This is a genomic window from Pseudomonas sp. 2FE, assembly GCF_005503735.1.
Classification (GTDB): domain Bacteria; phylum Pseudomonadota; class Gammaproteobacteria; order Pseudomonadales; family Pseudomonadaceae; genus Aquipseudomonas.
Map to the genome: position 1 here is coordinate 1 of NZ_SCMO01000004.1, position 228,298 is coordinate 228,298.

The 228,298-nt window shown below is 60.9% G+C and carries 208 protein-coding genes, 3 tRNA genes and 16 pseudogenes (1 of these 227 cut by a window edge); 104 read left to right on the top strand and 123 right to left on the bottom strand.

From position 1 onward, the window contains the following. A partial coding sequence (locus tag FFS12_RS09080) for a retention module-containing protein (protein ID WP_171011847.1) occupies positions 1 to 1,259 on the bottom strand: 1,259 nt, incomplete at its 3' end. A gap of 460 nt (positions 1,260 to 1,719) precedes the next feature. Between FFS12_RS09080 and FFS12_RS09085 the strand changes: the two genes are divergently transcribed. From FFS12_RS09085 to FFS12_RS09095, 3 genes are read left to right on the top strand one after another with little or no spacing between them, the layout of a single operon-like run. Continuing rightward, positions 1,720 to 3,075, top strand: coding sequence for a TolC family outer membrane protein (locus tag FFS12_RS09085; RefSeq protein ID WP_137886550.1), 1,356 nt, complete (start codon positions 1,720 to 1,722; stop codon positions 3,073 to 3,075). Positions 3,076 to 3,098: 23 nt separating this feature from the next. Beyond that, positions 3,099 to 5,258, top strand: a complete 2,160-nt coding sequence (locus FFS12_RS09090) for a type I secretion system permease/ATPase (RefSeq protein WP_137886551.1) — start codon at positions 3,099 to 3,101, stop codon at positions 5,256 to 5,258. Positions 5,259 to 5,268: 10 nt separating this feature from the next. Beyond that, the gene (locus FFS12_RS09095; protein WP_137886552.1) at positions 5,269 to 6,627 is read left to right on the top strand and encodes an HlyD family type I secretion periplasmic adaptor subunit; all 1,359 of its coding nucleotides are present in this window, start codon (positions 5,269 to 5,271) and stop codon (positions 6,625 to 6,627) included. A 90-nt stretch (positions 6,628 to 6,717) separates the two neighbouring features. Here the strand turns inward: FFS12_RS09095 and FFS12_RS09100 are convergent, their stop codons facing one another. Next, on the bottom strand, positions 6,718 to 7,326 hold the full coding sequence (locus FFS12_RS09100) for a tRNA-uridine aminocarboxypropyltransferase (RefSeq protein WP_137886553.1): 609 nt from the start codon (positions 7,324 to 7,326) through the stop codon (positions 6,718 to 6,720). Between the two features lie 230 nt (positions 7,327 to 7,556). After that, complete coding sequence (locus FFS12_RS09105; protein ID WP_137820281.1) at positions 7,557 to 8,450, bottom strand: LysR family transcriptional regulator; 894 nt, start codon at positions 8,448 to 8,450, stop codon at positions 7,557 to 7,559. 224 nt (positions 8,451 to 8,674) lie between these two features. On the opposite strand from FFS12_RS09105, the gene speB reads away from it, so the two are divergent. From speB to FFS12_RS09145, 8 genes and pseudogenes are all read left to right on the top strand, one after another. Next, complete coding sequence (gene speB, locus FFS12_RS09110) at positions 8,675 to 9,634, top strand: agmatinase (RefSeq protein ID WP_137886554.1); 960 nt, start codon at positions 8,675 to 8,677, stop codon at positions 9,632 to 9,634. Next, entirely contained in the window at positions 9,631 to 10,035 is a 405-nt protein-coding gene (locus FFS12_RS09115; RefSeq protein ID WP_137886555.1) for a nuclear transport factor 2 family protein, read from the top strand. The genes speB and FFS12_RS09115 overlap by 4 nt, the downstream gene beginning before the upstream one ends. 29 nt (positions 10,036 to 10,064) lie before the next feature. Continuing rightward, on the top strand, positions 10,065 to 11,588 hold the full coding sequence (locus FFS12_RS09120; RefSeq protein WP_137886556.1) for a cytosine permease: 1,524 nt from the start codon (positions 10,065 to 10,067) through the stop codon (positions 11,586 to 11,588). A gap of 65 nt (positions 11,589 to 11,653) precedes the next feature. Then, entirely contained in the window at positions 11,654 to 12,478 is an 825-nt protein-coding gene (locus FFS12_RS09125) for an ABC transporter substrate-binding protein (protein ID WP_137886557.1), read from the top strand. Between the two features lie 140 nt (positions 12,479 to 12,618). Further along, the gene (locus FFS12_RS09130; protein ID WP_137886558.1) at positions 12,619 to 13,359 is read left to right on the top strand and encodes an amino acid ABC transporter permease; all 741 of its coding nucleotides are present in this window, start codon (positions 12,619 to 12,621) and stop codon (positions 13,357 to 13,359) included. 10 nt (positions 13,360 to 13,369) lie between these two features. Further along, entirely contained in the window at positions 13,370 to 14,101 is a 732-nt protein-coding gene (locus tag FFS12_RS09135) for an amino acid ABC transporter ATP-binding protein (RefSeq protein WP_137886559.1), read from the top strand. 9 nt (positions 14,102 to 14,110) lie between these two features. Continuing rightward, positions 14,111 to 14,833 (top strand): class II aldolase/adducin family protein, encoded by a 723-nt coding sequence (locus tag FFS12_RS09140; protein WP_218568969.1) that lies wholly within the window; start codon positions 14,111 to 14,113, stop codon positions 14,831 to 14,833. 89 nt (positions 14,834 to 14,922) lie between these two features. Then, positions 14,923 to 15,129, top strand: a pseudogene (locus tag FFS12_RS09145) (hypothetical protein); the annotation flags it as partial. Positions 15,130 to 15,282: 153 nt separating this feature from the next. On the opposite strand, the gene FFS12_RS20370 reads toward FFS12_RS09145, so the two are convergent. The 7 genes and pseudogenes from FFS12_RS20370 to FFS12_RS09180 all read right to left on the bottom strand — a co-directional run bounded on the left by FFS12_RS20370 (position 15,283) and on the right by FFS12_RS09180 (position 20,985). Further along, positions 15,283 to 15,414 (bottom strand): PA1414 family protein, encoded by a 132-nt coding sequence (locus FFS12_RS20370; RefSeq protein WP_305955920.1) that lies wholly within the window; start codon positions 15,412 to 15,414, stop codon positions 15,283 to 15,285. Positions 15,415 to 15,572: 158 nt separating this feature from the next. Then, positions 15,573 to 15,785: pseudogene (locus tag FFS12_RS09155) on the bottom strand (LysR family transcriptional regulator); the annotation flags it as partial. Between the two features lie 118 nt (positions 15,786 to 15,903). Beyond that, the gene (aceK, locus tag FFS12_RS09160; protein WP_137886561.1) at positions 15,904 to 17,625 is read right to left on the bottom strand and encodes a bifunctional isocitrate dehydrogenase kinase/phosphatase; all 1,722 of its coding nucleotides are present in this window, start codon (positions 17,623 to 17,625) and stop codon (positions 15,904 to 15,906) included. Positions 17,626 to 17,658: 33 nt separating this feature from the next. After that, positions 17,659 to 18,171 (bottom strand): LysR substrate-binding domain-containing protein, encoded by a 513-nt coding sequence (locus FFS12_RS09165; protein ID WP_171011848.1) that lies wholly within the window; start codon positions 18,169 to 18,171, stop codon positions 17,659 to 17,661. Positions 18,172 to 18,419: 248 nt separating this feature from the next. Beyond that, positions 18,420 to 19,004 carry an isochorismatase family protein gene (locus tag FFS12_RS09170; protein ID WP_137886562.1) on the bottom strand — a complete coding sequence of 195 codons (585 nt, stop codon included), beginning with the start codon at positions 19,002 to 19,004 and terminating at the stop codon, positions 18,420 to 18,422. 63 nt (positions 19,005 to 19,067) lie between these two features. Further along, positions 19,068 to 19,904 carry a pirin family protein gene (locus tag FFS12_RS09175; protein WP_137886563.1) on the bottom strand — a complete coding sequence of 279 codons (837 nt, stop codon included), beginning with the start codon at positions 19,902 to 19,904 and terminating at the stop codon, positions 19,068 to 19,070. A gap of 10 nt (positions 19,905 to 19,914) precedes the next feature. Further along, positions 19,915 to 20,985: an alkene reductase gene (locus FFS12_RS09180; protein WP_137886564.1), complete on the bottom strand. Its 1,071-nt coding sequence runs from the start codon at positions 20,983 to 20,985 to the stop codon at positions 19,915 to 19,917. A gap of 101 nt (positions 20,986 to 21,086) precedes the next feature. Between FFS12_RS09180 and FFS12_RS09185 the strand changes: the two genes are divergently transcribed. From FFS12_RS09185 to FFS12_RS09195, 3 genes and pseudogenes are all read left to right on the top strand, one after another. Beyond that, entirely contained in the window at positions 21,087 to 21,968 is an 882-nt protein-coding gene (locus FFS12_RS09185) for a LysR family transcriptional regulator (protein WP_137886565.1), read from the top strand. A gap of 217 nt (positions 21,969 to 22,185) precedes the next feature. Beyond that, positions 22,186 to 22,416 (top strand): annotated as a pseudogene (locus FFS12_RS09190) (hypothetical protein); the annotation flags it as partial. A gap of 293 nt (positions 22,417 to 22,709) precedes the next feature. After that, positions 22,710 to 22,901 carry a hypothetical protein gene (locus FFS12_RS09195; protein WP_137886567.1) on the top strand — a complete coding sequence of 64 codons (192 nt, stop codon included), beginning with the start codon at positions 22,710 to 22,712 and terminating at the stop codon, positions 22,899 to 22,901. Between the two features lie 15 nt (positions 22,902 to 22,916). Here the strand turns inward: FFS12_RS09195 and FFS12_RS09200 are convergent, their stop codons facing one another. Both FFS12_RS09200 and FFS12_RS09205 read right to left on the bottom strand, forming a co-directional pair. Further along, the gene (locus FFS12_RS09200) at positions 22,917 to 23,639 is read right to left on the bottom strand and encodes a GNAT family N-acetyltransferase (protein WP_137886568.1); all 723 of its coding nucleotides are present in this window, start codon (positions 23,637 to 23,639) and stop codon (positions 22,917 to 22,919) included. Positions 23,640 to 23,914: 275 nt separating this feature from the next. After that, the gene (locus FFS12_RS09205) at positions 23,915 to 24,538 is read right to left on the bottom strand and encodes a DUF4157 domain-containing protein (protein ID WP_256657334.1); all 624 of its coding nucleotides are present in this window, start codon (positions 24,536 to 24,538) and stop codon (positions 23,915 to 23,917) included. Positions 24,539 to 25,198: 660 nt separating this feature from the next. Between FFS12_RS09205 and FFS12_RS09215 the strand changes: the two are divergent. Together FFS12_RS09215 and FFS12_RS20455 are read left to right on the top strand one after the other, a co-directional pair. After that, positions 25,199 to 25,976 (top strand): annotated as a pseudogene (locus FFS12_RS09215) (sensor histidine kinase); the annotation flags it as partial. A gap of 188 nt (positions 25,977 to 26,164) precedes the next feature. Beyond that, positions 26,165 to 26,275, top strand: a pseudogene (locus tag FFS12_RS20455) (hypothetical protein); the annotation flags it as partial. A gap of 106 nt (positions 26,276 to 26,381) precedes the next feature. Here the strand turns inward: FFS12_RS20455 and FFS12_RS09225 are convergent. Continuing rightward, positions 26,382 to 27,311 (bottom strand): malate dehydrogenase, encoded by a 930-nt coding sequence (locus FFS12_RS09225; RefSeq protein WP_137886570.1) that lies wholly within the window; start codon positions 27,309 to 27,311, stop codon positions 26,382 to 26,384. Between the two features lie 70 nt (positions 27,312 to 27,381). Then, a pseudogene (locus FFS12_RS20460) lies at positions 27,382 to 28,007 on the bottom strand (thermonuclease family protein). Positions 28,008 to 28,514: 507 nt separating this feature from the next. Here FFS12_RS20460 and FFS12_RS09235 point away from each other — a divergent pair. Together FFS12_RS09235 and FFS12_RS20160 are read left to right on the top strand one after the other, a co-directional pair. After that, the gene (locus tag FFS12_RS09235) at positions 28,515 to 29,411 is read left to right on the top strand and encodes a hypothetical protein (RefSeq protein ID WP_137886571.1); all 897 of its coding nucleotides are present in this window, start codon (positions 28,515 to 28,517) and stop codon (positions 29,409 to 29,411) included. A gap of 354 nt (positions 29,412 to 29,765) precedes the next feature. Further along, a pseudogene (locus FFS12_RS20160) lies at positions 29,766 to 29,951 on the top strand (hypothetical protein); the annotation flags it as partial. A 118-nt stretch (positions 29,952 to 30,069) separates the two neighbouring features. On the opposite strand, the gene FFS12_RS09245 reads toward FFS12_RS20160, so the two are convergent. The 3 genes from FFS12_RS09245 to FFS12_RS19890 form a co-directional block, all read right to left on the bottom strand. Continuing rightward, entirely contained in the window at positions 30,070 to 30,348 is a 279-nt protein-coding gene (locus FFS12_RS09245) for a hypothetical protein (protein WP_137886572.1), read from the bottom strand. Positions 30,349 to 30,415: 67 nt separating this feature from the next. After that, positions 30,416 to 31,180 carry an alpha/beta hydrolase gene (locus FFS12_RS09250; protein WP_137886573.1) on the bottom strand — a complete coding sequence of 255 codons (765 nt, stop codon included), beginning with the start codon at positions 31,178 to 31,180 and terminating at the stop codon, positions 30,416 to 30,418. Between the two features lie 29 nt (positions 31,181 to 31,209). Continuing rightward, the gene (locus tag FFS12_RS19890) at positions 31,210 to 31,368 is read right to left on the bottom strand and encodes a hypothetical protein (RefSeq protein WP_171011849.1); all 159 of its coding nucleotides are present in this window, start codon (positions 31,366 to 31,368) and stop codon (positions 31,210 to 31,212) included. Between the two features lie 255 nt (positions 31,369 to 31,623). Between FFS12_RS19890 and FFS12_RS09255 the strand changes: the two genes are divergently transcribed. Continuing rightward, complete coding sequence (locus FFS12_RS09255) at positions 31,624 to 32,007, top strand: VOC family protein (RefSeq protein ID WP_137886574.1); 384 nt, start codon at positions 31,624 to 31,626, stop codon at positions 32,005 to 32,007. 262 nt (positions 32,008 to 32,269) lie between these two features. On the opposite strand, the gene FFS12_RS09260 is transcribed toward FFS12_RS09255, so the two are convergent. Further along, the gene (locus FFS12_RS09260) at positions 32,270 to 33,196 is read right to left on the bottom strand and encodes a LysR family transcriptional regulator (RefSeq protein ID WP_137886575.1); all 927 of its coding nucleotides are present in this window, start codon (positions 33,194 to 33,196) and stop codon (positions 32,270 to 32,272) included. Between the two features lie 108 nt (positions 33,197 to 33,304). Here FFS12_RS09260 and FFS12_RS09265 point away from each other — a divergent pair, with 108 nt between their 5' ends. The 4 genes from FFS12_RS09265 to FFS12_RS09280 all read left to right on the top strand — a co-directional run bounded on the left by FFS12_RS09265 (position 33,305) and on the right by FFS12_RS09280 (position 38,774). After that, a complete protein-coding gene (locus FFS12_RS09265) occupies positions 33,305 to 35,071 on the top strand; it encodes an amidohydrolase (RefSeq protein ID WP_137886576.1) in 1,767 nt (588 codons plus the stop codon). 116 nt (positions 35,072 to 35,187) lie between these two features. Beyond that, positions 35,188 to 35,943, top strand: coding sequence for a TorF family putative porin (locus FFS12_RS09270; protein ID WP_137886577.1), 756 nt, complete (start codon positions 35,188 to 35,190; stop codon positions 35,941 to 35,943). A gap of 248 nt (positions 35,944 to 36,191) precedes the next feature. Then, positions 36,192 to 37,601: a cytosine permease gene (locus FFS12_RS09275; RefSeq protein WP_137886578.1), complete on the top strand. Its 1,410-nt coding sequence runs from the start codon at positions 36,192 to 36,194 to the stop codon at positions 37,599 to 37,601. A 267-nt stretch (positions 37,602 to 37,868) separates the two neighbouring features. Next, entirely contained in the window at positions 37,869 to 38,774 is a 906-nt protein-coding gene (locus FFS12_RS09280; protein ID WP_137886579.1) for a DMT family transporter, read from the top strand. Between the two features lie 263 nt (positions 38,775 to 39,037). Here FFS12_RS09280 and cysK read toward each other — a convergent pair whose 3' ends face one another. Then, positions 39,038 to 40,012, bottom strand: coding sequence for a cysteine synthase A (gene cysK / locus FFS12_RS09285; protein ID WP_137886580.1), 975 nt, complete (start codon positions 40,010 to 40,012; stop codon positions 39,038 to 39,040). Positions 40,013 to 40,256: 244 nt separating this feature from the next. On the opposite strand from cysK, the gene FFS12_RS09290 reads away from it, so the two are divergent. Both FFS12_RS09290 and FFS12_RS09295 read left to right on the top strand, forming a co-directional pair. Continuing rightward, positions 40,257 to 41,102, top strand: coding sequence for a MoxR family ATPase (locus FFS12_RS09290; RefSeq protein WP_137886581.1), 846 nt, complete (start codon positions 40,257 to 40,259; stop codon positions 41,100 to 41,102). 170 nt (positions 41,103 to 41,272) lie between these two features. Then, positions 41,273 to 42,451 carry a VWA domain-containing protein gene (locus tag FFS12_RS09295; RefSeq protein WP_137886582.1) on the top strand — a complete coding sequence of 393 codons (1,179 nt, stop codon included), beginning with the start codon at positions 41,273 to 41,275 and terminating at the stop codon, positions 42,449 to 42,451. A 202-nt stretch (positions 42,452 to 42,653) separates the two neighbouring features. On the opposite strand, the gene FFS12_RS09300 is transcribed toward FFS12_RS09295, so the two are convergent. From FFS12_RS09300 to FFS12_RS09310, 3 genes are read right to left on the bottom strand one after another with little or no spacing between them, the layout of a single operon-like run. Continuing rightward, positions 42,654 to 43,427, bottom strand: coding sequence for a class II glutamine amidotransferase (locus tag FFS12_RS09300; protein ID WP_137886583.1), 774 nt, complete (start codon positions 43,425 to 43,427; stop codon positions 42,654 to 42,656). Between the two features lie 3 nt (positions 43,428 to 43,430). Then, entirely contained in the window at positions 43,431 to 43,877 is a 447-nt protein-coding gene (locus FFS12_RS09305; protein WP_137886584.1) for an HIT family protein, read from the bottom strand. Positions 43,878 to 43,934: 57 nt separating this feature from the next. Continuing rightward, positions 43,935 to 44,411: an MFS transporter gene (locus FFS12_RS09310; protein WP_137886585.1), complete on the bottom strand. Its 477-nt coding sequence runs from the start codon at positions 44,409 to 44,411 to the stop codon at positions 43,935 to 43,937. Between the two features lie 99 nt (positions 44,412 to 44,510). Here FFS12_RS09310 and FFS12_RS09315 point away from each other — a divergent pair, with 99 nt between their 5' ends. Further along, on the top strand, positions 44,511 to 46,574 hold the full coding sequence (locus FFS12_RS09315; RefSeq protein WP_137886586.1) for a S9 family peptidase: 2,064 nt from the start codon (positions 44,511 to 44,513) through the stop codon (positions 46,572 to 46,574). 109 nt (positions 46,575 to 46,683) lie between these two features. After that, positions 46,684 to 47,007: a low molecular weight protein tyrosine phosphatase family protein gene (locus FFS12_RS09320; RefSeq protein ID WP_137820254.1), complete on the top strand. Its 324-nt coding sequence runs from the start codon at positions 46,684 to 46,686 to the stop codon at positions 47,005 to 47,007. A gap of 376 nt (positions 47,008 to 47,383) precedes the next feature. Here the strand turns inward: FFS12_RS09320 and FFS12_RS09325 are convergent. The 4 genes from FFS12_RS09325 to dapA all read right to left on the bottom strand — a co-directional run bounded on the left by FFS12_RS09325 (position 47,384) and on the right by dapA (position 50,708). Further along, positions 47,384 to 47,473 (bottom strand) — tRNA-Ser (locus tag FFS12_RS09325). A gap of 171 nt (positions 47,474 to 47,644) precedes the next feature. After that, a complete protein-coding gene (locus FFS12_RS09330) occupies positions 47,645 to 48,514 on the bottom strand; it encodes a phosphoribosylaminoimidazolesuccinocarboxamide synthase (protein WP_137886587.1) in 870 nt (289 codons plus the stop codon). A 179-nt stretch (positions 48,515 to 48,693) separates the two neighbouring features. Next, positions 48,694 to 49,812 carry an outer membrane protein assembly factor BamC gene (bamC, locus tag FFS12_RS09335; RefSeq protein ID WP_137820252.1) on the bottom strand — a complete coding sequence of 373 codons (1,119 nt, stop codon included), beginning with the start codon at positions 49,810 to 49,812 and terminating at the stop codon, positions 48,694 to 48,696. A gap of 17 nt (positions 49,813 to 49,829) precedes the next feature. Continuing rightward, positions 49,830 to 50,708 carry a 4-hydroxy-tetrahydrodipicolinate synthase gene (gene dapA, locus FFS12_RS09340; protein ID WP_137886588.1) on the bottom strand — a complete coding sequence of 293 codons (879 nt, stop codon included), beginning with the start codon at positions 50,706 to 50,708 and terminating at the stop codon, positions 49,830 to 49,832. 167 nt (positions 50,709 to 50,875) lie between these two features. On the opposite strand from dapA, the gene FFS12_RS09345 reads away from it, so the two are divergent. Both FFS12_RS09345 and FFS12_RS09350 read left to right on the top strand, forming a co-directional pair. After that, complete coding sequence (locus tag FFS12_RS09345) at positions 50,876 to 51,436, top strand: glycine cleavage system protein R (protein ID WP_137886589.1); 561 nt, start codon at positions 50,876 to 50,878, stop codon at positions 51,434 to 51,436. Between the two features lie 12 nt (positions 51,437 to 51,448). Then, a complete protein-coding gene (locus tag FFS12_RS09350) occupies positions 51,449 to 51,922 on the top strand; it encodes a peroxiredoxin (RefSeq protein ID WP_137886590.1) in 474 nt (157 codons plus the stop codon). A gap of 53 nt (positions 51,923 to 51,975) precedes the next feature. Here FFS12_RS09350 and FFS12_RS09355 read toward each other — a convergent pair whose 3' ends face one another. After that, on the bottom strand, positions 51,976 to 53,046 hold the full coding sequence (locus tag FFS12_RS09355) for an AI-2E family transporter (RefSeq protein WP_137886591.1): 1,071 nt from the start codon (positions 53,044 to 53,046) through the stop codon (positions 51,976 to 51,978). 48 nt (positions 53,047 to 53,094) lie between these two features. Further along, positions 53,095 to 53,346, bottom strand: a complete 252-nt coding sequence (locus FFS12_RS09360; RefSeq protein ID WP_137820247.1) for a sulfurtransferase TusA family protein — start codon at positions 53,344 to 53,346, stop codon at positions 53,095 to 53,097. Between the two features lie 425 nt (positions 53,347 to 53,771). Here FFS12_RS09360 and FFS12_RS09365 point away from each other — a divergent pair, with 425 nt between their 5' ends. Continuing rightward, complete coding sequence (locus FFS12_RS09365) at positions 53,772 to 55,205, top strand: M48 family metalloprotease (protein ID WP_137886592.1); 1,434 nt, start codon at positions 53,772 to 53,774, stop codon at positions 55,203 to 55,205. A 51-nt stretch (positions 55,206 to 55,256) separates the two neighbouring features. Here FFS12_RS09365 and nadA read toward each other — a convergent pair whose 3' ends face one another. The 17 genes and pseudogenes from nadA to FFS12_RS09450 all read right to left on the bottom strand — a co-directional run bounded on the left by nadA (position 55,257) and on the right by FFS12_RS09450 (position 68,574). Further along, positions 55,257 to 56,315, bottom strand: coding sequence for a quinolinate synthase NadA (gene nadA, locus FFS12_RS09370; protein WP_137886593.1), 1,059 nt, complete (start codon positions 56,313 to 56,315; stop codon positions 55,257 to 55,259). A 111-nt stretch (positions 56,316 to 56,426) separates the two neighbouring features. Beyond that, positions 56,427 to 56,502, bottom strand: a tRNA-Lys gene (locus tag FFS12_RS09375). A gap of 56 nt (positions 56,503 to 56,558) precedes the next feature. After that, a complete protein-coding gene (gene queC / locus FFS12_RS09380; protein ID WP_137886594.1) occupies positions 56,559 to 57,233 on the bottom strand; it encodes a 7-cyano-7-deazaguanine synthase QueC in 675 nt (224 codons plus the stop codon). Positions 57,234 to 57,236: 3 nt separating this feature from the next. After that, positions 57,237 to 57,884: a 7-carboxy-7-deazaguanine synthase QueE gene (gene queE, locus FFS12_RS09385; RefSeq protein WP_137820243.1), complete on the bottom strand. Its 648-nt coding sequence runs from the start codon at positions 57,882 to 57,884 to the stop codon at positions 57,237 to 57,239. Positions 57,885 to 58,003: 119 nt separating this feature from the next. Beyond that, positions 58,004 to 58,816 (bottom strand): tol-pal system protein YbgF, encoded by an 813-nt coding sequence (ybgF, locus tag FFS12_RS09390; protein ID WP_137820242.1) that lies wholly within the window; start codon positions 58,814 to 58,816, stop codon positions 58,004 to 58,006. A 6-nt stretch (positions 58,817 to 58,822) separates the two neighbouring features. Further along, entirely contained in the window at positions 58,823 to 59,320 is a 498-nt protein-coding gene (gene pal, locus FFS12_RS09395) for a peptidoglycan-associated lipoprotein Pal (protein WP_137820241.1), read from the bottom strand. Positions 59,321 to 59,372: 52 nt separating this feature from the next. Next, positions 59,373 to 60,623 (bottom strand): Tol-Pal system beta propeller repeat protein TolB, encoded by a 1,251-nt coding sequence (gene tolB, locus FFS12_RS09400; RefSeq protein WP_218568972.1) that lies wholly within the window; start codon positions 60,621 to 60,623, stop codon positions 59,373 to 59,375. Between the two features lie 47 nt (positions 60,624 to 60,670). Continuing rightward, positions 60,671 to 61,648, bottom strand: a complete 978-nt coding sequence (gene tolA, locus FFS12_RS09405) for a cell envelope integrity protein TolA (protein WP_137886596.1) — start codon at positions 61,646 to 61,648, stop codon at positions 60,671 to 60,673. Continuing rightward, positions 61,648 to 62,106, bottom strand: a complete 459-nt coding sequence (gene tolR / locus FFS12_RS09410) for a protein TolR (protein WP_137886597.1) — start codon at positions 62,104 to 62,106, stop codon at positions 61,648 to 61,650. The genes tolA and tolR overlap by 1 nt, the downstream gene beginning before the upstream one ends. Positions 62,107 to 62,112: 6 nt before the next feature. Further along, positions 62,113 to 62,808, bottom strand: a complete 696-nt coding sequence (gene tolQ / locus FFS12_RS09415; protein ID WP_119955740.1) for a protein TolQ — start codon at positions 62,806 to 62,808, stop codon at positions 62,113 to 62,115. Between the two features lie 38 nt (positions 62,809 to 62,846). After that, positions 62,847 to 63,263, bottom strand: a pseudogene (ybgC, locus tag FFS12_RS09420) (tol-pal system-associated acyl-CoA thioesterase); the annotation flags it as partial. 105 nt (positions 63,264 to 63,368) lie between these two features. Then, positions 63,369 to 64,418: a Holliday junction branch migration DNA helicase RuvB gene (gene ruvB, locus FFS12_RS09425; protein ID WP_137886599.1), complete on the bottom strand. Its 1,050-nt coding sequence runs from the start codon at positions 64,416 to 64,418 to the stop codon at positions 63,369 to 63,371. After that, complete coding sequence (gene ruvA, locus FFS12_RS09430) at positions 64,419 to 65,024, bottom strand: Holliday junction branch migration protein RuvA (RefSeq protein ID WP_137886600.1); 606 nt, start codon at positions 65,022 to 65,024, stop codon at positions 64,419 to 64,421. Between the two features lie 27 nt (positions 65,025 to 65,051). Then, the gene (gene ruvC, locus FFS12_RS09435; protein ID WP_137820234.1) at positions 65,052 to 65,576 is read right to left on the bottom strand and encodes a crossover junction endodeoxyribonuclease RuvC; all 525 of its coding nucleotides are present in this window, start codon (positions 65,574 to 65,576) and stop codon (positions 65,052 to 65,054) included. A gap of 139 nt (positions 65,577 to 65,715) precedes the next feature. Further along, positions 65,716 to 66,465 carry a YebC/PmpR family DNA-binding transcriptional regulator gene (locus FFS12_RS09440; RefSeq protein WP_137886601.1) on the bottom strand — a complete coding sequence of 250 codons (750 nt, stop codon included), beginning with the start codon at positions 66,463 to 66,465 and terminating at the stop codon, positions 65,716 to 65,718. Between the two features lie 67 nt (positions 66,466 to 66,532). Next, positions 66,533 to 68,308 (bottom strand): aspartate--tRNA ligase, encoded by a 1,776-nt coding sequence (gene aspS / locus FFS12_RS09445; RefSeq protein ID WP_137886602.1) that lies wholly within the window; start codon positions 68,306 to 68,308, stop codon positions 66,533 to 66,535. Positions 68,309 to 68,352: 44 nt separating this feature from the next. Then, positions 68,353 to 68,574 carry an FmdB family zinc ribbon protein gene (locus FFS12_RS09450; protein WP_119955747.1) on the bottom strand — a complete coding sequence of 74 codons (222 nt, stop codon included), beginning with the start codon at positions 68,572 to 68,574 and terminating at the stop codon, positions 68,353 to 68,355. Positions 68,575 to 69,024: 450 nt separating this feature from the next. On the opposite strand from FFS12_RS09450, the gene FFS12_RS09455 reads away from it, so the two are divergent. The 3 genes and pseudogenes from FFS12_RS09455 (at position 69,025) to FFS12_RS19895 (ending at position 70,701) form a co-directional block, all read left to right on the top strand. Then, entirely contained in the window at positions 69,025 to 69,495 is a 471-nt protein-coding gene (locus FFS12_RS09455; RefSeq protein ID WP_137886603.1) for a Dps family protein, read from the top strand. Between the two features lie 603 nt (positions 69,496 to 70,098). Continuing rightward, positions 70,099 to 70,371: pseudogene (locus FFS12_RS20375) on the top strand (cold shock domain-containing protein membrane protein); the annotation flags it as partial. Positions 70,372 to 70,476: 105 nt separating this feature from the next. Then, positions 70,477 to 70,701, top strand: a complete 225-nt coding sequence (locus FFS12_RS19895) for a cold-shock protein (RefSeq protein ID WP_171006507.1) — start codon at positions 70,477 to 70,479, stop codon at positions 70,699 to 70,701. A 65-nt stretch (positions 70,702 to 70,766) separates the two neighbouring features. On the opposite strand, the gene FFS12_RS09465 is transcribed toward FFS12_RS19895, so the two are convergent. Both FFS12_RS09465 and FFS12_RS09470 read right to left on the bottom strand, forming a co-directional pair. Further along, entirely contained in the window at positions 70,767 to 70,973 is a 207-nt protein-coding gene (locus FFS12_RS09465; protein ID WP_137886605.1) for a SlyX family protein, read from the bottom strand. A gap of 3 nt (positions 70,974 to 70,976) precedes the next feature. After that, positions 70,977 to 71,402: an HIT domain-containing protein gene (locus FFS12_RS09470; protein WP_137886606.1), complete on the bottom strand. Its 426-nt coding sequence runs from the start codon at positions 71,400 to 71,402 to the stop codon at positions 70,977 to 70,979. A 1,063-nt stretch (positions 71,403 to 72,465) separates the two neighbouring features. Between FFS12_RS09470 and FFS12_RS09475 the strand changes: the two genes are divergently transcribed. Next, the gene (locus FFS12_RS09475; protein WP_137886607.1) at positions 72,466 to 73,824 is read left to right on the top strand and encodes an OprD family porin; all 1,359 of its coding nucleotides are present in this window, start codon (positions 72,466 to 72,468) and stop codon (positions 73,822 to 73,824) included. 114 nt (positions 73,825 to 73,938) lie between these two features. On the opposite strand, the gene FFS12_RS09480 is transcribed toward FFS12_RS09475, so the two are convergent. Next, positions 73,939 to 74,313 carry a PaaI family thioesterase gene (locus FFS12_RS09480; RefSeq protein WP_119956351.1) on the bottom strand — a complete coding sequence of 125 codons (375 nt, stop codon included), beginning with the start codon at positions 74,311 to 74,313 and terminating at the stop codon, positions 73,939 to 73,941. A gap of 145 nt (positions 74,314 to 74,458) precedes the next feature. Here FFS12_RS09480 and FFS12_RS09485 point away from each other — a divergent pair, with 145 nt between their 5' ends. The 3 genes from FFS12_RS09485 to FFS12_RS09495 are packed head-to-tail and all read left to right on the top strand — an operon-like array spanning position 74,459 to position 77,756. Further along, complete coding sequence (locus FFS12_RS09485; protein ID WP_137886608.1) at positions 74,459 to 76,174, top strand: proline--tRNA ligase; 1,716 nt, start codon at positions 74,459 to 74,461, stop codon at positions 76,172 to 76,174. A gap of 41 nt (positions 76,175 to 76,215) precedes the next feature. Continuing rightward, positions 76,216 to 77,172 (top strand): hypothetical protein, encoded by a 957-nt coding sequence (locus tag FFS12_RS09490; RefSeq protein ID WP_137886609.1) that lies wholly within the window; start codon positions 76,216 to 76,218, stop codon positions 77,170 to 77,172. Between the two features lie 8 nt (positions 77,173 to 77,180). Continuing rightward, entirely contained in the window at positions 77,181 to 77,756 is a 576-nt protein-coding gene (locus FFS12_RS09495) for a transglycosylase SLT domain-containing protein (protein WP_137886610.1), read from the top strand. A gap of 163 nt (positions 77,757 to 77,919) precedes the next feature. On the opposite strand, the gene FFS12_RS09505 is transcribed toward FFS12_RS09495, so the two are convergent. After that, entirely contained in the window at positions 77,920 to 78,195 is a 276-nt protein-coding gene (locus tag FFS12_RS09505) for an acylphosphatase (protein ID WP_137886611.1), read from the bottom strand. 4 nt (positions 78,196 to 78,199) lie between these two features. Continuing rightward, positions 78,200 to 78,649, bottom strand: a complete 450-nt coding sequence (locus FFS12_RS09510) for a TlpA disulfide reductase family protein (RefSeq protein WP_256657338.1) — start codon at positions 78,647 to 78,649, stop codon at positions 78,200 to 78,202. A gap of 63 nt (positions 78,650 to 78,712) precedes the next feature. Between FFS12_RS09510 and FFS12_RS09515 the strand changes: the two genes are divergently transcribed. Both FFS12_RS09515 and FFS12_RS09520 read left to right on the top strand, forming a co-directional pair. Further along, positions 78,713 to 80,122, top strand: coding sequence for a PilZ domain-containing protein (locus tag FFS12_RS09515; protein WP_137886613.1), 1,410 nt, complete (start codon positions 78,713 to 78,715; stop codon positions 80,120 to 80,122). Between the two features lie 128 nt (positions 80,123 to 80,250). Continuing rightward, complete coding sequence (locus FFS12_RS09520; protein ID WP_137886614.1) at positions 80,251 to 80,643, top strand: hypothetical protein; 393 nt, start codon at positions 80,251 to 80,253, stop codon at positions 80,641 to 80,643. Positions 80,644 to 80,680: 37 nt separating this feature from the next. On the opposite strand, the gene FFS12_RS09525 is transcribed toward FFS12_RS09520, so the two are convergent. Together FFS12_RS09525 and FFS12_RS09530 are read right to left on the bottom strand one after the other, a co-directional pair. After that, complete coding sequence (locus FFS12_RS09525; protein ID WP_137886615.1) at positions 80,681 to 80,887, bottom strand: hypothetical protein; 207 nt, start codon at positions 80,885 to 80,887, stop codon at positions 80,681 to 80,683. Between the two features lie 198 nt (positions 80,888 to 81,085). After that, positions 81,086 to 82,303, bottom strand: coding sequence for a virulence factor BrkB family protein (locus FFS12_RS09530; protein WP_137886616.1), 1,218 nt, complete (start codon positions 82,301 to 82,303; stop codon positions 81,086 to 81,088). Between the two features lie 119 nt (positions 82,304 to 82,422). On the opposite strand from FFS12_RS09530, the gene arsC reads away from it, so the two are divergent. From arsC to FFS12_RS09545, 3 genes are read left to right on the top strand one after another with little or no spacing between them, the layout of a single operon-like run. Next, complete coding sequence (arsC, locus tag FFS12_RS09535; protein ID WP_137886617.1) at positions 82,423 to 82,776, top strand: arsenate reductase (glutaredoxin); 354 nt, start codon at positions 82,423 to 82,425, stop codon at positions 82,774 to 82,776. Then, on the top strand, positions 82,773 to 83,378 hold the full coding sequence (gene wrbA, locus FFS12_RS09540) for an NAD(P)H:quinone oxidoreductase (RefSeq protein WP_137886618.1): 606 nt from the start codon (positions 82,773 to 82,775) through the stop codon (positions 83,376 to 83,378). The genes arsC and wrbA overlap by 4 nt, the downstream gene beginning before the upstream one ends. Beyond that, entirely contained in the window at positions 83,371 to 83,781 is a 411-nt protein-coding gene (locus tag FFS12_RS09545) for a DUF2069 domain-containing protein (RefSeq protein WP_137886619.1), read from the top strand. The genes wrbA and FFS12_RS09545 overlap by 8 nt, the downstream gene beginning before the upstream one ends. Before the next feature lie 84 nt (positions 83,782 to 83,865). On the opposite strand, the gene hda is transcribed toward FFS12_RS09545, so the two are convergent. The 3 genes from hda to FFS12_RS09560 are packed head-to-tail and all read right to left on the bottom strand — an operon-like array spanning position 83,866 to position 86,748. Beyond that, a complete protein-coding gene (gene hda, locus FFS12_RS09550) occupies positions 83,866 to 84,570 on the bottom strand; it encodes a DnaA regulatory inactivator Hda (RefSeq protein WP_137820600.1) in 705 nt (234 codons plus the stop codon). Further along, complete coding sequence (locus FFS12_RS09555) at positions 84,567 to 85,658, bottom strand: AI-2E family transporter (protein WP_137886620.1); 1,092 nt, start codon at positions 85,656 to 85,658, stop codon at positions 84,567 to 84,569. The genes hda and FFS12_RS09555 overlap by 4 nt, the downstream gene beginning before the upstream one ends. A 46-nt stretch (positions 85,659 to 85,704) precedes the next feature. Then, positions 85,705 to 86,748 carry a DUF2066 domain-containing protein gene (locus FFS12_RS09560; RefSeq protein WP_137886621.1) on the bottom strand — a complete coding sequence of 348 codons (1,044 nt, stop codon included), beginning with the start codon at positions 86,746 to 86,748 and terminating at the stop codon, positions 85,705 to 85,707. Between the two features lie 383 nt (positions 86,749 to 87,131). Here FFS12_RS09560 and purM point away from each other — a divergent pair, with 383 nt between their 5' ends. From purM to FFS12_RS09575, 3 genes are read left to right on the top strand one after another with little or no spacing between them, the layout of a single operon-like run. Continuing rightward, the gene (purM, locus tag FFS12_RS09565) at positions 87,132 to 88,190 is read left to right on the top strand and encodes a phosphoribosylformylglycinamidine cyclo-ligase (protein ID WP_137886622.1); all 1,059 of its coding nucleotides are present in this window, start codon (positions 87,132 to 87,134) and stop codon (positions 88,188 to 88,190) included. Beyond that, entirely contained in the window at positions 88,190 to 88,840 is a 651-nt protein-coding gene (purN, locus tag FFS12_RS09570) for a phosphoribosylglycinamide formyltransferase (RefSeq protein ID WP_137886623.1), read from the top strand. Before purM ends, purN begins: the two co-directional genes overlap by 1 nt. Positions 88,841 to 88,848: 8 nt before the next feature. Beyond that, a complete protein-coding gene (locus FFS12_RS09575; RefSeq protein ID WP_137886624.1) occupies positions 88,849 to 89,565 on the top strand; it encodes a DUF3108 domain-containing protein in 717 nt (238 codons plus the stop codon). 508 nt (positions 89,566 to 90,073) lie between these two features. On the opposite strand, the gene FFS12_RS09580 is transcribed toward FFS12_RS09575, so the two are convergent. Beyond that, positions 90,074 to 91,366 carry a dicarboxylate/amino acid:cation symporter gene (locus FFS12_RS09580; protein ID WP_137886625.1) on the bottom strand — a complete coding sequence of 431 codons (1,293 nt, stop codon included), beginning with the start codon at positions 91,364 to 91,366 and terminating at the stop codon, positions 90,074 to 90,076. A 359-nt stretch (positions 91,367 to 91,725) separates the two neighbouring features. Here FFS12_RS09580 and FFS12_RS09585 point away from each other — a divergent pair, with 359 nt between their 5' ends. Beyond that, entirely contained in the window at positions 91,726 to 92,724 is a 999-nt protein-coding gene (locus FFS12_RS09585; RefSeq protein WP_137886626.1) for an AraC family transcriptional regulator, read from the top strand. A gap of 19 nt (positions 92,725 to 92,743) precedes the next feature. Here FFS12_RS09585 and FFS12_RS09590 read toward each other — a convergent pair. Then, positions 92,744 to 92,875, bottom strand: a pseudogene (locus FFS12_RS09590) (DNA-binding response regulator); the annotation flags it as partial. A 140-nt stretch (positions 92,876 to 93,015) separates the two neighbouring features. Here FFS12_RS09590 and FFS12_RS09595 point away from each other — a divergent pair. Continuing rightward, entirely contained in the window at positions 93,016 to 93,906 is an 891-nt protein-coding gene (locus FFS12_RS09595; protein ID WP_137886627.1) for an RluA family pseudouridine synthase, read from the top strand. 35 nt (positions 93,907 to 93,941) lie between these two features. Here the strand turns inward: FFS12_RS09595 and FFS12_RS09600 are convergent, their stop codons facing one another. Together FFS12_RS09600 and FFS12_RS09605 are read right to left on the bottom strand one after the other, a co-directional pair. Beyond that, the gene (locus FFS12_RS09600) at positions 93,942 to 94,154 is read right to left on the bottom strand and encodes a DUF3820 family protein (protein WP_137886628.1); all 213 of its coding nucleotides are present in this window, start codon (positions 94,152 to 94,154) and stop codon (positions 93,942 to 93,944) included. Positions 94,155 to 94,282: 128 nt separating this feature from the next. Continuing rightward, positions 94,283 to 95,488, bottom strand: a complete 1,206-nt coding sequence (locus FFS12_RS09605; protein WP_256657348.1) for an MFS transporter — start codon at positions 95,486 to 95,488, stop codon at positions 94,283 to 94,285. Positions 95,489 to 95,874: 386 nt separating this feature from the next. On the opposite strand from FFS12_RS09605, the gene FFS12_RS09610 reads away from it, so the two are divergent. Continuing rightward, positions 95,875 to 96,999: a saccharopine dehydrogenase family protein gene (locus FFS12_RS09610; RefSeq protein ID WP_256657350.1), complete on the top strand. Its 1,125-nt coding sequence runs from the start codon at positions 95,875 to 95,877 to the stop codon at positions 96,997 to 96,999. Next, the gene (locus FFS12_RS09615; protein WP_137886629.1) at positions 96,999 to 97,466 is read left to right on the top strand and encodes an SRPBCC family protein; all 468 of its coding nucleotides are present in this window, start codon (positions 96,999 to 97,001) and stop codon (positions 97,464 to 97,466) included. The genes FFS12_RS09610 and FFS12_RS09615 overlap by 1 nt, the downstream gene beginning before the upstream one ends. 224 nt (positions 97,467 to 97,690) lie before the next feature. Here FFS12_RS09615 and pbpG read toward each other — a convergent pair whose 3' ends face one another. After that, positions 97,691 to 98,629 (bottom strand): D-alanyl-D-alanine endopeptidase, encoded by a 939-nt coding sequence (gene pbpG, locus FFS12_RS09620; protein ID WP_218568970.1) that lies wholly within the window; start codon positions 98,627 to 98,629, stop codon positions 97,691 to 97,693. Positions 98,630 to 98,786: 157 nt separating this feature from the next. Then, positions 98,787 to 99,296 (bottom strand): annotated as a pseudogene (locus FFS12_RS09625) (MFS transporter); the annotation flags it as partial. A gap of 279 nt (positions 99,297 to 99,575) precedes the next feature. Here FFS12_RS09625 and FFS12_RS09630 point away from each other — a divergent pair. The 4 genes from FFS12_RS09630 (at position 99,576) to FFS12_RS09645 (ending at position 102,291) form a co-directional block, all read left to right on the top strand. Beyond that, positions 99,576 to 100,022 (top strand): Hsp20/alpha crystallin family protein, encoded by a 447-nt coding sequence (locus FFS12_RS09630; protein ID WP_137886631.1) that lies wholly within the window; start codon positions 99,576 to 99,578, stop codon positions 100,020 to 100,022. A gap of 29 nt (positions 100,023 to 100,051) precedes the next feature. Beyond that, positions 100,052 to 100,429, top strand: a complete 378-nt coding sequence (locus FFS12_RS09635; RefSeq protein WP_137886632.1) for an Hsp20/alpha crystallin family protein — start codon at positions 100,052 to 100,054, stop codon at positions 100,427 to 100,429. 61 nt (positions 100,430 to 100,490) lie between these two features. Continuing rightward, positions 100,491 to 101,009: an Hsp20/alpha crystallin family protein gene (locus FFS12_RS09640; protein ID WP_137886633.1), complete on the top strand. Its 519-nt coding sequence runs from the start codon at positions 100,491 to 100,493 to the stop codon at positions 101,007 to 101,009. Between the two features lie 565 nt (positions 101,010 to 101,574). Beyond that, the gene (locus tag FFS12_RS09645) at positions 101,575 to 102,291 is read left to right on the top strand and encodes a 4'-phosphopantetheinyl transferase (protein ID WP_137886634.1); all 717 of its coding nucleotides are present in this window, start codon (positions 101,575 to 101,577) and stop codon (positions 102,289 to 102,291) included. A 128-nt stretch (positions 102,292 to 102,419) separates the two neighbouring features. On the opposite strand, the gene fhuF is transcribed toward FFS12_RS09645, so the two are convergent. The 3 genes from fhuF to FFS12_RS09660 all read right to left on the bottom strand — a co-directional run bounded on the left by fhuF (position 102,420) and on the right by FFS12_RS09660 (position 105,569). Then, positions 102,420 to 103,139, bottom strand: a complete 720-nt coding sequence (fhuF, locus tag FFS12_RS09650) for a siderophore-iron reductase FhuF (protein WP_137886635.1) — start codon at positions 103,137 to 103,139, stop codon at positions 102,420 to 102,422. 14 nt (positions 103,140 to 103,153) lie between these two features. Further along, positions 103,154 to 104,755: an ATP-binding protein gene (locus FFS12_RS09655; protein ID WP_137886636.1), complete on the bottom strand. Its 1,602-nt coding sequence runs from the start codon at positions 104,753 to 104,755 to the stop codon at positions 103,154 to 103,156. 88 nt (positions 104,756 to 104,843) lie between these two features. Beyond that, on the bottom strand, positions 104,844 to 105,569 hold the full coding sequence (locus tag FFS12_RS09660) for a response regulator (protein WP_137886637.1): 726 nt from the start codon (positions 105,567 to 105,569) through the stop codon (positions 104,844 to 104,846). Positions 105,570 to 106,321: 752 nt separating this feature from the next. Between FFS12_RS09660 and FFS12_RS09665 the strand changes: the two genes are divergently transcribed. From FFS12_RS09665 to FFS12_RS09690, 6 genes are all read left to right on the top strand, one after another. Continuing rightward, positions 106,322 to 109,222, top strand: coding sequence for a ribonucleoside-diphosphate reductase subunit alpha (locus FFS12_RS09665; RefSeq protein ID WP_137886638.1), 2,901 nt, complete (start codon positions 106,322 to 106,324; stop codon positions 109,220 to 109,222). A gap of 394 nt (positions 109,223 to 109,616) precedes the next feature. Beyond that, entirely contained in the window at positions 109,617 to 110,864 is a 1,248-nt protein-coding gene (locus FFS12_RS09670; protein WP_137886639.1) for a ribonucleotide-diphosphate reductase subunit beta, read from the top strand. 158 nt (positions 110,865 to 111,022) lie between these two features. Then, positions 111,023 to 113,116, top strand: a complete 2,094-nt coding sequence (locus tag FFS12_RS09675; protein ID WP_137886640.1) for an ATP-binding protein — start codon at positions 111,023 to 111,025, stop codon at positions 113,114 to 113,116. A 462-nt stretch (positions 113,117 to 113,578) separates the two neighbouring features. After that, positions 113,579 to 114,334 carry a hypothetical protein gene (locus tag FFS12_RS09680; protein ID WP_137886641.1) on the top strand — a complete coding sequence of 252 codons (756 nt, stop codon included), beginning with the start codon at positions 113,579 to 113,581 and terminating at the stop codon, positions 114,332 to 114,334. Between the two features lie 519 nt (positions 114,335 to 114,853). Continuing rightward, positions 114,854 to 115,384, top strand: a complete 531-nt coding sequence (locus FFS12_RS09685) for a transposase (protein ID WP_137886642.1) — start codon at positions 114,854 to 114,856, stop codon at positions 115,382 to 115,384. Positions 115,385 to 116,350: 966 nt separating this feature from the next. Continuing rightward, a complete protein-coding gene (locus FFS12_RS09690; protein WP_137886643.1) occupies positions 116,351 to 116,716 on the top strand; it encodes an STAS/SEC14 domain-containing protein in 366 nt (121 codons plus the stop codon). A gap of 170 nt (positions 116,717 to 116,886) precedes the next feature. Here FFS12_RS09690 and FFS12_RS09695 read toward each other — a convergent pair whose 3' ends face one another. Together FFS12_RS09695 and FFS12_RS09700 are read right to left on the bottom strand one after the other, a co-directional pair. Then, the gene (locus FFS12_RS09695) at positions 116,887 to 117,813 is read right to left on the bottom strand and encodes a CAP domain-containing protein (RefSeq protein ID WP_256657351.1); all 927 of its coding nucleotides are present in this window, start codon (positions 117,811 to 117,813) and stop codon (positions 116,887 to 116,889) included. A gap of 425 nt (positions 117,814 to 118,238) precedes the next feature. After that, on the bottom strand, positions 118,239 to 118,580 hold the full coding sequence (locus FFS12_RS09700; protein ID WP_137886644.1) for a hypothetical protein: 342 nt from the start codon (positions 118,578 to 118,580) through the stop codon (positions 118,239 to 118,241). Between the two features lie 226 nt (positions 118,581 to 118,806). On the opposite strand from FFS12_RS09700, the pseudogene FFS12_RS09705 reads away from it, so the two are divergent. Further along, positions 118,807 to 118,869: pseudogene (locus FFS12_RS09705) on the top strand (transposase); the annotation flags it as partial. 87 nt (positions 118,870 to 118,956) lie between these two features. On the opposite strand, the gene FFS12_RS09710 reads toward FFS12_RS09705, so the two are convergent. After that, the gene (locus tag FFS12_RS09710; protein ID WP_137818320.1) at positions 118,957 to 119,373 is read right to left on the bottom strand and encodes an HPF/RaiA family ribosome-associated protein; all 417 of its coding nucleotides are present in this window, start codon (positions 119,371 to 119,373) and stop codon (positions 118,957 to 118,959) included. 884 nt (positions 119,374 to 120,257) lie between these two features. Here FFS12_RS09710 and FFS12_RS09720 point away from each other — a divergent pair. From FFS12_RS09720 to FFS12_RS09730, 3 genes and pseudogenes are all read left to right on the top strand, one after another. Then, positions 120,258 to 120,539, top strand: coding sequence for a peptidylprolyl isomerase (locus FFS12_RS09720; protein WP_137886645.1), 282 nt, complete (start codon positions 120,258 to 120,260; stop codon positions 120,537 to 120,539). A 178-nt stretch (positions 120,540 to 120,717) separates the two neighbouring features. Beyond that, a pseudogene (locus FFS12_RS09725) lies at positions 120,718 to 121,257 on the top strand (transposase). A 99-nt stretch (positions 121,258 to 121,356) separates the two neighbouring features. Then, a complete protein-coding gene (locus FFS12_RS09730; protein WP_137886646.1) occupies positions 121,357 to 122,757 on the top strand; it encodes a diguanylate cyclase domain-containing protein in 1,401 nt (466 codons plus the stop codon). A 240-nt stretch (positions 122,758 to 122,997) separates the two neighbouring features. On the opposite strand, the gene FFS12_RS09735 is transcribed toward FFS12_RS09730, so the two are convergent. The 4 genes from FFS12_RS09735 to FFS12_RS09750 form a co-directional block, all read right to left on the bottom strand. Continuing rightward, entirely contained in the window at positions 122,998 to 123,330 is a 333-nt protein-coding gene (locus FFS12_RS09735; protein WP_137886647.1) for a carboxymuconolactone decarboxylase family protein, read from the bottom strand. Between the two features lie 165 nt (positions 123,331 to 123,495). Then, on the bottom strand, positions 123,496 to 124,350 hold the full coding sequence (locus FFS12_RS09740) for an FHA domain-containing protein (RefSeq protein ID WP_137886648.1): 855 nt from the start codon (positions 124,348 to 124,350) through the stop codon (positions 123,496 to 123,498). A gap of 121 nt (positions 124,351 to 124,471) precedes the next feature. Continuing rightward, a complete protein-coding gene (locus FFS12_RS09745) occupies positions 124,472 to 125,998 on the bottom strand; it encodes a serine/threonine-protein kinase (protein ID WP_137886649.1) in 1,527 nt (508 codons plus the stop codon). 6 nt (positions 125,999 to 126,004) lie between these two features. Then, positions 126,005 to 126,799, bottom strand: a complete 795-nt coding sequence (locus tag FFS12_RS09750) for a PP2C family serine/threonine-protein phosphatase (protein ID WP_137886650.1) — start codon at positions 126,797 to 126,799, stop codon at positions 126,005 to 126,007. A 360-nt stretch (positions 126,800 to 127,159) separates the two neighbouring features. Between FFS12_RS09750 and FFS12_RS09755 the strand changes: the two genes are divergently transcribed. From FFS12_RS09755 to FFS12_RS09785, 7 genes are all read left to right on the top strand, one after another. Further along, positions 127,160 to 127,861 (top strand): YebC/PmpR family DNA-binding transcriptional regulator, encoded by a 702-nt coding sequence (locus FFS12_RS09755; RefSeq protein WP_137886651.1) that lies wholly within the window; start codon positions 127,160 to 127,162, stop codon positions 127,859 to 127,861. Between the two features lie 151 nt (positions 127,862 to 128,012). Further along, positions 128,013 to 128,273 carry a hypothetical protein gene (locus FFS12_RS09760; protein ID WP_372239456.1) on the top strand — a complete coding sequence of 87 codons (261 nt, stop codon included), beginning with the start codon at positions 128,013 to 128,015 and terminating at the stop codon, positions 128,271 to 128,273. Between the two features lie 43 nt (positions 128,274 to 128,316). Then, positions 128,317 to 128,730: a DUF3010 family protein gene (locus FFS12_RS09765; RefSeq protein ID WP_137886652.1), complete on the top strand. Its 414-nt coding sequence runs from the start codon at positions 128,317 to 128,319 to the stop codon at positions 128,728 to 128,730. 42 nt (positions 128,731 to 128,772) lie between these two features. Then, entirely contained in the window at positions 128,773 to 129,177 is a 405-nt protein-coding gene (locus FFS12_RS09770) for a GNAT family N-acetyltransferase (RefSeq protein ID WP_137886653.1), read from the top strand. A gap of 153 nt (positions 129,178 to 129,330) precedes the next feature. After that, positions 129,331 to 129,858, top strand: a complete 528-nt coding sequence (gene msrB / locus FFS12_RS09775; protein WP_137886654.1) for a peptide-methionine (R)-S-oxide reductase MsrB — start codon at positions 129,331 to 129,333, stop codon at positions 129,856 to 129,858. A 2-nt stretch (positions 129,859 to 129,860) separates the two neighbouring features. Next, a complete protein-coding gene (msrA, locus tag FFS12_RS09780) occupies positions 129,861 to 130,526 on the top strand; it encodes a peptide-methionine (S)-S-oxide reductase MsrA (RefSeq protein ID WP_137886655.1) in 666 nt (221 codons plus the stop codon). Positions 130,527 to 130,646: 120 nt separating this feature from the next. Then, positions 130,647 to 131,027 (top strand): hypothetical protein, encoded by a 381-nt coding sequence (locus tag FFS12_RS09785; RefSeq protein WP_137886656.1) that lies wholly within the window; start codon positions 130,647 to 130,649, stop codon positions 131,025 to 131,027. A gap of 65 nt (positions 131,028 to 131,092) precedes the next feature. On the opposite strand, the gene FFS12_RS09790 is transcribed toward FFS12_RS09785, so the two are convergent. Both FFS12_RS09790 and FFS12_RS09795 read right to left on the bottom strand, forming a co-directional pair. Next, positions 131,093 to 131,168, bottom strand: a tRNA-Thr gene (locus tag FFS12_RS09790). Positions 131,169 to 131,254: 86 nt separating this feature from the next. After that, a complete protein-coding gene (locus FFS12_RS09795; RefSeq protein WP_137886657.1) occupies positions 131,255 to 132,091 on the bottom strand; it encodes a S1 RNA-binding domain-containing protein in 837 nt (278 codons plus the stop codon). 145 nt (positions 132,092 to 132,236) lie between these two features. Between FFS12_RS09795 and FFS12_RS09800 the strand changes: the two genes are divergently transcribed. From FFS12_RS09800 to FFS12_RS09810, 3 genes are all read left to right on the top strand, one after another. Continuing rightward, the gene (locus tag FFS12_RS09800) at positions 132,237 to 132,458 is read left to right on the top strand and encodes a VF530 family DNA-binding protein (protein WP_137820678.1); all 222 of its coding nucleotides are present in this window, start codon (positions 132,237 to 132,239) and stop codon (positions 132,456 to 132,458) included. Positions 132,459 to 132,780: 322 nt separating this feature from the next. Further along, positions 132,781 to 132,969 carry a hypothetical protein gene (locus tag FFS12_RS09805; protein ID WP_171011850.1) on the top strand — a complete coding sequence of 63 codons (189 nt, stop codon included), beginning with the start codon at positions 132,781 to 132,783 and terminating at the stop codon, positions 132,967 to 132,969. Positions 132,970 to 133,738: 769 nt separating this feature from the next. Beyond that, positions 133,739 to 135,955 (top strand): LTA synthase family protein, encoded by a 2,217-nt coding sequence (locus FFS12_RS09810; protein ID WP_137886658.1) that lies wholly within the window; start codon positions 133,739 to 133,741, stop codon positions 135,953 to 135,955. 202 nt (positions 135,956 to 136,157) lie between these two features. Here the strand turns inward: FFS12_RS09810 and FFS12_RS09815 are convergent, their stop codons facing one another. Beyond that, on the bottom strand, positions 136,158 to 137,246 hold the full coding sequence (locus FFS12_RS09815; protein WP_137886781.1) for a PQQ-dependent sugar dehydrogenase: 1,089 nt from the start codon (positions 137,244 to 137,246) through the stop codon (positions 136,158 to 136,160). A gap of 258 nt (positions 137,247 to 137,504) precedes the next feature. Continuing rightward, a complete protein-coding gene (locus tag FFS12_RS09820; protein WP_137886659.1) occupies positions 137,505 to 138,560 on the bottom strand; it encodes a haloacid dehalogenase-like hydrolase in 1,056 nt (351 codons plus the stop codon). 389 nt (positions 138,561 to 138,949) lie between these two features. Between FFS12_RS09820 and FFS12_RS09825 the strand changes: the two genes are divergently transcribed. Then, a complete protein-coding gene (locus FFS12_RS09825) occupies positions 138,950 to 139,930 on the top strand; it encodes a zinc-dependent alcohol dehydrogenase family protein (RefSeq protein WP_137886660.1) in 981 nt (326 codons plus the stop codon). Positions 139,931 to 140,040: 110 nt separating this feature from the next. Here the strand turns inward: FFS12_RS09825 and FFS12_RS09830 are convergent, their stop codons facing one another. The 4 genes from FFS12_RS09830 to FFS12_RS09845 form a co-directional block, all read right to left on the bottom strand. After that, on the bottom strand, positions 140,041 to 141,375 hold the full coding sequence (locus FFS12_RS09830) for a DEAD/DEAH box helicase (RefSeq protein ID WP_137820669.1): 1,335 nt from the start codon (positions 141,373 to 141,375) through the stop codon (positions 140,041 to 140,043). 417 nt (positions 141,376 to 141,792) lie between these two features. After that, the gene (gene rarD / locus FFS12_RS09835; RefSeq protein ID WP_137886661.1) at positions 141,793 to 142,689 is read right to left on the bottom strand and encodes an EamA family transporter RarD; all 897 of its coding nucleotides are present in this window, start codon (positions 142,687 to 142,689) and stop codon (positions 141,793 to 141,795) included. Between the two features lie 327 nt (positions 142,690 to 143,016). After that, the gene (locus FFS12_RS09840; protein ID WP_137886662.1) at positions 143,017 to 143,616 is read right to left on the bottom strand and encodes an FMN-dependent NADH-azoreductase; all 600 of its coding nucleotides are present in this window, start codon (positions 143,614 to 143,616) and stop codon (positions 143,017 to 143,019) included. Positions 143,617 to 143,788: 172 nt separating this feature from the next. Further along, positions 143,789 to 144,103 (bottom strand): 3-phosphoglycerate kinase, encoded by a 315-nt coding sequence (locus FFS12_RS09845; RefSeq protein WP_137886663.1) that lies wholly within the window; start codon positions 144,101 to 144,103, stop codon positions 143,789 to 143,791. Positions 144,104 to 144,151: 48 nt separating this feature from the next. On the opposite strand from FFS12_RS09845, the gene FFS12_RS09850 reads away from it, so the two are divergent. The 4 genes from FFS12_RS09850 (at position 144,152) to FFS12_RS09865 (ending at position 148,431) form a co-directional block, all read left to right on the top strand. After that, on the top strand, positions 144,152 to 145,093 hold the full coding sequence (locus FFS12_RS09850; RefSeq protein ID WP_137820665.1) for a LysR family transcriptional regulator: 942 nt from the start codon (positions 144,152 to 144,154) through the stop codon (positions 145,091 to 145,093). Between the two features lie 10 nt (positions 145,094 to 145,103). Further along, positions 145,104 to 145,907 carry an alpha/beta fold hydrolase gene (locus FFS12_RS09855; RefSeq protein WP_137886664.1) on the top strand — a complete coding sequence of 268 codons (804 nt, stop codon included), beginning with the start codon at positions 145,104 to 145,106 and terminating at the stop codon, positions 145,905 to 145,907. Between the two features lie 16 nt (positions 145,908 to 145,923). Continuing rightward, positions 145,924 to 146,490 carry a peptidylprolyl isomerase gene (locus FFS12_RS09860; RefSeq protein WP_137820663.1) on the top strand — a complete coding sequence of 189 codons (567 nt, stop codon included), beginning with the start codon at positions 145,924 to 145,926 and terminating at the stop codon, positions 146,488 to 146,490. A gap of 108 nt (positions 146,491 to 146,598) precedes the next feature. Then, entirely contained in the window at positions 146,599 to 148,431 is a 1,833-nt protein-coding gene (locus tag FFS12_RS09865) for an ABC transporter ATP-binding protein (RefSeq protein ID WP_137886665.1), read from the top strand. Positions 148,432 to 148,540: 109 nt separating this feature from the next. On the opposite strand, the gene FFS12_RS09870 is transcribed toward FFS12_RS09865, so the two are convergent. Further along, complete coding sequence (locus FFS12_RS09870) at positions 148,541 to 149,665, bottom strand: GNAT family N-acetyltransferase (protein ID WP_137886666.1); 1,125 nt, start codon at positions 149,663 to 149,665, stop codon at positions 148,541 to 148,543. A 232-nt stretch (positions 149,666 to 149,897) separates the two neighbouring features. Continuing rightward, complete coding sequence (locus FFS12_RS09875; protein ID WP_137886667.1) at positions 149,898 to 151,241, bottom strand: OprO/OprP family phosphate-selective porin; 1,344 nt, start codon at positions 151,239 to 151,241, stop codon at positions 149,898 to 149,900. Positions 151,242 to 151,797: 556 nt separating this feature from the next. Here FFS12_RS09875 and FFS12_RS09880 point away from each other — a divergent pair. Both FFS12_RS09880 and FFS12_RS09885 read left to right on the top strand, forming a co-directional pair. Beyond that, on the top strand, positions 151,798 to 152,496 hold the full coding sequence (locus FFS12_RS09880) for a pirin family protein (protein WP_137886668.1): 699 nt from the start codon (positions 151,798 to 151,800) through the stop codon (positions 152,494 to 152,496). Positions 152,497 to 152,581: 85 nt separating this feature from the next. Then, on the top strand, positions 152,582 to 153,232 hold the full coding sequence (locus FFS12_RS09885) for a YceH family protein (protein WP_137886669.1): 651 nt from the start codon (positions 152,582 to 152,584) through the stop codon (positions 153,230 to 153,232). Positions 153,233 to 153,329: 97 nt separating this feature from the next. Here the strand turns inward: FFS12_RS09885 and FFS12_RS09890 are convergent, their stop codons facing one another. The 3 genes from FFS12_RS09890 to FFS12_RS09900 are packed head-to-tail and all read right to left on the bottom strand — an operon-like array spanning position 153,330 to position 155,286. Continuing rightward, positions 153,330 to 153,560, bottom strand: coding sequence for an anti-sigma factor (locus FFS12_RS09890; RefSeq protein WP_137886670.1), 231 nt, complete (start codon positions 153,558 to 153,560; stop codon positions 153,330 to 153,332). Then, positions 153,554 to 154,165 (bottom strand): RNA polymerase sigma factor, encoded by a 612-nt coding sequence (locus FFS12_RS09895; RefSeq protein WP_137886671.1) that lies wholly within the window; start codon positions 154,163 to 154,165, stop codon positions 153,554 to 153,556. The genes FFS12_RS09890 and FFS12_RS09895 overlap by 7 nt, the downstream gene beginning before the upstream one ends. Next, on the bottom strand, positions 154,165 to 155,286 hold the full coding sequence (locus tag FFS12_RS09900) for a beta-ketoacyl-ACP synthase III (RefSeq protein WP_137886672.1): 1,122 nt from the start codon (positions 155,284 to 155,286) through the stop codon (positions 154,165 to 154,167). Before FFS12_RS09900 ends, FFS12_RS09895 begins: the two co-directional genes overlap by 1 nt. Positions 155,287 to 155,937: 651 nt before the next feature. Here FFS12_RS09900 and FFS12_RS09905 point away from each other — a divergent pair. Next, positions 155,938 to 156,729, top strand: a complete 792-nt coding sequence (locus FFS12_RS09905) for a gamma-glutamyl-gamma-aminobutyrate hydrolase family protein (RefSeq protein ID WP_137886673.1) — start codon at positions 155,938 to 155,940, stop codon at positions 156,727 to 156,729. Positions 156,730 to 157,027: 298 nt separating this feature from the next. Here the strand turns inward: FFS12_RS09905 and FFS12_RS09910 are convergent, their stop codons facing one another. The 6 genes from FFS12_RS09910 to fadD2 all read right to left on the bottom strand — a co-directional run bounded on the left by FFS12_RS09910 (position 157,028) and on the right by fadD2 (position 167,381). Beyond that, positions 157,028 to 157,330 (bottom strand): cell division protein ZapA, encoded by a 303-nt coding sequence (locus FFS12_RS09910; protein ID WP_137886674.1) that lies wholly within the window; start codon positions 157,328 to 157,330, stop codon positions 157,028 to 157,030. Further along, positions 157,327 to 157,578, bottom strand: a complete 252-nt coding sequence (locus tag FFS12_RS09915; protein ID WP_137886675.1) for a hypothetical protein — start codon at positions 157,576 to 157,578, stop codon at positions 157,327 to 157,329. Before FFS12_RS09915 ends, FFS12_RS09910 begins: the two co-directional genes overlap by 4 nt. A gap of 964 nt (positions 157,579 to 158,542) precedes the next feature. Beyond that, positions 158,543 to 162,454, bottom strand: a complete 3,912-nt coding sequence (gene hrpA / locus FFS12_RS09925; protein ID WP_137886677.1) for an ATP-dependent RNA helicase HrpA — start codon at positions 162,452 to 162,454, stop codon at positions 158,543 to 158,545. Positions 162,455 to 162,733: 279 nt separating this feature from the next. Continuing rightward, positions 162,734 to 163,267: a transposase gene (locus FFS12_RS09930; RefSeq protein ID WP_137886678.1), complete on the bottom strand. Its 534-nt coding sequence runs from the start codon at positions 163,265 to 163,267 to the stop codon at positions 162,734 to 162,736. Positions 163,268 to 163,512: 245 nt separating this feature from the next. Further along, positions 163,513 to 165,201, bottom strand: coding sequence for a long-chain-fatty-acid--CoA ligase FadD1 (gene fadD1, locus FFS12_RS09935; protein ID WP_137886679.1), 1,689 nt, complete (start codon positions 165,199 to 165,201; stop codon positions 163,513 to 163,515). Between the two features lie 491 nt (positions 165,202 to 165,692). Then, positions 165,693 to 167,381 carry a long-chain-fatty-acid--CoA ligase FadD2 gene (gene fadD2 / locus FFS12_RS09940; RefSeq protein WP_137886680.1) on the bottom strand — a complete coding sequence of 563 codons (1,689 nt, stop codon included), beginning with the start codon at positions 167,379 to 167,381 and terminating at the stop codon, positions 165,693 to 165,695. A 214-nt stretch (positions 167,382 to 167,595) separates the two neighbouring features. On the opposite strand from fadD2, the gene FFS12_RS09945 reads away from it, so the two are divergent. Together FFS12_RS09945 and FFS12_RS09950 are read left to right on the top strand one after the other, a co-directional pair. Continuing rightward, positions 167,596 to 168,555, top strand: a complete 960-nt coding sequence (locus FFS12_RS09945; protein ID WP_137886681.1) for an alpha/beta hydrolase — start codon at positions 167,596 to 167,598, stop codon at positions 168,553 to 168,555. Further along, positions 168,552 to 169,022, top strand: coding sequence for a MaoC family dehydratase (locus FFS12_RS09950; RefSeq protein WP_137886682.1), 471 nt, complete (start codon positions 168,552 to 168,554; stop codon positions 169,020 to 169,022). Before FFS12_RS09945 ends, FFS12_RS09950 begins: the two co-directional genes overlap by 4 nt. A 167-nt stretch (positions 169,023 to 169,189) precedes the next feature. Here FFS12_RS09950 and ccoM read toward each other — a convergent pair whose 3' ends face one another. From ccoM to FFS12_RS10000, 13 genes and pseudogenes are all read right to left on the bottom strand, one after another. Further along, complete coding sequence (gene ccoM, locus FFS12_RS20380; RefSeq protein ID WP_305955919.1) at positions 169,190 to 169,306, bottom strand: cytochrome c oxidase subunit CcoM; 117 nt, start codon at positions 169,304 to 169,306, stop codon at positions 169,190 to 169,192. Positions 169,307 to 169,481: 175 nt separating this feature from the next. Further along, positions 169,482 to 169,643 carry a hypothetical protein gene (locus tag FFS12_RS19900; protein WP_171011852.1) on the bottom strand — a complete coding sequence of 54 codons (162 nt, stop codon included), beginning with the start codon at positions 169,641 to 169,643 and terminating at the stop codon, positions 169,482 to 169,484. A gap of 2 nt (positions 169,644 to 169,645) precedes the next feature. Next, a pseudogene (locus FFS12_RS09955) lies at positions 169,646 to 169,837 on the bottom strand (alpha-ketoglutarate-dependent dioxygenase AlkB); the annotation flags it as partial. A 205-nt stretch (positions 169,838 to 170,042) separates the two neighbouring features. Continuing rightward, complete coding sequence (astD, locus tag FFS12_RS09960; protein ID WP_137886683.1) at positions 170,043 to 171,506, bottom strand: succinylglutamate-semialdehyde dehydrogenase; 1,464 nt, start codon at positions 171,504 to 171,506, stop codon at positions 170,043 to 170,045. Then, positions 171,506 to 172,543, bottom strand: coding sequence for an arginine N-succinyltransferase (gene astA / locus FFS12_RS09965; RefSeq protein WP_137886684.1), 1,038 nt, complete (start codon positions 172,541 to 172,543; stop codon positions 171,506 to 171,508). Before astA ends, astD begins: the two co-directional genes overlap by 1 nt. Then, positions 172,540 to 173,568: an arginine N-succinyltransferase gene (locus FFS12_RS09970; RefSeq protein WP_137886685.1), complete on the bottom strand. Its 1,029-nt coding sequence runs from the start codon at positions 173,566 to 173,568 to the stop codon at positions 172,540 to 172,542. Before FFS12_RS09970 ends, astA begins: the two co-directional genes overlap by 4 nt. 4 nt (positions 173,569 to 173,572) lie before the next feature. Continuing rightward, the gene (locus FFS12_RS20030) at positions 173,573 to 174,829 is read right to left on the bottom strand and encodes an aspartate aminotransferase family protein (RefSeq protein WP_137886782.1); all 1,257 of its coding nucleotides are present in this window, start codon (positions 174,827 to 174,829) and stop codon (positions 173,573 to 173,575) included. Further along, positions 174,824 to 175,819, bottom strand: a pseudogene (gene ctlX / locus FFS12_RS20165) (citrulline utilization hydrolase CtlX); the annotation flags it as partial. The pseudogene ctlX and the gene FFS12_RS20030, both read right to left, overlap by 6 nt. A gap of 511 nt (positions 175,820 to 176,330) precedes the next feature. Beyond that, positions 176,331 to 176,810 (bottom strand): Lrp/AsnC family transcriptional regulator, encoded by a 480-nt coding sequence (locus FFS12_RS09980; RefSeq protein WP_137886686.1) that lies wholly within the window; start codon positions 176,808 to 176,810, stop codon positions 176,331 to 176,333. An 11-nt stretch (positions 176,811 to 176,821) separates the two neighbouring features. Then, positions 176,822 to 177,583, bottom strand: coding sequence for an ABC transporter ATP-binding protein (locus FFS12_RS09985; RefSeq protein ID WP_137818764.1), 762 nt, complete (start codon positions 177,581 to 177,583; stop codon positions 176,822 to 176,824). Between the two features lie 93 nt (positions 177,584 to 177,676). Then, positions 177,677 to 178,387, bottom strand: coding sequence for an ABC transporter permease (locus FFS12_RS09990; RefSeq protein ID WP_137886687.1), 711 nt, complete (start codon positions 178,385 to 178,387; stop codon positions 177,677 to 177,679). Further along, entirely contained in the window at positions 178,380 to 179,108 is a 729-nt protein-coding gene (locus FFS12_RS09995) for an ABC transporter permease (protein WP_137886688.1), read from the bottom strand. Before FFS12_RS09995 ends, FFS12_RS09990 begins: the two co-directional genes overlap by 8 nt. A gap of 85 nt (positions 179,109 to 179,193) precedes the next feature. Beyond that, positions 179,194 to 179,976: an ABC transporter substrate-binding protein gene (locus FFS12_RS10000; RefSeq protein ID WP_137886689.1), complete on the bottom strand. Its 783-nt coding sequence runs from the start codon at positions 179,974 to 179,976 to the stop codon at positions 179,194 to 179,196. Positions 179,977 to 181,204: 1,228 nt separating this feature from the next. On the opposite strand from FFS12_RS10000, the gene rapA reads away from it, so the two are divergent. Then, a complete protein-coding gene (gene rapA / locus FFS12_RS10010; protein ID WP_137886690.1) occupies positions 181,205 to 184,051 on the top strand; it encodes an RNA polymerase-associated protein RapA in 2,847 nt (948 codons plus the stop codon). 131 nt (positions 184,052 to 184,182) lie between these two features. Here the strand turns inward: rapA and FFS12_RS10015 are convergent, their stop codons facing one another. After that, positions 184,183 to 185,511, bottom strand: coding sequence for an MFS transporter (locus FFS12_RS10015; RefSeq protein ID WP_137886691.1), 1,329 nt, complete (start codon positions 185,509 to 185,511; stop codon positions 184,183 to 184,185). A gap of 376 nt (positions 185,512 to 185,887) precedes the next feature. Here FFS12_RS10015 and FFS12_RS10020 point away from each other — a divergent pair, with 376 nt between their 5' ends. Next, complete coding sequence (locus FFS12_RS10020; protein ID WP_137886692.1) at positions 185,888 to 188,068, top strand: bifunctional diguanylate cyclase/phosphodiesterase; 2,181 nt, start codon at positions 185,888 to 185,890, stop codon at positions 188,066 to 188,068. Positions 188,069 to 188,146: 78 nt separating this feature from the next. On the opposite strand, the gene FFS12_RS10025 is transcribed toward FFS12_RS10020, so the two are convergent. The 4 genes from FFS12_RS10025 to FFS12_RS10040 form a co-directional block, all read right to left on the bottom strand. Beyond that, positions 188,147 to 188,941 (bottom strand): hydroxypyruvate isomerase family protein, encoded by a 795-nt coding sequence (locus FFS12_RS10025; RefSeq protein WP_137886693.1) that lies wholly within the window; start codon positions 188,939 to 188,941, stop codon positions 188,147 to 188,149. After that, positions 188,938 to 189,831, bottom strand: a complete 894-nt coding sequence (locus FFS12_RS10030) for an NAD(P)-dependent oxidoreductase (RefSeq protein ID WP_137886694.1) — start codon at positions 189,829 to 189,831, stop codon at positions 188,938 to 188,940. The genes FFS12_RS10025 and FFS12_RS10030 overlap by 4 nt, the downstream gene beginning before the upstream one ends. Before the next feature lie 128 nt (positions 189,832 to 189,959). Continuing rightward, complete coding sequence (locus tag FFS12_RS10035; RefSeq protein WP_137886695.1) at positions 189,960 to 190,328, bottom strand: DUF5064 family protein; 369 nt, start codon at positions 190,326 to 190,328, stop codon at positions 189,960 to 189,962. Between the two features lie 103 nt (positions 190,329 to 190,431). After that, positions 190,432 to 190,764: a DUF2288 domain-containing protein gene (locus tag FFS12_RS10040; RefSeq protein WP_137886783.1), complete on the bottom strand. Its 333-nt coding sequence runs from the start codon at positions 190,762 to 190,764 to the stop codon at positions 190,432 to 190,434. Between the two features lie 329 nt (positions 190,765 to 191,093). On the opposite strand from FFS12_RS10040, the gene FFS12_RS10045 reads away from it, so the two are divergent. From FFS12_RS10045 to FFS12_RS10065, 5 genes are all read left to right on the top strand, one after another. Beyond that, positions 191,094 to 192,221: a branched-chain amino acid ABC transporter substrate-binding protein gene (locus tag FFS12_RS10045; protein WP_137886696.1), complete on the top strand. Its 1,128-nt coding sequence runs from the start codon at positions 191,094 to 191,096 to the stop codon at positions 192,219 to 192,221. A gap of 384 nt (positions 192,222 to 192,605) precedes the next feature. Continuing rightward, complete coding sequence (livH, locus tag FFS12_RS10050) at positions 192,606 to 193,529, top strand: high-affinity branched-chain amino acid ABC transporter permease LivH (protein WP_137886697.1); 924 nt, start codon at positions 192,606 to 192,608, stop codon at positions 193,527 to 193,529. After that, a complete protein-coding gene (locus FFS12_RS10055; protein ID WP_372239457.1) occupies positions 193,526 to 194,797 on the top strand; it encodes a high-affinity branched-chain amino acid ABC transporter permease LivM in 1,272 nt (423 codons plus the stop codon). The genes livH and FFS12_RS10055 overlap by 4 nt, the downstream gene beginning before the upstream one ends. After that, a complete protein-coding gene (gene livG / locus FFS12_RS10060; RefSeq protein ID WP_137818777.1) occupies positions 194,794 to 195,561 on the top strand; it encodes a high-affinity branched-chain amino acid ABC transporter ATP-binding protein LivG in 768 nt (255 codons plus the stop codon). The genes FFS12_RS10055 and livG overlap by 4 nt, the downstream gene beginning before the upstream one ends. A gap of 3 nt (positions 195,562 to 195,564) precedes the next feature. Continuing rightward, entirely contained in the window at positions 195,565 to 196,266 is a 702-nt protein-coding gene (locus FFS12_RS10065; RefSeq protein WP_137886698.1) for an ABC transporter ATP-binding protein, read from the top strand. Positions 196,267 to 196,480: 214 nt separating this feature from the next. On the opposite strand, the gene FFS12_RS10070 is transcribed toward FFS12_RS10065, so the two are convergent. Then, positions 196,481 to 198,478, bottom strand: a complete 1,998-nt coding sequence (locus tag FFS12_RS10070) for an AAA family ATPase (RefSeq protein ID WP_137886699.1) — start codon at positions 198,476 to 198,478, stop codon at positions 196,481 to 196,483. Positions 198,479 to 199,016: 538 nt separating this feature from the next. Between FFS12_RS10070 and FFS12_RS10075 the strand changes: the two genes are divergently transcribed. Genes FFS12_RS10075 through FFS12_RS10085 form a run of 3 tightly spaced genes read left to right on the top strand, consistent with a single transcriptional unit; the run spans position 199,017 to position 202,821 of the window. Next, complete coding sequence (locus FFS12_RS10075; protein ID WP_137886700.1) at positions 199,017 to 200,723, top strand: ATP-dependent endonuclease; 1,707 nt, start codon at positions 199,017 to 199,019, stop codon at positions 200,721 to 200,723. Continuing rightward, positions 200,716 to 202,149, top strand: coding sequence for a UvrD-helicase domain-containing protein (locus tag FFS12_RS10080; protein ID WP_137886701.1), 1,434 nt, complete (start codon positions 200,716 to 200,718; stop codon positions 202,147 to 202,149). The genes FFS12_RS10075 and FFS12_RS10080 overlap by 8 nt, the downstream gene beginning before the upstream one ends. 9 nt (positions 202,150 to 202,158) lie before the next feature. Then, the gene (locus tag FFS12_RS10085; RefSeq protein WP_137886702.1) at positions 202,159 to 202,821 is read left to right on the top strand and encodes a PIN domain-containing protein; all 663 of its coding nucleotides are present in this window, start codon (positions 202,159 to 202,161) and stop codon (positions 202,819 to 202,821) included. 505 nt (positions 202,822 to 203,326) lie between these two features. Here the strand turns inward: FFS12_RS10085 and FFS12_RS10090 are convergent. After that, positions 203,327 to 203,989, bottom strand: coding sequence for a hypothetical protein (locus FFS12_RS10090; protein ID WP_218568971.1), 663 nt, complete (start codon positions 203,987 to 203,989; stop codon positions 203,327 to 203,329). A 359-nt stretch (positions 203,990 to 204,348) separates the two neighbouring features. Further along, positions 204,349 to 204,672: pseudogene (locus FFS12_RS10095) on the bottom strand (tyrosine-type recombinase/integrase); the annotation flags it as partial. 262 nt (positions 204,673 to 204,934) lie between these two features. On the opposite strand from FFS12_RS10095, the gene FFS12_RS10100 reads away from it, so the two are divergent. The 5 genes from FFS12_RS10100 to FFS12_RS10120 all read left to right on the top strand — a co-directional run bounded on the left by FFS12_RS10100 (position 204,935) and on the right by FFS12_RS10120 (position 208,983). Continuing rightward, positions 204,935 to 206,146, top strand: coding sequence for an SAM-dependent methyltransferase (locus FFS12_RS10100; RefSeq protein ID WP_137886704.1), 1,212 nt, complete (start codon positions 204,935 to 204,937; stop codon positions 206,144 to 206,146). A 293-nt stretch (positions 206,147 to 206,439) separates the two neighbouring features. Then, entirely contained in the window at positions 206,440 to 206,745 is a 306-nt protein-coding gene (locus tag FFS12_RS10105; RefSeq protein WP_137886705.1) for a DUF2282 domain-containing protein, read from the top strand. Between the two features lie 38 nt (positions 206,746 to 206,783). Then, on the top strand, positions 206,784 to 207,692 hold the full coding sequence (locus FFS12_RS10110; RefSeq protein WP_137886706.1) for a DUF692 family multinuclear iron-containing protein: 909 nt from the start codon (positions 206,784 to 206,786) through the stop codon (positions 207,690 to 207,692). Next, positions 207,689 to 208,477 carry a DUF2063 domain-containing protein gene (locus FFS12_RS10115; RefSeq protein WP_137886707.1) on the top strand — a complete coding sequence of 263 codons (789 nt, stop codon included), beginning with the start codon at positions 207,689 to 207,691 and terminating at the stop codon, positions 208,475 to 208,477. The genes FFS12_RS10110 and FFS12_RS10115 overlap by 4 nt, the downstream gene beginning before the upstream one ends. Next, a complete protein-coding gene (locus FFS12_RS10120) occupies positions 208,474 to 208,983 on the top strand; it encodes a DoxX family protein (protein WP_137886708.1) in 510 nt (169 codons plus the stop codon). The genes FFS12_RS10115 and FFS12_RS10120 overlap by 4 nt, the downstream gene beginning before the upstream one ends. 51 nt (positions 208,984 to 209,034) lie before the next feature. On the opposite strand, the gene FFS12_RS10125 is transcribed toward FFS12_RS10120, so the two are convergent. Next, positions 209,035 to 209,943 carry a LysR family transcriptional regulator gene (locus FFS12_RS10125; protein WP_137886709.1) on the bottom strand — a complete coding sequence of 303 codons (909 nt, stop codon included), beginning with the start codon at positions 209,941 to 209,943 and terminating at the stop codon, positions 209,035 to 209,037. Between the two features lie 107 nt (positions 209,944 to 210,050). Between FFS12_RS10125 and FFS12_RS10130 the strand changes: the two genes are divergently transcribed. From FFS12_RS10130 to FFS12_RS10145, 4 genes are all read left to right on the top strand, one after another. Beyond that, a complete protein-coding gene (locus FFS12_RS10130; RefSeq protein WP_137886710.1) occupies positions 210,051 to 210,650 on the top strand; it encodes a short chain dehydrogenase in 600 nt (199 codons plus the stop codon). A gap of 188 nt (positions 210,651 to 210,838) precedes the next feature. Next, on the top strand, positions 210,839 to 211,510 hold the full coding sequence (locus FFS12_RS10135) for a COG3650 family protein (protein ID WP_137886711.1): 672 nt from the start codon (positions 210,839 to 210,841) through the stop codon (positions 211,508 to 211,510). 132 nt (positions 211,511 to 211,642) lie between these two features. Further along, positions 211,643 to 212,641, top strand: a complete 999-nt coding sequence (gene gap, locus FFS12_RS10140) for a type I glyceraldehyde-3-phosphate dehydrogenase (protein ID WP_137886712.1) — start codon at positions 211,643 to 211,645, stop codon at positions 212,639 to 212,641. Positions 212,642 to 212,747: 106 nt separating this feature from the next. Next, positions 212,748 to 214,367 (top strand): NAD(P)/FAD-dependent oxidoreductase, encoded by a 1,620-nt coding sequence (locus FFS12_RS10145; RefSeq protein WP_137886713.1) that lies wholly within the window; start codon positions 212,748 to 212,750, stop codon positions 214,365 to 214,367. Positions 214,368 to 214,382: 15 nt separating this feature from the next. On the opposite strand, the gene FFS12_RS10150 is transcribed toward FFS12_RS10145, so the two are convergent. Beyond that, positions 214,383 to 215,477 carry a PLP-dependent cysteine synthase family protein gene (locus tag FFS12_RS10150; protein ID WP_137886714.1) on the bottom strand — a complete coding sequence of 365 codons (1,095 nt, stop codon included), beginning with the start codon at positions 215,475 to 215,477 and terminating at the stop codon, positions 214,383 to 214,385. 10 nt (positions 215,478 to 215,487) lie between these two features. Continuing rightward, a complete protein-coding gene (locus tag FFS12_RS10155) occupies positions 215,488 to 216,396 on the bottom strand; it encodes a DMT family transporter (protein WP_256657358.1) in 909 nt (302 codons plus the stop codon). Between the two features lie 225 nt (positions 216,397 to 216,621). On the opposite strand from FFS12_RS10155, the gene nhaA reads away from it, so the two are divergent. Further along, positions 216,622 to 217,797, top strand: coding sequence for a Na+/H+ antiporter NhaA (nhaA, locus tag FFS12_RS10160; protein WP_137886715.1), 1,176 nt, complete (start codon positions 216,622 to 216,624; stop codon positions 217,795 to 217,797). Positions 217,798 to 217,867: 70 nt separating this feature from the next. On the opposite strand, the gene FFS12_RS10165 is transcribed toward nhaA, so the two are convergent. The 6 genes from FFS12_RS10165 to dinG all read right to left on the bottom strand — a co-directional run bounded on the left by FFS12_RS10165 (position 217,868) and on the right by dinG (position 226,309). Beyond that, positions 217,868 to 218,332, bottom strand: coding sequence for a glycine zipper 2TM domain-containing protein (locus FFS12_RS10165; protein ID WP_137886716.1), 465 nt, complete (start codon positions 218,330 to 218,332; stop codon positions 217,868 to 217,870). A gap of 321 nt (positions 218,333 to 218,653) precedes the next feature. Beyond that, on the bottom strand, positions 218,654 to 219,301 hold the full coding sequence (gene pdxH / locus FFS12_RS10170) for a pyridoxamine 5'-phosphate oxidase (protein WP_137886717.1): 648 nt from the start codon (positions 219,299 to 219,301) through the stop codon (positions 218,654 to 218,656). A gap of 61 nt (positions 219,302 to 219,362) precedes the next feature. Beyond that, the gene (locus tag FFS12_RS10175; protein ID WP_137886718.1) at positions 219,363 to 220,256 is read right to left on the bottom strand and encodes an OmpA family protein; all 894 of its coding nucleotides are present in this window, start codon (positions 220,254 to 220,256) and stop codon (positions 219,363 to 219,365) included. A gap of 129 nt (positions 220,257 to 220,385) precedes the next feature. Beyond that, positions 220,386 to 221,531, bottom strand: a complete 1,146-nt coding sequence (locus FFS12_RS10180; RefSeq protein WP_137886785.1) for a serine hydrolase domain-containing protein — start codon at positions 221,529 to 221,531, stop codon at positions 220,386 to 220,388. A 135-nt stretch (positions 221,532 to 221,666) separates the two neighbouring features. Continuing rightward, positions 221,667 to 224,093 (bottom strand): beta-galactosidase, encoded by a 2,427-nt coding sequence (locus tag FFS12_RS10185; protein ID WP_137886719.1) that lies wholly within the window; start codon positions 224,091 to 224,093, stop codon positions 221,667 to 221,669. 71 nt (positions 224,094 to 224,164) lie between these two features. Beyond that, a complete protein-coding gene (gene dinG / locus FFS12_RS10190; protein ID WP_137886720.1) occupies positions 224,165 to 226,309 on the bottom strand; it encodes an ATP-dependent DNA helicase DinG in 2,145 nt (714 codons plus the stop codon). 99 nt (positions 226,310 to 226,408) lie between these two features. Between dinG and FFS12_RS10195 the strand changes: the two genes are divergently transcribed. Next, entirely contained in the window at positions 226,409 to 226,873 is a 465-nt protein-coding gene (locus FFS12_RS10195) for a CopD family protein (RefSeq protein ID WP_137886721.1), read from the top strand. A 68-nt stretch (positions 226,874 to 226,941) separates the two neighbouring features. Here the strand turns inward: FFS12_RS10195 and FFS12_RS10200 are convergent, their stop codons facing one another. From FFS12_RS10200 to FFS12_RS10210, 3 genes are all read right to left on the bottom strand, one after another. Continuing rightward, positions 226,942 to 227,703: a collagen-like protein gene (locus FFS12_RS10200; protein WP_137886722.1), complete on the bottom strand. Its 762-nt coding sequence runs from the start codon at positions 227,701 to 227,703 to the stop codon at positions 226,942 to 226,944. Further along, the gene (locus FFS12_RS10205) at positions 227,696 to 227,977 is read right to left on the bottom strand and encodes a DUF1145 domain-containing protein (protein ID WP_137886723.1); all 282 of its coding nucleotides are present in this window, start codon (positions 227,975 to 227,977) and stop codon (positions 227,696 to 227,698) included. Before FFS12_RS10205 ends, FFS12_RS10200 begins: the two co-directional genes overlap by 8 nt. 126 nt (positions 227,978 to 228,103) lie before the next feature. Continuing rightward, positions 228,104 to 228,298 carry the 3' portion of an OmpA family protein gene (locus tag FFS12_RS10210; protein ID WP_137886724.1) on the bottom strand. It continues 537 nt past the right edge of the window, so the window shows 195 of its 732 coding nt (coding positions 538-732); the start codon falls outside the window, past its right edge; it ends in the stop codon at positions 228,104 to 228,106.

Genomic DNA, 228,298 nt, shown 5'->3' on the forward strand with positions numbered 1-228,298 from the left:
TCGAGGATCTCGATGACGAGGCTCGCCGGGGCCGACGAGGCGGTGCCGTCCGAGACGCTCAGGCTGAAGACCTCGGTTTCAAGCCCAGGGCCATCGCTGGTCGGGCTGGTCAGCTCATAGCTGTAACTGGCCACCCCGGTCAGGCTGTCGTAGGCGGTGATGGTCAAGCTGCCGTTGCTGCCGGCGAACACGCTGCCCGCCAGGCTGCCCAGCGCCACGGTGGTGCCGTTGAGGGTGACGCTTTGCAAGTCGTCGAGGCCGTCGGCGTCGCTCAAACGGAAAGTGCCAGTGGCGAACTCGCCGTTGCCGGCGGCAGCCGAACCACTCGCCAGGCCGGCTTCGGAGACCTGGTCGTTGCCGCCCTCGTTACCCGGATCGACGCTGACCTGCGGCCCGTCGTTGCTGCCGGTGATGGTGAGGGTCAGGCTCGCGGTGGCGGTATCGCCATCGGCGTCCTGCATGGTGTAGCTGAAGGTCTCGCTCAGGCTTTCACCGCTGTCCAGGGCCTGCACCGCCGGGTTGGCATTATCCAGGCTGTAGCTGTAGGTACCGCTGCCGGTGTCGCTGAAGGTGCCGAAGCTGGCCGCGGTGCTGGTCCAGGACACGAAGCTGATCGGGAGGTCCACGCTCACGTCATTGTCCAGCACGTTGCCGGTGATCGCGGCGGCCGAGTCTTCGGCGATGCTGTTGCTGTCGTTGGCCGCTTCAGGCACGAAATCCGGCACAGCTGCGGGTGCGGGCTCCGATGTCCCAAGCGGTTCAGGGTCCGGAAATTCCGGCCCCCTGTTGAGCCCGGCAGTCGGGAAGCCAATCACCGGTTCAACCGAGCCGCCCACGGCATCCAGCACCACAAAGGAGTGACCGCCACCGGCATTAGCTGCACCACCTACTCTTGGGCCGGCGGCTGTGGCTTCACCCTCTAGAGTCGGGTCGACACCCGCCTCAATGGCGGCCTGCAGTTTTTCAACATCGGTGAGTTCTTGATCACTGGGAACTGCCGAAAGGGCTGCTCCGGCATGAGGCGGGGAGTCATGGCCTGCGGCAATCATTTGCTCGTCGAGCGCCAGGCTACTATCACGGCCCAGGGTCAGCTCCTGACCGTTGCGCAGGGTGACCGCGACGGCACCGGCCGCGCCCGTCACCAGCTGTTCACCCGCGAAGACACGATCACCTTCGGTAAGAGGTCGACGCGCTCCATCACCAGCTACCGCATAGACCTCGCCGACAACCTGGCTGACGACACCGATTAAAGTAGCCATGATTCCTCCCTCACTACAGCTGTCGACAACCGTCGACCGGTATTTCAAAAGGGTCAAAAGCCTTTCAAAACCGAGGGAGTGCGAAGAAATCAACTGAGAAAATGGAACGACGCGGTCACCTCAAAAAGCCATGACGTCAAAAAAATATCGCCCTAGCCAGCGTCGTACGACTCCATCAGATAAGTCCCCGCCCCTTACGCTCTAAACCGTTTTCGACCGTCTGTTTTAGCCACGCAGAAAGCCTAATCCAGCGGATAACGTGGCCCTTAGAGAAAAACAATGTGCTCGTTTTGGCAGAGTGCATAAGATTCTTTCCTCATAACCCTTGTGAGAATTTTTTCTTAGCTTCTCCATAAAGATGTTCTTAGCTTTGTTGTTAAAAGCCTGAAACGGTTTAACCGGAAATTTAGCCAAATTATTGGCGACAGGAACAAAGCATCTAAACATGGAGAAGTACCTCATGCGCGTTTTGACCCCCCTGTGGAGCAGCATGCTACTGGCCATGGCCTGCGCCCAAACTCAAGCGATGACGCTATCGCAAGCGATTCAGAGCACGGTGGATAACCATCCAGAGATTCAGGCCAGCATGAACGACCGGCTCTCCTCGGATGAAGAGGTAAAGGTCGCGAAGGGTGGTTATCTCCCGACTGTCGACGCACTCGCCGGTTATGGCCGCGAGCAAACTGACAGCCCGACTACCCGTGGGCTGGTGGGCCACAACAAGGAAACGCTGACGTATGGCACGTCCGAGCTGCGCTTGCGGCAAATGCTCTTTGACGGGTTCAACACCCCGAATGAAGTCGCGCGCACTAAAGCCGTAGTGAACTCGCGGGCTTATTTCGTTCAGGGCACCTCAGAAAGCCTGGCGTTACGCACCGTCGAGGTCTATCTGGACGTACTGAAACGCCGGGAAATGGTCGTACTGGCCAAGAACAACCTGCAGGCGCACCAACGCATCAACGACCAGATGGGTCTGCGTAGCCAGCGTGGCATAGGCAGCACGGCCGACCTTGACCAATCCCAAGCGCGCTTGGCGCTGGCGGAAAACAACCTCTACACCGAACAGGTCAACCTGGCCGATGCCGAGTCCAGCTTCTTCAGTGCCGTCGGGCGCCTGCCGGATGAACTGGAGTCGCCCACCACGATCAAGGGCGAAGTGCCCGCCGAGCTGGGTGCCGCGCGGCAGTCAGTGATGGCGAACAACCCCTTCCTGAAGTCCGCGCAAGCCGACGTGATGGCTGCCGAGAAGCAATATGAAGCGGCCAAGGCGCCGTTCTATCCACGCTTCGATGCGGAACTGGCGACTGAGGCCAATAACAACACTCAAGGCGACGAAGGCCACGACAACTCTTGGCGCGCCGGGATAGTGATGAACTACAACTTGTTTAACGGCATGCGCGACAAGGCGCGGTTGCAGTCCTCTGCCTACCAGATCAACCAGTCGATGGATATTCGCAACAATGCGCTGCGGATTATCAACGAGAACATCTCGCTGGCCTGGAACGCGATGGAAAATGCCCGTCTGCAAACCCCAAAAGCCCGCGACTATGCGAACTACACCGCTCGGGTTCGCGAGGCCTATCAACAACAGTTCAGCCTGGGGCAACGCACCCTGCTCGACTTGCTAGACAGCGAGAACGAGCTCTTCACCGCCAATCGACGCTATACCGAGGTGCGTTACACCGAGGAGTTCTCCATGTATCGGGTGATGTCGGCCATGGGCGAGTTGTTGCGTACCCAGGGGACTGTTCTTCCGGCTGAAGCGACTGCCCTGAACGAAGTGAAGAGTGAGGCCCAGCTACCGGAAATGAAGTAGTACTGGCTTAGGAGTAGTAAATCGTGACGACCATGGAACGGACAGGGCTAACCGGAGATCCTCGGCTTAGCCATGATGATCCGTTGCTAGATGGTTTGTTGATCCTCTGCAACCTGCACGGTTGCTCCGCCAGCCGTGGCAGCCTGAGTGCAGGCTTACCCATGCCCGAGCAACGGCTTAGCGCCGAGCTCCTGCCGCGGGCGGCGGCGCGGGCGGGATTGCAGGGCCGGCTGTTGCGCCGTGAACTGAGCGCCATCTCCGCACTCAATCTGCCCGTTCTGCTGTTGCTGAAAGGCGGCCGCAGCGCGGTGCTCCGCCAATGGGGGGCAAAGGATCAAGCACTGATTCTACCCAGCGAGGCGGAAGGTGGTGAGCAGTGGGTCAGCCGCGAGACACTGGCTGCCGAGTACAGTGGCCAGGCACTGTTCGCCCGCCCACGCCATGAACTGGAAGACCTGCGCAGCCCCTTGGTACCACGGGTCGAAGCCTGGTTCCGCGACACCCTCAAGCTCTCACGCTGGCTGTATACCGACGCGATTCTGGCCAGCTTGCTGATCAACGTGCTGGGCCTGATGGTGCCGCTGTTTGTCATGCAGACCTACGACCGCGTCGTCCCCAACCAGGCCACCGCGACCCTTTGGGTGCTGTCCATCGGCCTGCTGATCGGCACCCTGTTCGAACTGCTATTGCGCGTGCTGCGCGCCCATCTCCTCGATGTTGCCGGCAAGAAAACCGACGTGGTGCTCTCTGCCACACTGTTCGAGCGCATCACCGGCATGTCGATGAAAGCCCGGCCCGCCAGCGTCGGCGGCTTCGCCCAAAGCATTCATGACTTCCAGGGCCTGCGTGAATTTCTCACCGCGGTGACCCTGACCAGCATCATCGACCTGCCTTTTGCGCTGCTGATGATTGTGGTGATCGGCTTGCTCGCCGGCTGGATCGTGGTGATTCCGCTCTTGACGTTCCCGCTCACCGCCCTCTTCGCCCTGCTCATCCAGTCGCGTCTGCGCGACACCGTACAGAAGAGCCTGGCCCTCGGCGCCGAGCGTCAAGCCCTATTGATCGAAACACTCGGCGGCCTGGAAACCCTGAAAGCCTGCGGTGCCGAAAGCGAACGTCAGCACAAATGGGAAACCACCCATGGCGCGCTGACCCGCCTCGATGCGCACGCGCGCCACCTCTGCGCCCTGGCCACTAACGGCACCCTGTTCCTCCAGCAATTCTCCGGCATGGCCACCATAGTCGCCGGCGTCTACAGCATCATTGCCGGCGACCTGAGTGTCGGCGCCCTGGTGGCTTGCTACATGCTGGGCAGCCGGGTCATGGCCCCGCTTGGGCAGATAGCCGGGCTGATTACCCGCTACCAACAAGCGCAAATCACCATGAAAAGCACCGACGCGCTGATGGCCTTGCCACAGGAGCGCCAGGCCAAACAACGGCCACTGGAGCGTACCCACCTGCAAGGTGCGCTGGATGTGCAGCAGGTGAATTTCCGCTACCCAGGGCAAAGCACGCCGGCACTGACCAATGTCGGCCTGCACCTGGCGGCAGGCGAGCGCATCGGCATCATCGGCCGCAGCGGCTCAGGGAAAAGCACCCTGGCGCGACTGGTGATGGGGTTCTATACCCCGGATGAAGGCCAACTCCTACTGGATGGCCTCGACCTGCGCCAACTCGACGTCGCCGACCTGCGCCATCAGATTGGCTATGTGGCCCATGACCTGCCTCTACTCTCCGGCAGCCTGCGCGACAACCTGACCCTCGGCGCCCGCTATGTCAGCGACGCGCGCATGCTCGAAGTGGCCGAGATGACCGGGGTCAGTGAGTTGGCCCGGCAACATCCGCAAGGCTTCGACCGCCCAGTCGGTGAGCGCGGCCAACTGCTCTCCGGCGGCCAGCGTCAGGCGCTGCTACTCGCCCGCGCCCTGCTGCTCGACCCACCGATTCTGCTGCTCGACGAGCCGACCAGCGCCATGGATAACAGCAGCGAGGAGATCCTCCGTAACCGCCTGCAAGCCTGGACGCAGGGCAAGACGCTGCTGCTGATCACCCATCGCTCCTCCATGCTCAGCCTGGTGGAGCGACTGATAGTGTTGGACAACGGCCAGATTGTCGCCGACGGCCCGAAAGAGTCGGTGATCGAAGCCTTGCGCAAGGGCCGCGTTGGCCCGGCAACCGTTTAGCAGGCCGCGCATGGAACTCCCTACGTCGATTCGCGGTTACTTCGCCAGCCTGCGCCAACAGCAGCAGGACACCGAATTCATGCCGGAGGTGGACGGCGCCGCGCTGGAGGATTCGCCCTGGCTGTCACGGGTGACGCTCTGGGTGGTCGGCGCCCTCCTCCTCAGCGCACTGGTGTGGGCCAATTTCGCCGTGCTCGAGGAAGTCACGACCGGCGAAGGTAAAGCCATACCCTCCAGCAAGGTACAGGTCATCCAAAACCTAGAAGGTGGCATCGTCACGGAGATCTTCGTCCGTGAGGGGCAGGTGGTGAACAAGGGCGACAAATTACTGCGGCTGGACGACACCCGCTTCCTTTCCAACCAAGGTGAAACCGAGGCCGACCGCCTGGCCCTGGTCGCCCGCGTCGAGCGCTTGGCCGCCGAGGCCGAAGGCCGACCGATTGCCCTGTCGGAAGAAATCACCGGCAACGCGCCACAACTCGCCGAAGACGAAATGGCGCTGTATAGCTCGCGGCAAAAACGCCTGGATAGCGAACAACGCACCCTCGGCGAGCAGTTACGGCAGAAAACCCAGGAGCTGGCTGAGTTTCGCTCGAAACAGCAGCAGTACCGCTCGAGTCTGGGCCTGCTCCAGCAGGAACTGAACATGTCCGAACCGCTGGTCGCCAGCGGCGCCATCTCCCCGGTGGAAATTCTCCGGCTGCGCCGCAGTGCCGTCGAGATACGCGGCTCGATGGACGCCACCACCCTGGCGATTCCACGCGCCGAGGCGGCCATCAACGAAATCAAAAGCAAGATCGAGGAGTCCGAACTGGCGTTTCGTTCCGACGCCGCCAAAGAGCTCAATGAAAAACGCACCGAGCTGCAAAAGATCACCGCCACCAGCGTCGCCATTCAGGATCGGGTCAGCCGCACCACCGTCCTTTCCCCGGTGCGTGGCATCATCAAACAGCTGAAGATCAACACCATCGGCGGCGTGGTGCAGCCGGGCAGCGACATGCTGGAAATCGTCCCACTGGAAGACAACCTGCTGATCGAGGCCCGCGTGCGCCCGCAAGACGTGGCTTTTCTCCACCCGGGCCAGAGCGCCATGGTCAAGTTCACCGCCTATGACTACACCATCTACGGCGGGATGAAGGCCAAGCTCGAACTGATTGGCGCCGATACCGTGACCGACGACAAGGACAACAGCTTCTACCTGATCCAGGTGCGCACCGATAAGAACCATCTGGGTCAGGATGATCATCCCCTGCTGATCATCCCCGGCATGGTCGCCACGGTGGACATCATCACCGGCGAGAAAAGCGTGTTGGACTACCTGCTCAAGCCAGTACTCAAAGCCCGCGCCGAGGCCATGCGCGAGCGCTGATTCGCTTACCTATCGCGGCATCTGTAGGCTGGGTAGAGCCGTTTTTGGCGAAACCCAGCCTACGGTCTATAGCCTCCCCGGCCTAAACCGCTAAACGCTATCCGCACCATGATTGCGTCTAAACGTCTCCGCCCCCATCGCTTCAATCTGCCCCTCGATCAATGCTTCGAACGGCCGCAGCAACTCCGCAAAACTAGCCGGCGCCTCGATGATCTCCAACGCCTGCACAATCGCCTCGATAGTCGACAAAGCACCGGCCATCGGCGCCTTGCGCAGACGGTAGCGTGAGGCACAGCCCTCCGGCAGTGTCATTCGTGGCAGAGCTGCTAACGCTGGGTTGAGGTACAGCAGTTTGCTGGCTTTGCGCCAGGTGCCATCCGGCACCACCAGCAGTAACGGCAAGCCCTCACGCGCAGCGGCGTACTCGCTCAGCGGCTGTGCGGGCTCGCCGGGAAACAGTAGGCAGGCTTGATACCCCGGCTGCTCCAGCAAGACCGCTAAATCGCCGAACACTTCGCCCACCACCAGCTCGGCATTGTTCAACCCCAAGGCCGCCAGCCGCGCGGTATTCAAGGCATGCCTGACCTCGCTCGGATGCTGCAGGATCAGCACACGGGTACGGCTATTCAGGGATGGAATCAGCGGGCATAGACAATGGCTGGTAGGTCGTGAACAGCGGGGACATTGCGGACGGGACATGCAGGGCTCTCCTCGGCGCGCAGTGTGCCACTCAAATGGACTGAGCGCCCGGCCTTAGCAGGCCGTTGAAAAAGGTAGCGAGCGACGGCTAGGCAAGGCAAGGCAAGGCAAGGCAAGGCGAAATCAGCCGAAAAAGCGCAGTTTACGTGCTGTAAATGAGCATTTTTAGGCTGATTTCAACGCCGCATAGCCTAGTGCAGTAGTTTTTCAACGGCCTGTTAGATCGCCCCTCAACGCTGATTGAGTTGGGCCTTGAGCAGATCGCGGAAAGTCTGGAGCAGCGGCTCGCGGGAGCGCCCGCGGCGCAGCGTCAGCGAGAACGGTGCCTGATAGCCGAAAGTCGTCGGCAGCAAGGCGCGGAGGCGGCCCTGTTCGACCCAGGACTGTGCGTAATGCTCGGGCAGATAACCGATGTAAGCGCCGGACAGCACCAGGATCAACTGCGCCTCCATACTCTCCACCGTTGCCGCGCTGTGCTTGAAACCGTGCCGCGCCAGCTCCGCCTGGCTCCAATATCCGCGACCGACCATGCGTTGCTGGGTGATGACTTCCGCCGGAATCCGCCGCTCGGCAAATAAGGAGTGGCGGTCACTGCAATACAGCCAATGTTGCTCACGGTACAGCGGCTGATAAACCAGACCGTTCATCCGCGTCGAGAAGGCCCCGATGGCCAGGTCCAGGCGGTTGTCCAGCACCCCCAGTTGCAACTCGTAAGGGCTCATCACCGATAGATGGAGGTGCACCGCCGGGTGCTCTTCACTGTAGGCGCCGATGGCCTCGGCCAAGGGCAGCGACGGGTCGCTGACGGTGGAGTCGAGCACGCCCAGATTAAGCGTGCCGCGTAGCTCGCCCTTGAGCGCCGCCGCATAGCGCTCGAAACCTTCCATCTCACCGAGCAAACGCAAGGTTTCCTGGAAGAACAGCTCGCCCTTGCTGGTCAGGCTGAACCCCCCACGGCCGCGATGGCACAGGCTGAGGCCGAGCTGGCCTTCCAACTGGCTCATATAGGTACTGATCGCCGAGGTCGACAGGTTCAGCTCCTGTTGCGCCGCCGCGAAGCCCTGGTGGCGCACCACGCTGACGAAGATCCGCAGCAGTTTCAGGTCGGGGAGGACTTGGCTCATCGGGGCTCCACGGCAGGGGCGAATGGGTTCCGTAGGAGCGGGCCATGCCCGCGATGCTTGATCTTCGCGGGCATGGCCCGCTCCTACAAAAAAGCCAGTCTACCCAGCGGCCGTTAGTTTAGAAATCTCTGAACTAAGTATTTGCCACCAGCGATTTTTCCCGCCGGCTGCCCTGAGCAGAATCCGCCCAACTCCTACAACCACAACAACCTCGAGGCCACCCCGTGGACAAGATCCTCCATCAGCCCCTGGGCGGTAACGAAATGCCCCGTTTCGGCGGCATCGCCACCATGATGCGCCTGCCACATATCCAGGCTCCCGCCGAACTCGACGCGCTGGATGCCGCCTTTGTCGGTGTGCCCCTGGACATCGGCACCTCCCTGCGCCCCGGCACCCGCTTCGGCCCCCGTGAAATCCGCGTCGAATCGGTGATGATCCGCCCGTACAACATGGCCACCGGCGCCGCACCGTTCGACTCGCTGAACGTCGCCGATATCGGCGACGTGGCGATCAACACCTTCAACCTGCTGGACGCCGTACGCATCATCGAGGAGGAATACGACCGCATCCTCGGCCACGGCATCCTGCCGCTGACCCTCGGTGGTGACCACACCATCACCCTGCCGATCCTGCGGGCGATCAAGAAGAAGCACGGCAAGGTCGGCCTGGTGCATATCGACGCCCACGCCGATGTCAACGACCACATGTTCGGCGAGAAAATCGCCCACGGCACCACCTTCCGCCGCGCGGTGGAAGAAGACCTGCTGGACTGCGACCGCGTCGTGCAGATCGGCCTGCGTGCCCAGGGCTACACCAGCGAGGACTTCAACTGGAGCCGCAAACAGGGCTTTCGCGTAGTCCAGGCCGAAGAGTGCTGGCACAAGTCGCTGGCACCGCTGATGGCCGAAGTGCGCGAGAAAGTCGGCGGCGGCCCGGTCTATCTGAGCTTCGATATCGACGGCATCGACCCCGCCTGGGCACCCGGCACCGGCACCCCGGAAATCGGCGGCCTGACCACCATCCAAGCGATCGAGATCATCCGCGGCTGCCAGGGCCTGGATCTGATCGGTTGCGACGTGGTGGAAGTTTCCCCGCCCTACGACACCAGCGGCAACACCTCGCTGCTCGGCGCCAACCTGCTGTACGAAATGCTCTGCGTGCTGCCGGGTGTGCAGCACCGATGAGCAGCCAACAAGTACTCGAGGCTGCCCGCCAGTTGGTGGCAGCCTTCGCCAGCAATGACACCCAAGCCTACTTCGCGGCCTTCAGCGAAGACGCCAGCTTCGTCTTCCATACCTGCGAACAGCCGCTGCTCTCGCGTGCGGCCTATCGCGAGCTGTGGGAAAGCTGGCAGCGCGAGGGTTTCGAGGTGCTCGCCTGCACCTCGAGCAATCAATTTGTCAGCCTGCAGGGCGATGTCGCGATTTTTATCCACGACGTCAGCACCCGGCTACGCATTCAGGGCAGCGAAAGCCTGAGTCTGGAGCGCGAGACCATCGTCTTTCGCCAGCAACCACAAGCGGGCCGTTGGCTGGCCTGTCACGAGCACTTGTCGGCAATGCCGGAGCACCGGCCATCGACCTGATCTGCTGAATCGCTCCCGGGAGGGAAATCATGCATAACAAAAATAAAGAGCAAGCCATTACCCAGATCGAAACCTTCGGCGTCGAACAGATTCCCGACGCCGAACGCAACGCCAAACCGATCGACCTGTTTCGCCTGATCTTCGGCGGTGCCAACACCTTCGCCACCGCCGTGCTCGGCAGTTTCCCGGTACTCTTCGGCCTCTCGTTCCAGGCCGGGGTCTGGGCGATCCTGCTCGGCGTACTGGTCGGCTCGATCATCCTCGCGCCAATGGGCCTGTTCGGCCCGCTCAACGGCAGCAACAACGCGGTCTCTTCCGGTGCGCACTTCGGCGTGCACGGGCGGATCGTCGGCTCCTTCCTGTCGCTGCTCACCGCCATCGCCTTCTTCTCGCTGTCGGTGTGGAGTTCGGGCGATGCCCTGGTCGGCGGCGCCAAGCGCCTGATCGGCCTGCCGGAAACCGACCTGACCCTGGGCCTGGCCTACGGCCTGTTCGCCATTCTGGTGCTGACCGTGTGCATCTACGGTTTCCGCTTCATGCTCTGGGTCAATAAGATTGCGGTGTGGGCCGCCAGCCTGCTGTTCCTGCTCGGCATCTTCGCCTTCGCCGGGCCGTTCGACGCCAACTTCGCCGGTAGCGTGAACCTGGGCGCCGAAGGCTTCTGGGCCGCCTTCATCGGCGCCACCCTGCTGGCGATGAGCAACCCGGTGTCGTTCGGCGCCTTCCTCGGCGACTGGTCGCGCTACATCCCGCGGCAGACCTCCAAGGGCCGGATCATGCTGGCGGTGATCGCAGCGCAGATCGCCACCCTGATCCCGTTCTTCTTCGGCCTGGTCACCGCCACCATAGTGGCGGCCAACGCGCCGGACTACATCGCCGCGAACAACTATGTCGGCGGCCTGCTCGCCGTGTCGCCGAGCTGGTTCTTCCTGCCGGTGTGCCTGATCGCGGTGATCGGCGGCATGTCCACCGGCACCACCGCGCTCTATGGCACCGGCCTGGACATGTCCAGCGTATTTCCACGGGTGCTCAGCCGGGTCAAAGCCACGTTGCTGATCGGCGTGCTGTCGATCGGTTTCATCTTCATCGGCCGCTTCGCCTTCAACCTGGTGCAGAGCGTGTCGACCTTCGCCGTGCTGATCATCACCTGCACCAGCCCGTGGATGGTGATCATGATCCTCGGCCTGATCATTCGCCGCGGCTTCTACTGCCCGGATGATCTGCAAGTCTTCACCCGCGGCGAAACCGGCGGCCGCTACTGGTTCACCCACGGCTGGAACTGGCGCGGCATGGGTGCCTGGATTCCCAGCGCACTGATCGGCCTGTGCTTCGTCAACCTGCCAGGACAGTTCGTCGGCCCGCTGGGTGAACTGGCCGGCGGTATCGATATCAGCCTGCCCGTCACCCTCGGCCTGGCATCCCTGCTTTACCTGGTACTGCTGAGCCTGTTCCCGGAACCCGCCGAGGTGTACGGCCCCCAAGGGCCGCGCTGGATCGGCAGCCGCAAGACCAGCCAGCAACTAAGCTCCAAAAGCTCCCCCGAAGCTGCATAACAACAAACGGCTTTACTTTGCTATTGCCAATAACCGCTGCACCAAGCCCGCTAAAGGAGTTACCGATGCGCACTCGTCCCACTCACCTGATTGCCCTGCTGGGCCTGCTTGTCACAGCGCTGTGCCCGACCCTGCAGGCTGCTGAAAGCAAGCCGTCGTTCCTCAGTTCCGGCAGCTTCCAGGTCTGCTCCGATCCGACCTTCCCGCCGCTGGAGTTCTTCGAGAAGTCCGGCGACCGCGAGCCCAGCGGCTTCGACGCCGACCTGATCCGCGCCCTGGCCAAACACTGGGGGGTGCAAGCCCGCTTCATCGTCACCGAGTTCACCGGCCTGCTGCCGGGCCTGGAGTCCAAGCGTTGCGATGTGGTGATCAGCGGTACCTTGATCACCCCCGAGCGCACCCAGAAGCTTAACGCCGTGCCCTACCTGGCCAGCGCCACCATCGTCTTCGGCGGTGGTAAGAGCGACCTCAAACTGAACTCGCTGGATGATCTTTCCGGCAAGGTCGTCGCGGTGCAGTCCGGCACCCGTTATGTGGCGATCATGGAGAAGCTCAACGCGCAGCTGACGGCCGCCGGTAAGATTCCAGCCACCCTGCAAACCTACCCCAAGGGCAGCGACGTAGCCCAGCAAGTGCTGGTCGGCCGCGCCGCCGCCGGGCTGTCCCAGGACACCGAAATCGCCTACCGCGAACTGCAGACACCGGGTCAGTTCAAGACCCTCTACAGCTTCCCGGAAAAGGACATTTTCGGTGCCTATATGCGCCCGAACCCAGCGGACAAGCAGGCCGTCCAGGACGCCGTGAAGGCGCTCAAGGCCGACGGTACGCTGAAGGCTATCAGCGAGAAGTGGAAGCTCGATCCGGCCAACGTGGAAACCGCCGGGCAGTGATGCCGGCTTGACACTAAAGCCGTGCCAGCTGCGCCTACGCCAACCGGCGGCGTAGGCCAGCACGGCGCCGGACAGGCGCGTTGCCCTGCGAACCAGGGCGACGCCCTATACAACCGCTCCCTTCACCAAAGGACACGCTCATGCACTTCGATGTAGCCGTCTTCTGGGACGCCCTGACGTCCTACCCGTTCTTCAAGGGCGCCTGCATCACCCTGGTGCTGGCGCTGCTCGCCCACTCGGTCGGCATCGCCCTGTCGGTACCCGCCGCACTGGCGCTGGATGGCCCGAATAACCCGGCGCGCACGCTGCTGCGCGGCGTCCTCAGCGTATTTCGTGGTGCCCCCACCCTGCTGCAGTTGCTGTTCGTCTGGAATGCCCTGCCGCAATTCTTCCCGATTTTCCGCGAGGCTTGGTTCACCCCCTTCTTCGCCGCCTGGATCGCCCTCAGCATCAACGAGGCGGCCTATCAGGTGGAGATCAACCGCGGTGCACTGAAAGCCTTGGACAAGGGCCAGTACGCCGCCGGTCATGCGCTGGGCCTGTCGCGCTGGCAGATCTTCCGCTACATCACCCTGCCGCAGGCGGCGCGTATCGCTATTCCGCCGACCGCCAACGAGTTCATCACCCTGCTCAAGATCACCTCATTGGCCTCGGTGATCTCCCTGCAGGAACTGATGGCGGTGACCTCGCAAACGGTCTCCACCACCTTCCAGTTCTCCGAGTACTACGCGGTGGCGCTGGTCTACTACCTGGTCATGGTCTACACCCTGACCTGGCTGCAACTGCGCCTGGAACGTCGCCTGTCCTGGGACCACGTGAGCGCCGGCGCTAAGAGTGTCGGCCTGCTGCAACGCACCCTCGCCCGTATGCGGCGCATCTGAGGAGCTCGCCATGAACGAAATCATCCGTCTGGAAAACGTCGGCAAACGCTACGACGACTTTCAAGTGCTGCAAGGCATCAACCTCTCGGTCAGCCAGGGCGAGAAGATCGTCATCTGCGGTCCATCCGGCTCCGGCAAATCGACCCTGATCCGCTGCATAAACCGCCTGTCGCCGCACGACACCGGCACCATCACCGTGGAAAATCAGGACGTGTCGAGCAAGCACGGCAGCGCCAATGTGCGCCGTGAGGTCGGCATGGTGTTCCAGAACTTCAACCTGTTCCCGCACCTGACGGTGCTGGAGAACTGCACCCTGGCGCCGATGAAGGTCCGCGGCCTGTCGCACGCGGCGGCCGAGGAGCAGGCCCTGCGCTACCTGAACCGCGTGCATATCGGCTCCCAGGCGCACAAGAAACCCGGCCAGCTCTCCGGCGGCCAACAGCAACGCGTGGCCATCGCCCGGGCGCTGTGCATGAACCCCAAGGTGATGCTGTTCGATGAACCGACCTCGGCGCTCGACCCGGAAATGGTCGGCGAGGTACTCGATGTGATGACCGAACTGGCCCTGGAGGGCATGACCATGCTCTGCGTCACCCACGAGATGGGGTTCGCCCGCAAGGTCGCCGACCGCGTGGTGTTCATGGACGCCGGCCAAATCGTCGAGACCGCCACCCCGGCCGAGTTCTTCGACCACCCGAAACATGCCCGCACCCGCGCCTTTCTCTCACAGATCAGCCACTGATTGCGGCCCATGCACATACCGACCGAAGCCACCCTGCGCCGCGACCTGGCTGCAGCCTACCGCCTGGCCGCCCTATTCGGCTGGGACGACACCCTCTACACGCATTTCTCGGTGCGCCTGCCGGGCCGCGAGCCGCGCTTTTTGATCAACCCCTTCGGCCTGCTGTTCGAGGAGGTGCGCGCCAGCGACCTGATAGTCGTCGACCTGCACGGCCAGGTGCTCGACGGCAATGCCGACTACAACGTCGCCGGCTTCACCATCCACAGCGCCATGCACATGGCGCGTGAGGATGCGCACTGCGTGATCCATACCCACACGCTCGCCGGCATGGCGGTGGCCGCGACGGACGCTGGCCTGGCGCAGCTGAACCAGATCAGTGCCGAGTTCTACCAGCGGGTCGGTTACCACGACTACGAAGGCATTGCCCTCGACCTCGGCGAGCGCGAGCGCCTGGTCGCCTCGCTCGCCGACAACATCGCGCTGATCCTGCGCCATCACGGTCTGCTCAGTGTCGGCGCCAGCGTCGCCGATGCCTTCTACGTCATGTATTACCTGAACAAGGCCTGCGAGATCCAGCTGAGCGCCGCAGCGCTGCAAGGCGTGCGGGAGATGCCGGGCAAACTCAGCCAGCACGCCTGCGAACAATTCCAGGGCGCCGAGTGGCAACGCCAGCTGCTCTGGGAGGCCTGGCTGCGCAAGCTCGAGCGCCTCGACCCGGCTTATAAAAACTGAGGCCCCGAGCACTCGCAGAACATCCGCACAGCAGAACATCCGCAAAACACCCGCTGGAACCTTTACCAATGGCGCAGTGTGGGCAATAGCGCGCCGCAACTGTAGGTAGCAAGCTGGCGGAAGACTTTAGCGGCTGGGCGCATTAGCGCCAGTTGTTCGACAACATCTTGGTCGTGCTGCCCGAGGCGCGCTTCGTCGGCGACTCGACCCAGACCCTCTACGGCGGCAACCATCTGCTCGACCTGGACGGCCCACGCCGTTGGTTAAACTCCTCCACCGGCTATGGCACCCGCGGCTAAGGCCTGCCGGCCGCGGCTGATCGAGGTGCGCGAAGAAGCGCCCTTCCACCCCTAAGGGTTCGGATAGCGCGGGGGAGTTTCAGTTACACGCAGCCCCGCCGGCTATTGACTGCCTGCGGGCAACTGCGTGATCCGATCGGAGTTAGGCACTCAACGCCGACGCTGCTTGACCAGACGGCGTTGCTCATCACTGTGGATAGGAATTGGTTGCAGGCGTGGCGGCGCAATCAAACCAAACGCGACAGACAGTTTCCACGCCAAAGTACGTAGCCAAATTTTCATCGTAAGTCCCTCTCTAAACAGCGAGCGAGTCGGGCAGTCGATTGTTTCTGCACCCTCCCCTCGGAACCACTGATCCAGCACATCGACCTCAGGTCGCGGCAAGATCTTCCTTCGCTTGCAAAAACAGCCCTTGCGGTGACGCTCTAGGCTGATCTGGATCACTCCACGGCTCTTTCCCCGGATTGAGCCGCTAACAGCCCAATCCACCCTTTCAGATTGGCACCAAGCATGCCCTTGCGCCACATCAGCCAGGTACTGGCCCGGGCAAAATGCGTGGGCAACCGATGTACGGTCACGCCCTCGCGCTCCGGCAGGCTGTCGAGCAGCACCAGCGCCACCCCGCCGCCGACCATCACGCAGGCGAGCCTGCCTGGCGTGACCGCTCAGAACCAGCGCCGAGGTTACCAGGCGCAAACCGATACCGAAGACGCCAAAGACGTCGGTTTCGGCAAGCGCCCAATTAGTCAGCCAGGCAGGCGGGCTGACAACTCAGCTCAGCTGTTCCTTGCGCCGGTAAGGAAACACGTCGATCACCTTGCCGGCACGAATCGCCTCCTGCAGCCCCTGCCAGTATTCGGCTTGATACAGATCGCCGTGCAGTTGGCTGAAAAGCCGGCGTTGGCCCATGTCGGCGAACAGGAACGGCGGGAACTCCTCCGGGAACACATCCAGCGGGCCGATCGAATACCAGGGCTCGGAGGCCATTTCGTCTTCCGGGTAGCGCGGCGGCGGAATGCGGCGGAAGTTCGCCTCGGTCAGCTGGCAGATTTCATCGTAGTCGTAGAACACCACGCGGCCATGGCGGGTGACGCCGAAGTTCTTCAGCAGCATGTCACCGGGGAAGATATTCGCCGCCGCCAGTTGCTTGATCGCCAGCCCGTAATCCTCCAGCGCCTCGAGCACCTGCGCCGCGTTGGCGTGCTCCAGATAGATGTTCAGCGGGGTCATCCGCCGCTCCGTCCAGCAGTGGCGGATCAGCACGGTATCGCCCTCCAGTTCGACGGTGGCCGCCGCCACTTCCAGCAGCTCGGCCAGGCATTCCGGCTCGAACTTGGCTTTCGGGAAGCGGAAGTCGGCGAACTCCTGGGTATCGGCCATGCGCCCGACGCGATCGACACTTTTGACCATGCGGTACTTCTCGATCACCGTGGCGCGGTCGACGTTCTTCGACGGCGAGAAGCGGTCCTTGATGATCTTGAACACCGTATTGAAGCCCGGCAGGGTAAACACGCTCATGACCATGCCGCGCACGCCGGGGGCCATGATGAAGCGGTCGTCGGTATTCGCCAGGTGGTTGATCAGCGCCCGGTAGAACTCCGACTTGCCGTGCTTGTAGAAGCCGATCGAGGTGTACAGCTCGGCAATGTGCTTACCCGGCAGGATGCGCTTGAGGAAGCCGACGAACTCCGCCGGAATCGCCACATCGACCATGAAGTAGGAACGGGTGAAGGAGAAGATGATCGACACCTCCGCCTCGTCGGTGATCAACGCATCGATCTGCACGCCCTGCCCTTCGCGGTGCAACAGCGGGATCACCAGCGGCCACTGCTCGTCGCGGGTGTAGATGCGCCCGACCAGATAGGCCCCCTTGTTGCGATAGAGCACCGAGGAGAACAGCTCGATGCACAACTCCGGGTCTTTGCAGACCCAGTCCGGCAGGCTGGTACGCAATTGCGTTTCCAGGCGCCGCAGGTCACGCGGCAGGTCTTCATAGGGCACGCCGAAGCGGTAGTCGGCGAACACCTGCTCGAGCATGCCACCCAGGTTGACCTGCGGCAGGTAACTGCGGGTTTGCGCAGCACGCTCATGGCTGCGCAGCGACGGCCGCGTGGTGTGGATAAACATGCAGCCGTCGCTGATGCAGTCATGGCTGAACAGCCCGCAGAAGATCGAGTTGAACCAGGTTTCCGCCAGTTCGTCGTCGAAACGGCTGTCGATCAGGTTGATATAGGCACTCTTCACCAAGGGCCAGAGCTGCACATCCAGCAGCACCTCGGCGCTGATCGCCTGGTGCAGGCGCGCGCCGACCTCGCTGACTTTCTCCTCATACAGATTGATCCGCGCGGCCGAGGCCTGCTGCGTCTCCGGCCACTGCGCCTGCTCGAAACGCGCCCGCGCGCCATCGGTGATCTGGCGGAAGTGCTCGCGGTAGTCGTCGAAGCCGTCGAGGATCAAACGGGCGATATCGGCGGCCGGCCATTGCTGTGGCATAAGGAAGACTCTGCTGGGAAACGAAAGCCGAGCTTAGCCAGTGACCGAGCCGAGGGAAAGCGTTCTCAGCCGATCCCACGCGCATGCAAATGGTTCTCCAGGCATTCGATGAACGCCTTGACCTTGCGCGTGCTGCGTCGATGGGCGAGGTAGAGCACATGCACCCAGGGGCCGAAGGCATCGGGCTCCAGCCAGTACTCCGGGAGCAGCGGCACCAGTTGCCAGATAGGATGCCGCGCTCCACCGCGGACAGAACTGCAGGCCCTGGCCGGCCAGCAGGTGCGCCAACAGGAAGTCATAATTGTCGCTGGCCAGGCGCGGCGCGGGTTGCTCGATGCGCAGACGTTGCTCGCCCAACCTCAGCCACCAGTAATTGCGGTTCAACGCGGGGTGCCGGTAAATCAGCCAGTCGTGCCGGGCAAAGGTCTCCGGCAGCACCGGGAGCGGGTTGCGTTGCAGATAGCCCGGGCTGGCGCACAGCAGGATACGGTTCTCGGTAAGCGGCCCGGCAGATCGCTGGGGTCCTCGCGCAGGGTCAGGTTGCAAAATTGCGTCTCACTTGACCACCGGTTTGCATAGCCCCCTGACCAAGCATTTGCATACGGGATGACCGCTTCCGCTAGCCCCCCACCGGCTCATTTCGACCCAAGCGGACGATGAGAGGTTGACTAAAAGGTGGCTGGTACCAGCAACTTGGCGGAGACAGCTTTGAACAACCATAAGCAGGCAGTGTTGCCCAACCGAAGATCGGCAGAACAGCACATAGCGGTTCTGCCAATCGCTCACGGAAGTATTTAGCCTTGAAGCGCCGTCATAAGGACTTGCACCAACTGACCACCTTCCGGCGTAGCCCAGCTTCCGGCGAGTTCTGCAATCAGCTGGTTGGTGGTGGTCAGCGTCACGCCGCCTTTATCCATCCGGCGCAGGGCAATGTCATCGGCCATTACACTAGGTGAGCCACCACCATCGGCAACCACCTGAACTTCATACCCCTCGCGCACCAGACTCAGCGCCGGATACACCGTGCAGACGTCATTGGTGACACCGGCAATGATTAGCTTCTTCCGGCCTGTAGCCTTGACGGCGGCGGCGAAGTTTTCATCGTCCATGGCGTTGACGATACCCAAGCGTTTGACGCGGGAAGCGAATTCGGCAGGGAGGATCTGCTCCAGTTCACTCAGCAGTGGCCCCTGAGCGTACTCCTCCATGCTGGAGGTCAGTACCACCGGAAGCTTCAGAATGCTTGCCGCCTTTGCGAGCATTAGAGCGTTGCGTTTCAGCTCTTCGAAAGGAATGGATTTCACCCATCCCATAGTCCCCACCTGGTGATCAATCAACAGCAGGGCGGCATTGTCGGCACTGAATTTTTCGTACGTCATGATGATTCTCCTGGCACTAAGGTTGGGGCGCTAGCGCCCCAGGTTTGGGACTGTTTTGATTACTCAACGAGGTTGTAGCTTTCCGAACGCACCACGCTGGTAGCCCTCAACGGCCTCGGCCAGCGCTTCTGAAGAGGCAAGTGCCAGCGGCCCTTGCCAATACACCGGTTGATGAAGGGGGAGGCCAGAAAACAGCACAGCCTTGGCGTTTCCCTTGTTTGCACGCAAAGTGACTATTCGATCCTCGCTCTGAGGCAGATTCACTGGCAGCTTTGGCTCAATGAGGTTGAAGCGCTGGCCATCGATCAACACCTCACCGTCAATCGGCATCACGAACGCGGTATGGCTATCCGGTATTGGGATGCTCACTTCAGATCCTTCCTCAATGGAGATGTCCAACATGCGCACGTCGGTGGGCAGCGATAGCGGCGAAGAAACATCCGCGAAACTGCCCAGCGGCACTCTTACTTTGGCCCCCGGCAAATGCACTGCTGGCACGTCCTGCGCTTCGAGGCTAAGCACAAACGGCGAGGCAGCTTGCCGATCCCGTGGAAGGTTGATGAAAATTTGCAGCATATGCACAGTCTTGCCAGGCTCGGCGGGCACCTCCTCATGCATCACGCCGTTACCCGCCGCAGTCCAATGCAGCCCCCCAGGCCGAATCAGGTTGCGGTTGCCCAGAGAGTCCCGGTTATCAATCCCTGTCTCAGAATCAAGAAACAGATATGACACCGCTGAAAAACCAGCATGTGGGTGCGGTGGAAAAGTCGGCCCGCTGATCCAGGCATGGTCGACCGCAAGGAATGGATCAATCGGCTCTGCGAACTGACCTCCCCGCAGCGTGAAAGCCCGGAAGTGGCTGCCGTGATTCATACGCTGTAGTCGTGCGACGGTCGTCATGGCAGTTCCCTCAGGCGCTTCGTGCTGGGCTTATGGCCGGGTAATCGATATACCCCTCCACGCCCGGTGCGTAGAACGTGTCCTTGTTCGGAACATTAAGCTCAGCGCCTGTGCGAAAACGCTCGGGCAGATCGGGGTTGGCGAGGAATGCGCTTCCAAAAACTGCCGCGTCTGCTCGGCCATCAGCTATCAAGGATTCGGCGGAGCGTTGATCGAGTCCGCCACCGATCAGGTAGCTGCCGTCGAACAGTGGGCGCAACAAGGCGTGGTAGTCGATGCTGGCGCCGAATAGGGCAACGTGCAGATAGGCGAGATTGAGCCCACGAAGTTGCTCGACCAGATAGGTGTAGGTTTCGCGTGGGTTGGCATCGACGATGTCGTTGAAATTCATTTCAGGTGAGATCTTGAGGCCAACACGATCACTACCAATCTCCGTCGATACTGCGGCCAGCACCTCCAGTACAAAGCGAACACGGTTTTCAACCGATCCACCGTACTCATCAGTGCGCTGATTGCTGCCAGTCGAGAGAAACTGTTCAGGCAGATACCCCGAAGCGGCATGCAACTCGACACCGTCGAAACCGGCCTCTATGGCCAGGCGCGCCGCCTGCCGGTAGCCCTCGATGACAGCGGCAATCTCAACCACGCTCAGCGCATGTGGGGTGACGAAGTCCTGAAGGCCCGTGGCTGTCCAGGTGTGGCCTGCGGGTTTGATCGCGGAGGGTGCCTGGGGCTGGGCGCCATCAGGCAACAGCGAAGGGTGCGAAATGCGTCCGCAGTGCATCAACTGCATGAAGATCCGTCCGCCGCGAGCATGTACGGCCTCGGAGACTTGCTTCCAGGCGGCAACCTGCTCGGCTGTTTCGATACCGGGGGTGCGGACGTAACCCTTACCAAGTGCAACAGGGAACACACCTTCAGTGATGATCAACCCAGCACCGGCGCGCTGCGCGTAGTAGGTCGGTACCAGCTCGGTCGGCACCCCGGCATCATCGGAGCGCGAGCGAGTCATCGGTGCCATGATCATACGGTTGGACAGTTTATGGCGACCGATCTGGACTTGAGAAAAAAGCGAATTCATTGCGGTGCTCCTCAGAAGTGATGTGGCTATCATTGATCAATCCGAATCCGGGATAAACCGGGTAAAATTGAAATAACTGATCCACTGATGGAGCAATGGCATTGGAGTTTCTCAACGACATGGCACTGTTCGTCGAGGTCGTGAAGGCTCGCAGTTTCCGCCGAGCGGCGGAGGCTATGGGTATGCCGAACTCGACGCTGTCTCGCCGGATAAGTGGCCTGGAGAAGGAAATTGGGCTAAGGCTTCTGCATCGCACAACGCGCAAGATCGAGCTGACCGAGGCGGGGCAGTTGTACTTCGATCGCTGCAAACGCATCGTCGACGAAGCCAGGCTGGCCCATGAGCAGCTTGGGGAAATGCTTGCTCGACCCAGCGGTGTACTGCGGGCCTCGCTCCCGGTGGATTTCGCCACTATCTACCTGGCGCCGCTGATTGCGGAGTTTTCTCGGCTTTATCCCGGTATCAGCTTCGAGTTCGATCTGACCCCGCGTCAGGTCGATCTGGTGAGTGAGCCGGTTGATGTGGTCATTCGCATGGGCGAGCCTGCGAGTTCGAACCTGATCGCCCGTAAGCTCGCCAGTTTGCGACGCTGTCTTTACGCCTCACCCCACTATCTAGAACTGTCCGGTGATCCGATTCATCCTTCGGATCTGACAAATCACGAATGCCTACGGCTGCGCGGAACGCGTGCTGACCGCTGGACACTCTCCAGCAATGAAGGGGAGGTGGACGTCGAGATTGGTGGTCGATTCGAACTCAACAGTGTCGGAATGATTCGACGTCTGGCGACGCTGGATCTAGGTATCGCGTTACTACCGGAAGGTATCGCTGCGCAAGACCTTGCCAATGGCACTCTGCGCAGAGTCTTGCCGCAGTGGCACGCCTCGCCCATCTCGGTTTACGCCCTCACCGAGACGCGGCTGTTGCCAGCGAAGACCCAACGGTTTATCGAGTTTCTGCGTGAGCAACTCCAAGATGCCTAACGCGGCCCCTTGGAAAAAGGGGCAGGCTATACATCTAAGCGCCTGACCCGAGCGCAACAAACTTTCTGTCCAGCACTGACAAGAGTCGGAGCTGGTGGATGACCGCTTCTGGCCGATTGCTGCCTATCACGCGACTCACAGCGGCGTAGGCCGTACATACCGCTGACGGCTTGTCCGCCGTGGAAGGTGGACAAGACTTTTATGCCCACCCTACTCTCTGCGCTACGGGCGGATGGACTTCAAGGACCCGCTGTTCTGGACCAGCAATGGCGAGAGCAGTGAGTCCTACCGTGAGTGGGAAGCCAAGCTGAGCCGTGACCTGTTCGGTGTGACCTGGGGCCTGAGCTACGTCGACACCGACATCTCGAAAGACGAGTGCAGCAGCTTCTACGGCTTCACCGACGTCTGCAGCGCCACAGTGGTGGCCAGCGTCAGCAAGAGCTTCTAAGCCCCAGTGCCTCGCTTGCGCGGGGCACTCTGATTCTCAGCGGTCTCAGGCCAGGCCGCGCTCCTCGAGGAACGCCGCGAGATAGTCGATAAACGCCTGCACCTTGCGCGTCGCTCGTCGATGACTGCGAAAAGGGGACGGATTTATTTTCGAGTTCTAAGCGAACCGGAAATAAATCTGTCCGCTTACTTCGCACCATTCTCTTCTTGCAGATTGTCCGCACGGGGTCGAAAGCGGACGTTTTCAGCAAGGTCGACCAGACTCACTCAAAAGAAGCTGCATACGGAGATGCTATGGAAATGCTCATTGAGGTCGTGTTCGGTGTTATCTGCTATCGGGTGGGTTTTTGGGTACTCAAGGCAATTACCTTTGGACGTTTCACCGGGAAAAGCAGCTACTGGTTTGGGCTGATCTGCGCGCTGGGGGCTTTGGTTGATCGCTTTCACTGTCTGGAAGATCGTCGGGAGTGCTGGATAGGAGCCTGAAAGGGACTCAACACACTAGAGCAAGCGTGGCCCGCGGGAGGTGGTTTCCAATGCTGTCTCTCCCAGGCGATCAAGCACAAAAGCCTTCGCGTTACGAGTCATGTGGTCGAGATGCCTGTCACGCTGCTTTTCTGCATCGAGCATCGCCCGCTTTCCGTGTTTTTGAAGAAGATAAGTATGAATCTGCCGCACCTCGACAGAGCTGTAGATCGGTGCGACGTCCAGCAGCCCCATCAAGCCGTCAGTACTGTGGTCCCGGGTATTCATTAGCACCTGAGGACTGCGCACGCCCACCACCTGAAACCCCATCGATTCAAAATAGGGGACCTTCCCAACGGCGCAAGTCAGCTCGGCATGAGGGTATCGGCCGACCATCTCCTGCACCATCGCGCGCGCGACCCCACGGCGCCGATGGCTTGCATGCACAGCCATATAGGCCACGCCACAAGCCTCGGAATCGTCCTTGACCGGCAGATACAGCAAAAAGCCGATTACCTTCGAAGGGTCCTCATCGTCCGTCGCCATGATCAATTCGACAGGAATCCCTTTAGACCCGCCGATAGCCTCCAGGTAGAGATGAACCTCGTATCCGATAGCATATTGATACACGTTGTACAGAAGGTTGCTCGGTGCGATACCCACCATGCTGATGTCGGTTAAATAGTCGACGACCATCTGGAGTATCTGGTTATTAATATGCTCAGGGCACTGGGTTTCAAAGTGGGTGATCTTGGGCATCTAGTTTCTGACTCCGAGGGTTAAGGCTTGCCCTTGACTTGAAGAGTTCGCACCGGGCTCGGCCATCATAACGTGCTGTTGCACTGGCGCCGTACGGCGATGCAAACCCCGGAATCAAACGACGTATCGACATACCTGCGGTTTCAGGTTGGCGATTCACTTGAATCGCCGCCCACCGACTTCTATCGACCTTTTGCGGACGTTAAAAAACGTCTACAAAGGGTCGTTTCAAGTAACTCACCCATGATTAGCCGACTAGGTTTAACCCTTTGAACTCAAGGATATCGAGGAGGCTCTGACTGGACCACGCTGGCTCTTAGCGCTCTAGCCACCTGGGTTTGAATCTCGTAAGCAGGAGCCTCGACGGCTGTGTAATCACGGGTATAGCGAGTGGCAAACTCGCGAACGCCCCATTGCAGGTACTGCTGCACGTGCTTCAATTCATGCGCCCACAGCGCGACATTATTAAGTGCATCATCCGGACTCCGAAAGACGATGATGTCTATAAGGGTGACTGCATTTACATCGGGATTCTGAAGCATGGTGTGTGCGGCGTTCAGCTCCACATCATCGCCTACCTTGTAGCGAGCCGAATCGAGCACTTGAATGTCATAGTAGGGTTCGAGCTGGGCTCGGATATTCAGCGGGATTGTCCGAGTATCGCCAGTTGCCGCGGTGTTGCGGGATTGCACAATCCAATTCTGTAATCCAGAGGCAGCCATTTGGTTCATGTTTTCGAAGATCACCCCAATTTCCTCTTTGGAGCCTGGAGCACAAAAACAAGCGACCACGCAGACTTCGTCCTGCCCTGCTGGGCAGGCGAAAACAGAGGACGAAGTGCCAACGGAAAAGAGCAGTATCGCTAACCGGAAAAATTGACGCAAAAAGACAGCTAACAATTGGTTCTCCCAGAGGCAGTGGCGGTCGGCAGGCGATACTTTGGGTATCGTCGCACCCGTTGTCCAACCACGCGTTGGACCGCTGCGGCCACCGTTCGTTGCCCTAGGTCCCACAGCTTCTTCAGGTCATTTCCCACATTGCCTGAAAGGCCGCTCCTGGCCGAAAGTGGGCCTTCATGAAAGGCCGCTACCGGCCAAAAGCGGCCATCGAATGTCCACTTATTCAGGGGCGATTCACACACCGTGGCGATCATCGTCATACCACGCTGCAACATGAAGGATTATGTTGGTCGAGCCGCGCCGCACAGGGTCAGCACCACAGAGAACACTCGACGAGCATCGAACACCCGTAATGTGCGCTGAAGTTAAAGCAGAAACTCAGGCGCCCCCTTAGCTCGAGGGCGCCATATTTGCGCGCACTGGATGCGCTTGGAACAGAGGTTAGAGAAGACTACGAAGCGGTGTTGAACTATTGCAAAGCGCTGCCTCATCGAGTGACTTACCCGTCGCAGCCAGTCGCTTGAATGCTGCGATATCACGCCCCTAATTCACCGTCGCGACTGCCTGTATCGGGCCAACGCCTCCTGCCAGGAGCAACGGCACCTCTGCGTGTTGCCGCTGGCGACCCTGCTGGAAAATATCGGCGGGGTCTATGCACCGCTGCTGGCTCCGCTGCCGAGTGAGCTGGAACCGATCAGCGCGTCGCTCAATCGTCTGCTGCTGCAAGTCAACCAGTTGCTCGACCAGGAGAAGCGCTTTATCGCCGATGCCGCTCATGAGTTGCGCACCCCGCTGGCGGTGCTGCGCATCCATGCGCAGAACGCCCTGGACGCCGCCGAACCGAGTGACCGCGAGGAAGCGCTGCGCCAGCTGGGGATCGGCGTGGATCGCGCGACCCAGGTGATTACCCAGCTCCTCACATTGGCCCGCCTCGACCCCTGCGTGGTGCAACTGGCCATGGTCGAACTGAACCTGCTCGGGTTTATCCGCAACGAACTGGCCGAACTCACCCCCCCTGGCCCTTGAACGTGATCAGGAGCTGACCCTGGAGGCCATAGAGCCCGGCGACTACCAGTTACTCGGTGATGCTCCCAGCCTGGGCACCCTGCTGCAAAACCTGATCGGCAACGCCGTGCAATACACCCCAACAGGCGGACAGATTAGGGTGATAGTGGAAGCCCAGGCCGATGCGGTATTGCTGCGCGTGCAGGACAGCGGCCCCGGCGTCGCGGCCAGTCAGCGCGAGAAACTCTTCGAGCGCTTCTATCGTCAGGGCGAGGGTCAGGGCGCCGGTTTGGGCCTGTCGATCGTGCGCCGGGTGGTCGAGCTGCACCGCGGCAGCATCCAACTGGTTGAGTCGCCGCTGGGCGGGCTGGAGGTTTGCGTGCGTTTGCCGCGCCTCCTGGAGAACGACATGCGGGACATTCGGCACCCTTGATCAACCAGCCTGTCTGGGCAGCGGCCATAACCGGAGCTGCGAGGACGATCAAACAGGATTGGCCTGATAGGGAATGGGGACAGTCGAAACACGCAACGGATAATGTCCGCTGGCTCTCGCCCAGCGGCGTCATGCCGTGGCCTGTAGGGCCTGACCGATTACATGGCAAACAGAATGGCCTAGCAATATGGATCTCTCACTGGAACGAGTTCCACAGCAGCCCGAACCGCATCGGCCGTCCGCGCCAGCTGTATACCGGTTTAAAGAAACGCGACTATCCGGCCTGTTCAGACCCATAAAAGATCATAGTGCCACTGCCTGACACCAGGCAACACCATGACCCCGAGCGCCAGGGACCGGCGCTCCACTCCCCCTTGCGCCCAAAACCCCCTTATATACCCCCGCTCACAAAGCATTCATTTCAGCAATATCACGCACCACCTGATCTGCAGAGCGGTCGAACATCGCCTGCTCCTGCGCATCCAGAGACAACTCGATCACCCGCGCAACCCCCTCCTCTGCCAGCACACAGGGGACACCCATGGCAATACCTGTTCGCCCGTACTCGCCCTCGAGAATCGCGACCGCCGGCAAAATGCGGTTTCGCCCATTGGCGATAGCATCCACCATCTGTGCAATTGCCACGCCCGGCGCATCGCAGGCGCTCCCCAGCTTCTTCAAACCCAGAATCTCGCCGCCACCCTGACGTGTGCGCTCCACAATCCGCTCTATCTGCTGACTGGACAGGAAGTGAGACAGCGGCACCGAACCGACCGCACAGTATCGCATCAGCGGCACCATGCTATCGCCATGCCCTCCCAGCACCAGCGCCGTGATATCCCGAGCAGAAAACCCTGTCTCCTCGGCAATGAAACACTTCATGCGCGCTGTATCCAGCACCCCCGCCTGCCCGAACACCCTGTCGCGTCCCAGCCCACTGAGACACCAAGCCCGATAGGTCAGCACGTCGACCGGGTTCGACACCACCAACACCGTCGCCGCCGGAGCATGACGATTAATATCCAGCATGATGCTATCGAGAATTGGCAGATTGATACTCAATACATCCTGACGCGACTGACCAGGCTTGCGGGGCACACCCGCCGTAATCACCACCAGGTCAGAATCCTGCAGCAATTCGGCATTGGACCCGCCGTAAACCCAGGTATCAGAACCTGACTCAACTGCCGCCTGCCAGACGTCCAGCGCCTTGCCCTGTGCCAACTCACCCTGCACATCAATCAACATCAACTCACGACAGAACTCTTCCCGGGCGATGATCTGAGCCGCCGCCTCACCCACCATACCGGCACCCACAATTGATAGCTTGTTCACCTCACACCTCCCCGCGGCGAGCGCCACCAGCAACACGCCCACCTATACAGAGAAGTATTACCCGCTAATGCTAAAAGGCCACCCGAAGGTGGCCTGTAGTTGTTTTACCTGCTTTTCGCCATTCCCATGGCGGTATTACTTCAGCCTCTGATAACCCCCATAGGCCGAGCCGTGCGGCCTTAGCGGACTGCTCCAGGTCTATCAGGGATTGATCGCTGTTGTATTGGCGATACACCCAAGCGGCACCCCGGGCAACCATTTCTCGGTTGGCATGTACGCCGTCAACATAGGCATGCCCGATAGTGCGCCCGTACCTGTCTTTGCTTCCGCCTCGAGGGTAATGTACTTTCCAAACAGCAGCTCGCTGAGCTCTTGTTTGGCCTTTTGGCCGTAAGGCTGCTTGCTTTCGGGGGTGTCGATATTGGCCATGCGTACTTTGATCTGGGATCGTGACGCATCAAGGCATGTGAAGGTGTCGCCATCGCTGATGGCGACCACCTTGCAGCTAATCTCAGACGAGAATGCCAAAGGGCTTAGCGTAATCGTTAACAGGGCAATCCAGCGGCCTAACCACATTTTTCGTGTATTCCTAGTCCTTGGATGCTTGCAATCCGAATTCTGCAAGCTAGCGCGCATTAAGCCAAACGCCATCACACACTGGCAAGCATATGCTTTGCCCGCAGCGATTAATGTCATAGGTACTAATGTGTCTGCAAAAGGCTGATGTCATCGTTTAGGCGAGGTGCGGTCTCCCCACGATCCTGACCCGCGCCGACGGCAGTCTATGCTGGATAGCTGTATCTGCTCCACTGTTCGTTATAGCTATTCTCTGCCTGTGCTTGAGCGACTTCGTTTGACTCCCGATGCCTTTGATACTGGCGGTTTCTGTCTTCGCCCTCTGCTCATTTTCGTCTTCGTTCAGGACGGCGCCCTGGGCTTCGATAGCCTCCGCGAAACCTTAGCCCATGGTCTTCTTCTGGCCGATTTCTGCCGATTCCCACCGTCCGCTTTGGGTCGGCTGCTGCCGGTGATGACAGGCTGGAGTCGACCCAAGCTGACGTTGGGACAGATATAAATCTGTCACCTTTTTCAATAGCAACCGCCCCAGGCAGGCTACAACTTCACAGACCCATGCCTGCGAGCATTGCTGAGCGCGTTTGAGATACTCTGGCCTCGTCTCACCCCAACCACTCCGAGGATGAAATGTTAAAGAAATTCCTAGAATACGAATTTGCCTTTGAGGCCATTCTCATCTCCGTAATTGCGGCTTGCCTGCTCACACTCTTGTTCAAGGTAGTGATTCCAAACTTTAGCTCCAAATCTCTAGCAGCCAGTTGGATGACGATGCTCGGCGCCTTTGTGATATTCGCCTATACAATATTTGTTGAGCTAAAAGAAGAATCATTCAAGTCCAGCTTTAACACATACTCATGCTTTACAGACAAAATGGAAGTCTTCAACTACATAATTCCATTTTACAAACTAGGAGATTGCGGACTTCTGCGATATCAGGACAATGACTCCATAACTTATCTGAAGAACGACCTAGAAACACATGACGCCCCATCGGTAGGCACCGAGCTAATATTAATAAATGCAATATCTTATATCGCATCAGATTTTAGAGACTGGCGCTCTGAAAAGTACTCATCCCCTGGTTCCTACCGAGTAACTTTCCGCAAAAAGGAAGATGCCAATGGAGATGCAGTATTGCTAGAAGGTTCCGTGTTTCTGAAATCCATGTTCAGATACTTCGACTTTCTACCGGAGGTCGCTCACGGCTTTGGTGGGTACTCAATCCTTCCTAGAGGAAGCGCGCTATCTCTGAATGGAAGAAAGCTAGTACTTTCAAATCCACACTTCTCCTTTGAGGTTGAACCATTCGATCTCGGGCCAGTATATCGAATAGAAAGTGAATCCCCCGAAACCATATGGGCCACTGATTTTGACGTAAGAGTCTCTTACAGACTATTCAAATCAAGGTCAGGGCATTGGCGCCGATCTGAGTACAAAGATTTTTGCCATGCATTAGCCGAGGGAATCAAAGCCCGCCTTGAAGTGCCTAAAGAGCAATGGCCAAAGTCGCGCTCTTGGGCGTAATGTCCGCTCCTGGCCCAGGCTGTGTAAATACGTTTTGAGCACCGAGCACTGATCGTTTGATGATCAATTCCGGCGTCTCCTAACGAATTCTGAGCATTCCAGCCCGGCCAAATTCCAAGGATTTCGCATAGCAACGCGCACGTTGAATTTCAGCGGGAGTTTTTACACAGCCTCGACCGGCTTCTGCCGGTTCCCACCGGCCGCAATGGGTCGATAGCTGCCGTTTCGCAATGTCCGTTCCTGGCCGATCTCTGCCTATCACGCGACTCACAGCGGCGTAGGCCGTACATACCGCTGACGGCTTGTCCACCGAGGAAGGTGGACAAGCCTTCGCTATGTCCACCCTACTCACCGTTCTGGACCAGCAGCGGCGAGAGCAGCGAGTCCTACTATGAGCGGGAAGCCAAGCTGAGCCGCGATCTGTTCGGCGTCACTTGGGGTCTGAGCTACGTCGACACCGATATCTCGGAAAGCGAGTGCACCAGCTACTACGGCTTTACCGACGTCTGCAGCGCCACCGTAGTGGCCAGCGTCAGCAAAGCTTCTAAGCCCCAGTGCCTCGCTTGCGCGGGGCACTCTGATCCTCGGCGGGCTCAAGCCAGGCCGCGCCCCTCGAGGAAAGCCGCGAGATAGTCGATAAACGCCTGCACCTTGCGTGTCACCCGGCGATGACTGGGTAAACCGCCAGAATCAACGGCCCGAAGGCATCGGGATCGCGGTCGTACTCCGGTAGCAGTTGCATCGGCTCGCCGCCTTGCAGGCAGGGCTTCAGGCTCGGGGCAAGCCTGCACACCCCGGCGAGGGTGCTACCCAGCAGCAGGTCATAGTTGTCACTGAGCAGTCGCGCCTCCGGTTGCGCATGCCCTGGCGTGAAACCCAACCAGTAGTGCCGATCCAGCAGCGGATGGCGATAGGTCAGCCCGTCAGGCTGAGCCAAGGTCTCCAGCCGTACCGGTTCAGGTTTAAGTGCCAGCTACGACGGGCTGGCGCGCAGTACGCTGCACTCACAGCGCGGCTCCCAGCAGTTTGAGGTACTGGGGGCTCTCCGATATTGAATTGTGGCCCGTACCCGGTATGACCTGCAGCGAGGCCACGCCCTTGGCGAAATGCGCGTAGAGCTGCTCCGTGCTCGAGCGCGGTATGACTTCGTCGTGCTCGGCCGCGATCAAGAGTGTCGGCACAGCTATGCGTGACGCGTATCGCCAGGATTCAAACTTGTCCTGTAGCAGCCACTTCACCGGGAAATAGGGGAACTGACTGGCGGCGAGTTCTTCAAGACTGCTGTAGGGCGTGATCAGGATCAGGCGCGCCGCCGGGCGTTGGCTAGCGAGGCTAACGGCGACGCCCGAGCCCAGGCTGCGACCCACAATCGCAATACCTGGGTGCTCGGCGTAGACCTGGTCAAACAAGGCCAGGGCATCGCGCTGAATTGAGTCCTCAGATGGCGACCCAGAACTTCCCCCATAGCCTCTGTAGTGAAGCAAGTAGAGGGCGTGCTCCGGAAAAGCCTGCGAAAACGTGGGCAGGCTCAGGGAGACATCCTCGGCATTCCCTCCGAAGTAGATCAACGCATTTGGGCCGTCGTGTGGCCTGACTGACACCAGCACATCCGCGTCGGCTACCGGCAGCTTAAGAGTAGTTGCGGGGGTGCTAATGGCGCGTGGTTGTGGGTAGTAGATGAGGGACCGTTGAAATACGAACAACGCGGCACAGAGCCCCAAGTACAGGGCTGCAACTAATGCGAAGAGCGAAACCAAGATTCTCGACATATGGCTAAGGCCTCAGTTGAGCGGATCGGTTAGGCGGCCTGGCGGCGAGGAGTAACCGCATAGATGATGAAGAAACCAAAAATAACCGGAAGAGCCGCGCAAGCTCGCATGAATGTGCCGTGCGCGGACCACCACTCGGCGATCGCGCCGCAAAGACAGCCACCTTCAAATACATTGTCAGCATTCATGCAGATTCACCGAGACCTAACCTAGAGTTAAGCGCTCATTTCGTTCGCCGAGACGTCTGCAAGCGGCCGCCCCTTAGTTTAATCGTCGGGCGTCGAAAGCTGAGGCCAACCCCTGACTTCAAGCTCAATTCAAGTTGGACATTGGAGTTCTTTACTAACTCCAGACTGCCCCGCGGGACAGGAGAACTTTCATGAGCATGACCGACTATACGAAAGTCAAGAACGTACCTGTGGTCAGGAAAGGAGGATACTAACGTGAGCGTGCAGCTCAACCACACCATCGTCTGGTGCCGCGACAAGCAGAAATCGGCGACCTTCCTCACCGAAGTCTTGGGCCTGCCAAGCCCCACCCGATTCGGACCGTTCCTCGTCGTCCAGCTCAACAACGGTGTCTCACTCGACTTCTACGAAAACGACGGCGAGATTTCCGCCCAGCACTATGCCTTCCTAATAGGCGAAGACGACTTCGACCAAGTCTTCGCCCGCATCCGTGGGCGAGGGCTCCAGCACTGGGCAGACCCTGGCAAGCACCGCGCCGACGAAATCAACCACAACGACGGCGGCCGCGGGGTGTATTTCGAGGATCCCGACGGTCATCTCCTTGAGGTCATCACCCGGCCTTACGGCAGCGGCGGGTAGGTGCCGCCCCCCATCGCCGCTTAGCGAAAGTCGATGAAGCGTAGAGCGGCAGCGGTGTGGGTATCAGTCGCATCAAGCCCGTCTTCTTGGCGAAAGTAGCGAGACAAATTCGCTAACGGCTAGAGGCCGCGCTTACGGAAGAACTGAGCTAAAGCGATGGAGCTGGGATCGCCAGCTGGGGCGAAAGAGACCCGTCTAGAGAAGCCCGGCCAGCCAGACTGACCGGCCGAAGGAAAAGCCACATCTGTATCCGCGATCGCGATCAGCGCGGCCCGCCGCCCAGGCCGCGGGCCTCGAGGAAGGCCGCGAGATAGTCGATAAAGGCCTGCACCTTGCGCGTCGCCCGGCGATGGCTGGGGTAGACGGCGAGGATCAACGGGCCGAAAGCGTCCGGATCGAAGTCGTACTCAGTCATCACCTGCAGCAACTGGCCGCTCTCCAGATAGGGCTTCACACTCCACAACGGGCAGCTGTGCAGCCCTGCGCCCATCAGGGTATTAGCCAGCAGCAGGTCGTAATTGTCGCTCTGCAGGCGAGCCGCCGGCTGGGGGACGCGCATGCGCATCCCAGCCAGGGACAGCCACCAGTAGTTCTGGTCCAGTGCCGGATGGCGGTAGATCAGCCATTGATGGCGGTCGAAGGTTTCCGGGCTGACCGCTGCCGGATTGGCGGCCAGATACGCCGGGCTGGCGCACAGCACTATGCGGTTTTGCCCCAGGGGTTTGGCGATCAACCCCGGCAGGTCGCTGCGGCCCTCGCGCAATGCCAGGTCGTAACCCCCCTCGACCAGATCGACGAAGGCATCGCACAGGTCCACCCGCAGTTTGATCTGCGGATGGGCGGCGAGAAAGCCGGCACAGGCCTCATCGAGAAAGGCCCGGCCAAACGCCAGCGGCGCGGTCAACCTCAGGTTGCCATGCAGGCCGTGCTGCAACTGGCCGATCTCCTCACCGGCGTCATGCAGACGCTGCAACACCTGGCGGGCGGTTTCCAGATAGAGCCGGCCGGCCTCGGTCAACGCCGTACGCCGGGTGCTGCGCTCGAACAGTTGCGCGCCCAGTTCGGCCTCCAGATGGCTGACGGCCTTGGTCAAGGCCGAGGGCGTTTTACCCAACTGCTCGGCCGCACGACTGAAACTGCCGTGCTCGGCGGTGGCGACAAACATGCTCAGGGCGCCGAGCTTGTCCATGTTGCTTTTCCTATTTGGCAAAAAGGTTTTGCGCAGTAACGGTGTTCTGCCGGTCTGCGCCAGGCGCTAGTCTCGCGGCCAGACCAATAAAAACTAGAGGCAGCTCTGATGCAACGATTTATTCCAAGTCTGTTGGCCGCCGCGATGGCTTTTTCCTCGATGGAAGCCATAGCCGCCGCCGATCTGCTGCTGTTCAACGGCAAGGTGTTCACCGCCGAGCCCGGCCAACCACTGGCCCAAGCGGTGGCCGTGGAGAACGGCAAGATCCTCAAAGTCGGTAGCGATGCCGAGATCAAGGCCCTGGCCGATGCCGATACGCAACTGATCGATCTCGCCGGCAAGGTGCTGATGCCCGGCATGATCGACACCCACAGCCATCCGATAATGGCTGCGCTCGACAGCATGGGCTCCAACCTCTACGACGAGGTGAAGCCGCTGCCCGAGCTCGAACAATGGATACTCGCCGAGGATCAGGCCGGCCGCGCGCGCCGGGCCGACGTGGTCAGCATTGCCGGGGTCAGCTCGGCCTATTGGGAACAGAGCGAGGGGCTGGGCAAGATCTTCAATCGGGGCCGTTGGGCCAAGCAACCCGTGGTGCTGAACGGCATCGACGGCCATACCGGCTGGGCCAACAACGCCATGCTCAAGCGCCTGAAAATCGACGCGGCACTGGTCAAGAGCCTGTCAGAGAAAGAACGCGGCTATATCGGCCATGCCGCCGACTTCACCCCCACTGGTTATCTGGCCGAAAATGGCTGGGACCGGGTGCGTAGCCAGCTACCCGAACCCAGCGAAGCCGACATGCTCAACGCCGCCCGCGAGGCGGTGAAAGTCAACAACCAGTACGGCGTCACCGCCTGGATGGACGCTGCGGCCAACGCCGGCAACGGCGACTCGCTGTTCGAGCTGCGCCCCACCGAGCAGGATATCGGGGTGCTGCCGCTGTACCGCAAGCTCGCCGAGGACGGCGAACTCAAGGCCCACGTCGCCGCCCTGCTGATCGCCCATCCACAAAGCAAGCCGGCCGACTTGGCCGTGCTGGACAAGGTCATGCAGAAGTTTCAAGGCGTGCCGAACCTGACGCTCCCCGGCATCAAGATATTCGCCGACGGCGTCATGGAGTTTCCCGGACAGACCGCGGCGGTGATCGACCCGTTCAAAAACAGCCTCAAGCGCGGCGAACTGCTGATCGACCCGGCGAACTTCGGCGAGCTGGTGGTGGCGGCCGAGAAGCGCGACTGGATCATGCATATGCACGCGGTCGGCGACCGCGCGGTGCGCGAGTCGCTGAACGGCTTCGAGTATGCGCGCAAGCTCAATCCGACACCGATGGCCCACAGCATCAGCCACCTGCAACTGGTCAATCCCCAGGAGTTTGCGCGCTTCAAGCAACTCGGCGTGATTGCCTCCATGCAACTGCTCTGGGCCACCGCCGAGACCTACACCGAGGAGTTGGTCAAACCCTATATCAGCGCCTTCGCCTATCAGTACCAGTATCCGGCGCGCTCGCTGCACCAGGCCGGTGCGACCATTGCCGGTGCCAGCGACTGGCCGGTGTCCAGCCCCAACCCGTGGAACGCCATCGCCCAGGCCAGCACCCGCAAGGGCCCGCTCGGGGTGCTCAACAGCGCCGAGAGCATCGACCGCGAAAGCATGTTCTACGCCTACACCCGCAACGCGGCCAAGGCCCTGCGCCTGGAGCAGCAGATCGGCTCCCTGGCACCCGGCAAACAGGCCGACCTGATCGTCCTCGACCGCGATGTATTCAAGGTCAGCGACGCGGAACTGTTCGACACCCAGGTAGTGCAGACCTTCTTCGCCGGCCAGGCGGTGTACAGCGCCGAGCAGAGCAAGACTGTCGCGCAAGCGCAATAAACCCTTCCCCCGAGCAACATTGTCTGCCCCCGCCCAGCCGTAACGGTCCTGCTCCCCGTTGCCGCTGAGGCCGGGCGCAGCCTTAAGCGTCACCCTATAACAACAAGGAAATCCCCATGCACACAGTCAAAGCCATAACCCTGGCAGGTCTCACCCTGCTCACCTTGAGCACGGCACAGGCCGTCGAACTGAACGACCAGTTCGGCCTGGTCATCACCCCCAAGATTGTCAGCGATTACCGCTCCAGCGGCATCTCACAAACCCTGGGTGATCCGGCCGCCCAATTGGATCTCATGCTCACCCATGCCAGCGGCCTGTATGCCGGCGCCTGGACCACCAATGTCGACTTCGGCAAATTCATCGACGAAGAAGGCAACGATCACAGCTTCAACACCCGTCAGGAAGTCGACTACTACGCCGGCTACTACTGGCAGCTGACCGACGACATCAGCCTGGACACCATGTACGGCAAATACACCTACCCGGGTGAGAGCCAGTTCAACTCCAGCGACATCACCGCCACCCTGGATATGTATGGGGTGTTTCTCGGTGCCAAACACACGGTCGACACCGATGAAGACACCTTCACCAGCTTTATCGGCTACCACACCCAGTTGCCATTCGAGGTCGGCTTCGAAGCCCGCTTCGAAAATGTCGACTACAAGGACGAGGCATTCTTCAATCGCGACTTTAGCCACGCCGAGGAAGACTATAACAACTGGAGTCTCGGCCTGACTCGCGACCTGGTCGGGGTTACCTGGGGCCTGAGCTACGTCGACACCGACCTGTCGGACAGCGAATGCCTGAGTTTCTCCGGTTACGACGACCTGTGCAGCGCCACCCTGGTCGTCAGCGCCAGCAAGACCTTCTAACCGGCCGCCGCCCAACCACCGCCCGCTTCCTGCGCCATGCGCCGTCGAAATCGGCCAGCCCTCTGGCGCTGCGGGCTTGGCTCCGACTGCAGGCTCAACCAGCCACGGCTTGGTAACGCTGCCCCGAGCCGGCTGCCGGTGAGGCCTAGCCCGCCGCCGCAGGCGCGCAAGGCCGGCTGGAGTAGCGGCGCTCAATGCCCCCCAACAAAAACCAGAGCAGCAGCCCGTCTCTCAAGGAGAACTCAGTAATGAGCAAGGTCACCGCTAGCCCGCAACGCCCTCCGCTGATCGAACAACGCTCGATCGATTACATCCCCGAGGCCGAGCGCCATGGCAGCCTCTACAGCCAGTTCAGCCTTTGGCTCGGCGCCAACCTGCAGATCACCGCGATAGTCACAGGGGCCTTGGCCGTGGTGCTGGGCGGCGACGTGTTCTGGTCGCTGATCGGCTTGCTGGTCGGTCAGCTGTTCGGCGGCGCGGTGGTGGCCCTGCATGCCGCCCAGGGGCCCAAGCTCGGGCTGCCGCAGATGATCTCCAGCCGCGTGCAGTTCGGGGTCTACGGTGCGGCCATCCCGATTGTGCTGGTGTGCCTGATGTATCTCGGCTTCAGCGCCACCGGCGCGGTCTTGTCGGGACAGGCCATCGCCCAGTTGATCGAGGTCAGCGACAGCGCCGGCATCCTGATCTTCGCGGCCTGCATCGCGTTCCTGACCCTGTTCGGTTATCGGGTCATCCACCTGGTCGGCAAGGTCACCAGTGTGCTCGGCATCATTGCCTTCGCTTACCTGTTCACCCGCCTGCTGACGCTCAACGATATCGGCCTGCTGCTGGACAACCGCCACTTCGGCTGGAGTTCCTTCCTGCTGGCGGTGTCCCTCTCGGCGTCCTGGCAGATCGCCTTCGGCCCCTATGTGGCCGACTATTCGCGTTACCTGCCGAGCAAGACCTCGTCCTGGAAGACCTTCACCGCCGTCGGCCTCGGCACCGTGCTGGGCGCCCAGGCCTCGATGGTGCTGGGGGTGTTCGCGGCGGCGTTGGCGGGCGCGAATTTCCGCGGCCACGAGGTGGCCACCCTAGTCGGGCTGGGCAGCACCGGGGTGATGGCCGCCCTGCTGTATTTGAGCGTGGTGCTCGGCAAGGTCACGGTCTCCACCCTCAACGCCTATGGCAGCTTCATGTGCATGGCCACCGTCATCAGTGGCTTCCGCGGTCGCCTGCAGATCTCCGCCGTGCAGCGCATGCTGTTCGTGTTGGCGATTGTCGGCGCCTCCACCGCCCTCGCCCTGCTCGGCCAAAACTCGTTTCTGAGTGCATTCAAGTTCTTCATCCTGTTCCTGCTGACCTTCTTCACGCCCTGGAGCGCGATCAACCTGGTGGACTATTACTTCATCAACAAGGAGCGTTATGACGTGCAGGCGCTGTCGGACCCCGATGGCCGCTACGGCCGTTGGAACGTGATGGGGATCAGCGTGTATGTCACCGGCGTGTTGATTCAGCTGCCCTTCGTCGACACCCACTTCTACACCGGGCCGATGGTCGCGCAACTCGGCGGCATCGATATCTCCTGGATAGTCGGTCTGCTGGTACCGGGCATTCACTATTACCTGCTGGCCAGGACATCGGCCGTGGCTACGTCAGAACGCACCCAAGAGGTCTGAGTGCGACTCCGCCGGCATGGCTGTCACGTCATGGCCGGCGGGCATGGCTGGATCACCGAGGAGGCCACACAGGCCACTAGGTTCGCGCGCCGAACTACCGGGCGGGGATGCCCCGGAGGCCGCCGGCCTCGGCGGCGCCAGCAAAACCTCTTAAGTAGCACCCTCTAATAAGCGGCATGGGCCGGCGAGTTTGAAAGCGTTTTTCGGATTGCCTTAACCCCGCCAGCCGGCAACACTCTCGCCTCATTTGCAGGCCAGGAGATTGCCGTGAGACTCGCCGACTACGCCCGCTTATTGCTGCTCGCCGCCATCTGGGGCGCCAGCTTCCTGTTTATGCGGATCATAGTGCCGGTGCTCGGCGCCCTGCCGAGTGCTTTTTTCCGCGTCTCGCTGGCCGCCGTCGGCCTGGTGGTGATCCTCCTGGTGCTACGACTGAACTGGGATTTTCGCGGCAAGTTCAAGCAGTGTTTGCTGCTCGGCGTGATCAACTCGGGGATTCCCGCCGCCCTGTATTGCGCCGCCGCCCAGGTGCTGCCGGCCGGCTATTCGGCCATTTTCAATGCCACCACGCCGCTGATGGGCGTCATAATCGGCGCGCTGTTCTTCGCCGAAGGCTTGACCCCGAGCAAAGCCGGCGGCGTGCTGCTGGGACTGCTGGGCGTCGGTCTGCTGACCCGTACCGGGCCAGTCGCGTTCGATGCGCAACTGCTCTGGGGCGCCGCGGCCTGCCTGATCGCCACCGCCTGCTACGGCTTTGCCGGCTTTCTCACCCGCCGCTGGCTGGGCCCGGACGGCCTGGATAATCGTCTGGCCGCCTGCGGCAGCATGTTCGGAGCAACCCTGTGCCTACTGCCGCTGTTCGCCTATTCCACCATCAGCCAGCCACCGGCGAGTTGGGGCGGTAGCAGCGTCTGGCTGTCATTGGCCGGACTGGGCCTGGTCTGCACGGCCTATGCCTATGTGCTGTATTTCCGCTTGCTTAGTGATATCGGCCCGATCAAGGCGACCACCGTGACCTTTCTGATTCCACCCTTCGGGGTGTTCTGGGGCGTGCTGTTGCTCGACGAACAACTGTCCTGGGCCTACCTCTACGGCGGCGTATTGATCGGGTTGGCGCTATGGCTGGTCTTGAGGCCGGCGCCAGCGCCGGCGATGGCACAAGAGTCGGCGTAGGGCGGACATGCCGTTTTCGGCTTGTCCGCCGCAGAAGCTGGACAGGGCTTCGCTACCGGCTCCTCAAACCCCGCACAGCAAAAGGCCGCCAGCCGGCGGCCTCGAGCAAAGCAACCGGCCTAAGAACCTGTTCAAGATCGTCGCGAGCGCAGGTCAGGCAAGGCGAAAACAGGCGAGGACGCGGAGTTTACGAGTTGTAAATGAGCAGTCCGAGCCTGTTTTCAACGCAGCATGGCCAAGCGCAGCAGATATTGAACAGGTTCTTACTGCACCAACTCCTGCTCGCTAAACATATCGCTGAACAGCATGCTGGAGAGGTAGCGCTCGCCGGAGTCGGGCAGGATCACCACTATGGTCTTGCTCTGCATTTCCGGACGCTCGGCCAGGCGCACCGCTGCCGCCATCGCCGCGCCGCAGGAGATGCCACAGAGGATGCCTTCCTCGCGCATCAGCCGTAGCGCCATGGCCTTGGCCTCCTCGTCGCCGACCAGTTCGACCCGGTCGACCATCGACAGATCGAGGTTCTTCGGCACGAAACCGGCACCAATGCCCTGGATCTTGTGCGGGCTCGGCTTGATCTCTTCACCCGCCAGCGCCTGGGTGATGACCGGAGAGCCGATCGGCTCCACCGCCACCGAAAGAATCGGTTTGCCACAGGTTTTCTTGATATAGCGCGACACGCCGGTAAGGGTGCCACCGGTGCCGACACCGGAGACCAGCACATCAACGGCGCCGTCGGTGTCGCGCCAGATTTCCGGGCCGGTGGTCTTCTCGTGGATCGCCGGGTTGGCCGGGTTGTCGAACTGCTGCGGCAGGAAGTATTGGCTCGGGTCCGCAGCGGCGATTTCCGTGGCCTTGTCGATGGCACCCTTCATACCCTTGGCGGGATCGGTCAGTACCAGCTCGGCGCCTAGGGCTTTCAACACCTTACGCCGCTCCAAGCTCATGGACGCCGGCATGGTCAGCAGCAGCTGATAACCACGGGCGGCAGCGACGAAAGCCAAGCCAATGCCGGTATTTCCGGAGGTTGGCTCGACAATAGTCATGCCTGGCTTGAGCGCACCACGCTCCTCGGCGTCCCAGACCATGCTGGCGCCAATCCGGCATTTAACCGAATAGGCCGGGTTACGCCCCTCGATCTTGGCCAGGATAGTCACACCCTTGGGGCCTAGACGGTTGATAAACACCAAGGGCGTATTGCCAATGGACTGGGCGTTGTCTGCGTAGATACGGCTCATGGCGGTGTCCTTCTGCGTGGGCTGCCGGAAAAACTTCAAGCCTAAAACTACGCCGGGGGGGCGTCCAGTTCGCTCGCCGCCAATGAGTACACGACACGGTGACAGCCGCGGGCTGACTCGCCATTCAGTGACTGAATGGCCCGTCTGCGTTCACAGTCGCGTCTCCCGCGCGTTATAGTCGGCTTTTTTCAAATACTGAACCGCCGGGTTTTCTACCCAGGCGTTACCGTTCGAGGATTTTCCGATGAAGTTCGAAGGCACCCAGTCTTACGTCGCCACCGACGATCTCAAGCTTGCAGTCAACGCCTCCATCACCCTGGAGCGCCCGCTGCTGGTCAAGGGCGAGCCCGGTACCGGCAAGACCATGCTCGCCGAGCAGTTGGCGGAATCCTTCGGCGCCCGGCTGATCACCTGGCACATCAAATCCACCACCAAGGCCCACCAAGGCCTTTACGAGTACGACGCGGTCAGCCGCCTGCGCGACTCGCAGCTGGATTCCGACAAGGTTCACGACGTTCGCAACTACATCAAGAAGGGCAAGCTCTGGGAGGCCTTCGAGAGCGATGAGCGGGTGATTCTGCTGATCGACGAGATCGACAAGGCCGACATCGAGTTCCCCAACGACCTGCTGCAAGAACTCGACAAGATGGAGTTCTACGTTTACGAGACCAACGAGACGATCAAGGCGAAGAAACGCCCGATCATCATCATCACCTCGAACAACGAAAAAGAGCTGCCGGACGCCTTCCTGCGCCGCTGCTTCTTCCACTACATCGCCTTCCCGGACCGTACCACGCTGCAGAAGATCGTCGATGTGCATTACCCGGACATCAAGAAGGATCTGGTCAGCGAAGCCCTCGACGTGTTCTTCGATGTGCGCAAGGTGCCTGGCCTGAAGAAGAAGCCCTCCACCTCCGAACTGGTCGATTGGCTGAAACTGCTGATGGCCGACAACATCGGCGAAGCGGTATTGCGCGAACGCGATCCGACCAAGGCCATCCCGCCGCTGGCTGGCGCCCTGGTGAAGAATGAGCAGGACGTGCAACTGCTCGAGCGCCTGGCCTTTATGAGCCGCCGCGCCAGCCGCTGATTTTCTCCCCTCTCCCCTTCGGAGAGGAAATGTCATTCGCAAGACCCGTAGGGTGGATTAGCCGCAGCGCGGCGTAATCCACCACCGGCACCGCCAGGTGCCGCCTGCGGCGGCATTGGTGGATTACGCTGCGCTAATCCACCCTACGGAATATCCATTGGAGCATCGCCATGCTGCTCAACCTGTTCAACGAAATGCGCGCGGCCAAGGTGCCGGTCTCGGTGCGCGAGCTGCTCGACCTGATCAACGCGCTGAAACACAACATCGTGTTCGCCGATATGGACGAGTTCTACTTCCTCGCCCGCACCATCCTGGTCAAGGACGAGCGGCATTTCGACAAGTTCGACCGGGCCTTCGGCGCCTACTTCAAGGGCCTGGAAAACCTCAATCAGCACATCGAGGCACTGATCCCCGATGAATGGCTGCGCAAGGAGTTCGAGCGCCTGCTGACCGATGAGGAACGGGCGAACATCCAGTCCCTCGGCGGCCTGGACAAGCTGATCGAGGAGTTCAAGAAGCGCCTCGAAGAGCAAAAGGAACGCCACGAAGGCGGCAGCAAGTGGATCGGCACCGGCGGCACCAGCCCGTTCGGCTCCGGCGGTTTCAACCCGGAAGGCATCCGCGTCGGCGACGCCGGCAAGCGCCAGGGCCGGGCGGTCAAGGTCTGGGATCAGCGCGAGTACAAGAACCTCGACGATCAGGTCGAACTCGGCACGCGCAACATCAAGGTCGCCCTGCGCCGCCTGCGCAAGTTCGCCCGCCAGGGTGCGCAGGACGAGCTGGATCTGGATGGCACCATCGACTTCACCGCCCGCGATGGCGGCCTGCTGAACATCCAGATGCGCCCGGAACGCCGCAACAATGTGAAGCTGCTGATTCTGTTCGACATCGGCGGCTCGATGGATGCCCACGTCAAGGTCTGCGAGGAGCTGTTCTCGGCCTGCAAGACCGAGTTCAAACACTTGGAGTACTTCTACTTCCACAACTTCGTCTACGAGTCGGTGTGGAAGAACAACCTGCGGCGCACCTCCGAGCGCTTCTCCACCCAGGATCTGCTGCACAAGTACGGCGCCGATTACAAAGTGGTGTTCGTCGGCGATGCAGCCATGGCGCCTTATGAAATCACCCAGGCCGGCGGCAGCGTCGAGCATTGGAACGAGGAGCCGGGTTACGTCTGGATGCAGCGTTTCCGGGAGAAGTACAAGAAGCTCATCTGGATCAACCCCTACCCCAAGGACACCTGGAACTACACCGCCTCGACCAACATCGTCCGCGATCTATTGGAGGATCAGATGTACCCACTGAGCCTGCGCGGGCTGGAAGACGGGATGAAGTTTTTGTCCAAATGAACAACGGGCCCGCTGGGGCCCGTTTCGTTTAACCCTGGATATGCCTGTAACCCTGGATGGGCCTGCCGTAGGCTGGGTAGAACGCAGTGACAAAACGGCAGGAAAGCCGTTTTGCACAGCTTTAGCTGCCCGTAGGGTGAGGTGCATGGATGCACCTCATGAAACCCAGCCTACGTCCTACACAGTTAAACATCCCCCCTCCTCAGCTGCGCCCCTGGGCCACGCATTCGCCGCGCCGCCACAGGCTCCATTCGCCCGGCTGGTACAGGGTCCAGCGCTCGTTTTCGGTCAAGGGCTCGGTGGCCAGCAGCGTCACCACATCGTTTGGCGTGGTTTCCGCCTGAAAATCCACTATCACATCGACATCTTTCAAGCGCGCCGGGCCAAAAGGAGCACGGCGGGTAATCTGCGCCAACTTGCTCGAACAGAAGGCGAACAACCAATCGCCATCGCTCAGCAGGCAGTTGAACACCCCTTGAGTACGGTAGATGGCACAGGCACGGACCAACGCGGGCAACAGTTCTTCCACCGCGACCGGCTCGGGGAAGGCCGTGCGCACCTGGTTGAGCAGATCGCAAAAGGCCGCCTCACTATCGGTATCACCGACCGGCCGGTAGAAGCCCGGGGTCGGCTGAAAGTCCGCCAACTGGCCGTTATGGGCGAAGCACCAGTTGCGCCCCCACAACTCGCGAACGAACGGATGGGTATTGGCCAAGCAGACCTTGCCGACGTTGGCCTGGCGGATATGGCCGATCACCACCTCGCTCTTGATCGGGTAGCGCTGCACCAGCTTGGCCACTTCCGAGTCCACGCTCGCCGCCGGGTCCTGGAACAGCCGCAAGCCGCGGCCTTCGTAGAAGGCGATGCCCCAGCCATCGCGGTGCGGGCCGGTACCGCCGCCACGCTGCATCAGCCCGGTGAAGCTGAAGACGATATCGGTCGGCACATTGGCGCTCATGCCCAGCAATTCACACATGGCTCAGGATTCTCGCTTCAAGGCGTTACGCAATAATCCCGCTTCCGCATCCAGGCGGGCCTGCAGTGCCTGGCGGCCCACCGGCAGAAAACGGGTCAGCACGCGCCAGGCGCCGCCGAGCAGATCGCCCGAACGGCGCGGAATCAGATGCACATGCAGGTGCGGCACATGCTGGTTGGCCGCCGGGCCGTCATTGAGCAGGAGATTAATCCCCTCACTGCCGTAGCCCGAACCGCGCAACGCCCGGGTCATTCGCTCAGCCAAGGTCAGCAGATGCGCGCGGGCGGCAGCAGACAGATCGCTCAAATAAGGTGCGTGCTCGCGGCTGACGATCAGCACATGGGCCGGGCGCAAGGGGTAGATGTCGAGGATGACGAGAAAGTGCTCGTCCTCAAACAGCCGATGGGCCGGCAGCTGGCCGGCCGCGATGGCGCAGAACACACAGTCCATGGGCTTTCCTTAATCGCAGGTGGCCCATGCTGAACGGCTCGGCGGGTAGGTGCAAGGTTACAGCCGCGGCTCGATGCGAAAACGGCGGGCGCCACTCTGGTCTAAACGGGTCTCCACCTGCGCTGCGGGGTCGCGCGCCAGCACCTCGCGCAGGCTCGGCTCATCCTCGACGGCCGGCGCTGCCTGGGTATTACGCGCCTGCCACCAGCGCTCGAGCGGCCAACGCAGAGCAACAAACAACAGGTAGAGCGCAAAAGCGAGTAAGCCATACATCGCCAGATCCGCCACCGCCCGCCAGGCGTTGTTGCCCACCTTGAACAGCAAGTCCAGGGCCGTGATGGCGATGGCTGGAGCGAACAGCTCCTTGGTCGGATCGATGATGGTCGGGCTCAGCAACAACACCGCAACCAGCAGCCGCAGCGGCTCACGCAGGTAGCGCCACATCCAGCTGGTCAGGCGGAACCACACCAGCAGGCAGCCAAGCGCTGCGATTCCGTATGCGGCCCAGGCGAGCAGATAGTCGTTCTCGGTCATGAGTGTTCGTGGCGGGCCTGACAAAGGGGCGCTTATGATAACGGCTTTTCGCCGGCCCGGCGCGCTCGCTATCGGCCGCATCCGCTCTGGAGTTGCAACATGTCGCAAGCCCCCATCGCCCGAATAGAGAACGGCAACGACCCCTACCGCTGGCTGGAAAACCGCGACGCCGCGGAAGTACTCGAGCACCTCAAGGCGGAAAATGCCTATCTCGAAGCGGAACTGGCGGATCAGAGCGCACTGCGCGAGGCGTTGTTTCAGGAGATCAAAGGCCGCATCCGCGAGACCGATCTCTCGCTGCCCTCGCCCTGGGGGCCCTATCTGTATTACACCCGCACCACTGCCGGTGATGAATACCCACGGCATTACCGCTGCCCACGCCCGGCGGACGACTCACTGAGCGTGGACGAAAGCCGTGAAGAGTTGCTGCTCGATCCCAATGCCCTGGCCGCCGGCGGCTTTCTCTCCCTCGGCGCCTTCACTATCAGCCAGGATCACGCGCGCCTGGCCTACAGCCTGGATACCAGCGGCGACGAGATCTATCAGCTGTACGTCAAGGAGCTGGCCAGCGGCCAGATCAGCGCGCTGCCTTTCGAGGACTGCGACGGCAGCCTGACCTGGGCCAACGACAACCAGACGCTGTTCTTCGGCGAGCTGGATGACACCCACCGCCCGCACAAGCTCTACCGCCACACCTTGGGCAACGCGGGCGCCGAGCTGGTGTTCGACGAACCGGACGGGCGTTTCTTCCTCAATTGCTACCGCGCCAGCTCCGAGCGTCAACTGGTGCTGCTGCTGGGCAGCAAAACCACCAGCGAAGCCTGGGTGCTCGACGCCGACACGCCGCACGGCGACTTCACCTGCCTGGCCCCCCGTGAGGAAGGCCACGAGTACTACGTTGATCACGGCAAGGTTGACCACGGCCAGGTCGACCACGGCAAGCCCGATGGCGACTGGGCCTGGCTGATCCGCAGCAACCAGGCCGGCATCAACTTCGCCCTGTACCAGGCCCCCAGCGCCAGCACACCGAGCCGCGCCGACTGGCAAAACCTGATCCCCCATGACGCTGCAGTGATGCTGGAGGCCGTCAACCTGAACGCCAACGCCATCGTCCTCAGCCTGCGCGAAGGCGGCCTGCCGATCATCGAAGTTCACGCCCACGGCCAAGCGCCGGCGCGCGTGCAACTGCCGGACGCCGCCTACAGCCTGCATGTGCAAGACAGCCTGGAGTTCGACAGCCCGGTCATCCGCCTGCGCTACGAGGCGCTGAACCGTCCCGCGCAAGTACGCCAACTGCACCTGAGCAGCGGCGAACAAAAAGTCTTGAAAGAAACCCCGGTGGAAGGCCCGTTCGACGCCGACGCTTATGTCAGCCAACGCCTCTGGGCCACTGCGGCAGACGGCAGCCAGGTGCCCATCAGCCTGGTGGCCAAGCGCGAAGTCCTCGGCCAGCCCGCGCCGCTGTATCTGTACGGCTATGGCGCTTACGGCGAAAGCCTCGATCCCTGGTTCTCCCACGCCCGCCTGAGCCTGCTGGAGCGCGGTTTCGTCTTCGCCATCGCCCACGTACGCGGCGGCGGTGAACTGGGCGAAGCCTGGTATCGCGCCGGCAAGCTGGAACACAAAGCCAACAGCTTCGGCGACTTCATCGCCTGCGCCGAACACCTGATCGCCGCGGGTTATACCAGCCCGCAACAACTGGCCATCAGCGGCGGCAGCGCCGGCGGCCTGCTGATCGGCGCGGTGCTCAACCAACGCCCGGAGCTGTTCGCCGCGGCGATTGCCGAAGTGCCCTTCGTCGACGTGCTCAACACCATGCAGAACCCCGACCTGCCGCTGACCATCACCGAATACGACGAATGGGGCGACCCGCACGAACCCGAGGTGTACGAACGGCTCAAAAGCTACGCCCCCTACGAAAACGTCAGCGCCCAGCCCTACCCGGCCATCCTCGCCGTCGCCGGCTATAACGACAGCCGCGTGCAGTACTGGGAAGCCGCCAAATGGGTGGCGAAACTGCGCGCCAACAAGACCGACCACCACTTGCTGCTGCTCAAGACCGACCTAGGTGCCGGGCATGGCGGGATGAGTGGGCGCTATCAGGGCTTGAAGGAAGTGGCGCTGGAGTATGGTTTTCTGTTGAAGGTGTTGGGGCTAGCCTGAACCTAGCTCGAATGCAGCCATAGGCGTGATCCGGGGCTTCCTCGGATTGCATAGCCAACGCCATGCCATCCGGGCTACTCACCAAGTCGGCACCAGGAGAAGAAATCGAGTGCAGCGCTTACTCTTTATCTGTAGCCAGAATCGCCTGCGCAGCCCCACTGCGGAGCTGCTGTTCAGCATGGAACCGAGCCTGGAAACCCTGTCGGCCGGGATAAGCAACGAGGCGGAGAACCCCCTCACGCCCGAAGCGCTGGAATGGGCGGACCTGATCTTCGTGATGGAGCAAATCCATAAGCGCAAACTGACCCAGCGCTTTGCCCGCCACCTGAAGGGCAAGCGGGTGATCTGCCTGGATATTCCGGATGTCTACGCCTACATGGACCCGGAACTGATCAAACTGCTGCTGGCCAAGGTCAGCCCCTTTCTCAAATAACGCCGAGGGCTCACCGCAAGACCCTAACCCGCATTCGGCGCAATGCGCTGCACGCTCAGATCATCAAAAACCACATCAAGTCGGCTAGCTTCGATGGTATCGACACATTGTCAGGCGTAGCCGCGTACCTGAATAACCACAGTGCCAAGACAAGTCGAGGTGCTGAGTTCAGCCCCGATGACAGTCAGCAGACGGGTACAGCGACTGGGTATCGCCTTCCCTTGATCCTGCCGCTAAACAGACACAGGCAGACCGCAAGCTAGTAGCAGCCCAACTCACAATAGAAAGGGGGGGATAAATTTTGGGTACAAACACCGGGTACAACCCAGAACTGAAAAGCCCTGTAACTCATTGAATTACAGGGCTTTTTTAGATATGGCGGGGAAATAGGGATTCGAACCCTAGGTGCTATCGCTAACACAACGGATTTCGAATCCGTCCCGTTCGGCCACTCCGGCATCTCCCCAGCGGCGCGCATGATAACAGCTCAAAAGCCTTGGGCGAAGCCCCGGCGATAGAATTTTTCGCATGCTATCAGATGCTTGCGTGAACGATGTCGCAGCCACTCATCCCGGCAAGCTGCCACAACGAAAAAGAGAAGCCGAAGCTTCTCCTTTCATTTCACGCTCGTCAGGATTCAAGCTGTCAGCTTGGTCAAGGCTTCGCGGTACTTGTCGGCGGTTTTCTGCGCCACTTCAAGCGGCACAGCAGGGGCCGGCGGCTCTTTGTTCCAACCCGTAGACTCCAGCCAATCGCGCACGAACTGCTTATCGAAGCTCGGCGGGTTCTGCCCTTCGACATAACTCTCGGTCGGCCAGAAACGGCTGGAGTCCGGCGTCAACACTTCGTCCATCAGGGTCAGCGTGCCGTCTTCGTCCAGGCCGAATTCGAACTTGGTGTCAGCGATGATGATCCCGCGGGTGGCCGCATATTCGACCGCCGCGCTGTACAAGGCGATAGCGGTGTCACGCACCTTCGCCGCCAGTTCTTTACCGATGATCGCCTCGCACTGCTCGAACGCGATGTTCTCATCGTGATCGCCCACTGCCGCCTTGGTCGACGGGGTGAAGATCGGCTGCGGCAACTTGGAGGCTTCTTTCAGCCCGGCCGGCAGTTGAATACCACAGACCGTGCCGCTCTTTTGGTACTCCTTCCAACCCGAACCGGCGATGTAGCCGCGCACGATGGCTTCCACCGCAATCGGCTGCAAACGCTTGGCCACCACCGCACGCCCTTCCACCAAGGGCAATTCGGCAACAGACACCACGTCTTCAACCTTGTCGCCGGTGAAGTGGTTCGGCACCACGCCCGCGAGCTTGTCGAACCAGAAGTTGGAGATGGCGGTGAGGATCTTGCCCTTGTCCGGAATCGGCTCGGCGAGGATCACGTCGAACGCCGACAGGCGATCGGTGGCCACCATCAGCATGCGCTTGGCGTCAATTTCGTACAGGTCCCGAACTTTGCCGGAGTAGATTTTCTTCAGGCTCAAGGTGGAGGGAGTGGTCATGTCAGGGTTTCCGCCTTTATTAAACGAAACAGGCGAAACCGAGTGGGTTTCGCCTATCGGCTTCTTATAGAACTGCATTTAGGGCCTTGGCTCACGCCAGCGCAGCGCCGGCCCTGGCAGACGGCTGGCCAGGTAGGCAAACGACTGCCTACCCAGTGCCTGGAACGTCGAGGCGCAACCTAGCCGAGGTGTTCCTGGATCAAGCTCAGCACCCGCCGCGCCACATCTGCCGGCGCGACAGTATTGAGGTCTTTCTCCACGGTTACCTGCACGCCGTCGCCAACCTTGGTCAGGCGAACCTGATAACGCTCGGCACGCGCGTCGATCTCTTCTTTGCTCGGCGCACTGCCCCACAACGTGCCCCAGAAACCAGGTTTCTTGTCCTTGGTTTCGGCGCCTTCGGCGAGATTGATGTAGTACACGCCAAGGGTACGGTTGAGGTCATCGACCCGCACGTCAGCCGTTTCCAGGGAGCGGCCAACGCTGGACCAGGCGCGATCGAAATCGGCGCCAAGGTTCAAAATCGGGTTGCCGTTGCCGTCCTCAGACAGGCTCACCCGACTCGGCGCATCGAAGTCGCGCGCGGCCAGCAGCGAGACGGAGCCACCCTGCTCGGCACTGCGCGCCAAGCTGGCGAGCATCTCGTCGAGCAGCGCAGCTTCCAGGCTGGCGTTCGCGGACTTGCTGGAGAAATCGACATTGGCGCTGCTGCCGGCCGGCCGTTCGGCGCTGACAACGAAAATCTCGCTGGTATTGCGCTGCACACCGGGCTCGATGCGTACCCGCACACGGGCCTGACTCTCTGGATCCACCCCTGCCACACGACTGCTCAGACGCCGCGCCATGGACGCAGAGAGCTCGTCGAAACGCTGCCAGTCAGTGCTGAATTCGCCCGTCTGCGGGCGCTCTTCGGCAATCCGGAAACCGTTATCTTCGAAGAACTGACGAGCCACCGGCCAGACTTCTGCCGGTGCGCGGCGAGCCATCACCCAACGCGCCTCGCCACTTTTTTGCAGGCTGAACTCGCTCGAGTCAGCCTGTGCTGGCAAGGCCAGCGGACGCGGTACGTCGAACTCACCCTCGGCGGTCGAGTCAGCCACATTGCGTGGCACCGGCAGCAGCGGGTCGAGGCGCTTGGTATCGGCGCCCGTTGGAATCTGCATCGGTGCAGTCTGGCGTTCGATCAGATAATCACTGCCACGATCGCGGAAATAGCCATCTTCACCCCAGATCCAGCCGCAACCGCTGGTACTGGAGATGATCACGGCAAGTGCGGAGAGTCCGGCCAGTCGCTTCATGCGTAGTATTTCCTCGATTAAACCAATACGCCGGACTGGCGCAAGGCCTGACGCAGCGGTTCATGACAACGCGGACTGAGCCAGGTCAGAGGCAGGCGGATGCCCTCTTGCATCAGACCCATTTCATGCAGGGCCCATTTCACCGGAATCGGGTTGGACTCGATAAACAGCGACTTGTGCAGCGGCATCAAACGGTCGTTAATCGCCCGAGCCGTGACGGCATCACCACGCATGGCCGCGGCGCAAAGCTCGCTCATGGCGCGCGGGGCGACGTTGGCGGTGACGGAGATATTGCCCTTGCCGCCCATCAGCATCAGCTCGACGGCAGTCGCGTCGTCGCCGGAATACACCAGGAAGTCCTTGCTGACGCGATCCAGCACTTCTTGGCCGCGCTGCAGATCACCCGTAGCCTCCTTGATGCCGATGATGTTCGAGACTTTCGACAAACGCTCAACGGTCTCCGGCAACATGTCGCAGACCGTACGGCCCGGCACGTTATAGAGGATCTGCGGAATCGCCACCGCCTCGGCGACATGCCGGAAGTGTTGATACAAACCTTCCTGAGTCGGCTTGTTGTAGTACGGCGTGACTAACAGGCAAGCGTCGGCACCAGCGCGTTTAGCGTTTGCAGTCAATTCCACCGCTTCGCGGGTGGAGTTGGCACCAGTACCGGCGATAACCGGAATGCGCCCGGCGACCTGAGCCACCACTCGACGGATCACTTCGATGTGTTCGTTGACGTCTAACGTGGCCGATTCACCTGTGGTGCCGACCGCGACAATGGCGTTGGTGCCTTCTTGCAGGTGGAAATCCACCAGTTTGCTCAGACTGTCCCAATCCAGACGACCCTGCGCATCCATGGGCGTGACCAGTGCCACCATACTGCCCGCAATCATGCAACCACTCCTGCCGGAAAAAGAGAGCCGTAATGGTACTGGCGCCACCTGCCTTGCACAAGCGAAGTACCGTGCTATGAGCATTCCCCTCGGCGACGCTTTTCGCTAACCTTCCGGCTTTGATCGACAGTTTGACTGCCGACCGCTCATCGCTTTAGGAATGCTGCATGTCCACCCCCATAGTCCGCGAACAATTCCTTGTTATCAGTGCCCTCGGCACCAACCCCATGGAGCTGACTAATGTGCTGTGCCGCGCCAGCCATGAGAACCGCTGCGCCGTGATCAGCACCCGCTTGAGCCGCCATGGCGAGTTCAGCGCGCTGGTCTTGCAGATATCGGGAAGCTGGGACGCGCTGGCACGCCTGGAAGCCAGTCTGCCGACCCTGGCCAAGAAGCACACCTTCACCGTCAGCGTGGTGCGCAGCGCCGCCTCGGAGAACCGCCCGCAAGCATTGCCCTACGTCGCCTATGTCAGCTCGGTGTACCGCCCAGACATTCTCAATGAGCTGTGCCAGTTCTTTATCGATCACAACGTCGAGCTGGAAAACCTCACCTGCGACACCTACCAGGCCCCGCAAACCGGCGGCACCATGCTCAACGCCACGCTCACGGTGACCTTGCCGGCCGGCACTCAAATCAGCTGGCTGCGCGACCAGTTTCTCGACTTTGCCGACGCCTTGAATCTGGATGCCCTGATCGAACCCTGGCGTCCGCAGACTCCTGCTTGAGGAAAACCCTTCATGGCCATTGCACTCGACCAGCCGGTCGCTGACTTCCAGGCCCAGGCCACCAGCGGCCAGCAGCTCAAGCTGTCCGCTCTCAAGGGCCAGCAGGTGGTGATTTACTTCTACCCGAAGGACAGCACCCCGGGCTGCACCACCGAAGGCCAAGGTTTTCGCGATCAGTACAGCGCGTTCCAGGCCGCCGACACTCAGGTGTTCGGGGTTTCCAGGGACAGCCTGAAGTCGCACGAGAACTTCAAGTGCAAACAGGAGTTTCCCTTCGAGCTGATTTCTGACCAGGACGAGGCGCTGTGCCAGCTGTTCGAGGTGATCAAGCTGAAGAAACTTTATGGCAAGGAATACCTGGGCGTCGATCGCAGCACCTTTCTCCTCGACAAGGCCGGCGTGCTCCGCCAGGAATGGCGTGGCGTGAAGGTCCCCGGCCATGTCGATGCAGTGCTCACAGCTGCGCAAGCCTTGCACAAGGGCTGAACACAACCCAATAAAAAGACCGCTCAATGCGGCCTTTTTATTGGGTTGTGTTATTACATCAACGGCACCACCACAGGCTCTTGCCGCGGCCAGGCATCCAGCACCGCCTTGAACAGGGTCGCCAGCGGAATCGCAAAGAAGATCCCCCAGAAGCCCCAGAGCCCGCCAAACAACAGCACCGCACAGATGATCGCCACTGGATGCAAGTTCACCGCCTCGGCGAACAGCAGCGGTACCAGAACGTTACCATCCAGCGCCTGGATCACCCCATAAACGACCATCAAGTAGATGAACTGGTCACCCCAACCCCACTGAAACAAGGCGATCAGGGCCACCGGCACCGTCACCACCACGGCTCCGACATAGGGCACCACCACCGACAGGCCGACCAACAGGGCGAGCAGCGCCGCATAGTTCAAACCGAGCGCGATAAAGCCCACGTAGGTCACGCCACCACAGATGAGGATCTCAATCACCTTGCCGCGGATGTAATTGGCGATCTGCTGATTCATCTCCTGAGCCACCCGGGTGATCAACGTGCGCTCACGGGGCAGGTAGCCGCGGAACCAGCGGCCGATCAACTGGCGATCCTTGAGGAAGAAAAACACCAGGATCGGCACCAGCACCAGATAAATCATGATATTCACCAGCAGCGGCAAGCTGGATAACGAGAAAGTCAGCGCCAACTGGCCAAACTTGCCGATTTCACTGCGCACCACTTCGATGGTTTGCAGTACTTGCTCATCCGACACCAGATGCGGATAGCGCTCCGGCAGCAGCAAGAGCAAGGACTGCCACTTGCCGAGCATGCCCGGCAACTCGTTGAACAGCGTGATCAGTTGCTGCCACAGCAACGGCACCAACACCAATAAAAACACCCCCAGCAGCCCGATAAACAAGGCGAACACCAGCCACACCGCCCCCACTCGCGGCAACCGCAAGCGCACCAGCACACGGACCAGTCCCTGCATCAAGAAGGCCAGCACCAGCCCCGCCAGTACCGGCGCAAGCATGCCGCCGAGCGTCAGCACCGCGGTGAAGCCGAGAATCAACAACACCGCCAGCACTACCGCCTCCTCATCGGAGAAATAGCGCTGAACCCAATCGCGTAGCACCTTAAACATCAGAATTCCTTCGATACGCCCAACCACTGCGCGGGGTCGAACTACGCGTCAAGCCTTGCGCAGCCAATAGCGATAGACACCGCCCTCGCTCTCCTCATGCAGCAAGGTATGCCCGGCCAAGCTAGCGAAGGCGCGAAAGTCACGCTGCGAACCGGCATCGGTAGCCGTCACCTTGAGCACGGCGCCACTCGGCAGGCGATTCAGCTCGAGTTTGGCCTTCAGCAACGGCAGCGGGCAATTCAGGCCACTGGCGTCCAGTTCGGCATCGCAGGCGGGAACCCGCCGTCCAGCGTCGTTCATCAATCAGTCTCCAGGGAAGTACCTTAGGCTCTGTTGACGTAAGCGAGCGCGCCGCGTTGCCGCGTCAAAGCCCGCCAGGCTAGGCGCGGGACGCAGGCAATGGTCATTCCCTTGGCAAGTCCCGTAACGACGCATGGCGGGCTTTGACGCGCAACCCGCAGGGACGGTGCCGTCTTGTCGCAGGGCTGCGTTACTCGTCGTTCATTTGGAGCGACCAAACTTCTCTCCTCGCGCGATCCACAGGGATGTGGTGAATGCAGCAAGCCCGTCGGGAGCGGGCGCTGCCTTGCCCTGCGACAAGACGGCCTCCGTCGCAGCATGCTCGCTTACGTCAACAGAGCCTAGGATACCGAAGGCGGCACAGCCCTGGCCAGCCGACCGGCATGGCGGCTACAGTAGCCACTTTGCCGCCAAGAGCTTCGTGCATGAATCTTCTGCGCCCTACTCTGCTGACGCTTGCTTGCTTGCTTGCCTCTCCCGCCATCGCCGACGACCTGCCGTCACTGGGTGACTCCAGCTCATCGATCGTTTCACCGGAACAGGAATATCAGCTCGGCCGCGCCTGGTTGAGCATGCTGCGCGGGCAAGTCAACCAACTGAACGATCCGCAGCTTAAAGATTTCGTCGAAAGCAGCGTCTATCGCCTGGCGGAAACCAGCGACCTGCATGACCATCGGCTGGTGTTCATCCTGATCAAGGATCCACAGATCAACGCCTTCGCCGCCCCCGGTGGAATTATCGGCGTCAACGGCGGCCTGTTCCTCCACGCGCAGACCGAAGCCGAATACGCCGCGGTACTCGCCCACGAACTTGGCCACTTGATTCAGCGCCACTTCGCCCGCGGCATCGAAGCCCAACAGAAAATGCAGGTGCCGATGATGGCCGCCATGCTCGCCGGGATCATCGCCGCCGCGGCCGGTGCGGGCGACGCCGGCATGGCCACGATCATGAGCGCCCAGGCCGCCGCCATCCAGAGCCAGCTGCGCTTCTCCCGGCAGAACGAACAGGAAGCCGACCGCGTCGGCGTGGTCAATCTGGAACGCGCCGGCTACGACCCGCGCGCCATGCCGAACATGTTCGAACGCATGGCCCGGCAATATCGCTACGACAAGCGCCCGCCTGAGTTCCTCCTCACGCACCCGGTCAGCGAGTCGCGTATTGCCGACACCCGCAACCGCGCCGAACAATTCACCCAAGGCGGGCGCCAAGACACGCTGCGCTATCAACTGATGCGCGCACGCGTGCAACTGACCTTCGAGGAAACCCCCGGCATCGCCGGCAAGCGTTTTCGCGCCATGCTCGAAGACGACCCCACACTGGACTCCGCCCGTTACGGCCTGGCACTGGCACAGATCAAGAGCGGCCAACTCAACGAAGCCCGGACAAGCCTGCAAGTGCTACTGGGGAAAGCGCCCAACGACGTCACCTATAACTTGGCGCAGATCGACCTGGACATCACCGCCAATCGCCTGCCGGATGCGCAACAGCGCGCCCAACGGCTACTCAAGGTTTATCCGGACAACTATCCGCTGAAGCAGAGCCGCATCGACCTGCTCCTCAAGCAGAGCCAGGCCGCCGAGGCGCAGAAGGCTCTCGAAGAATTATTGAAGAGTCGCCCGAATGATCCGGATGTCTGGTATCAGGTCGCGGAAACTCGTGGCTTGTCCGGCGATATCATCGGCCTGCACCAAGCCCGCGCCGAGTACTTTGCCTTGGTCGCCGATTATGACCAAGCGATCGAACAACTCGACTTCGCCAAGCGTCGCGCCATCAACAATTTCCCCCTGGCCTCACGTATCGATGCCCGCCAGAGAGAAATGCTGGAACAGCAGCGCCTGCTCAAACAGCTGATGCGTTAAGCCCAAGCAGAAAAAAGCCGGGCGTTGCCCGGCTTTTTTCTGCCTAACAACTTAAGCGTTACCGGCCACTCTGAGGCGTGCAGCCTGAGTGAAATCCAGCATGCGCTTGAGCGGTTGCAACGCCCGCGGAATCAACGCCGGATCGACGAAGACCTCATTGCTGCCCTCGCGCAGGCATTGCAGCGTGCGCTCCAGGGTGTTCATCGCCATCCACGGGCAATGCGCGCAACTGCGGCAGGTCGCACCATTGCCGGCGGTGGGCGCCTCGATGAAAATCTTGTCCGGACACAGCTGCTGCATCTTGTAGAAGATGCCGCGATCGGTGGCGACGATGAAGGTCTTGTTCGGCAGCGTCTGCGCCGCCTTGATCAGTTGGCTGGTGGAGCCGACCGCATCTGCCAGGTCGATCACCGCCTCAGGCGACTCCGGGTGCACCAGGATCGCCGCCTCCGGGTACAACGCCTTCATGTCTTCCAACTGCCGGGACTTGAACTCTTCATGGACGATGCAGGCACCATCCCAGAGCAGCATATCGGCGCCGGTTTCGCGCTGGATATAACGACCCAGGTGCTTGTCCGGCGCCCAGATGATCTTTTCACCGTTATCCATCAGGCTCTCGACTATCTCCAGCGCACAGCTGGACGTCACCACCCAATCGGCCCGCGCCTTGACCGCCGCCGAGGTGTTGGCATAAACCACCACGGTGCGCTCGGGATGCTGATCGCAAAAGGCCGAGAACTCTTCGACCGGACAACCCAGATCGAGCGAGCAAGTCGCTTCCAGCGTCGGCATCAGCACGCGCTTTTCCGGGTTGAGGATCTTGGCGGTCTCGCCCATGAACTTCACACCCGCCACCAGCACGGTTTGCGCCGGGTGCTGATTACCGAAACGGGCCATTTCCAGGGAGTCGGAAACGCAGCCACCGGTTTCTTCAGCCAAAGCCTGAATCAGCGGATCGCAATAGTAATGAGCAACCAGCACGGCATTCTGCGCTTTGAGCTCAGCAGCAATGGCGTCGCGATAGTGAGCCACTTCAGCAGCCGTCAGCGGCTTGGGCTGCTTGGCATCGAGGTGAGCTTGAACCAGAAGGCGTTCGGAAATCTGCGTCATATTCGCTAGACCTGCAGGCGCTTGAGCGCGTAAGTCGAGTATACCACCCGCATCCATTGGATTAGATCGGGCGAGACGGATAACAGGCAGGAGGGGTAAAGCAGGAAAGGATGGTGGGTCGTGCGGGATTCGAACCTGCGACCAATTGGTTAAAAGCCAACTGCTCTACCAACTGAGCTAACGACCCAACGGGTGTGCATAATACTGATTTAATTCACAAAATCAACACCATGCGATAAAAAATTAGAAATATCGAGTCGGGTCCGGTACGCCCGCCGCGGCAAAGCCAGCAGCCCGCAGACGGCAGCTGTCGCACTTGCCACACGCCCGACCATCGTCATCGGCCTGATAGCAGGAAACGGTCAGGGCGTAGTCGACCCCCTGCCGCAGACCGGCCTGCACTATCTCGGCCTTGCTCATGTACTGCAACGGCGCACGGATGCGGAATCCCCGCCCTTCCACTCCGGCCTTGGTCGCCAGATTAGCCATGCGCTCGAAGGCCTCAACGAACTCAGGGCGGCAATCCGGGTAACCGGAATAATCCACCGCATTGACGCCGATAAAGATATCCCGCGCACCCAACACCTCGGCCCAGCCCAGCGCCAACGAGAGGAACACCGTATTGCGTGCCGGTACGTAGGTCACCGGGATGCCTTCGACCGGGCTTTCCGGTACGGCAATCGAAGCGTCGGTCAACGCCGAACCGCCAATCCCGTTGAGGTTCAGACCAATGACCTTGTGCTCGATCACACCCAACTGGTGCGCCACACGCTCGGCAGCCTGCAACTCGGAACGATGGCGCTGGCCATAGTCGAAGCTCATGCTGTAGCAGGCATAGCCCTCAGCCCGGGCCAGAGCCACCACAGTGGCAGAATCGAGGCCACCGGAGAGCAGAATTACCGCCTTCTTATCTGTCATATCTCAGTGCCCCGGCTCGTCATTCCAAAGAATTTTGTGTAGCTGCATTTGCAGGCGCACCGGCAGATTGTCGGCGACTATCCAATCGGCCAGCGCACGCGCATCCAACTCATGATGACTGGGCGAAAACAACACCTCACCGGCGCGATCCTGCAGGCGATACTGAATCAGCTTAGAGACCGCCCAGTCGTAGTCCTCACGGGAGCAGATGACGAATTTCACCTGATCGTTGGCCGTCAGAAACTCGATATTCTCGTAGCGATTGCGAGCGACCTCAGCCGAACCTGGAGTCTTCAAGTCGACCACCTTGCTCACCCGCGGATCGACCGCTGAGACATCCAGCGCACCACTGGTCTCCAGCGAGACCTCATAGCCGGCGTCACACAGACGCTCGAGTAATGGGATGCAGTTGGGTTGCGCCAGCGGCTCACCGCCGGTCACACAGATATAACGCGGCCGGAAGCCGGCGATGCGCTCGAGGATCGCCTCAAGGCTCATCAGCTCACCGCCACTGAAGGCATAGGCGGTATCGCAGTACTGACAACGCAGGGGGCAGCCGGTCAGGCGGACGAACACCGTCGGCAAGCCGGCGGTGCGCGTCTCGCCCTGCAACGAGTAGAAAATCTCGGTAATGCGCAGGTTTTTTTGCATATCAGCCACGGGCGTGACGGCGAAACAGGCCATCCGCCTCCGTTGCGGGAATTGGGGGCGAAGATTCTAACGAAAAAACCCGCGCCAGGCGCGGGTTTTCTTGAACTTCGAATCAGCTTTCAGAAACCTTGCAAATCTCGCTGCGCCAACTGCGCCGCCGAACTGCCCGGGAACTGGGCAATCACCTGCTGCAAAATGCCCTTGGCTTTATCGGCATGGCCCAAGCGCTGCTCGACATCGGCCAGTTTGTACAGGGAGTCAGGCACCTTGGGGTGGCTCGGATAAAGCTGGCTGACCTTGGCAAACGCCTGACCGGCACCTTGCAGATCGCCCTTGGCCAAATTCACCTCGCCCAGCCAGTACTGCGCATTGCCCGCATATTGGCTGCTTGGGTACTTGCGCAGGAAAGCGCTGAAGGCCTGGCTGGCCTTATCGAAGTCCTTCGCCTTGATCAGATCGAAGGCAGCGTCGTAATACAGCTTTTCCTTCGCCGGATCGCCCGGTTCGTTACTCGCCGCAGCCTGAGCCGCGGGCTGAGTCGGAGCGCCACCGGCATCGATCACACCGGTTGCAGCAGAATCTTGGGGAGCTGGAGCGCCAGTTGCGCCGCCGGCCAAACGTCGATCGAGGTCTTGATAACGCTCCAGGCCTTCTTGCTTCAGGCGCTGAATCTCGTTTTGCTGCTCCTCGACCATGCCGCGCAGTCGCGCGACCTCTTCTTGCAGTTGTTGCAGCTGCATGAACAGCTCACCCTGCGCCGAGGTCGGGGCCGTAACCCCTCCCCCGGCGTAGGCGCCGGACGTGCCATAACCAGCAGGCGGATAACTACTGCTGCCGTAATTGGCATTCTCATCCACCACAGGAACCTCAGCCCAGGCCGCAAGCGGCAGGCTGAGAGCCAAAACGGTTAAAGCACGACGGCACGTACGCATGGCGAATTACTTACGCAGTTCGACGCGACGGTTCTGCGCCCAGGACTGCTCGTCGTTGCCAGTGGCAACCGCACGCTCTTCGCCGTAGGACACCAGCTCAGCTTGAGCCGGGGAAACGCCTTGCAGCACCAGGTAGCGCTGTACGGCCTTAGCACGACGCTCGCCCAGAGCCATGTTGTACTCGCGGGTGCCGCGCTCGTCGGTGTTGCCTTCCAGAACGACGCGAGCGCCGTTGCCTTTCAGGTCTTTAGCGTGAACGTCGAGAGCGCGCATGGCTTCCGGCTTCAGGTCGGAGCTGTCGTACTCGAAGTAGAAAGTAGTGATAGCGCGCAGAGCAGCTTCTTCGCTCAGGCTGCCATCGACGGCACCGCTGTTAGCGCCGTAACCAGCGTTCGGATCAACAGCGCCTTCGCCAGCGGTGTCGCCGCCTTTGGAGGAGCAACCAACAGCTACAGCCATGGCCAGAGCCAGCGCAGCAAACTTGCCAAATTTCAACATTTCCATAATGAAACTCCTAATGACCCCAGTTGTGTTAAGTAAAAGGTATTGCGCCGCATCAGTTCAGGTAGGGCGACCAGGATGGCTCTCGGATTTCGCCTTGCGCGGTTGGAATCGGGAGTTTTACTCGCCCATTGATGGAGGCGAGAATCAAGACTCCACGGCCCTGCTGGCGGGTCGCGTAGATTACCATGGTGCCGTTGGGCGCGACAGTAGGCGACTCGTCCAGACTGGTATCGGAAAGTATCCGCACATTACCCCGTTGCAGATCCTGCGCCGCCACCTTGAAGTTGGTGAAACCATCCTGGCGGTGAATCATCACCAGGGTCTTTTCGTCTGCCGACAACTTCGGATTGGCGTTGTAGTTACCGACGAAGGTCACGCGCTGCGGCTCGCCACCACCGATGCGAGTCTTGTAGACCTGCGGTTTGCCGGCACGATCCGAAGTGAAGTAGATAGTCTGGCCATCCGCCCCCCAGAACGGCTCGGTGTCGATGGAGAAATGATTGGTCACTCGCTGCAACTGACGGGAGCCCAGATCCATCACGTAGATCTCCGGGTTGCCGTCCTTGGACAGCACGAAAGCCAGGCGACTGCCATCCGGGGAAAAGGCCGGCGCACCGTTCAAGCCCTCGAAGTTGGTGATCTGCTCGCGGCGACCGGTATCGATGTGCTGGATGAAGATGCGCGGACGCTTCTGCTCGAACGACACATAAGCGATACGCTTGCCATCATTGGCAAAGCGCGGCGAGAGAATCGGCTCACGCGACTGCAGCAAAGTCACGGCGCGCGCGCCGTCATAGTCGGAACGTTGCAGGGTGTAGCGGGTGTTATTCACCGAGAAACGCTCAGCGGTGACGTACAGCATCCGCGTAGAGAACGCCCCCTTGATGCCGGTAAGCTTCTCGAACGACTGGTCGGAGATGTAGTGCGCCATATCGCGCAGTTGATCGGCGCTACCGCCGACGCTACCCGAGAGCACTTGCTGCTCGGTCGCCACGTTGAACAAGGCGTATTGAATCTGTAGACGGCCGCCATCCGGGACTATGCTGCCGACCATCACATACTGAACGCCCAGGGCTTTCCAATCGCGAAAGATCACCTCGCTGGCCTGAGTCGGCAAGCTGATCATGTTTTGCCGCGGGATCGGCTCGAAGGTACCGGAGTTACGCAGATCTTTACCGATGATGTCGGCCATATCCTCCGGCAGCACGGTACCGCCCTGCCAACCGAAAGGCACGATAGCCACCGGAATGGCCCGATCGGAGCCACTGGTGACCAGAATGTTCTTTTCCTCCGCGGCCAGCATTCCGGCGGCGCAGCAAAGAACCACAAGCAATCCTCGAAGAATATTGATCACAACGCTAAATCCTCAGGTGTGAAGGTCATCTTGAATGAACGATAGGGATTAAAGTCAGTGGAACTCAGACCCTGCATTTCTATGAGTCGGCCGATGTTTTTGACCGCCGCAACCGCCGAGCTGTCGAATGGCCCATTACCACTGGAACGCGCCACGCCGACACTGGTAATGGTGCCGTCGGGCAACATGGTGATCTGTAGCACCACCGTCATGCCGTTAGTCGCGCCTGGCGGTCTGGTCCAGCCTTCCGACGCGCGCAATTTGATCAGATCGTCGAAGTTGCCCGACACCTGCTCACCGATCTCGTCACCGAGCGCCGCTTGCCGCTCGGTATCCTCGGACAGCAATTCCGCCAGAGCCTGGGCCTTCTTCTCTTCTGCCGCCTTGCGTGCTGCTTCAGCCGCTTTTTTCTTGGTGGCTTCGGCAGCCGCTTTCTTCTTCGCGTCTTCTGCCTTTTTCGCATCGGCGACGGCTTTTTTCTTCGCCGCCTCGACATCAGCCTTCTTCTTGGCCTCTGCTGCCGCTTTCTTCATTTCTTCTTCGGTTTTCTTCTTGGCGATATCCGCCAACTGCTTTTCCTCGGCCTTCTTGGCCTCGGTAGCCTTCTTCACTTCCTCGGTCTTTTCGGCGGCTGCGGCTTTTTGAGCCTCTTCGGCTTTCTTTTGTTCCGCGGCCTTGGCCGCTACCTGTTTTTGCTGCTCGAGCTTTTTCGCCTCCAACTGCTCGACTTCGTACTGCTTGGCCGCGGTCTTTTTCGCCTCACCGGCGATTTTCTGGTTGGTCTGCACGGTTGCCGGGCTTTTCGACTTGAGTTCGTACAGGGTGGCCTGAACGATCGGTTTCGAGGGCGGAAGCTCTGGAGTGAAAGCAAAACTGACGAAGAGCATGCCAAACATCAGGGCGTGCAGCGCCACCGCCCAGACGCTGGGCCAGAAGTAGCTTTCCGAGGAAGAGGGCTGGTTCTGTTGCCGCATCAGGGCGCCTCGGTAATCAGCCCGACGTTACCCACGCCAGCCTGCTGCAGACCACCCATAACGGTCATCACAGAGCCGTAATCGACCGATTTGTCGCCGCGCACGAAGACCTGGACCGACTTACCCTGGCGACTATTCTCGGCCATGATGCCGCTAGCTGCCGCCACCAACTGATCGATGGAAACAGCAGTCTCGCTGTTCTTGCCCTGATCGGTATCGACCTCTTCGCCCATGTTCCAGTAGTAGCTCTTGTCGGCCTTGATCGAGACAGTCAACACGCGGGCGTTGTTGTCCTGCGGCAGTGCCTCGCTGCCCACCTTGGGCAGATCGACCTTGACGCCCTGGTTAAGCATGGGCGCGGTCACCATAAAGATCACCAGCAGCACCAACATCACATCGATGTAGGGCACCACGTTCATCTCGGCGACCGGTTTACGTCTCTTGCGAATACGGGCCATGGCTGATTAATCGTCGCTGGTGTGCACTTTACGGTGCAGGATGGCTTGGAATTCGTCGGCAAAGGTGTAGTAACGGCCGATCAGCGTCTCACCGCGCGCGGCGAAGCGGTTGTAGGCGATCACCGCCGGGATGGCCGCAAACAGGCCAATTGCCGTGGCGATCAGTGCCTCGGCAATGCCCGGTGCAACTGTGGCGAGGGTCGCTTGCTGCGCCGAAGCCAAGCCACGGAAGGAGTTCATGATCCCCCAGACGGTACCAAACAGGCCGATATAGGGGCTGGTGGAGCCCACGGTGGCGAGGAATGGCAGGCTTTGCTCGAGCTTTTCTTCTTCACGGGAAATCGCCACGCGCATCGCGCGGTTCACCCCATCCATCACCGCATCCGGATCGACACCCGGTTGCTGGCGCAGGCGGGAGAACTCCTTGAAGCCGCCGCGGAAGATCTGCTCGACGCCGGAATCCGGATCAGGATTGCTACCGGCCTGACGGTACAGCTTGGACAGGTCGATACCCGACCAGAAACGCTCTTCGAAGCTTTCCAGCGAACGGCGCGCAGCACGAATCATCGTGCTGCGCTGGAAAATCATGATCCATGAGGTAACCGATGCGGCTACCAGGATGAGCATTACCAGCTGTACCACGATGCTGGCGTTGCTGATCAGGCTCCACATGGAGGTATGGTCGACGACGTTGGCTTCCACGCTTAATCTCCTGCTTTAGATGTACCCGCGCCGCTCAGGCCAGCAAAGGCCGCGCGCAAAGCTTCGGGAAAGGCCCGGGGTTTCAAACTGTCGGCGCGCACACAGGCCACCAGGAACTGCCCTTCACAGAGCAGCGCATCATCCGTTGCCCGCCGAACCTGTTGACGAAAGCGCAGGCTGGCACGGTTTAATTCGATTACTTCGGCGCTGACCAGCAGCTCATCATCCAGCCGCGCCGGCGCGTGATAGCGCGCTTCGCTGGAATGCACGACGAACAACAGGTTCTCCCCCACCAACGCAGACTGGGCGAAGCCCAAATCGCGCAGCCGCTCGGTACGAGCCCGCTCCATAAACTTAAGGTAATTGACGTAGTAAACGATGCCGCCGGCATCGGTGTCCTCGTAATATACGCGACAACGATGTGCGAACGACCCAAGCCCATTTTGCGCGCGCATACTCTAGTGCTTACTCCCCGGGTTGCCAATCAGGCTAAACAACTGTTTTTCAACCATCTGTCTCATTCGTCCCGAATGAATCAGCTGAATTTTGCAGCCTTGAGGTTACTCATCGACGGCAAACAGATCAGCCGTCGGCAGCTCGCCCATACGTTTGGGCACATTCAGGCCAAAATGCAGATACGCATGCCGAGTCACCACCCGACCGCGGGGGGTGCGCATGATGTAGCCCTGCTGGATCAAGTACGGCTCCAACACGTCCTCAATGGTATGTCGCTCTTCGCTGATGGCTGCAGCCAGGCTGTCGACACCCACCGGGCCGCCGTCGAATTTCTCGATCATGGTCAACAGCAGCCGGCGATCCTGATGATCGAAGCCGTGCTCATCGACATCCAGCAAGTTCAGCGCCAGATCGGCAATCGGCCGGGTGATATGCCCCTCGGCACGCACTTCGGCAAAATCTCGCACGCGCCGCAGCAGACGGTTGGCGATCCGCGGTGTGCCACGGGCACGCCGGGCAATTTCGTAAGCGCCTTCCGGGTCGAGCGGTAAACCGAGGATACCGGCCGAACGCCCGACAATAGTGGCCAAATCAGGAATGTTGTAGAACTCCAGGCGCTGCACGATACCGAAGCGATCGCGCAACGGATTGGTCAGCATGCCGGCACGCGTCGTAGCGCCGATCAGGGTAAAGGGTGGCAGATCGAGCTTAATCGACCGCGCCGCCGGCCCTTCACCAATCATGATGTCGAGCTGGAAGTCTTCCATCGCCGGATACAGCACTTCTTCGACAATCGGCGAGAGGCGGTGAATTTCATCGATAAACAACACATCGCCCGGCTCCAGATTGGTCAGCATCGCCGCCAGATCGCCAGGGCGCTCAAGCACTGGACCGGAGGTACTCTTGATCGAGACCCCCATTTCCTGGGCGACGATATTGGCCAAGGTGGTTTTACCCAAGCCTGGCGGGCCAAAGATCAAGGTGTGATCGAGCGCTTCGCTGCGCCCCTTGGCGGCCTGAATAAACAGCTCCATCTGCTCGCGCACTTTCGGCTGACCGATATATTCAGCCAGCCGCAACGGACGAATAGCCCGGTCCAACTGCTCATCGCGGTCACGGCCGGAGGCGGTAATCAGGCGGTCGGCGTCTATCACTTAAACCATTCCCTTCAATGAACGACGGATCAACTCTTCACTGCTCAAGCCTTCTTCCTGCACTGCAGATACCGCACGGCTAGCCTCCTGGGGTTTGAAGCCGAGGGAGATCAGCGCGCTCACCGCGTCATTCTCCGCGCTTGAGACTGCGGCGCCAGCGCTAGGTTCAACCACCAGCGTGGCGATGCCCGGCATGGTTTCCCAGGCCTTGAAACGGTCTTTCAGCTCGACCAGCAGGCGCTCGGCAGTTTTCTTGCCGACGCCCGGAACCCTCACCAGGACGGAGGTATCTTGCGCCTGGACGCAGCGTACCAGCTCATCCACTTCCAGGCCGGACATCAACGCCAGCGCCAGCTTGGGACCCACGCCATTGAGCCGGATCAGCTCGCGAAACAGCTCACGCTCGCGCTTCTCGAAGAACCCATAGAGCAACTGCGCGTCTTCACGCACCACCAGATGGGTGTGCAGGGTCACCGACTCGCCGACGGACGGCAGACGGTAGAGCGTGGTCATCGGCACTTCCAGCTCATAGCCGAGGCCATTCACATCCACAACTAAATGCGGCGGCTGCTTTTCCGCCAAGGTGCCGCGCAGGCGTCCAATCACGAATTCACTTCCTTATATAGAGGCCACTTACAGCCTGAGTCGGCCGCCGCGGCTACGCGCGCCAGCCAGACCGTGGGGAATCAGACTCGAGCGGGTATGCGCATGACACAGGGCAATCGCCAACGCATCGGAGGCATCGATTTGCGGTTTCTGCGTCAGCTTCAACAGGTGCATCACCATCATCTGCACCTGCTGCTTGTCCGCCCCACCGGTTCCGGCAATCGCCTGTTTGACCTGGGTCGCCGTGTACTCGGCGATCTCCAAGCCCTCCTCCGCCGCCGCCACTATGGCCGCGCCACGCGCCTGCCCCAGCTTCAGCGCCGAGTCGGCATTCTTGGCCATAAACACCTGTTCGATGCCCATGGTCACCGGGCCGTAGGTCTGAATGACCTCGCGCACCCCACGAAAAACGCTTTGCAGCCGCTCATGCAACAGGCCACTGCCGGTACGAATGCAGCCCGAGGCAACATATTCACAGCCACGACCAAGGTCGCGCACCACGCCGTAGCCGGTGATACGTGAACCAGGATCGATGCCAAGAATAAGAGTCATAGCGCCTGCAGCTTGAAAATAATGCTTAGTACCGAACAGTCGGTGTCCGGCAGCTTAAAGGCAGAAGCCGGAGGCACAAAGCCGCGTGATGATCACGCCCTTGCGCCTCCGGCTCCAGGGATACCGCCAGCAGTTCGATTCAGCCGATCTGCTCCATGATTTCATCCGGAATTTCGGCGTTGAAGTAGACGTTCTGCACGTCATCCAGGTCTTCAAGCATGTCGATCAGCTTGAGCACCTTCTGCGCGGTTTCCAACTCTGTCAGCTCGACCATGATCGACGGGATCATGCTGATCTCTGCCTCATCGCCCTTGAAACCGGCGGCGACCAAGGCCTCATTCACCGAGATAAAGTCGGCGAAGGTGGTAAACACGTCGATGGAACCATCGTCATTGGTCACTACGTCATCGGCACCGGCTTCCAGCGCCGCATTCATCAGGGCGTCTTCATCCACACCCGGGGCGAAGCTGATCTGGCCTTTGCGATCGAACATATAGGCCACCGAACCGTCGGTACCCAGATTGCCACCACACTTCGTGAACGCATGCCGCACTTCCGCCGCTGTGCGGTTGCGGTTGTCGGTCATCGCCTCGACTATCACCGCCACGCCGCTTGGCGCATAACCTTCATAGCTCAACTCTTCGACTTTCGTGTCATCGTCGGCACCCACGCCGCGGGCGATCGCCCGGTCGATGGTATCGCGGGTCATGTTGGCGCCGAGCGCCTTGTCCACCGCCAAACGCAGGCGCGGGTTATCCGCCGGCAGGCCGCCCCCCTGACTCGCGGCGATGGTCAGCTCGCGGATCAGCTTGGTGAAAATCTTGCCTCTCTTGGCATCCTGACGCCCTTTGCGATGCTTGATGTTGGCCCACTTGGAATGACCAGCCATAACGCACTCCGAATTCTTGTCTTGTTGGACGGCCCATCAACCTGGGCCGTCCTGGTTTTGAACTGAATTATTCCGCTTTCGGCTGTTCGCGCAGACGAATGTGCAGCTCACGCAGCGCTTTCGCATCCACCAGACCCGGCGCCTGGGTCATGACACAGGCCGCGCTCTGGGTTTTCGGGAAGGCGATCACTTCACGGATCGACTGGGCGCCGGTCATCAGCATCACCAGACGGTCCAGACCGAAGGCCAGACCACCGTGCGGCGGCGCACCGTATTTCAGGGCATCGAGCAGGAAGCCGAACTTCTCCTGCTGCTCGTCTTCGCTGATGCCGAGTAGACGGAATACCGCTTGCTGCATCTCTTTGCGGTGAATACGGATCGAACCGCCGCCCAGTTCGGTGCCGTTCAGCACCATGTCATAGGCGCGCGACAAGGCAACCGCCGGATTGGCTTCGAGCTCTTCCGGGCTGCACTTGGGTGCGGTGAACGGGTGGTGCAGCGGGGTGAGGCTGCCGTCGTCGGTCTCTTCGAACATCGGGAAGTCGACCACCCACAGCGGTGCCCACTCGCAGGTATGCAACTTGAGGTCGTGGCCGATCTTGATCCGCAGCGCGCCGAGGGCGTCGCTGACGATCTTGGCCTTGTCGGCGCCAAAGAACACGATGTCGCCGTCCTGGGCGCCGACGCGATCGAGGATCACCTGGAGGTTTTCCTCGGGGATGAATTTGACGATCGGCGACTGCAGACCTTCCACACCCTTGGCCCGCTCATTGACCTTGATATAGGCCAGGCCCTTGGCGCCGAAGTTGCCGACAAACTTGGTGTAGTCGTCGATCTGGCTACGCGGCATGCTCGCGGCACCCGGTACACGCAAGGCGGCAACGCGACCCTTCGGATCGTTGGCCGGGCCACTGAACACCTTGAACTCCACGGCGTTCAGTTGATCGGCAACATCGACCAGTTCCAGCGGGATACGCAGATCGGGCTTGTCGGAACCGTAGCGGCGCATGGCTTCTTCGAAGGTCATGTGCGGGAACTCGCCGAACTCCAGATCCAGCACTTCCTTGAACAGCTTGCGAATCATGCCTTCGGTCAGACCGATGATGTCCGCTTCATTGAGGAAGCTGGTCTCGATGTCGATCTGGGTGAATTCCGGCTGGCGGTCGGCCCGCAGGTCTTCGTCGCGGAAGCACTTGGCAATCTGGTAGTAACGATCGAAACCGGCCACCATCAACAGCTGCTTGAACAGCTGCGGCGATTGCGGCAAGGCGAAGAAGCTGCCGGCGTGGGTACGGCTCGGCACCAGGTAGTCACGCGCGCCTTCAGGCGTAGCGCGGGTCAGGATCGGCGTTTCGACGTCGAGGAAGCCATTCTCGTCGAGGTAACGACGAATGCTGGTGGTGATGCGCGAACGCAGACGCAGCTTGTCGGCCATTTCCGGACGGCGCAGATCGATAAAGCGATAGCGCAGGCGGGTCTCTTCACCCACGTCGGAGTATTCGTTCAACGGGAACGGCGGGGTTTCCGCTTCGTTCAGCACTTCCAACTCGTAACCCAGCACTTCGATGGCGCCGGACGCCATGTTGGCGTTGACCGCACCCGCCGGACGCAGACGTACCTTGCCGGTGATCTTGACCACATACTCGCTGCGCACACGATCAGCGGCGGCGAAGGTCTCGGCGCGATCCGGGTCGAACACCACCTGGGCCAAACCTTCACGGTCACGGATGTCGAGGAAGATCACCCCGCCATGGTCACGACGGCGATGGACCCAGCCGCACAGGGTGATTTCTTGACCGTCCAGGCTCTCGTTCAGTTGGCCGCAATAATGGCTGCGCATCATGATGGTGGTTTCGCTTCTCGTAATTCGACTATTCGGTGGTGTGCTTAATCGGCTTTATCGCCGCCAGCCAGGTTCTTTTTCGCGCCGGTCTTGAAGTCGGTTTCATACCAGCCGCTGCCTTTGAGACGGAAACCGGGCATGGACAACAACTTCTTCAACTCGGGCGCCTTGCAGGTCGGACAATCGACCAACGGCGCATCGCTGAACTTCTGAATGGCTTCCATTTGATGGCCGCAGGAAGCGCATTGGTAATCGTAAATAGGCATTGGCTCATCTCGGCAATCTAAAAAACAACACCGCAGCAGGCCGTATAACCCAGCGCCGTGGCTTTCACTCAGCCTGGCGAGCCCGCGCCCGGCGGCAAGGGGCGGCATTATATATGGTTAATCTGTCACGTGCAGCCGCCCGACCAGATCGCACCCTCCGCGGCTTTCCTCGCGGAAAATGCCTAGCGCTCAGACGCCACTCTGCGGCAGCGCTCTACACACCCAGCCATTGATAACGCGACACCGCCCGCCTTCTGGGCCGAACCCAGCGCTTCCTACCCACCCCCAAACTGCCGGCCAAGCCGCTCGACAAGAGCGGCCCCAACAATCAAATAGCGTTCAACCATGGCGTTCATTGACACAAGCCAAGACTCGGCCTGAAAAGCCCATGCTAGGCTGTATCCATCATGGAGCGAAGCAGGCTCCAAGCTACTCGAGAGGAGAAAAGCTATGGAAATCAACATCGGAATCGCCGAACAGGACCGCGCAGCCATTGCCGAAGGCCTGTCGCGCCTGCTGGCGGACACCTACACGCTTTACCTGAAGACCCACAATTTTCACTGGAACGTCACCGGCCCAATGTTCAACACCCTGCACCTGATGTTCGAGGGGCAGTACAGCGAATTAGCCCTGGCTGTTGACCTCATCGCCGAACGCATCCGCGCCCTCGGCTTCCCGGCACCCGGCACTTACGCCGCTTACGCCCGCCTATCCTCGATCAAAGAGGAAGAAGGCGTACCAAATGCCCAGGACATGATCAAACAGCTAGTACAGGGCCAGGAAGCCGTGGTGCGCACCGCGCGCGGCATCTTTCCACTGCTGGACAAGGCCAGTGACGAACCGACTGCCGACCTGTTGACCCAACGCATGCAAGTGCATGAAAAGACCGCCTGGATGCTGCGCAGCCTACTGGCCGCTTAAATCAGTGGCTTACGGATATACATAAAGGCCTGGCTCGACCGCAATGTTGTTCAGTTAAGGAAAAACGCCGCTTATCCCTCGCCTGGAAAGCGGCGTTTTTTCTGGCTCTCACGCTATAGCTGGAAGTCAAAAACTGCCTGTCTACGGCTTAAGTAAACAGCATTGCGGCTCGACCGGGCCTTTTGCTAGGCACCCGCACCTAGGCGTCCATACTCTAGCAATCCAAAATCCCCTCGCGACCCGCATAAGCCAGTCCCCCCAGCATTCTGAACCTGTACCCCGAAGCGGCTGCCCCCCTCAAACAAGCCCTACCGCTCATGATGCGCCATAACATCCCGCCAAAGCCTGCCAACCCGCACAGACGATGCGCTATACCAGGCGCAATCAGGTTCATCCGGCCGCCCCAGGGCCCGTGCTAAGCGCTTGATTTGAGTAGCCCTGCGCTTTGCTGTTAAATACGCTCCGTGCTACCGCCCCGACCATTCAAGGAGCGGCGCATAGGCTGACACTGTGCGCGTGTCGATCGCCCGCCATTTATCAGGGGCAAACCGCGCCGAGCCAGCTCTCCTCGTGATCCTTCTTATATAAGTGAGCTCATTGCATATGTTGAAAATCGTCCATCTACTCACGGGCGCTGCCGCCCTGCTGCTGTCCTTTATTCCCAGCCTGCATGCCGAAGCCCTGCCTTACTTGCAGCAGCCCGACGCGCTCTACCTGGCCTTGTTCGGCCTACTCAACCTACTGCTGGCGCCACTGCTGCCGATCTGGCACATGGGTGCTCGCCACCAACTGCAAAGCCTGGTTTCGGCGCTGCTGGTACTGGCCGTAGTGCTGCAAACCCTGATTCTGCTGGCGCCACTACCCATCATCGGCGGCCAACCCGCCGTACTGCTCAGCCTGCTGACAGTCCTCGCCGCGGTGCTGCTGCACCTGAGCACCAACCTGCGCATGAGCAACCGCAGCACTTCACCCGCGCAAGACATGACCGATCGCGAGACCGGTACCGTCAAGTGGTTCAACACCTCCAAGGGCTTCGGCTTTATCTCCCGCGACTCCGGCGACGATATCTTCGTGCACTTTCGCGCCATTCGTGGCGAGGGCCACCGCGTATTGGTCGAAGGTCAGCGTGTAGAGTTCTCGGTGATGCAGCGCGACAAAGGCCTGCAAGCGGAAGACGTGATCGCCGCGCAGCCGCTGCGCCGCTAAATCCAACCCAATAAAAAACCCGCCTGCATTGGGCGGGTTTTTTATTGGGCCCTAATTAAAGCTCATCAATAGTGCGGTGGCGGCGCGTCCTCTTCAGATACCCCAAACTGCCCCTGCAGATCTTCCTGGCGCTTAGCCAACGCCGCGACCTGCAGCTGCAGCCGCTCCAGCACACGCTGCTGAGCCACCAGCACATCGTTCAATGCCTGAATCGTGTCATCCTGAAAGGCCAAACGGCTTTCCAGCTCAGTAATACGCATTTCCAGGCTCATGGCTTATTCCTCGACAAAACGAAAATCCTCGGTCAACACCAGCCGTAGCTTGGCGCGAATCGCGGCAATCTGCTCGGCACTGTAGGCCTCAGCCGGGAACTTGCCCCAGACCGGCGCCGGCCAGGCGGCATCCTCACGGCGACGCACTATTACATGCATATGCAGTTGATTGACGACATTACCCAAGGTAGCAATGTTCATCTTGTCCGCCGCGAAGGTGTCTTTGAGCGTTTCCGCCAGCACCGTGGTTTCCTGCCACAACGCCTGCTGATCATCGGTGTCGAGCTGAAACAGCTCGCTAAGCTCTTCCCGCCGCGGCACCAGAATGAACCAGGGGTAGCGTGCATCGTTCATCAAGAGCAAACGACACAGGGGGAAATCGCCAATCGGTAGCGTGTCCTGCTGCAGACGTGAATCCAAGGCGAACATACGGGCCTCTCCTGTTCGGCTGGTTAAGGTTTCAGTTTAGCGGCCCATGCAGGGCTAACTGCGCCAAGTGACGACCGCGCAGGATACTCGGGAAACCCACCTTAATTCATCTCGCCGTAACAGCCGCGCGGCAACTCCAGGCGACCGAAAGGCGAAGCGCCAAGATTGATCTGCCTGCCCTGCAGCCAGACCCGAGCACTGCGCCAGCACGACCTCAACCAGTCTGAATTGAGGCTACATCTACAGCCCCAGCTAAACGGACACCAACTGAGCCCCCACTTGGCGCAAACCCCTGGCACCCGCACTCAACCCGTGCAGCACCTAGTTGGCGCTCAACCACTGCCAGCATGGACGCACCGACTCTGCGGGATTCAGGGGCAACCGGCCCGCCCATCGGCGCAAGAAGCCATGAACAAGTATGCCCAGCACACCGAAATAACTCACTTCGAGCCTCTCCTGGCGTGTTACCCGACAGCCATCGCGTACACCACGCTCTTGCTCGATGGCACTCCAGGTAACGCTCAGGAGCAGACGAGTCGTAATAGCCGCGCCTTGCAACCACCCAAGCCCCCTTCAAGACCCTGCACGAAGGGCAAAGATGTTGCATTTTCGCAGCACAATGCTCGACAAAACACACGCAACTAAGGCTTTCCAGCGTCAGCTCGACGCTTTGTGCATGGATTTTGCTTTAGCCAATCCAAGATCAATGCCCGCTCGCGCCAATAAGCGCCAGCGAGTCTTCCTGATCCACCCGCAACAATTCCATTGGATGAAGTTAACGGGTAGGTTATGAAGGGTTTCGGCAGGCAGTCTTAGCAGACGCTGAACTCGTCAAAACTGACGGAAAAGTTAAAACGGCATGGACGCAAGAGCAAAACTACAAATTTGCGACATGTCTCATCCAATTTTGCGACATTGCCGTGAAGAACTCGTAAGGAATAGACTGCAACTGTCGCCAATAATGTCGGCGTGATATAAGTTACCGCCGACACAAAAAGAAAGAGCTGCCCATACATTAAGAAGATGGGCAGCGCAACTCTTCTAAACCAAAGGAGCAATCACGATGCAAGTGATGAAGTGGAGCTTAATCGCCCTAGCAGTAACCGCGGGCACTTCTCAAATGGCCGCAGCCAGCCAACAGTCCGACTCCAAGGGCTTCGTTGAAGACAGCAGCCTGACCCTTCTGAACAAGAACTACGCCTTCTACCGCGACTTCCGCAACAACGGCGCCAACAGCCGCCTCGGCTCGGCCACCGACCAGAACTACCGCAATGAGTGGGCTCACGGCATCAGCACCATGTTCGAGTCCGGCTTTACCCAAGGCACCGTGGGCTTCGGCGTCGACGCCCACGCCATGCTGGGCCTGAAGCTGAATAGCGGCAACGGCACCAATGGTACCGGCCTGCTGCCGACCGGCTCCGACGGTCGTTCCCAGGACGAATACTCCTACGCCGGCGGCGCAGTCAAAGCTCAGGTTTCCAACACCGTACTGAAGTACGGCAACCTGTTCCCGACCGCTCCGGTCTTCGCCACCGGCACCGCCCGCCTGTTCCCGAGCTCCGCCGAAGGCTTCCAGCTGCTGAGCAGCGAAATCGAAGGCCTTAACATCGACGCCGGCCACTTCACCGCGATTCGCGATGGCAGCGCCTCCACCAACAGTGACGGTGAAATCACCACCACCTACACCGGCATCGCCAGCGACAGCGCCGACTACGTGGGCGGCTCCTACGCCGTCACCGACAACCTGAGCTTCAGCCTGTATGGCGCCGAACTGGAAGACATCTGGCGCCAGTACTACAGCAACGTCAACTACAACATCCCGTTCAGCGACACTCAGGCCCTGAACCTCGACTTCAACATCTACCGCACCCTGGATGAAGGTCAGGCTCTGGCAGGCGAGCTCGAGAGCACCGCCTTCTCGCTGGCTGCCGCCTATTCCATCGGCGCGCACAAGTTCACCCTGGCCCACCAGCGGGTGAATAGCGACGAGCCGTTCGACTACATCTCGATGGACGGCCAAAACGCCGGCGACTCCATCTATCTGGCCAACTCGGTTCAGTACTCCGACTTCAACGGCCCGAACGAGAAGTCCTTTCAGGCCCGTTACGACCTGAACATGGCCGAATACGGCGTTCCCGGCCTGAGCTTCATGGCTCGCTATATCACCGGTGACGATGTCGACGGCACCAAGGCCGACCCGAACGGCGCGTTCGCTGGCGCGATCGGCGCAGACGGCAAGGAATGGGAGCGCGACATCGAAGCCAAGTACGTGGTTCAGGAAGGCGCCGCCAAGGACCTGTCCTTCCGCCTGCGTCACGCCAGTTGGCGCGCCAACACCGACATGGGCTTCTTCACTTCCGGCAGCTCCACTGCCATCGACGAAGTCCGCCTGATCACCGAGTACCCGCTGAACATCCTGTAAGTCCTGCGGTAGTTCGACACCCCTTGAAAAAGCCCGGCATCTGCCGGGCTTTTTCTTTTGTGGCCACATGATCAAAAAACAATCAACTACTGGTCAAGATTTAACCAACTTAAATCAAAGTGGCAAGGCGTAAGTTCCCGTCACATGCGCCACCAACTCCTCCTCATTCCCGGCCGAGTAAAGCGAAACTTCGCAGACCGCCTGCCGACGACTCAACCGCAAAATCCGCGCCTGCGCCAACAGATCCACCGGCTTGGGCTTGGCCAGAAAGTTGATATTCAAGTTAGCCGTCACCGCCATCTCTACCCGCCCCAATCGCCCTAATACCACCGCATACATCGCCGCATCGGCCAGGGACATAATGGTCGGCCCGGACAAGGTGCCGCCCGGGCGTACCAGTTTCGCCTGGAAGGGCACCCGCGCCAGGGCGCAATCCGCATCCAGCCGGTCGATCCGCAGATCGATGTCCTCAGCCATCGGTACGCCCATTCGAATCAGCGTCTGCACCTGCTCTGCGGTTAATACTGTCACCTTATATCCCCTGTTCCGGCGGCCTGAATCCTGTACGCGACTGTACAGGCACCGTACAATGCCGAGCTATTCCTAGCCTTCGCAACCGATATAACGGCCAAACATGCGTACCAGTCAGTATCTGCTCTCGACCCAGAAAGAAACCCCTGCCGACGCCGTAGTCATCAGCCATCAGTTGATGCTGCGCGCCGGCATGATCCGCAAACTGGCGTCAGGCCTCTATACCTGGCTGCCGATGGGCCTGCGCGTGCTGCGCAAGGTGGAAGCCGTGGTGCGTGAGGAGATGAATGCCGCCGGCGCCCTCGAAGTGCTGATGCCACTGGTTCAGCCGGCCGAGCTATGGCAGGAGTCCGGCCGCTGGGAACAGTACGGGCCGGAGCTGCTGCGCCTGAAAGACCGGCATGGCCGCGAATTCTGCGCCGGCCCGACTCACGAAGAAGTCATCACCGATCTAATGCGCAACGAATTGAGCAGCTACAAGCAGCTGCCGATCAACCTGTACCAGATCCAGACCAAATTCCGGGATGAAATTCGCCCACGCTTCGGCTTGATGCGCGGCCGCGAGTTCACCATGAAGGATGCCTACTCCTTCCATATCGATCAGGCCTCGCTGCAAGAAACCTACGACCGCATGCACCAGGCCTACTGCAATGTCTTCACCCGTCTGGGCTTGAACTTCCGCCCGGTACAGGCGGACACCGGCTCGATCGGCGGTACCGGCTCCCACGAGTTCCACGTGTTGGCCGAGTCCGGCGAAGACGATATCGCCTTCAGCGACAACTCCGACTACGCCGCCAACATCGAGAAGGCCGAGGCAATTCCGCGTGAGCAAGCGCGTGGTGCCGCCACCGAAGAACTGCGTCTGCTCGATACGCCGAACGCCAAGACCATTGCCGAACTGGTAGAAGGCTTCAACCTGCGGATCGAAAAAACCATCAAGACCCTGGTTGTGCACGGCGCCGAAGAAGGCAGCTTGATCGCCCTGATCATCCGTGGCGACCACGAACTGAACGAAATCAAAGCCGCCAACCTGGCGCAAGTCGCCAGCCCACTAGTGTTTGCCTCGGAGGCGGAGCTGCGCAACGCCATCGGCGCTGGTGCCGGCTCGCTCGGCCCGCTGAATCTGCCGCTGCCGTGCATCATCGACCGTTCGGTCGCCCTGATGAGCGATTTCGCCATCGGCGCCAACATCGATGACAAACATTACTTCGGCGTCAACTGGGAGCGCGACCTGCCGCTGCCGGAAGTAGCCGACCTGCGTAATGTCGTGGCTGGCGATCCGAGCCCGGATGGCCAGGGCACCCTGGTGATCAAGCGCGGCATCGAAGTCGGGCATATTTTCCAGCTCGGCAGCAAATACAGCGAAGCGATGAACTGTACGGTGATGGGCGAAAACGGTAAGCCGGCCATCCTGACCATGGGTTGCTATGGCATTGGTGTCTCCCGCGTGGTCGCGGCGGCCATCGAGCAAAACAACGATGAGCGCGGGATTCTCTGGAACGATGCCCTGGCGCCCTTCCAAATCGCCCTGGTGCCACTGCGCTATGAAAACGAAGCGGTGCGCGCGGCGACCGATAAGCTCTACGCCGAATTGACTGCTGCGGGCTTCGAAGTTCTGCTCGACGACCGTGACAAAAAGACCAGTCCAGGCATCAAATTTGCCGATATGGAACTGATCGGCATTCCACACCGCGTTGTGGTCAGCGAACGCGGCCTGGCCGAAGGCAATCTGGAATACAAGAACCGCAGCGAAACCGAGGCTCAGGCCGTTCCAGTGGCCGAAACCCTGTCCTTCATCCAGGCCCGTATCCGGCGCTGATCCTAGCCGTTTTCAAGAGCAGTCGCTCACCAAGAGAAGTCATGTTCAAGCGAAGTACCTTATGCCTCATTGGCGCCGCACTCTGCGGCGCCCTCTTTCTCAGCGGCTGCGCCAACCACCTGTCACAACGCAGCGAGCATGAGGAACGAGTCGAGCGCAAACTGCTGAACCACAGCCTGCAAATAGACGTAGGCGAACCTGGAGTCCTCGAACTGCCGCAACGGCGCGTGCGGGTGCAGGAGCAGAAAACCTTTGAGGTCACCGAATTCGAGGTGACTCGCCACTATGATCGCTACACCCCCTACCAGCCCTGGCGCGAACTTTATGAAGTGCCATTGGGCGCGGTCGCGGTGGTCGCCGGTGTCGGGGCCAATGTGCTCAATGTGGTCATGCTCGGCAGCCTGCCGGAAACGGCCACCAAAGACTGGATCAGCTATGGCTTTGCCGGCCTCAACCCCTTTATGAACACCCAGTCCAATGGTCGCTCGCAGCAGAATCTGGCCGGTATCGACGAAAAGCAGCAAGACAAACGCATGGAGTATTCCAGCCTGCCGTGGGCCGAGCGCCCCGTACTGATCAAGGCTGGCCCGCAAACCCACGAGCTGACCACCGATCGCAATGGCATACTGCGTCTGAACCTGCTCGATGGCCCCTTCGCCGAACAGGACGTCAGCCGCGTTGGCAAGCTGCTACTGAGCACTGAAGACGAACAGGACCATACCCGCGCAGATGCCACCTTGCTGGTCAGCCGCACGCTGCGCGGCAAACTGCTGGAAGCCCATGCCCTGATCTTCGACGACCTGGAAGACGACGAGGTTGGGCAGTGGGTGCATCGGGTCAAGCGCCTGTCCGAGCTGGGTCTGGAAGAGGAAGCCAGTGAGCTGGAACAAAGCCTGATCGAACTGACGCGTAACGATCCGGAGTTGCAGCAGGAGTTCCTCAAGTCGCTGATGAAGGACGCCGGCCGCCTGGCTGCCGATCCTGGCGCCAACAACTGAGACGGAAGATGGCGGCGTGTTTTCGCTTCGCACTGTGCTGCCTGCTGCTGTTAGCGCCGCCTGCTGACGCCAACCTGCGTCAGGCTCCGGAGCCGGAACTGCGCAGCTTGCTGCAACGCATGGTGGCCGAGGCGGACAGCTTTGAAGATCGCTTCGATGCTGAGGTCTGGCTGCTGGATATGTCCACACGCCTCACGCGCTACCTGCCAGATGCCGAGGAGCGCCTGACGCTGCTTAAACAGGTGCATCGCGAAGCCAGTAAAGCCGGCCTGAAGCCCGATTTGGTCATCGCCCTGATCCACGCGGAAAGCCACTTCAATCGCTTCGCCATCTCCTCGGTTGGCGCCCAAGGCATGATGCAAGTGATGCCCTTCTGGAAAGGCGAACTGGGCCGCCCGCAAGACAACCTCACCGACAACGCCACCAACCTGCGCTACGGCTGCACCATCCTCAGTTACTACCTGAAAAAGGAACACGGCAACCTCAGCCGCGCCCTCGCCCGCTATAACGGCAGCCTCGGGCAGAACACCTACCCGGCGAAGGTCATCGGGCTCTGGCAAGACTTCTGGTACGTCAAACCCTGAGAGGCTGTTTTGCAATTGTCTGCGCATCGGTGATGCTGCGTTAAAAATGGCTTCGGAATGCTCATTTACAGCTCGTAAACTCCGCCTCCTCTGCCATTTTTGCCTTGCCTGACCTTCGCTCGACGACTTTCAAAACAGCCTCTGCGCGTTTTGGCCGCAGCTGTTAACCACGCACAATAAAGCCGGCAATCCCTTGCAAGGCTTGCTCTTGCAGCTCGACCGCGTCGACCTTGGCTTGCTTCGGCCCCTGTTCCAGCCAAGCCGCCAATTCATGCACCGCGGCCTCTTCACCCTCCAGCAGCACCTCGACCCGACCATCGGCGAGGTTGCGCACCCAGCCATCGAGTTCAAGACGCTCGGCCTGCTCTTCGGTGTGCTGGCGATAGCCCACACCCTGTACCCGACCGCTGACATAACCATGCAAACAAATGCGCGCCATTGCCTCACTCCTTAGCTTGCAACTCGGCTAACCGTTTACTCAGCCCCATCGATGTCTGCTCGCCGAGCAGACGCTCACGTAGTTGGCCCTTTGCATCGACGATATAGGTCACCGGCAGCGCTTCGCTGTGCGGCAGTTGGAAGCGCGCGGCCGGGTCCTGTGCCAACACCGTGAAACGAATCCCCAGCGCCTCAGAGGCCTTACTCAGCTCCTCCCCCTGCAAGCCATCAAAGTTCACCCCAAGCAGGCTGACGGGCTTGCCCTTGAGCTGTTCAGCCAAGGCATTCAATTCTGGAATCTCGGTACGACAAGGCCCACACCATTCGGCCCAGTAATTAATCACCAACCACTGGCCTTCCAGACGCTCAGCCGCTACCTTTCGTCCATGCTGATCGACACCTAGGTCTTCGGCACAGCCGGCCAGCAGAAGCCCGACGAGAATACTTATGACCATTCGCCCTATGCCCCTTTGGAGTCGCGTTCCCATGCAGTCGGTCCTCGTGCACGCAGGGTTGATATGACGCTGGATGCCTTGCGCCTAGAAGTGCCAGAGATCCTCGAAGAGGACGCTGTGCCCCTCGCCGATCTCAATCAGCAACTCGCCGAAGCGCGCCTGCAGCCGCAGGATCATGCGCTGCAACAGGTGTTGAGCCTGTTATTTCGGCTTAATCGCAGCGCCATGACCTTACTCGAAAGGCAACGCGCGCTGCAAAGCTTCAGCGAAGAATACCGCCACTATGCCGCGGCCTACCGCACCGGCATGGCGCCATCGGTCTTGTTCGTGCGCTTTTGCGCTGAGATCGCCACAGGTTTCAAACGCCTGCTACTGCAGATTTTGCAGGGCCACCAGCCCTCACGCCCGCATCTGGCGTGGTGCCTGTATATGGCTCAGCACTTCCTCGCCCAAAGCCTGTTGCGGCACTACCAGCTGTACCAAGAACCACCGGCCAGCCTATGGCGTGATAGCCACCTGCTGTATTGGATCGGCGAACATCAGGAGTGTCTGGATGAGCCCGTCGCCGCCGCCTTCCAACCGCCACCGGCCAGTACCTTGCGTGGCCTCTATCAGCAGATGCTGCTACTGGCCTTGAGCAATCCCTTCCATCTGGCCGAAGGCGAAAGCCCGCTGCTGTTTAGCGCCCTCGCCCCACTGGCCAGCCTCGCTCGCCTGCTGCCCTGGGAGGAGGACGATGATGCCGAGGGCCCAACCGTCGACCTCACCGAAGCGCAGCCTTGTCTAGCCTACGAACAGGCGCCAGAAGGCGACAATCACTACCTGCGCCGCTTCGAACTCGGGGCGTTGTTGGTCGCCCTGCATGAGCCAGCGCCCTTGCAAAGCGCGCTTGAGCGCCAGTTGCTCGAGCGCGTCCGCCACCATTGGCTAGGCCATCAACAGCGCCGCCATGCGCGCTCAGACCAGGTTGGGGATTGCAGCTTGGTCGTCGGCCTAACGGCCATCCACGCCCAACTCCTTGAACATCGTCCCGGCCACTGCGCGGCGCAGATGCTCGATACCAGCCCAGGCGGCGCACGCTTGTTGTGCCATGCCGACCAAGGCCGACAGCTGCCAGTCGGGCAACTGGTTCTGCTGCTCAGTAGCAGTGCCACACCGACCCTGGCGCTGGTGCGTTGGCGGCACCTGAATGTCGAGGGCCTGCACCTCGGTCTGCGTTATTTGAAAGGGCTGCCCCGCCCAGTTTGGCTACGCCGCGCACCCAGCGCGCAAACCCACCCCGGCGTCCTGCAAAGTACCCCGGTGCAGAGCAGTGGTTGGCATCATGGTTTGTGGTTGCCAAACGGGCAGTTCGTTGAGGGGGAGAACCTTTGGCTGCAGTTGGTCAGCGTGCATAACCAGGCCGCCCTGCCGCTGCCCGCCCCCAACCTCGTCACCCCCTCGGTCGCCCGCCACCCTCTGAAGCTGGCGTAGAGGTTGAAACTGCGAGACGGGTCACGTCACCCAGCGGCCAAGCGCACAGTTTGACGGGCACCGTCGTGCTTATACTCGTGCACGACTCATACTCTTCATTCGATCCGCTATCAGCCCGGAAGCCCGCCATGTCCCAAGCCCATGACCAGCTGATCGGCCCAGTGCCGTCCCGAATCGCCGACGCCGCCCGCACGCTAGTCACACCTTACGAAGGGCGGGTAGCCGAATACAACATCGCCGCGTGGCTGCAGCTACCCGGCCTGGCCAATCTGCCGGTGTCTCTGTTGGTCAGCTACCGCGATGGCGACAGTCGCCGCGAGGTGCTGGTGGATCACGGCAAAGTCAGTGCCCAGCACAAAATCCTGCTGTCCGGCATCGCTCGCCTGCCGGTCAAACAGAAGATCCAGGACATGCAGATTTGCCTGCGTTCGGCAGTGCCGGCGCCCAGTTTGACTGTCGAAGAGTTATTCGTGCAGGCCGTGGAACTGGCCAGCGCCGAGAGCCGCCAAGCCCAGGCCTGATGGCCGCTGTGTAGCCCCACACATTAGGGTTTGCTTTTTAGCGCTGCACAACGCTGGAACTGGTTGGAATTGCAACGGCGAGGTCGTTGGCCTCCTGTTCAGCAGTGCCGGCCTGCAGCGACTGTTGCACCAGAGACTCCGGCCACTGCACAAAGCGCAGGCCGGTAAGCCGATTAAGACGCTCCAATGCCTGCTGCGGATCCCACTGCTGCAAGTGGATCACGTTGCCCTTAGTTCTGCTCATAGCACCCATAGTTCCTCGGCCAGTCCGTGCCCCGCTGGCAGTTTGATAGCAATCGCTTACCGAGAGAGCCAAAAGCGTGCCAACCTTCAGATCATCGGCCCTACGGCCTCAGCGCCGGCCTTGAACCTGCGCGGCAGTAGCTATGCGCCGCAAACTGACGTTTTTCGTCATCAGTTGGCTTGCGCACAGCGACCGAGTTTACTTAGTCGCTTGTAGCCATTGCGCCAAGCTAGCGCCAAATAGTGCCGCTTGTTCCTCATGCAACATTTCCAACGCCGCGCGCAGCCCCGGATACCAAGCCTCATCCAGCTGCGCCGGCAGCAGCCCCAGGCGCGGCAATGGCCAAGGACTGTGGCTGAGCAGTTGATGCAGGCTGTACTGCGTCAGATCGCGGCACAGCACCCAGCCCCCGCCACTGGCTCGACAGATCAGTTGCTCGCGCTCGAGGAAATCGAGGATCTCGTCCCACTCGTCCTCCGGTAGCTGCCAACCCTGACTCTGCACATCGCTATGGCGCACCAATTGACCGCGCAGCTGGCAATCATGGAACACCCGCAGAATGCCCAACACCACCAACAGCCTGGGCACCGCACGACGCCGCCAATGCCGCGATGACGACAGGTTGCACACCAACTCGGCACCAAACAGCACGATCAGCCAAGACAGGTAGACCCACAGCAGGAACAGCGGTACGGTCGCGAAGGCGCCGTAGATCAACTGGTAACCGGGAAACAGGCGGACATACAGGCCGAACAGCATCTTCGCCACCTCGAACAACACCGCGGCAAACACCCCACCGAGCAGCGCATGCTTGAGTGGCACCCGAGCGTTGGGCACCGCGGCATAAATCAGCGTGAACGCCGCCACACTGGACAACAGCGGCATGAAGCCAAGCAAGGTCTTGGCCCCGATCAGCGCATCCGGCCCGGAAATCAAGGACAGCGAAGTGATGTAGGTGCTCACCGCGAAGCCGACGCCCAACAGCAGCGGGCCGAGGCTGAGAATCGCCCAATACAGCAAGAAGCTGGAGATGCCACGCCGCGGTTGGCGCACCCGCCAGATGGTGTTGAGCGCCTTCTCCACCGTCACCAGCATGGCAAAGGCGGTCACCGCGAGTAAAACCACACCGATCCAGGTCAGTTGCCGCGCCTGGGTGGTGAAGTCTCTCAGATATTCCTGCACCGTTTCACCGGACGAGGGCAAAAAATTGCGGAAGATAAAATTCTGAATTTCCTCGCCAACCCCCTGAAAAGCCGGGATAGCGGAAAGCATGGCGAAGGTCACCGTCATCATCGGCACCACCGCGAACAGGGTGGTGTAGGTCAATGCCGCAGCGCTATTGGGCCCATGGTCGGCGAGAAAGCGCCGCAGCAGAAAGCGCCAGAATTCCACGACATCATCGAAGCGTTGGCGCATGCCCTCTCCTTAGCGATTGACGAACGCGGCCTAACAGACCGCAAACCTTGCGCCCTGTTCAGACAGAGGCACCGACGCGGTTAGAATAGCCGCCACCTTATGCAAGATGCGACCCGCACATGACCGATCTGACGCTCTATCACAACCCGCGCTGCTCGAAATCCCGCGGCGCGCTGGAACTGCTCGAAGCCCGCGGCCTCGCGCCGACTCTAGTGCGCTATCTGGAAACCCCGCTGAGCGCCGTCGAACTGCAGGACCTGCTGGGCAAGCTCAAGCTGTCTGCACGACAGTTACTGCGCAGCGCCGAGGACGAATACAAAACCCTGAACCTGGCGGATCCCAGCCTCAGTGAAGAACAACTGATCGCCGCCATGGTCGCCCACCCCAAGCTGATCGAGCGGCCGATTCTGGTCGTGGGTAGCAAGGCCATCATCGGCCGCCCGCCGGAGAAAGTGCTGGAGATTCTGCCGTGAGCCAGCCCTACATCCTGGTGCTCTATTACAGCCGCAACGGCGCCACCGCCGAGATGGCCCGACAGATTGCCCGCGGCGTCGAGCTGACCGGCATGGAAGCGCGCCTGCGCACGGTGCCGGTGGTCTCCACCGAGTGCGAAGCCATAGCCCCAGCCATTCCTGCCGAAGGTGCGCTCTACGCCAGCCTGGATGACCTGAAAAACTGCGCAGGCCTGCTCTTAGGCAGCCCGACCCGCTTCGGCAATATGGCCGCGCCGCTGAAATACTTCCTCGACGGCACCAGCAGTCTCTGGCTGACCGGCGGGCTGGTCGGCAAACCGGCCGGCGTCTTCACCTCCACCGCCAGCCTGCACGGCGGTCAGGAGACTACCCTGCTGTCCATGCTGCTACCGCTGCTGCACCACGGCATGCTGATCACCGGTCTGCCTTACAGCGAGCAGGCACTGTTCGAGACCCGCGGCGGCGGCACGCCCTACGGCGCCAGCCACCATGCCGGCACCGATGGCAAACGCCCGCTGGATGAACACGAGATCGCCCTGTGCCGCACCCTCGGCCAACGCCTGGCACAGACCGCGCAGCGTTTGGAGAACCACCGTGGCTAAAACTCCAAAGCCCCTACCGGCCCTGAGTTGGCTGGCGCCACGCCTGGCCCTCAGCCGCGCGCTCAGTTTGCTCAGCTTTGGCGGCTTAGCGCTGTTGCTGCTGATCTGGAACCTGGTCTACGCCGACCTGCATGGCGCGCGCCCCTGGGTGATTTTGAGCATCGAACTGGCGCCCCTGCTGATACTCGCCCCCGGTTTACTGCTCGGCAGCGCGCGGGCTCACGCCTGGACCTGCTTCGTGGTCAACCTGTACTTCATCAAAGGCGTGCTCGCCGCCTTCGATCCCAGTCGCAGCCGGCTCGGCTGGACCGAAGCGCTGCTCAGCCTGACGCTGTTCTGCGCGGCGCTGCTCTATACGCGCTGGCGCTTCCAGTACGACCGTAAACTGGCGGGCGAAAGCTGACTCCGTAGGGTGCACTCGCCCGCAGGGCAGTGCACCGCTCGCGGCTTGGTGGATTGCCGCAGCGCGGCGAATCCACCCTACGGCCTACCAGCCGAGGATTTCTTTCAGGAAGGGAATGGTCAGCTTGCGTTGCGCCTGCAGGGAGGCCTGATCCAAGCGTTCCAGCAGTTCGAACAACGCGCTCATGCTGCGCGTGCCGCGCGTGAGGATGAAGCGGCCGACTTCGTCGGTCAGGTGCAGGCCACGACGCGAGGCACGCAGTTGCAAGGCGCGCAGCTTGTCTTCGTCGGACAGTGACTGCAGCTGGAAGACCAGCGCCAGGGTCAGGCGTGACTGCAGGTCTGGCAATTGCACCGGCAGCTCCCGTGGCGACGCGGCGGCGGCCAGCAGCAACCTGCGACCACTGTCACGCAGACGGTTGAACAGGTGAAACAGCGCCTCCTCCCAGTCGGCGCGCCCGGCAACCGCATCCAGATCATCCAGACAGACCAGCTCGCACTGCTCCAGGTTGTCCAGCAGCTCCGGGCCGTAATCCGCCACCTCCGCCAACGGCAGATACACCGCCTGCTCGTCACGTTGCTCAAAGCGCAAACAGGCGGCCTGCAGCAGATGGCTGCGACCGACGCCGTCACCACCCCAGAGGTAGATCAGACTCTCCGCCCAGCCGGCCTCGGCCTCGCAGAGGCGTTCGACATAGCCGAGCGCCGCGGCATTCGCGCCGGGATAGTAGTTGGCAAAGGTGGCGTCGTCGCGCAGACGCACGCCCAGAGGGAGCTGAATCGGCTTCATGCAGGGCTGGGCGGCTCGTCGGAACCGCCGGGGGACTCTCGATAAAGAGTGGAAAGTTTATAGAAATCATGAGCATGACGCAGCAATACCATGATCACCGCGGCAACCGGCAGCGCCAATAGTACGCCAGTGAAGCCAAATAACTGGCCGCCCGCGAGAATCGCAAAGATCACCGCCACCGGATGCAGGCCGATGCGATCGCCCACCAACAAGGGCGTTAGCAGCATGCCTTCGAGCAATTGACCGGCCATGAAGACCGCGGCAATCCCCAGCAGGGGATAAAACTCACCGCCAAACTGAAACAGCCCGGCAGTGACCGCGGCACCCATGCCCACGACAAAACCCATGTAGGGCACGATGCTGGCCAAGCCGGCGAGCAGGCCGATCAACAGCCCCAACTCCAGGCCTACCAGCATCAAACCGCTGGCGTAGATAATCCCCAGCGCCAGCATCACCAGCAACTGGCCACGCAGGAAGGCGCCCAGCACTTCATGGCACTCGCCAATCAGTTGCACGACCCAACCTTCGCGGCTGCGTGGCAGCAGGCTGCGCAGCTTGGCCACCAGCAGGTCCCAGTCCCGCAGCAGATAAAAACTCACCACCGGAATCAGCAGCAAGTTGCCCAGCCAACCGAGCAACGCCAAACTCGATGCGGTGGCCTGCGCCAGCACGGCCCCAACGATATCGGTGGTCTTGCCCAGATGCTCGGAAAAAGCCGCCTTGAGCTGATCGAAACGCCAGAAACCATCCGCCAGACCCAGTTGCGCCTGCGCCCAAGGCAAGGCCGTATGCTGCAACCAGTCGAGCATCTGCGGCGCCAACTCATAGAGGCGCAGCAACTGCCGGCCCAACAGCGGCAGCAGCACCAAGAGCAGCACCAGTAAAACCAGGCTGAACAAGCCGAACACCACGACCACCGCCCAGGTGCGCGAAAGCTTCCAGCGCTCCAACCGATCCACCAGCGGATCGCCCATGTAGGCCAGCAACACGCCAATCAGAAAGGGCGAAAGAATCGGCTGCAACAGGTACAGCAGCCAACCGAGCAGAAACAGCCCGGCAATCCATAGCCAGTGACGTGAATCAGTCATGCTCAAAGCCTCGCAACAGGAAACTTACCCAGCCCAGGCCGGATGACTACCAACGGTAACGCAGTACAGCCGCACGCGGCTGTTGCATGGGCGCCGCAACGGCCGTCGGGGCCTGCCCGGCCTCTACCGATGCAGCCTCGGCCGGCATTTCCTGTAGATGCGCCAGGGCCAGTTGCGCACGCAACTGCTCGGCGCTGGCCTTGACCTGATAGCTCAGCCGCTCGCCTTCGACCTTCTGCAGACGGGCGTCGAACGGTTCGAGCAAGCGTTGCAGCTCGGCGTAACGGGCCAGAGTGGCGCCCTGCACCTCCAGGATCAGGCTCTCGGCCGCGCCCGGAGCGGCGACAAAGCGCGGCGCCAGGCGCTCGCTGATGGCCAAAAACACCGCATCCGCCAGCGCATCCGCGTCGGCGCCCTGGGCGCTGCCCTGCTCGCGGCTATCGCCTAGCCACAGGCGCCACTGTGCCTGCCACTGGCCCGCCTCCTCATGGCTATTGACCGCCAGCAAGGCATCCGCCGCATAGCGCTCGGAGGCCGGACGCAGCGCATCGGGCTGGGTGGCAGTGAGGTTTTCCGCCGTAGCGAGCAGTTGCTCATTCAAATCCGCCAGTGGCAGGCGCAGCGGCAAACCACGGTGCTGGGCGGCACGGCGCAACGGCGCGGCACTGGCTTGGCCGTCACCGACCAGACTGGCGCCTTCATTGGCATTATTCAGCCACCACACCAGGATCGCCGGGCGGTTGGTGCCCCATAACGACAAGCCGGCTTGGCGCAAGCTGCGGTCGCTGCTGACCGGGTCGAAGTCGACCACCAGCAACTGCGGCGGGCCAGTTTCGTAGCCGTACTGGCTGATCAACTGTTGTGGATCCTTGCGCAATTCGGCCAGGGCCGGGTTGCTCGGCGCCTGGCTATCACCGGTGAGACGCAACACCAGCGTGTCCAACGCGCGGCTCAGCGCGGCGGCGCGCTCCTCGGGTTGCTGGCTGGCGACCGGCTCGCGCACCTGATACAGGTCGCCGACCGTTTCGGCAAAAGACGGCAGGCTGATAAGCGACAGACAGAGGACAAACAGGCGGGCAATGGCGCGCATTGGGCTCTCGCAAGACTTAAGGGTTAAATATAAAGGCTCTACCTTAAACAGCCGCCCGCAGACCGGCAACCAGCGCCTGCCTGACAACCCAGCAGCCGGCACTCTCGCTAGCCCCGATTGGCGCTGATCTTCACCAGGCCTTTTGCCCAGCGCCGGCTGAACCCAGCCCCCATTTCGCTCGATAGGGCGCGCTTTCGCGACTGATTTGCCCGGGTATCACCGCAGTTCGTCGGCTTAACTACCCGGCAAACCCGCCACTACCCACTTGAGTGGCAGGCTCCGATGGCCGCTGGCGGGCAAGCCTGATAAAATCGCGCGCCTTCGCAGACCGGCTTCGGCAGCACCCGGTCGATCCCCGAACTTCCCTTAAAGGCCCTGGATCTATGAGCAAGCAACCCTCCATTAGCTACAAGGACGCCGGTGTAGATATCGACGCGGGCGAAGCCCTGGTCGAACGCATCAAAAGCGTGGCCAAGCGCACCGCACGTCCGGAAGTGATGGGCGGCCTGGGCGGCTTCGGCGCCCTCTGCGAGATCCCCGCCGGCTACAAGCAGCCGGTACTGGTCTCCGGCACCGATGGCGTCGGCACCAAGCTGCGCCTGGCGCTGAACCTGAACAAGCACGACAGCATCGGCATCGACCTGGTCGCCATGTGCGTCAATGACTTGGTGGTGTGCGGCGCCGAGCCGCTGTTCTTCCTCGACTACTACGCCACCGGCAAGCTCAACGTCGACACCGCCGCCCAAGTGGTCACCGGCATCGGCGCCGGCTGCGAGCTGGCCGGCTGCTCCCTGGTCGGCGGTGAAACTGCCGAGATGCCCGGCATGTACGAAGGCGAAGACTACGACCTGGCCGGCTTCTGCGTCGGCGTGGTGGAGAAAGCCGAGATCATCGACGGCTCCAAGGTGCAGGCCGGCGATGCCCTCATCGCCCTGCCCTCCTCCGGTCCGCACTCCAACGGCTATTCGCTGATCCGCAAGATCATCGAAGTCGCCGGTGCCGACATCGAAAACATCCAGCTCGACGGCAAGCCGCTCACCGAGCTGCTGATGGCGCCGACCCGGATCTACGTCAAACCGCTGCTCAAGCTGATCAAAGACACCGGCGCGGTCAAAGCCATGGCCCATATCACCGGCGGCGGTCTGCTGGATAACATCCCGCGCGTGCTGCCGGAAGGCGCGCAAGCGGTGGTCGATGTGGCCAGCTGGAAACGCCCGGCGGTGTTCGACTGGCTGCAAGAGCAAGGCAACGTCGACGAAGTGGAGATGCACCGCGTCCTCAACTGCGGCGTGGGCATGGTCATCTGCGTCGCTCAAGAGCAGGTCGAGACCGCGCTGCAAACCCTGCGCGAGGCCGGCGAACAGCCTTGGCTGATTGGCCAGATCGCCGCCAGCGCGCAAGGCGCGGAGCGTGTGGTACTGAACAACCTGAAAGGTCACTGATGCCGGCACGCTGCGATGTAGTCGTGCTGATCTCTGGCTCCGGCAGCAACCTGCAGGCGCTGATCGACACTCTCCAGGCCGGTGACAATCCGGCCCGGATTCGCGCAGTGATCGCCAACCGCGCCGACGCCTATGGCCTGGAGCGGGCGAAAGCCGCCGGCATCGACACCCAAGTCCTCGATCACAAAACCTTTGCCGGCCGCGAGGCCTTCGATGCGGCGCTGATCGAGCTGATCGACACCTTCACGCCGCAACTGGTGGTGCTGGCGGGCTTTATGCGCATCCTCAGCCCGGACTTCGTCCGCCACTACCAAGGCCGCCTGCTGAATATCCACCCCTCGCTGCTGCCCAAATACAAGGGCCTGCACACGCACCAGCGGGCATTGGAGGCTGGCGACCGGGAGCACGGTTGCAGCGTGCACTTCGTCACCGAGGAACTCGATGGCGGTCCTCTGGTCGTACAAGCGGTAATCCCGGTACGGTCGGATGACTCGCCGGAAAGCCTGGCCGCCCGCGTGCATGTGCAGGAACACCAGATTTACCCGTTGGCCGTGCGCTGGTTTGCCGAAGGCCGCTTGCATCTTGGTCCACAGGGCGCAATGCTGGATGGCCAGCCCCTACCGGCCACCGGCCATCTGATTCGAACCTAGGAGACTCTATGCGTCGCGCCCTGCTGTTCGTCCTCGCCGTGCTCACCTTGCCGGCGCAGGCCCTGGAGCTCAAGCCCTTCTCCGCCAGCTACACCGCCGACTGGAAGCAGCTGCCCGTCAGCGGCACCGCCGAGCGTAGCCTCAAGCGCCAAGATGAGGGGCGCTGGCTGCTCAACTTCGAAGCCGCCATGCTGGTCGCCAGCCTCACCGAGGAAAGCACCTTCCGCATCGAGAATGACACCTTCCTACCGCTGACCTACCACTACGACCGTAGCGGCCTGGGTAAAGGCAAACAAGTCGAGTTCGATTTCGACTGGACCGCGAAGCAAATCATCGGCACCGATCGCGGCGAGCAAGTCTCTCAGCCACTCAACCGTGGTCTGCAGGACAAATCGACCTATCAACTGGTGCTCCAGCATGATGTGGCCGCCGGCAAAAAGAGCATGAGCTACCAAGTCATCGACGGCGACGAGATCGAAACCTACGACTTCCGCGTGCTGGGCGAAGAGACCGTTCGCACCAAGGCCGGCTTGGTCGACGCGATCAAAGTCGAGCGCGTGCGTGACCCGACCCAGAGCAGCCGCAAAACCGTGCTCTGGTTCGCCAAGGATTGGGACTACCTGCTGGTGCGCCTGCATCAAGTGGAAAAGGACGGCAAGGAATACCAGATCATGCTTAAGGACGGCTCGGTGGACGGCAAGCCGGTCCAGGGCCGCAGCGAATAATCCTCAAGATCGAGTAGGAGGCGGGGTCACCCCCGCCCGCCCTCTCACCGTACGCACGGTTCCGTATGCGGCGGTTCCTGCCTACTGACAGATAGCATCAGCAAGCTTGGTTCCCTGCGAGGTGTCGTCTGCGATATCTAAGCACCTAGACCGGCTCTCAGAGCTTCCGGCTCCCACCTCCTGATGGTCTCGACGGCCCAACAGAGATCACCTCCGACTGTCCACTCATGGCAGGTTCGGCCCTTCATTACTCCGGTTTCGAGCAACTACTACGGCTTCGGTTTCCTTCAGACTCGCGGTCACCCGCAACACCCTTGCCGTTCGGCTAACACGTCCCCTTGCCGGGCGTGCAGAGGACTTTCACCTTCAAGTCACCAGCCTAGCCACCACTGCCAAGCTGGTTGCGCTTGCGCGCAACGCGCCATGCCTGGCGCACATAAAAAAAAAGGCCCGTCACGAGACGGGCCCAAAGCCCGCTCCTGGGTAGGAGCGGGCGTAGCTGTCAGTTTTAAGCCAAGTCGCGGGCCGCCACTACCGGCTGCGAACCGCCGCTGGCCAGCTCGCTTTGCAGGGTGTCTTCGTCCAGTTGCTTGCACCACTTGGCGACCACCACGGTGGCCACACCGTTGCCGATCAGGTTGGTCAGCGCGCGGGCCTCGGACATGAAGCGGTCGATGCCGAGGATCAGCGCCAGACCCGCCACCGGCAGAGTGCCGACCGCGGAGAGGGTCGCCGCCAGCACGATAAAGCCACTGCCGGTGATGCCGGCGGCGCCCTTGGAGGCGATCAGCAGCACCGCCAGCAGGGTCAACTGATCGACCAGGCCCATCGGCGTGTCGGTGGCCTGGGCGATAAAGACCGCGGCCATGGTCAGGTAGATCGAGGTGCCGTCCAGGTTGAAGGAGTAGCCGGTGGGGATCACCAGGCCGACCACCGACTTGTTGCAGCCGAGCTTCTCCAGCTTGGTCAGCATGCGCGGCAGGGCCGACTCGGAAGAGGAAGTGCCGAGCACGATCAGCAGCTCTTCGCGGATGTACTTGATAAAGCGCAGGACGCTGAAGCCGTGAGCGCGGGCGATACCGCCTAGCACCACCAGGATGAAGAACACGCAGGTGATGTAGAAGCAGGCCATCAGCTGGCCGAGTTGTACCAGCGAGCCGACGCCGTACTTACCGATGGTGAAGGCCATGGCGCCGAAGGCACCGATGGGCGCGACCTTCATGATCATGTTGATGATGTTGAACATCACCTGGGAGATGCGCTCGATAAACTCCAGCACCGGCCTGCCGTAATCGCCCATGCGATGCAGGGCGTAGCCGAACATCACGGAGAAGAACAGCACCTGGAGGATCTCGCCGGCGGCGAAGGCGCCGACCACGGTGCTCGGGATCACGTTGAGCAGGAAGGCGACGGTGCTCTGCTGTGCGCCGGTCTCAACAAAGCCGGCGATGCCGCTGGCGTTCAGGGTGGAGACGTCGATGTGCATGCCGGCTCCCGGCTGCACCAGGTTGACCACCACCAGGCCGATCACCAGGGCGATGGTGCTCACGATCTCGAAATACAGCAGCGCCAGCCCGCCGGTCTTGCCCACGGCCTTCATGCTCTGCATGCCGGCGATGCCGCTGACCACGGTACAGAAGATGATCGGCGCGATGGCCATCTTGATCAGCTTGACGAAGCCATCGCCGAGCGGCTTCATCGCCGCGCCGGTCTCCGGATAGAAATGGCCGAGGACGATACCGATGGCGATGGCCACCAGCACCTGAACATAGAGGCTCTTGTACAGCGGTTTGCGGGTCATGGCAGGTTCCTCGTGGGCAGCGGTGCCGCATCATTCCTCGATGCGCGCGCTGCCAAAGCGCTAACCCTCCTGCACTGGAGGGATTTGTTGTTTGCCTGCCGACTACACAGGTCTACAGCGCCTATCGCAAAGGCCATGCCAGCCTTATAAATTCAGATAAAACCCTTTAAATACATACACTTGACTTAAATCATCGCTCTCGAAAGCAGATCAACTTGGCGGATTCCCGCCCATTGCCTGGCGGATATCCCCCAGCCTTTCGCGCACCACTGGCCTCCACGCGCCTCATCCTCATGGGCGCTTGTCCCCACCGCACGGCATGCTTACCATCGGCCAGCCTTTTTCCATGAGCCCGTCCCATGCGCGAACGCACCATTGCCAGCCATTTCGTCCGTGCCGCCCTGCGGGGCGCCGAACGGCATGGTCAGGATTGTTCGTCTATCTTGCGGCAGCTGAACATCCAGCCGGCCCTGCTGGAGGAGCCGCGCGCGCGCATCGCCCCGGAACAATTCGCCCGTTTGATGCAGCTGCTTTGGGAGACGCTGGACGACGAGTACATGGGCTTTGGCAGCGCGCCAAGCAAGCGCGGCACCTTCGCCATGATGTGCCACGCCATCATCCATTGCCGCACGCTGGACAAGGCCCTGAGCCGCGGCACCCTGTTCTACAGCCTGTTTCAGGGCGCACCGCGTATCAGTCTGAGCCGCGAAGGCGAATGGGCACGGCTGACAGTGGACGACTCGACCCTGTGGGACCCGGATCACTTCCTGGTGGAGAGCCTGTTGGTGATCTGGCACCGCCTCGCCAGTTGGCTGATCGGCCAGCGTATCCGCCTGGAGGAGGCCAGCTTCGCCTACTCCGAACCCGAGCACAATGCCGAGTACGACCTGCTCTTCCCCAACCCCCGGCGCTTCGCCGCTGACAGCACCAGCCTGCTGTTTCAGGCTCGCTACCTGAGCATGCCGCTGCTCCAGGACGAGCGCACCCTCAAACACTTTCTCGAACACTCGCCCGCCGATCTGCTCGCCCGCCCGGACGGCGGCGACAGCCTGATCAGCCAGATCCGCCGCCTGCTCGGGCGTGACTGCAGCAGTTGGCCGGATCTGGAGGCAGTCGCCAAACAGCTGCACATGAGCCCACAAACCCTGCGTCGGCATTTGCGCGAGGAAGGTTCGAGCTTTCAGGAGTTGAAGGATCAACTGCGCCGCGACCTGGCGATCTACCACCTGGGGCGCGACGATCTGCCGATTCAGGAGATTGCCGAACAGCTCGGTTTCTCCGAGCCCTCGGCCTTTCACCGGGCGTTCAAGAAGTGGACCGGGCTGACACCCGGCGCCTATCGCGCGCAGGAGCACTGAACACCCCCGAGCTAGCCTTGAGGTCGAGCAGCAACGGCCCGGCCTCGATAGTCGATTGAGTGAAGCCCAAGAAGCGCCACAGCAGTGAATTCAGGCGCACCTCCAACTCCTCGAACTGAAAGGGTTTAACCACGTAGTCGTGCCATCCTGCACGCCGTGCGTGGCGGTTTAACCCGCTGGCGCTTGCTCACCTTTGACTGAGCTTTAGCGGCTGCGGCCTAATGCGCATTCGCGGGTGAGTGAGTACACGCCCGTCCGCAATCACCCTTCTGTAACTACCAGAGTGTCGCCATGCCCGTTCAACCCCTTCCTCCCGCTAGCGGGCGCGCGAGCACCCTGCACTTGCCGGCGGGTAACTGGTCGACCGTGCTGGATTGCCTGTGTGCGCACTTCACGGCGATCAGCCGCGAGACCTGGCTCGAGCGGATGGCGCGCGGCCGCGTGCTGGATATGCAGGGCACGGCCATCGGCCCCCAGCAGCGCTATCAAGAGGGGCTGCGTATCCGCTATTTCCGCGAGGTGGCGGATGAAGTGCCGATCCCTTTCGTCGAATCCGTGCTGTATGCCGACGAGCATCTGGTGGTGGCGGACAAACCGCACTTCCTGCCGGTCACACCGGCCGGCGAATACGTGGAAGAGACCCTGCTGGCACGGCTCAGCCGGCGGCTCGACAACCCCCATCTGGTGCCCTTGCACCGCATCGACCGGCTGACGGCCGGGTTAGTCCTATTCTCGGCCAACCCGGAAAGCCGCTCGCGCTATCAGGGCTTGTTTCTCCAGCGGCAGATCAGCAAGCGCTACCAAGCCATTGCCCCGGCGCTGCCTGCCGTGGCTTTCCCCCACGTGCGCAGCACCCGCCTGGCGGCCGGCGAGCCGTTCTTTCTGATGCAGGAAGTGCCCGGCACGCCGAACAGCGAAACCCGTATCGAAGTCTGCGAACGCAACGGCGAGTATTGGCGTTACGCCCTGTATCCGATCACGGGGAAAAAGCACCAGTTGCGCCTGCACATGGCCGCACTCGGCGCGGGCATCTGCAACGACCCCTTCTATCCACAGCTGACGGAGCAGGCCGTCGATGATTACGCGCGACCGCTAAAGCTGCTGGCACAGAGCCTGACCTTTGCCGATCCGCTGAGCGGTGCCGAACGCCACTTCGAGAGCCGACTCAGCTTGAGTTGGTGAGCGCAGGCGTATTTGCAGTAGGCGGCGCAGAGGCTTTAGCGCTGCCGCAATGGAACCAGCAGCGCCGACAGTCCGTTATGGTCGATCTCCTGCATCAGTGCCAAGAGACGACCAATCTCGCCGTTCGGAAAGCCTTCGCGGGCAAACCAGTTGAGATAATGCCCGGGCAAATCGGCAATCAAGCGCCCCTTGTATTTGCCGTAGGGCATGGCGCGGGTAACCAGGAGCAGGAGGTCTTCGGGGTTCATCGTATCCTTGCCTTCGACGCGGTTTAAGCCGGCTAAAGTTCGCCGTTAAACATTCGCCGTTAAATAACAGGTGACAGCGCGCATTGTGCCAAAGCTTGCACGCCTGGGCAGCTTGCGCCCGCGCTTATCTAGCCATTTTGCTGCGCTTGCTCGCTTGATCGCCGTCTTAGTAGCAATAGCACCAACGCCGCCAACGAGAACGCCGCGCCAGCATAGAAAGCCGTTGAAGCGCCATGACTCTGCCAAAGCCAGCCGGCAATAGCGCTGGCCAACAACAGGGCTATGCCACTCAGCAGATTGAAGATTCCAAAAGCCGTACCCTTGAGCTCGCGAGGGCTCGTGTCGGCCACCAGAGCCGCCAATATGCCCTGGCTAAAGCCCATATGCAGCCCCCACAGGGCGACGCCGAGCAGAACCATGGCAACCGATTCGGCGTAAGCCAACACCAGATCGGCAAGGAGCAGGAACAGCAAGCCGGCACTCAGTAAGGTTGATCGACTGATGTGATCCGACCATTTCCCCACCGGGTAGGCCGACAGCGTGTAGACGGCGGCCATCACGACCATGACCATCGGTACCCAAGTGACGGCAAGCCCCAACTGCTGCGCACGCAACAGCAGAAACGCTTCGCTGAAGCGCGCCAGGGTGAAGATCGCACCGATCGCCACGACCCACCAATAGGCGCTGGGGAAGTGCCGCAGTGAGTTCAGGCGGATCGGCGAACGAAAGTGCCGATGAGGCGTTGCCGGTTTCGCTTCGCTGACACCAATCAAGAGCAGACCGACAGCCAGTAGTGCCGGCATGACTGCAAACCACAGCACCAGCGGAATGTCGTCGTTAAACAACAACATCAGCACGATGGCCAGCGCCGGGCCGAGCAAGGCGCCAACCGTATCCATGGACTGACGCAAGCCGAAGCAGGCCCCACGGATCGCTGCCGGGGCCACATCGGCGACTAGCGCATCGCGTGGGGCACCGCGGATACCTTTGCCGATCCGGTCCAGAAACCGCGCGGTGAAGACCATCTCTGCCGAGGTGGCGAGGGGGAACAATGGCTTGGTCAACGCGGCCAAGCCGTAGCCGAGCAAGAGCAAACCTTTGCGTCGCCCGAGGTAGTCACTGATCGTCCCAGAGAAGACCTTGACGATCAGCGCGGTAGCCTCGGCCACGCCCTCGATCAGCCCAACAGTCAACATGCTCGCGCCTAGTGTCCCGACCAGGAATACCGGCAACAGGCTGTGGACCAGCTCCGAAGACAAGTCCATAAACAGGCTGACAAACCCCAGCGCCCATACCGTGCGCGGAATCTCGTGGGTAGATGTGGCGTTAAGCACTTACCCGGCTCCTGGTGGGCTGTATGGGTTAGTAGCCTAGTCACTTAGCCCAACGGGGTGCCACAGAAGTGAGAATTGTTGATCGCTCCCAGGCTCCAGCGTGGGAGCGTAGCCCTGGACGCTCCGTCCAATCACATCCAGCAAGCCGGGCGCAGAGCCTCCCCGGAAAACTTCCCACGCGGAAACAGGGGGAGCATCTAAGTGCTAGTGGATAGAAGATTGACGGGTATCGCTGCGCTTAACCCATCCTACGGGCTGGGCCTATACCCAGGATCAGCTTTGACTCTTATATAGCAGGGAAGCAATATGCGTTTGATCATCATTCTTTTGGTCGCCGCCTTTCTAACTGGCTGCGCCATGATTCCCTACGAAACCCAAGAGGCCAAATGGCAAGCGCAAAGATGCGAGTCGTAGTATTGGGTGGGCTCGGTAACTTTGGCGCCCGTATCTGCCGAAGCCTTTCGCTGGATGTGGGCGTAGAAGTAATAGCCGCAGGCAGAAGTGTCGCCACCTCAGATAAACATATCTTCGAGCAAGGGCAGACTGTTAGCACTGCAAGGCTTGATATCGACTCTCCCGACCTTGAGCAGCAATTGATCAGGCTGAGCCCCGATATTGTCATCCATTGTGCCGGTCCTTTTCAGTCTCAAGACTATCGCGTCGCTGAAGCAAGCTGTGCTGCCGGGGCTCACTACGTCGACATCTCGGATGGGCGAGCCTTTGTTTCCAGTTTTGCCCATAGCCTAAATGATAAAGCCCTGGCAGCGGGGGTCTGCGCTATCTCTGGCGCCAGCAGTGTTCCAGGTCTCTCTTCGGCAGTAGTCGACAGCCTTGCAAAGCGTTTTTCGCGCATCGACGCAATCAGCATTGCTATTGCCCCTGGCCAGCAAGCGCCCCGAGGTACGGCTACGCTCGCGGCTGTGTTCAGTTACGCCGGCAGGCCATTTCAACGCCTACATAACGGGCACTGGAGTGCTTCCCATGGATGGCAGGATATGCGTGCCATTCGGTTTTCTCGGTTAGGCGTGCGCTGGGCCGCTGCGTGCGACGTGCCGGATCTGGAGCTCTTTCCCGCTCGCTATCCGTCGGTGAAAACCGTTGAGTTCAGGGCCGCTCTTGAGCTGCGGACTCAGCACCTGGCTCTCTGGCTCGCAGCGGCCATGCGCAGGGTGGGTATACCGCTGCCTATTGAAAGATATGCTTCACAACTCAATTCAATCGCCAACAATTTTCTGGATCGTTATGGAAGTGATTGCGGCGGGATGATGGTCAAGATATCCGGAACTCGACTCGACGGCACACCGGGTAACTGTACCTGGCATCTGACCGCTCCCGACAGGCACGGCCCGGAAATCCCCTGTATGGCTGCACTGCTCGTCACCCGCAAGCTTGTGAAAAGCGAGTTGAACCTGACGGGCGCCTTCGCCTGCACAGGACTGCTCGAACTCGATGAGTTCGAGCCAGAGTTTCGCCGCTGGGGGATTACCACCGAAATAGAGGAGTCCAGCTAATGGCTCAGCGTCGCCTCTTACTCAGGATGCCCGCCTCAGCTGAGGCAGCCTTCGAGGCATTTCACAATCATGCAATAAGACTCAAATGGGACACGTTGCTATCCGTTGCCTATGTCGAAGGTGGCGGTACTCACCCCTATGTCGGTGCCATTACCACAAACCGAGGCCGTGGCTGGAAGCGCTATCTTGCGATGCGAACGCGTTTCGTCAATTACGCCCCTCCGCGGATCGCAGCAGCGGTGATACAGGAGCCTGTCGGTCTGTTCGAACTATGGGCGGCCTCAATGCGTCATCGTGATCTGAACGATGGGACATCTGAGCTGATCTACACCTTCAATATCAGGTTGCGCCCACGCTGGCTCGGCTACTTCCTCGACTCAATCGCCATCAAGGTGTTTGAAATCGAAACACGACGGCGCTTCGCTGCAATGGCGAGGTATCTGGAAGCAAACCAAAAAGCTGGGTGACAGGCTCATTGATACATATGTCTCTGTAAGCGGTGGAGTCCTCCGAGCCAATGAGCAAGTCGTCATTGGTTCCAAACGACTCATTGCAGTCATTCAGAGGTATCTATAGATGCCGTGGCGATTCAACTTGTCCAGGATTGCGGCTTTACGCTAAACCAAATAGCGCGATCTCTGAGCTCGTTCCACCCCGATCAACTTCGCGGCTGAAGTCGATCGGGCGACGACTATTCTGCCGCTTGGGCTGTGCCGGTTTGGCGAAGTTGCAGGTTTCTTTGTTTTTTGTAGTTCTTGGCCGCTTTAGGCACTGGGCTGCTTTTACCGGTTTCCATCCAGCGGCGTAGGCGATTGGCATCGGCAAAATGGGTGTACTTGCCAAATGCATCCAGTACCACCAAGGCCACAGGGCGGTTCGCTATTACCGTGCGCATGACCAAACAATGGCCCGCCTCATCAGTAAAGCCAGTCTTGGTCAGCTGAATATCCCAATTGGCTTTATAGATCAAACGATTGGTGTTGCGGAAACCGAGTGTGTAATTGGGTTTACGGAAATAAACAGTTTTACCGGGGGTGGTGCTCAGTTCGCTGATCAGCGGATATTGTTTCGTGGTAATTAGTAATAGGGTCAAGTCTCTGGCGGTGGATACATTGTTGAAGGAAAGGCCTGTCGGCTCAACAAAGCGGGTGCTGTTCATGCCAAGTGACTTGGCTTTAGCGTTCATCGCCGCCACAAACGCGGCATGACCGCCGGGGTAATGGTGCGCCAGGCTCGCAGCCGCACGGTTTTCGGATGACATCAGTGCCAGCAGTAACATTTCTTTGCGGCTAAGTTGGCTGTTGACTCGCACACGGGAGAAAACGCCCTTCAATTCCTTAGTGTCGCTAATGGCTACGGATAGTGTTTCATCGAGTGGCTGTTTTGCATCCAGCAGCACCACGGCCGTCATGAGTTTGGTAATTGAGGCGATGGGCACGATCACATCCGGGTTACTGGCATAAAGCACTTTGTCGCTTTGCAGATCCACCAGCATGGCACTGCCTGAGGCGAGTTCCAACTTGGACGGATCCCAAACAGCTACAGTTTTTTCACGAGCATCAGAGCCCGCCGCGAATACAACGCTGGTATATAAAAAAAACAAACTAACTATCGAAAGACGGATTTTCACAAACATTATTCACTGAATTAAATGGTTTAACGGTAAAGACCGGGCTGATTTATCAACAACCCCATATTTTATGAGCATATTCTGCGCACTGTCGACTCTTCTTCCCTGCTCCGTGCGAGCCGACCATAGGGCCTCACAACCGGGGCAGCATGCCGAGTTAAAGCGTGCGCGCTCGCCAACCGGCGAACAGGAAGAGTGCCGCCAACACCGCCAGCAGCGGCAACCAGCCCGCGTGTTCCCAGACATAACCAGCGCCGTAACCCACCACACTGGAGCCCAGGTAATACGCGCAGAGATAGAGCGCCGAGGCCTGCGCCTTGGCGCCTTTGGCGCGTTGGCCGACTTGGCCGCTGGCCACCGCATGGGCGGCGAAAAAACCCAAGGTGAAGAAGGCTAAGCCGAGTACCGCAGCACTCAGCCAAGGCGTGGCACACAAGGCCACACTGAACAGCATGATGCCGATAGCGCCCTGCATGACTTGCCGCGCGCCGATGCGTGGCACCAAACGCCCGGCCCAACCGGCGCCGAAAATGCCGACCAGATAGACGCCGAACAGCAAGCCGATCACCGTCGACGACAAGCCGAACGGCGGCGCCGCCAGGCGAAAGCCAACGTAGTTGAACAACGCCACAAAGCCGCCCATCAACAGGAAGGCCTGCAAGAACAAACGCTCAGCTGGCCTGTCTACTCGGCGCTATTAATAGCCACCTTTAGCCTGGGCCTGGATGCGGCATTAGATAAAGTGGCTGGGTGGTTGACGGTTTTTGCCCTCCCATCCGGCCCGCCGACCCAATGCTTTTTGGGCATATGGTCATTCAATGATGTTCTTAAACAGGACCTTGAACCCAGGTCTACCCGCCAGCATGTTAATTAATGTCGCGACTTGGGGTCTCGGTCTTGAGCACCGCAACCGTGTCTATGGTCAATTCACCAAAGGAGGTTTGCGATGTACGAATCCCTTCTGAATTTTCCCGACAGTCCGTTCGCCGAGTTCGAACGTATGCAACGCGAATTGCAGCAAGCGTTTGGCAATGCGGGCCGGCCAGGCAGTATTCGCGCGCTTGCCAGCGGCGCATTTCCGCCAATCAACGTCGGCAGCACGTCAACGGCTATCGAAATCTATGCCTTCGCCCCGGGTATTGACCCGACAACACTGGATGTCCAGATCTACCACGGCCTGCTGTCGATTTCCGGCGAGCGCGCCAGCCCGGACAACGGCGAAAAGCTCTCGGTCTATGCCAACGAACGCTTTGCCGGCCGCTTCAAGCGTACCGTGAGCCTGTCTGAGGATGCCGATCCCGATAAGGTCGAGGCGCATTACCGCGATGGGGTGCTGCATATCACGGTGGCGCGACACGAGTCGGCCCAACCCAAGCGCATTGCGATCCAGTAAGCGCATCCGTCTTGAGGGAGGAAACCACTATGAACGACAAGCCACCAGTGACCAGAACCGAACGCAAGGAAGACACCCCAACGCTGCTGCCGCGGGTGGATGTGTACGAGGACAACGACGGCATTCTGCTCGTCGCCGATCTGCCGGGTGTGCCTAAGGACAAACTCGAATTGCGGGTCGAAAGCGACACGCTGCAGATCGAGGGTGACATCGCCCCGGATACCCCGGAAAACATGGAGGCGGTCTATGCCGAGGTGCGGGTAGCGCGCTATAGCCGGGCCTTCAGCCTGAGCGCCGAGCTGGATACGGCGCGGATCGATGCCCAGTTTCGCGATGGCGTGCTGAAGCTGCGCATTCCGAAGCATGCCCACGCGCAACCGCGGAAAATCGAAGTGAAAACGGCGTGAACTGCATGACCGACCGAGCCAGCGGAGGCGACTCGGTCGGCCGATCTAAGGAGGCCACTCCATGAATAAGCTTTCAGAGTTTAAGCTTTCAGAATTGAAGCACGAACTGGAAGAAACCTGGCACTCGCTCGGCGAAGGCTGGCGGCATCTGCGTGATCGAACCAACGGTGCGCTGACCCGCTTCAGCCCTTCGGCCAAGGCGACGGAACCCGCGCCTTCACCCGCCGAGTTGCAGTTTCCCCCGGCGGGCTGGGCGCTGCTGGCCGGTGACCTGTTCGAGGACACCGACAAGTTCGTCGTGCGCCTTGAAGCGCCCGGCCTCGACAAGCAGGACTTCGATCTCGAGGTGCGCAGCGATGTATTGATCGTGCGCGGCGAGAAGCGCTATGCGCAAGAGTCCGCCGCAGGTCGCTATCGGGTCCGTCAGTGCGCCTTCGGCAGCTTCCATCGCACCATTGCGCTGCCGGTACCGGTGGTTGCCGACAAGGCCTCAGCCAACTATCGCAACGGTGTACTGCGCATCGAACTGCCCAAGGCCGAACACGCCGGCGGTCGGCGCATCGAGGTCAGACCCGGCTAGATCCGGGCAGACCTCACGGCGTCTCGCCAACGGCCGGAGCGGGCGTCAGGCATAGCCCGCCGTACATTCAACGCGGATGATCCCTGAAGCAAGAGCGGCGCCTTAACGGCCGCCACACTCGATGCACCGTGCGGAATGGGGATGATCCCGCTCGGTGCATTCTTCTGTTTTAGCGGCTGGCTTGCGGTAAAACCCATCATCGGTTTCCGAACGCCCCAGCCAAACAGGGCGGCGCACCTCTATTAATCGCACTCTGTAGCCCTGGCCTGAATACGACCGCAGCTAGGGGATTGCTTGCCGCGCCTACAACACCGAAAAAAGCGCAAAAAAAAAACGGGAGCCCATCCAGGCTCCCGCACTCAAACTCAGAGACAAATGGATAGAACCGACTTCAGCTAATGCTCTGGTTCTAAACTACAACCTCACCTGCGTTCCTAATGAAACGCGGTCGCAGTCTGGCAAAACTGGGCCGCACTATCCGTTTAGCTTTGTTGCCGTTCTGCAACGAAATGTAAACGCCGCCCCACGACTGGCCGCTCAGCCCGCGACACGGCAGAATGCCGGCATGAGTAGCTATCCCCTCCCCGCCTGCTGCACCCCGCTGAACGACCATTGGCCGCTGCCCCAGGCGCGACCCACTGCTCGACTGATCAGCACGCATTTCGATCCCGCCTTGCTGCACGCGGAGGACTTCAGCCGCAGCCAGATTCCCGCCACCAAGGGCGTAGCCAAACGCCAGACGGAATTTCTGGCCGGTCGCCTGTGCGCCCGCGAGGCGCTGCAGCGCCTCATCGGTAGCGACGCAGTACCCGCCGTCGGGGCAGATCGCGCGCCGCAGTGGCCGACGGGAGTGACCGGCTCGATCACCCACAGCCATGGTTGGGCCGCCGCCATAGTCGCGCGCCGTGAAAACTGGCGTGGGCTTGGCCTGGATGTCGAAACGCTGATGAGCACCGCACGCGCAGAGCGCTTGCTCGGCGAGATCCTCACCGCAGCCGAACAACAGCGCATCCGTGGGCTTGCGCCCGAGCAACTGGGATTTTTCGTGACCCTGAGCTTTTCCCTCAAGGAGAGCCTGTTCAAGGCGCTCTATCCGCTGGTGCAACAGCGTTTCTATTTCGAGCACGCCGAGCTGCTGGCATGGTCCGACTCGGGCCACGCCCGCCTGCGCCTGCTCAAGGATCTCTCGCCCGAGTGGTCACGCGGGCGTGAGCTGGACGGTCAGTTCAGCCTGTTCGACGGGCGCTTGCTCAGCCTGGTTGGCGTACCGGGTGCGGTTTAGGCAAGACAGAGATTCTGGCCGAGCGGCGTTGAATGCTTAGTTGCTGGGTTTCGCTGCGCTCTACACCCGCCTACCGATGCGGCGGATCGCAACCCCACAGCCGTCTATTAACAGCTGCACGTCTCGACTCACTCCGGGCCGCGGCGCAGCAATGGGCAGTGCTCGCAATGCTCGATGCCTGCTACCCGGTGCCGTAGGCAGCACACCCGCCGCTCTCGGCGCGGTTGCACAGCCCCGGCCTGCGGCACATAGCGTACCGGCGCAAATAATGGATTGGCGGTTCCATCCGGGCGCCGCCGAGCCTCTAGCACGGCATAAGCCGGCGCCAGCGAAGCCGCCGTCAGCTCGGCCAGCCGGCGCAGCGTGGTCTCGAAACAGTCCCCGGCATTGCCCCACAGCACGTGCGGCGCGACTCGGCCATGGGCCGCCAGGCTGTGGATGAACGGCTGCAGATTACCTTCGACCAGCTCGGCAAACCGCAAGAACGGATCGTCCGGCGCATCAGGCCAGCGCGCGCCCCCATCCGGCAGTTGAACGGCCTGCGGCAGGCCGTTCTCGCTGAGCAGCACGCCCAGTGCGTCCGGCGCCAGCGGCAGACGCCAGTCGTGCAGCAGGCTGGCGGCCAGTACGGGCGGGATCAGCGCCATGAAATAGTATTTCGAGTACTGCGAGACCAGCACGCAACGCTGGCTCTTCAGCAGCTCCGGGCCATAGATGCGGCTCAGTCGCTCATCCAACCCAACGGGTTCCAGCAGCGCCGCCACATTCAGCGTCGGGCGCGGGTCGTCCGGCACGGCCAAGGTCGCGGCGAAGCACGCCAACTCGCCAGGGAACAACCGCTCGAGCATGCTCCGCATCGCGGCTATTGCCGACGCGGCCAGACCAGGCTGAAGCGCGCGCCACCCAGGCTGTCGCTATGACCGATCTGCGCACGACCGCCGTGCCAATAAATGATCCGCCGGACGATGGAGAGGCCCAAACCATGCCCGCCCGACGCGCGGGTGCGGCTGTCGTCCAAGCGCAGGAAGGGGGTAAACAGGCGCTCCCACTCGGCCTCGGGTACGCCGGGGCCATCGTCCTCGACATCCAGCCGGCAGCGCTGATGGCCGATCTGATAGCTCACCCGCACCCGTGATTCGGCATGGCGCATGGCATTGCTCACCAGGTTTTGCAGCGCGCGGTGCAAGTAGCGCAGCTCCGCCTCCACCAGCGCACCGCCACCATCCGGGGCATTGATAGTCGGCCCCCGCTCCACCCGCACCCCTGGGCGCAGCGGGGCCAGCTCGGCGATCACCTGGTCGAGCAGCGCGCCCAGGTCGACTTGTTGAAAATTCAGCGCCGGGGCGCCCTGTTCCAGCCGCGCGTAGGTGAGCATCTCGTCCACCAGGCGGTCGAGGTCCTGGATATCGCTATCCATGCCCTCCATATATTTGCGCCGCGCCGCCGCGGTCTCGGCGTCGCCGATCATCTCCAGACCGAAACGCAAGCGCGCCACCGGCGTGCGCAGTTCATGGGACACCGCGCGCACCATCTCGCGCTGGATCATCAGCGAGCGCTGCAGGTGCTCGGCCATCGCATTGAACGCCGCCGCCAGGCGCCCCACCGAATCCGCCCCACCGGCCGGCACCCGCGCCTCCAACTTACCGAGGGCGATGCGCGTGGCGGCGCCTTCGAGGCCGAGCAAACGCTGCTCCAGTTGGCGCACCAACAGATAAACGATCAGGCCGATCAGGCTCAGTCCGAGGGCGCCGATCAGCACCAGCAACTCCGGGGGATAGGGGTTCATCTGGTACAGCGGGCCGATTTCCAGCACCCAGGGCGTGCCGACGACCCCGGAGAACACGTGAATCGAATCACCGCCCTTGCCCAGCGCCATCACCGTATCGCCTTCATCCACCCGCCGGCGCTGATCCTCATCGAGGTTCGCCTGATCGAGGCTGACCAGCCGCAAGTCGAAGCCAAACTGCTTGGCCTCTTTCAGCGCGGCCAGGCGCTGCGGTTGCTCGGCCACCGGGAAGCGCACCAGCTCGTCGATCAATAAATACACCGTGGCGCGGGCCAACTGCTCACTGATCTGCTGCACCTCACCCCTCAGCAGCAGTTGCTCGCTCGCGCTGACCAAGCCGTAGACCTTGGCCGCGTGCGGGCCGGTCTGTTGCACCAGCACCTGGCCACGCAGCAGGCGCTTACGCATGCCACTGTCGAAGGCCGGCTCCGCCAGCGGTTGCAGGGCCAACGGGATACCCAACAGCCGCCCCCACACCACCACCGCCCGGCGGCGCTCGACCGGGCTCATCTGCTCCAGGTTGCCGGCCATCAGGCTAAAGGTTCCGCGTGCCAGGCGCTCACGGTACTGGTCGGAGCGCACCTCGTTGACCAGGTGCAAGGTCAAGACCCCCAGCACGGCCACCAGCACCAACGCGGCCAACATGCCGCCATAGATACGCAGGAAGATGGAATTCATGAGCGCTGGGTCCTCAACAAAGCGTACTGATCCACACTGCGCGGGCATGCCGCGAGGAGCGCATGCCCGCCTCCGCTCGCCACGGCCTTCAGTTCGCCAGCCCTTCGGCCGCCTCGGCAACGAACAGGTAGCCCTTGCTGCGCACCGTCTTGATCAAGCGCGGGTGCATCGGGTCGTCACCAATCTTCGGGCGGATGCGCGAAATACGCACATCGATGGAGCGATCCAGGCCGTCATATTCGATGCCCCGCAGGGCGGTGAAGATTTCCTCGCGGGAGAGGATGCGTCCGGCGTTGGCCGCCAGTAACCAGAGCAAATCGAACTCGGCGCTGGTCAGCTCGATGCTCTGCTCACGCAGCCACGCCTCACGCATCGCGCTGTCGATCACCAAGACGCCGAACTCCAGCCGCCGCTGATGTTCCACCGCAAGCACCTCGGCCCCATCGCTGCGCCGCAGCAGGGCACGGATACGCGCCAGCAGCACCCGTGGCCGCACCGGCTTGCACACATAGTCGTCGGCGCCCATCTCCAGGCCGAGTACCTGATCCATATCATCGCTGCGCGCCGTCAGCATCAGAATCGGCCCGTCGTAACGGCCGCGCACCTTGCGGCAGATGGACAGGCCATCCTCGCCCGGCAGCATCAGGTCGAGCACCACCAGATCCGGCTGTTCTTTTAGGATGCGCGCCGCGGCCTGCGCGCCATTGGACTCGATCGCCACCTTCAGGCCGTTGCTCTCGAGGTATTCCCGAGTCAGCTCGGCCAGGCGCTGATCGTCTTCGACGATAAGAATTTGCCAGGCTTCTTGCTCCACCACTGCCTCCTAAGAACACGTTGCTGCGACTGCCGAAACGACCCGCATTGTAACAACGGCCGGCGTTCTGCATAGCGCATGCCAAACCACAACATAAAACACAAGATGTAGTGTTGGTTTGAGAAGCCTTCAGCATCTTCAAACGGCGTTGTCAAAGCCATTTAATTGGCGACGAATGGCTCAAAATGATCAACCCCAGCGACCATGCGGGCTACGCAAAGTTACCCAAGGTTAACCCACAGCTTTATCCACAGGCTGCGCATGACAGTCGCCTTGCAATGACCCCAATAGCGCTCTATCTTGTATCCCAATCGCGCCAAACACCTACATGTTGGGTTTTGGCAGGCCACCGGACACAAGAAGAATGACCCGCAGAGGCCCTTCCGCAGGCCACCACCGGTGCGTCGAATCGCTCTTTTAATGACCCATCCACCGCTGCGGCGGTGAATACAGATCAAGACCCAAAAAGTGCGTGACTGCGGTCTTGATTCGGTGTAGCGCCACCAAGCGCGCACCACTAGGTATTGTGGTTCTGACGCCTGCCGTCATGACCTATGACTTTAGAGCCAGGGAAGTGCTTGAGTCGTGCCCTTTTCTGACCTGTTTGCAAGCCCCTGTGCGCCCGGCCTTGTGCCGTGTGTATGGCGTTTTTGGAAGCTCCGGCTTCTGAAAACAATGCGTTGAAAACCATGGAATGAACGGCAAGCACGCCAAGTGTCCAACTAGATAAATACAGAACACGGAGACCTTTCATGCAGACCGACACCCCTCGCGAGAACCCGCTGGCCGCTGCGCCGCAGGCCGCCGATTCGACTCAGGATCTGGCCGCCACCGCACCGGGCCAACTGCGCGTGATCAAACGTAACGGCACCGTGGTGCCCTATACCGATGACAAAATCACCGTAGCCATCACCAAGGCGTTCCTCGCTGTGGAAGGCGGCACTGCTGCCGCCTCGTCGCGTATCCATGAAACCGTCGCGCGCCTGACCGAACAAGTCAGCGCCACCTTCAAGCGCCGCATGCCCTCGGGCGGCACCATCCACATCGAAGAGATCCAGGATCAGGTCGAACTGGCCCTGATGCGCGCCGGCGAGCAGAAGGTCGCCCGTGACTACGTGATCTACCGCGACTCGCGCGCCCAGGAACGCGCCAAGCGAGGCAGCCTCGAACCGGCCCAGCCGCACCCGAGCATCCGCGTGACCCACGCCGACGGCAGCGTTGCGCCGCTGGACATGGGCCGCCTGCACACCATCGTCAGCGAAGCCTGTGAAGGCCTGGCCGAAGTCGACGGCGAGTTGATCCAGCGCGAAACCCTGAAAAACCTCTACGACGGCGTCGCCCAGAGCGACGTCAACACCGCCCTGGTGATGACCGCCCGCACCCTGGTAGAGCGTGAGCCGAACTACTCCTACGTCACCGCTCGCCTGCTGATGGACACCCTGCGCGGCGAAGGCCTGGGCTTCCTCGGCGTCGCCGCCAGCGCCACTCACCACGAGATGGCCGAGCTGTACGCCAAGGCTCTGCCGGCTTACATCGCCAAAGGCATCGAGTTCGAACTGCTCGACCCGAAACTGCAAGCCTTCGACCTGGAAAAACTCGGCCAGGCGATCAACCACGAGCGCGACCAGCAGTTCACCTACCTCGGCCTGCAGACCCTGTACGACCGCTACTTCATCCACAAGGACGGCATCCGTTTCGAACTGCCGCAAGTGTTCTTCATGCGCGTGGCCATGGGCCTGGCGATTGCAGAGCAGCAGAAAGAAGAGCGCGCCATCGAGTTCTACAACCTGTTGTCGTCCTTCGACTACATGAGCTCGACCCCGACCCTGTTCAACGCCGGCACCCTGCGCCCGCAGCTGTCCAGCTGCTACCTGACCACAGTGCCGGATGACCTGTCGGGCATCTACAACGCCATCCACGACAACGCCATGCTCTCCAAGTTTGCCGGCGGCCTGGGTAACGACTGGACTCCGGTGCGCGCACTCGGCGCCTACATCAAAGGCACCAACGGCAAATCCCAGGGCGTGGTGCCCTTCCTGAAAGTGGTCAACGACACCGCAGTCGCAGTCAACCAGGGCGGCAAGCGCAAAGGCGCGGTCTGCGCCTACCTGGAAACCTGGCACATGGACATCGAAGAGTTCATCGAGCTGCGCAAGAACACCGGTGACGACCGTCGCCGCACCCACGACATGAACACCGCCAACTGGATTCCCGACCTGTTCATGAAGCGCGTGTTCGACGACGGCCAGTGGACCCTGTTCTCCCCAAGCGAAGTACCGGACCTGCACGACCTGACCGGCAAGGCCTTCGAAGAGCGCTACGAGTACTACGAAGCCCTGACCCAGTACGGCAAGATCAAGCTGTTCAAGACCATCCAGGCCAAAGACCTGTGGCGCAAGATGCTCTCCATGCTGTTCGAAACCGGCCACCCATGGCTGACCTTCAAAGACCCGTGCAACCTGCGCAGCCCGCAGCAGCACGTCGGCGTGGTCCATAGCTCGAACCTCTGCACCGAGATCACCCTGAACACCAACGCCGACGAGATCGCCGTGTGCAACCTGGGCTCGATCAACCTGCCGAACCACATCGTCGACGGCAAGCTCGACACCGCCAAGCTGCAGAAGACCGTGAACACCGCAGTGCGCATGCTCGATAACGTGATCGACATCAACTACTACTCGGTACCGCAGGCGCAGAACTCCAACTTCAAGCACCGCCCGGTTGGCCTCGGCATCATGGGCTTCCAGGACGCGCTGTACCTGCAACACATTCCGTACGGTTCGGACGCGGCGGTCGAGTTCGCCGACAAATCCATGGAAGCGGTGAGCTACTACGCCATCCAGGCCTCCTGTGACCTGGCCGACGAACGCGGTTCCTACGAGACCTTCCAGGGTTCCCTGTGGTCCAAAGGCGTGCTGCCGCTCGACTCCCAGCAGATCCTCATCGAGGCCCGTGGCCAGAAGTACATCGACGTCGACCTGACCGAGTCCCTGGACTGGGCGCCGGTGCGTGCCCGCGTACAGAAAGGTATCCGCAACTCCAACATCATGGCCATCGCACCGACCGCCACCATCGCCAACATCACCGGCGTATCGCAGTCGATCGAACCGACCTACCAGAACCTGTACGTGAAATCGAACCTCTCCGGCGAATTCACCGTGATCAACCCCTACCTGGTGCGCGACCTCAAGGCCCGCGGCCTGTGGGACTCGGTCATGATCAACGACCTGAAGTACTACGACGGTTCCGTGCAGCAGATCGAGCGCATCCCGCAGGAGTTGAAAGACCTCTACGCCACCGCGTTCGAAGTCGACACCAAGTGGATAGTCGACGCCGCCAGCCGCCGCCAGAAGTGGATCGACCAGGCGCAGTCGCTGAACCTCTACATCGCCGGCGCCAGCGGCAAGAAGCTCGACGTCACCTACCGCATGGCTTGGTACCGTGGCCTGAAAACCACCTACTACCTCCGCGCCCTGGCCGCCACCAGCACCGAGAAGTCCACCGTGACCACCGGCAAGCTGAACGCAGTCTCCAGCGGTGGCCACGACGGCCTGAGCGCAGCACCTTCAGCAGCGGCAGCACCAGCCGCCGGCCCGGCACCGGTGCCCAAGGCCTGTTCCATCGACGAGCCAGATTGCGAAGCCTGCCAATAAGTGTTCGGCAACGCACGGATCTGAGCGGCGCCCGCGTTGTTGCCGCGCCACCCGACCCCAGTCACGTACAGCAGTACGCTCCTGGGGCCGGATGCCGCGGCGCCTAGCGCTCACTCGCTCAGCTTCGCGCTGGTAGATGCGAATTTATTGCAAGACGCAGATCGATCCCCTCGCCCCTTCGGGGAGAGGGTTAGGGAGAGGGGGACCCGGCCTAAAGCCATACACGAGTCCTCACCCCACGAACAATGAAAGAACAGGCAGAGGCAAACCATCGCCCTGCTGTGTGCGACCAACGGCAACCGTTTTGCTTTGTGTGCCGCGAGCAACGGACTAGAATTAACTGTATATCCATACAGGCCAGACATACCTCTGGCCCTCAAGCAGGAGCTGAAGCATGCTGAGCTGGGATGAATTTGATAAAGAAGACGGCGACCTCGCCAAACCGGCCGGCGCCGCAGCAACGGTGGTCGATATGAGCCTGGAAAAACTCGACAAGGACGGCAACGCCGCCGCCCACGAAGCCCGCGCCGTCAGCGACAGCGACTCCGCAGCCGTAGCCCGCGCCAAGGCAGCCCTGGACCAACTCGACATCGCCGAAGGCCTGGCCGAGCTGGAAGGCTCCTCCGCCCGTGTCGCGGTCGATGAAAAGCGCATGATCAACTGCCGCGCCGACCTCAACCAGCTCGTACCCTTCAAGTACGACTGGGCCTGGCAGAAATACCTCGACGGCTGCGCCAACCACTGGATGCCGCAAGAAGTCAACATGAATGCCGACATCGCCCTGTGGAAGAGCACTGACGGCCTGACCGAAGACGAACGCCGCATCGTCATGCGCAACCTCGGCTTCTTCTCCACCGCCGACTCCCTGGTGGCCAACAACCTGGCACTGGCCGTGTACCGCCTGATCACCAACCCCGAGTGCCGCCAGTACATCCTGCGCCAGGCCTTCGAGGAGGCGATCCACACCCACGCCTACCAGTACTGCATCGAATCGCTGGGCATGGATGAAGGCGCGATCTTCAACATGTACCACGAGATCCCCTCGGTGGCGAAAAAAGCCGCCTGGGGCCTCAAATACACCCGCGCCATCTCCGATCCGCAGTTCAACACCGGCACCGTCGAGACCGACAAAGAGCTGCTGCGCAACCTGATCGCCTACTACTGCGTGCTGGAAGGCATCTTCTTCTATTGTGGCTTCACCCAGATCCTCTCCATGGGCCGCCGCAACAAGATGACCGGCGTCGCCGAGCAGTTCCAATACATCCTGCGCGACGAGTCCATGCACCTGAACTTCGGCATCGACGTGATCAACCAGATCAAGATCGAAAACCCGCACCTGTGGGATGCCCAGCTCAAAGACGAAGCCACCCAGATGATCCTCCAGGGCACCCAACTGGAAATTGAATACGCCCGCGACACCATGCCGCGCGGCGTACTGGGCATGAACGCGGCGATGATGGAGGACTACCTCAAGTTCATCGCCAACCGTCGTCTGACTCAGATCGGCCTGAAAGAAGAATACCCAGGCACCACCAACCCCTTCCCATGGATGAGCGAAATCATGGACTTGAAGAAGGAGAAGAACTTCTTCGAGACGCGGGTTATCGAGTATCAGACTGGTGGGGCGTTGAGCTGGGATTGATCCAAGCTTAAGACCATTAGATAAAGCTGTGCCTTACAGGATGTTGGGGTAGCTTAGAAACTAAAAAGCCCCGCACATGCGGGGCTTTTTAGTTTCTATAACCACACGAAATCAACGCCCTTCCCAAAAGCGTCGGTAGTATTTCGCCAGGAGTGAACATGAAAATAGAAAGGCTAGTTATCTCTAACTTCAGAGGAATTAGAGAGGTCTCTCTTGGCCCATTAGGAGACATGGTCATCATCGCTGGCCAAAATGGCTCAGGAAAATCCTGCATATTTGACGCGATACGATTACTGAAATCAGTATATGGCGGATACCAAGCAAACGAATGGCAGCAATGGATGGGCGAGTTTCAAATTAGCCTAACCAATAGAACCAGCGACTTTGTTTCAATGTTCAACGATCTAACGAAAGAACTTAGAATTTCCTGCGACTTCAGATTTTCTGATTCAGAAAGACAATACATTACTGCGCACGCGGACGAACTTCTTAGAGAAAAAATATGGCGCACAATACTACCCGAAGCATACGCTTGGGGCGGTCATCGCATGGCGATGTTTGCTGCCCAATTCAGAGACAGAGAACCTGAAGTTATAGAGAAAGCAAAATCCGAATACTCCCAACTAATTTTAGAACTAGCAGCACCGACCATCCGCGGGGAGTTCTTTATCCCTCCAGGCGGCAACCCTCATATTCAAAACTCGCTAGCACTCTCCATTATATTCGGCACATTTAGGCCGGAGAACATAGGGGTCATCGATTATCACGGAGCCCAACGACACTACGGAAGAGAAAGCGTTCAAGGAATAAACCTAAACCTGGAAACCACGGAACAACAACGCAGCCAGGCAGCCCTCTATAACTACACAACGAAATACACAAACGTCAAAGGAGAAATGGCCGCAACATATGTGAAGGAAATACTAGCAGAGCAAGCAGGTGTACCACGAGACTTGCAACCATCGCTCACCAACACTTTAAAAGAGCTCTTCTCTACGTTCTTTCCGGATAAAAAATTTTTAGGCCCACAGCCAACCACAAACGGAGCTTTAAGCTTTCCAGTCCAGACCACATCAGGAAGCGTACATGACCTTGATGAATTAAGCTCTGGGGAAAAGGAAATATTATATGGATATCTACGAATTAGAAACTCTGCACCTAGACACTCGATAATATTATTAGACGAGCCGGAGCTTCATTTAAACCCAAGACTTATCCGAGACCTACCGCAATTTTATAAAAAGAATCTAGGTGAAGCCTTAGGAAACCAAATTTGGCTAGTAACTCACTCTGACGCTTTACTACGAGAAGTTGTGGGGAAAGATGCTTACAACGTCTTCCACATGCTTCCTTTCGGAAATGTTGGCGTAGGCGAGAGCCAACTGAAACCGTTATCAGCAACTGCTGACCTAGATTTAGCACTAGTCGACCTAGTTGGAGATCTTGCTGCTTATCGCCCTGGAGGAAAAGTAGTGATATTCGAAGGCGGCGGGGACTCCGACTTCGACCAGAAAGTCGTCTCGACTTTATTTCCGGAGTTACAAGAAAAAGCAAACCTTATTTCCGGAAGTAATAAAGTTCGCGTAAGAGCACTTCAAGAAACTTTGGAGGCCGCCTCAGAAAAAGATCAACTCCCTTTCAAATTTTACTCAATCACCGATAAAGATGCCGACTCAGAAAAAATTCAAAGCTCATCAAAGAATATTTTCTCTTGGGATGTTTACCATATAGAAAATTACTTTCTAGAAGCCAAGTATATCCGCAAGGTCATTGAATCACTTCAACTCAGCACAAGCATGACCGAAGAGTCCATATTTGACGAACTTAGAGACTGTGCAAAAGAAACTCTCCAACAACTTGTCAGGCATGAACTCGCAGACTATGCAAACACCAAACTAGTAAATGCAATCAACACAAAGACAGACCCCAAAGCCGAAGACCTTTCATTAGTCTTACTTGAAGCAATAGATCGTTCACGCAATAAAATAAACAATCTAACAAACGATGATCTTAGCTCTGAATCGCTTAGAAGCCGCGAACAAGAATTAAGATCAAAATATGTCGAGAGCCTTGCCGATGGTAGTTGGACAAGTAAATTCCGAGGACGGACCGTACTAAAACGGTTTATTGGAAAACACCCATCCGGAGTTTCATATGAAGTATTCCGCAACCTGATACTAGCCAAAATGAAGGACGACAACTTCCGACCCGAAGGAATGCAGAATATAGTAAACAAAGTACTAAAAGAATAAACCCCAAAATATTAAAATTGAATACATTTATTTAACAACTCTAGCTACCGACATCAACGGCTTTAAGTTAAATAACCCCCCATTTTAACTTTACAAAAATTGGGACATATTTATTTTCTCCGCCGTGTGTCTCTAATGGTTTCGCCCTTACGGCGAGTTACTTTCTCTTTTCTTGTGCAAAGAGAAAGTAACCAAAGAGAAAGCACACCCGACATCCGGGTTTCGCTGCGCTCAACTTCCCTCGCTCCGGCGCTGTTCCGAGGGTCGTCACGAAGGGCCATCCCTGGCCCATCGTTCCTCGTTTGGCATCCATGCCAAACGCCCCTCTGCACAGCACCTCCACTCGGCCTCCTGACGGGACCGGGGACCGCGTCGTCTATTAGTTTGTTGTAAACCTGGCCCAGGACTTGAGCGTTCGGAAAGAAATCAGCAAACTGAAAAAACTCAAAGGAGAGCTAAATCATGGAAAAAATTGACGATAAAATTAGTAACACCAGCAAAGAGTCAATTTTTGCAAAGATATTCTGGATTACCTTTACGCCACTTCTTGGGGTATTTGGTTACTCTGCAATCTACTTAATCGGCGTGGTTTATCATCAAACTTGGGTGACCCACTTTAGTGTTGGAGCGAGTTTTTTTGAGAAATCCACTACAGATTATTTTATTTATGCGTACACAGCCCTAATTCATATCTGTGGCAACTGGCTTAACGTTTTGGCTGACCCATGGATTGTGCTATCAACCCTAGGAACTGTTGCGTTCTTGGTAGCTGAAATCGTGCTATTGATTTGGCTATCTCGCCCCAATAACACTCCGAGCGCAAATAGCATTTTCAGCAAAAATAAAAAACTGGGCATCCTAATAGCCATTACTGCCTTATCAACCAGCATAACTCTAATTCTTCTATTATTACCTGCAGCAGCGAATCTATTCCTCATCACCCCAGCATATACCGGCTATAAAGCTGCACAACTTTCAATTGAAAAAAACATGCCTACCTATTCACTTGGATGCGAAAAAGTCGAAAAGCGCCAGGACTATTGCGTGCGTCTACTGGACGGTGACATCGAAATTGCTAGAGGCTTCGTGATTGACTCGTCGAGCGAACGTATCGCGCTTTATCTAGACGGCAAGGCAACTATCTTGCCGCTCAAAGACTATCGAATCGAAACCCTTATTCCTCCACCCAACCCCCCGAACGCTCAGGCTGCGCGCTAGCTCGTAACGTCACCCCACCCGCGATCTCACAGGCGACGCCAAACGCCCCATCAGGAGGCCGAGCGGAATCGTTGTGGAAGGGAGTGAGCCGCATGGATGCGGCGAGAGGCGTAAAGGGCCAGGGACGGCCCTTGTACGCCGGCCCCTGGAACAATGATGGAGCGAGGGAACCCGCCGCAGGCGGGCCGGATGGCAGGGGCAAGACTTTTTGGTTCCTTTTGGGGCGTCTGCCAAAAGGAACTCGCCGTAAGGGCGAAACCGTTAGATCAGCCCATGAAAGTGCAGCGTATGTACGCAAACCCCAAAGACAGCAGAAGCTTCGCGGCCAAGGCCGCGCCTACAAAATCGAGCTCTGCGCGTGATGCCGAGTACACCGCAAAAGCGAGTAGCCTGGATATCCACGGTGGCAAATGCTTCGCAGTTTTCCACCCTACGCGGACGTGAAGCCCGTAGGGTGGACAACGCTCTGCTTGTCCACCATCGTTTATCGGCACTCCGCTCGCTCAAGGATGAGCCGCCATGTCCGACTACCGCCGAGCCCGTGTTCCGGGCGCGACCTACTTCTTCACTGTGAACCTGCTCGACCGCAGCAGCGATCTACTGATACGGGAAATCGATCTGCTGCGCGCTACCGTCCGCGCCACCAAGGCTCGGCATTCCTTTCATATTGATGCCTGGGTGGTGCTGCCCGAACATATGCATTGTTTGTGGACGTTACCGGAAGGCGACGCCGATTTCGCCCTGCGTTGGAAGGTCATTAAATTCGCCTTCGCCAGGCGCTTGCCCAAAAGCGAAGCGCTGACAGCCACCCAGCGCTCCCGCCGCGAACGTGGCATCTGGCAGCGGCGGTATTGGGAACACCTGATCCACGACGACCTCGATTACCATCGCCACTTCGATTACATCCATTTCAACCCGATCAAGCATGGCCATGTGGAACGGTTGGCCGATTGGCCGTATTCGAGCTTTCACCGGGCGGTGCGCCAGGGGATTTATCCGGTGGGTTGGTGCGGTGGCGACGCGGACGAGAGCGGATTCGGCGAGCGGTAGGCGCGAGGCAGATCATCCTGGCTGTCGGTGGATAACGCTTTGCGGTTATCCACCCTACGCGCTGACGCGGTGGGATACCCATCATTCCCAACAAGCAATCGGCCCAAACTCAGGCGGTAACCGGTTTATCTTCATTGGCACCAACTACCGGTTTCGCCCTTACGGCGAGTCACTTTCTCTTTGCTCGCGCAAAAGAGAAAGTAACCAAAGAGAAAGCGCGCCCGGCATCCGGGTCTGGCTTCGCCAGACTCCCCTCGTTCCAGCGCTACTCCGGGGGCCGGCGTACAAGGGCCGTCCGTGGACCTTTACGCCTCTCGCCGCATCCATGCGGCTCGTCCCCCTACGCAGCACCTCCACTCGGCCTCCTGACGGGATCGGAGACCGCGTCGTCTGGGCTATTTGTGGAAAGCTTTTGATCGAGTTCTTGGTAACTAGCCGCAGAACTTTCAGGCGACGCCAAGCGCCCGTCAGGAGGCCGAACGCAATCGTTGTGGAGGGGGTTGAGCGGCATGGATGCCGCGAGAGTTGCGATGGGCCAGGGATGGCCCTTCGCGGCGTGCCCCTGGAGCAATGATGGAGCGAGGAAACGTAGCGAAGCGCAGTAACAGCCGCAGGCTGGCCCGAAGGGTGAGCGCAGCGAATCAACCCGCCGCAGGCGGGCCGGATGGCAGGGGCAAGACTTTTTGGTTCCTTTTGGGGCGCCTGCCAAAAGGAACTCGCCGTAAGGGCGAAACCGTTAGATCAGCCCATGAAAGTGCAGCGTATGTACGCAAACCCCAAAGACAGCAGAAGCCTCGCGGCCAAGGCCGCTCCTACAAAATCGAGCTCTGCGCGTGATGCCGAGTACACCGCAAAAGCAGAGGACGAATAGTCCTTTTCGACCAACCATCCAGAAAGCCGATTTTCGTTAACGTCCGCTGGCAAGCGGCGTATCGTGGGAATTACATCCCCCGTGGAGGAGTCGCTATGTTCCAGGTAATGCGAAACGGTGAGAACCGCATCGACGTGGAATTTGCCGGAAAACTCGACAGCAATGGCATGAGAGTCGCGCTTGATGAGCTGAGCGAAAAATCCGAAGGCATCGAGCATGGCCGAATGCTCTATCGAGTCGGCGATTTCTCGCTTCCAACGCTGGGCGCAATAGGCGTCGAGTTGTCGCGCATCCCGCAACTGTTCAGGTTTGTTCGCCACTTCGACCGCATGGCAGTGGTTGCCGGCAAAGAATGGGTGAGGACAGCAAGCGAGGTCGAGGGCGCGCTGATTCCGGGTCTGCAGATCAAGGCATTCGATCTGGGCCAGGAGGCGGAAGCCGAGGCTTGGTTGCAGCATTAGCCATAGGTGCAAGAGGTTGATCGCTCCCACGGCCCCGTGACGCAGAGCGTTACAAGCCAGGCTCCCACGCTGGAGCGTGGGAGCCATCGACCGCGGGCAGCTTTATTTTCAGCCGCCCGTAAGACCTGCTTATTCATCACCGGGCTGCCGCGGCTGATGGGTTGCGCTGCCTAACGCGGCAGACCGAACACCTGCGTCCAGTAGATCCCGGCATCGCTCTGCGGATCGACCGCATAGGCGGCGCCCATTTCGCTGAAGTCCGGGTTCATGATGTTGAAGCAGTGCGACGGGCTGCCCAGCCAGCCGGCGACTGTCTGTTTTGCGCTGCCCTGCCCTGCGGCGATGTTTTCGCCGATCTGTTGCCAGGCATATCCATCACGCGTGGCGCGCTTACCCGCTAGGCTGCCGTCCTGTCCTGTGTGGCTGAAGGAGTTGCGAGCGGCCATATCGCGGCTATGCGCCAGGGCGCTTTGGCCGAGTCGCTCATTCCAACGCAAGGGCGGTGCCGGGTCGAATGCTTGGCTGCCGCAGCGCTGCGGTTGGGCGCGAGCGGCATTGACCAATTGCAGGATGTCCCGACCCGCCGCCTGCCAGTCGGGCATGCCACTGGGCAGTAGCGGTCGGGCGAGGATCACCTGCCAGGTGTTGGCAGTGCGCTGTACACCGACCTCTGCATATTGCGCATCCAGCAGCGTGGCGCAGTAGCGCTGTTGGATCGCCTGGCTAACGGCGCTCACACTCCCCGGCCCGGATAAGGTAATCACCCGTACCGTGGCGGGCTGATAGCCGACCTGCTGCAATGCGACTTGCAATTGCACACCGGAAGCCAGCTGCACGCGGGCCAGTCGGGCGTCCGGTACCAGCGGGCCCGCCGCCTCGGTTTGCTTGCCGTCGCAGGCTTGCGGCGATTCGCGGTAAGCATTGATCAGCGCGATGAGTTCGTCGCTGTCGCTCGCGGATGCCGATGCCGATGCCGATGCGGATGCGGATGCGGATGCGGCGCCGAGCATCGCAACTATCGCAATCGCGAGCAACGCTAAGCGGTTCAGGCCCTTGGTACGCGCGCGGCGGCCAGCTGAATTTGAAGTATCGGGCATGGTTCGTGTCATCAACCTCATGGGTGGGTGGCTTGATGGCCTGGGCAGGCTGCCTGTAGACAACGACAAAGCCGAGAACTCCAGAGAATACTTGCGAGAAAGCCGCCTGCCACTCGGGACAGATTTATTTTCTGCCTCCCTAACTCGCAAACGCCCCGCCTTTCAAAGCACCGCAGCACCAGCCTGAACCTATGGCGCGGGCTGGCTTGAATACGCCGCCGAGATCAAAAACCAAAGGGGTCTGAGCGATTAAATCGTTGTGGCAGGAGCCGGCCCGGTAGCTATGAGCGGCACGAAGCTAGCAACGCCGCAAGCCGCGAAGGGCCAGGGAAACCCTGCGCGAGGAACGTCCAGACCGTGTCCCTGGAGCAATATGGCGTCGGCCTGGCTCAGAGAGCAAAGCGTTGCTCCTGAACAGTGCGCGGCTAAGCCAGCTGATCGATCATCACCGCGTTGGTATAGATCAAGCTGCCATCACTCGCCCGATGCCCGACCAAATGGAATTGGCCGCGTTGATCGCTTGCGCTCAAATAGACGCGGAATTGGCAATCGGACAAGGGGCCGCAACCCTCCGGCGTGATCAATTCCAACGTGGTCATATCGACATCGACCATGGCTTCAGGCTCATGGGTCTTCTGCAGGCGTTCTTCGGCCTGCTCTAGATGCAAATGGTCGTCTCCATTGACGTAAAAATGGATCTCCCCCACCGGGGTGGACTTTTTGTTGTCACTGATTTTGCACCAGCCTTCGATGGTCAAGGTAGCCATGGCGAGACCTCCTGAAGTGAACGCCCGGGCACTGTCACGCCCTCCTGCTCAACTTTAGACAATTAGCAAGGGGACGTTGCTCCATTGGCCCCGTGTTGGGCCTGGTTTGATCGCGCCCACGCACCGCGGTACATCGTGACGCTGGAGCGTGGGCATGCAGCCCTCGACGCTCCAGCGTCCACCCGCCTGATTCAAGGAAGAATCCGATGGCCGTAGCCGTTACCTCATCACCGAACCGGACAAACCGCACATCCTCACCCGCACTGTGGTGGAGTGGTTGCCGCTGTTCGATGGTGTCGATCAGCTGACTTAAATGCAGCCAATAAAAAAGCCGCAGGCGGGCTCCTACCCAGCTGCGGCTTTACTTAGCGATCTGTTAAGAGGTGCGGACTTGTTCGTCGGCGAGGAAGTCTTCCTGCAGCAACGCATCCTGCCCTTCAATACCCTCAGCTTCACCGTCGGCCAGATGGGTCGGCGCACGCTTGCTGCGCAGCTTGCCGAACTGGTGGTTCAGCGCATTGCCAAGTTTATCAATGGCCCCTTCTATGGCCTGATCCAGTGACTCGGCTTTATGGGTAACGGAGAGCGGCTGTAGCCCTTTGGGCCGTGCCTCGATCTGGCAGCGCATGTCGTTGGCGCCGGCCTTTATCCCGTTTTCGTCATTGAGATGGACGACAATGCGGGTCAATTCGTCGTCGAAGCGCTCCAGCTTGCTGGCAACACTGGCACTTACCCACTCTACGAGTCGGGCGCTGCCTTCGATGTGGTTATCGCTGTGAACTTGGATTTGCATAAGCTTTCCTTCTTCAACTGTTCGCGAATAGCGCCGCGTGTTGATGCGGCAGGACCAGCCTACGCCATCCGCCACCCATTTGGTCAATGGCTTTCATCGATCCTACTTACTGGTTTCGCCCTTACGGCGAGTTACTTTCTCTTTGCTTGCGCGAAAAGTAACCAAAGAGAAAGCGCACCCGGCATCCGGGTCTGGCCTGCGGCCAGACTTACCACGCTCCGGGGCTGCTCCGAGGGTCGTCACGAAGGACCGTCCCTGGCCCATCGTTCCTCGTTCGGCATCCATGCCGAACACCCCTCTCCAGAGCACCTCCACTCGGCCTCCTGACGGGACCTGGGGACCGAGTTGTCTGGCAAATTTTTGACTGACTTTTGGCTTCGCAAAATCAAAATCAAAAGCCAACGCTATTGAGCGCCAGACCGTGAAAGTCGGGCGACGCCAAACGCCCCTTTACACCCGGCCGAACGGAGTCGTTGCGTAAGGGGTTGAGCGGCATGGATGCCGCGAGAGCTGCGATGGGCCAGGGATGGCCCTTCGCGGCGGGCCTCTGGAGCAATGATGGAGTGAGGGAACCCGCCGCAGGCGGGCCAGATGTCGGGGCAAGCCTTCTTGGTTACTTCTGGGGCGACTGCCAGAAGTGACCCGCCGTAAGGGCGGAACCAGAACCATCAGACGATGAAAGTGCGGCGTCAGAACGCACTATCAAGCGTTAGCTGCACTACCGCTTCGCGGCCAAGGCCGCTCCTACAAAAGCCGGTACTCAGGCAAATCGGCCCGCAGGGGCGGGCTAGGTGCCCCCTCACGAAAAGCTATCCCTGGCCCACCGTTTGACTAGCCCACCGATTGCGGTAGGCTCAGCAACTTCTTTGAAAGGAGTAATCCCCATGGCTAAAGCCACTGCCCGTCACATCCTGGTTGCAACCGAAGCTAAGTGCAACGAACTGAAAGCAGCTATCGAAGGCGGCGCTGACTTTGCGCAGGTTGCTAAAGATAACTCGACCTGCCCGTCCAGCCGCGACGGTGGCAACCTCGGCTCGTTCGGCCCAGGCCAGATGGTTAAAGAATTCGACGCCGTGGTGTTCAGCGCCCCGCTCAATGTCGTGCAAGGCCCGGTGAAAACCCAGTTTGGTTACCACCTGCTCGAAGTCACCAGCCGCCAAGACTGATTTTTTATCGCTCCCACTCAACACCGTGACGCCGAGCGTCACAGGCTATGCTCCCACGCTGGAGCATGGGAGCAATCCGGTATACCCGCCTCACTCTGATTGATCGTTCCCACGCTCCGCGTGGGAACGCAGCCCTCGACGCTCCAGCGTCCACCCTTATGATTCAAGGAAGAATCCAATGGGCCGTAGCCGTTACCTCATCACCGAACCGGACAAACCGCACTTCCTCACCTGCACGCTGATGGAGTGGTTGCCGCTGTTCACCCGCCCTGCCCTGGTCGACATCCTGCTCGACTGCTGACGCTACCAGCAGGCGCAGCAAAGCCTGCGCCTCTATGGCTATGTGGTGCTGGAAAACCACCTGCATTTCGTGGCCCAAGCGCCCGAACTGGCCAAGTGCGTCAGCAACTTCAAATCCTTTACTGCCCGGCGGATCATCGACCACCTGGAAAGCCAAGGCCCAGACCCTGTTCTGCAGCGCCCGCGCTGCACCAAACGCGCCCACAAGGCCGACCGGGTGTACCAACTCTGGCAGGAAGGCTCACACGCAGAACTGGTGTGCAGCGAAGCGGTGATGCGCGAGAAGCTCGACTACCTCCATCACAACCCGGTGAAGCGTGGCTATGTCGACCGCGCGGAGCACTGGTGCTATTCCAGCGCTCGGAATTATGCAGGGCAGGAAGGGCTTATTGCGGTTGATCGCCGGGGGATAGCGTGACGCGGAGCGTCACAGCCTGCGTTTCCACGCAGTGCGTGATAACGATCTACCATAGGTTGATACATGACCTTTAGCTTTCCCAGGCAGCATGCTCCCCACATGGAAACAAAAACCTACGCGCCCTTGACCAGTTTCATAGACCTCCTGCTCGATGCCATCTGCGTTGTCGATGTGGAGGGGCGCTTTGTATTTGTCAGTGCTGCGTGTGAGCGCATTTTCGGCTACACGCCGGAGGAAATGATCGGCAGGGCCATGATCGAGATGGTGGTCCCCGAGGATCGGGCGAGGACCCTGCAGGCGGCCAACGAGATCATGTCAGGGCAGCCCAAACCTCATTTTGAGAACAGCTATCTTCGCAAGGATGGGCAGGTTGTCCACATCATGTGGTCAGCCCGCTGGTCGGAGGCCGATCAACTGAGGGTTGCTGTGGCGCGCGACATCACCAAACGCAAGCAGGCCGAGTCGATGCAGGCGGCGCTCTACTCCATCTCCGAAGCCGCGCACGCAGCCAAGGACCTGCTTGCCCTGTTTCAACGAATTCATCAGATCATCGGCGAACTGCTGCCAGCCCTTAATTTTTCCGTTGCGCTTTACGATGAGAAAAATGACCAGCTGAGCTTTCCTTACCATGTAGATGAGCACGACCAGGCGCCCGCGCCGCGAAAACCGGACGCATGCACACTCTGTGCAGAGGTCATCCGTACCGGGCAGCCGCTGCTGCTGACAGCCGAGACGCTGACCGCCCTTCCAGAGCACTTACGAGCCGTCGGCGGCAGGAATTCGCTGTGCTGGCTGGGCGTCCCGCTCAACTCGCACAAGGGCACCATCGGCGCCCTGATGGTGAAGAGCTATTCGGGAGGTGCGCGCTACACCGAAAAGGATAAAGAGCTGCTGCAATTCGTCTCCACCCAGGTCGCCGCCGCCATCGAGCGCAAACAGCTGCACGCCCGGCTGCAGTACATGGCGCAATACGATCAACTAACCAATCTGCCCAACCGCGCACTCTTACATGACCGCCTGAGAACCGCGCTCGCAAGGGCACGACGGGAACAAGGGCGACTGTCCCTGCTCTACCTCGATCTGGATAAATTCAAACAAGTAAACGACACCTTCGGTCATGCCGCAGGAGATCGGCTGCTGCAAGAGGTTGCTAATCGCCTCAAGCAGTGCGTGCGCGAAGCGGATACGGTCGCGCGCATCGGAGGCGACGAGTTTGTGGTGCTGCTCGAAAGCATCCAAGTGCCAGAGCACGCCTCGATTGTGGCCGAAAAAATCCGCAGCGCGCTCAATCAGCCCTTAGACATGGAGGGCCACAGCCTACACATCCTGCCGAGCATCGGGGTGGCGCTCTATCCCGAGCATGGCGACGAGGAGAAACAGCTGCTCAAGCATGCCGATGAGGCCATGTATTTCGCGAAAAAGAACGGTGGAAACCGCTTTCAGATGAAGATCGAGCCAAGCCCTTCCGATGACGGCGCCCAGACAGAATCGCCGGCCTAACCGGCGGGGCTGTCAGCGCGGCAGCCTGGATTTCCGATGGTGGAAAACCGCCTCTCGGATTTTCACCCTATGCAACTGCTCCAGCGCTCGGAGCCCTGTAAGGCAGGAAGGGCTTATAGCGGGTGATCGCTGGAGATAGCGTGACGCAGCGCGTCACAGACTGCATTCCCACGCAGAGCGGGGGAACGATCAGCGAAGCATCAGGCCGCGTAGGGTGGCGGCCTGAACCACCCTCCCGTCCTAGGTGTTCGGCTCTGCTCTCCCAATCACATCGTCCGCCCAGCTCAAGGCCGCAACGACGGTCGGAAAACCGATCGTGCTCGCGAGTGAGAGCAGCGTGTGATGGATCTGCTCCGGCGTAACGCCCGCTTCCAGTGCCCGCCTGACATGGCTGTGCACTGCGCCCTCGGAGCGGATGGCCGCCGCGGCACCGAGCTGGACCAGTTGGATGACCTGCTCGTCCAGCGGACCGGCATGCCGCACCGCTACGCCCAGCGCCTCTACGGCGCCGAAGTAATCCGGGTACTGTTTCTTGAAGCGCTGATAGGTGTCGAGTTTTCTCTTCCTTTCCATGCTTGTCTCCTCGTACTGGAAGCCCGCCGGGGGGGTTGCACCTTCAGCTTAGGTAACACGGCTCAGTACCGCGTAATCCGCCTTGCGCGATGGCGTGCAAACGCTTGCTCAAGTCAAGGCAATTGCCCAGTGTGGGGAGCGGCTCAGCTCGGTGGTGACCTCGGCTCAGAGCATGGCCTTCGCGGCCAGGGCCACAACCATCGCCAGCACAACCGCCAGCAACCCCAGCAATACCTTGTTCAGCGGTTGCTTCGCCTGCACCGCTGGCGCGTCACTCTTCTGCGCGGCATTGGCCGCCGCCACCCGCAGCGGATTGGCGGTTGCCGGCTGGCTGGCCGGCTTGGGCTTGGCCGGCTTGGGCAGGTCGATCGCGCGCATGAACAGGGTGGCGTCTTCATCTTCGGCCTGGGGCACCTCGACCTTGGGCCCGATCACCAGCAGGGTCACCGAACCCATGCTTACCTGGTCGCCGGGCTGCAACACGGCCGTGCTGAGCTTCTGGTGGTTGACGAACACGCCGTTGGCGGAGGCCAGGTCCTTGATCTCCAGCACGTCGTCCTTGAGGAAGAACTCGCAGTGCCGGCGCGACAGTTCCAGGTCGCTGAAGCACAGCTCGCACTTCACGGAGCGGCCGAAGGTCATCGAGCCGGTCACATGGTACTTGTGGCCCTGATGCTCGCCCTTGATCACCTGCAGGAACCAGCGCGCGGCTGCCTCGGCCTTGGGCTTGTTCTTCGCCGGGTCGACCAACAGCAACTCCAGCGCACCGAGCCGCACCTTGTCGTCCGAGCGCAGTTGGTAGCGCGCGCCGATGCGTTCATCGTTGACGAAGGTGCCGGCCTGGGTGCCGCAGTCGGTCAGGTAGTAGAGGCCGTGATCCTGGCGGATTTCGGCATGAAAGGGGCTGATCTCCGCATCCGTCAGCACCAGGTTGTTGCGGCTGTCCTGGCCGATGGTGAAGCGTTCATCCACCAGCCAGATGGGCGCCTGGCGATTGTCCGTAAAGTGAATCCTCAGCATGTTCGCTGTCTACCTTGAGAAAGTTGCGCCAAGCCACTTCAACCCGTGACCTCCATTACTCAAACCATCTGCACCCCGACACCGGTAACGGTCACTCAAGCGACCGCTCGGCTCTCCAGCCTCAATTGTCGAAGATCCGGTTCCACAGGCGCTTGATGGCGTTCGGTTGCTTTTGCCCTTGGCTGCTCGACGAGCCCGTTGCGCGGGGGCTGGGCGCCTGGGCCCTGCGCACGCGTCGCTCATGCTCAGCGTAGTAGGCAAGCAGCACTTCGTTGTCGGGCTGCACTTCCAGGCCACGCTTGATGTACTCCAGCGCCAGGGCGAATTCCCGTCTGCCATAGGAACCTTCGCTCAGGTCGATGTAGCGTTGTGCCACGCGTTGCAGCCCGGCCAGCGCCTGCTCATGCCCCGGCACCCAACCCAGTACCTGGCGGTAATAGAACACCGCGCTATTGTCCTCGGGCAGCAGCAGGCGCTCCTCGGCGATGCTTTGCTCGGCCAGTTGCAGGTAACTGGCGATCCGCGCCTCGAGCACCCGTTGCAGGCCAGCCTCGGCCTCGGCATTGGCCGCATCGAGCAGCAGGGCCTGGCGGAAGAAGTAGTCGGCATTGTCCTGCGCCGGCTCGAGCAGCTTGCCTTCGGCCAGGCGCTGTTCGCCGCGGGCGAGGAAGTCGGCGATCTTCATCTGCTGTTGGTAGTAATAGCCCCCGCCGCCAGCAGCACCGACCAGCAGCAGCCCCAGCAGCGCCCACAGCAGGCGCACTGGCGTACGCCGCCCGCCAATGGCCGCCGGCTTGCGCGGTTGGTCCAGGCTGAGCGCCGGGGCGATGCGGGTGTGGTCCAGCTCCGCCTCGCTCAGCTCGGCCAGGGTCGCCAGCAGCACCTTGCAGTCGGCGAAGCGCGCGTCGGGGTCCTTGGCCAGCATGCGCTGCAACAGGTTCTGGTACTGGCTCAGGTCCGCCGGCAGGCTGGGCGGCTCCATCTGCACATGGTTCATCACGGTCTCGGTGTAGCTGGAGCCGCGATACGGATTCGCCCCGCTGAGCATTTCCAGGAGGATGACGCCCAGGCTGTAGATATCGCTGCGCGCATCCAGCGGCTGGCACTGCGCCTGCTCCGGGCTGCTGTAGGCCGGGCTGCCGACGGCGATGTTGAACTGGGTGAGTTCGTTGTCCAGCTCCAGCTCCTTGGCGATGCCGAAATCGGTGATCACCGCCGTGCCGTCGTCACGAAAGAGGATGTTCGCCGGCTTGATATCGCGATGCACCAGGCCTTTCTCGTGCACCACGGCGAGGCCGCCGGCGATCTGCCGGACTATGGCCAGAGCGCGCTGCGGCTCGAACACCTCCCCCTTGTGCTGGGCCAGATCGCCCCCGGCGACAAACTCCATGGCCAGGTAGTGACGGCCATCGGCCAGTTGGTCGATGTCGTGGATGGTGATGATCGAAGGGTGGTGCAGGGAGGCGACGATATGCCCCTCCTTGATGAAGCGTTTGCTGAAGGCCTCATCATCGGCGTTGAGCAAGACCTTCACCGCCACCTTGCGGTGCAGCGACTCCTGGGTCGCCAGATAGACCTCGGCCATCCCGCCCTTACCCAGCCGGCCGTGCACGCTATAGCCGGGTATTTCAAGCAAGCTGTCATTCATAGGGAGTCAGTGCTTCCGGGAGTTCAACAATTTGCTGAGAAAACTGCGCGGTCGGGCTTCGACAACCGGCGGTTCCGCCACGCTGCGGCCCAACACTATGCAGGAGATGTTGTCCTTGCCGCCCAACTGGTTGGCCAGCTCGGTCAGCTGCGCCACCAGCTCATCGAGTGTGCCGGCGGTGGCACACAGCTGCTGGATCTGCTGATCGGTCAGCTCGCCGGTCAGCCCGTCACTGCACAGCAGGAGCAGCTCACCCGGCTCCAGGGTGCCCTGCACCAGGCCGATCTCCAACGCTTGTTCGTCCCGACCGAGGCACTGGAGGATGATATTGCGCCGCGGATGGCTGCGCGCCTCGGATGCGCTCATCTCACCGGCATCCATCATCGCCTGCACCCAGCTGTGATCGCGGGTCAGCGGGCTGATGCTCTCGGCACTGACCCGATAGGCCCGGCTATCACCGACCCAGGCCACCTCGAAATCGGCTCCGGTAAACCTCGCGGCCACCACTGTGGTGCCCATGCCGCGCCCGCCGGAGTCCTGCTCCGCCGCCGCGACTATGGCGGCATTCGCCGCGTGGATGGCGGCGACCAGATCTTCGCCACGGGCAGTCGCTTGCTGCAGGGTTTCCAGCGCGACGGCACTCGCCACCTCGCCACACTGGTGGCCACCCATGCCATCGGCGATGGCCCACAGGTTCAGCTCCGGGCAACAGAGCACGGCGTCTTCGTTGTGCTCGCGAACCCGCCCGGCGACAGACTGCGCCGCGTATCCCAGGGACTCATTGGTGAGCGTCATCGGCATGGCTTCTTATATAACCTTTTGTACTGCCAGTTGGCATTCTAGCCCCCAGGGCGATCGGCACGAACCCAGCACGGAGGCTGTTGCAACAGCCTTGAATGATGCGACCGCCGCCCGGTGCTGTCATCGCTCCGCGCAAATTTCCGCGCGAAATGTTAAGCAGTCGAGACTTTGATCATTCAGCTCCAGGCGTTGTCTTTGCTTGGCTGGGGGATTTGAGTGGTGCCAGCGGGCATGAGACGGACTAAAATCTGCTGCCTAATCCGTAGATCTGGATTGCTGCCGGTTGCCGTCCGTATGGGCAGATGACCGCAAGCGAAACGACCGACTCCCCCTCCATCCGCACAGATCAAGAGAACAAGCATGGGCGCACAGTGGAAAGCCAAACATAGAGAAGCGGCCGCGAATGCCAAGGGCCGCATTTTCGGCAAGCTGGCGAAGGAAATCATGATCGCCGCACGCGCCGGCGCCGACCCCGACATGAACCCGCGCTTGCGCCTGGTGGTGGAGCAAGCCAAAAAAGCCTCCATGACCCGCGAAACCCTGGAGCGTGCCATCAAGAAAGGCGCCGGCTTGCTGGGTGAGACGGTGCACTTCGAGAAGCTCACCTATGAAGGTTTTGCCCCGCATAAGGTGCCGGTGATAGTCGAGTGCCTGACGGACAACATCAACCGCACCGTCGCCGAAATCCGCGTGCTGTTCCGCAAAGGCCAGTTGGGTGCCTCGGGTTCAGTCGCCTGGGACTTCGACTACCTCGGGATGATCGAGGCAGCCCCTACCTCCGCCGATGCCGACCCAGAACTGGCGGCCATCGAGGCCGGTGCCCAGGATTTTGAGCCAGCCGAGAACGGCGCCACGCTGTTTCTCAGCGATACCACCGATGTCGATGCGGTCTGCCGCGCACTGCCAGCCCACGGCTTTACCGTGTTGTCCGCGCAGTTGGGTTACCGTCCGAAGAACCCGATGACGCTGACTGACGCCGAGATGGAAGAGGTAGAAGCATTTTTGGACGCAATCGATGCACACGATGACGTGCAGAACGTCTATGTGGGCCTGGCTGGCTAACGGCTAACACCCCGCTCAACGGCGGATAACGCCCTAGGTTATTCGCCTTACCGGCTGGCTGACGAATACGGCAGCGCAGGGGGCCGGCTAGGTATACTGCCGGGCTTAGCCGCGCGCCCTAATCACTTCATCTCTACGACCCGGATTTCTTATGACTTCGACTAAACATTCGCCTGATCAAACCACGGTTAGCCAAGGCCAACCGAGCGAAGTGGAAACTACCGCTTGCGTGCCGGCGGATGGTGAAAAGTCAGAGGGCATTCCAGCCTTTGCTTTCCCCTTCTCGCCGGCTGAATTCGCTAACGCGAAAACCAAGGATCAACCCTGGTATCAGAAATCCAATAAGTCCAGTCACCATCAAACACCTGGCCGCGCGCCCAATGGCACACGTCGCTCGATGGGCAAGCGCTAACCACGGCGATTCAGCCACCGTACACCCAGCAAGTGGAGCCGCAATGGTAGTCACCGGGATGCTGTTAAAGGCCAACGAGGCTCGCATCGTGACGCTCGACGGCAGCAGAGCGACTCACGCGCTCATCGCTGAGAAATTCAACAAATTGCAGCTCCCGAAGAATCCCACCCAGGAAGATGTGGCGGCCTTCGCGCAAGCCTTCAGCGCTCACTGCCTGGCCAACAAAGTCGACAGGGTGGTGATCAATCGCCGCGCCACTGCCGGCCAGGGCGCGGGCGGTGCCGGCACCTTTCTGCTCGAAGGGGTGCTGCTGGCAACGTCCCCGGCGGCGGTTTCGTTCGCGCACCCACAAACGCTGAAAGCCACCGACCGGCGTGCGGGTGACAGCAAGCAACACAAGCCCACGACTGTCGACCTCGGCAAGGCCTATGACATTGCCTATGAGGGCCTGGAGTAGCTTTGTTCGCCAAGCGTAAGTGGCTGCACGACCCTATTCGCCATGACTGACATCCAATACGGCCTGCTCCCCCAAGTCATGCGGCCTCTGCTCAACAAGTTCTACCGGGCTCATCACTCCCCTATGCGTGCAGGAAGTGCAGAACAACTCTGGGTAGCCAAGCGCAGCGACATTCTCGCCGCCCTCTGCCTTAAGCCGCTTGCTCAAGGTCATTGGCTGACCGGCCTGTTCGTAGCGCCGGCCGAGCGGCGGCAGAACATCGCCAGCAGCTTGATCCGGCAGGCAGTCGCACAAACCCCTGGGCCCATCTGGCTGTTTTGTCATCCAGAACTGCTGGCCTTCTATCGGCCTCTGGATTTCCAGCCGTGCCCGGTTTTGCCCGAACCGCTTGCCGACCGACTGGCGCGCTATAGCCAAAGCAAATCCTTGGTGGCTTTAGCTCGGTAGAAGGCATTGGCGATACCGGCGCAACACGCCGGGCCTCGCTACGCCCCTCATACGCCGCCGTTGGTCGTATGGCCTATCAGTAAAGCCAGCAGTGCCTGTAATGCCGCAGCGTTTCGGCAGTCTACTTTTTGCACCCTCCTGCGGGAGTTACCCATGAACCGACGCACCTTGCTCCAGGGCTTTGCCCTTCTCTCCACGCTGCCGCTGCTCGGCGTTTATTCACGCGCCACAACGGCCGCCACCCAAGCCAACGCCGAAACTGGCGTGGCGCCACTCGACAAACCCCACAGCGCCTGGCGCGAACTGGTTTCGGCGGCCGCTTACGCGGTGCTGTTCGAAGAAGACACCGAGCCTCCAGGCAGCAGCCCGCTGAATGATGAACAGCGCGACGGCACCTTCATCTGCGCCGCGTGTTATTTGCCGCTGTTCGACAGTCGGCACAAGTTCGACAGTGGCACCGGTTGGCCCAGCTTTACTCAGGACATTCCCGGCCACACGGCCTTCAGCCGCGACTTCAAGCTGTTCTACCCACGCACCGAATACCACTGCGTGCGCTGCGGTGGGCATCAGGGCCACATGTTCGACGATGGCCCGCCACCACGGGGCGAGCGCTGGTGCAACAACGGCGTGGCGCTGCGCTTTATCCCGAGGAGCGAACCACTACCGGCACTGCGGAGCTAAGCATGAACAGGCAAACCTCACAGCCAGCGCACTGGCTAAAACGCAACGCCGCATTGACCCGCACGCTGCTGCTGACAACGCTGCTGGCGGCCTGCGGGCAAGCCTTTGCGCAAACCGCCGCCACCGATAACAGCACCAGCACTGAAGGCGTGGCGATCTTCGCCGGCGGTTGCTTCTGGTGTACCGAGTCGGATTTCGACAAGGTGCCGGGTGTGCTGTCGACGACCTCCGGCTACATCGGCGGAACGGTCGCTAATCCGACCTATGAACAGGTGTCGTCCGGCACCAGCGGTCATCTGGAGGCGGTGCAGATACGCTTTGATCCGGGCAAAACCAGCTACGCCAAGCTGCTGGAGGCGTACTGGCCGAGCATCGACCCGCTAACGCCCAATCAGCAGTTCTGTGACCATGGCTCGCAATACCGCAGCGCGATCTTTTATAACGGCCCGCAACAGCAGCAATTGGCCGAAGCGTCCAAGGCGGCAATGGTGGCTTCAGGACGTTTTTCGCAGCCGATCGTGACCGAGATACTGCCGGCCACCACCTTCTATCCTGCCGAGGACTACCACCAGGATTACTACAACAAAAATCCCATCCGCTATGGCTTCTACCGTAGCCGCTGCGGGCGCGACGAGCGCCTGGCCGAGCTCTGGGGCAAAAAAGACTGAGTACTCCTTGTGCCCCACTCGCAAGCACTAGCTGGCTGGCTGTTACACTGGCCAGCTAGTGCGCCGCGCCAGCAGCCGGCCAAAGCTATAGACCCATATCGTCAGCGTGTTAGGAATGCTATGAAAATCGACAAAAAGGCAGCCATCGCTCGCCGCAACCAGCAACTCGGCTCAGCGGTGCTTGGCGTCAACAACACGCATTTCGCGACGATCAATTTGAATAAGGAAATCTGGTGGTTCGACATCCCGGTCAGCCGCCTGAAAATCGGGCAATACGAGTTCGTGCATTTATTGCTGCACAACCACGTCACCGATGAGTTGCACCACCTACGCGTACCGACACTGTTTTTCCGCAGCCATGAAGATGGCCTGGTCACACGCAATAAAGGCGAGCGTAAAGCCACCCTCAGCCTGGAGCTTTCCGCCGACAAGGACTCGCTGTTCCAGGACGTCCGTCCAAGCGGTACTGGCGTGCGCTTTGCGGAGTTCGTGCAACAGTAACGCGGGGCAACGGCTTGGCAATGAAAAAAGGCAGCCTCGAATGGCTGCCTTTTTTCATTATGCGTTGGTGCCGTTGAGAGGAATTGAACCCCCGACCTACTGATTACGAATCAGTTGCTCTACCAACTGAGCTACAACGGCTTATCAAGCGAGTAACCAGGGTTACTCAACAATAGCGCAAAACGTTATTCCTACTCGGCAGAGCTGGCGTGCGACTCTGATTTGAGTCAACTCAGCTCGATCCGATCCGCATGGATCACAATCTGGCCTTGCTTGTACAAAGCGCCGATCGCCTTCTTGAAATTGCCTTTGCTGACGCCAAACAGGCTGGTGATGACGTCCGGTGGGCTTTTGTCGCTGACCGGCAACACGCCATCATGTTCACGCAGCTTCGCCAGGATCTTCTCGTGCAAGGCGTTGGCGGCTTCTTGGCCCACAGGCTGCAGGCTCAGGCTGATTTTGCCGTCTGGGCGGACTTCCTTGATGAAGCCCTTTTCCTGCTTGCCGGCACGCAAAAACTTGAAGACTTCGTTCTTATGAATCAAGCCCCAGTGCTGGTTGTTGATAATGGCTTTGAAGCCCATATCCGTCGACTCAGCTACCAATAGATCGACCGCCTGCCCGGCTTTGTAATTAGCCGGGGCATTATCTAAATGCCGGTCCAGGCGTGCGGTTGCAGTAATCCGGCGGGTATGTTTATCCAGATACACATAAACGACACAGTACTCACCCGCCTGCAGTTGGCGCTTTTCTTCTGAATAAGGCAGCAACAAATCTTTCGGCAAGCCCCAATCCAGGAAAATACCGATACTGTTAATCTCCACCACTTTCAGGCTGGCAAACTCGCCAACCTGAACTTTGGGTTTCTCGGTGGTGGCGATCAACTTGTCATCGCTATCCAGATAAATAAATACATTTAACCAGTCGTCAACTTCGCTCGGCGTATCTTTGGGCACATAACGGTTGGGTAGCAATATCTCGCCATCCGCCCCGCCGTCCAAATAAAGCCCAAAGCTGGTGTGTTTAACCACCTGCAAACTGTTAAAACGCCCGATTAATGCCATGCTCACTACCCTCATTGCGTGGCTGGCATTCTACCCGAGTTTCATCCCGCTGGCGGTGCGGCACAGCATGACGAGATGGCCGCGATCGCCGATAATTGCCCCGCCCACCGCTGGCAGCCCAGATCATCCCGAGCACAGGCAACGCATGAACACCGAGCAGAGCAAGAACCCGCTTCACGGCATCACCCTGGAAGGCATCGTCAACGCGCTGGTCGAGCACTATGGCTGGGAGCAGTTGGGCCAGCTGATCGACATTCGTTGCTTTCAGAGCGACCCGAGCGTGAAATCCAGCCTGAAGTTTCTGCGCAAAACTCCGTGGGCCCGGGAGAAGGTTGAAGCTCTGTACGTGAAGCTGAAGCAGCGCTGATCCGCGGCAGTTTTTTTTGCGGCCTGTACCGGCGATCGAACCCGCCTTCGCAGGGATCGCCGCCCGTCTGCGTCGCCAAGGCTGAACCCACGCCCTGGCTGAGCGTGCGCCTGCGCCGCCCTGCGTTTTTCTTGAGTGCACGCGCTTTTCCAGCAATGACTTGATGCAAAACAAGCAGTTACCTAGCGTCAAGGCTAATTGTGCAAGACCGTGTTTCGCTTAAATATCGCAGCGGCACCTGGCTTTTATGCCATTTATTTAGCAAGCAATTACTCAGTTTTTTGTGTACAATAGCCGGTCATATTAATTTTTAAATAGGTTAATGGCCGCCATGCGCGTTAAAGCATCCGCTATGAAGAAGAAAGCCCCGCCCGCTGTTGAAACCCACAGTTCGATTGATGAGCAGGTTGCTGCTTTTCTGAAGTCCGGCGGTGAAATCCAGGAAATCCCTAAGGGTGTTAGTGGCCAAGTATTTGGCACCTCGAAGCAAATTACTCTTGGCAAGAAATAGTAATTTCGGCGAGATTCCCGTACTCCTCCTCTACGCGCTTTGATCTCCTGCAGACAAAGCGCTAGGGCAAAAATGCCCACCTCTTCTCTCCGCAAAAATCGCATTCAATTTTTCTAGCCTGCTTGGCTTAAATAAATTCAATTCAGCAATTACCCAGCTACTATTAATTCAGTTTTGATCTTGCCCAGCCTTCACGCTAATGCGGTTTGGCAGCAGCAATGAGCAACGGCTATTCTTTAGGTGCAACGCACAGCACATCAACCTCGTTGATGAAGAGAGAAAAGCCATGAAAAGTCTGGATGCAAAAAAATCGGCGAAAAAGAAACCCGCTAAAACACTCGACGAAAAGCGCGCGATGAAGAAAGCCAAGAAGGCTGGCAGCGGTCCCTTTAGCCAATAATCACCCGCTTTGTGCGACGAAAGCCCTGCCAAGCAGGGGAGAAAGCCACGGAGCTTTCATTCGCAAAATCGCTGCTGGATCACCCCATGGGCCGCGTTGCTGGGTAGGCAGCACGGCCTTGCCCAGCAAGGCTACGGCAGCGCCTCCAAAGTCGGTACACAGCATAACCCCCCAGCTAACCCCTCCCCCTCAGTAGCACTCCAGCCAAGCCGCTGCATAAACACTCTTTCTCACAGATTAATCTCCGTCGCCTGGCCTAAACTTACTGGTGACTAGCAAACTCTTGTTTCAAAATCATGTCCAACAGAACATCCAGCCTGCCTGGACAACATTCTTACGGATTCTCGCTGCCTTATTTCAGGAGTTCCTGTGCGCCCTTTCAGCCGCTGGCTGCAGCACCCTGCTAGTTCTTTGATAACTCTTAGCTTCCTGTTCCTGCTCGTACCCATGGCCAGCCGTTATTGGCTGGGCTGGTCGAATGGGTTTGGCTATGTCTCCGATCTGGGCATCGGCTGCTTGCTGATCCTGCTGCTGCACAACCGCTCACTGCTGCTGGCGCTACCGCTGATGCTGATCTGGAGCCTGTTCACCCTGAGCACGGCGGAACTGGTCGGCGCGGTCGGGCGTATGCCAGAACTCAGCGACCTGAAATACCTGGCTGACCCGCAATTCGTCAGTCACTCCACCCAAGGTGGCGGTATCACCTACCCACTGCTCGGGCTGGCCCTGGCCGGCGGCATACTGGCCAAACTGCTGTTGAGCGGCCGCAAACCCCAGGGTCACACGCTGCTGGTCCCAGGCTACTGGTCTGCCCTGCCGGTCGTGTTCCTCGCGGCCCACGCGGTCGGCCAATACACCAATCCCAGCGAAGCCGATCAATGGAAGCAGTTCAATCTGCCGCATAAGTTGCTGGCGGAAGCCTTCAATGCCGGCCAGCTGCACCTAGAAGATTGGCTGGACGGCGATAGCCCCGATACCCAGCCAGATATCGCCGGCCTGACCCAACTGGACTTGAACGGCAGCAAGTTATTCGCCGGCAAAGGCAAGGCGCGTAACGTGCTGATCATTACCCTGGAAGGCATTCCCGGCGCGTACCTCGCGACCAACCGCGCCGCCATCAACAGCAGTTACCACGAGGCGCTGATGCCCAAGCTCAGCCAGTGGGCCGAGCGCGCCATGAATACTCCGGATTACGTCCTGCACAGCCACCAGACCATTCGCGGCCTCTATGCCATGCTCTGCGGTGATTACGAGAAGCTCGTCAGCGGCAGCCCGAAAGGCGTTGAGCTGCTGAACAACCACTCGCGCAATCAACAGTGCCTGCCGGCACAACTGCATGAGCAGGGCTTTCGCACGAACTTCCTGCAGGGTGCCGGCCTGCGCTTTATGGCCAAAGACAAAATCATGCCGCACATGGGTTTTGACAAGACCCTCGGCCGCAACTGGTTCAAGAACAAGCCTTACCTGGAATTCCCCTGGGGCATGGATGACAAATCCTTCTTTGAAGGCGCCCTGGGCTATGTGAAGCAACTTCGCCAGCAGAAAAAACCCTGGATGCTGACCCTGCTGACCGTCGGCACGCATCAACCGTATTCCGCCCCCCAGGAATACCTGGATCGTTACCCCAGCGCCAAACAAGCGGCCATTGGCTATCTGGATGATGCGGTGGCGAGTTTTCTAACCGGGCTGGAGCGGCAGGGAGTACTGAAGGACACCCTAGTGATCGTCACCTCGGATGAGTCGCACGGGATCGAGGATGTGCGCCTGGCCTCGGCCTGGGGCTTCAATCTGGTGCTGGCACCTGAGCAGGACAAGCTGCCGCCGCTCAAACGCGGGGTTTATGGGCATGTCGACCTGACCGCCTCGGTGCTCGATTACTTCGACTTGCCGGTGCCCTCGAACCTCTCCGGCCGCTCACTGTTTCGCGACTACCCAAGCGGGCGCGAAATCATGTCCTACACCAACGGTTTGCTACGCCAGCATGACGGCAAGGGCACCCTAGTCGAATGCAACTTCCAGCAGATCTGCCGGCGTTATGCCAGCGAGGGGTTTATTGCCGATAAAGCACGCTACCTCGGGCGTTTCAGTGGCAAACAGGCCCGCTTGCTGGTGCAGCGTGCAGCACTGCTGGATCAATCGCTGACGAGCGGACAGATCGGCCAGCAATACCAGTTCGCCAACCGCGAGCGAATCAAGCTGAACGAGACCCTGGGCAACGACTGGGCCGACAACCTAATCGGCGCGCAATACCTAGAATTGCCGAAGGGCACCCACACCAGGGTCAGCCTGAAGATTCGCGCGGTGCGGATGGACAAGCAAGGCGCCAAACTCCTGCTCAAGACCAAAGAGTTCGATCGGGATGTGGCCGGGTTGATTCCGGAATTGCCGCTGCTCAAGCCCGGCAAGACGCTGAAGGTGAGTTTCGGCTTCGACAACCTCGTCACCCGCAAGGCATTCTCGTTCCACCTGCTGGGGCAAGGCCGTGGCGCGATCGAAATTACCGACTTCAGCGTCGTCACCGAGCCACTGATAAAACCCTATCTGCTGGACATCAAGCAGGCCGAAGAAAGCGCTCTAGCCCACTAAAGGCCACCCGCCTGGCGGCAACCGAGCTTGCGTCAAGCCGGGCCGCCGTGGCGCTTCACTCAGAAGCTGTTCAAGATCTAGTCGAGCGCAGCTCAGGCAAGGCGAAAACGGACGAAAAAGCGCAGTTTACAAGTAGTAAATGAGCATTTTGAGTTCGTTTTCAACGCAGCATGAGCAAGCGCAGGCAGATATTGAACAGGTTCTAAGGCTGCAAACCGAGCCGCAGCAGTTGGCCATCTACTTCATCGGTCAGCACATAGAGGTAGCCATCCGGGCCTTGCCTGACGTCGCGGATGCGCGCACCCAGCTCCTCAAGCAGGCGCTCTTCATGGACGATCTGGTTGCCCTCCAGCTCCAGGCGGATCAACGCTTGCCCGACCAACGCGCCAATAAACAGATTGTGCTGCCAGGCGGGAAAACGCTCCGCAGAGTAGAACGCCATGCCGCTGATCGCGGGCGATTTCGCCCAGACATAATGCGGCGGCTCCGTGCCTGCGACGGTTTTGCCTTTTGCCTCGGGGATTGGCAGGAAGTTGTAATCGATGCCATGGGTCGCCAGTGGCCAGCCATAGTTCTTGCCGGCCTGCGCAATATTGATTTCGTCACCGCCGCGCGGGCCGTGCTCGTGGGTCCACAGCTTGCCACTCCAGGGGTTGAGCGCGGCGCCTTGTGGGTTGCGATGGCCATAAGACCAGATCTCCGGGCGCACGCCTGACTGGCCCACGAAGGGGTTGTCGGCCGGCACGCTCCCGTCCGGATAGACGCGCACGACTTTACCCTGCAGCTTGCCAAGATCCTGGGCGGTCGGGCGCTGGTAGTTTTCGCCGAGGGTGATGAATAGATGCCCTGCACGGTCGAACACCAGACGCGAGCCGAAGTGACTGCCGCTGGACAGCTTGGGCTGCTGCCGGAAGATCACGCTGAAGCCTTCCAGCCCGGCTCGATCGGCGGACAGCCTGCCGCGCCCGACTGCAGTGCCGGCACGGCCATCCGCACCACCGCCTTCGGCATACGCCAGATAGACCCAACGGTCTTGAGCAAAGGTCGGGGCAAGCGCCACATCGAGCAGCCCGCCCTGCCCCTGGGCATATACCGCTGGCAACCCGGTGAGCGGTGCAGACAGGGCGCCATCTGCAGCGACAATCCGCAACCGCCCCGGCCGCTCGGTGACCAGCAGGCCCTGCTCACCCGGCAAGAAGGCCAGGCTCCAGGGATGCTCCAACCCAGCGGCCACTGGCGTGACACTCAGCGGGCCGAGCTCGCTGGCGTACTCGCGGGTTGGCGCCGGCATAGCCAACGGCGCCGCCAATAACGTCGCCACGGCTAAACCGGTTAAAAATGCCTGTCGCACTGTTGGTCTCTCCGGCGCGGGGCTGGCCACTCGATCGGCGAGCCACGCCATCCAGTATATGCGCGCACTTTTTATCGCTTGGTGAAACGAGGAGACACTGTCGCAAAGGTAGCTGGCAGCTACATTCGGCATATGAGGCGGGCTGCTGAAGCTCCGAGGTCTGAGCAAAGCCGCCGGACTGGCCGGCGGCGGCAGGGCTTACTGAATATCTTCCGGCACCACGACGATCCAGTTCTTGTCGGCAGTCACCGGCTGGCCGAGCTTGGCCTGAGCGGCGGTGTGCTTAGCGATCATGCCGTTGATCTGGTCCATGTATTTGGCCTTGCGGTTGACCCACAGGTGGATGCCGCCTTTGTCCACATCGGTGCTGTGGAACAGCATGTAGCCATCACTGCTCGGGGTGTCGCCGGCGACCAGGATGGGCTTCTTCCACTCGTCGATGTAGGTGAGGATGGCGGCGTATTTGCCGGACATCCAGGTCGCCGGGGTCCACAGATAAGGCGTGAGCTCCAGGCCCAGGTTGGCCTTCTCGTCATAGTTGCCAGCCGTGATCTGCTTACGCGCGGTGGTCACTTCGCCGGTGCTGCGGTTCTTCAGCAGGGTGGTGACGCCAATGACGTTCTGCGGCTTGACGTTGTAGCCGTACTGCGGATCGGCGGCGACCATGCGCACCAGCTCCTCATGGGCGGCGGTCATCACATAGACCTCGATGCCGTTCTCCATCAGCTTATTCATCAACTCCTTCTGCCCGGAGAAGATCTTCGGCGGGTTGATCTCGATGGTCTTGACCGTGTCGCCTTCGTAATAAGTGCTCGGCACCGGCTTACCGTAGGCCATCAGTTCATCGACGTGGCCTTTCAGCTCCTTCAGGGTGAAGCCGGAGAACACCTGTGCGACCCAGGGGTAGCAGACCATGTCGTCGATTTCGCAGAGCCGGTAGTAGTAGCTGTTGAGACTTTCCTTGTGGCCGTTGACGTCCTTGAAGGGGATCAGTTTCAGCGCGGGATCGAGCGATTCCCGAGTCAGTACGCCTTTCATCTCCATAAAGGGCAGCAGCGACTCTTCCAGGTCATAGCGGTAGCTGGTGTTGTCCATGTCGAACACGGCGTAATTGCCCTTGTTCGCATGGGCCTTGACCAAGGCGTCGAGTTGCTTGGCCGCAGGCGCCGGCCAGTGAGTCAATTCAGTGGCCAGAACCTGGCCGGCGAGGCCGGCCATTAGCAAGCCAGCGAGCAGTCTTTTTGAAAACCCCATATGAATCCTTCCCCGGTAGTTGTCGACATGGAAGCGCCTAATGCGGCTTCACCAGGGAAACTAACAAAAGCCTGTGAACATCGAGTTATAGCGCCGACGCCGAGCATTCCACTAGCGCCACTGCCATACCTCTAGGCGCCGCCGCTCTGAGACAAGCGTACCAACCCAGCCTGACGGCGGCCTCTCAGCCTTCGCGATCCCCGCTGGCGACCTGCGGTGCCGCCACACTATCGGGGGCATTCGAGCGCCCAGGTCGACAAGCAGCCAATGCCTTATAGGGGCCGAGCGCCCATCATTGACGCCGATAGGCCGGGATTCGTCCGGGCGCGCTCACCAGGGTCTAGACTCTGTCCCTGCCGTTTTGTGTCCGTCACTCATGGAGAACCAGCATGCTGAAAGCCGAATACCAACACCGTGGCCCGGTGCCGCAAGAGGTGATCGAGGCCGTCGAACTGCAACTGCCAGCGCTGGCCCCCGGTCAGGTGCGGGTCAAAGTCCTGGCCGCACCGATCAACCCCTCGGACGTACTCACTCTGACCGGCGAATACGGCATGTTACCGCCGCTGCCGGCGATTGGCGGCAATGAAGGGGTTGGCCGGGTCGAAGAATTGGGCCCGGAAGTGAGCCAGCTGAAAGTCGGCCAGACTGTGCTGTTACCGGTCGGCTGTGGCACTTGGGTAACCCACCTGAACGCCGAAGCGAAGCAGCTGATCCCGCTACCCGACGCCGACCCACAGCAGTTGGCGATGCTGACGGTGAACCCGCCGACGGCTTCGCTGCTGCTCAGCGAGTTCGTCGACCTGCAACCCGGCGACTGGGTGATTCAGAACGCCGCCAACTCCGGGGTCGGCAGCTATTTGATCCAGCTGGCCAAACTGCGCGGCTTCAAGACCCTCAACGTGGTGCGCCGGGAATCGGCGGTCGCTGCGGTAAAGGCCGAAGGCGCCGATGTGGTGCTGGTGGACGGGCCGGACTTGCCCAAACGCGTGCGCGAAGCCACCGCTGGCGCGGCCGTACGCCTAGGTATCGATGCGGTCGGCGGCGTTGCCACCGATCATTTGGCCGCCAGCCTCAGTGAGGGCGGCGTGCTGGTGAACTACGGCATGATGAGCCGTGAACCCTGCCAGGTCTCGCCGGCCTCCTTCGTTTTCCGTGACGTCAGTTTGCGCGGCTTCTGGCTGGCCAAGTGGTTCCGCGTGGCCACACCGGCGCAGCAGATGAAGGTGTTTGCCGAACTGACCCAGCTGATTGCCAGCGGCCAGCTGAAGACCCGCGTCGCCGCGACCTACGATCTCAGCCAGATCAAGGAAGCCGTGGCCGCCGCAGCGAGTGGCGAACGCAATGGCAAAATCCTGATCGTGCCGAAGTAAGGTTTTGGCCCTCGAGAGTTAAGCGCACGGAATAGGCTTGCTGGAGAAAGCGCCGGCCCTGCGGGCCGGTTGGTGGGTTACAGCCTGCGGCCTAACCCACCCTACTAGTCTTACTCGGCGGCTGGTTTCTTGCGCTTGAGCGGGGCCAGGCCATCGCGGCTGACCAGAGCCGGCGTATCGCTTTTCGGCCGGTTGGCGGTTTTGCGTTTGGTCGCGGTCTTGGCCGGGGCTTTCTTCTCGGTTTTCTTGTCGGTCTTCTTCTTTTTCACACCGACGGCTTTACCGGAGGCTTTGACCTTTTTCGGCCCCTGGTAAGTGCCTTTCAACTCCTTGATGGTGCGTCGCTCGAAGCTTTGCTTCAGGTAGCGCTCGATGCTCGACATCAGGTTCCAGTCGCCGTGGCAGATCAGCGAAACCGCCAAGCCCTCGCCACCGGCACGCCCGGTACGACCGATGCGATGCACGTATTCGTCGCCACTGCGCGGCATGTCGAAGTTGATCACCAGATCCAGGCCATCCACATCCAGGCCACGGGCGGCCACATCGGTGGCCACCAGGATCTTCACCCCGCCCTGCTTCAGGCGATCGATGGCCAGCTTGCGGTCTTTCTGGTCTTTCTCGCCGTGCAGCACGAAGACCTTGTGATCGGTCGCGACCAGGCGGCCATACAGGCGGTCGGCCTGCACGCGGGTGTTGGTGAAGATGATCGCCTTCTGATAGGTCTCATTGGCCAGTAGCCAGTGCACCAGTTGCTCTTTGTGTTGGTTGTGGTCGGCGGTGATGATTTGCTGGCGCGTGCCTTCGTTCAGTTGGCTAACGCTGTTGAGTTGCAGGTGCTGCGGCTCACGCAGCACCGAGGCGACCATCTCCCGCAGCCCGGCACCACCGCTGGTGGCCGAGAACAGCAGGGTCTGGTGCGCGCCTTTGCACTCACCGGCCAGACGTTGCACGTCCTCGGCAAAGCCCATATCGAGCATGCGGTCGGCTTCGTCGAGCACCAGCACTTCGACGCTCTTGAGATCGAGATTGCCGGCGTTCAGTTGTTCGAGCAGACGCCCCGGTGTACCGATCAACACATCCGGCACCTTACGCAGCATCGCGGCTTGCACCTTGAAGTCTTCACCGCCGGTGATCAGCCCGGACTTGATAAAGGTGAACTGCGAGAAACGCTCGACTTCTTTGAGGGTCTGCTGCGCCAGCTCACGAGTCGGTAGCAGGATCAGCGCACGAATCACCACCCGCGGCTTGGCGTCGCCCATTAGCCGGTTCAGCATCGGCAGCACAAAGGCCGCGGTCTTGCCGCTGCCGGTTTGCGCCGTCACCCGCAGATCACGCCCTTCCAGCGCCGGCGGAATAGCCACCGTCTGCACCGGCGTCGGCTCGACAAAGTTCAGCTCGGCCACGGCTTTAAGCAGGCGTTCGTGCAGGGCGAATTGGGAAAACACGGGGTTACCTCGGCGAAAATCAGTAAACAGTTGTATAGCGTAACGTTTGTCGCCACGGAAAACTCGCAGTCTGTGCATTTTGCGTGGATTCGACCGTGGCAAGCGGGCTAAGCTCGCCGCCGTTTTCACCACAGGGAGCGCCCGGATGAATGCGTTTATCGCACACCTTGGAGCGCGCAGCGAACAGCTGCCGCCACTGCTGCAACGCGCTCAGCAGAGCACTATCCGCCTGTGCGGGCCGGGCGCCGTGGTGTGGCCTGGCTACTCGGTAGACTGCTGGGGATGCCGGAAGCAGGTACCGCGGTGCCGTTGGTCGTAAAGGACCAGCACAGTGCCGAAGAACTGGCCTGGCTAGAGCGCGACCGCCCCTACCCGGCCAACCTCGCCCCGCTGCTGCGCGCCCCCGTGCGGCCAGGCTTACAGCCCTTGGCGCGCCTGCTTGCGCAGGACGTGCACACTGTCCCAACCGGTCAGTAATATCGCCAGCCAGATCGGCGCGTAGGTCCAGAGCTGAGCCGGGTCGAAGGCCTCGCCGAGAAACAGCACCGCCACGGCAAACAGCAACACCGGCTCGACATAACTGAGAATACCGAACACGCCCAGCGGCAATAGCCGGCTGGAGGCCATCATGGCGGCAAACGCCAAGGTTCCGAGCAAACCCACGCCCGGGAGCAGCCACCAGAGTTGCGGGCGCAGGCTGAACAGATCCGCCGGGCTATAAGTGACGATCAACCACAGCGCCAGTGGTGCCAGCATCAGCATCTCCAGGATGAAACCGGACAGCGCGTCCACACGCATCCAGCGGCGCAGCATGAAATACGGCGGATAGCCGAGCGCGGCGAGCAAAGTCACCCACGAGAATGCCCGCGTCAGCCACAACTCATGGGCCACCCCAAGCAGCGCGCACGCCACCGCAATAGCTTGCAGCGGGCTCAGGCGCTCGCCATAAAACACCCGGCCGGCCAACACCATCACCAGCGGCAGGAGAAAGTAGCCGAGCGACACCTCGAGCATCCGCCCCACCAGCGGCGCCCACAGGAACAAGCCCCACTGCAGGCCAATCAACACTGCCGCCAACGGCAAGGCGGCCAACAGTAATGGCTCGTTACGCAGGCGCTGGAACACCGCCCCCAGCACAGCCCATTGGCGCGCCACGGCGACCAACAGCAACACGGCAGGAATCGACCAGAGCACGCGCTGGGCGAACACCTGGAGACCATCCAGCGGTGCCAGTTCGCGCACATAACCCGGCATCAAGGCGAACAACAGCGAAGCCGTTATCGACAACGCCACGCCGCGACCGGACAACCTCATGGCCGCCCCCCCGGCAATGACTTCGAAAACCCCAACAGCAGCATGGCAAGCCTCGCAAAACAGCCGGCGACCTTAACCCGAACCTAGCGGTTTAAATAGCCTGGGCGATGAAATCGGCCACAAGCAAAAAAGCCCGGTCGACCAAGGGGAATGGTCGACCGGGCCGCTACGCCCAGGAGCAACGGGCGTGAAGAGGGCACGAGGCAAGCCTTTAAAGCACTGCGGTGTGAGTCGTCAGCCACGTCTAGATGCGGCCCCCGCCTACGCGGGAGCGGCCTAAAGCGGTGGTTTCCAGCCGCCTTAAGCCAGTCGCTGATCCGCTAAAGATCAAGCCACTTGGGCCAGTTGCGCCTTGGCCTGACTCAGGCCTTTTTCCTGAAACTCGCCACCGAGGTTGAGGCCTTCGGCATGGATAAAGTCGACCTCATGAATCCCGATAAACCCCAGGGCCTGGCGCAGGTAGGGTTCCTGGTGATCCATGCTGCTGCCGGCGTAGATGCCACCCCGCGCGGTCAACACATAGGCGCGCTTGCCGGTGAGCAGGCCTTGCGGGCCGGTGTCGGTGTATTTGAAGGTCACCCCGGCACGCAGCACGTGATCCAGCCAGGACTTCAAGGTGCTGGGGATGGCGAAGTTGTACATGGGCGCCGCCAGTACCAGCACATCGGCCGCCAGCAACTCATCGGTGAGGGTATTGGAGCGGGCCAGCGCGGCTTTTTCCGCGGCCGTCTGCTGCTCTGCCGGCGTCATCCAGCCACCCAGCAGGTTGAGATCCAGGTGCGGCACCTGCTCCACCGCCACGTCGCGGACGGTCACCTGATCGGCCGGATGAGCCGCTTGCCACTGCGCGATAAATTGCGCGGTGAGCTCGCGCGAGACCGAACCTTGTTGACGGGCACTGCTTTCAATTACGAGAACACGGGACATAGCGGCTAACTCCATCGAGGGGTTGTTGTGCGTCGATGGCGTGAGATTAAGGCGGTAGATATTGATAAAAAAGCGTAAAAATCCGCTACAACCAATCTATAAAATTGATTTATAGCGTAACGAGCACTAGGCTGTGACCAGTTTCAAGCGGCTGACGGGCGTAGTGCAGGCTTTACTGAGGGTTACAGGTCAGCTTGATCCGCAGCTTGATGACCTGATTGGTGAATTTGGCCGTCAGCAGCGCGTCCTGCCCGGCGGCAAGCTGTATTTTGCGAGTGCGCGGCGCCTCGGGACCGTTGCGAAAGACCGCCTGGCACTGCGCCGCGGCCTTCCCATAGTTGTAGAGCTGGATGGCGCCCATGTTGAAGTCGACCTCCTGGGTCGAGGCCGACACCTCGGCACCGTTAAGTTGCTTCTCCAGTTCGATCGGATAGGCAAAAGCGCTCAGCGGCAGCAAAGCGATGACAGCACAGCACAACTTTTTCATCGGGCGTTCTCCAACAGGGAGTACAGCTTAGGACAAGAGGAGGCGAGGATGAAAGCGCCCCGCGTGACCCTGGATCAATGGCGAACCTTGCAAGCGGTGGTCGACCATGGCGGCTTCGCCCAGGCGGCCGAAGCGCTGCACCGTTCGCAATCATCGGTGAGCTACACCGTGGCGCGCATGCAGGAACAACTCGGCGTGCCGCTGCTGCGCATCGACGGCCGCAAAGCCGTGTTGACCGAGGCCGGTGGCGTGCTGCTGCGCCGCTCGCGGCAACTGGTCAAGCAGGCCAGCCAACTGGAAGACCTGGCGCACCACATGGAGCAAGGCTGGGAAGCCGAAGTCCGCGTGGTGGTCGACGCCGCCTACCCGAATGCCCGCCTGGTGCGCGCGCTGACGGCCTTTATGCCGCAGAGCCGCGGCTGTCGCGTGCGCCTGCGCGAAGAGGTGCTCTCCGGCGTCGAGGAAGTGCTCAAGGAAGGTATCGCCGACCTGGCCATCAGTGGCTTCAATATTCCCGGCTATCTGGGCGTGGAGATGAGTTCGGTCGAGTTTGTCGCGGTCGCTCATCCGGAGCATCCGCTGCACCGCCTGCAGCGCGAGATCAACTTTCAGGATCTGGAGTCCCAACTGCAGGTGGTGATTCGCGACTCCGGCCGGCAGCAGCCGCGCGACGTCGGTTGGCTCGGCGCCGAACAGCGCTGGACCGTCGGCAGCCTGGCCACCGCCGCCACCTTCGTCAGCAGCGGCCTGGGCTTCGCCTGGCTGCCGCGCCACCTGATAGTGCGCGAGCTGAAGGAGGGTTTGCTCAAGGAGCTGCCGCTGGATCAGGGCGGTACCCGTAACCCGACCTTCTTTCTGTACTCGAACAAAGACAAACCCCTGGGCCCGGCCACGCAGATTCTCGTCGAGCTGTTCAAGGCGTTCGACCGCGCGCCCCTGGATGCCCCTTTTGCCGCCCCTCTACCGCCCTCTGACACTCCGCTTGGATGAGCCTACGCCCATGTCCTATTTCGACTATGAAGGTTGCCAACTGCATTACGAAGACTACGGCCACGGCGCCCCGCTGCTGCTGGTGCATGGCCTGGGCTCCAGCACCCAGGACTGGGAATACCAGATCCCGCAACTCAGCGCCCACTACCGGGTGATCGTCCTCGACGTGCGCGGCCACGGCCGCTCGGCCAAGCCGCGCGAAGCCTATAGCATTGCCGGCTTCGCCGAAGATGTCGCCGCCCTGATCGAGCACCTCAAACTTGCCCCGGTGCATCTGGTTGGCATTTCCATGGGCGGGATGATTGGCTTTCAGCTCGGCGTCGATTACCCGCACTTGCTGAAAAGCCTGTGCATCGTCAACAGCGGCCCGGAGGTGAAGGCCAAAAGCCCGCGCGACCTGCTGATGATCGCCCAACGCTGGACGCTGTCGCGCCTGCTGAGTCTGGAGACCATCGGCAAAGGCCTGGGCAAATTGCTCTTCCCCAAGCCTGAGCAAGGCGAGCTGCGCCGGAAGATCGAACAGCGCTGGCCACAGAACGACAAACGCGCCTATCTCGCCAGTCTCGATGCCATTATCGGCTGGGGCGTACGGGAACGACTGGCGCGCATCACCTGTCCTACCTTGGTGGTCAGCGCCGATCACGACTACACCCCGGTGGCGCTGAAACAGGCGTACGTGCAAGAGCTGCCGAACGCACGCCTGGTGGTGATCGCCGATTCGCGCCACGCCACACCAATGGATCAACCCGAACGCTTCAACACCGCCCTGCTCGGCTTCCTCGCCGAAGTCGAACCACACAGTCAGCCCCTATAAAGAAGGCCTGCTAAAAATGCTGAAGAAACTTGCCCTCGTCGCCTGCTCCCTGTTGTTCGCCAGCAGCCTGCTGGCTGCGGACCCATCCACCGCCAAGCCCCACGTCCTGCTGACCACCAGCCTGGGCGAGATCGAGATCGAACTGGAAGCCGACAAGGCCCCGATCAGCGTGCAGAACTTCCTCGCCTATGTGGACAGCGGCTTCTATGCCAACACCCTGTTCCACCGGGTCATCCCCGGCTTCATGGTGCAAGGCGGCGGCTTCGATGCGGACATGCAGCAGCGCAATACCCAGGCCCCGATCAAGAACGAAGCCAACAACGGCCTGCACAACGTGCGCGGCACCCTGGCCATGGCCCGCACCCAGGTCGTCGACTCGGCCACCAGCCAGTTCTTTATCAACCACAAGGACAACGCCTTCCTCGACAACGGCTCGCGCGATTTTGGTTACGCGGTATTCGCCAAGGTCGTGCGCGGCATGGAGGTGGTCGACCAGATCGCCCAAGTCCCGACAGGCAACATCGCCGGCTTCCAGAACGTACCGCGCACACCGGTGCTGATTCTGTCCGCCAAACGCCTCTGAATTTGAGGCCCGCGGCACAGGGATAGGCCGTGCGCCGAGCTCGCCGCACCTGATCGGCAGCGAGCTCAGTCAACCTGAGGAGAGCCCGCACCACGGGCGTGAGTGCCGATGCTTTATCGCCGTTTCGAACAACTGATCGAGGTCTTCCGCCCCAGCCCCGCCGGGGCGCCGCCGACCAGTGTCTGGCCGTTCTACCTGCACTTCTTGCGGCAGGTCTGGCCGAGCTTCGCCGCGCTGCTGGCGGTGGGGCTGATCGTTGCGCTGATCGAAGTGGCCCTGTTCAGCTTCCTCGGGCGCATCGTCGATCTGGCCCAGAGCACGCCGCACAACGAATTCTTCACCCGGCACGGCAGCGAACTGCTGTGGATGGCCGTCGTCGCATTGATCCTGCGGCCACTGTTCAACGGCTTACATGACCTGTTGGTCCATCAGACGATCAACCCCAGCCTGACCAACCTGATCCGCTGGCAAAACCACAGCTACGTGCTGAAACAAAGCCTCGGGTTCTTCCAGAACGACTTCGCCGGGCGCATCGCGCAACGCATCATGCAGACCGGTAACGCCCTGCGCGACTCGGCGGTGCAGGCGGTGGACGCGCTCTGGTTTGTACTGATCTATGCAGTCAGCAGCCTGGTGCTGTTCGCCGAGGCCGACTGGCGGCTGATGCTGCCGCTGCTGTTGTGGATAATCGGCTACCTCATCGCCCTGGGTTACTTCGTGCCACGGGTCAAACGGCGCTCGGTGGTGGCCTCGGAAGCGCGCTCGAAACTGATGGGCCGGATTGTCGACGGCTACACCAACATCGCCACCCTCAAGCTGTTCGCGCATACCCACTATGAGCAGGGCTACGCCCGCGAGGCACTGCAGGAGCAAACCGAAAAAACCCAGTTGGCCGGACGCCTGGTCACCTCCATGGATGTGGTTGTCACCAGCATGAACGGCGTCCTGATCGCCAGCACCACCGGCCTCGCCCTCTGGCTGTGGAGCCAGGGGCTGATCTCGGTGGGCGCCATCGCCCTGGCTAGCGGTCTGGTGATCCGCATCAACAACATGTCCGGCTGGATCATGTGGGTGGTCAACGGCATCTTCGAGAACATCGGCACCGTGCAGGACGGCATGCAGACCATCGCCCAGCCACGCACTGTGACCGACCGCGAGAACGCCCCGGCGCTGCGGGTGCAACGCGGCGAGGTGCGCCTGGAGCAGGTGCATTTCCACTATGGCAAAGGCAGCGGGGTGATCGGCGGGTTGAACCTGAGGATCGAAGCGGGCGAGAAGATTGGCCTGATCGGCCCGTCCGGCGCCGGCAAGTCGACCCTGGTCAACCTGCTGCTGCGCCTGTACGACCTGGACAGCGGACGCATCCTGATCGACGACCAGAATATCGCCGAGGTCGCCCAGGAAAGCCTGCGCGAGCAAATCGGCATGGTCACCCAGGACACCTCGCTGCTGCATCGCTCGATCCGCGACAACTTGTTGTACGGAAAACCCGACGCCAGCGACGCGCAGCTCTGGGAAGCGGCACGCAAGGCCCGCGCCGACGAGTTCATTCCGCTGCTCTCGGATGCCCAGGGCCGCACCGGCCTTGACGCCCACGTGGGCGAGCGCGGGGTGAAACTCTCCGGCGGCCAGCGCCAACGCATCGCCATCGCCCGCGTGCTGCTCAAGGATGCGCCGATCTTGATCCTCGACGAAGCCACCTCGGCGCTGGATTCGGAGGTCGAAGCGGCGATTCAGGAAAGCCTGGACAGCCTGATGCAGGGCAAGACGGTGATCGCCATCGCCCACCGCCTGTCGACCATCGCGCGGATGGATCGCCTGGTGGTGTTGGACAAGGGCCAGATCGCCGAGAGCGGCACCCATGCCGAACTGATCGCCCATGGCGGCCTGTATGCGCGCCTGTGGCAGCATCAGACCGGCGGTTTTGTTGGAGTGGATTGACCCGCAAACCCTAGGGCGGCCTTGGCGCGCAGCGACAGCCCGCCAATCCTCGGCGTACTGCCTGCGGCGAGTACGCCCTACAGCCGTAACCACAAAAAATGAAAAACCGTCAGGCCTGGCGATACGGCAGCGCCGCTCTGGCGTCTTCCACGTAAGCCCGTACCCCGGCTCGTTCCTGCTCGAGAAAATCCGCCACCGCCGCGCGCAACCCAGGGTGCGTGAGGTAATGCCAGGAGCGCGTAAGCACCGGTTCGAAACCGCGAATCAACTTGTGTTCGCCCTGCGCACCGGCGTCGAAACGCTGCAAACCCTGGCCGATTGCGTAGTCCATGCCCTGGTAGAAACAGGTCTCGAAATGCAGCCGATCGAACTCCGCCAGGCACCCCCAATAGCGCCCGTAGAGGCTGTCGCCCGCGAGCAAGCTGAAGGCCATCGCCACCGGGCGTGCGCCCTGACGCGCCAATACCACGCGGATCGCCGCCGGCATCCGCTCGGCCAGCAGGCTAAAGAAGCTGCGCGTCAGGTAAGGCAGCTGCCCACGTACGGCGTAAGTATTGGCATAACAGGCGTAGACGAAATCCCACTCGGCCTCGCTCAGTTGCTGACCCTGCCGCCAGTCGAAGTCGATGCCCTGCCCCGCCACCTGTTCGCGCTCTTTACGGATTTGCTTGCGCTTGCGCGAGGCCAACGCCGCGAGGAAATCCTGAAAATCCCGGTAGCCATGGTTGCGCCAGTGGTACTGACAGCCGAGCCGCTCCAACCAACCCTCACGGCCGCACAGCAGCGCATCCGCCAGGTCATCGGTGAAATTGATATGCAGCCCGGACAGGCCCTGCGCCGCCAAACCCGAGCTGAGCTGGTCGAGCAACTGACCCGCCGCGTCGGGATAGCCGAGCAGGCGCGGGCCACTGACCGGCGAAAACGGCACGCCACAGAGCAGCTTCGGGTAATAGGCGATGCCGGCGCGCTGGCAGGCATCCGCCCAGCCATGGTCGAACACGTATTCCCCGTAGGAGTGCGCCTTGACATAGGCCGGCAGCGCGGCCAGCAACTGGCCTTGGGCGTCGACCCATACCCGATGGGATGGCATCCAGCCGGTACGCCCACCGACACTGCCGCTGTCTTCCAGCGCAGAGAGAAAAGCGTGACTCAGGAACGGTTGCGCGCTCGGCACCAGGGCGTCCCAGGCGGTGGCATCCAGGTCGGCAAGGCGCTGCAGGATCAAATTCGACATGGGCGAAGTCTGGCCTGTCGCGCAGCCGAAAAAAAGCCCCGCACAAGGCGGGGCTTAAAATAAGGAGCGGAGCCGTTGGTTACTTGAACTTAGAACCTGTTCAAGATCGTCGCGAGCGCAGGTCAGTGCGACGCCCGCTCCTGCGGGCTAGCTGTATTCCCCACATCCATGTGGGTCACAAGGCGCAACGCAGCATGGCGCGCGCAGCCCGCAGCAGATATTGAACAGGTTCTTAGAACACGTACTGAGCGCGGACTACAAAACCATCGCCGTCGTCATCGCCTGCGCGGTTGGTGATGTTGTCGGTTTTGGCCTTGGTGTACATGCCGCTGATCTTGACCGCTTCGTTGGCGTACCAGTTGACACCCAGGTTATGCACCTTGGCTTCGGTGTCCTCGGCTTCACGCAGGAAAGTACTGGTGGCGCTGGTCACGGCAACATCGTTGTCTACCGAGAGGCTGTCATAGCGGTAGTAGACTTCCCACGCGCCGATTTCCTTGTTGGCCGGCTTGATGGCGTCGAACTTGCCCATCTTGTAGCCACGCGCCTCGCCGGTGAGGGTATAAGCGACCTGGGCGTAGAAGCCATCACCTTCCAGATCCGACTGAGTACCAGCCGAGCTGGTTTCACGCTTCATCCACTCACCCTGGATGGAGAACGGGCCCGTGGCCCATGCAGCTTCCAGACCCCAGGCGGTATCGTCGTCCCAGAACTGGGTAGCGGAGTTGGTGCCGCCGAAAACGGCGCGGTTACCCAGGTTATCTTTGGCGTTGCCGCCGTTGGTGTCGACACCACGCATGCCCAGACGCGAGCGGTAGCGCACGTCGGCAGCTGCTACATCGTCCAGGTTGCGTTGCGCGAAGTTGACCCCGAAGTGCAGCACCTTGCCCGCTTCAGCCATCGGCGCGAATACGCCGCGGGCGTTGAACTGCTTGACGCTATCGCCTTCGTCGTCGTTGGCGTCTTTGCTCGATACGCTGGTGGAAACGTAGGCGTAGTTGCTGATCAGCGCCTGCACTTGCAGACCCAGGCCGTCCTGGTGGGTGTTGACCCAGTCGATCAGCTCGTTAGGAGCGCTGCGCTCGAGGGCGGTCACCCACTTGGAGCTAGTGGCTTTTTCCAGACCGAAATCCGGGTCGAAACGACCGGCGCGCAGGGTAATGGGGGCGAAGCCGATGTAGCTGAAGGAGGCCTCGTCGAAGTTACCGCTGGCCGGAGCACCACTGCCGTTACCGGAGTTTTCCGAGAAGTCATAAGCCACGGAGTACAGCCAATTGGTATAGGCGATCCCGGACAGCTCGAGGTAGGCGCGGCGGAAATAAGCGGCATCACCGGTGTCGCCGTTTTTGGTGTAGAAACCGTCGAAGCGACCGTAGTCGGCCTGCACGCGACCACCCAGCTTGAAGCCGAAGGATTTGTCGGTAGTGGCGACTTCCAGGCCACCCTTGGTTTTGACAACGATGTCAGCGCCGTCAGTGGTGACGGTACCGGCGAAAGCCTGGGCGGAAATGGCCAGGGCCAGGGCGCTGGCGGCAACACCGGCCCCCATCCCAAAGAATGAGTGCTTACGGATCATCGGAAATTCCCCTATTGGTCTTTGAAAAACACCCGAGCAGCGGGCTCGTTTGTGCTGGAGGGGAATCTTGGCGGCGGGTTATTTCAGCGCAGTTGCTTTTATATAAATGTTTTATGACAAAGGAACTTTTTTACTTCGAATAGGAATAAGAGAGAAACCGCTCTAGGACGCGCCCCCAGATGTTTTTTTGCCGACCTTGGCTACGCCTGAAAAGTCAGCGGAAGCACCCGGGCTTTGTCTCGAACTGCTCCCAGCACCACTGAAAACAGCGCCAGCAACATCAGCAGACAGATCACCGCGAACCCCATACCGTTATTCCGCACCACAGCTTGCCGCTGCTGGTCGGCCCGCCGCTGGCAGTGCGAAGGCTTCCATCATTGCCCCTTTTAAATCTATTTATTCGATCAAAAATACGGAAAATTTGCGCTTTTTTAAATAGATTAATTGATCGATTATCTGGCCATCACCAGCGGCTTCCCACCGCCTGAGACTCGAAAGCCGGTGTTTCGAGCAGGCCAAACGAGCGCCACCTGGATACCAACGGAGGACACCGAGCATGATCGAATTACGACCCTTTGAGCAGTTGGGTGGCGCTAATCACGGCTGGCTCAACGCCCGTCACCACTTCTCTTTCGCCGAGTATCACGACCCCAACCGAATGAACTGGGGCCAACTGCGGGTCTGGAACGACGATGAAATCGCCCCCAATTCGGGCTTTCCCCGTCATCCGCACCGGGATATGGAGATCATCACCTATGTCCGTGAAGGGGCCATTACCCATCAGGATAATCTCGGCAACCAGGGGCGTACCGAAGCCGGCGATGTGCAGGTGATGAGTGCCGGCAGCGGGATCGCCCACAGCGAATACAACCTGGAGTCGGAAACCACCAAGATCTTCCAGATCTGGATTCAGCCGACCGAGTTCAATGCAGCGCCGGCCTGGGGCGCTAAACCCTTCCCGAAAGGCGAGCGCGCTGGCGCCTTCGTCACGCTGGCCAGTGGTGACCCGGCCGCTAGCGAAGCCTTGCATATCCGCGCCGATGCACGCTTGAGCGCGGCAACGCTGAAGGCCGGCCAGCACGCCGAGTATCGCCTGGGCGACCAGCGCAAGGCTTACCTGGTGGCCGCCAGCGGGGTGATCAGCGTCAACGGGGTACAGGCCAAGGCCCGTGATGGCGTCGCCGTCAGCCATGAGGAGGTGTTGTACTTCCGCGCTATCGAAGACAGCGAAATCATTTTGGTGGATGTGGCCTAAGCGGCGGGCGGCAGACGCAAAGGCCATGTCAACACCGCGGCACTCAAGCTAGGCTAGTGATCTTTCTCAGCCTACCGGTGCCGCCATGACCCACGAACCGTCAGATACACCGCCCAGCGCAGAGCCGCTAAACGCTGTCGAAGCCCGTATCCTCGGCTGCTTGATCGAGAAGCAGGCCACCACGCCGGAAACCTATCCGCTGACCCTCAACGCGCTGGTCATCGCCTGCAACCAGAAAACCAGCCGCGAGCCGGTGATGAACCTCAGCCCCGGGCAAGTCGGGCAGAGCCTGCGCAGCCTGGAAGCACGCGGCCTGGCGCGGTTGGTCATGGGCAGCCGCGCCGATCGCTGGGAACAGCGGGTCGATAAAGCCCTGGAGTTGGTCCCTGCCCAAGTGATCCTGATTGGCCTGCTGCTCTTGCGTGGCCCGCAAACCATCAACGAGCTGCTCAGCCGCAGTAATCGCATGCACGATTTCGAGGACGCCGAACAGGTGCAACACCAGCTTGAGCGTTTGCAGACGCGCGGCCTGGCCAGCCAACTGCCACGCCAGTCGGGCCAGCGCGAGGATCGCTACATGCACCTGCTGGGCGACCCGGCGGATCTCGCGATCGCCCTAGCGACAAGACACGTCCACGTCGACAAAGCCGAAAGCGCCACGCCATCCGACTCCCGCCTGGAAGAACTGGAAGCCCGCGTGGCCGCCTTGGAAGAGCGCCTAGCCAGGCTGGAATAGGCCAAGCCCCGCTTTTGTAGGAGCGGCCCACGGCCGCGAAGCTACTCGATGACGGGCTTATCTCGAGTAGCAAGACGACCCGAAAACCATTGCGGGCTCATTGCGCCTTGCGCTGCTCGGCTAAACGCATCGCCAACGCTTCCAGTTCGGGAATCGCGGTATCCGGTAACTTACGCAGCACCGCTTGGGTCAGCCGCATCTGGCGGATAAAGCGCCGGCATTTCCAGCAGATCGTCAGATGAGTGCGCACCGCTATCCGCTCGCGAAAGCTCAACTGAGCGTCGAGATAATCGCTGGAATGCGCCACCAACTCCTTACAACTCAGCACTGGCCTGTCTCCTCGAAATGTTCCAGGGTGGCGAACACCTTCAGCCGTGCTCGGTGCAGCAGTACCCGGACATTGGAGAGCGAAATCTCCAGAAGATTACAGATCTCCTCCAACTCGAGGCCCTGGCGCTCGCGCAGCAGCAAGACGCTGCCTTGCAACTCGGAGAGGCTGCTCAAGGTTTTTTCCAGGCATTCGCGCAGCTCGTCTTCGGTCAGCAAGGCTTCCGGCGAGTCGTGGTGCCAGGCAAAAGGCGCCGCCAGCCAATGGCCGTCTTCGACAAACCGCGAGTCATCGATGGTGCCGTGCGGCGCCGGCAGATCATCCAGCAACACCTCGCGGCGATTCTGCTTGAGCCGGCTCTTGGCGGTATTGGCGGTGATGGTCAGCAGCCAGGTCTTCAGGCTGGAGCGGCTCTGAAAGCCGTCCAGGCTACGGACTACGGCGAGCCAGGCGTCCTGCACCACCTCATCGGCGTTACGGCTGCCGACTATGGCATAGGCCACCGCCCGCATGGCGCCCTGGTAGGCCGCGACCAGCTCACGGAACGCCTGCTGCTCGCCGGCCAACAGGCGCGGCAGCAGATCGCTGTCGAGCGGCTGGCTCATCAGTGTTTACGCAGGATCACGCTGCCGATGGAATAACCGGCGCCGAAGGAGCTGAGCACCCCCAACGCACCGCTCGGCAAGTCATCCTGGTGCTTGTGCAAAGCGATGACCGAGCCGGCCGAACTGGTGTTGGCGTAGCTATCGAGAATCACCGGCGCCTCATGCGCCTCCGCGTCACGGCCAAGCAGCTTCTTGGTGATCAGCAGGTTCATGCTGAGGTTGGCCTGGTGCAGCCAGAAGCGTTTGATGTCGGAGACATTGATGTGGTTCTCGCGCAGGTGCGTGGCGACCAGCTCGGCGACCATAGGGCAGACGTCGCGGAACACCTTGCGACCTTCCTGCACGAAGAGTTTGTCCGGCGCCCCTATGCCCTCTTCCCCGGCGCGGTTGAGGAAGCCGAAGTTGTTGCGGATGTTGTTGGAGAACTGGGTCAACAGCTTGGTACTGACCACATCGAACTGGTGCTTGGAGGTGGCCAGCTCGGCGCGCTCGAGCAGCACGGCGGTGGCCGCATCGCCGAAGATGAAATGGCTGTCGCGGTCACGGAAGTTCAGGTGGCCGGTGCAGATCTCCGGGCTGACCACCAGCACCGCGCGGGCCTGGCCGAGCTGCACGCTGTTGGTCGCCGCCTGGATACCGAAAGTGGCGGATGAACAGGCCACGTTCATGTCGTAAGCAAAACCCTGAATACCCAACGCGGCCTGTACTTCGATGGCCACCGCCGGGTAAGCGCGTTGCAGGTTCGAGCAGGCGACTATCACCCCATCGACATCCGCCGCGGTTTTGCCGGCACGCGCCAGCGCTTGTTCCGCCGCGCCGACCGCCATCTGGCAGAGGACGCCCCACTCGTCGTTGGAACGTTCTGGAATCCGTGGCGCCATGCGCTGCGGATCGAGGATGCCGGCCTTGTCCATCACGAAGCGGCTCTTGATGCCCGAGGCCTTTTCGATAAAGGCAGCGCTGGACTCGGTCAGCGCCTGAACTTCGCCACGTTCGATGGCCGCCGCGTTGTCGGCGTTGAATTGCCGCACATAGGTATTGAAGGATTCCACCAGCTCATCGTTAGAGATGCTGTTTGCCGGGGTATACAGGCCGGTACCGCTGATGACGACGTTATACACGGTCGTTCCTCTTGCAAGCTTATTGATCGGAATGGCGGCTATTGTGCCCGAAAACAGGGAAAAACCCCCAACCTTCCAGCCTGACGTTCGTCAGGGCATTATCGGCGGCTGCTTTGGCTGAACAGTCGCACCGCATAACGAAATGAGCAGTACTGCAAGGTAGCCTGAAGGCTGAAAGTGACAACCCTGTCTCCGCACACCTGTCGCCTCTGTGTTCGGTCTATGCACCCAGGCAAACCAAAGCCCCTACGCGCCCCAACTATTCACGGCCACTCAGCGCGTAAAAAATATTTGACTTATCGATCAATAAAATACTCATAAATATCTTATAAATCATAATGTTGATCGAATAAATAAATCCGTCTCGGACAGCTTTTGGTCGAATATTCTTAACAAAACCACCTGATTTGTTTGACATATTTTACGGCTTTGGCAGACTGCCTCCAGGGTTACAACTGCCTGGGAGCCCTCGTGAGCAGGTTCAACCGCCTGTCCACGCCCTGCGTGTGGCAGCGAAAACGCCCACACGCCAGCGGTTCCCTCCGTCGCACCGCGGCGGCAGGCAGAACCCGCAACAAACAGGAGGCGCCGAGGCGACACCGGCCCTTCCTGCACAGTAATGGCAGGCGCCGGCCTGCCCCAAGGTGACATATGTCCAACAACAACACTGGCAACACCCAGAACGCAAAACGTAAACCCGTCGTCCTTATGACCATGGGCGCCCAAGAGCGCAAAGGCCATGACTATCAGGTGATGACCAAGAAGTACATGAGCCCCCTGGTCGAGATCTCTGGCTGCGTGCCCCTGCTGGCACCCACCTGCTTCGGCACTGAAGACCTCCAGCAATACCTGTCCATGGTCGATGGCATCTACCTCACCGGTGCCGGCAGCAACATCGACCCGGCTCTCTACGGCCAGGAGAACCTGACGCCCGATAAGGCCCAGGACCAGGACCGCGACCTGTTCGACCTGCCGCTGATCCGCGCCGCACTGGACATGGGCCTGCCCCTCTTCGGCATCTGCCGCGGCATGCAGGAACTGAACGTCGCGCTCGGTGGTGACATGCATCAGAAGCTGTACGAGACCCCCGGCCTCAACGACCACCGCGAAGACACCACGACCCCGGTGGCCGAGCAGTACGCCGACATACACCCGGTGCGCCTGGTACCGAACACCTGGTTCGCCGAACTGATGCAGCAGGATGAAATTCCGGTCAACTCGCTGCACGGCCAGGGCATCAAGACTCTGGGCAAGGGCCTGCAGGCGCTGGCACATGCCGAGGACGGGCTGGTAGAAGCCATCCACCTACCGGAACTGTCGCAATTCACCCTCGGCGTGCAATGGCACCCGGAGTGGCTGGCCGCGCAAAACCCCCACTCCGTGCGCATGTTCCAGGCCTTCGGCGAGGCCTGCCGTAACCGCGCCGAGCAGCACCGCCGCTAAGCCAGCCCTGGCTACGACCGGCGCAGGCCTCGCCCTTGAGGCGGCCTGCGCCGGCCCGCGAACGCAGTGCCTAGGCGCCTAGCCTGGTAGGGCGGGTGAAACCCGCGCCACCTCCTCCCCCTCTACAACTAAATCATCGACACCCTTGCCGGCCCAATCCGCTGGATACCCCCACAGCCTGCCCCTGCGCACCCGCGTCGACGGGCTGCCGGCCGACGCCGATACCACTGCAGCCCTGCGCCAGGCCAGCAAGGCCGCGAACTAAGACGCTGTAAACCGCGGATCGGGCTGGCGCCTGTCAGGCCTGGCGGATCAAGCTGGCAATATCCGCCAGGCGCGCGCCGACGTACGCCTCGAGCCCCTGGATGTCGCGCTGATGCTGCTGTTGCAGCTCGAGGTGCTGGGCGCACAGCTGCAGCGCCGTCATCACCAACAACTTGTCGCCCAGCAGCGCCGGGGACTTGGCCTTGGTCTCGGCCAACAGGCCCTTCAGCAACTGCGCCGAGGCCAGCAAGGCCGGCGCCTGCCCGGCAGGCGCCTTGATGCTGTAGTCACGGCCCAGAATCGAAACGACCGTCACCGTTTCGCCCTCGCCACTCATGCGTTGGCCGAGCTCGGCTCAACCTTGCTAGCGCCAGCCGTGGCCAGCTCAACCAGCGCCTGAATGCGCGCCAGCGTCGCACTTTGCAGGTCATCCTGCTCCAGCGCGCTCAACTGCAGGTTTTCATTCTCATCCTTGACCTGAGCCAGCTCGGCACTCAACTGCGCGTTGGCACTCAACAGCGCCTGATTGGCCAACACCAGCTCACCGACCAGCTGTTCCAACTGACTTAACGACTTTTCCAACATATTGATTGCTCAGGCTTTTTTCGGGCCGCCACAATAGAGAAAAGCCCCCGCAGAAGCCAGACATCTGACCGTCCGCCGGGCACCGCACGTCTGTTAATGCCGCGAATTCGCCCACAAACGCGCCCGAAGGCCTGAGCGGGGCAATAAAGCTGAACATTTGGCCGAAAAACGCCATGCAGAACAGTGGTTCAGCTTGTGCCGGGGCGCTCTATTCCAGTAGTTTTCGGGGATGAATTGCAGGATGCGTCTGCAGGCTGGAAGCCTACTCTCCGCTCGACTCCCGCGCCTTGTAAGGCCCTTGAATTTTGCGCCACCTCCATGAGGTGGGGAGGCCGGCTAGATGATTCTCAGATTCATTTTATGCCCTTGGCTTAAACAACGTACTGCCCTTCGGGCGAGTACGCCCTACGCTTCCAATGCCACTCATTAACTCAAGCCAATAGTTGCAATCCGGGCCGGAGCAGCGCCCCTTTCAGCAGGCCAAACGTAATCGTTGTGTAGAGGGTTGAGCGGCATGGATGCCGCGCAAGCTGCGATGGGCCAGGGATGGCCCTTCGCGGCGGGCCCTCGGAGCGGCGATGGAGTGAGGGAACCCGGCGCGCAGCGCAGGGCCGGATGGCGGGGCAAGCCCTCTTGGTTACTTCTGGGGCGACTGCCAGAAGTGACCCGCCGTAAAGGCGGAACAAGATCGTAAGGCCAGCGAAAGTGCGGCGTTTGTACGCAGCTGGTGGGTTACGGCCTGCGGCCTAACCCACCCTACGCGACTGCCAGAAGTAACCCGCCGTAAGGGCGAAACCATAGCGATGAGGCGACGCAGATGCGGCGTTCGAGTGCGCTATCAAGCGTTAGCTGCACTATCGCTTCGCGGCTGAAGCCGCTCCTACAAAAGCAGACGGCGGCGGTTCGCGATCATTGGCGTACTACCTTCGGCGAGTAGCGCCCTACGCAGCCTTGTCACTAAACGTCAGGCCTCCACCAAACTCCATTGTTTGCTCACGCGCTTGTCCGACACCGGCAGCTTGGTGCCCAACTGCTGGGCGAACAGCGACACGCGGTATTCCTCCAACATCCAGCGATAGAGCACCAGCTGCGGGTCGCGCTTGCCTTCCTGGCTGTGTTTGCTCAGGCGCGCCTGGTACTGGGCCCAGCAGGCGTTCAGCTCGCCGCTCCAGACCCGGTCTTTCTGCAGCTGCGCGGAAAGTTTGTCGAAGCGCTGCTCGATGGCTTTCAGATAGCGCGGCAGTTCCTTCAGCCACTCCGCCGGGGTTTCGCGGACGAAGCCCGAATAGACCAGATTGGCCAGCTGCTGCTTGATATCGTTGAGCGCCACCGCCTGGGCCAGGTCGATCTTGCCTTTGAAGCGCTTCTGCAAGGCATGCCAGAGTTTGAGGATCTCTAGGGTCAGGCGCGCCAGGCGCTCGGCATGCTCGGTCCAGGCATCGCGCTTTTTCTCGGCCAGCGCCGCCAAGCCGACACCATCGCGGGGCAAGTTGCTTTCGCCCTCCAGTACGCAGCTGTCCAGACTCGCCAGCAGGATGTCTTCCACCAGCGCCTCGACCCGGCCCAACTCGCGGTGCAGCAGGCCCAGGTCGGTCAGCCCCGGCAACTTGCCACGGAGGAACTTGGCCGGTTCGGCCAGCTGTTGCAGCAACAAGCGCTGCAAGGCCCGGCGATGCTGGTACTCGGCCTCGGCCTGGGTCGGAAAGCGCCCCTCCTTGACCGCCCCACCCTCTTCCACCAGCGCCGGATACACCGTCATCGACAGCCCGGCGATCTTCTGCTGGGTTTTCTCGGCCACCGCGGCGAACACTTTGGCCTCCACCGGCCGCTGTTCTTTCTCGGTACGCGGCACCGCCAAGGCCGCCTGGCTGGCCTCGGCGAAACGGGCCGTCAGCTCAGCCAGATCACGGCCTTCACCGAGGAACTTGCCCTGGGCATCGACCACTTCCAGGTTCATCCGTAGGTGGCTGTCCAACTGCAGAGCGGCATCACGCCAGGCCTCCTCACCGACGCGCACCCCAGTCATCCGTAGCAGCTCGCGGCCGAGTGCTTCCGGCAACGAGCCTTCGGCGAAGCCGATGCGTTGCAGCGCGGCCTTGACGAAGTCCGGCACCGGCACGAAGTTCTTGCGCATGGCTTTCGGCAGGTTGCGTACCAGGGCGATGCACTTGGCTTCCAGCAGGCCCGGCACCAACCACTGCAGACGCTCTGCTGGTAATTGCGGCAACAAGGGCGCCGGCACCCGCAGGGTCACGCCATCGCGTGGGTGATTGGGTTCGAAGTGGTAGGTCAAGGGCAGTTCCAGCTCGCCCAGGCGCAGCTTGTCCGGGTAGTGCGCGGCCGTGACTTCGCTGGCGTCCCGCGCCAGCACATCTTCCTCGCGCATGATCAACAGTTGCGGGTTCTTCGCGCTCTCGATCTTGTACCAGCTCTCGAAGGTCGCGGCCTGGTGGATCTCGGCCGGCAGGCGCGCCTCGTAGAAGGCGAACAGGGTTTCCTCGTCGGCCAGGATATCGCGCCGGCGGGCCTTGGCTTCCAGCTCATCGAGCAGTTCCAGCAGCTCTTTATTGGCGCTCAGGCACTTGGCGCGGGATTGAATTTCGCCGCGCACCAGGCCTTCGCGAATAAACAGCTCGCGCGACACCGCTGGGTCGATCGGCCCGTAATGCACCGGGCGGCGACCGACCACAATCAACCCATAAAGCGTGATCTGCTCGTAGGCGACGACTTGCCCACGCTTCTTCTCCCAATGGGGTTCGAAGTGATTCTTCTTGATCAGGTGGCTGGCCAGGGGTTCGATCCAGTCCGGTTCGATCTTCGCCACCTGGCGGGCAAACAGCTTGGTGGTTTCCACCAACTCGCCGGCCATCAGCCAGTGCGGGCGCTTCTTGCCGAGGCCGGATGAGGGGTGAACCCAGAAACGCCGCTGGCGCGCGCCGAGGTAATCGCCGTCTTCAGTTTTCTGCCCGATCTGGCTGAGCAAACCCGACAGCACCGCCTTATGCAGCTTGGGGAAATCCGCCGGCTCTTGGTTCAGGCTCAGCTGCAAGTCGCGGCAGATCAGACTCAACTGCCGATGGGAGTCGCGCCACTCGCGCAGGCGCAGGTAGTTCAGAAAGTTCTTCCGGCACCAGCTGCGCAGCGCGCTGGAGCCCAGCGCCAGGCGTTGCTCCTCGAACCCACGCCAGAGATTGACCAGCCCGGCGAAATCGGAGTCCGCATCCTTCCACTGCGCGTGCGCCTGATCGGCGGCCTGCTGACGTTCCGGTGGCCGCTCGCGCGGGTCTTGCACCGAGAGCGCACTGGCGACCACCAGCACCTCTTGCAGGCTGCCTTGCTTGGCCGCCTCCAGCAGCATCCGGCCCAGGCGCGGGTCCACCGGCAGGCGCGCCAGCTGGCGACCCAGTGGCGTCAACTGGCCTTCGCGGTTGACCGCCGATAGCTCCTGCAGCAGATTGAAACCGTCACTGATGGCCTTGCCATCCGGCGGCTCGATAAAGGGGAAGGCATCGATCTCGCCCAGGCGCAGATGGAGCATCTGCAGGATCACCGCCGCCAGGTTGGTGCGCAGGATCTCCGGGTCGGTAAAGGCCGGGCGGCCGTTGAAATCCTCTTCGCTGTACAGGCGGACGCAGAGCCCCGGCTCGACCCGCCCGCAACGGCCCTTGCGCTGATTGGCGCTGGCCTGGGACACCGCCTCGATCGGCAGGCGCTGAACCTTGGCGCGGTAGCTGTAGCGGCTGATCCGCGCGGTGCCGCTGTCGATCACGTAGCGAATGCCCGGCACGGTCAGCGAGGTCTCGGCGACGTTGGTGGCCAGCACCACGCGGCGGCCCGGATGCGATTGGAAAATCCGCTGCTGCTCGGCCGGCGACAGGCGCGCATAGAGCGGCAGAATTTCGGTGTGCTTGAGCTGAGCTTTACGCAGCATCTCCGCCGCATCGCGAATCTCCCGTTCGCCGGGCAGGAACACCAGCACATCGCCGGGGCGCTTGCCTTCGCTGCGCTCGAGCGCCGCCAGCTCATCCAGGGTCGCGAGGATCGCCTGATCGACCGACAAATCCTCTTCGAGCCGATTACCCTCCTCGTCCTGTTCGGCCGTCAGTGGGCGATACCAGGTGTCGACCGGGAAGGTGCGCCCGGAGACTTCGACGATCGGCGCATCGTTGAAATGCTGGGAGAAACGCGCCAGGTCGATGGTCGCCGAGGTGATGATGACTTTCAGGTCGGGGCGACGCGGCAGCAGGGTTTTCAGGTAGCCGAGGAGGAAGTCGATGTTCAGGCTGCGTTCGTGGGCTTCGTCGACGATGAGGGTGTCGTACTTTTCCAGGTAGCGGTCGTGCTGGGTTTCCGCCAGCAGGATGCCGTCGGTCATCAACTTGATCAGGGTGTTGGCGTCACTCTGATCCTCGAAACGCACCTGATAACCGACCAAGGCGCCCAGCGGCGTCGCCAACTCCTCGGCGACCCGCGTGGCCACACTGCGCGCGGCGATGCGGCGCGGCTGGGTGTGGCCAATCAGGCCGTGCTGGCCACGACCCAGCTCCAGGCAGATCTTCGGCAACTGGGTGGTTTTGCCCGAGCCGGTTTCACCGGCGATCACCACCACTTGATGCTTTTCGATGGCCGCCTTGATCTCGTCGCGCTTGGCGGCAATCGGCAAGGCGTCGTCGTAGCGGATCGCCGGCACGCTCAGCCGGCGCGCCTCGACCTTGGCGCAGGACTGCTGGAAGCGCTCCAGCCATTGCGCCTGCTTGGCTTCGTCCGGCTGCTTGCGCAGTTCGTGCAACTGGCGACGCAGGCGATGCCGATCGGCCAGTAGGGTCTGCTCGAGGTTTTTCAGCAAGGAGTCGAAGGCGGGAATCGGGTCGGTCATCAGGCAGCCGTGAACGGTTTCGTTAAGGCCGCGATTGTCGCAGATTTCGCCGATAGGCGGCCAAACCGTCGGCGCCCTGCCAACTCCCTGGCGTACTGCCCGGCGGGCGAGTACGCCCTACATGGAGCCCGACGCGACAACCCGAACGTAGGGCGGACTCGGAGCGCAGCGACAGTCCGCCAAAACCGCGACAACCTGCCAACCATGGCGTACTGCCCTGCGGGCGAGTACGCCCTACGTCGAGTACGCCGCGCCTCGAGTACGCCCTACGTTCCTCGCCTAATCGGTGTATGGCAGCGGGGCCGTGCCAGCCTCTCCGGCCCAATCGGCCGGATAAATGCCCTGCGCCACCAGGCGGTGAAAGGTCGAATAAGGCCAGTCGCGTACCCGCTCGACCAGACCGTGTTTAAACGGATTGATGTGCACGTAGTCGAGGTGGCGACGCAGATCGTCCGAGTCGCGAATCAGGTGCTCCCAATAGCGCCGCTGCCAGATGCCGCGCTCGCGCCGCCGTTGTTGTACCGCAGAGCGCGGCTCCTCGACGGGGAGGCGGCGCGAAAAGATCAGTTTGATCAGGCGCCAGCGCGTTGCGTAATCGCTATCCCCTGACGGCAGCTGGATCACGCAGTGCAGATGGTCAGGCAGGACCACCCAGGCGTGGATATGGAAGGGATGGCTTTGCCGCACGATGCGCACCGCCTCGCGCAATGGCTCGATATGCCGCACGAGCAGGTCGTTGCCTTGGCGCCTGAGCAGGGTGTGGGTAAAGAAATAGGTGCCGCCCGGGCACCAGAAACGACGGTAGTCGGGCATCGCAGTCATCCATGACGCGCTGGGTGTAGGCCAAGGGTAGCCGAGTTTGAACCAGGACTCGCGTAGGGCAGACTCGTATCGGTAGGGCGGACTCGGCGCGCAGCGGCAGTCCGCCAATCCGTGGCGTACTCCCGATCACTGGCGTACTGCCGTCGGCGAGTACGCCCTACCTACGGCGCTCCGCGCCATCAAAAACGCCACCCGAAGGTGGCGTTTGTGTCGTCAGCCCAGAGGCGGATTCGAGCTTATTTCTTACCCATTTTCTTCAGCTCTTCGTCACGCAGCTCGCGGCGCAGGATCTTGCCGACGTTGGTGGTCGGCAGCGCCTCGCGGAACTCCACGGCTTTCGGCACCTTGTAGCCGGTGACATTGCCGCGCATGTGCTCCATCACCTGCTCCTTGGTCACCGTAGCGCCGGGCTTGGCGACCACGAAGAGCTTGATCGCTTCGCCGGATTTCTCGTCCGGAATCCCGATGGCCGCACACTGCAGCACGCCCGGCAGGGTCGCCAGCACGTCTTCCAGTTCGTTCGGGTAGACGTTGAAGCCGGACACCAGAATCATGTCCTTCTTGCGGTCGACGATGCGCATATAACCGTCGTCCTGAATCACCGCAATGTCACCGGTCTTCAGCCAGCCAGCGGCGTCGAGGATCTCGTCGGTGGCGTCCTGGCGCTGCCAGTAACCCTTCATCACCTGCGGGCCTTTGACACACAACTCGCCACGCTCGCCCATGGGCAGATCGTTGCCGGCATCGTCGATGACCTTGCACTGGGTCGACGGCACCGGAATACCGATGGTGCCGATCTGGATGTTCTGGAGCGGGTTCACCGACACCACCGGGCTGGTCTCGGTCATGCCGTAACCTTCGCAGATGGCGCAGCCGGTGACTTCCTTCCAACGCTCGGCGGTGGCCAGTTGCAGCGCCATGCCGCCGGAGAGGGTGGCCTTCAGCGCGGAGAAGTCCAGCTTGCGGAACTCCTCGTTGTTGCACAGGGCGACGAACAGGGTGTTCAAGCCGACGAAACCGCTGAACTTCCACCGCGACAGCTCCTTGATCATGGCCGGCAGGTCGCGCGGGTTGGTGATCAGGAGGTTGTGGCTGCCGATCAGCATCATCGCCATGCAATGGAAGGTGAAGGCATAGATATGGTAGAGCGGCAGCGGGGTGACCAGGATCTCGCAACCGTCATTCAGGTTGGCGCCCATCAGCGCCTTGGATTGCAGCATGTTGGCCACCAGGTTGCGGTGGGTCAGCATGGCGCCTTTGGCCACCCCGGTGGTGCCGCCGGTGTATTGCAGCACGGCGATCTCGCCGCTGGCCGGGTTGGCTTCCTTGACCGGCTGGCCGCGGCCCTTGGCCAAGGCCTCATTGAATTTGACGGCGCTCGGCAGATTGAAAGCCGGCACCATCTTCTTCACGTACTTGACCACGCTGTTGACCAGCAGGCGCTTGAGCGGCGGCAGCAGGTCACCCACTTCGGTGATGATGACGCGCTTGATCCCGGTTTTCGGCACAACGGCTTCGGCCAGATGAGCCATGTTCGCCAGGCACACCAGCGCCTTGGCGCCGGAGTCATTGAATTGGTGTTCCATCTCCCGCGCGGTGTACAGCGGGTTGGTGTTGACCACGATCAGCCCGGCGCGCAGGGCACCGAATACGGCAATTGGGTATTGCAACAGGTTCGGCAGCTGCACGGCGATACGGTCGCCCGGTTGCAGGTCGGTATGTTGCTGCAGGTAAGCCGCAAAGGCTCCGGACAGTTCATACAACTCACCATAGGTGAGCGACTTGCCCATGTTGCTGAAGGCCAGCTTGTTGGCGAAGCGTTCGCAAGACTGTTTCAGTACCGCCTGAATATTCGGGTACTGATCGGGATTGATTTCGGCAGCAACCCCAACAGGGTACTTATCCTTCCAGAAGTTTTCGGTCATGGAAGCCCACTCCTAAGCAACAGCTAATCTTCACCGCGCAATGGCGGTTGTTTATTGTGTTTTGTTGGCTTTTGTGTCGACTGATCAGCAAAAAAGCGGGCCGAGCGTAGCAGCTTTGCCAGAGAGCGCCTAGCACCAAACACGGCCTCACCAGTCAAAAAAATGACCGGAGACTAGTCACCGGTCATTTATTAAGCAAACCCTCGTGCAAGCCGATGGACGGCCATGCCTCGCCGTTTTTAGAGCCTGCTCACGATCTTGCGAGCTAAGGTCAGGGCCGCACCCGTTCCCTACGGGTAGCGGCATTCCCCACATCCATGTGGGTCACAAGGCGCAACGCAGCGAAGCGGAGTAACAGCCAAAGGCTGGCCCGCAGGGCGAGCATAGCGAGTCAATCGGGTAAAAAAGCGCAATTTACACGTAGTAAATGAGCATTTTTAGCCCGATTTCAACGCCGCTTGGCCGACGCGCAGCAGATCATGAACAGGCTCTTAGGCGATATCGCGCAACTCGCGACGCAGGATCTTGCCCACTGGCGTCATCGGCAACGCGTCCTTGAAGACGATGTGCTTGGGCACCTTGTAACCGGTGAAGTTTTCCTTGCAGTAGGCCTTCAGCTCTTCCGCGGTCAGCCCCGCCTCGCGCGCCACCACGAACAACTTGACCGCCTCGCCGGACCTCTCGTCCGGCACCCCGATCGCCGCGCAGCTGGCCACCTTCGGATGGGCCATGACCACGTCTTCGATCTCGTTGGGATAGACATTGAAGCCGGAGACTATGATCAGGTCTTTCTTGCGGTCGACGATGCGCACGAAGCCGTCCGGGTCGATCACCGCGATGTCGCCGGTCTTCAGCCAGCCTTCGGCATCCAGCACTTCGGCGGTGGCGTCCGGGCGCTGCCAGTAGCCTTTCATCACCTGCGGGCCCTTGACGCACAGCTCGCCGCGCTCACCCAGACCCAGCTCGTGGCCGTCGTCGTCGATCACCTTGAACGCGGTGCCCGGCACCGGCATGCCGACCGTGCCCAGCCGGGCCTTGGAGCCATAGGGATTGACGCTGGCCGTCGGCGAGGTCTCGGTAAGCCCGTAGCCTTCCGTCACCGGACAACCGGTGATGGCCTGCCAGCGCTCGGCGGTCGCTTTGACCAACGCCGTACCGCCGGAGTTGGTGACTTTGAGGTTGGAGAAGTCCAGGTTCTTGAACTCTGGATGCTCCATCAACGCGACGAACAGCGTATTGAGGCCGAGCAGCGCAGAGAAGCGCCACTTCTTCAGTTCTTTGATAAAGCCGGCAATGTCCCGCGGGTTGCTGATCAGCACGTTGTGATTGCCGTTGACCATCATGCACATGCAGTTCGCGGTGAAGGCGTAGATGTGATAGAGCGGCAGCGGCGCGATCATCACCTCCTGCCCTTCTTTCATCAGCGGCCGACCGTCCGCGCCGTGCTGCGACAGGCAAGCGTCGATCTGCTGCATATTGGCGACCAGGTTGCCGTGGGTCAGCATCGCGCCCTTGGCCACCCCGGTGGTGCCGCCGGTGTATTGCAGCACCGCGATGTCGTCCAGCGTCACCTTGATCGGCTTCAGCGGCTGGCCCTGGCCCTGCTGCAGCGCGTCCTTGAACGCCACCGCCTGCGGTAGCTGGTAATCCGGCACCAGCTTCTTGACCTTTTTCACCAGAGTGTTGACCAGCCAGCCCTTCAGTGCCGGCTGCAGGTCGCCCATCTTGGCTTCGATCAAGAATTCGATCTCGGTGTCCGCCAGCACCTCTTGGACCAGCTTGCCGAACATATTCAGGTACACCAGCGCGCGTACCCCGGCGTCCTTGAACTGGTGACGCATCTCGCGGGCGGTGTACAGCGGGTTGGTGTTGACCACCACCAGGCCTGCGCGCATCGCGCCGAATACGGCGATCGGGTACTGCAGGATATTCGGCATTTGCACGGCGATGCGGTCGCCGGGCTTGAGGTCCGTGTGCTTTTGCAGATAACCGGCGAAGGCGCCGGACAGACGATCCAACTCGGCGTAGGTCAGCGTCACGCCCATATTGCTGAACGCTGGGCGGTCGGCGAATTTCTTGCACGAGCGCTCGAACACCTCGATCACCGACTTATAGGCGCCCAAGTCGATCTCATTGGGTACGCCGGCCGGGCGTTTGTCGCTCCAGAAATCAGGTTGCATTGTTCTTATCCTCATTACCTGAAAATGTCTGGCCCGCGCGGACGGGGCTGACGGGAACTTAGCAGCTCTGGGCGCTAGCGCAAATACTTAGGGATGCGTCATTGACCGCGTGAATCTTGGTTCAAGCGGCGTAACTAGACTAACTCAGGACAGACTGGGACAACGCCACATGCTGGCTCTACAATGCCGAACCCTCAGGGCATAAGGATTCGCCATGCTTCACGATGATTTTTGGCTAACCGCCAGCGATGCCGCTCCACTGTACGTCAATCGCTGGTTCGCCGAGCAACCGCCGAAAGCGGTGGTGATGGTCGCCCACGGCATGGCCGAGCACAGCGGTCGCTACGCACGCCTGGGCGAAGCCTTGGTGCAGGCCGGCTATGAACTGTACGCGCACGATCAACGCGGCCACGGCAAGACGGCCCAACGTGGCGTGCTGGGGATGTATGCCGAGCAGGCGGGCTGGCAGCGGGTGGTCAATGACCTGGCCAGCCTCAACCACCATATCCGCCAGCAGCACCCGCACGTACCGATCTTTCTACTCGGCCACAGCATGGGCAGCTACATCGGCCAGGCTTACTTGATGCAGCACAGTTGCAGCCTGCAGGGGGCGATCCTCTCCGGCTCGAACTACCAACCGCTTGGCCTGTACCGCGCGGCCGCCGCCATTGCCCGCTTCGAGCGCTGGCGCCAAGGTCCGACGGGGCGCAGCGCGCTACTCGAGTTTCTCTCCTTCGGCTCGTTCAACAAGGCCTTCAAGCCCAACCGCACTACCTTTGACTGGCTGAGCCGCGACCCAGCCGAGGTCGACAAGTACGTCAACGACCCGTTGTGCGGCTTTCGCTGTACCAATCAGCTGTGGCTCGACCTGCTCGACGGCCTGCAGCAGATCACCCCGGTGAAGCGTCTGGCGCAGATCGACGCCGAGCTGCCGCTGCTGGTGATCGGCGGCGCGCGTGACCCGGTCAGCGCCGGCAAACGCCTGCAAGACTTGGCCGCGGCCCTGCGCCAGGCCGGCCAGCAGAATGTACAACTGAAAATTTATCCGGACGCCCGCCACGAGCTGCTCAACGAGAGCAACCGTGACGAGGTGACCAGCGACCTGATCGACTGGCTGAACCAGGCCCTGACCCATGGCCGGCGCCGCCAACCACAAACCAAGGAGACCGCATGAGCCAGAGCACCAACACCCCCTACGAAGCCCTCGAAGTCGGACAAACCGCCAGCTACAGCAAGACCGTGGAAGAGCGCGATATCCAGCTGTTCGCCGCCGTCTCCGGTGATCACAACCCGGTGCACCTGGATGCGGAATATGCCGCCGGCACCCTGTTCAAGGAACGCATCGCCCACGGCATGTTCAGCGGCGCCCTGATCAGTGCCGCGGTGGCCTGCGAGCTACCGGGGCCAGGCACCATCTACCTCGGCCAGACCATGAGTTTCACCAGACCGGTGAAACTCGGCGACACCCTGACCGTGCGCCTGGAAATCCTGGAAAAACTGCCGAAGTTCCGCGTGCGCATCGCCACCCGCGTATTCAACCAGCGCGACGAACTGGTGGTCGACGGCGAAGCGGAAATCCTCGCCCCGCGCACACTGCAGACCGTCGAGCTGACCGAGCTGCCGCCGATCACCATCGGCTGATTGGCCGCTGCTGCGCCGTGTAAGCCTGAGCGCCCTCACCCGCTGGGGAGCAGGCGGGAATAGCCAAGCATGCCCAGCGGGTCACCTCCGCCCAGAGGAAGAAGGGCATTTAAAAAAAGGGCGACCGAAGTCGCCCAAATGCCTTGCGTGCCTGGGGGCTGGAACGACTAGCGCGATTTGCGCTTGTGCGAGTCTTTCCAGATGAAATAAGCAAAACCGCCGAAGAAGGCGAGAATCAGGCCGACGGTGCCGATCCCTGCGAGTACCACTACATCAACGAACATGACGGCCTCCTGCGCTAACCCTGAAAGGAATAGCTGCAGGGTACGCAGAGACGCGGGCGGGAAAATTGATCGAGATCAATACTGCCCGGGGCCGGGCAGTGGCACTGAGGAAAAACTGATCTGGATCAACCGATCAGCCTTTCGTGCACGCAAAGCACCCTAAGCCGGCGCAGGGTCAACGCTTTTTCGGTTTACCCTTAGGCTTTTTCTTCGCTCTGGACAGCGGCAGCGCCTGCTCGAACGCCTGGCGCACTTCGTTCAGACGCTTTTCATGGAGATCATGGATGCGCTTGTCGCGCTCGGCGCTGAAGTCGATCAGCTTGTCATCGTGGCTCATATCTACGACCGGCTCAGGCGGAAAGTCAGATTCAGGCGCGGCGCACAGGCTTGGCACGTCTTCGCGACTGGGTGCTGCCAATGATGCTGCGTCGCGCCGGCCATGACCAGCAGAGATCCGTGGCCCAGTGCCAACGAGTGCTCGATGCGCGTCTGGCCGCAGCTCCGCAGATCGAACCGACCAAGGCCTGCGACGATTTGCTGCGCCTGATGGCGGAACGCAGCCTGGCTGCCGACTGCCTGCTGCAAGCCTTGGAGCAGGGCTCTACCAGCAACATCAGCCTGTGATGACGAAAACTCGCCCCTGCCAGGCTTCTTGATCGCCCCCGCTGGCCAGAAGGGCCACTGACTTCGCCCCCCCTTCAGGAGTCACAATAGAGACAGCGTTAGGCCCTAAGGCTTACAGACTAAGTCCAGGGGGTAGTTCGTTCGGCAACTTGAGAGATTCGCTCTCCAATGAGGCCACCGGATAGGCACAGTAATCCGCAGCGTAGTAGGCGCTGGCGCGGTGGTTGCCGGAGGCGCCGACTCCGCCGAAGGGCGCCGTGCTGGCGGCGCCCGTCAGCTGTTTATTCCAGTTGACGATGCCGGCACGGCTCTCGACCCAGAACTGTTGATAGCGCTCGCGGGAATCCGACAGCAACCCAGCGGCCAGGCCATATTGGGTGGCGTTGGCTTCGCGAATCGCACCGTCGAAATCGGCGTAGCGAATCACTTGCAGCAGCGGGCCGAAGAACTCCTCGTCCGGGCGTTCACTCACGGCCGTGACGTCCAGAATGCCCGGAGTCAGCAGCGCGGCGCCGGCCTGCGGCTGGGTCATCGCCAGCAGCGCGGTGGCACCCTTGGCGAGCAGCTGTTCCTGGGCCTGCAGCAGATGCCGCGCGGCCGCCAGCGAGATCACCGAGCCCATAAAGGGGGCCGGCTGCGCATCGAAGGCGCCGACCTTGATCTGGCTGGCGACCTGGGCCAAACGCGCCAGCAGGGCATCGCCCCAGGCGCCTTGCGGCACCAGCAGGCGGCGCGCACAGGTGCAGCGCTGGCCGGCGGAGATGAAGGCCGACTGGACGATGGTGTAGACCGCGGCGTCGACATCCTGCACCTGATCGACCACCAGCGGGTTATTGCCGCCCATCTCCAGCGCCAGGATCTTGTCCGGGCGGCCGGCAAACTGTTGATGCAGCAAGTTGCCGGTGCGGCTCGAACCGGTGAAGAACAGCCCGTCGATACCCGGGTTGCCGGCCAGGGCGACGCCGGTCTCGCGGGCGCCTTGCAGCAAGTTGAGCACGCCGGCCGGCAGGCCGGCTTCGATCCAGCACTGCACCGTCAGCTCGGCGACTTTCGGGGTCAGCTCGCTGGGCTTGAAGATCACCGCGTTGCCGGCCAGCAGCGCCGGCACTATGTGGCCGTTGGGCAGGTGGCCGGGGAAGTTGTAGGGGCCGAATACCGCGACCACGCCATGGGGCTTGTGGCGCAGCACGGCGGTGGCATCGGCCAGCGGGCCGCTCTTCTCGCCGGTACGCTCGCGGTAGCTCTGGATCGAGATGGCGACCTTGTTGACCATGCTGGTCACTTCGGTGGCGGACTCCCACAGCGGCTTGCCGGTTTCCTCGCCGATGCTGCGGGCCAGTTCGTCGCCGTGCGCTTTAAGCGCGGCGGCAAAGCGTTCCAGCACGCCGATGCGCTCTTCCAGCGAGCGTTTGGCCCAGGCCGGGAAAGCCGCGCGGGCGGCCTGCACGGCAGCCTCGACCTGCGCGGCGCTGGCGCCGCGACCGGACCAGACCACGGCCTGACTGACCGGATTCAACGACTCCAGCGCCTCGCCCTGGCCTGCTTGCCAGGTGCCGGCAATGTAATGCGTACTCATTAAATCAGCTCCTTGTTCGCGGGCGCTCTGGCCGACAGCGGCACTGCGCGCACTTGATCGCCGGCGGTGAGTTGCAGGCGTTTGGCGGTCTGCTGATCGACCACCAGCGTGCCGGCCGCGACTCGCGCAGGAGCGGCGGTGATCCGGCAACCGGCCAACTGACGGTTGTGGATCAGATAGGGGGGGGCATCCTCCCCGGGCGTGCCAATCGCCAGCACCAGTGAACGGCTATCCCGGACCGCACGGATATTGGCCGTCTCGCATTCGATCAGCGGGCCGCCGTCGAAGATGTCGATGAAGTCCTGATGCCTGAAGCCTTCGGCCTTGAGCATGCCCAGCGCGGGTTCGGTGTTGGGATGCACACGGCCAATTACCGCCCGGGCGGCTTCCGGCAGGAAGCAGGTGTAGAACGGGAACTTGGGCATCAACTCGGCGATAAAGGCCTTGTTGCCGATGCCGGTCAGGTAGTCGGCGCGGGAAAAATCCATCTTGAAGAAATGCCGGCCCAACCCCTCCCAGAAGGGCGATACGCCCTGGGCATCGGAGTAACCGCGCATCTCGGCGATGACCTTGTCACCGAACAGCTCGGGGAACTCGGCGAGGAACAGGAAGCGCGCCTTCGACAACAGCCGACCGTTGAGTCCGCTGCGGTGTCCGGCATGCAGGAACAGTGAGCACAGCTCGGAGTTCCCGGTCATGTCGTTGCCCAGGAACAGGGTGGGCATTTGTCGATTGATGCTCAGGCTCTGCGAGGCTCCCACGGTGAGGCCCACGCGAAAGTTGTACCAGGGCTCGCGCAGGCCCACCGCACCTGCCAGGGCCGAAATGCCGACTACTTCGCCGGCATCGCTTTCCAGCACGAAGAGATAGTCGGCATCCGCTCGCTCCGCCTCTCCGGCAAAGGTTTTCTCCGCCCAGTTGACCCGGTGTTCCAGGCGCGCTGGATCAGCCGGCAGCGTGGTCAGGCCCGTGCCGGCACTGCGCGCCAACTCGAGCAAAGCCGGCAGATCCGCACGGCACACGGGACGAACGATCATGCTGCTTCCTCCATTGCTATCAAGCGAATGGAGTCGCCCTCAGCGAGCAAAAGCGCCGCCGCCATGGACGGCGACAGGGTCAACGGCCCCCCTTCCTGCCAGTGCAATTGCGTGACAGTCGCACGGAATTCCCCGAGCTTCTGGTTGCTCAGCAGGTAGGCTTTGCCATCAGCTGCCACGGGGCCCAGGCGAACGGTGGCCAAGCGACTATGAGCGATGCTGCGAAGCGTCGAGGTCTGGGCCTGCAAGGTCGGCCCGGCGTCGAAGATGTCGACATAGCGTTCGGTCTCGAATCCCTCACGCCGCAACAACTCGAAGGTCGCTTGCGCCTGCGGATGGACCCGCCCCAGTACCGCTTGAGCGCTTTCGCTGAGTAAGGGCACATAGATCGGGTAGCGCGGCAGCAATTCAGCCAGGAAGGTACGTTTGCCCTGCCCGCACAGCAGTTCCGCTTTTGCGTAATCCATGTCGAAAAAGTTACGCCCCAGCGCTTCCCAGAACGGCGAGTTGCCACTCGAGTCACTCTGCCCCACCATTTCTGCGACTATCCTGCGGCTGAACAGCTGCGGCTGTGCGGCGATGAACATGAGTCGCGCCCGCGAGGTCAGCTCGGCAAATGGCCCGCCGACCAGCTCATCCTGCACGTGGAAACTGCTCAACAGAGAGCTGCCGCTGAGGTCCTGGCACAGCGCTAGGACACCCACCTTGTTCTTGACCTGCAACTTCGCAGAGGCATGCACGAAGACCTCGTTGCGCAAGCTATAGAACGGCTCGAGTACCCCCACTCTTGCCGTCAACGCAGAACAGCCGAGCAACTCGCCGCTAGCCAAATCCTCCAGCACGAAGAAATAGCTGGCTTCGTCTCCTGCGGTTTGAGGGTCTTGAAATGACGCTTGCGAATGCCGCAGTTTTTGCTCGAGGGCGGCAAGGTCATTCGGCAGCGAGGCGACCCCTAACAGGCTCTGTTTTGCCAGACTCTCTACTTGCGGCAGGTCGGCCATGCGTGCCGGTCGAATGATGCGCATGGGCTCACTCCCGACCCGCGGTGCTGGTTAGGCTGGAAAGCGCACGCTCGAATCGCGCCAACCCTTCGTCGATGTCGGCCGCAGACACAATCAAGCTGGGGGCGAAGCGCAGCACATCCGGGCCGGCCTGCAGCATCAACAGGCCTTCCTTGGCAGCCGCATTCAGTACTTCCTTGGCTCGCCCGCGCCAGCTGTCGTTGAGCACGCAGCCGATCAGCAGACCGAGCCCGCGTACTTCGCCGAACACTCCATAGTGCTCAGCCAACTGCGCCAGGCGACTGTTGAAATGCTCCGCGCGCTGTTTGACACCGTCGAGCAGTGCCGGGTCCTTTACCAGGTCGAATACCGCCTCGGCTACCGCACAGCCCAGCGGGTTGCCACCGTAGGTGGTGCCATGGGAACCCGCCACCAGATGTTGAGCCAGATCCTCACGGGTCAGCATGGCGCCAATCGGGAACCCGCCGCCCAGGCTCTTGGCGCTGGTCAGGATGTCCGGCGCAACGCCGAAATGCTGATAGGCGAACAGTTCCCCGCAGCGCCCCACCCCGGTCTGCACCTCATCGAAAATCAGCAGTGCATTGAATTGGTCGCAGAGGCGCCGAGCACCGTGCAGGTAGCTGCGCTCCGCCGGCAGCACGCCACCCTCCCCCTGTATCGGTTCGAGCACCACGGCGCAGGTCCGCTCCGAAATCGCCTGCCGCAGCGCTTCAAGATCGTTGAAGGGTACATGGGTGATCCCTTCGATCCTCGGCCCGAAGCCCTCGGAATACTTGGGCTGGCCGCCAACATTGACGGTGAACAGAGTTCTGCCGTGGAAGCTGTTCAGCGCTGCGATGATTTCGCATTTCTGCTCGCCATAACGGTCATGCGCCACGCGCCGGGCAAGCTTGAATGCGGCCTCGTTGGCCTCCGCCCCGGAGTTGCAGAAGAAGGCTCGGTCGGCGAAGGTCGCCTCCACCATCTTTCGCGCCAGACGCAATGCCGGCTCGTTGGTAAAGGCGTTGGAGATATGCCAAAGCCTGTTCGCCTGCTCGGTGAGCGCACTTACCAACGCAGGATGGGCATGGCCGACCACGTTGAACGCTATGCCACCGGCGAAATCGATCAGCTCACGGCCACTCTGGTCCCACACCCGCGAACCCTCACCGCGCACCGGAATAAAGGGCGCCGGTGCGTAGTTGGGCACCATAACGCGGTCGAAGTCGTCCCGGCCGACCGGTGCCCGGTCCTTGCGCCGCGGCAAATGCACTTCGGCCAGCATGCAGCGAGCGCTACCGCCACCGATGCGTTCGATGGTGTCGATGTTCACCGGCAGCGGCTGGGTATGGCGCTCGATGAGCTGGCGCTGGCCGGCATCCAGGGAGTTCCATGCGGTGCGCGACATCACCAGAATCGGCTCACCCTCGCGGTTGTGTACTTCCAGCATGTTGCCGGCAAAGGACTCGAGCTGATCCCAGGTCAAGGCGAGGACTTCCTTGCCACTGGAGCGCAGTTGCGCCTCGAGATCGGCGCGCTCCTGGGCATCGCTTACCGCCTCCAGGCAGACCACCGCCAGGCGGCTGCCGACACTCATCATCACATTGGTGTGGTAGATCGCCACCCCGCCGCGGTCGACGGCGTGAAAGGCGCACAGGCGGTAACCCAAGCTGTCAACAAACTTGCGCAGGGCCGCTGCATGGGTCCGGGTCGAGTAGCCGGCGTAGCAGATGCGCTGCTCGCGATCCAGCACCATGCTGCCGGTGCCTTCCAGGAACTCCTCTTCCTCCTCCAGCGCGGTGAAGTCGAACACCCGCTCGATCACGTAGTCTTGGAGCAAAGACTCCAGCACGCCTTTATCGCGTTCCAAGCGGCGGTTGTGCCCCTGCATCGGATAGAGCACCAGAGTGCCGTCGACATGGCTGCTCCACCAGTTGTTGGGAAAGATCGAGTCCGGGGTATGCGGGGCGACGCTATCCTGGGCCACCAGTACCTCGACGCCCTGTTCGCGCAGGGCTGCGACGTAGCCGTCGAACTCTTCGAGCGCACGGGCCTGCGCCTCTTCTGGCGCTAGTGCGCGCTGCTGGAACCGGTTGTTTTCGGCGGTATCCAGGTTGAAGGAGAACCGCGTGGGCCGAATCATCAGGACGGTATTGGTCGTTTGCATGGGAGCCGCTTCGTGGGTGGAGAGTGAGGCGTCCATTTTCTCTTCACTGGTGCGGCGGACCCGGCTGATATTGATTGGGCATGCGACCAAGAACGCCGAAGGAGGCATCTGCACAGCCGATTCGGCTTTTACCGAAGTACCGTGGAATTCGATCCGGCCTCCCTCTCCCGGCAGGGGAACTAGGTAAGCGCATTTGCTTTCCCCCTACAAGGCTCCCCAACAACCAGACGCATTGGCTGCCCCTGCGAAACCCAGGGTCAATCCGTGCCACCGCCCCTGATTGGCGACTCAGGACATGAGCCCCGAGCAGAGCCTTGCGCCTGTTGAGTGCGAGGCAAGTCAGCGCGCATGCGCAAACAAGGTCGCCATCCAGAGGCTATGGGCGAGGTTCAAAGAGGCGGTAGTCGGCAAGCGTCAGATTTGTGCCGTGATAAAGGCGGACGCCTTATGCGCCGGCGCAGTGCCGGGGGTGGGCGAGGTGGAAACCCGAAAGTACTCAAGGCCCAAGAGTGGTCGACGGATACAGGCTGCGAAAGGAAGCGCTGAGGCGCTTCCTTCTTATCCCTTGCACTGGAGCTGCGGCGTAGCCAGCGATCCTGGGCGACACACTAATGCCGGGCTACTCCACTGCCGTCTTGACTATGGCCAGTTCCGGGTGGCTGACCAGCTTGTCGATATGCAACTCGGGGTCGTTGAACCAGACCTCGGTGAGCACACGATAGTGTTCCATGTCACGGCAGCGCATGCGCAGGCCGTAGTCGAACGCCCCGCTAATCAAGCGACACTCGAGCACCTGCGGACAGCTGCGGGCACAGGCCTCGAATGCCTTCTGCGCCGCCCTGCCACTCTGGTTCGACAGCGCCACCAACACCAGCAGGGACAATCCAGGCGTCAGTTTTTTCTGATCGATGATGGCGGAGTAACCGCGGATTACACCCAGCCGCTCCAACTTGCGGACACGCTCCAGACAGGGCCGCGGAGTCAGGTGGACTCGTTCCGAGAGTTTCTGGTAGGTAATTCGCCCCTCGTGGCGCAACACCTCGATGATCGCCTGATCTATGCGGTCAAGAGCGATCGACGAGTCCCCTGGTTCCATCATTACGGCTTACCTCACTTCAAACGGCCGGAGAGGAACTGCTGCAACCGTTCGCTTTGCGGGTTATCGAGCATGTCGGCAGCGCCCTCCTCCTCGACTCGGCCTTGATGCAAGAATAGAACCTGACTGGAAACCCGCCGCGCGAACTCCATCTCGTGGGTCACCATGAGCATGGTGCGGCCTTCCTCGGCCAGCGCTTGAATCACCTTGAGCACCTCCCCAACCAGTTCAGGATCGAGCGCCGAGGTAGGCTCATCGAACAGCATGACATCCGGCTCCATTGCCAGAGCGCGCGCGATGGCCACCCGTTGTTGCTGGCCACCCGAGAGGAACGCCGGGTACTGTCCGGCAACGCGTTGCGGCAGGCCCACTTTATCCAGGTAGGCACGCGCACGCTCTTCAGCTTCACCCCTGCTTAAGCCTAGGACACGACAGGGCGCCAACGTGATGTTGTCCAACACGCTCAGGTGGCTCCACAAATTGAAATGCTGGAAGACCATCGCCAGCCGGGTGCGCAGTTTCTGCAGCTGAGTGTCGCAAGCAGGACGCATGGCTCCCGCAGGCCCACGCATACGAATGGTTTCACCGTCCAGGGTGATGGCGCCTTCATCGGGTTGTTCGAGAAAATTGATGCAGCGCAGCATGGTGCTTTTTCCAGATCCACTCGCGCCGATCATGCTCACCACATCACCGGACTTTGCCTTGAGCGAGACCCCCTTGAGCACTTCGTTGTCGCCATAACGCTTGTGCAGAGACTCAACGGCCAGCTTGTACATAACGCACTCCTGCTGCTGTGCCCCTAACGGCACAGCACTGTAATTGTAGGTTTGGGTGGGTGCCGCTTGGGCCCCACCGGAGGAGATTTCGACTCAGCGGACCGGTCCGAGGAAGGCCATCCAACGCGTCTCGGCGACACGGAACAACCCGACCAGAGCGAAGGTAAGCCCCAGGTAGAGAAGTGCGGCGATGCCGAACGACTGAAAGGTCAGAAAGGTCGCAGCGTTAGCATCTCGGGCAACCTTGAGGATGTCCGGCACGGTAGCGGTGAAGGCTACGGACGTCGCATGCAGCATGAGGATCACCTCATTGCTGTAATACGGCAGGGAGCGACGCAAAGCCGAAGGCATGATGATGCGGACGTACAGACGCCAACCGCTCAACCCATAGGCACGCGCCGCCTCGACTTCGCCATGGGGAATGCTGCGAATCGCACCGGCAAAGATTTCCGTGGTGTAAGCGCAGGTATTCAAGGTGAAGGCGAGCAGCGTGCAGTTCATCGCATCGCGGAAGAAAGCATCGAGCAGAGGCTGCGAACGCACCTCGGCGATTCCGTAGATACCGGTGTAGATGATGAGCAGTTGGACGTAGAGCGGCGTGCCCCGGAACAGATAGGTGAAAAACTGCACCGGCCAACGCAGAACTCGACTTTCCGATGTGCGCGCGATCGACAATGGCAACGACAGCAGGAAGCCAACGCCGATCGAGAAACACAGCAACCACAGCGTCATCGCCAGACCGGTGATGTCGTAACCGTCACTGTAGAGAAAGGGTTTCCAGTATTCCTGAAGCAACTCAATCATGGCTATGCCCTCTGACACCCCGGTTGTAGCGCCGCTCGAGCCAACGCAGCACAAGGTTGGAAGCACTGGTGATAAGCAGGTAAAGCAGTGCCGCAAGAATCAGGAAATAGAGCATGTTGAAGGTGCTCTTACCGGCGTCCTGGGCCGCCTTGACCACATCGGAAAGACCGATGATCGAGACCAGAGCAGTGGCCTTGAGCAGCACCAGCCAGTTATTGCCCAGACTGGGCAAGGCATAGCGCATCATTTGGGGAAAGAGCACATGGACGAACCGCTGGATACGGCTAAGACCAAATGCGGTGGCCGCCTCCAGCTGACCCCGCGGCACGGAAAGAATGGCGCCCCGGAAGGTCTCGGTGAAATAGGCACCATAGATGAATCCAAGGGTTACGATGCCGGCACCGAATGGATCGATCTCGATATAGGCCCAGCCCATAGCCTCTGTGAGGCTGCTCAGCCAGCCCTGCAAGCTGTAGAAAATCAACAGCATCAGTACCAGGTCGGGTATTCCACGAATCAGGGTCGTATACAGGGTTGCCGGGATGCGCAGGATGGCCAGCGAAGAAAGTTTGGCTGCGGCGCCGAGCAGTCCGATAAGGATGCTCAGCGCTAACGACAGTACGGACAACTTGACGGTCACCCAGGTACCGTGCAGCAGCAATGGGCCGAAGCCCTGCAAGCCCAGTGCGTCCAGGCCCAAGTGTTGGATGAGGTTGTTCATGGGGGCTACCTAACTCGATACATTACGACACACCGTTCTACCTGGGAGGACTGCGGATCTCTCCCAAGCAGACGGCTTACGACTATCAGTTGCTGTAGAGATCGAGATCGCCGAAGTTCTTCTTCTGGATCTGCTCGTAGGTGCCGTTTTCGTGCATGGCCTGAATGGCCGTGTTGAGCATGGATTTCAGCTCATCGTCACCCTTACGGATACCGATGGCGATGTCCGAGGGCACCAGGGGGTCACTGATACCCTTGCTGCTTTGGAAGTCCGCACCCTGCGGCGACTTGAGGAAGCTCAACTCAGCCGCGAGCAGGTCTTGAATGGATGCGTCCAGGCGGCCGGAAACCAAATCCGCATACACCTGATCTTGATTCTGATAGGCCTTCAGCTGCACGCCACCCGGGGCCAGCTTGGCCTTTGCATAGGTCTCCTGGATGGTGCCTTGCTGGAAACCGATAGCCTTGCCCTTCAGTGACTCAGCGGTTGGCTCAAGTCCAGAGCCTTTGCGAGTGACGATCGAAGTCGGGCCAGAGAACAGACGGTCAGAGAAGTCGATTTGCTTCTTGCGTACTTCAGTTACCGTCATCGAAGACAGCACCGCATCGATCTTGCGCGCCTTCAACGCAGGAATCAGACCGTCGAAGTCATTCGCAACCCACACACACTTGACCTTGAGTTCCGCGCAGATGGCATTGCCCAGATCGATATCGAACCCTTGCAACGAACCATCCGCGGCTGTTGATTCGAACGGCGGATAGGCCGGATTTACGCCAAAGCGTATTTCTTTCCACTCGTTAGCAAGAGTAGCGCCGGAGGAAAACACAAGAGCAATTGCAGACAAGGCCAACCATTTTATTTTTTTCATGAGTAGGGTCCCAGGTTTGATTAGATTTATCGTGAGTCAATGATGCGTTGATCCACACTTTTCGACAGGAGCAGAAAAACCTCTGAAGCACGAACTGCCGAAGCGGCCTGTTTTTGTTGTGCCTCGTGTTACACCCGAACATCACACCGGGATACCCCAGTTCAATCGAATCAGATAAAGGCTATCCAACTCGAGTTCAGGTGCAATCCAGAATGCACCCAGTTGAATGCGCTTTGGTGTCGTAAAACCTCTGTCTGACTGCAGATTTTTGCTGCCGGAGAGTCGTACGCAGCCGATTCTGTCGCAGAAAATCACTTCTCTGTTTCAACCTGTATTTACGACCCCGGAACGGCCATTCGTCATCGTGCTCGCATCAGGAATAGGAACGGCATGAAGCGCTACTTCCGAACTACCGTCCCAACCTTGAAAGTTAACGGCTCCGGGACTGCGACCATGACCCGAAAGTATGAGAACCCCAGGGCAAGGGTTGATGAATCAGGCCGGAATAGCGGTAACCCGCCTCGGCATCGTCATCCCAGGCGAGCAACCGCGGCTCCGGATGCTAGCGGCCGTGCAGGAACAGCTGCGGCTGCGGCCATGGGGTTTCGGCTAACAACCCAGCGAGCCAGCGATCTGCCGTGGCGGCATTCAGCCAGTCAGGCGTAAAGCGTAGTTCGGCATTGGGCAAAACGCTGGGGGGGGTATCGGCAAATAGATCCACGCGGACTCACAAAACATGCCGCAAGAATGATGAATGCGGCGACGCGACTGAGTATCCGCCGCCTAACCACCCACCGGTCTTGGCGTGGCCACTCCTCGAGCAGCGCCCGATCCTCGGCCGCCCCTTCGCCTTCGGCCAACTCTTCGACAGTCTAAGCATGCCGCTGACGACGCCCGCCGGCGCTGCTCCTCATGCTGTGAAACTTCAGCCTCCTGCGGATGGCGTCTATCCCGGACGACCGCGCTTTCTCACCGGCGGAATGTCTGGCCGCGGCTTGAGCGGATCATGCTGCGCGGTCACCGCCAGCATGCCGTGGGGAATGAGTGGCAACCTATCAGCACCTCTTTGCAGCCCGCCTTTGGTCAGACTGTCGGCCGTTCGGACGCCGACTCGAGACTGCGCTCGCTACACTTTTGACTTAAGTCTCGCCGGCAAGTGCTATAGCGCCTTTGGCCTGGGCGCAGCGTTCCGTTACCATAGTCGGCTTTTTCATCGCGGGAGACAGGCATGGCGCAGCAGTATGAACCGGGGCAACGCTGGATTAGTGACAGCGAAGCGGAGTTGGGCTTGGGAACCATCCTGGTACAGGACGGCCGCATGCTCACCGTGCTCTACCCGGCCACTGGCGAGACCCGCCAGTATGCGACGCGCAATGCTCCGCTGACCCGGGTGCGCTTCTCCCCGGGCGATGAAATCACCCACTTCGAAGGCTGGAAGCTGACCGTTCAGGAAGTCGATGACGTCGACGGCCTGTTGGTCTACCACGGCCTCAACGGACAGCACACAAGCGTCAGCCTGCCGGAAACCCAGCTGTCCAACTTCATCCAATTCCGTCTGGCCAGCGACCGCCTGTTCGCCGGGCAGATCGACCCGCTGCCCTGGTTCGCCCTGCGCTACCACACCCTCGAACACACCAGCCGCCTGCTGCAGTCCTCGCTCTGGGGCCTGGGTGGCGTGCGTGCCCAACCGATTGCGCATCAGCTGCATATCGCTCGCGAAGTGGCCGACCGCATCGCCCCGCGGGTCTTGCTGGCGGACGAAGTCGGCCTGGGCAAAACCATCGAGGCCGGTTTGGTCATCCACCGCCAACTGCTCTCCGGGCGCGCCAGCCGGGTGTTGATCCTGGTGCCGGAAAACCTCCAGCACCAGTGGTTGGTGGAGATGCGCCGGCGTTTCAACCTGGAAGTCGCGCTGTTCGACGCCGAACGCTTCATCGAAAGCGATGCCGACAACCCCTTCGAGGATTGCCAGTTGGCCCTGGTGGCCCTGGAATGGCTGTGCAAAGACGAGCGCGCCCAAGATGCGCTGTTCGCCGCCGGCTGGGACCTGTTGGTGGTCGACGAAGCGCACCACCTGGTCTGGCACCCGGACCAAGCCAGCCCGCAATACGCACTGGTCGAGCAACTGGCCGAAGTCATCCCCGGCATCCTGCTGCTCACCGCCACCCCCGAACAACTCGGCCAGGACAGCCACTTCGCCCGCCTGCGTCTGCTCGACCCGAACCGTTTCCACGACCTGAAAGCCTTCCGTGCCGAAAGCGCCAACTACCGGCCGGTCGCCGAAGCGGTGCAGGAATTGCTCGATCAGGGCCGCCTCTCGCCCGAGGCGCACCAGACCATCCATGACTTCCTCGGCGCCGAAGGCGAGACGCTGCTCGCCGCCGTCAACGCCGGCGACAGCGAAGCTTCGCCGCGCCTGATTCGCGAGCTGCTCGATCGCCACGGCACCGGCCGCCTGCTGTTCCGCAACACCCGTGCCGCGGTGCAGGGCTTCCCCGAGCGCGAGTTGCACCCCTATCCGCTGGAAAACCCGGATCAGTACCTGGAACTGCCGCTCGGCGAGCACGCCGACCTCTATCCGGAAGTCAGCTACCAGGCGCAGCCGGAGACCAGCGAGGAAGAGCGCTGGTGGCGCTTCGACCCGCGCGTCGACTGGCTGATCGATACCCTGAAGATGCTCAAACGGGTCAAGGTGCTGGTGATCTGCGCCCACGCGGAGACCGCCATGGACCTGGAAGACGCCCTGCGCGTGCGCTCCGGCATCCCCGCCACGGTGTTCCATGAAGGCATGAACATCCTCGAACGCGACCGCGCCGCCGCTTACTTCGCCGACGAGGAGTTCGGCGCCCAGGTGCTGATCTGCTCCGAGATCGGCAGTGAAGGCCGCAACTTCCAGTTCTCCCACCATCTGGTGCTGTTCGATCTGCCCTCGCACCCGGACCTGCTGGAACAGCGCATCGGCCGTCTCGACCGGATCGGCCAGAAACACACCATTCAGTTGCACGTGCCCTATCTGGAAAGCAGCCCGCAAGAGCGCCTGTTCCAGTGGTATCACCAGGCGCTGAATGCCTTCCAGGCGACCTGCCCGACCGGCAACGCCCTGCAGCACCAGTTCGGCCCGCGCCTGCTGCCGCTGCTGGAAAGTGGCGATGACGACGAGTGGCAAGCCCTGGTCGAGGAGGCCAAAGCCGAGCGCGAACGCCTCGAAGGCGAGCTGCACGCTGGGCGTGACCGTCTGCTGGAGCTCAACTCCGGCGGCGCCGGTGAAGGCGAAGCGCTGGCCGAAGCGATTCACGAGCAAGACGACGAATTTGCCCTGCCGATCTATATGGAAGAGTTGTTCGAGGCCTTCGGCATCGACAGCGAAGACCACTCGGAAAACGCCCTGATACTGCGCCCCAGCGAGAAAATGCTCGACGCCAGCTTCCCGCTCGGCGACGACGAAGGCGTGACCATCACCTACGACCGCAATCAGGCGCTATCGCGCGAGGACATGCAGTTCCTCACTTGGGAACACCCGATGGTGCAAGGCGGCATGGATCTGGTGCGCTCCGGTTCGATGGGCAACACCGCGGTGGCGCTGATCAAGAACAAGGCGCTGAAACCCGGCACCGTGCTGCTCGAACTGCTCTACGTCAGCGAAGTGGTCGCCCCACGCGCCCTGCAACTGGGCCGCTACCTGCCGCCGGCGGCGCTACGCTGCCTGCTGGACAGCAGCGGCAACGACCTGGCGAGCAAGGTGTCGTTTGAAAAGCTCAACGACCAACTGGAGACCGTGCCCCGCGTCAGCGCCAACAAGTTCGTGCAGGCCCAGCGTGATTCGCTTAACCCGCAGATCAATGCCGCCGAAGCGAAGATCAGCCCACGGCATGCCGAACGGGTCGCCGAAGCCAAGCGCCGGCTGGCGGCGGATACCGAAGAAGAGTTGGCCCGTTTGACCGCGCTGCAAGCCGTCAACCCGAGCGTGCGTGACAGCGAGCTGGAAACCCTGCGCCAGCAGCGCGAGCAAGGCCTGGCCATGCTCGACAAAGCCGCCCTGCGCCTGGAGGCCATTCGCGTGCTGGTGGCGGGCTAAGTCATGCGTAGGGTGGACATGCCGCGCAGCGGTTTGTCCACCGAATGTGGCGGACAAGGCTCGGCCATGTCCGCCCTACCCGGATGTCGCAAACGACCAGGCCCGCAGATGCGGGCCTGGTCGTTTCTGGCTCAAGCTGCTGCGGCGTCGGCCAGCGCCTGACGCATGCTCGCCGCATCGCGACCGAAACAGCGGGAGGCCTGGAACAGCGCGAGCATGGTGAGGAACAACGCGATCGGGATCAGGTACAGGGCACCGTGCAAACCCACCGCCTTGAACGCTTCGCTCATCTCGGTGGCGCCGGCGGCAACCATCGCCGAATGGGCAAAATGATCGGAGAGCAGCCCAACCACCACCGGCCCCAAACCACCACCGAGCAGGTACAAACCGGCAAAGAACAGCGCCATGGCAGTCGCGCGCAAACGCGGCTCGACCACATCCTGAATCGCGGTATAGACGCAGGTGTAGAAGTTGTAGGCGAACAACCAGCCGATGCTGAACACAGCAACAAACACACCGATGCTGGTCTGCCCCATCAGCAAGGCGTAAGCCGTGGCCAACGCCGCGACTAGCATCGACCCGGCGCCGAACAACAGCCGGCCACGCTCGGACCTCAGGTGCAAACGATCGGCGATCCAGCCACCCAACGTCAGGCCAACCAGGCCGGTCAGGCCGACAATCACCCCAGTCGCCACCGCCGCCTGCCCCAACGGCAGCAGGAAGTAGCGCTGCAGCATCGGCACCATGAACGAGTTACAGGCGTAGGTGGCGAAGTTAAAGGTCAACCCGGCGACCACCAGCCACCAGAAGGTGCGGATTGTCAGCACCCGCCGCAGTGGTCGATCGACCGGAGCTACCGCCACCTTTACCGCCTCAGCCGCACCCCGCTGCGGCTCGCGGATCAAGAACATAAACAGCGCGAGAGTCACGCCGGGCAGCGCGGCGATAAAGAACGGCGCCCGCCAACTGCCAAAGGCTTCAACCATCGCGCCAATGCTGAAGAAGGCCAGCAACAACCCGAGCGGTAAGCCCAGCATGAACATGCCCATCGCCCGCGCCCGCTTGTGCGCCGGGAACAGATCGCCAATCAGCGAGTTGGCCGCCGGCGCGTAGCTGGCCTCACCAATGCCCACGCCCATGCGCACCAGCAGAAAGCTCCAGAAGTTCCAGGCCAGACCGTTCAGCGCGGTCATCCCGCTCCACGCCAGCAACCCCCAGCCCATGATTTTGCGCCGCGCACCGGTATCGGACAGACGCCCCAGCGGCACGCCGGCCATGGCATAAACGATGGTGAAGGAGGTGCCGATCAGGCCGATTTGGAAATCGCTGAGGCTCCACTGCAGCCGGATCGGCTCGATGATGATGGCCGGGATGGTGCGGTCGAAGAAGTTGAACAGGTTGGCGAGAAACAGCAGGAACAAAATGCGCCAGGCATTGGCGGCTTGCGGAGCTTGCGGCATGGATCGGGCTCTCTTGTTGTTCTTAACTGGCTCGCTATAGCGCAGAACTACCCGGGTAGCCGCCTAAGCGAACCATTGAGACAGCACACTAGAGTCTTCGCCGCAGCCTGTCTGCGACCATTCGCGACATAGATGCAAGAGCATGCAACAGTGCAGGCAAGCTCGACAGCCAACCTAATGAGCCAGCGCCTTACCGATGCCGAATACCTGTTGCGAACGCTTTAGATCGACTGGATATAACCATGATTGCCAGATGTTTGGCATCGCCAGCCCGTCAAAGCTTGCAGAACCCGCGCACCTTCTATACTGATGCCAAGTTGCCACGAGCCCTGCCGCCAGATGGTGCTGGCTGCAAAACCTCAGGAGCATGTGCGCTATGGACTGGCTGGGCTTGCATTTTGTCTCTGAACTGCCCGCAGGCGGGCTGCTCATTCTTCACTGTAGCTACAGTCCCTTACTGGTCCTCCTGGCTTATGTGGTCGCCTCGGCCGCCAGCTTTTCCGCCCTTAACCTAGCGGAACGCGTGGGCCATGCCGAACGCCGCGGTGCACGGTTGTTGTGGCGCTGGGTCGGCGCCTTCTGCCTGGCCGGCGGCATCTGGTCCATGCACTTTATCGGCATGCTGGCCTTCCAGGCTCCGGTCCCGATCCACTACGACATCCCGACTACCGTAGCCTCGCTATTGATCGTCTTCATTGCCGCGTTGCTGGCCATGCACGCACTCGGCCACGAGCACTTGCGCCCACCTCAGTACTTGCTCGCGGCCTTCTGCATTGGCCTCGGCATTGCCGCCATGCACTACAGCGGCATGGCGGCAGTACGCTCCCCCGCCAGCCAGTATTACCAGCCCTGGCTGTTCGCCTTGTCGATCCTGATTGCCATCGCCACCAGCCTTATCGCCCTGCTGCTGGCCCGGTATTTGCGCAAGGGCGATGGTTTTCTCCACCAGATGCGCAAGTACCTGGCCAGCCTAGTGATGGGCGCGGCCATCGTCTCCATGCACTTCACCGGCATGTGGTCACTGAGCCTGGTGGTTCCCCTCGGCACCCCCTTACAACTGCAAACCAACGACAACGGCCTACAACTGGGTCTGACCATCGGCCTGATAGCGCTGCTGATCATCGGTAGCGGCCTCAGCGCCGCCTGGGCGGACAGGAAACTGGAGAGCAAGGAGCGCGACTTGCTGCGGGTTAACGCCCTGCTCAGCCAGCTCGAGCACGCCCGCGCCTCGCTGCAGCAAGCCGCCCACTATGATGCGCTGACCAACCTCCTCAACCGCCACGGCCTCAACCAGCTTTTCGCGGAAAAGCTGCAAGAGCATATCCAGCGTAACCAGGCCTTGGCGGTGATGTTTCTCGATATCGATCACTTCAAACGGATCAACGACAGCCTCGGTCACGATGCCGGCGACGAGATGCTCAAGGTGGTCGCCGAACGCCTGCGCAGCACCGTGCGCAGGCACGATGTGATCGCCCGTCTCGGTGGCGATGAATTCTGCATCCTGGTCAGCCTGCGCAGTGGCGATGAGGCACGGCAACTGGCGCAGCGGGTGATGGCGAAGATGAAAGACCCGATTGCCCTGTCTGGACGCAGCCTGGTGATGACCACCAGCATCGGCATCAGCCTGTTCCCGGAGGACGGCCAAACCTGCGAGGAGCTGCTCAAACACGCGGATCTGGCGCTCTATCAGTCCAAAGGCAGCGGGCGCAACAGCCTGCACTTCTTCAGCTCGCACCTGAAAGCCAAGGTTTCCCTCGAGCTGCAACTGGAAGAGGAACTGCATGACGCGCTGCAGAAAGACAATGGCCTGCAACTCTACTATCAGCCGATTCTCGACCTGCACAGCGGCCAGCTCAGCAAGCTGGAAGCCCTGGTGCGCTGGCAGCATCCGCAGCATGGCCTGCTGACGCCGGATCGCTTTATTGGCATCGCCGAAGCCAACGGCTTTATCGCCGAGCTGGATGCCTGGGTACTACGCCACGCCTGCCACGACCTTAAACTGCTGGGTGACGCGGGCTTTGCCGAGCTGAAAATCGCGGTGAACTGCTCGGCGCTCAACCTCGGGCGCAATGAACTCGTGCAGGAGGTGCGGGACGCCCTGCTGAGCACCGGGGTGCAGCCCCAGCGACTGGAACTGGAGGTCACCGAGAACGCCCTGATGGGCAATATCAACCGCGCCGCAGAACTGCTGCAGCAGATCCGCAAGCTTGGCGTAGCCCTCTCGATCGACGATTTCGGCACCGGTTACTCATCGCTGGCCTACTTGCGGCGCCTGCCGCTGGACACCCTGAAGATCGACCGTTCCTTCGTCCAAGACATCCCGGAATCCCAGCAGGGCATGGACATCGTTCAGGCAATTATCGGCATGGCCCACACCCTGAAACTCAAGGTGGTCGCCGAAGGCGTGGAAACTCCACAACAGCTGGAGTTTTTACGTGAGTACGGCTGCGACTTCATCCAGGGCTATCTGCTTAGCCGGCCACTGCCGCTGCAGGAGCTGCTGCATAGCTTCAGCACGGCGCCCCTGAGCGCCGAGCCTGCACCCGTTAGCAACTGACCTCGGGCTGCTGTTTCTCCCGCCAGGGTGAGCACAGCGGGGTTCTCGACGACTGCAACAAAATGCCGACCCTGGGCTTCAGCGCGCCGCAGGCCCCTGCCGCCGCCAGGCCGCGAGCCAGCCAAGCGAGTCCTGACTGGCGCTGCTCGGCCGATACTCCGCCGCCAGCCAACCGCTATAACCTATCGCCGCCAACACCTGCTGCACGGCACTAAAATCCAGCTGCCCGCTACCCGGCTCGGCACGCCCCGGGCAATCGGCGAATTGCACATGGCCAATCCGCCCCGCCAACAGCTGAATACTCGCGGGCAGATCCAGCCCTTGCCGGGCCATATGGTAGAGATCGAACTGCGCCGCACAATTGGGGTGATCGACCGCACGCAACAACTCATCCAGTTGCTGCGGCGTATGGATCAGAAAGCCCGGCATATCCAGCGGATTAATCGCCTCACAGAGCACGCGGATACCCAACGGCTGAAACGCCTCGGCGGCGCAACGTAGATTGCTGGCCAGGGTAGTCAGTGCCTGTGCGCGCCCGCAGCCCTCGGCCAGCCGCCCAGGCAGTACGTTGACGCAGGCCGGGCGCACCACGGCGGCATAGGCCAGCGCCTGCTCCAGCGCGGCCTTGAACTCGGCCTGGCGCGTCGGCACGGCGGCCAGCCCAGCGCCGCCGCCGAGCAAGTCCCCCGCCGGCAGGTTGATCAGCACCAGCGGCATGCTCGCTGCCGCCAAGGCCGCCTTCAGCTCGGCCGCCGGCAGCTCGTAGGGAAACTGGACTTCCACCCCATCGAAGCCTGCCTCTGCCGCTGCGGCGACCCGCTGCAGCAACGGCAGCTCGGTAAACAGCAGGGACAGATTGGCGGCAATCTTCACGCTTTGTTCTCCCGATACAGCTCCACCAGCGTCGCCGGATCGCGTTCGAGGTTGCCTTGGCTGCTGCCGTGCAGGCGCATCAGTTGCGCCGCCAGGGCGCTCAGCGGCGTGGCCGAATCATGCTCGCGGGCGAGCTTTACCGCGGTATCGAGATCCTTCAGCAGCGTGCGGACATGCCACTTGATCGGCTCGAAGCGACTTTCCGCCATCTGTGGGGCGAGAATCTGCAGCGGTTTGGAGTCGGCAAAGCCGCCGGCCAAGGCGGGCGCGAGCAAGCTGGCGTCGACCCCGGACTTCTCCGCCAAGGCCAGCACTTCGGCGATCACCAGCGCATTGCAGGCGACGATCATCTGGTTGCAGACCTTGGTGACCTGGCCCGCACCGACCGCCCCCATGCGCGTCAGGCGTTGGCCCAGGTTCAACAGAATCGGCCGTACCCGCTCCACGTCTTGCACGCGGCCACCGGCCATGATCGTCAGCGTACCGGCCTCGGCGCCCGGGGTGCCGCCCGACACCGGCGCATCCAACCAGTGCATGCCGGTGCGGCTTTCCAGCTCGGCCGCCATCTCACGGGTGGCCGCCGGCTCCAGACTGGAAAAATCCACCAGCAGTTGCCCTGGCTTCGCCCCCTCGACCACCCCGCCGGCACCGAACACGACCTTCCTTACCACGCGCGTGTCGGCCAGGCAGAGCATCACCACATCAGCCGCCTGACACAGCTCAGCCGGGCTGAACACTTGCCGCGCACCGGCGGCCACCAGCGCCGCGCACTTGTCTGGCGAACGGTTCCAGACTGCCAGCGGATAACCGGCAGCGAGCAGGCGTTGGCACATCGGCAGGCCCATCAGACCAATGCCGGCGAAGGCGAGAGAGGGTAAAACGGCGCTCATGCAAGACTCCAAATAGCAGTGGCAACCCTGCCATCTTAATTTTCCATACGAAAAGCAGCCCCATCTGGGTTTCACCAAAGAACGGCTCTATCCAGCCTACGGTCTGACAGCAACACAAACCTCAGAACTTAGAGGTCGCCCTTCAGCAGACGATCAAGGTCCACCGGTTCGCCGGAGTGGGCATGCAGTTTCGCGCGGATATCCTCGAACATCTCATCGAACTCTTTATGGTCGCGCAGGATCGGCCCAAATCTCGGGTGCAGGCCGTGCTTGGCCGCGATGCGCGTCGCGACGCTGGCGAAGTTGAAGGCCATGTCACGGCGCAACTCAAACTCTTCCTCGAAGGTCTTCCCCGCGACTTCACCGAGCATCCGGAAGTGCAGCAGCGCCCCCTCTTTAGGATCGTTACGTACCTCGTAGTAGAGGTCGATGGAAAACTCCGGCTGCCCGGCCAAGCCAGGCAAACCAGCGCGGTGCAGATGACCAGGTTCAAACATGACGGTGCTCCTAAGAATGGAGGACTCTCGGCTCTGTGCAGATCCGAGCGGTTCGCGGCACAGGGCTGCGCCGCTGGCAGCTTGAAGGTATCGGTAGGCCCGCTCAGTCTAGCCTGCCCTTGTGCAACTGGGGTTGCTCAGCTCGCTCCTGGATCAACACCCAGGGCGCCACCACCACTGCCCACAGCTTGGGGTCACGTGCCAACAAGTCTTCGGCACGCCGCTCTTCGACCTTACTGACCTGCTCTGCCGCAAGCCAAGCCGTGACTTTCGCCTGCTCGTTCTGCGCCACCGCCAGTGCGACTTCGACCAGATCCATAGTCGCACTGACCCACAGCAAGGCACCGCGGGCGAAGAACGGTTGCAGTTCCTGCCAACTGATCGGCGCCGTTTCTCCAAGCAGCTTGGCGTAGAGGGTGCTAGCTTGTTCTGGTATGGCGGGTTCTGTCATGGCGTGCTCTGTTGTGAATGGCTGAGGTTGTGAATGGCTGAATTGCAGACCGGCGCAATGATAGCCTCGGTCATCTGGCAAGCAAGCCGGCCTGACGCCGATAGTCGGCTGCGAGGCACGCCGTTTTTCTATACGTTTATTACATTTTAGCGACATCAGCCCTTGCATCCCTCCAGTAGCGGCTTTTCAAGGCACAAATCGGCGCTCTACACTGCGCCGGTACAGTTGCCGGGGGTATGACCGGGCTTTCTACCCGGTTCTGCAGCTTAGGCCGCCAGGACTAACAACAACGACAAACATAAGAGTGGAGCACTATGAACAAGGCTACTAAGCAGATTTCCAAACTGTTTGCCGCCATGGCTATGGCCGGCGTCGCTAGCTATTCACTAGCAGCTGACACCATCAAGATTGGTTTGGCAGGCCCGGTTACCGGTGCTGTTGCCCAGTACGGCGAGATGCAATTCGTCGGCGCCAAAATGGCCATCGAGCAAATCAACAAGGCCGGCGGGGTTAACGGCCAGCAGCTCGAAGGCCTGGTTTACGACGACGCTTGCGATCCGAAACAAGCCGTTGCCGTAGCCAACAAAATCGTCAACGACGAAGTCAAATTCGTGGTGGGTCACCTCTGCTCCAGCTCCACTCAGCCGGCGTCCGACATTTACGAAGACGAAGGCATTCTGATGATTACCGCGGCGTCCACCAGCCCAGACATCACCGCCCGCGGCTACCAACTGGTGTTCCGCACCATTGGTCTGGACAGCCTGCAGGGCCCAACCGCCGGCAACTTCATCGCCGATCACGTCAAGCCGAAGAAAGTCGCAGTTATCCACGACAAGCAGCAGTACGGCGAAGGTATTGCCACTTCGGTGAAACAGACGCTGGAAAGCAAAGGCGTCAAGGTGGCGCTGTTCGAAGGCATCAATGCCGGCGACAAGGACTTCTCCGCGATGGTCGCCAAGCTGAAACAAGCTGGCGTGGACTTCGTCTACTACGGCGGCTATCACCCGGAACTCGGCCTGCTGCTGCGTCAGTCGGCTGAGAAAGGCCTGAAAGTTCGCTTCATGGGCCCAGAAGGCGTGGGTAACAAAGAGCTGTCCGCGATTGCCGGCCCGGCTTCCGAAGGGCTGCTGGTGACCTTGCCGAAGTCCTTCGACCAGGACCCGAAAAACCAGGCGCTGGTCGCCGCCTTCAAAGCGAAGAACGAAGACCCAACCGGTCCGTTCGTGTTCCCAGCTTACGCCGCGGTACAAGTGATCGCCGATGGCATCAAGAAAGCCGGCGACACCGACACCGCCAAGGTAGCCGCCGCATTGCGCGCCAACACCTTCGCCACCCCAACCGGCGACCTCAGCTTCGACGCCAAGGGTGACCTGAAGGACTTCAGCTTCGTGGTCTATGACTGGCACGCCGACGGCACCAAGACCGAAGCCCCTCTTAAGTAACAAGAGGGCGTCCCGCCTGAACCCAAAGCCCACTGCACCTGCGGTGGGCTTTGTTTTAAGAGGTAACCGGGCGCAAGCTCAGCCACAAGCAATGAGCCAAAGCCCACGCGAAAGCCCTCAAAACCCCACACGCAAGCTAGATAGCAAGGCAGATTTGCCCAAGCAAATTTGAACGGCGCAAGCCGGCCCCGAGAGGGGCGAAGCATAGGATGTGCTTCGTGAAGGAGCCGAGTAACAACCGAAGCTCGCCTGCGTTACCACGCAAACGACATTTCCCACCACCCCGTGGGTCGCAGTACAGAATGTACCGCGCGGTTTGAACGAGGACCTGACGCCGCTCTCGAGTCGCACAACAGGTTTTGTAGGTTTTTCAGGAGAGTTGTGATGCCTGATATCTACCATTACTTACAACAGCTGGTTAATGGTCTAACCATTGGCAGCACCTATGCCCTGATCGCCATTGGCTACACCATGGTCTATGGCATCATCGGCATGATTAACTTCGCCCACGGCGAGGTTTATATGCTGGGCTCGTACATAGCCTTCATCGTCATTGCCGGACTGACCATGCTCGGTCTGGACAGCCTGCCACTGATCCTGATCGCCGCCTTCGCGGCCACCATCATCGTCGCCAGCGCCTACGGCTACAGCATCGAACGAGTCGCCTACCGGCCGCTGCGCGGCAGCAACCGGCTGATCCCGTTGATCTCGGCCATCGGCATGTCGATCTTTCTGCAGAACGAAGTCCTGCTCGCGCAGAACTCCAAAGACAAAGCGATTCCCAACCTGATCCCCGGCAACTTTGTATTCGGCGAGAGCACCATGAACGGTGTGGTGATCTCCTATATGCAAGTGCTGATCTTTATCGTGACCTTCCTGGTGATGCTCGGCCTGACCCTGTTCATCTCCCGCTCCCGTCTGGGCCGCGCCTGCCGCGCCTGCGCCGAAGACATCAAGATGGCCAACCTGCTCGGCATCAACACCAACAACATCATTGCCCTGACCTTCGTCATTGGCGCCACCCTGGCCGCCGTCGCGGCGGTACTGCTGGGCATGCAATACGGCGTGATCAACCCGAACCTGGGCTTCCTCGCCGGGATCAAGGCCTTCACCGCCGCGGTGCTCGGCGGCATTGGCAGCATCCCCGGCGCGATGCTCGGCGGGCTGGTGCTGGGTGTCGCCGAAGCCTTTGGCGCCGACCTGTTCGGCGACCAGTACAAGGACATAGTGGCCTTCGGTCTGCTGGTGCTCGTTCTGTTGTTACGGCCGACCGGCATCCTCGGCCGCCCGGAGGTGGAGAAGGTATGACTAGCGCGTCTATTAACAATCGGCTCAAGACCGCGTTTTTCAGCGCCCTGCTGGTGCTCGCCGTCGCCTACCCGATACTCGGCCTGAAGCTGACCATCGTCGGCATCGGCCTGGAGGTGCATGGTGCCAGCGCCATGACCCTGTGGGCCATTGGCGCCGGCGCGGTGGCGATGTTCTTCTGGCAGCTGTTCCGGGCGCAGATTGGCGCGGCCTGGGACAGCACGCCGAAGCTGCCGAGCGTACCAGTCAGCGTCAGCAACCGCCTGACTCTGCCCTCGACCCAACGCTGGGCGGTTCTCGCGGTGATCCTGCTCGGTCTGGTTTGGCCGTTCTTTGGCTCGCGAGGCGCGGTGGATATCGCCACGCTGATCCTGATCTACGTGCTGCTCGGCCTCGGCCTGAACATCGTCGTCGGTCTGGCCGGCCTGCTGGACCTGGGTTACGTCGGCTTCTACGCCGTCGGCGCCTATAGCTACGCGCTGCTCTCGCACTACTACGGCCTGGGCTTCTGGGTCTGCCTGCCGATCGCCGGGGGCATGGCCGCGCTCTTCGGTTTCCTGCTCGGCTTCCCGGTCCTGCGCCTGCGCGGGGATTATCTGGCCATCGTCACCCTCGGCTTCGGCGAGATGATCCGCCTCCTCTTGCGCAACCTGACCTGGCTGACCGGTGGCCCTAACGGCATCAGCAACATCGACAAGCCGACCCTGTTCGGCCTGAGCTTCGAGCGTAAAGCCGCCGAAGGCCTGCAAACCTTCCACGAGTATTTCGGCATTGCCTACAACTCGGTGAACAAGGTGATCTTCCTCTACCTGGTGGCCCTGCTGCTGTCGCTGTTCGCCCTGTTCGTGATCAACCGCCTGCTGCGCATGCCGCTGGGGCGGGCCTGGGAAGCGCTGCGCGAGGATGAAATCGCCTGCCGCGCACTCGGCCTCAACCCGACCGTGATCAAGCTCTCGGCCTTTACCCTGGGCGCGTGCTTCGCCGGTTTCGCCGGCAGCTTCTTCGCCGCGCGCCAGGGCTTGGTGACCCCGGAGTCGTTCACCTTCCTCGAATCGGCGACCATTCTCGCCATCGTAGTGCTCGGTGGGCTCGGCTCTCAGTTGGGGGTGATTCTGGCGGCGATCGTGATGATCCTGTTGCCCGAACTGATGCGCGAGTTCAGCGAGTACCGCATGTTGATGTTCGGCGCCATGATGGTTCTGATGATGATCTGGCGTCCGCAGGGGCTGATGCCCATGCAACGCCCCCACCTGGAGCTGCGCCAATGAGCCGCCCGATTCTCGAGGTAAGCGGCCTCACCATGCGCTTCGGCGGCCTGCTGGCCGTCAACGGGGTGGGCCTGACGGTAAAAGAAAAGCAGGTGGTCTCGATGATCGGCCCGAACGGCGCCGGCAAGACCACCGTGTTCAACTGCCTGACCGGTTTCTACCCGCCCACCGCCGGCAGCATCCTGCTCGATGGCGAGGCGATCCAGGGCCTGCCTGGCCACCAGATCGCCCGCAAGGGCGTGGTGCGGACCTTCCAGAACGTACGTTTGTTCAAGGAAATGACCGCGGTGGAGAACCTGCTGATCGCTCAGCATCGGCACCTCAACACCAACTTCCTCGCCGGCCTGTTCAAGACCCCGGGGTTCCGCAAGAGCGAGCACGCGGCGATGGAGTTCGCCGCGCATTGGCTGGAGCAGGTCAACCTGACCGAGGTGGCCAACCGCCCGGCCGGCACCCTGGCCTATGGTCAGCAGCGCCGCCTGGAAATCGCCCGCTGCATGATGACCCGCCCGCGCCTGCTGATGCTCGACGAACCGGCTGCCGGCCTCAACCCCCATGAGACGGAAAACCTCAAGGCGCTGATCGCGATGTTGCGCGATCAGCACAACGTCACCGTGCTGCTGATCGAGCACGACATGAAGTTGGTCATGAGCATTTCCGACCACATCGTGGTGATCAACCAGGGCACGCCCCTGGCCGACGGCACACCGGAGCAGATTCGCGGCAATCCGGACGTGATCAAAGCCTATCTGGGGGAGGCGTAACCTATGTTGTATTTCGATAACGTTTCCACCTTCTACGGCAAGATCCAGGCGCTGCATGGCGTCAGCGTGCAAGTGCAGAAAGGCGAAATCGTCACCCTGATCGGCGCCAACGGCGCCGGCAAGTCGACCCTGCTGATGACCCTCTGCGGCTCGCCGCGAGCGGCCAGCGGCAGCATACGCTACCAGGGCGAGGAGCTGATCGGCCTGGAGTCCTGCGACATCATGCGTAAAAGCATCGCCGTGGTACCGGAGGGCCGGCGCATCTTCGCCCGCCTGACGGTGGAAGAGAATCTGGTGATGGGCGGCTTCTTTACCGACAAAGCCGACTATCAGCAGCAGTTGGACAAGGTGCTGCAACTGTTCCCGCGCCTGAAAGAACGCTTCAATCAGCGCGGCGGCACCATGTCCGGCGGCGAACAGCAGATGCTCGCCATCGCTCGTGCGTTGATGAGCAAGCCGCAGCTGTTGCTGCTCGACGAGCCCTCTCTGGGCCTGGCTCCGCTCATCATCCAGCAGATTTTCGAGATCATCGAACAGCTGCGCAAAGATGGCGTGACGGTGTTCCTGGTCGAGCAGAACGCCAACCAGGCGCTGAAACTCGCCGACCGCGCCTATGTGCTGGAGAACGGTCGGATCGTCATGCAGGGCAGCGGTGAGGCCCTACTCAGCGACCCGAAGGTGCGCGACGCCTACCTCGGCGGCTAAGCCCCCCTCCCCTTGCCGGCCCTGCCGGCAAGGGTTCCCTTCCGACAGAAGCGTCTTCGATGCCTTGCTCAATGGCTGGAAGCGACCCATTGCAGTCAGTCGCAGAATCGGGTGGATAAGAAAGCGTTGCCCCCGTAGCGCAAGTCAGCGTAGGGGGACAACCGCGAAGCGTTTTCCACCAATGGTCATCCAAGCTACTTCGCTTAAGTCAGCGTTATAAGGCGCTGCCAATTGCTTCGAAAAGAGCATTAAACCGAGCGAGGGTATCTGAGTCGAGTTGCTCGGGGGGGGAAGTGGAGAAGGCTGCGGCCACTGCGTAATGGTTAAAGCCGCCTGATGGACGCACATTGATTTTTTTTGTTTCTAGAGCGCGCTCAATGCGATACACGATACGGTCGCCGGCAGGAAGATCCGATTCGAGGATGGGCGTACCATTTAATGCTTTCGCATAAACCTTGTTGAAGTAGCCAAGGTAAAGCACAGGATTGAACAAGTCTTCGATATCACTTGGAACACTGTCCTGACCGATGCTTGCTGGGTCGCGGAACTGCGATGCGTTGAATACTGATTTTTTTGCCAGCAGCTTTTGTTGAATTAGTCCATCAAGCTTTTGCTCCGGCTTCCCGCTGTAATCGTGCAACACCGCGAGGTCAAGACCGTTTGCCCCCAGCAGTGATACGAAAGTCGCGACGTTGTTGAGGCCGCCTACCGGAACGATAGTAACGTCTTCCGGTAGACCCTTGCCGCCACTCGCTTCAACCAGCGCGGATGCAGCTTGAAGGTAGGCAAGCTCCGAAGGACCTTCAACCAACAAGTTTCGCTTTGCGATGAACAGATTCTGCGCAAGATTCCAGCCTAGAGCGGCTTGCAGCGGAAAGATTGTTCGCGCATCAGATCCCGAAAGGTTATCGGAGATCACGGTCCCTATAGTCGCCTTATCCTCGACGACTCGTACTTGGTGTAGGCGGTCCGAGTGCACCATGAAAGGTGAATGCGTGGTGTAGATCACTTGGTGATCTTCGGCCAATGCATCGATATAGCGTAGGAAGTCGGCTTGAGCCAAGGCGTGCAGTGCAAGGCCGGGTTCGTCAAGAAGCAGTACTAGCTGATTGTGTTTGGCTGCGCCAGAGGGATCAAGCTGCTGCTGAACACTGTCGAACCAGACGAGGAAACTGAAGAACCAAATGAAGCCTCGGCTACGCTGATCAAACGGTGTTGTCACACCACGATGGCGACGGTTCTTGATGCGTAAATACAGGTTGGGACCGTCGTTGAACGGTGCTTCATCAGTCGCGTCAGGCCGGATATCTACCTCGACCTCGAGGTCTTCATTCTGCTTCCAAAACTCCAGTACCTGATCAGTCAGGCTGATCGATACAGCTTCGACCTTGGCTTTGAGTTCTTCATAGCCTGTGCTGCCTGAAAAATCACCTATATCTACGTCAGCCATGCGTAGCAGGGCGAGTACTGCTTGGTGCTTCGGCTGGATCTGTTTGGATGCATTGTTTGAATCAGCCTTGGCGTTCGCGACTCGAGTAGCGAGATCTTTTAGGTTCAGTTTGCCGGGAAGCAAATCGTAGTCACTAAAGTAAAGAAATTTAGGAAGCTTACTTGAGAGGTGCCCCCAAACCTCATACTGCACGACGTTTGCCCAATCCGATTTTTCAACCTGTGCCTTAAGGTCTGCTAAGAACGCATCATCCGCGTCGTTGCGGTCGATGCCATTCAACTGATCAAGGGCATCTCTTAGGGTTAAAGCTTTTTTAATGGCAGCCACCGCGTCACTGCTGAGACCGCTAGTGCTGGCCAGTGCAGCTATTACCGGGGCCTCATCTACGTTGATGCTGATGGTCTTTGAGTTGTTGTACAGATAGGAAATTGAAAATGTGAAGCCTGGTTTAATGGCTGTGTTGAGATCAGTGTTGATCTCATCAATTTCTTCTTGGTCTAGCTGATAGGTCAATGCAACAGCAGTCTCAGGTTTTTCCGCATGGCGCCTCATGTAGGACGTGTAGTCTTTGCGCGGATAGTCATCAGTGGGATTAAATTTTTCGCGACCCAGTGCATCTTGAGCTTTATGCAACGCTTTGAGGAACACGGTCTTTCCGGCTTCGTTCATACCCACCAGAACGGTGACATCTCGATCAATGTCAACATCTTGAGCAGCATTGATAGAGCGGAACGGCCCAACCTTCGCAGATATTAAATTCACTGTGACTCTCCCTGTGCTGATCACTGGATATTCAAGAAAACTGAGAGCGTACAGTAAGCGCTAGCATTGCCATAGAGGGTGGTCGCGATAGGGAATTGCTGTTGCAATGAGGTATCAGCTATCGGCAAGGGGAGTCCAGTTGGTGGGTACGTTGGGTTTCAGGATGAACACCACCTTGCCTAGGATCGCGGGGGGAAAGGGGGCTGATATATTTATGCGGCGAAAATCTTCGTACGTCCGTTTTTGGCCGAACTGAGCCGGTCACGGCCGGTTCAGAACGCCCCAAAGCGGCCGGTTGCAAAGGACAGGAACCGGCCAAAAGCAGCCGTCGGCAGGCGTAAAATACGGCCCTTCAACATTGGGCATGAGTAGCGGCTGCAAGCATGTCGTGGTGCGTCTTGTTTCTCGCGTCCCAAGATGAATCTATGATGGGGATGAGGGCGAAAGGCTGTCCTTGCTGTGCTCAGGAGAGCCAGTCGGAGCGCTACATCAAGAGTTCGCCCGTTTTCATGGGTGAAGTTATGGGGGACGTTGCTCGGTGAAAATTAGAAAGATAACGATCAAGAACTTTCGTGGGGTGAAGGAGCTTGACTGGACCCTTCCAACAGCCGACATCTTCTGCCTCATAGGGAAAGGCGATTCTTCCAAGTCAACCATCTTGGAAGCAATCCGATATGCGTTCTACCCCCAATGGAATCTCACCCTCAGCGACTCGGACTTCTATCAATGCAAGGTTGAGAATTCCATCGCCATCGAGGTCACGATTGGCGACCTGGTTGAAGAATTCTGCTCGCTCAACAAGTACGGCAACCACCTCCGGGGCTGGGACGCAGCAGCACTGGAGCTCACGGACGAGCCGGATGACCATCTGGAGCGTGTTTTGACCGTGCGACTAACGGTTGAGAAGGATTTGGAACCGAAGTGGATCGTGGTCTGTGACCGCTGTCCCGAAGGTGTTCCGTTCAAGCAAGCCGACAGAAACAAAATCAGTGTGGGTCTCATCGGTGCATACAGTGAGAGGCAGCTTTCGTGGGCGACTGGAACCGCGCTGGCCAAGCTGACTGAAGCACAGAGCCTGAATGAACTGTTGGCGAACGCCTCAAGAACTGCCAGAAACTCGTTGGACGTTGACCGGCCTGTCACCCTTAAGAACTTTGACGCTGCGGCTGAGAAGTCGCAGGAGATGGCCAAGCTGCTGGGTGTCCCCGTATTGGACACCTACAAGGCTCACCTCGATCTGACCTCCATAAACCTGAAGGTGGGCGGACTGGCCCTGCATGACGGCGACATGCCGCTGCGTCAGTTGGGCCTTGGATCGCGCCGCATGCTTCTGTGTGGCATTCAGACGGTGGGCCTGGAAGAAGGCCATATCACCTTGTTCGATGAGGTGGAGTTTGGCTTGGAGCCGCATCGGATCACCCGTCTGATCAAGCACATTAGAGAAGACAGGCGCGGGCAGTACTTCCTCACGACCCATTCGCCAATCGTGCTGCGCGAACTCACAGTGCAAGAGCTTCACATCGTTCACAACAAGAGTGGTGTGGTTCAGATCATTTCTGCTGCCAAAGAGGGCCTTGAAGAGCACGAGATGCAGGGGAAGATTCGGTCAAGCACCGAAGCATTTCTGGCGAAGAAGGTTGTGGTGTGCGAAGGCGCTACAGAGGTCGGCTTCCTAAGAGGCTTTGACGACTACCAGGTAGAGAACAAGAAGGATCCGTTTTCCTTCCACAGCGTAGCGCTGCTAGATGCGAGGGGAGCCAGCAAGGTGAAGGCACTTGCGATGGCTTTCAAATCGCTTTGCTATGAGGTGTCGGTGCTCGCTGATGGCGACGCTGAGGATCAGTTTTCTCCCGCCGATGAGGCAGAGCTTGTTAAGTTGGGAGTTCCGGTCCAGGTGTGGAGCGACAAGCTTTCACTGGAAGAGCGGGCTTTCCAAGATCTGCCGTGGGCCAACGTGTTGGTCAGTGTGAAGCTCGCTCAAGATGAGCTGGGCCTCTCTGCGCACGACCAGGTGCGATCCAGGTTTCTCGAAGAGCTGGACAAGGATATTGGCACGTGGAAGGACAGTCCCAAGCTACGGACTGCCATCGGTGTTACGGCGAATAAGTCCAAGTGGTTCAAGGACACCACCCGAGGCGACCTATGGTTCAAGGCTATAAGCCCGGCCTTCCAAGACGCGGCCTTCGGCAAGACGAACCTTGCGATTGAACTCGGCAACCTATGGGCTTGGGCAGAGCATGTCTGAGCAGTTGGCAATCAAGCTCAACGACTGCACAACCAAAGGGTATGTGATCGCGCCTGCTGGGTATGGAAAGACGCATCTCATTGCATTGGCAGTGGGGGCGTCTAGCGGCAGGCAACTGATCTTGACCCACACCTTTGCGGGCGTGAACTCGATCAAGACCAAGATGACCGCACTTGGTGTTCCTGCCTCCAAATATCAGGTGGACACGATTGCAAGCTGGTCGCTGCGCCTTTGCTTGGCTTACCCCAAGACTTCGGGGTGGAAGTCGGAAAACCCGACCAGCAAGCAGTGGAACAAGCTTTATGAGTGCTGTTCTGGTTTGCTGGGGAAGAAGTTCATTCGTCATGTCGTAGCAGCCACCTACGCTGGCGTCTATGTAGACGAGTATCAGGACTGTTCCGATCTGCAGCACTCATTGGTCTGCGCCTTGGCAGAGTTCCTGCCCAGCCGGATCCTGGGCGATCCCATGCAAGCCATCTTTGACTTTGACGAAGGCAAGCCTGTGGACTGGGATGCAAGCATCTATCCCTCTTTCGGATGTCTGGGGCAGTTGGAGACTCCTTGGCGGTGGGAGAAAGCGGGGGAGCCAAAGCTTGGTGCCTGGCTGAAGGAGGCGCGAAAGAAAATAGAACAGGGCCAGAAGATTGACCTGCTTGGCGAGCGGCCACCCAGTGTGGTTCGTGTCTACACCAGTCGCGAATACCTCGCTTCAAAACAGTATTCATCGCTCTGTGATCTGCTGGGTCACAACGAGAGTGTGATTGCTCTGCATGGTGGGGATCAGCAGTCCAAGAACAAGACTCACCTCTTGGCCAAAACCATGGCAGGCCGGTTTTCCTCCATTGAAGAAGTTGAAGGTAAGGTTCTTCACTCGTTCCTCAAGAAGTTCGGAGCCGCGAAGACCGTCCAGACAGGCTTCCTTCTCGCATTGGAGTTTGCGAAGAAGTGCTTCACTGGCGTGGGCGACGCATTGACGGCCGGCACCAAACGAGGCGAAGTGGCGAAACAAAGTAAAGGGACCAAGTACCCCTTGGTCTTGCATGCAGCAAATGCATACCTGAACAACCCAACCAGCAGCCACCTCAAGTCATTCTTCCTGGCGTTGAAGGCTAACCCAGAGACGTCGGCCTATCGTCGTGACCTACTGTATCGCTTCCTCAGCGTGCTGAAGATACACATTGACGGTGAAGGGGCAACTCTCTCAGAGGCTGCAAACATGTACCAGCGCGAGATGAGGCAAACGGGACGGCCTATCAGCCACCGAAAGCTCATCGGGACAACGCTGCTGGTCAAAGGCCTAGAATATGATCATGCGGTCATCCTCGATGCGGACGTACTTAACGCCAAGGATCTGTATGTCGCGATGACTCGTGGAGCGAAGTCCCTCACCATCATTGGGACGGGCAGATACTTGCCAGCGAAGTAATCTGACGCCATGACCAAGAAGCTCTTACTCGTTGATCTGGAGAACAAGCACAAGGTGGATTTGTCCCCCTTGGACGAGAGCTACAGGGCCATCATCTTCGTGGGTGCCAATCAGCACCCACCTAAGGCCGCAAAGAGGCCTGCTACGGCCCACAGGTTCAGTCGGGTGGACTTCCTGAAGATCTCAGGGGCAGGGAAGAACGCCTTGGACTTCCACATTGCCTTTGAGCTTGGCCGGACCTTTGAGAGAGCTCCAGATACCCAGTGCTTCGTCCTGAGTGGCGACAAGGGCTTCGATCCGCTTCTGAATCACCTTAATGCCAATGGCATGAGTTGCCGCCGTGTTGAGAGCATTGCTGAGCTTGTTCCTGCCAATGTGGTGCCAGTGGTGGCTCCAGACCTGGTGGTCTGCCCTAACTGCAAGACTGCCAGCACAATTGAGCACCATGGAGGTCACTGGTGCAGCAACTGCGGGAGGTTTGCCACTCCACCTGATTCCAAGCTACTGCCGTCCAACTTAAAGGGCTACAGGGAGCCAGACCGGTTCAGATACGAGGACAATGCCATTTACTCGGAATGCGGCTGGTGCCATCAAAGAACAGACATGACAGGTGGAATCTACGATGACGGCGAGTGGATGTGTGGAGGGTGTATAGCTCGCTATACCCGTTGATTAGAACCTCCAGCCTTCGCGTTGAATTTGCCCTTTCGATGAATGGCGGTTCAGGGTCGGCTCCGCTCATTCGCGACCAGCAGCTATCGGCCAAAAGCGGACTGGCCTGTCTCTGACAGAAGAACTTCACTTTAGGCTTGGAGGTATCTACGAAGCTAGCGGCGATTCACTGCTCCCAGTGTTTCCGTGACAGGGGGGTGCTAGACTTCTAGCCGAGATCTAGCACCCCAAGCGTTGCACCACCACAGCCCTGACCAGTCAAGACTCGACCCTCAGCTGGTCCAGGGCTTTAATTTTGAGGGCATCGAGGTGGGCGGATTGGCACTCGATGCCCCTAGCTCTTCTCATCTTTGTCCGCATACGGCCTCCTATCGTCCGGTCGTCAGCATCGCGTTGCACCACCACAGCTCTAACCAGTCAAGACTCGACCCTCAACTGGTCCGGGGGTCTTAATTTGAGGGCACCGAGGTGGGTGGATCGGCACTCGGTACCCTTAGCTCTTCTCCTACGCATTTGCTTTCGTCCTCCTGATCCGCTTGGGTTTAGTTGGTGGAGCTGGTGGAGGTGGGGCAGGAACGGAATTCTTTGCTGCTTCAGCAGCAACTGCGGCGGCGGCGGCTGCTCGCTCTGCCTCCCAATGGCCGCGGATAGCCTCTAGATCTCCGTAGGCGCCGATCTCGGGAAGTCGCTCAATGAAACGGCTGTAGAGACCATCCTGAACCAAGCTGTGGGTTCGCATCCATTCAACTGCTGCGTTAGGGTTTGTGAGCATCACGTAGTGAAATTCGCCTGACGCCCCTGGCTTAGTAACGATGAACTGCAGTTCACGAAGTTTCTTCATTCGGCGGCGCCAGGTATCCACAGCGCGCTCACCGAGAAACCCCGCCTCAGCGGCAAACGTGCTGGGGTTTTCGATAGTGATCACGGGATGATCTGGCGATCGAGCCCATAGACAAAACAGTACATGCCCGGCAGGTTGTCCCTTTGACTGGGCGTCGATGGCTTGCATTGCAATGGGGAGGGTTCGAGGGATCGTGCTAAACCCATCGTGGGTCTTGCGCGTCCATTTCCAAGCGTCTGAAATGTTTGGGAAGTGCACCAGCATCAATTGCTGAGCCCGCTCCGACATCGTCAAACGGCGCTTTGCTGATTGTTTAGCGTTGGCCATTTCTTAGCCCTAATCCGATTTCTGTTGAGCCCAGTTTCCCGGTATCCGCTGACCATGACAAACCGTCATTAGACGCTCATATCCTGCATCTTCAAGTATGTGAATGGACGATACAGGCCATTCACATACGTGATTTAAGGCTATATCAGGTAGCTGAATTCCGCGATATCGCGCATAAAAAATCTATAACATACTGAAATGCATAATTTTATTTTTGTTATTCGGTGCTCTGTGTGCTGATCGTACTCAGCGTGCTCGATGTCCTCACCGTGCTATAGGGTGTAGGGTGTGGGAAGAGGGGCGCCGAAGTTCGTAGATAGACCCAATTATTTTTGTGATCGGGTGCCTGATCGCTGCCATCAGTGGCGAACTTTGACGGTGGGGGACTCTTCCGGCCGCTGCTGCCGGCGATCATAAATTCGGAGTGTGCTGATATTGGCATGGCCCAGCCATGCCTGAACCTTGGCAATGTCGGCCTCGCGCTCCAGGACATTGGTAGCGGCCATGGCCCGCAGGTCGTGCACGCCCAGACCGGCGACCTCGATGCCGGCGGTCTTCGCGTAACTACCCACCAGGACATAGATGCCATTGGCGCTGATGCCGGCGTCGGTCGATTGACCACGCAACGGCACAAACAGCGGCGCCTTGCCGTTGACCAGGCGATGGCCGGACATTTCCAGATAGCTAACCGCACCTCTCAGATGTCCGCATTTGGCCGATTGCCGCCTATCACGCCAAGCCACAAGTCCTAGGATCGACGCTCAATCGCCCTGGCTCCCGCCAACGAAGAATTACCCCGCGCCAGCGTAGCCTTCGCAATAGAGCGCCATCCAGTCGGCACCCCCACAACCAAATAAGCCCGCGCCAGGCGCCGCGGAAAAACCTAAAATAGCCGCAACCCTTATTCCGCCCCCGCAATCAGAGCGCTCGCTCGAGGCCCCCGTCATGTCAGTCGATTCCCTGCCCGCCACCACCACGAACGATCAGCGTGCGCAGTTTCTGGCGCGACTGGAAACCAGCCTCACGCAGAACACCTTCGTCAAACTGGTGCTGGCCAAATACCGTGGCGACGAGGTGGATCTGCAGCGCGTGGTCGCGCGCCTGGTCACGGTTCGCGAGCAGCCGTGCCTGTCCTTTGTCTACAACTACAAGACCCGCGACATCACCAAGAACCTGCCGGTAACTGAGGCCCTTGCCTGCATTGCCGACTTGCTGCCTGCGGCGTTCAAGAATGCCCACCTGCTGTCGCTGACCGATGAGATCCAGTTGGTGTTCGGCAAGAAGGACAAGAGCAGTCTGTTTGTCGGCCAGGCCGTGCAGCGTGAGGCGCCCAGCGCCGAACACAACCGCGAGAAGAAGCGCTTTCTCGAGCTGAACCGGCCGTTTCTGGCGGATCTGGGGGTGACCACCGCCAAGCATGAATTGATCCCGGCGATGGCGCGCAAGTGGAAGCAGATCAACAAGTTCATCGAGGTGTTTTCCCACGCCCTGAGCGCCTCGCCCTTGCGCCAGGATCAAGCCATCCATGCCGCCGACTTCGGCTCGGGCAAAGGCTATTTGACCTTCGCCATGCACGACTACCTGCGCAGCAGCCTGGGGCTGAACGCGACGGTTACCGGGGTGGAGTTGCGCCAGGACATGGTCAAACTGTGCAACGCCGCCGCCGCGCGCCTGGAGCAGCCGGGCCTGTCCTTTCAGCACGGCGATGTGCGCACCTATACGCCCGCGGCCATCGACATCATGATCGCCCTGCACGCCTGCGATGTGGCCACCGATTACGCGATCCACCTGGGCATCCGCAGCGGCGCCGCCATCATCATGTGTTCGCCCTGCTGCCATAAGCAAATACGCCCACAGATGCACAGCCCGGCGCTGCTGCGGCCCATGCTGCAATACGGCGTACACCTGGGGCAGGAGGCGGAGATGGTCACCGACAGCCTGCGCGCCTTGTTGCTGGAAGCCTGCGGTTATGACACCAAGGTGTTCGAGTTCGTGTCACTGGAGCACACCAACAAGAACAAGATGATCCTCGCGGTGAAACGCGCCGAGCCGGTTAACCCGGCCGAGCTGCTGGAGAAGATCCAGGGGATCAAGAGCTTCTACGGCATCGACGAGCATTGCCTGGAAACGCTGTTGAAGGCCGACGGCCGTCTTTAACGCAGGCCGAGAGGTTGTTACCGAACCGTCCACCCATGGCTAGGCAGACCACCGCGTGCCGGCCGCCCATGCCGAAGCCGAAGCCGAAGCCGAAATCGGCCGATTATTTGGCCATTTTCAAATTGCGCTGTAACAAAGCCGGCGTAGCCCTCTCTACATGGCTAGGCGAGCGACATGGCCCCGGTACGATCGACGCGGCATTGCAGCCATTGCGGTCTAGGCTGCGTAGAAGTACCAGACCCGCTCGATATAAGCCTGGACTCCACCACCCATCCCTGAAAAGAGAACACATGATGAAAACCACTTCCACCAGCCCCCTTCAAGCGGCAGCCCTGGCACTGGCTCTGGGCAGCGCACTGACCATCGCCGCCGCGCCGCTCACGGCTCAGGCCGCCGACACCGAGAAATGCTTCGGCGTGGCGCTCAAAGGCAAGAACGATTGCGCCGCGGGTGCTGGCACCACCTGTGCCGGCACCGCGAAAAAGGACCATCAGGGCAACGCCTGGAAGCTGGTGCCCAAGGGCACTTGCGAGAAGACCGCCGTGCCAACTTCGCCGACCGGTTTCGGCCAGCTCCAGGCCTACAAGGAAAAGGCCTGATCGCCCCAGGCCCTGGTTGATGACGAAGTGTGCAGACGATGAAGTTTGATTCGCCGTCCCTCGCCGCGCAGCGCGCTGCACCCGCGTGCGCGGCCAGCCTGCCCGCACGCGCCGGGCTGGGGCTCAAGCCCCAGCATTTCCGGGAAATACTCGAGACCGCGGCCGACATCGGCTTCTTTGAAATACATGCGGAGAATTACATGGTGGCAGGCGGCCCCTTCCACCACTTCCTCGGCCTGATCCGCGCCCGCTACCCGCTGTCGCTGCACGGTGTGGGCCTGTCCATCGGTGCCGAAGGGCCGCTCGATGAAAGCCATCTGGATCGTCTCGCCGCACTTATCGAGCGCTATGAGCCCCAAGCGTTTTCCGAACACCTGGCCTGGTCCAGCCATGGCGAGCTGTTTCTCAACGACCTGCTCCCCGTCGCGTACGACGAGGCCACACTGAGCCGCGTCTGCGAGCATATCGACCGGGTGCAGACCCGCCTGCAACGCCCCATGCTGCTGGAGAACCCGGCCACCTACGTCGAGTTTGCCCACTCGAGCATGGATGAGGCGGCCTTTATCGCCGAGATAGTCCGGCGCAGCGGTTGCGGCCTGCTGCTCGACGTCAACAACGCCTATGTGTCCAGCATCAATCACCACCGCGATGCGCTCGCCTACATCCGTGCCCTGCCCTTGAGCGCTGTGGCCGAGATTCATTTGGCCGGTTTCGCCGAGGATATCGATGGCGCCGGCGACCGCCTGCTGATCGATAGCCACGGCGCCGCGGTCGATAGCGCGGTGTGGGCACTCTATGCGCAGGTGCTGCAGCTGATCGGCCCGACACCAACGCTGATCGAGCGCGACAACCAGGTGCCGGCCCTGGAGGTGCTGCTCGCCGAGGCGCGCCAGGCCGAACGCCTGCTGCACGAGCCGCCGGCGAACCGGCCGCAGGTGCTGGCATGAACACTCAGTCCGCCTTCGCCGCCGCCCTGCTCGACCCCGCCCGGCCCTGCCCGAGCGGTCTGACAGCCTGGAACGGCTCGGACCCGGCCAGCCGCTTCGCGGTCTATCGCAATAACCTGTTCAATTCGCTGATCGACGCCCTGGCGGACAGCTATCCGGTGGTCCACGAGCTGGTGGGCGAGACCTTCTTTCGCGCCATGGCCCATGCCTACGTGCAGGTCCATCCGCCGCGCTCGCGCCTCCTGGTCCGTTATGGCGAGCACTTCGCAGCCTTTATCGAGGGCTTCGAGCCCGCCCGCAGCCTGCCCTACCTGGCCGACGTGGCGCGCCTCGAAGCCCTGCGCGTGCAGGCCTACCATGCCGCCGACCGCGCGCCATTGGCGGTGCAGGAGATCGCCGCCGCGCTGGCGGCACCGGAATGCCTGGGCGAACTGCGGTTCCAGCTGCACCCCTCGCTCGGCGTGCTCGGTTCGGCCTTTGCGGTGGTTTCGCTGTGGGCGGCCCATCAGGGCGAGCTGGCGCTCGAGAGCGTCGACCCGCTGCAGCCGGAATACGCCCTGGTGCTACGCAGCGATCTGCAAGTCATGGTCATCGCCGTGCCGACCGGCAACGCGCAGTTCATCCGCTGCCTGCAACAGGGCATGACGCTGGGTCACGCCGCCGAACAGGCACAAGCCGCCGAGGCCGCCTTCGACCTGAGCGCCTGCCTGGCCCTGCTGATCCGCGCGGGCGCCATCAGCCATTTGCACCAGCCTCTCCAGACCAGCACAAGGCCACCGCTATGAACGCTCCCGCACGGCTCGAAACCGCCGCATTTCCCGCCCGCCTGATCGGCAGGCTCATCGACCTGTGCCAGGCTATCCCGCACAGCCTGATCGCCTTCCTCGGACGCTTTTCCATCGCCGCGGTGTTCTGGAAATCCGGGCAGACCAAGATCGAAGGCCTGGCCATCGACCTGGTGTCCGGGACCTTCGAGCTGGGCGTACCGCGGCTGGCCGATTCGACCATTCCGTTGTTTAGCAGTGAGTACCAGCTGCCCCTGGTCTCACCCGAACTGGCGGCGCACCTCGCGGCGTTCGGCGAGCACCTGTTCCCCGTGCTGATCCTGCTCGGCTTCGCCACGCGCTTCTCGGCGCTGGCCCTGTTCGGTATGACGCTGACGATCCAGCTGTTCGTCTACCCGGACGCCTACCCGACCCACGGCACCTGGGCCGCCGTACTCCTCTACCTGGTCGCCCGCGGGCCCGGAGCCCTGTCTATCGACCACCTCATCGCCAAGCACTACCGCTAGCCTGCTCGCTCCTACAAGAGCGAAGGTACTGGAGGCAGGTCCGCTCCGCCCCTAAAGGCCATCCAGCGCCCGTCGGCTCTGCTCGAACCAGGCCAGCAGATATTCCACCAGCACCTGCGTACGCCTGGGTAGCCCGCTCTGGTAGGGGTGCACCAGAAACACCGGGGTGCTGCGGGTCTGATAATCGCGCAGCAGCCAGACCAGGCTGCCGTTCGCCAGTTCCTTGTGCAGCAGGTAGGACGGCAGGCGGGCGATGCCGGCGCCGGCCAGCGCGGCCTTCTTCAGCAGGCTGTAGTGATTGCTCGCCAAGGGCCCCGTCACCCGCACCCGCGACAGTTCGTGCTGGCGGTGGTACAGCCACTCCTCAGGGCCGCTGTAGTGACTGTTCAGCAAACAGACATGGGTACTCAGGTCCTCTGGCAGCGCGGGCTCGCCGTGTCGCTGCAGATAGCTCGGGCTGGCGCAGGTCAGCTCCTGCATGGCGAACAACGGCCGCGCCACCAGCCGATCATCCGCCTGCAAACCGGAGCGAATCGCCAGATCGAAGCCATCGCTCAGCAGATCGCGATACCCATTGTTCAGCTCCAGTTCGATCCGCACCTGGGGATAGCGCTGGGAGAAGTCCAGCAGCAGCGCATCGAAGAAGGTTTCGCCGAGGGACACCGGCACCGTGATCCGCACCGTGCCGGCCGCCTCATCCTTGAGCCGCGCCAGGGTCTGCCGTGCGCGCATGGCCTGGGCGGTCAGCGCCTGGGCTTCCGGCAGCAGCGCGGCGCCGGCGGCGGTCAGGGAAAGCCGGCGCGTGGTGCGGTGCAGCAGGGTCATGCCCAGCCCTTGCTCCAGCAGGCGGATACGCTTGGACAGCTGCCCCTTGCTGCAACCCAGGCGCTCGGCGGCGCGGGTAAAGCTGCCGACCTCGAGCAGCGTGGCAAAGGCGGCCAGATCATCCATCTCGCTCAAGACTGTTTCCTATTGAGAACCAAAGGTTTCTGATTAGCCGGATTATCGGCGACAAATCGCACTCTACACTGAACCTCGTCGTAATCACTTTATCCAGGAGCACGTCCATGAGAGTCCTTTTGATCGGCGCCAGCGGCACCATCGGCAGAGCTATCGACCACGAGCTGAAAGACCGCCACGAAATCGTTCGGGTCGGCCACTCCAGCGGCGACTACCAGGTGAATATCACCGACAGCCGGTCCATTCGCGCCCTCTTCGAGAAAGTCGGCCCCTTCGATGCGCTGGTCAGCGCCGTCGGCAAGCTGCACTTCGGCGCGCTGGCAGAAATGACCGAGAAGGAATACGCCATCGGTCTCAAAGACAAGCTGATGGGCCAGGTCAACCTGCTGCTGATCGGCCGTGAATTCATCAATGATGGCGGCTCCTTCACCCTGACCTCCGGCATCCTCAGCGAGGACCCGATCCGCGCCGGCAGTTCGGCGAGCATGGTCAACGCCGCCGTCAACGGCTTCGTCCGGGGCGCCGCGATCGAGCTACCGCGCGGCCTGCGGGTGAATGCGGTGAGCCCGAATGTGCTGGTCGAGTCGATGGGCAGCTATGGGCCATTCTTCCGCGGCTTCAAACCGGTGCCGGCGGCGGAGGTGGCGCTGGCTTACGCAAAAAGCGTGGAAGGTGCCCAGACCGGACAGGTCTACCGCGTCGGCTGATCGGCTCATGCGCTCGCCGGCATAACAGACCGGCGAGCGAGCGGGCGGCCGACGATCGACCCGCACGCGAAAGCCCTCTTCGCGCGCTGGCGCCGCGTAGACACCTTTGCACCGGATCATCTGCCGCTCCACCCTTGTGATCGTCTATCCGCGTGGGTAACGTGGCCGCACTTGCCAGGAGACCCACGATGCGTGCTGCCCGTCCCTTATTGTTTGCCTTACTACCGCTGCTCGCCAGTTGCCAAATGTTCGGCGAGCAACCGACCACGCCAACGGCCAGCGTGGTGCGTCTGCAAGGTGAGCTAAGCGTCAGCGCCGGCCAGCTACTGTTGCGTCCCTGTCGAGAACAACGCCGCTTCGTGATCAACGACAGCGGCCACACCGGCCTGTTGCAAGAAGCGGCGGCACTGCTGGACGGCGGCAAGGGCCCACTGTTTGCCGACCTGCGCGGCAGCCTCGGCAGCAGTCAGGTGACCGGCGTCGATGGTCAACTGAACCTCGACCAACTGTATCGCGTACAGCACGAAGGGCATAGTTGCGACGACCCTAACTTCAAGCACCTGACCCTGCGCGCCAGCGGCCATGAACCCGACTGGAGCCTGAGCGTCAGCGGCAAAGGCCTGGTGCTCGAGCGCCCAGGCCAAGAAGCGCAGGCCCTGCCCTACCTGGAAGAACAACTGCCGGACGGCCGCTTCAACCTCACCAGCGAAGCCAATGGCCAACGCCTGGAGCTGTGGGTGGCCCCGCAGCGCTGCGCCGATGGCATGAGCGGCGCGGTGCAGCACCTGTTTGCCGAGCTGCGCCTGAATGGCAAAACTCAACGCGGCTGTGCCTACTACGGCGGCGCACGCAACGACTGAAGGGCGCATGGCCCGCTCCTACAGGTTTTGCGTTTTTCCAATGCTGAAACCGAGACCTTTTGCCACAGTTCCAAGCGCAGCCTGACGCCGAGCCGCCTAAGCTGAGAGCAACACCACCGCAGGAGACACCCTATGCTGCGTATTGCTCTCAATGGTTATGGCCGTATCGGCCGCGCAGTTTTACGCGCCCTATTCGAACGGGGCTTGGAACACAAAATTCGTATCGAAGCGATCAACGATCTGGGCGATCAGCAGACTCTGGCGCACTTGACCCGTTTCGACTCCACCTTCGGTCGCTTCCCCGGCCATGTCAGCCTGATCGATGAACATCTGTTGGTGAACGGTCAGCCGATCAAGCTGCTACAGGAACGCGATCCGGTCAATCTACCTTGGGCCCAGCTTCGTGTGGATGTGGTGCTGGAGTGCTCCGGTAAGCTGAAAAAACGCGCCCAGGTGGAACACCATCTCACCGCCGGCGCCCCCCGGGTATTGCTCTCGCACCCCTTGGAAAGCGCCGATCTCACCGTGGTCTACGGGGTCAATCATGACCTCCTGGGTAGCCAGCAAATCGTCTCCAATGCCTCCTGCACCACCAACTGCCTGGCGCCGCTGGCCATGGTGCTGCACCAGGCGGTCGGCATACGGCAGGGCCTGATCAATACGGTGCACGCTTACACCAATGACCAGAACCTGCTGGATAAGGCGCATGGCGATCTCTATCGCGCTCGCGCCGCGGCGCTGTCGATGATCCCCACCAGTACCGGCGCGGCTAAGACCATCGGCCTGATCTTGCCGGAACTGGCGGGGCGTCTCGATGGCCTGTCCGTCCGTGTGCCAACGCCAGACGTCTCGCTGCTCGACCTGACCTTCAGCGCCGAACGGCCAACCACCCGCGAAGCGGTCAATGCCGCGCTGCAACAAGGCGCGGCGCAACTGCCCGGCGGCGTGATGGAATGCAACGCGCTCCCGCTGGTGTCCAGCGATTTCAGCGGTTACCCAGTCTCCTGCGTGGTCGACCTCAGCCACACCCATGTGCAGGGCGAGCTGGTCAAGGTGCTGGCCTGGTACGACAACGAGTGGGCTTTCGCCAACCGTATGCTCGATGTGTTGCTGGCCTGGCTGAAGCCTTGAGCCTGTTAGCCGACCGCCTGGCTCCGACGGCTGATCAATCACGGGTATAATCGCCGCCTCGTGAAAAGCTGCCGGGTTGCCTCCGGCCCTGATACTGGACTGCCTCATGCTACGCATCACCGAACTCAAGCTGCCGATCGATCACCCGGAAGAGGCCTTGCGCCCCGCCATCGTGCAGCGTCTGGGCATCGCCGACAGCGACCTGCTGGACTTCAGCCTGTTCAAACGCAGCTACGACGCGCGCAAGAAATCCGCCGAGCTGTGCTTTATCTACACCATCGACCTGACGCTGCGCGATGAAGCCGCGCTGCTGGCCAGGTTCAGCGCTGACCGGCACATCAACGTCGCCCCCGACACCGCTTACAAGCCCGTCGGCCAGGCGCCTGTGGAGTTGGCCAACCGGCCGCTGGTGGTCGGTTTCGGCCCTTGCGGGATTTTTGCCGCGCTGCTGCTGGCGCAGATGGGGTTCCGACCGATCGTCCTCGAGCGCGGCAAAGAGGTGCGCCAGCGCACCAAAGACACTTGGGGCCTGTGGCGCAAGAGCGTGCTGAACCCGGAATCGAACGTGCAGTTTGGCGAGGGCGGCGCCGGCACCTTCTCCGACGGCAAGCTCTACAGCCAGATCAAGGACCCGAAACACCTCGGCCGCAAGGTGTTGCATGAGTTCGTCAAAGCCGGCGCGCCGGAAGAGATTCTCTACGTCAACAAACCGCACATCGGCACCTTCCGTCTGACCGGCGTGGTCGAGCACATGCGCCAGCAGATCGAGGCGCTGGGCGGCGAAATCCGCTTCGAGCAGCGGGTCACCGATGTGCTGATCGAAGACGGTCAGCTACGCGGCGTGGAACTGGCCAGCGGCGAGCAGATTCGCAGTGAGCATGTGGTGCTCGCCCTCGGCCACAGCGCCCGCGACACCTTCCGCATGCTGCACAGCCGCGGCGTGTACCTGGAGGCCAAGCCGTTCTCGGTGGGCTTCCGCATCGAACACCCGCAATCGCTGATCGATCGGGCACGCCTGGGCAAGTTCGCCGGCCACCCGAAACTCGGCGCCGCCGACTACAAGCTGGTGTATCACGCGAAGAATGGCCGCTCGGTCTACAGCTTCTGCATGTGTCCGGGCGGCACTGTGGTGGCGGCCACCTCGGAACCGCATCGGGTGGTCACCAACGGCATGAGTCAGTACTCGCGCAACGAGCGCAACGCCAACGCCGGCATCGTCGTCGGCATCACCCCGGAAGTGGATTATCCGGGTGGACCATTGGCTGGGGTCGAGCTGCAGGAGCGTCTGGAGTCCCACGCCTTCGTCCTCGGCGGCAGCACCTATAAAGCGCCTGGGCAGTTGGTCGGCGACTTTATCGCCGGCAAAGCGACCACCGCACTGGGCAGCGTCGAGCCTTCGTACAAGCCCGGCGTGCACCTGGTCGACCTGGCCACGGCACTGCCGAGCTTTGCCATCGAGGCGATCCGCGAGGCACTGCCGGCGTTCGACCAACAGATCAAAGGCTTCGCCATGCACGACGCGGTGCTGACCGGCATCGAGACCCGCACCTCCTCGCCGCTGCGCATTACCCGTGGCGAAGACTTGCAGAGCCTCAACGTCAGAGGCCTGTTCCCCGCGGGGGAAGGCGCCGGCTATGCCGGCGGGATTCTCTCGGCCGGGGTCGACGGGATTCGCGTGGCCGAAGCGCTGGCGCGCAATATCCTCGGCCTCAGCGCTAACGCTTAACGCTACCAAGGGCGCTTAGAGTCCGGCCTGCAACACGCCTGCAGGCAAGGGCTCACCGCGCTCGGCGCAACCGGCCACAGCGTCGATCAGCGGTGCCAATTGGAACCCCTGGGCCTGCAACCAGGCTTGGTCGTAGTAGGTGGTGGCATAGCGCTCACCGCCATCGCAGAGAATCGCCACCACCGCCCCCTGCTCTCCCGCCGCGACCATGCGCCGGGCGACCAGCAGTGCGCCGATCAGATTGGTCCCGCTGGAGCCGCCGACCCGGCGCCCCAGGCGCTGCGCCAGATAGTGCATGGCGGCCAGCGACAGCGCGTCCGGCACCTTGCACATGGCGTCGATCACCCGTGGCAGGAACGACGCCTCGACCCGCGGCCGGCCGATGCCTTCGATCCGCGAGCCGCACTCCAGGCGCAGACTGGCATCGCCGCTCCGGTAGTAATCGAAGAACACCGAACGCTCGGCATCGGCGCACAGCACGCGGGTCGCATGCTGGCGGTAACGCACATAGCGGCCCAGCGTGGCGGTGGTGCCGCCGGTGCCGGGGCTGGAAACCAACCAGCTCGGTTCGGGGAAACGCTCGAAGCGCAACTGCTGGAAGATCGACTCGGCGATGTTGTTGTTGGCCCGCCAGTCGGTCGCCCGCTCGGCATAGGTAAACTGATCCATGAAGTGCCCACCGCTCTCCTGCGCCAGCCGCTCGGACTCGGCGTAGATCTGCGTCGGGTCCTCGACCAGATGGCTCTGGCCGCCATAGAAGGCGATCTGGGCGATCTTCTCCTGGGAGGTCGTCGCGGGCATCACCGCGATAAACGGCAGCCCCAGCAGGCGCGCAAAATACGCCTCGGAGATCGCCGTCGAGCCGCTGGACGCCTCGATCACCGGCGCCCCGGGCTTCAGCCAGCCATTACACAAGGCATACAGGAACAACGAGCGGGCCAGGCGATGCTTGAGGCTGCCGGTCGGGTGACTGGACTCGTCCTTGAAATACAGCTCGACGCCCGGCAAGCCGGGCAGATCGAGGGGAATCAGATGGGTATCGGCGCTGCGCTGAAAATCCGCCTCGATGATCCGAATCGCCTCACGCGCCCACTGCCGTGCCTCACTCATCACTGACCCCTCAATCGAGAATGCCGGCGGGCGCCGGCGGCGTACTGCGCCACTGACTGAGCGCCACGCCAACGAAGACCAAGCCGGCCGCCAGCACTTGCCCAGGACTCAGGCGCTCGCCGAGAAACACCGTGGCCAGCAGCAGGGTGAACACCGGAATCAGGTTGATGAAGCCGGACGCCTGACTCGCCGGCAGGCGGCTGACCCCGAAGTTGTACAGGCCATAAGCGCCGACCGTGACGACCACGCCCAGGTAGATCACCGCGCCCCAGCCGAGGCTGCTGATCTCGCCCGGAACAGCGGCGCTCACGGCCGCCAGTGGCAAGAAGAACAGTGCGCCGATAAAGGCTTGCAGGGCGGTCAGGAAGAAGGCCGAGTAACGCGCCGACAGGTGTTTGAGTAACAAGGTGTAGCCGGTGGCGCAAAGCATGGCCAGCAATTCGAAGAAATTGCCTAGTAGCGGCGCCGGCGCGTGCTCATCCGCCTCGCCCGCCAGGCTCAGCCAGACGGCCCCCAACACGGCCAGAAGAAAACCGGCCAAGGTGGTGCGGCTGATCCGCTCGCGCAGCAACAAGAAGGCGCCCACCGCCACCAGCAGCGGCAACAGCGCAGTGATCATCCCCGCCTGCGAGGCACTGGTACGCTGCAACGCCAAGGCCTCGAAGATGAAGTACAGGCACGGCTCGCAAGCCGCCAGACCGAGCAGATACTGCCAATCCCCGGCACGGTAGTCGATGCGCCCGCGCCACCGCCAGGCCAGGAGAAACACCAGGCTGCCGAGCGCCATGCGGCCAAAAATCACCCACATGGGCGAGATCTCCTGGAAGGCCAGCTTCAATGCAATGAAGGAGCTGCCCCACAAGGCCATGGCCAAAACCAAACATCCCCAGGCCAGAGCCTGGCCTTCGCGCTGCTGCATGCCACACCTCCCCAGTAAGGTCGCCAGTATAGGAAGCGGCCCAGCACCCGCACAGTTACAGTGAAGCGGCTATCCTCCCTGCAACTGTTCCGTTGCCGGCTGAACCTTGGCTGAACGGGGCCTGAACACCCTTCATATATAACTTAAACGAATATAATTTTTGTTTTATGAAACAGCTTCGCGGGGTAGGGTTAGCCTCCCCAGACTCATACCAGGAGACCGATTTTGTCTTTGCGTAGCGCCCTCACCCGCTTCTTCCAGCTTGAAGCTGCCAGCGGCCTGTTGTTGATCGCTGCCGCCCTGCTGGCGCTGAGCATCAACAACTCGCCCTTGGCGTTCCTCTATAACGGCCTGCTCGACACACCGGTGGTGGCTCAGGTCGGTGCGCTGAAAATCGCCAAACCTCTGCTGCTGTGGATCAACGATGGCCTGATGGCGCTGTTCTTCCTGATCATTGGCCTGGAGGTCAAACGCGAGGTGCTGGAGGGCCATCTGGCGCAGCCTTCGCAGATAGTCTTGCCAGGTGCCGCCGCCATCGGCGGGATGGTCGTGCCGGCGCTGATCTACTGGGCACTGAATCGTGAAAACCCGGCGGCTATCAGTGGCTGGGCGATTCCGATGGCCACCGATATCGCCTTCGCCCTCGGTGTGCTGGCCTTGCTCGGCAAACGCGTACCGGTCTCGCTGAAACTGTTTCTGATGACCTTGGCAATCATCGATGACCTCGGCGCCATCATCGTCATCGCGCTGTTCTACTCCAACGAATTGTCGACCTTGTCGCTGATCCTGGCCGCCACCTTCCTGGCCATCCTGGTACTGATGAATCGGCTAGGCGTGCGCACACTCGGGCCCTATCTGGTGATCGGCCTGTTCCTCTGGATCTGCGTACTGAAAAGCGGCGTGCATGCGACGCTGGCCGGGGTGGCGCTGGCCTTTACCATTCCGCTGCGCCCCAGCAAAGGCGAGCATTCACCCCTGCTGACCTTGGAACATGGGCTGCAGCCGTGGGTGGCGTTCGGCATTCTGCCGCTGTTCGCCTTTGCCAACGCCGGCGTGCCGCTGGCCGGGCTGAGCCTCGACAGCTTTATGCACCCAGTCCCCCTGGGGATTGCTGCCGGCTTGCTGCTGGGTAAAACCCTTGGCGTATTCGGCCTGACCTGGCTGGCGATAAATATCCGCATCGCCAAGCTGCCCAAGGGCGCCAACTGGGGTCAGGTGCTCGGCGTCGCGGTTCTCTGCGGCATCGGCTTCACCATGAGCTTGTTCGTCGGCTCGCTAGCCTTTGCGCCAGGCGTCAGCGAATACGTCGGGATGGATCGGGTCGGTATCCTGACCGGATCATTCCTGGCAGCCGTGCTCGGCTACGCCATCACCGCCATGGCCAGCCGCAAGACGAGCTAAACCGCAGGCAGAAAAAAGCCGGCCCCCAGCGGCTGTGAAAAGGGCCGGCGTTTTCGTTCAGAGCGAACGCTTAGTGAGCAACGCGACTGGTGCCGTTGACGCTCATGATGCGTACTCGGTCGCCGACGCGGAAGATTTCATTCTCCTGCACGCCCTGCACATAGGCACGCATGGTGCCGTCGTCTTCACGCACGGTGATTTCCACGCCCTGGGTGCGAGTGAAACCCTCTTCGGTGGCGGCGCCCAGCAAGCCGCCCGCCACCGCCCCAATCACCGCCGCCACCGCGCTGCCACGGCCATGGCCTATGGTGCTACCGCCAATCCCGCCTACCACCGCACCGGCGCCAGCGCCGATGGGGGTTTTCGAGCCCTCGATCTTCACCGGACGCAGGGACTCGATGGTGCCCATGCGCACGGTTTGCACGGTACGCGCTTCGTCACGCGAGTAAGAGTCGCCAGTCAAGCTGGACTGGCAACCGCCCAAGGCCAGCGCCACTGCGGTGAACGAAGCGGTCAACAGAACAGACTTACGCATAGCATTTCTCCCGAAAGATCAGATACCCCATTAGACTCCGCAGCGCCCAGCACTGTCACGACAGACGTAATAAAAATCCATTTCATTCAGCCTTCTGACAGCCGAATCAAGAACAGCGAAAACGCCTCGAGTGCACTCTCTACACCAGTATTCTAGCCGCTTGGAGACTTGCCAGAGATTGGCTCGGGTGAGCACTCAGCGGCAGGAGCGCCCATGGGCTATTTCATTAGCCTAGAGCCGCGATTTGCCGCGCTGGTTGGAGAGCGCGGCAACCGACTACCGCACCAGCACGGACTGACAGCTACCTTGCCTGCGCGCCTATCACGGCGCCAGACGCTCACGCAGCCAAGCTGCGCCTTGTAACCGATAATTCAGGCGATCATGCAGTCGGCTCACGCGCCCCTGCCAAAACTCGATACGCTCGGGCAGTAGACGATACCCACCCCAATGCTCAGGGCAATGCGGCGCCTGGTCGAGAAAACGCTGCTCGGTTTGCGTCAACAGGCTCTCCAGTTCGGTGCGATCGGCGATCACCTGGCTCTGCGGCGAAGCCCAGGCGCCCAGGCGGCTACCCAACGGGCGAACCTGGAAGTAGGCGTCGGACTCCACCGGGCTGACCCGTTCCACCGTCCCTTCGATGCGCACCTGGCGCTCCAAGGCCGGCCAGAAGAAGGTCATGGCGGCAAACGGCCTGGCCGCCAACTGCTGCCCTTTGGCGCTCTCGTAGTTGCTGAAGAAGGTGAAACCGCGCTCATCGAGCCCCTTGAGCAGCAACACCCGGCAATGCGGACGGCCTTCCTCATCGACGCTCGCCAAGCTCATGGCATTCGGTTCGACCGGCAGTTGCTCGGTCTTCCGCGCGTCCGCAAACCATTGCTGGAACAACGCGAACGGCTCAGCAGGCGCCTGCGCCTCGGTAAGACCATCACGGGTATAGTCGCGGCGCATATCGGCCAGGGTCCGGGGCATGACGCAGTTCCTGAGACTAAAGTTTCTAAGGCTGGAGTTTCTAAGGCTAAAGCTCCTAGGGCTATGGCTTCTTGGCCGGCTCTACAGCGGCCACTTCTTTGTCTTTGACTGACTTTTGCACAGCCGGCTTGGCTTTGGCGACCTTGACTGGAGCCACTTTGGCTTTGGCTGCCACGGCAGGCTCGCTCTTGGCCGGGACGGACTGGGTTTTGACCGGAGCGCTTGGCTTCGGCTCGTTCTGCACTAAGGCTTCGGTGACAGGCTGAGCCTTGGCTGGCTGGTTGTACTTCGCCAAGAGGGCGGACATGGTGGCCAGGGGGGTCAGCAGAATCTCGACCCGGCGGTTCAGCGCGCGCCCTTGCTGACTGTCGTTGGCGGCACGGGGCAAATCCGAACCAAAGCCTCTGACCATCAGACGATTATTCTTCAAACCACTGAGACGGAAAATCGCCGTTACCGACCTCGCCCGCTCCAGGCTGAGTTCACGGTTACGCAACTCATTGCCCGTGCTGTCGGCATGGCCCAGGATCAGCACCGCGACCTCGTTATCGCCTTCAACAATCTTGGCTACCCGGCTGAATGGCCCGAGGGTGCTAGGCATCAGCATGCTCGGGCGATCCGGATTGAACGCGGAGTCTACCGGCGCAGTGACCACCAGCAGATTCTCGCGGCGCTCCAGATCGAACTTGCTGCCTTTCAGCGCTTCACGCAGACGCGGCTCGTATTCGTCCAACCAAGCCTGGGTGATCTTTGGGTCTGGCATGGCGACGGTTTTCTTAGCTGCCTTAGCTGCCTTAGCTTCTTCCTTTTTGGCACCGAACGGCCACCACCAATGCGTGGCTTCGGCCTTGCTTTCGCTCTTGGCGACGGCTTGGGCTTCAGTGTTTTGCCCTGAATGGGCACAACCGGCGAACGCGACACACAGAACGAGAGCTACAGGCTTGCTAGAAAACATTGGACCCCCAAACGAAAAATAATAAAAAACGGGTCAGCGGCCCCGCACGAACGGGTGTTGACGGCTGGCAATGCTGACCAGCGCCCCCCCACAACAAATCCCTGTCGATGACACCACGGATCGAAAACCCTAGAGACAGTCACCCAGCACGCGCGCCAGCTTCTGCGCGCGCGGATCCATCAAGACATAGGGGCCAAGGGTGTTGGTGACAAAACCGAAGGCAACCTTACACTCAGGGTCGGCAAAACCGATAGAGCCGCCGGCACCCGGGTGACCAAAGGCTTGCGGCCCGAGGCCATAGGTGGCGTTCGGCACCGCCGGCTGATCGAGCATGCAGCCGAGGCCGAAACGGGTTTGCGTCAGCAGGGTTTTATCCTCGCCGACGCTGTGCTCGCGCGTTAGTTCGCCGAGCCATTCGCGGTCCAGCAAACGCCCTGCGAGCAGGCCGCTGTAGAAGCCGGCAAGACTGCGGGCATTGCCGTGGCCATTGGCCGCAGGCTGCTGCATACGCCGCCATTCAGGCTTGTTGGTGCTGGTCATGATCGACGGCGGATTGGTAAAAGCCCGGGTGCTCATCGAGGTCGGCTCATTCATCATGGCTTTCAGCAGGCGCTGCGCCGCGGCATCGCCGAGATTGCCCTTGGCCCGGGAGATTTCCGCGACCCGATAAAACTCCGCGTCCGCCAGCCCCAGGTGAAAATCCAGCCCCAGCGGCTGTGCTGTGCGGGCCACGATGGAATCCCCCGGCCCGCGCCCATCGGCCCGCCGCAGCAGCTCACCGACCAGCCAACCATAGGTGATCGCGGCATAGCCGTGGCCTTCACCGGGCGTCCACCAGGGCTGCTCGGCGGCCAGGGCGCGGGTCATGGTGTCCCAGTCATACAGCGCTTCCGGTGCCAGCAACTCGCGCAAGGCCGGCAAGCCCGCGCGATGGCTGAGCAACTGACGCAGGGTGATCCGCTCCTTGCCCGCCGCGGCGAACTCCGGCCAGACCGCAGCCACCGGCGCATCCAGTGTCAGCTTGCCTTCGGCGACCAACTGTAAAGCCGCGACCGCAGTGAAGGTTTTGGTGCAGGAGAATAGATTGAGGATGGTGTCGCTGTGCCAGGGCTGCTCACCGGCTTTATCCGCGCTACCGGCCCACAGGTCGATGACCGTCTCCCCCTCGACTTGAATGCACAGCGCGGCACCGCGCTCCTGCGGGTCGTCGAAGAGCGCGGCGAAGGCCTCCTTCACCGCTTCGAAGTTAAGGTCGAAATAGCCCTGAATCTGCACGCGCGGCTCCTTGAGCGAATGGTTCGACGCCGAGATGTTCAACGATAAGAGCATCAACAAAGTGGTCGCATTGTTCCAGCCAGCGACGCCCTTGTGAACCCGCCCAAAGGCAGGCTCGGCGTCGCGAGTGGAGACCTATGGCTTAGCCGGTTGTGGCTCGGGGTTGCTGGCGGGTTGGGCCGCTGCTGGCTTTGCTACGGGCTTGGCGGCTGCGGCAGTCGCTTCCGGCACTTTGGCTGGCGGTGCCAACAGGGCCTTGCCGACTTGCAGGTTGGCCTTGCGCACCGCCTCGACAAAGCCCTGGAACGGCCGGTCGGTAATCCCGACCAAGCCCAAGTGGCCATTTTCACCGTCGAGCAGGCGGCCGGTTACCGGCTGGTCGAGATACTGGAACCAGTGCAAACCGACGATGGCGGGCTCGGCCAACGCCCGCTGCAGGAAATGCGCATAGGCCGGGCCGCGCTCTTCCTCTTTGTACACCTCAGCCACCCCGCCCCAGAACGGCCCACGATCCCGCGAGCCAAAGTGGAATTCAGTCACCAGCAGCGGCTTATCCAGCGCCCGTAACGCGGCGAAGTCATAACCCTGTTGCGGCTCGCGGGTATAGAAGTTGAAGCTCAACACATCGCAATACTGCGCGCAGGAAGCCACCGCCTCCGGGGTACTGGCGGCAAAACGCCCGCCGAGCAACAGGTGGTTAGGCGCGTGCCAGTGGAGTGCGTCGGCGATGGTCTTGAAGTAGGTGTCGGCAAACAGGCGCTGGAAGCGCTGGAAGTCCTTCTCGATGGCCGGGTGCTCGGGGTTCGGCAGTGGCGCCTCGAAACCCGGGTCCTCCATCAGCTCCCACGCCGGCAGCTCGATACCCCAGGCTTTGGACAGGCCCTGCTGGTTTCGGTATTTATCACGCAGCAGCTTGAGGAAGGCCCGTTTCGCCGGCACATCGGTGGTCAGCCGCAACGTGCCATAGGCCAGCGCATAGCGCGCCTTGGGGTCGTCGCCAGGACCGGACCAACCCAGTTCATTGTCGGCGAAAAAGCCCAGCAGCCAGGGGTCGTCGCGATGGTCGCGGGCAGCAATCGCCACCGCGCGCTCGGTGGCCATGGCAAAGCGCGGGTCGAAGGGGTCGGGCATGCCGCCCCACCAGTCCAGGCCGGTGCTGATGGTTTTGTAATCGCCGCTGATCGACAGCGGAATGGTGTACGGCACACGCTTCTCGTCACGCAGCGCCGGCTCGCTCCAGTTGCCGATGGTGTTGAAACCCCAGCCCTGCAGACGCTCCAGCGCATGGCTGGTCCAGCGTTCGAGATCGAAGCTCTTGGTCGGGCACGGCGCGGCTTTGGCTACCACAGCAGGTGCGGGCGCAGCTGGCTCCGGGGCTGCTGGGGCTTGCTCGGTGGCGCTGGCGTCTTCAGCCGCCGCGGCGACTGGAGCAGCCGGCGTCGGGGACGTCTCGGCACACTTCTGTTCGGAGTAGGTGCGCTGCAGGTTGGCGCTATAGAAGTCGAACCAACGGCCATGGTCGAAGTTGCGCCCTTTGGCCGCACCGGTATCGCTATGGTGATTGCTCTTGCCGTAATACGCGGCCAGCGGTTCGCCCTCTTTCGGCAACGCACTGAACATAGCCTCGCGGCCTTCCACGTAAGTTGCGCTGTGCTCGGTACTCACGGCGTTGACGCCGAGGGAATAGAACGGATGCCCCTCAGGCGTGACCAAATACCAGCGGCCGTCGCGCTTTTCAGTACGGAAGAAGCCCTTGGCCTCGAACTCCGGGCCACCTAGCAGACCACCGAACCGATCCTGTTTCGGTGGTTTAGCCAGCCAACCTTGCAGTTGGGTCTTTTCCTTCGCCGCAGCGGCTTTCAGCTGCGCATCGCTGCTGACCTTTTCCGGCCACTGGCCACGGCTGTACTGACCATAGGCATCGACGATGCCGCTAAGCAGCGCCTGCTCCGTATCGTCCCCCGCACGCACGCCAAAACGCCCAAGCAGAATGCTTTGCGCGACATCCGGGTGACTCAGAGAGAGGCTCACGGCGGTGACTTTGCTGGCGTCCAGCTCACCTTCTACGGTGCTGGCCAGCAACAGGCGCTGGCCAGCATTCGTCCATGGCATCGGTGGGCCGGCGCGCATGCCCAGGGCCCGGGGTGAAGTGGCGTACAGCGGCACCAGCAAGGTCTGCGCCGGCCCGGCCGGCAGTGCGATACGGCTGGTCAGGACTTTACCGTCACTGCTTTCGATATGCACATCGAGGGTCAGCGCCCAGTCCATCGCACTCTGGATGCGCAAACTCATGACCTCCGCTTGCGACCAGTCCCACTGGCCACTCTGTGGCGTCAACCGCAGGCTCGGGTTGTCACTCGGGTTGAAGGTGACCCGCCGCAGCGGCTCGCTGTCGGCCGCGAGTTCGGCGGTCAAGGCCGGCAAATTGGCATTTCGCGTCGTCACCTGCACCACATCGGTGGGGCTAACAAAGTTGAACAGCGTCTGTTGCTCGGCCGACGCGGCAAACGCCGGCGCGGCAAACAACAGCGCAAAAACAGTAGGCAGTGAACGGCGAATCATGTGACAGGCTCTCCTAAACAACCAGCCAATAGACCACGGGCTTGCGCAATGATGCCAAGCAGGCCCGTGCCTTATGCAATTTCCCGGCGAAACGGCGGCAAGGCATTCAAAATCGCCTTGCCGTAACGCTGTGTGACCACCCGCCGATCCAACAGAGTAATGGTGCCGCGATCTTCTTCGGTGCGTAGCAGGCGCCCGCAGGCCTGGACCAGACGCAACGAGGCATCCGGTACGGCAATTTCCATAAAGGGGTTGCCGCCGCGCGCCTCGATCCATTCGGAGAGCGCCGCTTCCACCGGGTCATCCGGTACGGCAAAGGGAATTTTGGCGATGACCACGTGCTCGCAGTAGGCGCCAGGCAGGTCGACCCCTTCGGCGAAGCTGGCCAGGCCGAACAGCACGCTGGATTCGCCGTCGTCGACCCGCGCCTTGTGCTTGTTCAGGGTCTCCTGCTTGGACAGATTGCCCTGGATAAACACCCGTTTGCGCCAGTCGCGCTCCAGGCCATCGAAGACTTCCTGCATCTGCTTGCGCGAGGAGAACAGCACCAGGGTGCCGCGCGAACCTTCGACCAGGGTCGGCAGCTCGCGGATGATCGCCGCGGTGTGGGCGGCGGCATCCCGCGGGTCGGCCTTCAGGTCCGGCACCCGCAGCACTCCGGCATCGGCATGATGGAAGGGGCTCGGCACCACGGCGGTGACCGCCACTTTCGGCAGACCGGCACGCATGCGAAAGCGCTCGAAGGTGCCCAGCGCGGTCAGGGTCGCCGAAGTCACCAGGGCACCGTAGGCGACGTTCCACAGATTACGCCGTAGGGTTTCCGCCGCCAGAATCGGGCTGGCGTTGACCTCGATATCGAACAGCGCGCCGCTCTCGGCCAAGGTCAGCCATCGCGCCATCGGCGGGCTGTCTTCCGGGTCTTCTACCGTGAAGGCCGTCCACAGTTCCCAATTACCCTGGGCGCGCGCCAGCAAGCTGCCGAACAGCGGATACCATTCTTCCGCCTGGTGGCTGGCGATGCCGATGGAGCCCTCTTCATCCATGCCTTCCTTGAGCAATTCGGTGAGACGGGTGAAGACGTCGGTCAGGCGTGAAAAGCCCTTCTTCAGCTCGATACCCATCTCACGCAAGTGCTCCGGCACCAAGCCACCGACGAAGCGATGGCGCGGGCGCTCGCGGCCCTCCATGTCTTCGCCGGCCTTGAAGTCGGCCAGCAGTTCGCAAGCGTTGAACATGAATTGCTGCTGGGTGCGCACTTCGCGCGCCAGCTCCGGCACCTGTTCGATCAAACGACCGAGATCGCCCGGCAGCGGGTGCTGAGCCAGCAACTTGGTCAGGTTCTTCGCGGTCTGCTCCAGCCAATCGGCAGTCGCGCGCAGACGGGTGTAGTGGGCGAAGTGGCCGATGGCTTTGTCCGGCAGGTGGTGGCCTTCGTCGAACACATACAGCGTCTCGCGCGGGTCTGGCAGCACGGCGCCGCCACCCAGGGCCAAGTCTGCCAGCACCATATCGTGGTTGGTGACTATCACGTCGACCTTGCTCATGCCCTCGCGCGCCTTATAGAAGGCGCACTGCTGGAAGTTCGGGCAATGGCGGTTGGTACATTGGCTGTGATCGGTGGTCAGGCGCGCCCAGTCGGCATCCTCCAGAGCCTGCGACCAGCTGTCGCGGTCGCCGTCCCACTGGTTCCCGGCGAGCTTTTCGACCATCTGGGTGAAGAGCTTTTGGCTGCCCTCATCCACTGCGATCTTGAAGCCCTCTTCGGCGAACAGCTGGGCGGTCGCGCTCTGCGCCTCGCCTTCCTGCAACAGCATATCGAGCTTGGACAGACACAGGTAACGCCCGCGCCCCTTGGCCAGAGCGAAGCTGAAGTTCAGCCCACTGTTGCGCATCACCTCCGGCAAATCCTTGAAGACGATCTGCTCTTGCAGGGCCACCGTGGCGGTCGCGATCACCAGCCGTTTGCCCGCGGCTTTGGCGATTGGAATAGTCGCCAGGCTATAGGCCACGGTTTTGCCGGTGCCGGTGCCGGCTTCTACTGCCACCACCGCGGGGTCGCTGTTACGCCGGTTTTCGTCATCGACCGTGATCGCGCCCAGTACCTTGGCAATTTCAGCGATCATCAAACGCTGGCCATAGCGCGGCTTGAGGCTTTTGGCTTCGAGAAAGCGGGAATAGGCGCCCTGGATCTGGGACTTGAGTTCGGTACTGAGCATGGATTCTGCGGGCGCCAAAAGGCTGGATAAATTTTCAGTAGTTTAACCGGGCGGCTATGATAGCGCGCGTTTCACCAACCGCCGACTGGAGATTACTGAATGACCGCTTATGCTTTTGTCTACGCCCTGCATGTGTTGGCCGCCCTGATCTGGGTCGGCGGCATGTTCTTCGCCTGGATGATTCTGCGGCCCGCCGCCGTTAGCGTGCTCGAGGCACCCGCCCGGCTGAAACTCTGGGCCGAAGTATTTCGGCGCTTCTTCGTCTGGGTCTGGCTGGCGGTGCTGGTCTTGCCGATCAGCGGAGTCGGCATGCTGCACCTGCGCTTTGGCGGTTTCGAGGCGGCGCCGCGTTACGTGCAAGTCATGATGGGGCTGTATATCGCCATGGTCGCGCTGTTCATTCGCGTACAAGCCCTGCAACTGCCGGAGCTGCGTCGCGCACTGGCTGCGGAAGATTGGCCGGCCGGTGGCGCGGTACTGGGCCGCATTCGCCGCCTGGTCGGCTTCAACCTGCTACTCGGCTTGACACTGGTGGCGATTGCCGCCGCCCGGCCGAGTTTCTAAAGCAGAGGCGGGCCGTAGGCTGGGTAGAGCGCAGCGAAACCCAGCCTACGCTCTGGTAGGAGCAGCGCTTAGAAGCGCACCACATCGAGGGCGCCGGCCCGTCCAGCGACACCGGCCTGGCCAGGCTGACCCGGGCGCCCCGGGCGAGCACCGGCGGCGCGATAGAACCAACAACCCTTGGCCGCGCCACCCGCGCCGCCACTACCTGCCTCACCCGCTGCGCCACCGGCACCGCCATCCAGGCGCACATGCAGCAACTGCGCCGGAAACTCCTCCGGCACCTCCAACCGGACCTGGCCACCGGTCGCGCCGCTCTGGCCATTGCCACCGCTTTGCCCGTCATAACCACGACCGGCTTGGCCCCAGGCACAACCCGCCGAGTCACCATCGGCGCCATCCAGGCCACGATAGCCCGGCGCCCCCACGCCGCCACGTACATCCAAGGTCAGCTCGGCAAGCGTGACACTCTCCAGGCGGACGCTCAGATTGCGCCCAGCCATTGCCGGCTGCTGTTGAGTACCCGTGGCGCCACGGGCGTTGATATGACTGCCGGCGCCGAATTCAGCACGTACCACCTGCAAACGAAACGCCTGCGCGCTCGGCGCAATCGCGATACGCGCGTCACGCCCCAGGCGCAATTCGCCGACACGGATTTCATTCAGGCTCGAGGGGATCAACAAGGTGCCGTGATCGGCGACCTCCAGGCGATCCAGCAACAGCACGCTGGTTGTGGTCGGCAAACGCAGCAGTGAATTGGACTCCACCTTGACCAGCGCTTCAGCCTGCGCCAATGGGCAGCACAGCACCGCAAGCAAACAGAGGCTACGCATGCCCAGCCTCCCTCTTCACTGCCGGCTGCGGCAAGCCGAGCAAGTGAAAGACCCCAAACAACAGCACCTGCAAGCGATCCAACCCAGGCTGTGGGCGACCTTGAAGGCGATAGTTGAATAAGGTCAACTCGGCCACATGGGCCAGCAGAATCACTCCGCCGAGGACATAAAGCAGCAGGTCGAAAGGTTTTGCGAACGGACTCAACAGATTGACCAGCACTACCAGCCAAAACAGCCCGGCCACTACCTTACCCAGCCTCAGAAACACCTTCATTCTGCCCCCTTGTTTATTATTGTGTGGCCTTGCCGCACCTTAACTGCTTCGGGGTAACTGAGACCAGCGTCCGCGGAAAAAACTACGGGGACCCACAGGCCCCCGTTTTGTTCACACTCTCCAGCACTAGCGATCGACGTGCAGCTCGACCCGCCGGTTTTGCGCACGCCCTGCCTCGGTTGCATTGTCTGCCACCGCCTGGCCTTCCCCGTAGCCGACAGTCGTGAGCTTATTGGCCGGCACCCCCTGACTGACCAGGAAGTCCGCCACACTTTGCGCCCGGTGCTCGGAAAGGCCCTGGTTGTAAGCCGTCGAGCCAAC

Coding starts and splice junctions, on each gene's coding strand:
- FFS12_RS09085 (WP_137886550.1), top strand. CDS start 1,720: ATGCGCGTTTTGACCCCCCTGTGGAGCAGCATGCTACTGGCCATGGCC.
- FFS12_RS09095 (WP_137886552.1), top strand. CDS start 5,269: ATGGAACTCCCTACGTCGATTCGCGGTTACTTCGCCAGCCTGCGCCAA.
- FFS12_RS09100 (WP_137886553.1), bottom strand. CDS start 7,326: ATGTCCCGTCCGCAATGTCCCCGCTGTTCACGACCTACCAGCCATTGT.
- FFS12_RS09105 (WP_137820281.1), bottom strand. CDS start 8,450: ATGAGCCAAGTCCTCCCCGACCTGAAACTGCTGCGGATCTTCGTCAGC.
- FFS12_RS09115 (WP_137886555.1), top strand. CDS start 9,631: ATGAGCAGCCAACAAGTACTCGAGGCTGCCCGCCAGTTGGTGGCAGCC.
- FFS12_RS09120 (WP_137886556.1), top strand. CDS start 10,065: ATGCATAACAAAAATAAAGAGCAAGCCATTACCCAGATCGAAACCTTC.
- FFS12_RS09125 (WP_137886557.1), top strand. CDS start 11,654: ATGCGCACTCGTCCCACTCACCTGATTGCCCTGCTGGGCCTGCTTGTC.
- FFS12_RS09130 (WP_137886558.1), top strand. CDS start 12,619: ATGCACTTCGATGTAGCCGTCTTCTGGGACGCCCTGACGTCCTACCCG.
- FFS12_RS09135 (WP_137886559.1), top strand. CDS start 13,370: ATGAACGAAATCATCCGTCTGGAAAACGTCGGCAAACGCTACGACGAC.
- FFS12_RS09140 (WP_218568969.1), top strand. CDS start 14,111: ATGCACATACCGACCGAAGCCACCCTGCGCCGCGACCTGGCTGCAGCC.
- FFS12_RS20370 (WP_305955920.1), bottom strand. CDS start 15,414: ATGAAAATTTGGCTACGTACTTTGGCGTGGAAACTGTCTGTCGCGTTT.
- aceK (WP_137886561.1), bottom strand. CDS start 17,625: ATGCCACAGCAATGGCCGGCCGCCGATATCGCCCGTTTGATCCTCGAC.
- FFS12_RS09170 (WP_137886562.1), bottom strand. CDS start 19,004: ATGACGTACGAAAAATTCAGTGCCGACAATGCCGCCCTGCTGTTGATT.
- FFS12_RS09175 (WP_137886563.1), bottom strand. CDS start 19,904: ATGACGACCGTCGCACGACTACAGCGTATGAATCACGGCAGCCACTTC.
- FFS12_RS09180 (WP_137886564.1), bottom strand. CDS start 20,985: ATGAATTCGCTTTTTTCTCAAGTCCAGATCGGTCGCCATAAACTGTCC.
- FFS12_RS09195 (WP_137886567.1), top strand. CDS start 22,710: ATGGAAATGCTCATTGAGGTCGTGTTCGGTGTTATCTGCTATCGGGTG.
- FFS12_RS09200 (WP_137886568.1), bottom strand. CDS start 23,639: ATGCCCAAGATCACCCACTTTGAAACCCAGTGCCCTGAGCATATTAAT.
- FFS12_RS09235 (WP_137886571.1), top strand. CDS start 28,515: ATGTTAAAGAAATTCCTAGAATACGAATTTGCCTTTGAGGCCATTCTC.
- FFS12_RS09250 (WP_137886573.1), bottom strand. CDS start 31,180: ATGTCGAGAATCTTGGTTTCGCTCTTCGCATTAGTTGCAGCCCTGTAC.
- FFS12_RS19890 (WP_171011849.1), bottom strand. CDS start 31,368: ATGAATGCTGACAATGTATTTGAAGGTGGCTGTCTTTGCGGCGCGATC.
- FFS12_RS09260 (WP_137886575.1), bottom strand. CDS start 33,196: ATGGACAAGCTCGGCGCCCTGAGCATGTTTGTCGCCACCGCCGAGCAC.
- FFS12_RS09265 (WP_137886576.1), top strand. CDS start 33,305: ATGCAACGATTTATTCCAAGTCTGTTGGCCGCCGCGATGGCTTTTTCC.
- FFS12_RS09270 (WP_137886577.1), top strand. CDS start 35,188: ATGCACACAGTCAAAGCCATAACCCTGGCAGGTCTCACCCTGCTCACC.
- FFS12_RS09275 (WP_137886578.1), top strand. CDS start 36,192: ATGAGCAAGGTCACCGCTAGCCCGCAACGCCCTCCGCTGATCGAACAA.
- cysK (WP_137886580.1), bottom strand. CDS start 40,012: ATGAGCCGTATCTACGCAGACAACGCCCAGTCCATTGGCAATACGCCC.
- FFS12_RS09290 (WP_137886581.1), top strand. CDS start 40,257: ATGAAGTTCGAAGGCACCCAGTCTTACGTCGCCACCGACGATCTCAAG.
- FFS12_RS09295 (WP_137886582.1), top strand. CDS start 41,273: ATGCTGCTCAACCTGTTCAACGAAATGCGCGCGGCCAAGGTGCCGGTC.
- FFS12_RS09300 (WP_137886583.1), bottom strand. CDS start 43,427: ATGTGTGAATTGCTGGGCATGAGCGCCAATGTGCCGACCGATATCGTC.
- FFS12_RS09305 (WP_137886584.1), bottom strand. CDS start 43,877: ATGGACTGTGTGTTCTGCGCCATCGCGGCCGGCCAGCTGCCGGCCCAT.
- FFS12_RS09310 (WP_137886585.1), bottom strand. CDS start 44,411: ATGACCGAGAACGACTATCTGCTCGCCTGGGCCGCATACGGAATCGCA.
- FFS12_RS09315 (WP_137886586.1), top strand. CDS start 44,511: ATGTCGCAAGCCCCCATCGCCCGAATAGAGAACGGCAACGACCCCTAC.
- FFS12_RS09330 (WP_137886587.1), bottom strand. CDS start 48,514: ATGACCACTCCCTCCACCTTGAGCCTGAAGAAAATCTACTCCGGCAAA.
- bamC (WP_137820252.1), bottom strand. CDS start 49,812: ATGAAGCGACTGGCCGGACTCTCCGCACTTGCCGTGATCATCTCCAGT.
- dapA (WP_137886588.1), bottom strand. CDS start 50,708: ATGATTGCGGGCAGTATGGTGGCACTGGTCACGCCCATGGATGCGCAG.
- FFS12_RS09345 (WP_137886589.1), top strand. CDS start 50,876: ATGTCCACCCCCATAGTCCGCGAACAATTCCTTGTTATCAGTGCCCTC.
- FFS12_RS09350 (WP_137886590.1), top strand. CDS start 51,449: ATGGCCATTGCACTCGACCAGCCGGTCGCTGACTTCCAGGCCCAGGCC.
- FFS12_RS09355 (WP_137886591.1), bottom strand. CDS start 53,046: ATGTTTAAGGTGCTACGCGATTGGGTTCAGCGCTATTTCTCCGATGAG.
- FFS12_RS09360 (WP_137820247.1), bottom strand. CDS start 53,346: ATGAACGACGCTGGACGGCGGGTTCCCGCCTGCGATGCCGAACTGGAC.
- FFS12_RS09365 (WP_137886592.1), top strand. CDS start 53,772: ATGAATCTTCTGCGCCCTACTCTGCTGACGCTTGCTTGCTTGCTTGCC.
- nadA (WP_137886593.1), bottom strand. CDS start 56,315: ATGACGCAGATTTCCGAACGCCTTCTGGTTCAAGCTCACCTCGATGCC.
- queC (WP_137886594.1), bottom strand. CDS start 57,233: ATGACAGATAAGAAGGCGGTAATTCTGCTCTCCGGTGGCCTCGATTCT.
- queE (WP_137820243.1), bottom strand. CDS start 57,884: ATGCAAAAAAACCTGCGCATTACCGAGATTTTCTACTCGTTGCAGGGC.
- ybgF (WP_137820242.1), bottom strand. CDS start 58,816: ATGCGTACGTGCCGTCGTGCTTTAACCGTTTTGGCTCTCAGCCTGCCG.
- pal (WP_137820241.1), bottom strand. CDS start 59,320: ATGGAAATGTTGAAATTTGGCAAGTTTGCTGCGCTGGCTCTGGCCATG.
- tolB (WP_218568972.1), bottom strand. CDS start 60,623: ATGCTGGCCGCGGAGGAAAAGAACATTCTGGTCACCAGTGGCTCCGAT.
- tolA (WP_137886596.1), bottom strand. CDS start 61,648: ATGCGGCAACAGAACCAGCCCTCTTCCTCGGAAAGCTACTTCTGGCCC.
- tolR (WP_137886597.1), bottom strand. CDS start 62,106: ATGGCCCGTATTCGCAAGAGACGTAAACCGGTCGCCGAGATGAACGTG.
- ruvC (WP_137820234.1), bottom strand. CDS start 65,576: ATGACTCTTATTCTTGGCATCGATCCTGGTTCACGTATCACCGGCTAC.
- FFS12_RS09440 (WP_137886601.1), bottom strand. CDS start 66,465: ATGGCTGGTCATTCCAAGTGGGCCAACATCAAGCATCGCAAAGGGCGT.
- aspS (WP_137886602.1), bottom strand. CDS start 68,308: ATGATGCGCAGCCATTATTGCGGCCAACTGAACGAGAGCCTGGACGGT.
- FFS12_RS09450 (WP_119955747.1), bottom strand. CDS start 68,574: ATGCCTATTTACGATTACCAATGCGCTTCCTGCGGCCATCAAATGGAA.
- FFS12_RS09455 (WP_137886603.1), top strand. CDS start 69,025: ATGGAAATCAACATCGGAATCGCCGAACAGGACCGCGCAGCCATTGCC.
- FFS12_RS19895 (WP_171006507.1), top strand. CDS start 70,477: ATGACCGATCGCGAGACCGGTACCGTCAAGTGGTTCAACACCTCCAAG.
- FFS12_RS09465 (WP_137886605.1), bottom strand. CDS start 70,973: ATGAGCCTGGAAATGCGTATTACTGAGCTGGAAAGCCGTTTGGCCTTT.
- FFS12_RS09470 (WP_137886606.1), bottom strand. CDS start 71,402: ATGTTCGCCTTGGATTCACGTCTGCAGCAGGACACGCTACCGATTGGC.
- FFS12_RS09475 (WP_137886607.1), top strand. CDS start 72,466: ATGCAAGTGATGAAGTGGAGCTTAATCGCCCTAGCAGTAACCGCGGGC.
- FFS12_RS09480 (WP_119956351.1), bottom strand. CDS start 74,313: ATGGGCGTACCGATGGCTGAGGACATCGATCTGCGGATCGACCGGCTG.
- FFS12_RS09485 (WP_137886608.1), top strand. CDS start 74,459: ATGCGTACCAGTCAGTATCTGCTCTCGACCCAGAAAGAAACCCCTGCC.
- FFS12_RS09490 (WP_137886609.1), top strand. CDS start 76,216: ATGTTCAAGCGAAGTACCTTATGCCTCATTGGCGCCGCACTCTGCGGC.
- FFS12_RS09495 (WP_137886610.1), top strand. CDS start 77,181: ATGGCGGCGTGTTTTCGCTTCGCACTGTGCTGCCTGCTGCTGTTAGCG.
- FFS12_RS09505 (WP_137886611.1), bottom strand. CDS start 78,195: ATGGCGCGCATTTGTTTGCATGGTTATGTCAGCGGTCGGGTACAGGGT.
- FFS12_RS09510 (WP_256657338.1), bottom strand. CDS start 78,649: ATGGTCATAAGTATTCTCGTCGGGCTTCTGCTGGCCGGCTGTGCCGAA.
- FFS12_RS09515 (WP_137886613.1), top strand. CDS start 78,713: ATGACGCTGGATGCCTTGCGCCTAGAAGTGCCAGAGATCCTCGAAGAG.
- FFS12_RS09520 (WP_137886614.1), top strand. CDS start 80,251: ATGTCCCAAGCCCATGACCAGCTGATCGGCCCAGTGCCGTCCCGAATC.
- FFS12_RS09525 (WP_137886615.1), bottom strand. CDS start 80,887: ATGAGCAGAACTAAGGGCAACGTGATCCACTTGCAGCAGTGGGATCCG.
- FFS12_RS09530 (WP_137886616.1), bottom strand. CDS start 82,303: ATGCGCCAACGCTTCGATGATGTCGTGGAATTCTGGCGCTTTCTGCTG.
- arsC (WP_137886617.1), top strand. CDS start 82,423: ATGACCGATCTGACGCTCTATCACAACCCGCGCTGCTCGAAATCCCGC.
- hda (WP_137820600.1), bottom strand. CDS start 84,570: ATGAAGCCGATTCAGCTCCCTCTGGGCGTGCGTCTGCGCGACGACGCC.
- FFS12_RS09555 (WP_137886620.1), bottom strand. CDS start 85,658: ATGACTGATTCACGTCACTGGCTATGGATTGCCGGGCTGTTTCTGCTC.
- FFS12_RS09560 (WP_137886621.1), bottom strand. CDS start 86,748: ATGCGCGCCATTGCCCGCCTGTTTGTCCTCTGTCTGTCGCTTATCAGC.
- purM (WP_137886622.1), top strand. CDS start 87,132: ATGAGCAAGCAACCCTCCATTAGCTACAAGGACGCCGGTGTAGATATC.
- purN (WP_137886623.1), top strand. CDS start 88,190: ATGCCGGCACGCTGCGATGTAGTCGTGCTGATCTCTGGCTCCGGCAGC.
- FFS12_RS09575 (WP_137886624.1), top strand. CDS start 88,849: ATGCGTCGCGCCCTGCTGTTCGTCCTCGCCGTGCTCACCTTGCCGGCG.
- FFS12_RS09580 (WP_137886625.1), bottom strand. CDS start 91,366: ATGACCCGCAAACCGCTGTACAAGAGCCTCTATGTTCAGGTGCTGGTG.
- FFS12_RS09585 (WP_137886626.1), top strand. CDS start 91,726: ATGCGCGAACGCACCATTGCCAGCCATTTCGTCCGTGCCGCCCTGCGG.
- FFS12_RS09595 (WP_137886627.1), top strand. CDS start 93,016: ATGCCCGTTCAACCCCTTCCTCCCGCTAGCGGGCGCGCGAGCACCCTG.
- FFS12_RS09600 (WP_137886628.1), bottom strand. CDS start 94,154: ATGAACCCCGAAGACCTCCTGCTCCTGGTTACCCGCGCCATGCCCTAC.
- FFS12_RS09610 (WP_256657350.1), top strand. CDS start 95,875: ATGGCAAGCGCAAAGATGCGAGTCGTAGTATTGGGTGGGCTCGGTAAC.
- FFS12_RS09615 (WP_137886629.1), top strand. CDS start 96,999: ATGGCTCAGCGTCGCCTCTTACTCAGGATGCCCGCCTCAGCTGAGGCA.
- FFS12_RS09630 (WP_137886631.1), top strand. CDS start 99,576: ATGTACGAATCCCTTCTGAATTTTCCCGACAGTCCGTTCGCCGAGTTC.
- FFS12_RS09635 (WP_137886632.1), top strand. CDS start 100,052: ATGAACGACAAGCCACCAGTGACCAGAACCGAACGCAAGGAAGACACC.
- FFS12_RS09640 (WP_137886633.1), top strand. CDS start 100,491: ATGAATAAGCTTTCAGAGTTTAAGCTTTCAGAATTGAAGCACGAACTG.
- FFS12_RS09645 (WP_137886634.1), top strand. CDS start 101,575: ATGAGTAGCTATCCCCTCCCCGCCTGCTGCACCCCGCTGAACGACCAT.
- fhuF (WP_137886635.1), bottom strand. CDS start 103,139: ATGCTCGAGCGGTTGTTCCCTGGCGAGTTGGCGTGCTTCGCCGCGACC.
- FFS12_RS09655 (WP_137886636.1), bottom strand. CDS start 104,755: ATGAATTCCATCTTCCTGCGTATCTATGGCGGCATGTTGGCCGCGTTG.
- FFS12_RS09665 (WP_137886638.1), top strand. CDS start 106,322: ATGCAGACCGACACCCCTCGCGAGAACCCGCTGGCCGCTGCGCCGCAG.
- FFS12_RS09670 (WP_137886639.1), top strand. CDS start 109,617: ATGCTGAGCTGGGATGAATTTGATAAAGAAGACGGCGACCTCGCCAAA.
- FFS12_RS09675 (WP_137886640.1), top strand. CDS start 111,023: ATGAAAATAGAAAGGCTAGTTATCTCTAACTTCAGAGGAATTAGAGAG.
- FFS12_RS09680 (WP_137886641.1), top strand. CDS start 113,579: ATGGAAAAAATTGACGATAAAATTAGTAACACCAGCAAAGAGTCAATT.
- FFS12_RS09685 (WP_137886642.1), top strand. CDS start 114,854: ATGTCCGACTACCGCCGAGCCCGTGTTCCGGGCGCGACCTACTTCTTC.
- FFS12_RS09690 (WP_137886643.1), top strand. CDS start 116,351: ATGTTCCAGGTAATGCGAAACGGTGAGAACCGCATCGACGTGGAATTT.
- FFS12_RS09695 (WP_256657351.1), bottom strand. CDS start 117,813: ATGCCCGATACTTCAAATTCAGCTGGCCGCCGCGCGCGTACCAAGGGC.
- FFS12_RS09700 (WP_137886644.1), bottom strand. CDS start 118,580: ATGGCTACCTTGACCATCGAAGGCTGGTGCAAAATCAGTGACAACAAA.
- FFS12_RS09710 (WP_137818320.1), bottom strand. CDS start 119,373: ATGCAAATCCAAGTTCACAGCGATAACCACATCGAAGGCAGCGCCCGA.
- FFS12_RS09720 (WP_137886645.1), top strand. CDS start 120,258: ATGGCTAAAGCCACTGCCCGTCACATCCTGGTTGCAACCGAAGCTAAG.
- FFS12_RS09730 (WP_137886646.1), top strand. CDS start 121,357: ATGGAAACAAAAACCTACGCGCCCTTGACCAGTTTCATAGACCTCCTG.
- FFS12_RS09735 (WP_137886647.1), bottom strand. CDS start 123,330: ATGGAAAGGAAGAGAAAACTCGACACCTATCAGCGCTTCAAGAAACAG.
- FFS12_RS09740 (WP_137886648.1), bottom strand. CDS start 124,350: ATGCTGAGGATTCACTTTACGGACAATCGCCAGGCGCCCATCTGGCTG.
- FFS12_RS09745 (WP_137886649.1), bottom strand. CDS start 125,998: ATGAATGACAGCTTGCTTGAAATACCCGGCTATAGCGTGCACGGCCGG.
- FFS12_RS09750 (WP_137886650.1), bottom strand. CDS start 126,799: ATGCCGATGACGCTCACCAATGAGTCCCTGGGATACGCGGCGCAGTCT.
- FFS12_RS09755 (WP_137886651.1), top strand. CDS start 127,160: ATGGGCGCACAGTGGAAAGCCAAACATAGAGAAGCGGCCGCGAATGCC.
- FFS12_RS09760 (WP_372239456.1), top strand. CDS start 128,013: ATGACTTCGACTAAACATTCGCCTGATCAAACCACGGTTAGCCAAGGC.
- FFS12_RS09765 (WP_137886652.1), top strand. CDS start 128,317: ATGGTAGTCACCGGGATGCTGTTAAAGGCCAACGAGGCTCGCATCGTG.
- FFS12_RS09770 (WP_137886653.1), top strand. CDS start 128,773: ATGACTGACATCCAATACGGCCTGCTCCCCCAAGTCATGCGGCCTCTG.
- msrB (WP_137886654.1), top strand. CDS start 129,331: ATGAACCGACGCACCTTGCTCCAGGGCTTTGCCCTTCTCTCCACGCTG.
- msrA (WP_137886655.1), top strand. CDS start 129,861: ATGAACAGGCAAACCTCACAGCCAGCGCACTGGCTAAAACGCAACGCC.
- FFS12_RS09785 (WP_137886656.1), top strand. CDS start 130,647: ATGAAAATCGACAAAAAGGCAGCCATCGCTCGCCGCAACCAGCAACTC.
- FFS12_RS09795 (WP_137886657.1), bottom strand. CDS start 132,091: ATGGCATTAATCGGGCGTTTTAACAGTTTGCAGGTGGTTAAACACACC.
- FFS12_RS09800 (WP_137820678.1), top strand. CDS start 132,237: ATGAACACCGAGCAGAGCAAGAACCCGCTTCACGGCATCACCCTGGAA.
- FFS12_RS09805 (WP_171011850.1), top strand. CDS start 132,781: ATGGCCGCCATGCGCGTTAAAGCATCCGCTATGAAGAAGAAAGCCCCG.
- FFS12_RS09815 (WP_137886781.1), bottom strand. CDS start 137,246: ATGCCGGCGCCAACCCGCGAGTACGCCAGCGAGCTCGGCCCGCTGAGT.
- FFS12_RS09820 (WP_137886659.1), bottom strand. CDS start 138,560: ATGGGGTTTTCAAAAAGACTGCTCGCTGGCTTGCTAATGGCCGGCCTC.
- FFS12_RS09825 (WP_137886660.1), top strand. CDS start 138,950: ATGCTGAAAGCCGAATACCAACACCGTGGCCCGGTGCCGCAAGAGGTG.
- rarD (WP_137886661.1), bottom strand. CDS start 142,689: ATGAGGTTGTCCGGTCGCGGCGTGGCGTTGTCGATAACGGCTTCGCTG.
- FFS12_RS09840 (WP_137886662.1), bottom strand. CDS start 143,616: ATGTCCCGTGTTCTCGTAATTGAAAGCAGTGCCCGTCAACAAGGTTCG.
- FFS12_RS09845 (WP_137886663.1), bottom strand. CDS start 144,103: ATGAAAAAGTTGTGCTGTGCTGTCATCGCTTTGCTGCCGCTGAGCGCT.
- FFS12_RS09850 (WP_137820665.1), top strand. CDS start 144,152: ATGAAAGCGCCCCGCGTGACCCTGGATCAATGGCGAACCTTGCAAGCG.
- FFS12_RS09855 (WP_137886664.1), top strand. CDS start 145,104: ATGTCCTATTTCGACTATGAAGGTTGCCAACTGCATTACGAAGACTAC.
- FFS12_RS09860 (WP_137820663.1), top strand. CDS start 145,924: ATGCTGAAGAAACTTGCCCTCGTCGCCTGCTCCCTGTTGTTCGCCAGC.
- FFS12_RS09865 (WP_137886665.1), top strand. CDS start 146,599: ATGCTTTATCGCCGTTTCGAACAACTGATCGAGGTCTTCCGCCCCAGC.
- FFS12_RS09870 (WP_137886666.1), bottom strand. CDS start 149,665: ATGTCGAATTTGATCCTGCAGCGCCTTGCCGACCTGGATGCCACCGCC.
- FFS12_RS09875 (WP_137886667.1), bottom strand. CDS start 151,241: ATGATCCGTAAGCACTCATTCTTTGGGATGGGGGCCGGTGTTGCCGCC.
- FFS12_RS09880 (WP_137886668.1), top strand. CDS start 151,798: ATGATCGAATTACGACCCTTTGAGCAGTTGGGTGGCGCTAATCACGGC.
- FFS12_RS09885 (WP_137886669.1), top strand. CDS start 152,582: ATGACCCACGAACCGTCAGATACACCGCCCAGCGCAGAGCCGCTAAAC.
- FFS12_RS09895 (WP_137886671.1), bottom strand. CDS start 154,165: ATGAGCCAGCCGCTCGACAGCGATCTGCTGCCGCGCCTGTTGGCCGGC.
- FFS12_RS09905 (WP_137886673.1), top strand. CDS start 155,938: ATGTCCAACAACAACACTGGCAACACCCAGAACGCAAAACGTAAACCC.
- FFS12_RS09910 (WP_137886674.1), bottom strand. CDS start 157,330: ATGAGTGGCGAGGGCGAAACGGTGACGGTCGTTTCGATTCTGGGCCGT.
- FFS12_RS09915 (WP_137886675.1), bottom strand. CDS start 157,578: ATGTTGGAAAAGTCGTTAAGTCAGTTGGAACAGCTGGTCGGTGAGCTG.
- hrpA (WP_137886677.1), bottom strand. CDS start 162,454: ATGACCGACCCGATTCCCGCCTTCGACTCCTTGCTGAAAAACCTCGAG.
- FFS12_RS09930 (WP_137886678.1), bottom strand. CDS start 163,267: ATGCCCGACTACCGTCGTTTCTGGTGCCCGGGCGGCACCTATTTCTTT.
- fadD1 (WP_137886679.1), bottom strand. CDS start 165,201: ATGACCGAAAACTTCTGGAAGGATAAGTACCCTGTTGGGGTTGCTGCC.
- fadD2 (WP_137886680.1), bottom strand. CDS start 167,381: ATGCAACCTGATTTCTGGAGCGACAAACGCCCGGCCGGCGTACCCAAT.
- FFS12_RS09945 (WP_137886681.1), top strand. CDS start 167,596: ATGCTTCACGATGATTTTTGGCTAACCGCCAGCGATGCCGCTCCACTG.
- FFS12_RS09950 (WP_137886682.1), top strand. CDS start 168,552: ATGAGCCAGAGCACCAACACCCCCTACGAAGCCCTCGAAGTCGGACAA.
- ccoM (WP_305955919.1), bottom strand. CDS start 169,306: ATGTTCGTTGATGTAGTGGTACTCGCAGGGATCGGCACCGTCGGCCTG.
- FFS12_RS19900 (WP_171011852.1), bottom strand. CDS start 169,643: ATGAGCCACGATGACAAGCTGATCGACTTCAGCGCCGAGCGCGACAAG.
- astD (WP_137886683.1), bottom strand. CDS start 171,506: ATGAGTACGCATTACATTGCCGGCACCTGGCAAGCAGGCCAGGGCGAG.
- astA (WP_137886684.1), bottom strand. CDS start 172,543: ATGATCGTTCGTCCCGTGTGCCGTGCGGATCTGCCGGCTTTGCTCGAG.
- FFS12_RS09970 (WP_137886685.1), bottom strand. CDS start 173,568: ATGCGCATCATTCGACCGGCACGCATGGCCGACCTGCCGCAAGTAGAG.
- FFS12_RS20030 (WP_137886782.1), bottom strand. CDS start 174,829: ATGCTGGCCGAAGTGCATTTGCCGCGGCGCAAGGACCGGGCACCGGTC.
- FFS12_RS09980 (WP_137886686.1), bottom strand. CDS start 176,810: ATGATGGAACCAGGGGACTCGTCGATCGCTCTTGACCGCATAGATCAG.
- FFS12_RS09985 (WP_137818764.1), bottom strand. CDS start 177,583: ATGTACAAGCTGGCCGTTGAGTCTCTGCACAAGCGTTATGGCGACAAC.
- FFS12_RS09990 (WP_137886687.1), bottom strand. CDS start 178,387: ATGATTGAGTTGCTTCAGGAATACTGGAAACCCTTTCTCTACAGTGAC.
- FFS12_RS09995 (WP_137886688.1), bottom strand. CDS start 179,108: ATGAACAACCTCATCCAACACTTGGGCCTGGACGCACTGGGCTTGCAG.
- FFS12_RS10000 (WP_137886689.1), bottom strand. CDS start 179,976: ATGAAAAAAATAAAATGGTTGGCCTTGTCTGCAATTGCTCTTGTGTTT.
- rapA (WP_137886690.1), top strand. CDS start 181,205: ATGGCGCAGCAGTATGAACCGGGGCAACGCTGGATTAGTGACAGCGAA.
- FFS12_RS10015 (WP_137886691.1), bottom strand. CDS start 185,511: ATGCCGCAAGCTCCGCAAGCCGCCAATGCCTGGCGCATTTTGTTCCTG.
- FFS12_RS10020 (WP_137886692.1), top strand. CDS start 185,888: ATGGACTGGCTGGGCTTGCATTTTGTCTCTGAACTGCCCGCAGGCGGG.
- FFS12_RS10030 (WP_137886694.1), bottom strand. CDS start 189,831: ATGAGCGCCGTTTTACCCTCTCTCGCCTTCGCCGGCATTGGTCTGATG.
- FFS12_RS10035 (WP_137886695.1), bottom strand. CDS start 190,328: ATGTTTGAACCTGGTCATCTGCACCGCGCTGGTTTGCCTGGCTTGGCC.
- FFS12_RS10045 (WP_137886696.1), top strand. CDS start 191,094: ATGAACAAGGCTACTAAGCAGATTTCCAAACTGTTTGCCGCCATGGCT.
- livH (WP_137886697.1), top strand. CDS start 192,606: ATGCCTGATATCTACCATTACTTACAACAGCTGGTTAATGGTCTAACC.
- FFS12_RS10055 (WP_372239457.1), top strand. CDS start 193,526: ATGACTAGCGCGTCTATTAACAATCGGCTCAAGACCGCGTTTTTCAGC.
- livG (WP_137818777.1), top strand. CDS start 194,794: ATGAGCCGCCCGATTCTCGAGGTAAGCGGCCTCACCATGCGCTTCGGC.
- FFS12_RS10065 (WP_137886698.1), top strand. CDS start 195,565: ATGTTGTATTTCGATAACGTTTCCACCTTCTACGGCAAGATCCAGGCG.
- FFS12_RS10080 (WP_137886701.1), top strand. CDS start 200,716: ATGTCTGAGCAGTTGGCAATCAAGCTCAACGACTGCACAACCAAAGGG.
- FFS12_RS10085 (WP_137886702.1), top strand. CDS start 202,159: ATGACCAAGAAGCTCTTACTCGTTGATCTGGAGAACAAGCACAAGGTG.
- FFS12_RS10090 (WP_218568971.1), bottom strand. CDS start 203,989: ATGGCCAACGCTAAACAATCAGCAAAGCGCCGTTTGACGATGTCGGAG.
- FFS12_RS10100 (WP_137886704.1), top strand. CDS start 204,935: ATGTCAGTCGATTCCCTGCCCGCCACCACCACGAACGATCAGCGTGCG.
- FFS12_RS10105 (WP_137886705.1), top strand. CDS start 206,440: ATGAAAACCACTTCCACCAGCCCCCTTCAAGCGGCAGCCCTGGCACTG.
- FFS12_RS10110 (WP_137886706.1), top strand. CDS start 206,784: ATGAAGTTTGATTCGCCGTCCCTCGCCGCGCAGCGCGCTGCACCCGCG.
- FFS12_RS10115 (WP_137886707.1), top strand. CDS start 207,689: ATGAACACTCAGTCCGCCTTCGCCGCCGCCCTGCTCGACCCCGCCCGG.
- FFS12_RS10120 (WP_137886708.1), top strand. CDS start 208,474: ATGAACGCTCCCGCACGGCTCGAAACCGCCGCATTTCCCGCCCGCCTG.
- FFS12_RS10130 (WP_137886710.1), top strand. CDS start 210,051: ATGAGAGTCCTTTTGATCGGCGCCAGCGGCACCATCGGCAGAGCTATC.
- FFS12_RS10135 (WP_137886711.1), top strand. CDS start 210,839: ATGCGTGCTGCCCGTCCCTTATTGTTTGCCTTACTACCGCTGCTCGCC.
- gap (WP_137886712.1), top strand. CDS start 211,643: ATGCTGCGTATTGCTCTCAATGGTTATGGCCGTATCGGCCGCGCAGTT.
- FFS12_RS10145 (WP_137886713.1), top strand. CDS start 212,748: ATGCTACGCATCACCGAACTCAAGCTGCCGATCGATCACCCGGAAGAG.
- FFS12_RS10150 (WP_137886714.1), bottom strand. CDS start 215,477: ATGAGTGAGGCACGGCAGTGGGCGCGTGAGGCGATTCGGATCATCGAG.
- FFS12_RS10155 (WP_256657358.1), bottom strand. CDS start 216,396: ATGCAGCAGCGCGAAGGCCAGGCTCTGGCCTGGGGATGTTTGGTTTTG.
- FFS12_RS10165 (WP_137886716.1), bottom strand. CDS start 218,332: ATGCGTAAGTCTGTTCTGTTGACCGCTTCGTTCACCGCAGTGGCGCTG.
- pdxH (WP_137886717.1), bottom strand. CDS start 219,301: ATGCCCCGGACCCTGGCCGATATGCGCCGCGACTATACCCGTGATGGT.
- FFS12_RS10175 (WP_137886718.1), bottom strand. CDS start 220,256: ATGTTTTCTAGCAAGCCTGTAGCTCTCGTTCTGTGTGTCGCGTTCGCC.
- FFS12_RS10185 (WP_137886719.1), bottom strand. CDS start 224,093: ATGATTCGCCGTTCACTGCCTACTGTTTTTGCGCTGTTGTTTGCCGCG.
- dinG (WP_137886720.1), bottom strand. CDS start 226,309: ATGCTCAGTACCGAACTCAAGTCCCAGATCCAGGGCGCCTATTCCCGC.
- FFS12_RS10195 (WP_137886721.1), top strand. CDS start 226,409: ATGACCGCTTATGCTTTTGTCTACGCCCTGCATGTGTTGGCCGCCCTG.
- FFS12_RS10200 (WP_137886722.1), bottom strand. CDS start 227,703: ATGCGTAGCCTCTGTTTGCTTGCGGTGCTGTGCTGCCCATTGGCGCAG.
- FFS12_RS10205 (WP_137886723.1), bottom strand. CDS start 227,977: ATGAAGGTGTTTCTGAGGCTGGGTAAGGTAGTGGCCGGGCTGTTTTGG.